The sequence below is a fragment of the Alteromonas sp. Cnat2-8 genome, from assembly GCF_022348355.1.
Taxonomy (GTDB): domain Bacteria; phylum Pseudomonadota; class Gammaproteobacteria; order Enterobacterales; family Alteromonadaceae; genus Alteromonas; species Alteromonas macleodii.
The window spans coordinates 519045-749730 of sequence record NZ_JAKREX010000002.1 but is presented as its reverse complement, the minus strand read 5'-3'; the positions used below and the strand labels follow the sequence as shown (position 1 = coordinate 749730).

185 protein-coding genes, 8 tRNA genes and 1 pseudogene (2 of these 194 only partly in view) are annotated in these 230686 nt (G+C 44.0%); 87 read left to right on the top strand and 107 right to left on the bottom strand.

The window, feature by feature from the left end:
• The 12 genes from lon to MHN00_RS07355 all read right to left on the bottom strand — a co-directional run.
• Nucleotides 1-1384, bottom strand: partial view of an endopeptidase La gene (gene lon / locus MHN00_RS07410; RefSeq protein WP_039228334.1) — the 5' portion only. Its footprint begins 968 nt before the window's first position; only the first 1384 of its 2352 coding nucleotides appear in the window; it begins with the start codon at nucleotides 1382-1384; the stop codon falls past the left edge of the window.
• Between the two features lie 341 nt (nucleotides 1385-1725).
• Nucleotides 1726-3000 (bottom strand): ATP-dependent protease ATP-binding subunit ClpX, encoded by a 1275-nt coding sequence (clpX, locus tag MHN00_RS07405; protein ID WP_014950146.1) that lies wholly within the window; start codon nucleotides 2998-3000, stop codon nucleotides 1726-1728.
• Nucleotides 3001-3074: 74 nt separating this feature from the next.
• Nucleotides 3075-3704: an ATP-dependent Clp endopeptidase proteolytic subunit ClpP gene (clpP, locus tag MHN00_RS07400; protein ID WP_014950147.1), complete on the bottom strand. Its 630-nt coding sequence runs from the start codon at nucleotides 3702-3704 to the stop codon at nucleotides 3075-3077.
• Between the two features lie 98 nt (nucleotides 3705-3802).
• Nucleotides 3803-5107 (bottom strand): trigger factor, encoded by a 1305-nt coding sequence (gene tig / locus MHN00_RS07395; RefSeq protein ID WP_014950148.1) that lies wholly within the window; start codon nucleotides 5105-5107, stop codon nucleotides 3803-3805.
• 346 nt (nucleotides 5108-5453) lie between these two features.
• Nucleotides 5454-5530, bottom strand: a tRNA-Pro gene (locus MHN00_RS07390).
• 42 nt (nucleotides 5531-5572) lie between these two features.
• Nucleotides 5573-5657, bottom strand: a tRNA-Leu gene (locus MHN00_RS07385).
• A gap of 7 nt (nucleotides 5658-5664) precedes the next feature.
• A tRNA-His gene (locus tag MHN00_RS07380) sits at nucleotides 5665-5740 on the bottom strand.
• Nucleotides 5741-5909: 169 nt separating this feature from the next.
• Nucleotides 5910-5986: transfer RNA gene (locus tag MHN00_RS07375), tRNA-Pro, on the bottom strand.
• Nucleotides 5987-6028: 42 nt separating this feature from the next.
• Nucleotides 6029-6113: transfer RNA gene (locus MHN00_RS07370), tRNA-Leu, on the bottom strand.
• A gap of 7 nt (nucleotides 6114-6120) precedes the next feature.
• Nucleotides 6121-6196, bottom strand: a tRNA-His gene (locus MHN00_RS07365).
• Between the two features lie 88 nt (nucleotides 6197-6284).
• Nucleotides 6285-6361, bottom strand: a tRNA-Arg gene (locus MHN00_RS07360).
• A 24-nt stretch (nucleotides 6362-6385) separates the two neighbouring features.
• A tRNA-Pro gene (locus tag MHN00_RS07355) sits at nucleotides 6386-6462 on the bottom strand.
• A 345-nt stretch (nucleotides 6463-6807) separates the two neighbouring features.
• On the opposite strand from MHN00_RS07355, the gene folD reads away from it, so the two are divergent.
• The 6 genes from folD (at nucleotide 6808) to MHN00_RS07325 (ending at nucleotide 13137) form a co-directional block, all read left to right on the top strand.
• Nucleotides 6808-7662 carry a bifunctional methylenetetrahydrofolate dehydrogenase/methenyltetrahydrofolate cyclohydrolase FolD gene (folD, locus tag MHN00_RS07350; protein WP_014950149.1) on the top strand — a complete coding sequence of 285 codons (855 nt, stop codon included), beginning with the start codon at nucleotides 6808-6810 and terminating at the stop codon, nucleotides 7660-7662.
• A 106-nt stretch (nucleotides 7663-7768) separates the two neighbouring features.
• Complete coding sequence (locus tag MHN00_RS07345; RefSeq protein WP_039228338.1) at nucleotides 7769-8347, top strand: DUF1415 domain-containing protein; 579 nt, start codon at nucleotides 7769-7771, stop codon at nucleotides 8345-8347.
• A gap of 237 nt (nucleotides 8348-8584) precedes the next feature.
• On the top strand, nucleotides 8585-9304 hold the full coding sequence (tsaA, locus tag MHN00_RS07340) for a tRNA (N6-threonylcarbamoyladenosine(37)-N6)-methyltransferase TrmO (protein ID WP_239300800.1): 720 nt from the start codon (nucleotides 8585-8587) through the stop codon (nucleotides 9302-9304).
• Between the two features lie 182 nt (nucleotides 9305-9486).
• Nucleotides 9487-11205, top strand: coding sequence for a proline--tRNA ligase (locus MHN00_RS07335; RefSeq protein WP_239300798.1), 1719 nt, complete (start codon nucleotides 9487-9489; stop codon nucleotides 11203-11205).
• Nucleotides 11206-11242: 37 nt separating this feature from the next.
• Nucleotides 11243-12085, top strand: a complete 843-nt coding sequence (locus tag MHN00_RS07330; protein ID WP_239300796.1) for an MBL fold metallo-hydrolase — start codon at nucleotides 11243-11245, stop codon at nucleotides 12083-12085.
• 35 nt (nucleotides 12086-12120) lie between these two features.
• Entirely contained in the window at nucleotides 12121-13137 is a 1017-nt protein-coding gene (locus MHN00_RS07325; RefSeq protein ID WP_075177065.1) for a phospholipase A, read from the top strand.
• An 81-nt stretch (nucleotides 13138-13218) separates the two neighbouring features.
• Here the strand turns inward: MHN00_RS07325 and MHN00_RS07320 are convergent, their stop codons facing one another.
• The 4 genes from MHN00_RS07320 to guaB form a co-directional block, all read right to left on the bottom strand.
• Entirely contained in the window at nucleotides 13219-14121 is a 903-nt protein-coding gene (locus tag MHN00_RS07320) for a histone deacetylase (protein WP_110289231.1), read from the bottom strand.
• A gap of 109 nt (nucleotides 14122-14230) precedes the next feature.
• A complete protein-coding gene (locus MHN00_RS07315; protein ID WP_014950156.1) occupies nucleotides 14231-15853 on the bottom strand; it encodes a methyl-accepting chemotaxis protein in 1623 nt (540 codons plus the stop codon).
• Between the two features lie 212 nt (nucleotides 15854-16065).
• Nucleotides 16066-17643 carry a glutamine-hydrolyzing GMP synthase gene (gene guaA, locus MHN00_RS07310; protein ID WP_239300794.1) on the bottom strand — a complete coding sequence of 526 codons (1578 nt, stop codon included), beginning with the start codon at nucleotides 17641-17643 and terminating at the stop codon, nucleotides 16066-16068.
• 70 nt (nucleotides 17644-17713) lie between these two features.
• The gene (gene guaB / locus MHN00_RS07305) at nucleotides 17714-19183 is read right to left on the bottom strand and encodes an IMP dehydrogenase (RefSeq protein ID WP_014950158.1); all 1470 of its coding nucleotides are present in this window, start codon (nucleotides 19181-19183) and stop codon (nucleotides 17714-17716) included.
• Between the two features lie 100 nt (nucleotides 19184-19283).
• On the opposite strand from guaB, the gene xseA reads away from it, so the two are divergent.
• Nucleotides 19284-20636, top strand: a complete 1353-nt coding sequence (gene xseA / locus MHN00_RS07300) for an exodeoxyribonuclease VII large subunit (protein ID WP_239300792.1) — start codon at nucleotides 19284-19286, stop codon at nucleotides 20634-20636.
• A gap of 15 nt (nucleotides 20637-20651) precedes the next feature.
• Nucleotides 20652-21809 carry a hypothetical protein gene (locus MHN00_RS07295; protein WP_239300790.1) on the top strand — a complete coding sequence of 386 codons (1158 nt, stop codon included), beginning with the start codon at nucleotides 20652-20654 and terminating at the stop codon, nucleotides 21807-21809.
• Here the strand turns inward: MHN00_RS07295 and MHN00_RS07290 are convergent.
• The 23 genes from MHN00_RS07290 to trmJ all read right to left on the bottom strand — a co-directional run bounded on the left by MHN00_RS07290 (nucleotide 21806) and on the right by trmJ (nucleotide 45683).
• Nucleotides 21806-21985, bottom strand: a complete 180-nt coding sequence (locus MHN00_RS07290; protein ID WP_039218122.1) for a hypothetical protein — start codon at nucleotides 21983-21985, stop codon at nucleotides 21806-21808. The genes MHN00_RS07295 and MHN00_RS07290 overlap by 4 nt on opposite strands.
• 359 nt (nucleotides 21986-22344) lie before the next feature.
• On the bottom strand, nucleotides 22345-23790 hold the full coding sequence (der, locus tag MHN00_RS07285; RefSeq protein WP_014979823.1) for a ribosome biogenesis GTPase Der: 1446 nt from the start codon (nucleotides 23788-23790) through the stop codon (nucleotides 22345-22347).
• 290 nt (nucleotides 23791-24080) lie between these two features.
• Nucleotides 24081-25340: an outer membrane protein assembly factor BamB gene (gene bamB, locus MHN00_RS07280; RefSeq protein ID WP_014950164.1), complete on the bottom strand. Its 1260-nt coding sequence runs from the start codon at nucleotides 25338-25340 to the stop codon at nucleotides 24081-24083.
• 44 nt (nucleotides 25341-25384) lie between these two features.
• Entirely contained in the window at nucleotides 25385-26005 is a 621-nt protein-coding gene (locus tag MHN00_RS07275; RefSeq protein WP_014950165.1) for a tetratricopeptide repeat protein, read from the bottom strand.
• Between the two features lie 12 nt (nucleotides 26006-26017).
• Nucleotides 26018-27301 (bottom strand): histidine--tRNA ligase, encoded by a 1284-nt coding sequence (gene hisS / locus MHN00_RS07270; RefSeq protein WP_075177060.1) that lies wholly within the window; start codon nucleotides 27299-27301, stop codon nucleotides 26018-26020.
• A gap of 82 nt (nucleotides 27302-27383) precedes the next feature.
• On the bottom strand, nucleotides 27384-28502 hold the full coding sequence (gene ispG, locus MHN00_RS07265; protein WP_014950167.1) for a flavodoxin-dependent (E)-4-hydroxy-3-methylbut-2-enyl-diphosphate synthase: 1119 nt from the start codon (nucleotides 28500-28502) through the stop codon (nucleotides 27384-27386).
• 8 nt (nucleotides 28503-28510) lie between these two features.
• Nucleotides 28511-29548, bottom strand: coding sequence for a RodZ domain-containing protein (locus MHN00_RS07260; RefSeq protein WP_239300789.1), 1038 nt, complete (start codon nucleotides 29546-29548; stop codon nucleotides 28511-28513).
• Between the two features lie 6 nt (nucleotides 29549-29554).
• Complete coding sequence (pilW, locus tag MHN00_RS07255; RefSeq protein WP_239300788.1) at nucleotides 29555-30745, bottom strand: type IV pilus biogenesis/stability protein PilW; 1191 nt, start codon at nucleotides 30743-30745, stop codon at nucleotides 29555-29557.
• A gap of 24 nt (nucleotides 30746-30769) precedes the next feature.
• The gene (locus MHN00_RS07250) at nucleotides 30770-31888 is read right to left on the bottom strand and encodes a bifunctional tRNA (adenosine(37)-C2)-methyltransferase TrmG/ribosomal RNA large subunit methyltransferase RlmN (protein WP_014977032.1); all 1119 of its coding nucleotides are present in this window, start codon (nucleotides 31886-31888) and stop codon (nucleotides 30770-30772) included.
• Between the two features lie 510 nt (nucleotides 31889-32398).
• Nucleotides 32399-32830, bottom strand: a complete 432-nt coding sequence (gene ndk, locus MHN00_RS07245) for a nucleoside-diphosphate kinase (RefSeq protein ID WP_012519000.1) — start codon at nucleotides 32828-32830, stop codon at nucleotides 32399-32401.
• 272 nt (nucleotides 32831-33102) lie between these two features.
• On the bottom strand, nucleotides 33103-33513 hold the full coding sequence (locus MHN00_RS07240; protein WP_014950170.1) for a SufE family protein: 411 nt from the start codon (nucleotides 33511-33513) through the stop codon (nucleotides 33103-33105).
• Between the two features lie 59 nt (nucleotides 33514-33572).
• Complete coding sequence (sufT, locus tag MHN00_RS07235) at nucleotides 33573-34106, bottom strand: putative Fe-S cluster assembly protein SufT (RefSeq protein WP_239300787.1); 534 nt, start codon at nucleotides 34104-34106, stop codon at nucleotides 33573-33575.
• A 50-nt stretch (nucleotides 34107-34156) separates the two neighbouring features.
• Nucleotides 34157-34513: an iron-sulfur cluster assembly accessory protein gene (locus MHN00_RS07230; protein ID WP_239300786.1), complete on the bottom strand. Its 357-nt coding sequence runs from the start codon at nucleotides 34511-34513 to the stop codon at nucleotides 34157-34159.
• Between the two features lie 9 nt (nucleotides 34514-34522).
• Entirely contained in the window at nucleotides 34523-35740 is a 1218-nt protein-coding gene (locus MHN00_RS07225; protein ID WP_239300785.1) for a cysteine desulfurase, read from the bottom strand.
• Complete coding sequence (gene sufD, locus MHN00_RS07220; protein WP_239300784.1) at nucleotides 35737-36993, bottom strand: Fe-S cluster assembly protein SufD; 1257 nt, start codon at nucleotides 36991-36993, stop codon at nucleotides 35737-35739. The genes MHN00_RS07225 and sufD overlap by 4 nt, the downstream gene beginning before the upstream one ends.
• A complete protein-coding gene (sufC, locus tag MHN00_RS07215) occupies nucleotides 36990-37751 on the bottom strand; it encodes a Fe-S cluster assembly ATPase SufC (protein ID WP_014979831.1) in 762 nt (253 codons plus the stop codon). The genes sufD and sufC overlap by 4 nt, the downstream gene beginning before the upstream one ends.
• 3 nt (nucleotides 37752-37754) lie before the next feature.
• On the bottom strand, nucleotides 37755-39191 hold the full coding sequence (gene sufB / locus MHN00_RS07210; RefSeq protein WP_014950176.1) for a Fe-S cluster assembly protein SufB: 1437 nt from the start codon (nucleotides 39189-39191) through the stop codon (nucleotides 37755-37757).
• A 394-nt stretch (nucleotides 39192-39585) separates the two neighbouring features.
• Nucleotides 39586-40752, bottom strand: coding sequence for an IscS subfamily cysteine desulfurase (locus MHN00_RS07205; RefSeq protein WP_239300783.1), 1167 nt, complete (start codon nucleotides 40750-40752; stop codon nucleotides 39586-39588).
• Between the two features lie 18 nt (nucleotides 40753-40770).
• Nucleotides 40771-41256, bottom strand: a complete 486-nt coding sequence (gene iscR / locus MHN00_RS07200; RefSeq protein WP_014950178.1) for a Fe-S cluster assembly transcriptional regulator IscR — start codon at nucleotides 41254-41256, stop codon at nucleotides 40771-40773.
• 248 nt (nucleotides 41257-41504) lie between these two features.
• Nucleotides 41505-42416 carry an alpha/beta hydrolase gene (locus MHN00_RS07195; RefSeq protein ID WP_069944619.1) on the bottom strand — a complete coding sequence of 304 codons (912 nt, stop codon included), beginning with the start codon at nucleotides 42414-42416 and terminating at the stop codon, nucleotides 41505-41507.
• A gap of 49 nt (nucleotides 42417-42465) precedes the next feature.
• Complete coding sequence (locus MHN00_RS07190) at nucleotides 42466-43920, bottom strand: NAD(P)/FAD-dependent oxidoreductase (protein ID WP_239300782.1); 1455 nt, start codon at nucleotides 43918-43920, stop codon at nucleotides 42466-42468.
• A 168-nt stretch (nucleotides 43921-44088) separates the two neighbouring features.
• Nucleotides 44089-44913 (bottom strand): serine O-acetyltransferase, encoded by an 825-nt coding sequence (cysE, locus tag MHN00_RS07185; RefSeq protein ID WP_014950181.1) that lies wholly within the window; start codon nucleotides 44911-44913, stop codon nucleotides 44089-44091.
• Between the two features lie 5 nt (nucleotides 44914-44918).
• Complete coding sequence (trmJ, locus tag MHN00_RS07180; protein WP_014950182.1) at nucleotides 44919-45683, bottom strand: tRNA (cytosine(32)/uridine(32)-2'-O)-methyltransferase TrmJ; 765 nt, start codon at nucleotides 45681-45683, stop codon at nucleotides 44919-44921.
• Between the two features lie 255 nt (nucleotides 45684-45938).
• Here trmJ and suhB point away from each other — a divergent pair, with 255 nt between their 5' ends.
• Complete coding sequence (suhB, locus tag MHN00_RS07175; protein ID WP_014950183.1) at nucleotides 45939-46715, top strand: inositol-1-monophosphatase; 777 nt, start codon at nucleotides 45939-45941, stop codon at nucleotides 46713-46715.
• 204 nt (nucleotides 46716-46919) lie between these two features.
• Here suhB and MHN00_RS07170 read toward each other — a convergent pair whose 3' ends face one another.
• Entirely contained in the window at nucleotides 46920-48242 is a 1323-nt protein-coding gene (locus MHN00_RS07170; RefSeq protein ID WP_239300781.1) for an acyltransferase family protein, read from the bottom strand.
• 100 nt (nucleotides 48243-48342) lie between these two features.
• Between MHN00_RS07170 and MHN00_RS20535 the strand changes: the two genes are divergently transcribed.
• Nucleotides 48343-49239, top strand: a complete 897-nt coding sequence (locus tag MHN00_RS20535; RefSeq protein WP_014950185.1) for a LytTR family DNA-binding domain-containing protein — start codon at nucleotides 48343-48345, stop codon at nucleotides 49237-49239.
• A gap of 74 nt (nucleotides 49240-49313) precedes the next feature.
• Here MHN00_RS20535 and secF read toward each other — a convergent pair whose 3' ends face one another.
• The 6 genes from secF to MHN00_RS07135 form a co-directional block, all read right to left on the bottom strand.
• On the bottom strand, nucleotides 49314-50255 hold the full coding sequence (gene secF, locus MHN00_RS07160; protein WP_131136686.1) for a protein translocase subunit SecF: 942 nt from the start codon (nucleotides 50253-50255) through the stop codon (nucleotides 49314-49316).
• Between the two features lie 9 nt (nucleotides 50256-50264).
• Nucleotides 50265-52109, bottom strand: coding sequence for a protein translocase subunit SecD (secD, locus tag MHN00_RS07155; protein WP_014950187.1), 1845 nt, complete (start codon nucleotides 52107-52109; stop codon nucleotides 50265-50267).
• A 55-nt stretch (nucleotides 52110-52164) separates the two neighbouring features.
• On the bottom strand, nucleotides 52165-52500 hold the full coding sequence (yajC, locus tag MHN00_RS07150; RefSeq protein WP_014999069.1) for a preprotein translocase subunit YajC: 336 nt from the start codon (nucleotides 52498-52500) through the stop codon (nucleotides 52165-52167).
• A gap of 24 nt (nucleotides 52501-52524) precedes the next feature.
• Nucleotides 52525-53637, bottom strand: a complete 1113-nt coding sequence (gene tgt, locus MHN00_RS07145) for a tRNA guanosine(34) transglycosylase Tgt (protein WP_014950189.1) — start codon at nucleotides 53635-53637, stop codon at nucleotides 52525-52527.
• 173 nt (nucleotides 53638-53810) lie between these two features.
• Complete coding sequence (gene queA, locus MHN00_RS07140) at nucleotides 53811-54857, bottom strand: tRNA preQ1(34) S-adenosylmethionine ribosyltransferase-isomerase QueA (RefSeq protein ID WP_239300780.1); 1047 nt, start codon at nucleotides 54855-54857, stop codon at nucleotides 53811-53813.
• Nucleotides 54858-55291: 434 nt separating this feature from the next.
• Complete coding sequence (locus MHN00_RS07135) at nucleotides 55292-55567, bottom strand: DUF6471 domain-containing protein (protein ID WP_014950191.1); 276 nt, start codon at nucleotides 55565-55567, stop codon at nucleotides 55292-55294.
• Between the two features lie 268 nt (nucleotides 55568-55835).
• On the opposite strand from MHN00_RS07135, the gene MHN00_RS07130 reads away from it, so the two are divergent.
• The 12 genes from MHN00_RS07130 to MHN00_RS07075 all read left to right on the top strand — a co-directional run bounded on the left by MHN00_RS07130 (nucleotide 55836) and on the right by MHN00_RS07075 (nucleotide 67795).
• Nucleotides 55836-56225, top strand: a complete 390-nt coding sequence (locus MHN00_RS07130; protein ID WP_039228385.1) for a DUF2170 family protein — start codon at nucleotides 55836-55838, stop codon at nucleotides 56223-56225.
• A gap of 23 nt (nucleotides 56226-56248) precedes the next feature.
• Nucleotides 56249-56929, top strand: a complete 681-nt coding sequence (locus MHN00_RS07125) for a PspA/IM30 family protein (protein WP_014950193.1) — start codon at nucleotides 56249-56251, stop codon at nucleotides 56927-56929.
• Between the two features lie 148 nt (nucleotides 56930-57077).
• A complete protein-coding gene (locus MHN00_RS07120) occupies nucleotides 57078-58133 on the top strand; it encodes a potassium channel family protein (RefSeq protein ID WP_170826512.1) in 1056 nt (351 codons plus the stop codon).
• An 11-nt stretch (nucleotides 58134-58144) separates the two neighbouring features.
• Nucleotides 58145-58789: a YjfK family protein gene (locus MHN00_RS07115; RefSeq protein WP_014979843.1), complete on the top strand. Its 645-nt coding sequence runs from the start codon at nucleotides 58145-58147 to the stop codon at nucleotides 58787-58789.
• 16 nt (nucleotides 58790-58805) lie between these two features.
• Nucleotides 58806-59222, top strand: coding sequence for a DUF350 domain-containing protein (locus tag MHN00_RS07110; RefSeq protein WP_014950196.1), 417 nt, complete (start codon nucleotides 58806-58808; stop codon nucleotides 59220-59222).
• 10 nt (nucleotides 59223-59232) lie between these two features.
• Nucleotides 59233-59901 (top strand): DUF1190 family protein, encoded by a 669-nt coding sequence (locus tag MHN00_RS07105; RefSeq protein WP_014977050.1) that lies wholly within the window; start codon nucleotides 59233-59235, stop codon nucleotides 59899-59901.
• 2 nt (nucleotides 59902-59903) lie between these two features.
• Nucleotides 59904-61070 carry a glutathionylspermidine synthase family protein gene (locus MHN00_RS07100; RefSeq protein ID WP_168463599.1) on the top strand — a complete coding sequence of 389 codons (1167 nt, stop codon included), beginning with the start codon at nucleotides 59904-59906 and terminating at the stop codon, nucleotides 61068-61070.
• A 19-nt stretch (nucleotides 61071-61089) separates the two neighbouring features.
• Nucleotides 61090-61629, top strand: coding sequence for a rhomboid family intramembrane serine protease (locus tag MHN00_RS07095; RefSeq protein ID WP_239300779.1), 540 nt, complete (start codon nucleotides 61090-61092; stop codon nucleotides 61627-61629).
• Nucleotides 61630-61675: 46 nt separating this feature from the next.
• Nucleotides 61676-62377, top strand: coding sequence for a VC0807 family protein (locus MHN00_RS07090; protein WP_039218203.1), 702 nt, complete (start codon nucleotides 61676-61678; stop codon nucleotides 62375-62377).
• 335 nt (nucleotides 62378-62712) lie between these two features.
• Nucleotides 62713-63435: an ABC transporter ATP-binding protein gene (locus tag MHN00_RS07085; protein WP_239300778.1), complete on the top strand. Its 723-nt coding sequence runs from the start codon at nucleotides 62713-62715 to the stop codon at nucleotides 63433-63435.
• Nucleotides 63436-63506: 71 nt separating this feature from the next.
• Nucleotides 63507-66434 (top strand): ABC transporter permease, encoded by a 2928-nt coding sequence (locus tag MHN00_RS07080; RefSeq protein WP_239300777.1) that lies wholly within the window; start codon nucleotides 63507-63509, stop codon nucleotides 66432-66434.
• Nucleotides 66431-67795 carry a lipocalin-like domain-containing protein gene (locus tag MHN00_RS07075; protein ID WP_239300776.1) on the top strand — a complete coding sequence of 455 codons (1365 nt, stop codon included), beginning with the start codon at nucleotides 66431-66433 and terminating at the stop codon, nucleotides 67793-67795. The genes MHN00_RS07080 and MHN00_RS07075 overlap by 4 nt, the downstream gene beginning before the upstream one ends.
• Before the next feature lie 40 nt (nucleotides 67796-67835).
• On the opposite strand, the gene glsB is transcribed toward MHN00_RS07075, so the two are convergent.
• The 3 genes from glsB to MHN00_RS07060 all read right to left on the bottom strand — a co-directional run bounded on the left by glsB (nucleotide 67836) and on the right by MHN00_RS07060 (nucleotide 71518).
• Nucleotides 67836-68744 carry a glutaminase B gene (gene glsB, locus MHN00_RS07070; protein ID WP_014950204.1) on the bottom strand — a complete coding sequence of 303 codons (909 nt, stop codon included), beginning with the start codon at nucleotides 68742-68744 and terminating at the stop codon, nucleotides 67836-67838.
• 102 nt (nucleotides 68745-68846) lie between these two features.
• The gene (locus MHN00_RS07065; RefSeq protein WP_239300775.1) at nucleotides 68847-70325 is read right to left on the bottom strand and encodes an alkaline phosphatase; all 1479 of its coding nucleotides are present in this window, start codon (nucleotides 70323-70325) and stop codon (nucleotides 68847-68849) included.
• A gap of 233 nt (nucleotides 70326-70558) precedes the next feature.
• Nucleotides 70559-71518, bottom strand: a complete 960-nt coding sequence (locus tag MHN00_RS07060) for a chemotaxis protein CheV (RefSeq protein WP_239300774.1) — start codon at nucleotides 71516-71518, stop codon at nucleotides 70559-70561.
• Nucleotides 71519-71953: 435 nt separating this feature from the next.
• On the opposite strand from MHN00_RS07060, the gene MHN00_RS07055 reads away from it, so the two are divergent.
• From MHN00_RS07055 to MHN00_RS07040, 4 genes are all read left to right on the top strand, one after another.
• The gene (locus tag MHN00_RS07055; protein WP_039228401.1) at nucleotides 71954-73549 is read left to right on the top strand and encodes an isocitrate lyase; all 1596 of its coding nucleotides are present in this window, start codon (nucleotides 71954-71956) and stop codon (nucleotides 73547-73549) included.
• A 282-nt stretch (nucleotides 73550-73831) separates the two neighbouring features.
• Nucleotides 73832-74776: a LysR family transcriptional regulator gene (locus MHN00_RS07050; RefSeq protein WP_014950208.1), complete on the top strand. Its 945-nt coding sequence runs from the start codon at nucleotides 73832-73834 to the stop codon at nucleotides 74774-74776.
• A 98-nt stretch (nucleotides 74777-74874) separates the two neighbouring features.
• Nucleotides 74875-77070: a malate synthase G gene (locus tag MHN00_RS07045; RefSeq protein WP_239300773.1), complete on the top strand. Its 2196-nt coding sequence runs from the start codon at nucleotides 74875-74877 to the stop codon at nucleotides 77068-77070.
• A gap of 396 nt (nucleotides 77071-77466) precedes the next feature.
• Nucleotides 77467-78351, top strand: a complete 885-nt coding sequence (locus MHN00_RS07040; protein ID WP_014977059.1) for a patatin-like phospholipase family protein — start codon at nucleotides 77467-77469, stop codon at nucleotides 78349-78351.
• A 33-nt stretch (nucleotides 78352-78384) separates the two neighbouring features.
• Here MHN00_RS07040 and MHN00_RS07035 read toward each other — a convergent pair whose 3' ends face one another.
• Complete coding sequence (locus MHN00_RS07035; protein WP_239300772.1) at nucleotides 78385-79401, bottom strand: NAD-dependent epimerase; 1017 nt, start codon at nucleotides 79399-79401, stop codon at nucleotides 78385-78387.
• A gap of 241 nt (nucleotides 79402-79642) precedes the next feature.
• Nucleotides 79643-80413, bottom strand: a complete 771-nt coding sequence (locus MHN00_RS07030) for a serine protease (RefSeq protein WP_239300771.1) — start codon at nucleotides 80411-80413, stop codon at nucleotides 79643-79645.
• Nucleotides 80414-80475: 62 nt separating this feature from the next.
• Here MHN00_RS07030 and MHN00_RS07025 point away from each other — a divergent pair, with 62 nt between their 5' ends.
• From MHN00_RS07025 to MHN00_RS07000, 6 genes are all read left to right on the top strand, one after another.
• Complete coding sequence (locus MHN00_RS07025) at nucleotides 80476-81228, top strand: ElyC/SanA/YdcF family protein (protein ID WP_231506521.1); 753 nt, start codon at nucleotides 80476-80478, stop codon at nucleotides 81226-81228.
• Nucleotides 81229-81291: 63 nt separating this feature from the next.
• Nucleotides 81292-82131: a PEP-CTERM/exosortase system-associated acyltransferase gene (locus MHN00_RS07020; RefSeq protein ID WP_069944637.1), complete on the top strand. Its 840-nt coding sequence runs from the start codon at nucleotides 81292-81294 to the stop codon at nucleotides 82129-82131.
• Nucleotides 82132-82238: 107 nt separating this feature from the next.
• Nucleotides 82239-83960 carry an FAD-binding protein gene (locus MHN00_RS07015; protein WP_239300770.1) on the top strand — a complete coding sequence of 574 codons (1722 nt, stop codon included), beginning with the start codon at nucleotides 82239-82241 and terminating at the stop codon, nucleotides 83958-83960.
• A gap of 100 nt (nucleotides 83961-84060) precedes the next feature.
• Nucleotides 84061-85023 carry a PEP-CTERM sorting domain-containing protein gene (locus tag MHN00_RS07010; RefSeq protein WP_139125433.1) on the top strand — a complete coding sequence of 321 codons (963 nt, stop codon included), beginning with the start codon at nucleotides 84061-84063 and terminating at the stop codon, nucleotides 85021-85023.
• Between the two features lie 129 nt (nucleotides 85024-85152).
• A complete protein-coding gene (locus tag MHN00_RS07005; RefSeq protein ID WP_239300769.1) occupies nucleotides 85153-87840 on the top strand; it encodes a tetratricopeptide repeat protein in 2688 nt (895 codons plus the stop codon).
• 3 nt (nucleotides 87841-87843) lie between these two features.
• Nucleotides 87844-88956, top strand: a complete 1113-nt coding sequence (locus MHN00_RS07000; RefSeq protein ID WP_239300768.1) for a GNAT family N-acetyltransferase — start codon at nucleotides 87844-87846, stop codon at nucleotides 88954-88956.
• Here the strand turns inward: MHN00_RS07000 and MHN00_RS06995 are convergent.
• Nucleotides 88907-89491 carry an acyltransferase gene (locus MHN00_RS06995; protein WP_156086687.1) on the bottom strand — a complete coding sequence of 195 codons (585 nt, stop codon included), beginning with the start codon at nucleotides 89489-89491 and terminating at the stop codon, nucleotides 88907-88909. The genes MHN00_RS07000 and MHN00_RS06995 overlap by 50 nt on opposite strands.
• The gene (locus MHN00_RS06990) at nucleotides 89488-90699 is read right to left on the bottom strand and encodes a TIGR03087 family PEP-CTERM/XrtA system glycosyltransferase (protein ID WP_239300767.1); all 1212 of its coding nucleotides are present in this window, start codon (nucleotides 90697-90699) and stop codon (nucleotides 89488-89490) included. The genes MHN00_RS06995 and MHN00_RS06990 overlap by 4 nt, the downstream gene beginning before the upstream one ends.
• Before the next feature lie 188 nt (nucleotides 90700-90887).
• Between MHN00_RS06990 and MHN00_RS06985 the strand changes: the two genes are divergently transcribed.
• Genes MHN00_RS06985 through MHN00_RS06930 form a run of 12 tightly spaced genes read left to right on the top strand, consistent with a single transcriptional unit; the run spans nucleotide 90888 to nucleotide 106159 of the window.
• On the top strand, nucleotides 90888-93425 hold the full coding sequence (locus MHN00_RS06985) for a hypothetical protein (protein WP_239300766.1): 2538 nt from the start codon (nucleotides 90888-90890) through the stop codon (nucleotides 93423-93425).
• The gene (locus tag MHN00_RS06980) at nucleotides 93422-94387 is read left to right on the top strand and encodes a glycosyltransferase family A protein (protein ID WP_014977075.1); all 966 of its coding nucleotides are present in this window, start codon (nucleotides 93422-93424) and stop codon (nucleotides 94385-94387) included. Before MHN00_RS06985 ends, MHN00_RS06980 begins: the two co-directional genes overlap by 4 nt.
• Before the next feature lie 2 nt (nucleotides 94388-94389).
• Nucleotides 94390-95499 (top strand): glycosyltransferase, encoded by a 1110-nt coding sequence (locus MHN00_RS06975; RefSeq protein ID WP_069944644.1) that lies wholly within the window; start codon nucleotides 94390-94392, stop codon nucleotides 95497-95499.
• On the top strand, nucleotides 95492-96508 hold the full coding sequence (locus MHN00_RS06970; protein WP_239300765.1) for a polysaccharide deacetylase family protein: 1017 nt from the start codon (nucleotides 95492-95494) through the stop codon (nucleotides 96506-96508). The genes MHN00_RS06975 and MHN00_RS06970 overlap by 8 nt, the downstream gene beginning before the upstream one ends.
• Nucleotides 96508-97581, top strand: coding sequence for a GNAT family N-acetyltransferase (locus MHN00_RS06965; RefSeq protein ID WP_156078642.1), 1074 nt, complete (start codon nucleotides 96508-96510; stop codon nucleotides 97579-97581). The genes MHN00_RS06970 and MHN00_RS06965 overlap by 1 nt, the downstream gene beginning before the upstream one ends.
• 12 nt (nucleotides 97582-97593) lie before the next feature.
• Complete coding sequence (gene asnB / locus MHN00_RS06960; RefSeq protein ID WP_239300764.1) at nucleotides 97594-99474, top strand: asparagine synthase (glutamine-hydrolyzing); 1881 nt, start codon at nucleotides 97594-97596, stop codon at nucleotides 99472-99474.
• Nucleotides 99464-100528, top strand: coding sequence for an acyltransferase (locus tag MHN00_RS06955; RefSeq protein WP_239300763.1), 1065 nt, complete (start codon nucleotides 99464-99466; stop codon nucleotides 100526-100528). Before asnB ends, MHN00_RS06955 begins: the two co-directional genes overlap by 11 nt.
• The gene (locus MHN00_RS06950) at nucleotides 100525-101634 is read left to right on the top strand and encodes a glycosyltransferase family 4 protein (RefSeq protein ID WP_275444200.1); all 1110 of its coding nucleotides are present in this window, start codon (nucleotides 100525-100527) and stop codon (nucleotides 101632-101634) included. The genes MHN00_RS06955 and MHN00_RS06950 overlap by 4 nt, the downstream gene beginning before the upstream one ends.
• 8 nt (nucleotides 101635-101642) lie before the next feature.
• Nucleotides 101643-103028, top strand: coding sequence for a hypothetical protein (locus tag MHN00_RS06945; RefSeq protein WP_239300762.1), 1386 nt, complete (start codon nucleotides 101643-101645; stop codon nucleotides 103026-103028).
• Nucleotides 103015-103914, top strand: a complete 900-nt coding sequence (locus tag MHN00_RS06940) for a glycosyltransferase (RefSeq protein ID WP_275444199.1) — start codon at nucleotides 103015-103017, stop codon at nucleotides 103912-103914. The genes MHN00_RS06945 and MHN00_RS06940 overlap by 14 nt, the downstream gene beginning before the upstream one ends.
• 2 nt (nucleotides 103915-103916) lie before the next feature.
• Nucleotides 103917-105239, top strand: a complete 1323-nt coding sequence (locus tag MHN00_RS06935; protein WP_239300760.1) for a glycosyltransferase — start codon at nucleotides 103917-103919, stop codon at nucleotides 105237-105239.
• The gene (locus MHN00_RS06930; protein ID WP_239300759.1) at nucleotides 105236-106159 is read left to right on the top strand and encodes a polysaccharide pyruvyl transferase family protein; all 924 of its coding nucleotides are present in this window, start codon (nucleotides 105236-105238) and stop codon (nucleotides 106157-106159) included. The genes MHN00_RS06935 and MHN00_RS06930 overlap by 4 nt, the downstream gene beginning before the upstream one ends.
• Nucleotides 106160-106265: 106 nt before the next feature.
• Here MHN00_RS06930 and MHN00_RS06925 read toward each other — a convergent pair whose 3' ends face one another.
• The 9 genes from MHN00_RS06925 to MHN00_RS06885 form a co-directional block, all read right to left on the bottom strand.
• Nucleotides 106266-107714 (bottom strand): oligosaccharide flippase family protein, encoded by a 1449-nt coding sequence (locus MHN00_RS06925; RefSeq protein WP_239300758.1) that lies wholly within the window; start codon nucleotides 107712-107714, stop codon nucleotides 106266-106268.
• A 110-nt stretch (nucleotides 107715-107824) separates the two neighbouring features.
• Complete coding sequence (locus MHN00_RS06920; protein WP_239300757.1) at nucleotides 107825-108928, bottom strand: polysaccharide pyruvyl transferase family protein; 1104 nt, start codon at nucleotides 108926-108928, stop codon at nucleotides 107825-107827.
• Between the two features lie 88 nt (nucleotides 108929-109016).
• On the bottom strand, nucleotides 109017-110081 hold the full coding sequence (locus MHN00_RS06915) for a polysaccharide pyruvyl transferase family protein (protein WP_239300756.1): 1065 nt from the start codon (nucleotides 110079-110081) through the stop codon (nucleotides 109017-109019).
• Nucleotides 110082-110104: 23 nt separating this feature from the next.
• Nucleotides 110105-111295: a glycosyltransferase family 1 protein gene (locus MHN00_RS06910; protein ID WP_239300755.1), complete on the bottom strand. Its 1191-nt coding sequence runs from the start codon at nucleotides 111293-111295 to the stop codon at nucleotides 110105-110107.
• On the bottom strand, nucleotides 111296-112357 hold the full coding sequence (locus MHN00_RS06905; protein ID WP_239300754.1) for an acyltransferase: 1062 nt from the start codon (nucleotides 112355-112357) through the stop codon (nucleotides 111296-111298). It abuts the gene before it with no gap.
• The gene (locus tag MHN00_RS06900) at nucleotides 112358-113623 is read right to left on the bottom strand and encodes a putative O-glycosylation ligase, exosortase A system-associated (RefSeq protein ID WP_239300752.1); all 1266 of its coding nucleotides are present in this window, start codon (nucleotides 113621-113623) and stop codon (nucleotides 112358-112360) included.
• Between the two features lie 136 nt (nucleotides 113624-113759).
• Nucleotides 113760-115277: an exosortase A gene (gene xrtA / locus MHN00_RS06895; RefSeq protein WP_239300751.1), complete on the bottom strand. Its 1518-nt coding sequence runs from the start codon at nucleotides 115275-115277 to the stop codon at nucleotides 113760-113762.
• Between the two features lie 36 nt (nucleotides 115278-115313).
• Entirely contained in the window at nucleotides 115314-116153 is an 840-nt protein-coding gene (locus tag MHN00_RS06890) for an XrtA system polysaccharide deacetylase (protein ID WP_239300750.1), read from the bottom strand.
• Nucleotides 116154-116155: 2 nt separating this feature from the next.
• Entirely contained in the window at nucleotides 116156-117568 is a 1413-nt protein-coding gene (locus tag MHN00_RS06885) for a TIGR03013 family XrtA/PEP-CTERM system glycosyltransferase (RefSeq protein WP_014977095.1), read from the bottom strand.
• 149 nt (nucleotides 117569-117717) lie between these two features.
• Here MHN00_RS06885 and MHN00_RS06880 point away from each other — a divergent pair, with 149 nt between their 5' ends.
• Genes MHN00_RS06880 through MHN00_RS06865 form a run of 4 tightly spaced genes read left to right on the top strand, consistent with a single transcriptional unit; the run spans nucleotide 117718 to nucleotide 122542 of the window.
• Entirely contained in the window at nucleotides 117718-118350 is a 633-nt protein-coding gene (locus tag MHN00_RS06880) for an XrtA/PEP-CTERM system exopolysaccharide export protein (RefSeq protein ID WP_014950246.1), read from the top strand.
• Nucleotides 118351-118381: 31 nt separating this feature from the next.
• On the top strand, nucleotides 118382-119950 hold the full coding sequence (locus tag MHN00_RS06875) for an XrtA system polysaccharide chain length determinant (protein WP_069944660.1): 1569 nt from the start codon (nucleotides 118382-118384) through the stop codon (nucleotides 119948-119950).
• Nucleotides 119950-120900 (top strand): XrtA-associated tyrosine autokinase, encoded by a 951-nt coding sequence (locus MHN00_RS06870; RefSeq protein ID WP_156078655.1) that lies wholly within the window; start codon nucleotides 119950-119952, stop codon nucleotides 120898-120900. The genes MHN00_RS06875 and MHN00_RS06870 overlap by 1 nt, the downstream gene beginning before the upstream one ends.
• Nucleotides 120901-120910: 10 nt before the next feature.
• On the top strand, nucleotides 120911-122542 hold the full coding sequence (locus MHN00_RS06865) for a TIGR03016 family PEP-CTERM system-associated outer membrane protein (RefSeq protein WP_239300749.1): 1632 nt from the start codon (nucleotides 120911-120913) through the stop codon (nucleotides 122540-122542).
• Between the two features lie 140 nt (nucleotides 122543-122682).
• Here the strand turns inward: MHN00_RS06865 and MHN00_RS06860 are convergent, their stop codons facing one another.
• Nucleotides 122683-123747, bottom strand: a complete 1065-nt coding sequence (locus MHN00_RS06860) for an XrtA/PEP-CTERM system-associated ATPase (protein WP_014977100.1) — start codon at nucleotides 123745-123747, stop codon at nucleotides 122683-122685.
• A gap of 224 nt (nucleotides 123748-123971) precedes the next feature.
• Between MHN00_RS06860 and MHN00_RS06855 the strand changes: the two genes are divergently transcribed.
• Entirely contained in the window at nucleotides 123972-124319 is a 348-nt protein-coding gene (locus tag MHN00_RS06855; protein WP_239300748.1) for a GIY-YIG nuclease family protein, read from the top strand.
• A gap of 45 nt (nucleotides 124320-124364) precedes the next feature.
• On the opposite strand, the gene MHN00_RS06850 is transcribed toward MHN00_RS06855, so the two are convergent.
• The gene (locus tag MHN00_RS06850; protein WP_014950251.1) at nucleotides 124365-125270 is read right to left on the bottom strand and encodes a DUF350 domain-containing protein; all 906 of its coding nucleotides are present in this window, start codon (nucleotides 125268-125270) and stop codon (nucleotides 124365-124367) included.
• Nucleotides 125271-125584: 314 nt separating this feature from the next.
• Between MHN00_RS06850 and glnE the strand changes: the two genes are divergently transcribed.
• A complete protein-coding gene (gene glnE / locus MHN00_RS06845; RefSeq protein ID WP_239300747.1) occupies nucleotides 125585-128518 on the top strand; it encodes a bifunctional [glutamate--ammonia ligase]-adenylyl-L-tyrosine phosphorylase/[glutamate--ammonia-ligase] adenylyltransferase in 2934 nt (977 codons plus the stop codon).
• A 10-nt stretch (nucleotides 128519-128528) separates the two neighbouring features.
• Here the strand turns inward: glnE and MHN00_RS06840 are convergent, their stop codons facing one another.
• From MHN00_RS06840 to MHN00_RS06825, 4 genes are all read right to left on the bottom strand, one after another.
• A complete protein-coding gene (locus MHN00_RS06840; RefSeq protein ID WP_061486285.1) occupies nucleotides 128529-129146 on the bottom strand; it encodes a TcpQ domain-containing protein in 618 nt (205 codons plus the stop codon).
• 153 nt (nucleotides 129147-129299) lie between these two features.
• Nucleotides 129300-130235, bottom strand: a complete 936-nt coding sequence (gene lpxL, locus MHN00_RS06835) for an LpxL/LpxP family Kdo(2)-lipid IV(A) lauroyl/palmitoleoyl acyltransferase (RefSeq protein ID WP_239300746.1) — start codon at nucleotides 130233-130235, stop codon at nucleotides 129300-129302.
• Between the two features lie 185 nt (nucleotides 130236-130420).
• A complete protein-coding gene (locus MHN00_RS06830) occupies nucleotides 130421-130678 on the bottom strand; it encodes a DUF3081 domain-containing protein (RefSeq protein ID WP_014950255.1) in 258 nt (85 codons plus the stop codon).
• A gap of 105 nt (nucleotides 130679-130783) precedes the next feature.
• The gene (locus MHN00_RS06825) at nucleotides 130784-131338 is read right to left on the bottom strand and encodes an outer membrane beta-barrel protein (protein ID WP_039228466.1); all 555 of its coding nucleotides are present in this window, start codon (nucleotides 131336-131338) and stop codon (nucleotides 130784-130786) included.
• Between the two features lie 406 nt (nucleotides 131339-131744).
• Between MHN00_RS06825 and MHN00_RS06820 the strand changes: the two genes are divergently transcribed.
• Nucleotides 131745-133994: an acyl-CoA dehydrogenase gene (locus MHN00_RS06820; protein ID WP_014950257.1), complete on the top strand. Its 2250-nt coding sequence runs from the start codon at nucleotides 131745-131747 to the stop codon at nucleotides 133992-133994.
• A gap of 152 nt (nucleotides 133995-134146) precedes the next feature.
• Nucleotides 134147-134854 (top strand): hypothetical protein, encoded by a 708-nt coding sequence (locus tag MHN00_RS06815; protein ID WP_239300857.1) that lies wholly within the window; start codon nucleotides 134147-134149, stop codon nucleotides 134852-134854.
• Between the two features lie 73 nt (nucleotides 134855-134927).
• On the opposite strand, the gene MHN00_RS06810 is transcribed toward MHN00_RS06815, so the two are convergent.
• Complete coding sequence (locus MHN00_RS06810) at nucleotides 134928-137438, bottom strand: TonB-dependent receptor (protein ID WP_239300745.1); 2511 nt, start codon at nucleotides 137436-137438, stop codon at nucleotides 134928-134930.
• A 477-nt stretch (nucleotides 137439-137915) separates the two neighbouring features.
• On the opposite strand from MHN00_RS06810, the gene MHN00_RS06805 reads away from it, so the two are divergent.
• The 4 genes from MHN00_RS06805 to MHN00_RS06790 all read left to right on the top strand — a co-directional run bounded on the left by MHN00_RS06805 (nucleotide 137916) and on the right by MHN00_RS06790 (nucleotide 145426).
• Nucleotides 137916-139934 (top strand): bifunctional diguanylate cyclase/phosphodiesterase, encoded by a 2019-nt coding sequence (locus tag MHN00_RS06805; RefSeq protein WP_075177000.1) that lies wholly within the window; start codon nucleotides 137916-137918, stop codon nucleotides 139932-139934.
• 5 nt (nucleotides 139935-139939) lie between these two features.
• Nucleotides 139940-140518, top strand: coding sequence for a thymidine kinase (locus MHN00_RS06800; RefSeq protein ID WP_014950261.1), 579 nt, complete (start codon nucleotides 139940-139942; stop codon nucleotides 140516-140518).
• A 351-nt stretch (nucleotides 140519-140869) separates the two neighbouring features.
• Nucleotides 140870-143773 (top strand): TonB-dependent receptor, encoded by a 2904-nt coding sequence (locus MHN00_RS06795; RefSeq protein ID WP_239300744.1) that lies wholly within the window; start codon nucleotides 140870-140872, stop codon nucleotides 143771-143773.
• 150 nt (nucleotides 143774-143923) lie between these two features.
• Complete coding sequence (locus tag MHN00_RS06790; RefSeq protein WP_239300743.1) at nucleotides 143924-145426, top strand: tryptophan halogenase family protein; 1503 nt, start codon at nucleotides 143924-143926, stop codon at nucleotides 145424-145426.
• Nucleotides 145427-145441: 15 nt separating this feature from the next.
• Here the strand turns inward: MHN00_RS06790 and MHN00_RS06785 are convergent, their stop codons facing one another.
• Both MHN00_RS06785 and upp read right to left on the bottom strand, forming a co-directional pair.
• Nucleotides 145442-146467: a LacI family DNA-binding transcriptional regulator gene (locus tag MHN00_RS06785; protein WP_014950264.1), complete on the bottom strand. Its 1026-nt coding sequence runs from the start codon at nucleotides 146465-146467 to the stop codon at nucleotides 145442-145444.
• A gap of 185 nt (nucleotides 146468-146652) precedes the next feature.
• Nucleotides 146653-147282 (bottom strand): uracil phosphoribosyltransferase, encoded by a 630-nt coding sequence (upp, locus tag MHN00_RS06780; protein ID WP_014950265.1) that lies wholly within the window; start codon nucleotides 147280-147282, stop codon nucleotides 146653-146655.
• 328 nt (nucleotides 147283-147610) lie between these two features.
• On the opposite strand from upp, the gene MHN00_RS06775 reads away from it, so the two are divergent.
• Nucleotides 147611-148894: a pectinacetylesterase family protein gene (locus tag MHN00_RS06775; RefSeq protein WP_239300742.1), complete on the top strand. Its 1284-nt coding sequence runs from the start codon at nucleotides 147611-147613 to the stop codon at nucleotides 148892-148894.
• Between the two features lie 218 nt (nucleotides 148895-149112).
• On the opposite strand, the gene MHN00_RS06770 is transcribed toward MHN00_RS06775, so the two are convergent.
• The 8 genes from MHN00_RS06770 to MHN00_RS06735 form a co-directional block, all read right to left on the bottom strand.
• The gene (locus MHN00_RS06770; RefSeq protein ID WP_014950268.1) at nucleotides 149113-149334 is read right to left on the bottom strand and encodes an XRE family transcriptional regulator; all 222 of its coding nucleotides are present in this window, start codon (nucleotides 149332-149334) and stop codon (nucleotides 149113-149115) included.
• Nucleotides 149335-149717: 383 nt separating this feature from the next.
• Nucleotides 149718-150212, bottom strand: a complete 495-nt coding sequence (locus tag MHN00_RS06765; RefSeq protein ID WP_239300855.1) for a WbuC family cupin fold metalloprotein — start codon at nucleotides 150210-150212, stop codon at nucleotides 149718-149720.
• Between the two features lie 13 nt (nucleotides 150213-150225).
• Nucleotides 150226-152289, bottom strand: a complete 2064-nt coding sequence (locus MHN00_RS06760; protein WP_239300741.1) for a glycoside hydrolase family 97 protein — start codon at nucleotides 152287-152289, stop codon at nucleotides 150226-150228.
• Between the two features lie 94 nt (nucleotides 152290-152383).
• Nucleotides 152384-153388, bottom strand: a complete 1005-nt coding sequence (gene ylqF, locus MHN00_RS06755) for a ribosome biogenesis GTPase YlqF (RefSeq protein WP_014977114.1) — start codon at nucleotides 153386-153388, stop codon at nucleotides 152384-152386.
• A 38-nt stretch (nucleotides 153389-153426) separates the two neighbouring features.
• On the bottom strand, nucleotides 153427-154209 hold the full coding sequence (locus MHN00_RS06750; protein WP_168534286.1) for an RNA methyltransferase: 783 nt from the start codon (nucleotides 154207-154209) through the stop codon (nucleotides 153427-153429).
• A 176-nt stretch (nucleotides 154210-154385) separates the two neighbouring features.
• Nucleotides 154386-154691 carry a hypothetical protein gene (locus MHN00_RS06745; protein ID WP_014950273.1) on the bottom strand — a complete coding sequence of 102 codons (306 nt, stop codon included), beginning with the start codon at nucleotides 154689-154691 and terminating at the stop codon, nucleotides 154386-154388.
• 4 nt (nucleotides 154692-154695) lie between these two features.
• Nucleotides 154696-154977 carry a hypothetical protein gene (locus MHN00_RS06740; protein ID WP_014950274.1) on the bottom strand — a complete coding sequence of 94 codons (282 nt, stop codon included), beginning with the start codon at nucleotides 154975-154977 and terminating at the stop codon, nucleotides 154696-154698.
• Nucleotides 154978-155121: 144 nt separating this feature from the next.
• Entirely contained in the window at nucleotides 155122-157155 is a 2034-nt protein-coding gene (locus tag MHN00_RS06735; protein ID WP_239257948.1) for an aminotransferase class V-fold PLP-dependent enzyme, read from the bottom strand.
• Between the two features lie 363 nt (nucleotides 157156-157518).
• Between MHN00_RS06735 and MHN00_RS06730 the strand changes: the two genes are divergently transcribed.
• From MHN00_RS06730 to MHN00_RS06720, 3 genes are all read left to right on the top strand, one after another.
• A complete protein-coding gene (locus MHN00_RS06730) occupies nucleotides 157519-157719 on the top strand; it encodes a hypothetical protein (RefSeq protein ID WP_239300739.1) in 201 nt (66 codons plus the stop codon).
• Between the two features lies 1 nt (nucleotide 157720).
• The gene (locus MHN00_RS06725) at nucleotides 157721-157927 is read left to right on the top strand and encodes a hypothetical protein (RefSeq protein WP_239300737.1); all 207 of its coding nucleotides are present in this window, start codon (nucleotides 157721-157723) and stop codon (nucleotides 157925-157927) included.
• 106 nt (nucleotides 157928-158033) lie between these two features.
• The gene (locus MHN00_RS06720) at nucleotides 158034-158690 is read left to right on the top strand and encodes a crotonase/enoyl-CoA hydratase family protein (protein ID WP_014950278.1); all 657 of its coding nucleotides are present in this window, start codon (nucleotides 158034-158036) and stop codon (nucleotides 158688-158690) included.
• A gap of 58 nt (nucleotides 158691-158748) precedes the next feature.
• Here the strand turns inward: MHN00_RS06720 and MHN00_RS06715 are convergent, their stop codons facing one another.
• Nucleotides 158749-159264, bottom strand: coding sequence for an Mpo1-like protein (locus tag MHN00_RS06715; protein ID WP_239300735.1), 516 nt, complete (start codon nucleotides 159262-159264; stop codon nucleotides 158749-158751).
• A gap of 178 nt (nucleotides 159265-159442) precedes the next feature.
• Here MHN00_RS06715 and MHN00_RS06710 point away from each other — a divergent pair, with 178 nt between their 5' ends.
• The 5 genes from MHN00_RS06710 to MHN00_RS06690 all read left to right on the top strand — a co-directional run bounded on the left by MHN00_RS06710 (nucleotide 159443) and on the right by MHN00_RS06690 (nucleotide 166370).
• Nucleotides 159443-160306, top strand: a complete 864-nt coding sequence (locus MHN00_RS06710) for an META domain-containing protein (RefSeq protein ID WP_239300734.1) — start codon at nucleotides 159443-159445, stop codon at nucleotides 160304-160306.
• A 677-nt stretch (nucleotides 160307-160983) separates the two neighbouring features.
• Nucleotides 160984-162450, top strand: a complete 1467-nt coding sequence (gene betB, locus MHN00_RS06705; RefSeq protein WP_014950281.1) for a betaine-aldehyde dehydrogenase — start codon at nucleotides 160984-160986, stop codon at nucleotides 162448-162450.
• Between the two features lie 18 nt (nucleotides 162451-162468).
• Nucleotides 162469-164121 (top strand): choline dehydrogenase, encoded by a 1653-nt coding sequence (gene betA, locus MHN00_RS06700; RefSeq protein ID WP_239257952.1) that lies wholly within the window; start codon nucleotides 162469-162471, stop codon nucleotides 164119-164121.
• Nucleotides 164122-164291: 170 nt separating this feature from the next.
• Complete coding sequence (locus MHN00_RS06695) at nucleotides 164292-165509, top strand: BCCT family transporter (protein WP_239300733.1); 1218 nt, start codon at nucleotides 164292-164294, stop codon at nucleotides 165507-165509.
• A 138-nt stretch (nucleotides 165510-165647) separates the two neighbouring features.
• The gene (locus MHN00_RS06690) at nucleotides 165648-166370 is read left to right on the top strand and encodes a TorF family putative porin (protein WP_239300732.1); all 723 of its coding nucleotides are present in this window, start codon (nucleotides 165648-165650) and stop codon (nucleotides 166368-166370) included.
• A 118-nt stretch (nucleotides 166371-166488) separates the two neighbouring features.
• Here MHN00_RS06690 and rlmF read toward each other — a convergent pair whose 3' ends face one another.
• Both rlmF and soxR read right to left on the bottom strand, forming a co-directional pair.
• The gene (gene rlmF, locus MHN00_RS06685) at nucleotides 166489-167469 is read right to left on the bottom strand and encodes a 23S rRNA (adenine(1618)-N(6))-methyltransferase RlmF (protein ID WP_239300731.1); all 981 of its coding nucleotides are present in this window, start codon (nucleotides 167467-167469) and stop codon (nucleotides 166489-166491) included.
• A gap of 6 nt (nucleotides 167470-167475) precedes the next feature.
• Entirely contained in the window at nucleotides 167476-167952 is a 477-nt protein-coding gene (gene soxR, locus MHN00_RS06680; RefSeq protein ID WP_014977126.1) for a redox-sensitive transcriptional activator SoxR, read from the bottom strand.
• Nucleotides 167953-168058: 106 nt separating this feature from the next.
• Here soxR and MHN00_RS06675 point away from each other — a divergent pair, with 106 nt between their 5' ends.
• A complete protein-coding gene (locus MHN00_RS06675) occupies nucleotides 168059-168439 on the top strand; it encodes a VOC family protein (RefSeq protein WP_069944783.1) in 381 nt (126 codons plus the stop codon).
• 160 nt (nucleotides 168440-168599) lie between these two features.
• On the top strand, nucleotides 168600-169943 hold the full coding sequence (locus MHN00_RS06670; RefSeq protein ID WP_239300730.1) for a M24 family metallopeptidase: 1344 nt from the start codon (nucleotides 168600-168602) through the stop codon (nucleotides 169941-169943).
• A gap of 204 nt (nucleotides 169944-170147) precedes the next feature.
• Here MHN00_RS06670 and MHN00_RS06665 read toward each other — a convergent pair whose 3' ends face one another.
• From MHN00_RS06665 to MHN00_RS06650, 4 genes are all read right to left on the bottom strand, one after another.
• Nucleotides 170148-170615, bottom strand: a complete 468-nt coding sequence (locus MHN00_RS06665) for a hypothetical protein (protein WP_014950289.1) — start codon at nucleotides 170613-170615, stop codon at nucleotides 170148-170150.
• A gap of 228 nt (nucleotides 170616-170843) precedes the next feature.
• Entirely contained in the window at nucleotides 170844-172769 is a 1926-nt protein-coding gene (locus MHN00_RS06660; protein ID WP_239300729.1) for a GGDEF domain-containing protein, read from the bottom strand.
• A gap of 184 nt (nucleotides 172770-172953) precedes the next feature.
• Complete coding sequence (locus MHN00_RS06655; protein ID WP_239300728.1) at nucleotides 172954-174066, bottom strand: hypothetical protein; 1113 nt, start codon at nucleotides 174064-174066, stop codon at nucleotides 172954-172956.
• Nucleotides 174067-174251: 185 nt separating this feature from the next.
• Nucleotides 174252-175052, bottom strand: coding sequence for a PaaX family transcriptional regulator (locus MHN00_RS06650; protein WP_239300727.1), 801 nt, complete (start codon nucleotides 175050-175052; stop codon nucleotides 174252-174254).
• Nucleotides 175053-175301: 249 nt separating this feature from the next.
• Between MHN00_RS06650 and MHN00_RS06645 the strand changes: the two genes are divergently transcribed.
• Entirely contained in the window at nucleotides 175302-176984 is a 1683-nt protein-coding gene (locus tag MHN00_RS06645; protein ID WP_239300726.1) for an acyl-CoA dehydrogenase family protein, read from the top strand.
• A gap of 316 nt (nucleotides 176985-177300) precedes the next feature.
• Here the strand turns inward: MHN00_RS06645 and MHN00_RS06640 are convergent, their stop codons facing one another.
• Both MHN00_RS06640 and MHN00_RS06635 read right to left on the bottom strand, forming a co-directional pair.
• Entirely contained in the window at nucleotides 177301-177852 is a 552-nt protein-coding gene (locus MHN00_RS06640) for a DsrE family protein (RefSeq protein WP_239300725.1), read from the bottom strand.
• 2 nt (nucleotides 177853-177854) lie between these two features.
• The gene (locus MHN00_RS06635; protein ID WP_239300724.1) at nucleotides 177855-178931 is read right to left on the bottom strand and encodes a major royal jelly family protein; all 1077 of its coding nucleotides are present in this window, start codon (nucleotides 178929-178931) and stop codon (nucleotides 177855-177857) included.
• A 249-nt stretch (nucleotides 178932-179180) separates the two neighbouring features.
• Between MHN00_RS06635 and MHN00_RS06630 the strand changes: the two genes are divergently transcribed.
• The 7 genes from MHN00_RS06630 (at nucleotide 179181) to MHN00_RS06600 (ending at nucleotide 189078) form a co-directional block, all read left to right on the top strand.
• Nucleotides 179181-179759 carry a DUF4136 domain-containing protein gene (locus MHN00_RS06630; protein ID WP_239300723.1) on the top strand — a complete coding sequence of 193 codons (579 nt, stop codon included), beginning with the start codon at nucleotides 179181-179183 and terminating at the stop codon, nucleotides 179757-179759.
• 175 nt (nucleotides 179760-179934) lie between these two features.
• Complete coding sequence (locus MHN00_RS06625; RefSeq protein WP_239300722.1) at nucleotides 179935-180594, top strand: hypothetical protein; 660 nt, start codon at nucleotides 179935-179937, stop codon at nucleotides 180592-180594.
• A gap of 169 nt (nucleotides 180595-180763) precedes the next feature.
• The gene (locus MHN00_RS06620; RefSeq protein ID WP_156078684.1) at nucleotides 180764-182749 is read left to right on the top strand and encodes a class I adenylate cyclase; all 1986 of its coding nucleotides are present in this window, start codon (nucleotides 180764-180766) and stop codon (nucleotides 182747-182749) included.
• A 162-nt stretch (nucleotides 182750-182911) separates the two neighbouring features.
• The gene (locus MHN00_RS06615; RefSeq protein WP_014950296.1) at nucleotides 182912-183304 is read left to right on the top strand and encodes a BlaI/MecI/CopY family transcriptional regulator; all 393 of its coding nucleotides are present in this window, start codon (nucleotides 182912-182914) and stop codon (nucleotides 183302-183304) included.
• Entirely contained in the window at nucleotides 183297-184538 is a 1242-nt protein-coding gene (locus MHN00_RS06610; RefSeq protein WP_239300721.1) for a M56 family metallopeptidase, read from the top strand. Before MHN00_RS06615 ends, MHN00_RS06610 begins: the two co-directional genes overlap by 8 nt.
• 306 nt (nucleotides 184539-184844) lie before the next feature.
• Nucleotides 184845-185435 carry a DUF2780 domain-containing protein gene (locus MHN00_RS06605; RefSeq protein ID WP_239300720.1) on the top strand — a complete coding sequence of 197 codons (591 nt, stop codon included), beginning with the start codon at nucleotides 184845-184847 and terminating at the stop codon, nucleotides 185433-185435.
• Nucleotides 185436-185580: 145 nt separating this feature from the next.
• Entirely contained in the window at nucleotides 185581-189078 is a 3498-nt protein-coding gene (locus MHN00_RS06600; RefSeq protein ID WP_239300719.1) for a DUF748 domain-containing protein, read from the top strand.
• 169 nt (nucleotides 189079-189247) lie between these two features.
• Here MHN00_RS06600 and gloA read toward each other — a convergent pair whose 3' ends face one another.
• From gloA to MHN00_RS06580, 4 genes are all read right to left on the bottom strand, one after another.
• A complete protein-coding gene (gene gloA / locus MHN00_RS06595; protein WP_239300718.1) occupies nucleotides 189248-189796 on the bottom strand; it encodes a lactoylglutathione lyase in 549 nt (182 codons plus the stop codon).
• Between the two features lie 169 nt (nucleotides 189797-189965).
• Nucleotides 189966-190616, bottom strand: a complete 651-nt coding sequence (locus MHN00_RS06590) for a DUF1456 family protein (RefSeq protein WP_239300717.1) — start codon at nucleotides 190614-190616, stop codon at nucleotides 189966-189968.
• Nucleotides 190617-190737: 121 nt separating this feature from the next.
• Nucleotides 190738-192531 carry a DUF1223 domain-containing protein gene (locus MHN00_RS06585; protein ID WP_239300716.1) on the bottom strand — a complete coding sequence of 598 codons (1794 nt, stop codon included), beginning with the start codon at nucleotides 192529-192531 and terminating at the stop codon, nucleotides 190738-190740.
• Nucleotides 192532-192541: 10 nt separating this feature from the next.
• A complete protein-coding gene (locus MHN00_RS06580; protein WP_239300714.1) occupies nucleotides 192542-193900 on the bottom strand; it encodes a radical SAM protein in 1359 nt (452 codons plus the stop codon).
• Between MHN00_RS06580 and MHN00_RS06575 the strand changes: the two genes are divergently transcribed.
• Nucleotides 193899-194942 (top strand): hypothetical protein, encoded by a 1044-nt coding sequence (locus tag MHN00_RS06575; RefSeq protein WP_239300712.1) that lies wholly within the window; start codon nucleotides 193899-193901, stop codon nucleotides 194940-194942. The genes MHN00_RS06580 and MHN00_RS06575 overlap by 2 nt on opposite strands.
• A gap of 113 nt (nucleotides 194943-195055) precedes the next feature.
• A complete protein-coding gene (locus MHN00_RS06570; protein ID WP_239300710.1) occupies nucleotides 195056-195613 on the top strand; it encodes a PepSY domain-containing protein in 558 nt (185 codons plus the stop codon).
• On the opposite strand, the gene MHN00_RS06565 is transcribed toward MHN00_RS06570, so the two are convergent.
• Both MHN00_RS06565 and MHN00_RS06560 read right to left on the bottom strand, forming a co-directional pair.
• Nucleotides 195608-197656 (bottom strand): TonB-dependent receptor, encoded by a 2049-nt coding sequence (locus MHN00_RS06565; protein ID WP_343213211.1) that lies wholly within the window; start codon nucleotides 197654-197656, stop codon nucleotides 195608-195610. The genes MHN00_RS06570 and MHN00_RS06565 overlap by 6 nt on opposite strands.
• Nucleotides 197657-197782: 126 nt before the next feature.
• A complete protein-coding gene (locus MHN00_RS06560; RefSeq protein WP_239300708.1) occupies nucleotides 197783-201037 on the bottom strand; it encodes a glycosyl hydrolase in 3255 nt (1084 codons plus the stop codon).
• A gap of 516 nt (nucleotides 201038-201553) precedes the next feature.
• Between MHN00_RS06560 and MHN00_RS06555 the strand changes: the two genes are divergently transcribed.
• The 4 genes from MHN00_RS06555 to MHN00_RS20530 are packed head-to-tail and all read left to right on the top strand — an operon-like array spanning nucleotide 201554 to nucleotide 206284.
• Complete coding sequence (locus MHN00_RS06555) at nucleotides 201554-203020, top strand: ABC transporter substrate-binding protein (protein WP_239300707.1); 1467 nt, start codon at nucleotides 201554-201556, stop codon at nucleotides 203018-203020.
• A 2-nt stretch (nucleotides 203021-203022) separates the two neighbouring features.
• Nucleotides 203023-204006 (top strand): ABC transporter permease, encoded by a 984-nt coding sequence (locus MHN00_RS06550; RefSeq protein ID WP_239300706.1) that lies wholly within the window; start codon nucleotides 203023-203025, stop codon nucleotides 204004-204006.
• Nucleotides 204003-204872, top strand: coding sequence for an ABC transporter permease (locus tag MHN00_RS06545; RefSeq protein ID WP_239300705.1), 870 nt, complete (start codon nucleotides 204003-204005; stop codon nucleotides 204870-204872). Before MHN00_RS06550 ends, MHN00_RS06545 begins: the two co-directional genes overlap by 4 nt.
• Nucleotides 204869-206284, top strand: coding sequence for an ATP-binding cassette domain-containing protein (locus MHN00_RS20530; RefSeq protein WP_239300704.1), 1416 nt, complete (start codon nucleotides 204869-204871; stop codon nucleotides 206282-206284). The genes MHN00_RS06545 and MHN00_RS20530 overlap by 4 nt, the downstream gene beginning before the upstream one ends.
• Nucleotides 206285-206351: 67 nt before the next feature.
• On the opposite strand, the gene MHN00_RS06535 is transcribed toward MHN00_RS20530, so the two are convergent.
• The 4 genes from MHN00_RS06535 to MHN00_RS06520 form a co-directional block, all read right to left on the bottom strand.
• Nucleotides 206352-207239 carry an SDR family NAD(P)-dependent oxidoreductase gene (locus tag MHN00_RS06535; RefSeq protein ID WP_239300703.1) on the bottom strand — a complete coding sequence of 296 codons (888 nt, stop codon included), beginning with the start codon at nucleotides 207237-207239 and terminating at the stop codon, nucleotides 206352-206354.
• A gap of 413 nt (nucleotides 207240-207652) precedes the next feature.
• Nucleotides 207653-209044, bottom strand: a complete 1392-nt coding sequence (locus MHN00_RS06530; protein ID WP_239300702.1) for a heme peroxidase family protein — start codon at nucleotides 209042-209044, stop codon at nucleotides 207653-207655.
• Nucleotides 209045-209478: 434 nt separating this feature from the next.
• Entirely contained in the window at nucleotides 209479-210171 is a 693-nt protein-coding gene (locus MHN00_RS06525) for an SDR family oxidoreductase (protein WP_239300700.1), read from the bottom strand.
• A gap of 14 nt (nucleotides 210172-210185) precedes the next feature.
• Nucleotides 210186-210740, bottom strand: a complete 555-nt coding sequence (locus tag MHN00_RS06520) for a type 1 glutamine amidotransferase domain-containing protein (protein ID WP_239300699.1) — start codon at nucleotides 210738-210740, stop codon at nucleotides 210186-210188.
• Between the two features lie 398 nt (nucleotides 210741-211138).
• On the opposite strand from MHN00_RS06520, the gene MHN00_RS06515 reads away from it, so the two are divergent.
• Both MHN00_RS06515 and MHN00_RS06510 read left to right on the top strand, forming a co-directional pair.
• Entirely contained in the window at nucleotides 211139-212092 is a 954-nt protein-coding gene (locus MHN00_RS06515) for a YihY/virulence factor BrkB family protein (RefSeq protein WP_039228136.1), read from the top strand.
• 162 nt (nucleotides 212093-212254) lie between these two features.
• Nucleotides 212255-213415, top strand: coding sequence for an MFS transporter (locus tag MHN00_RS06510; protein ID WP_239300698.1), 1161 nt, complete (start codon nucleotides 212255-212257; stop codon nucleotides 213413-213415).
• A 28-nt stretch (nucleotides 213416-213443) separates the two neighbouring features.
• Here MHN00_RS06510 and MHN00_RS06505 read toward each other — a convergent pair whose 3' ends face one another.
• Nucleotides 213444-214886: a serine hydrolase domain-containing protein gene (locus MHN00_RS06505; RefSeq protein WP_239300697.1), complete on the bottom strand. Its 1443-nt coding sequence runs from the start codon at nucleotides 214884-214886 to the stop codon at nucleotides 213444-213446.
• 200 nt (nucleotides 214887-215086) lie between these two features.
• Here MHN00_RS06505 and MHN00_RS06500 point away from each other — a divergent pair, with 200 nt between their 5' ends.
• Nucleotides 215087-216949, top strand: coding sequence for a histidine kinase (locus MHN00_RS06500; protein WP_239300696.1), 1863 nt, complete (start codon nucleotides 215087-215089; stop codon nucleotides 216947-216949).
• Nucleotides 216946-217638: a LytTR family DNA-binding domain-containing protein gene (locus MHN00_RS06495; protein WP_239300695.1), complete on the top strand. Its 693-nt coding sequence runs from the start codon at nucleotides 216946-216948 to the stop codon at nucleotides 217636-217638. The genes MHN00_RS06500 and MHN00_RS06495 overlap by 4 nt, the downstream gene beginning before the upstream one ends.
• A gap of 5 nt (nucleotides 217639-217643) precedes the next feature.
• On the opposite strand, the gene MHN00_RS06490 is transcribed toward MHN00_RS06495, so the two are convergent.
• The 3 genes from MHN00_RS06490 to MHN00_RS06480 all read right to left on the bottom strand — a co-directional run bounded on the left by MHN00_RS06490 (nucleotide 217644) and on the right by MHN00_RS06480 (nucleotide 220577).
• Nucleotides 217644-218588, bottom strand: coding sequence for an AraC family transcriptional regulator (locus MHN00_RS06490; RefSeq protein WP_239300694.1), 945 nt, complete (start codon nucleotides 218586-218588; stop codon nucleotides 217644-217646).
• Nucleotides 218589-218647: 59 nt separating this feature from the next.
• Nucleotides 218648-219580 (bottom strand): alpha/beta hydrolase, encoded by a 933-nt coding sequence (locus tag MHN00_RS06485; protein WP_239300693.1) that lies wholly within the window; start codon nucleotides 219578-219580, stop codon nucleotides 218648-218650.
• An 82-nt stretch (nucleotides 219581-219662) separates the two neighbouring features.
• Nucleotides 219663-220577: an alpha/beta hydrolase gene (locus MHN00_RS06480; RefSeq protein WP_239300692.1), complete on the bottom strand. Its 915-nt coding sequence runs from the start codon at nucleotides 220575-220577 to the stop codon at nucleotides 219663-219665.
• A 507-nt stretch (nucleotides 220578-221084) separates the two neighbouring features.
• On the opposite strand from MHN00_RS06480, the gene MHN00_RS06475 reads away from it, so the two are divergent.
• On the top strand, nucleotides 221085-223073 hold the full coding sequence (locus tag MHN00_RS06475; RefSeq protein ID WP_239300691.1) for a marine proteobacterial sortase target protein: 1989 nt from the start codon (nucleotides 221085-221087) through the stop codon (nucleotides 223071-223073).
• 51 nt (nucleotides 223074-223124) lie between these two features.
• Nucleotides 223125-223694, top strand: a complete 570-nt coding sequence (locus MHN00_RS06470; protein WP_239300690.1) for a class GN sortase — start codon at nucleotides 223125-223127, stop codon at nucleotides 223692-223694.
• Between the two features lie 16 nt (nucleotides 223695-223710).
• On the opposite strand, the pseudogene MHN00_RS06465 reads toward MHN00_RS06470, so the two are convergent.
• The 5 genes and pseudogenes from MHN00_RS06465 to add all read right to left on the bottom strand — a co-directional run.
• Nucleotides 223711-226847, bottom strand: a pseudogene (locus MHN00_RS06465) (CusA/CzcA family heavy metal efflux RND transporter).
• A 10-nt stretch (nucleotides 226848-226857) separates the two neighbouring features.
• Nucleotides 226858-227883 (bottom strand): efflux RND transporter periplasmic adaptor subunit, encoded by a 1026-nt coding sequence (locus MHN00_RS06460; RefSeq protein ID WP_239300688.1) that lies wholly within the window; start codon nucleotides 227881-227883, stop codon nucleotides 226858-226860.
• Between the two features lie 296 nt (nucleotides 227884-228179).
• Nucleotides 228180-228539 carry a hypothetical protein gene (locus MHN00_RS06455; protein WP_239300687.1) on the bottom strand — a complete coding sequence of 120 codons (360 nt, stop codon included), beginning with the start codon at nucleotides 228537-228539 and terminating at the stop codon, nucleotides 228180-228182.
• Between the two features lie 84 nt (nucleotides 228540-228623).
• Nucleotides 228624-230054, bottom strand: coding sequence for a glycoside hydrolase family 28 protein (locus MHN00_RS06450; protein WP_239300685.1), 1431 nt, complete (start codon nucleotides 230052-230054; stop codon nucleotides 228624-228626).
• A gap of 141 nt (nucleotides 230055-230195) precedes the next feature.
• On the bottom strand, nucleotides 230196-230686 hold the 3' end of the coding sequence (gene add, locus MHN00_RS06445; RefSeq protein ID WP_239300684.1) for an adenosine deaminase. The gene runs 505 nt beyond the window's last position; 491 of the gene's 996 nt are visible here — the last part of the coding sequence; its start codon lies beyond the right edge, outside the window; its stop codon occupies nucleotides 230196-230198.

The following is a 230686-nucleotide window of genomic DNA, read 5'->3' as shown; positions in this document are numbered from 1 at the left end:
CGTAGTCGACTTCCAGATAATGATCACTAAAGCTATTGTTTTGCTCTGGATCTAGTACTTCAAGCAGCGCTGACGCTGGGTCGCCTCGCATATCTGATGACATCTTATCGATTTCATCAAGTAAGAAGAGCGGGTTTTTAACCCCTACTTTCGCCATTTTTTGAACTAGCTTACCTGGCAATGAACCAATATAAGTACGACGGTGACCACGGATTTCAGCTTCGTCACGTACGCCACCTAATGCCATACGCACATATTTGCGACCTGTCGCTTTAGCTATCGACTGGCCTAATGAAGTTTTACCGACACCTGGAGGACCAACAAGACACAGAATTGGGCCTTTTAGCTTCTTAACACGCTGCTGAACGGCTAAATACTCAAGAATGCGCTCTTTCACTTTCTCAAGGCCGTAGTGATCTTCGTTAAGCACACCTTCTGCGCGGGAAAGATCTTTCTTAACCGGCGAGCGCTTGTTCCACGGCACGTTAGTCAGCCATTCAATGTAGCTTCGAAGCACGGTAGCTTCTGCAGACATTGGTGACATCATCTTAAGCTTTTGAAGTTCAGCTTTCGCTTTATCTTCCGCTTCTTTAGGCATTTTAGCGTCGGCTATCTTTTTAGATAAGGCTTCAAATTCATCAGGTGCGTCATCCAGTTCACCCAACTCCTTCTGAATGGCCTTCATCTGCTCATTCAAGTAGTACTCGCGCTGGCTCTTTTCCATTTGCTTTTTAACGCGGGTACGAATTTTCTTTTCGACCTGCAGCAAATCAATTTCGCCTTCCATCAGCGCCATCAGATATTCAAGACGCTCATTAACGCCCTGCATCTCTAACACTTTTTGCTTTTCAGTAAGCTTAAGAGGCATATGTGCAGCCATGGTGTCGGCTAAACGAGGCGCATCTTCAATGCCATTTAGTGATGTCAGTACTTCTGGTGGAATTTTTTTGTTTAGCTTTACATAGCCTTCAAACTGAGAAACCGCAGAGCGAATAAGCACTTCTTGTTCGCTCTCATCAATCTCTTCATCAGTTAGTTTGTCTACATTAGCAACAAAGAACGGCTCTGATTGCTTATAGCTTTCAATTTCACCGCGTACACTACCTTCTACCAGCACTTTAACCGTACCGTCGGGTAGCTTTAGAAGTTGTAGGATAGTAGCAATAGTACCGACGGTATAGATGTCGTCCGCTTCAGGCTCATCTACGCCAGCGTCTTTTTGTGCTACTAGAAAAATTTGTTTGTCATTATCCATTGCCGCTTCTAGACAACGAATTGATTTCTCACGCCCAACAAATAGGGGTATGACCATATGCGGGTAAACAACCACGTCCCGCAAGGCAAGCACAGGAATTTCAATGCGATTTTCACGCTCAACTGTCATACTTGTTCTCAATTAGTTTGAAATGTCATTTTTATATGGGGATGCAAGAGCAAAGTTCAATCGAAACTTATTAAAGTGCGTTAATTCCTTAACCTTACCTTCCCTGCTCTAGGGCCTGTTGACCTTAGTATAACCATTATCGATTTTGCCTCGAATGGCAATACTAAACTCAAAAATCTAGTAGAAAGGATAGCGAGATTTGTTTTAACCGCTCAAATATCATCCACTTTCAAGGTATACCCTTTGGTTAAACGTAGATCAGATTAGACTGCGAGATCTGAAACCTTGGCTGTTAAAAACAAAAAAAGGCCCTAAAGGGCCTTTTTTCACAAAACCAGCATCTATTCAGAGGCGGCTTTCTTTTCGTTGCTGTCGTAAATCAAGATAGGTTTTGATTCACCGCGAATAACGGTTTCATCAATAACAACTTTGCTCACGTCTTCCATTGAAGGAAGGTCGTACATAGTATCAAGCAAAACCGCTTCAACGATTGAGCGAAGACCACGTGCGCCTGTCTTACGATCCATTGCCTTTTTAGCAATAGCATTAAGTGCATCGTCACGGAACTCTAGCTCTACATCTTCCATCGAGAACAATGCACCATATTGCTTGGTGATTGCATTCTTAGGCTCGCGTAGAATTTGAATTAGTGCTTCTTCATTCAACTCTTCAAGGCTTGTTACTACCGGTAGACGTCCAATGAACTCTGGAATCAACCCATATTTCACTAAGTCTTCAGGCTCAACTTGCTTAAACAGTTCACTGATTTGTTTGCTGTTGTCTTTCGACTTAACCGTAGCACCAAATCCAATACCCGTGTCTTTTTGTGCGCGTTGCTCAATAACTTTATCAAGACCAGCAAACGCACCACCACAGATGAACAATATCTTAGAGGTATCAACCTGCAGGAATTCCTGCTGTGGGTGCTTACGTCCACCTTGCGGAGGAACAGACGCAACCGTACCCTCAATCAGCTTTAGAAGCGCCTGCTGTACACCTTCACCCGAAACGTCACGAGTGATAGATGGGTTGTCTGACTTACGAGAAATCTTATCAATTTCATCGATGTAAACAATTCCGCGCTGCGCTTTCTCTACGTCGTAGTCGCACTTCTGCAGTAACTTCTGGATGATGTTCTCAACGTCTTCGCCCACGTAGCCAGCTTCAGTTAGCGTGGTTGCGTCAGCCATGGTGAACGGAACATCAAGCAGGCGCGCTAGGGTTTCCGCTAGCAGCGTTTTACCACTACCGGTAGGTCCTATTAGCAAAATATTACTTTTGCCAAGTTCTACGCCTTCGTGAACGTCGCCATTGCGCAAGCGCTTGTAGTGGTTATATACCGCTACTGATAATACCTTCTTTGCATGTTCTTGCCCGATAACGTAATCGTCTAGGTGAGCATGAATTTCACTTGGTTTAGGTAAAGCGTCCTGCTTTTGCTTAGGCGCGATTTCCTTAATTTCTTCGCGAATGATATCGTTACATAACTCAACACACTCGTCGCAAATGAATACCGACGGGCCTGCTATTAACTTTCTTACTTCGTGTTGGCTTTTGCCACAAAACGAACAGTACAGTAGCTTATTATCACCGTCACCGCTTTGCTTATCACTCATTACTTTTGCCTCTGCCTTGCCTGAGCCGAAAACCAAAACGTGCTATGCACTGGCTCAGGTCTACTATAACTATACTACTTAGTTGCGGCTACGTCAGATCGATTTGCTAAAACTTGGTCAACAAGGCCATATTCTTTTGCCTCAGTTGCACTCAAGAAGTTATCACGGTCTGTGTCACGCGCGACTTTTTCATAGTCTTGACCAGTATGGTCCGCCATAAGGCGATTCAATTTCTCTTTAATAGACAGAATTTCTTTCGCGTGTATTTCAAAATCAGATGCCTGACCTTGGAAGCCACCAAGCGGTTGGTGAATCATTACGCGCGAGTTAGGTAGACAGTAGCGCTTACCTTTTGCTCCTGCAGATAGTAGAAATGCGCCCATGCTTGCAGCTTGGCCCATACATACTGTACTCACGTCTGGCTTGATAAACTTCATCGTATCGTAAATTGCCATGCCAGCAGTTACCGAACCGCCTGGTGAGTTAATGTATAAGAAAATATCTTTCTCTGGGTTTTCAGCTTCTAAGAACAACATTTGAGCAACGATGAGGTTGGCCATGTGATCTTCAACTTGTCCTACCAAGAAAATTACGTTTTCTTTCAATAGGCGAGAATAAATGTCGTATGAGCGCTCACCTTTAGAGGTTTGCTCAACAACCATAGGAACAAGTGCATTCATTGGGTCAAACGGGGTATTAGTCATAGCTACCTTGATTATCTAGCGTTAAAAACAAAAATGCTCGGAAGGCTCCGAGCATTTAAGCAGTTGCTGACAAGTAATGTCAATCAGACAGTAAAAAATTACGCCTGTTTGTTCATAACCTCGTCAAAAGCTTTAGTTACTTCGGTAACTTTTGCTTGCTCAAGAACCCACTCAATAGCTTGTTCTTCTAGTGCAACGTTCTGCATTTGTTGCATAAGCTCTTGGTTGTTGTTGTAGTAATCAACAACTTCTTGCGGATCTTCATACGCTGAAGCAGCAGTTTCGATCATCTCGTTAACTTTAGCTTCGTCTGCTTTAAGTTCGTTCTGCTTGATCACTTCACCTAGAAGAAGACCAATAGATACGCGACGTTTAGCGTTGTCAGTAAACAATTCAGCTGGTAGGTCTGGAAGGTTCTGACCACCGCCTTGCTGGCTGAAACGTTGCTTAGCTTGCTCGCGAAGTGCATTCACTTCTTGATCGATAAGCGCTTGAGGAATATCAATCTCGTTAGCTTCAACTAGCTTAGCAATAACGTCTTCTTTAACTTGCGCTTTTAGCGTCTGGTTTAGTTCACGCTGCATGTTCTTACGAACTTCTGCTTTAAGTGCGTCAACACCGCCTTCTTCAACACCGAATAGTTTAGCAAACTCTTCGTCAACTTTTGGAAGGTTTAGGCCTTCTACTTTCTTAACGGTAGTTTGGAAAACTGCATCTTTACCTTTTAGGTTTTCTGCGTGGTAGTCTTCAGGGAAAGTTACTTCGATAGTCACTTCTTCACCCGCTTTCGCGCCAACAAGTGGCTTTTCGAAACCAGGGATCATGCGATCTTTACCTAGCTCAAGAGCGAAGTCTTCTGCTTTACCACCTTCAAACTCTTCACCGTCGATAGAACCAACGAAGTCGATGATAACTTTGTCGTCTTTCTTCGCTTTACGCTTAACTTCTTTCCAAGTTGCGTGCTGCTTCTGAAGTGTTTCCATCATGTTATCTAGATCTTCGTCAGTAATTTCTACTACTGGCTTTTCGATTTCGATATCGCTAACACCTTTCACTTCTACTTCTGGGTAAACTTCGAAAGATGCTGTGAATTCTAGGTCCTGACCGTCTTCGTCTTTAGTCAGTTCAAACTTCGGCATACCAGCAGGCTGAATTTTTTCTTGAATCACTGCTTGGTAGAAGTTTTGCTGCATAACATCGCCAGCAACTTCTTGGCGAACAGCTTGGCCGAAACGCTTTTTGATTACGTTTACAGGAACTTTACCTGGACGGAAGCCGTTGATGCGTTGTGTTTTCGCCAATTGCTGTAGACGTGACTTAACTGCTGAATCAACCGTGTCAGCTGGAACGGTGATAGTAAGACGGCGTTCTAAACCCTGGGTCGTCTCGACTGAAACTTGCATTATGTTACCTCAACTATACGCCTTTACAGGCGTTTTGTTCTCAATCCCCTCTCCCGTCATGCAAGAGTTGCATATCACTCCGGGGTAGAGGTCGTTATTCGACGTTTATAAAATCAAAGTTAGGACACGAAATTGTGTCAAAAAGCCAACCTGAAACAAACGTACTGGTTAAAAAAAGACGCGGTAGTATACAGCCGCATACCACAAGAGTCGAGAGGCAAACACAAGTTTGTAACAACCATTTGAACGCATTTTGACCAAATAGCGAAACTAATAGCCTAAATAGCGAAAAAGACGGAATCTATGCGAATTTATTGAGCAATGAATAAAGAGGAGAGAAAGATAATGGTCGGTGAGACAGGATTTGAACCTGCGACCCCTTGTACCCAAAACAAGTGCGCTACCAAGCTGCGCCACTCACCGACAGATATATCTTTTTGAAAAGCCCTGCGAGAGCTTTAAATATGGTGCGGAAGGAGAGACTTGAACTCTCACGCCGTGAAGCACTGGAACCTAAATCCAGCGTGTCTACCAATTCCACCACTTCCGCGAAAAAGTGGGGTGGACGATGGGACTTGAACCCACGACAACCGGAATCACAATCCGGGGCTCTACCAACTGAGCTACGCCCACCACAGTAATCCTGTTCAGTCTTATGTGTGAATTGATAAACACATAAGCGCCTACCGAGCTGTCAGGATCTTACATAGCTACTCGATAGTTAAAGTCGACTCATACCCTAGCCCACAGATGATTTATCACTCTTAGCTAGAAGTATTTACTGAATCGAAGAAAGCATAAATGGTCGGTGAGACAGGATTTGAACCTGCGACCCCTTGTACCCAAAACAAGTGCGCTACCAAGCTGCGCCACTCACCGACTGGAATGCTTACATTAAGCTTTTGATAAAGCTTGAAAATATGGTGCGGAAGGAGAGACTTGAACTCTCACGCCGTGAAGCACTGGAACCTAAATCCAGCGTGTCTACCAATTCCACCACTTCCGCGAAAAAGTGGGGTGGACGATGGGACTTGAACCCACGACAACCGGAATCACAATCCGGGGCTCTACCAACTGAGCTACGCCCACCATAGGGTGTGTTTGCAATTTACACGCTTTATTTTAGCAGTGTAAATACGAAAATTCAGCCTTGCTATCAGGACCTACCTGACTCGCATGGCGCGCCCGGCAGGATTCGAACCTGCGACCCACGGCTTAGAAGGCCGTTGCTCTATCCAGCTGAGCTACGGGCGCTTGGCGAATCTTCGCTGCAAAAAGTGGTCGGTGAGACAGGATTTGAACCTGCGACCCCTTGTACCCAAAACAAGTGCGCTACCAAGCTGCGCCACTCACCGACTGTCGTACCGACCTTGAAGCATTAGCCTCTGTGCCGTTACGGGGTGCGAATATTACTGACATCCCCCCACCTCGTCAAACACTTTTTTAAATAAAATCATCAACCGCTCACAAAGCATCCATTCTCACGTTTTTTTGAACAATTACTCTTGTATTTACCTGTTTTTAGCCTAGGTTTGCGCTTCTTTTAAGGGTAAGCATCAGGCTTTCCATTAACGGTTGTTTACGTTGAACATTTGTGGCGAATAATTGCAGAATAATAACTACTAGAGTATTAGTCCTATTTTATGAAACAATATAGGGCACTTGTTGACCACCCAACCATATAAGAATCGTACAAGACTATGACCGCCCATCTTATTGACGGCAAACTAATTGCCAAACAAGTTCGCCAACACGTAACCTCCTATGTTGAATCGCTTACGCAAGCAGGTAAAAGACAACCAGGCCTAGCCGTTGTCCTTGTTGGCAGTGATGCAGCTTCTCAAGTTTATGTTTCCAATAAACGTAAAGCGTGCGAAGAAGTGGGGTTCGTTTCTCGCTCTTTCGACCTTCCTTCTGATACTACAGAAGAGACCTTGCTAAATTTAGTGGACGAGCTAAACGAAGATAAAGAGATAGACGGAATTCTGGTACAGCTTCCTTTACCTGCAGGGTTAAATGCAGAAAAGGTACTTGAACGTATTCACCCTCATAAAGATGTCGACGGATTTCATCCATACAACATTGGCCGCCTTGCACAGCGTATTCCTGCACTACGTCCCTGCACGCCAAAAGGCATCATGACCATGATAGAGTCAACCAAGCGCCCTGTAAAAGGCTTAGACGCGGTCATTGTAGGTGCGTCGAACATTGTGGGACGCCCTATGAGCCTGGAACTGCTTTTAGCAGGCTGCACCGTTACTACCTGTCATAAGTTTACTCAAGACCTTAAAAGTCACGTTCAACGTGCAGACCTACTGGTAGTCGCGGTAGGTAAACCGAACTTTATTCCTGGTGACTGGGTAAAGCAGGGCGCGATTGTCATTGATGTAGGTATTAATCGCGTTAATGATGGTTCACTTGTTGGCGATGTTGATTTCGAAAAAGCGAAAGAGCGCGCAGGCTGGATAACCCCCGTTCCAGGCGGTGTTGGGCCGATGACAGTAGCCAGTTTGATAGAGAATACGCTGGAAGCTTACGTAAAATATCATTCTTAAAGCACAAATAGTTCAACCAAAATGTTAGGCAGAAATTAAATTTCTGCCTTTTTGTTTTATACTCCCCCTCAAGTTGAACACAGACTCAAACTGACCTACACCTTTTATGGCAGAACCAACATCTCCTTTATGGGAACAGCACGTAATTGATGCAACGCTTAAATGGGTTGACGACATTGTGATAAAGCATAACTTTTGTCCCTTTGCGCGCTATGTAAGAACACCTCACCAAATTCGGTGTGTGGTAATTGAGGGCAATGCGGGAAATGTCGTTCAATCGCTATACGATGAGTTGCGGCATTTAGAAGAGAATGACACCACCGCTACAACACTAATTGCACTCACGCATTCAACCCTTGCTGATTTCAACGAATATCTCGATGTATTGGCTATCAGCGATAATATGCTGCACGACTGGGGATACAGCGGCACTTATCAACTTGCCAGCTTCCACCCCAATTATGTATTCGACGGTAGCGACGTAGACGATGCTGAAAACTATACCAATCGTTCACCCTACCCGCTTTTGCATTTGATTCGTGAAGCTGATATCACACGCTACATGAAGAAAGAAGAAGATGCCGAAAAGATATTCAGCCATAACATTGAAAAAGCACGGACGCTTGGGTGCCCTTATTTTGAGGGCGTATTAGACACGCTTAAAAAAGATAAGCCCGCTCGATAAAACACGGGAAGCTTACCTTTTTTGTGCAATGTAAAAAACACGCACTAAAAAGAGAATAAGCTCGTGATGCGAGCAGGCCTAAAGTATTGGATTACTCCAGGGAACCCAAATAAGCAGCTCCTTATAACAAGCAGGATGTTTATTTGGCTCAAGCTTTCACTTGAAACGTCACTTTACCTGCAAATTATGTGAGTAATATGACAACGTTACACATTTTGACTTCGTTAGGGCTAAAACGTGAATACCCACAATTCATTTTCTCTCGAGGCGATAGCGACCGTCGCTACGCCTTTCAAGCAAAAGTTTGCTATTCCAAGACAGCCCAACTTGGCTAACGCCGAAGGTGTTATTACCTTCGAAGAAGGCTTTAACGATATCAGTTTGCTTAAAGGGATAGAGAATTACAGTCACCTGTGGCTGCTTTTTATCTTTCACCAGAACATTGAACGCGGTTGGAAAAATACGGTAAAAGCCCCTCGTCTAGGTGGTAATGCAACTATGGGCGTATTGGCAAGTCGCAGTACCCACCGACCTAATGGGATTGGCATGTCTGTGGTGAAAAACAAAGGTGTGGTTAGCAGTAATGGACAGACACAGTTAGTGGTTGAAGGGGTAGATTTAGTCGACGGCACACCACTTGTCGATATCAAGCCCTATATCGCGTACGCTGATAGTGTTCCTAGCGCCAGCGATAATCTTGATGACATTAACCCCATACCCAATCGCGACGTATCATTCGCCGATACAATCCAGCCCACGCTTGCTGAAATAGAGAAAAAGCACCGTGTTTTTTCTGCCTTGGTGACTGCGGTACTGTCCCAAGACCCTCGCCCAGCCTATAAACAGCATATTGAAAATGATGAGAAAACCTACCGCGTGACGCTATACGATATTGATGTAGGGTTTGAAATAAGAGATGCCGCCGTTAAGGTGACCGAACTGGTTCATTTAGGATAATTACACTATTAGTGTTAACAGTCTGTGGCGAAATAGCTCACAGTTAATTAGAATACGCCCAAACGTGTGACACCTTATCTCGGTTCAAGCATTTCGCAATGTTTTGTTTTGCGAATTGCCGTTTGCGAAAGAGCATCACACTAACCGTCATAAATACATTTATAACAGGATACCTGCTTTACATGCGCACTAGTCAATATTTGCTTGCCACGCAGAAAGAAACACCTGCAGATGCAGAGGTTATCAGCCACCAGCTTATGCTAAGAGCTGGTATGATCAGAAAGCTTGCCTCGGGTCTATACACATGGTTGCCATCTGGTCTTCGTGTACTTAATAAAGTAGCCAATATTGTTCGTGAAGAAATGAACAAAGCAGGCGCGATTGAAGTGCTAATGCCCGTTGTTCAGCCCGCAGATTTGTGGGAAGAATCTGGACGATGGGAAGAGTACGGCCCAGAGTTACTTCGTATTAAAGACCGCCACCAGCGTGATTTCGTATTAGGTCCAACGCACGAAGAAGTTATTACCGCGCTTGTGCGTAATGAAATTAGCAGCTACAAGCAGCTTCCGCTTAATCTATACCAAATTCAGACTAAATTCCGCGACGAAGTGCGCCCCCGTTTCGGCATTATGCGTGGTCGTGAATTTACCATGAAAGATGCGTACAGCTTCCACTTAGAAGACAGCTGTTTAGAAGAAACGTATCAAAAAATGTACGACGCTTACTGCAATATATTCTCCCGTATGGGCTTAGACTTCAGAGCAGTCATTGCCGACTCTGGCTCTATTGGTGGTAATCACTCTCACGAGTTCCACGTACTTGCCGCATCAGGTGAAGACGATATCGCTTTCTCAAGCGACAGTGATTACGCAGCCAATGTTGAAATGGCTGAAGCTGTTGCGCCTGAAAAAGCTGTCGCATCGGGCGCTGCAGTTGAGACTAAAGATGCCAAAGGCAAAGATTTCAATGCCATCTTAAAAAGCGTAGAAGCCGAAGTGACAAACGCGGTCAAAGTCGTAGTAGTGAAAGCCGCTAATGAAGTAAACAGTAAAGGCGAAGAAGTAGTTTCTGATAAATGGGTAGCCCTTGTACTTCGTGCTGATCATGAGCTTAATGATGTAAAAGCAGAGAAGTTAGACGGCGTTGCAAGCCCGCTTGTTGAAGCATCATTTGAACAAGCAAAAGATACTCTTGGCGTGTCACCATTGTTTGCTGATGCAACCAACCTGACTGTACCCGCTTATATTGACGCCAGTGCAGCTGCCCTTGCTGACTTCACTACAGGCGCAGGCGCAGGCGGTAAGGTAAATATTAACGTAAACTGGTCTGAAGATATTACTGGCGTTGATATTCGCAACGTTGTAGCAGGCGATGCATCTCCTGACGGGAAAGGCACGCTAGATATTAAACGCGGCATCGAAGTGGGTCATATCTTCCAGCTTGGCAGCAAGTATTCAGAGGCCATGAACTGCGGCGTACTAAGCGAATCAGGTAAGCACCAAACCTTAACTATGGGTTGTTACGGTATAGGCGTATCTCGAATTGTTGCGGCAGCTATCGAGCAAAACCACGATAAATTTGGCATAAAGTGGCCAGATCCTATTGCACCGTTTAAAATTGCATTAATACCAATGAATATGCATAAGTCTCATCGCATTAAAGAAGCAGCGGAAGCGCTTTATGAAGAGCTTGTTGCCCTTGGCGTAGAAGTGTTGTTTGACGACAGAAAAGAGCGTCCGGGTGTCATGTTCAATGATATGGAATTAATTGGCATACCTCACAGCATTGTTATTGGTGAAAGAAACCTAGATAATCAACAGGTTGAGTATAAGAATAGACGTACTGGTGAAAAGCAGTTGTTAGATATTAGCGCAGCAAAGGACTTTGTAGCCGCACTCTAGCGCCTGATCTCGCCGATTAGATTAGAAAAGAGGGCGTATGCGGTTAACATTTTATGGCGTAAGAGGGTCAATCCCTACCCCGGGAGCAGCTTACGTCCGCTATGGTGGTAATACTGCATGCGTTCACATTGAGCTTGAGGATGGTACCGATATCATCCTCGACTCTGGCACAGGGATTCGCGTGCTTGGCGAGCGCCTTATTCAAAAAGATACACCCATTAATCTGCTGTTGAGCCACAACCATTGGGATCATATTCAAGGCTTCCCTTTTTTTGCGCCTATCTATCAGGCTTCACGCGAAATCAACATATACCCGGGTCAAACCCTCCTTGATGAACCTGATCAAATTTTAAAGCAAATGGAAGGGTCGTTATTTCCAGTCCCCCGAAGTGCGCTGAAAGCTAACATTTCTATTGTCGATATTCCCAAGTCTACAAGCCGATTTTCAGTAGGAAGCGCAACCATAACTCGCTTAGCCATGAACCACCCCGGTCGTGGCAGTGCTTATTGTATTGAAGCCGATGACGCAAAGGTGGCTTACATAACAGATAATGAGCTTTACCCCCCCTACAAAAAAGAAACAGACTTTATCGATTTCGCAAAATTTGCACAAAATGCCGATCTGCTAATACACGATGCACAGTACATGTTGTCTGACATGCCAGCTAAGAACGGATGGGGTCATTCGGTCGCGGAAGAAGCGGTGAAACTAGCAATGGCATGTGACGCAAAAAAATTAGCTTTATATAGTCATGATCCAGAACGGACTGATGACGATATAGATGATGTTGTAAACCATTGTAATGTATACGTCACAGTGGCAGAGTCTAATCTACAAGTATTTGCATCTTCAGAAGGCCAAGCACTGGACTTCAGTTAAGCATAACAACAACCCCACGTTACGGAGAATTAAAGGTGTCTGTGTTAAAGCCTTTTGTATTTTTAGCAGCATTTGCTGCTTGTACGCCTGTGTGCGCTCAACAATCACAAGAAGTGGTAAGCGAACAAGCGTCATCTTTAGAAAATAGTGAACAAGAGCGCACTGTTGAAAATGAAGAAAATCAATCGTCTCAGGAAGAAAGCGGTATTGAAGTTATCGATATCATCAAACGTGACACCATCACGGAAAGTGCACTGGATAACCGATTAGAAGGCGATAAAGAAGCACTGGATAATGTGTTTGCTATCACTCAGCATAGACAAAACTATCTACTTCCAATCACTTACGTTTCCAACCCAAGCTCTGTGGCCAGTGAAGAACTCACAAACGAGAACATAGACAATAAAGAAGCCAAATTTCAGGTAAGCGCAAAGCTGCCGCTTTATTTGGAAGATACAGGATTCGACGGTGTTTACTTTGGCTTTACGCTTACCTCTTTCTGGCAGCTTTATAACAGTGAAGCGTCGAAGCCGTTTCGCGAGACCAATTACGAACCAGAAGTCTTTTGGCAAGAAACAGCCGATTATTCCGTACTTGGCTACAAATTTAATACCTTTCAAGTTGGTTTCAATCATATGTCTAACGGTCAAAGCGGGCTGCGCTCTCGAAGCTGGAATCGTATATTTGCCTCTATTGTCTTTAGCGACGATGACGATATCTACTACCTAAAGACGTGGTACCGTATTCCTGAAGACGAGAAAACAGACCCGCTTGATCCTACCGGCGACGATAACCCTGATATACAAGACTATTACGGTAGAATGGAACTTGGTTATGGAAGGAAAATTGGCGCGTTTAAAGTACTGGCGCTTTTACGAAATAACCTCGACGTAGATGAGAACCGAGGCAGCATCCAGCTAGACTTCACCTACCCTATCTCTGACCGCTATGAAGTCTTGCTTCAATACTTCAATGGCTATGGCGATTCGCTTATCGATTATAACCGCTCACAAGAACGTATTGGTATCGGTTTTCAGCTGCACTTTTTGTAATAAATAACCACGTAGACACAGGATGGGCACGCCAAACCGCTTTTGCATGGCGTGCTCTTCTCATTTCGACATCACTGTTTGCTAATCAATCACGCCTGCCGCGCGATAAAGCTGAATATGCACCTCTACCAGCGCAGCAATATCTCTTTGGTAGCCTCCACCAATTACCGCAGCAATCGGAACGCCTAAACGCTCGGCTAACGCAAAGACTTGCGTATCTCTCTCGTACACGCCTTGCGTAGAAATATGTAAATGACCAAGGTCGTCGTTTACATGCACATCAACGCCTGCGTCATAGATGATGGCATCGGGCTGGAATTGTCTCATTACCATCGTTAGCGCTTGTTCTAGCGTAGTTAGATACTCATCGTCTTCGGTGCCCTTATCGAGCCCTATATCAATATCGGAACGCTGCTTTCTGTGAGGGAAGTTCTTTTCACCATGAATAGATAAGGTAAAAATATCACGGTCGTTTTCGGCAAGTTTTGCTGTGCCATCGCCTTGATGCACATCTAAATCGACAATAAGCACATTTTCAACGGACGGGGTTTGCTGCATAGTTTTCGCTGCCAAATATAAATCGTTGAACAAGCAAAAACCTGAACCAAAATCAGCAAACGCGTGATGATACCCGCCCGTTAAATTCAATGCTTTTCCATGCTCTAGCGCTAGCTTGGCTGTTAAACAGGTCCCAGCGACGGCAGTACGGGTACGCTCAATCAGCTGCTGCGACCAGGGAAAGCCTATGCGGCGCATGGCTTTCCTATCTAATGCGCCAGTACTTAGTGCATCAACATAGTCCGGATCGTAATAGGCAGTGAGAAAAGAAAGATCAACCGGTGATGGAGTAACAAAACGCGATGCTTCCACACCACGATTTAACAATTCATCGCGAATACCTACGTACTTCTCGATGGGAAATCGGTGTCGCTCAGGAAGATCTAACTGGCTATAAATAGGATGAAATACGAGTGGTGTTGTCATTATTATCAATACTAGTTTAGGCCGCGCGCATCTATAACAGATAAAAGAAAAGGGGCGTGAACATTGTTCAAACACTCCCTTTTAACGTGTTTATACTGACAAAGCACAGTTAGCGGGTCAAACTGTTCACCACCTTTTCAACATTTTCTGACATACTTTTCATTGAGCGTGACATGTCATCACGCTGAGCAAGTTGATGATATTTTTCAGATGATGTGACCACATTACTGATTATTGTTTCCACCTGCTGAAGTACAGCTTCTTGCTCATCTGCGGCTTCGTTAAGCGCCACAACTACGCTGGCCGTTTCTTGAATATCCCTCACCACGTTATTGAGTGTTTCAAGCGCTGTTGCTGCTTCTGCTGCGTTTGTGTCTGACAGTTGCTTGCCTGACGACATCGCCGCAACGGCCCCTTTTGCTTCAGCTTCAAAACTACTTAAAATGTCGTTAATTTCCTTGGTCGACTGCTGTGTTTTAGCTGCAAGTGCTCGAACCTCGTCGGCTACCACAGCAAAACCACGGCCATGCTCACCTGCCCTAGCAGCTTCAATTGCTGCGTTTAGAGCCAGCAGGTTAGTCTGATCGGCAATTTCGTTAATAACATTTACCACTTTTAGAATATTGGTACTGCGGCTTTGCAGTTCTGACACGATATTACTTGATTCGGTTACCGTTTTTGCTAGTTGCTTAAAGCCTGCATTGGCGCTTTCAAACGTGGCATAACAACTTGCCACGTTCTTTTCAGAGTTATTTGTCGCCACAGCAACTTGGTCGGTGATTGCCACTAAATTTTGCACAATCTCTTTAAGTTTATCCGTACTGCTATCAAGCGAACGCGACGCATCCCGTTGTCCATTGGCGCCTTCCATAATGGATTGACTGACGTTACCGAGGGTGCCAAACGCCTTCTCCATTTCGGTCTCCGCTTGTTGAAGCTGCGCAACCGAATCTTTTAATTTGTTTTGTAATGCCCTGGCAGATTCTGCCAGCATGCCCAATTCATGGTCGCTGGAATACGTTAACGCGTAGTCGTAACGGCTATGAGCCAAGTTAGATATACACGCCGCAACCTGCTTCGTTGGTTTAATAACCTGAGAGCGCAAACGAGCAATCACATAAGCAACAGAAAGCACAGAAAGCGCAATTGCTGCCAGTAGAATTATCCAGAGCATAGTGCGCGTATTGGCTTTAAGTTCAGCAATCGCGTTCGCTGAATCCGCTGCAATTTCCGCCGCGATACCTGAGAGGAGCTTAGCAGGCTCTCTATCAATACCTCGAACAAAGCTATCTCCAACCTTTGGATCAAACCCTGAGTTAATAAATGCGTCGTATCCTTCACGGTATTTCTCGGCCATGACTGCATGGGCTTTTTGAAATTGCCTGATATCTGACTTCACGCTTTCACTTATCACACTACTTGATAGCATCAGGTCAAACTGGCGAGTGATGTCGGCCTCTCTCTGCTTGAATCGCTCCCAGTATTTTTCTCGGTCGTCTTTTTTGTGGCCACGCAACAATACGTTCTTCCACTCTTGCACTTGAGTTTTGAAAGTACTTAGCGTGGTATTGACGTCTCGTTCTGACTGAACAAGGGTGTTTTCTAGCTCATCGAATGAATTAAGTAACGAGAAAGACTTCAGAATTGAGGCACCGTTTAATAGTACAAGAATTAAAAAGCTGGCGAGAACAGGCGTCATCACCAAACGGCTGATGCTTGTGTAATTGAACACGGCTTAACCTTTAGTATAAATTTAAAGAAGGACGTCGCCATTAAATGATATTTTTATGACGGTATGGTTACAAATTTGGTATGAATCAACATACCAATATATGCGAAAATATACACTCTTATAGTAACAGGCTTATTAACTTGCTCTTTTTTAAGTAGATACAAAAAAAGAGCCCGAAGGCTCTCTTTTCATTTCGGTAAATCTACACCCGTTTACTCCCACTCAATCGTAGCAGGTGGCTTACCAGAAATGTCGTAGACCACACGACTAATGCCGTCAATTTCATTGATAATGCGATTAGACACTTTACCTAGGAAGTCGTAGGGTAAATGTGCCCAGTGAGCTGTCATGAAATCGATGGTTTCTACTGCACGAAGGCTTACTACCCAGTCGTATTTACGCGCATCACCCATTACGCCAACTGAGCGCACTGGAAGGAATACGGTAAACGCTTGGCTTACTTTTTGGTATAGGTCAGCAGCATATAGCTCTTCAATGAAGATAGCGTCAGCACGACGTAGTAAGTCGCAATATTCTTTCTTAATTTCACCAAGTACACGAACACCTAGACCCGGACCAGGGAACGGGTGACGGTAAAGCATGTCGTACGGTAAACCTAGCTCAAGGCCGATTTTGCGTACTTCGTCTTTAAAGAGTTCACGCAGTGGCTCAACAAGACCTAGCTCCATATCTTCTGGAAGACCACCCACATTGTGGTGCGACTTAATTACGTGCGCTTTACCCGTTGCAGAACCCGCTGATTCAATAACGTCTGGGTAAATAGTACCTTGCGCTAACCACTTCGCGTTTTCACGCTTACCCGCTTCTTCGTCAAATACACGAACAAACTCATTACCGATAGCTTTACGTTTAAGCTCAGGATCTTCAATGCCTTTTAGGCGATCAAGGAAACGCTCTTCAGCGTCTACACGGATAATGTTAAGGCCGAAATGGTCACCAAACATTTCCATTACCTGATCAGCTTCATTTAAGCGAAGCAGGCCATTGTCTACAAACACACAAGTAAGTTTGTCACCTATCGCGCGGTGAAGCAGCATAGCTGTTACTGAAGAATCTACACCGCCTGAAAGGCCAAGAATAACTTCTTCATTGCCCACCTTCTCTTTTATGCGCTCAATGGCATCGTCTATAATTGCGCCAGCTGTCCAGAGCTTTTCACACTTACAGATGTCCATCACAAAGTGAGTTAATAGACGCATGCCTTGGCGAGTGTGAGTCACTTCAGGGTGGAACTGCACGCCATAGAATTGCTTCTCTGCGTTATACATTGCAGCATGTGGGCATGAAGCGGTTTGCGCGATGGTTTCAAAACCTTCGGGAATAGCTGCCACTTTATCGCCGTGGCTCATCCATACATCAAGCAGCGCCGCGCCGTTATCGCCTATCGCATCTTCAATTTTATCCAGCAGCGGGCTTGGCTTAATCACTTCTACTTGCGCATAACCAAATTCACGCTTGTCTGAACCCAGTACGCCACCACCTAGCTGTTGTGCCATGGTTTGCATGCCATAGCACACGCCTAGCACTGGCACGCCGGCTTCAAATACGTACTCGGGCGCGCGTGGTGAACCTTCTTCGGTTACTGACTCTGGGCCACCTGACAGAATAATCCCTTGAGGATTAAATTCGCGGATTTGCTCTTCGGTCACATCCCAAGCCCAAAGCTCACAGTAAACGCCTATTTCGCGAACACGACGTGCTATCAACTGCGTGTATTGCGAGCCAAAATCCAAAATAAGTATGCGTTGGTCGTGGATATTTGTGGTCATGTTTTATTTTTACCCGTTAAATAAAAGAACAAAGGCTGGTGTAGTACCAGCCTCGTAGTCGTCGGTCGCCTTAACCTAAACGGTAGTTTGGCGCTTCTTTGGTAATGCTTACATCGTGAACGTGGCTCTCGCCCATTCCGGCTGAAGTTACGCGCACAAATTGTGCCTTGGTATTGAGCTCTTCAATTGTTGCGCAGCCCGTTAAGCCCATGGCTGAGCGCAAGCCGCCCATTTGCTGATGGATAATATTAGCAATTGGACCTTTGTACGCTACGCGGCCTTCAATACCTTCTGGTACTAATTTCTCAGCGTTATCAGAATCTTGAAAGTAACGGTCTGACGAACCGTGGCTTTGATCCATAGCGCCTAGTGAACCCATACCGCGATATGACTTGTAATAACGGCCTTGGAAAAGTTCTACTTCGCCTGGCGCTTCTTCAGTACCTGCTAGCATGCTGCCAACCATTACGCAGCTTGCGCCAGCAGCCAACGCCTTAGCAATGTCACCCGAAAAACGAATACCGCCGTCAGCGATTACTGGAATGTCAGTATCTTTAAGCGCTTCTACTGCATCTGATACCGCAGTAATTTGAGGCACACCGCAACCGGTTACGATACGGGTAGTACAAATTGAGCCAGGGCCAATACCCACTTTAACAGCATCTACACCGGCATCGGCAAGTGCTTTCGCGCCATCGCCCGTCGCAACGTTACCCGCAATAATTTGTACATCTGGATAGTCTGCACGTACCTTTTTCACGCGGTCAATAACACCTTGCGAGTGACCGTGAGAGGTATCGATAAGTAAAACGTCAACGCCTGCATCTACAAGTAGTGCAATACGTTCGTCAGTACCTGGTCCAACGCTTACCGCAGCACCAACACGTAGGCGACCAAGCGAGTCTTTACATGCGTTAGGCTTGTTTTCTGCTTTCTGGAAGTCTTTAACAGTGATCAGGCCTGTAAGCTTAAACGCGTCGTCGACGACAAGAATTTTCTCAATGCGGTGTTCGTGCATAAGATCTAACACCACATCAGAGCTTGCACCTTCTTTAACGGTAACCAGATCATCCTTACCGGTCATTACGTTTCTAATAGGCAAATTCAAACGCTTTTCAAAGCGAAGATCGCGGCCTGTCACAATACCAATTAGGTTATTATCTTTATCAGTCACCGGGAAGCCAGAGTAACCAAGACGCTTAGAAAGCGCGATAACTTCACCAATGGTCGCATTCTCTTCAACCGTTACCGGGTCAGATACCACACCACTTTCGTATTTCTTAACTTCACGTACGTGTTTGGCTTGCTCTTCGGGCTTCATGTTTTTATGAATGAAACCAATACCACCCTCTTGAGCTAGCGCAATAGCTAGACGGGCTTCAGAAACCGTGTCCATGGCAGCAGACACCATTGGAATATTTAACGTTACGCCACGCGTAAGGCGTGTTTGTAAGTTGGCTGTGTGAGGGAGGACGGTCGAGTGGCCGGGAACCAGCAACACATCGTCGAACGTCAGGGCTTCTTGGATGATACGTAGCATGCAACAACACCTATTCAGTTGAGGGTTAATTGCGGCGCAATTGTAGTGTTTTTTAGTTTTCAGGTAAACTCTAAATGTATTAAACCCAGTGATTTTTTTTATGTTTACAAATTCGCCATCTACGTCTCGACAAATTTTAACAGTTACCAAGCTAAATCGCTTAGCCAGAACCGTACTGGAAGGCGAAATTGGCCTTATTTGGCTATCGGCTGAAATATCCAATTTTGTGGCAGCCGCATCAGGGCATTGGTATTTCACGCTGAAAGACAACAAAGCCCAAGTTCGCGCGGCCATGTTCAAGGGATCAAACCGCAATGTTCGCATTCGCCCTAAAGAAGGCGACAAAATTTTAGTGCGAGCGTCGGTTGGCCTTTACGAAGCACGCGGCGACTATCAACTGGTTGTCGAACACATGGAAAGCGATGGCGAAGGTGCGCTTAAGCAAGCGTTCGAAGCCTTAAAGTTCAAACTCAACAATGAAGGCTTGTTCGATACTGCTAACAAGCGTGCGCTACCTGAACGTATTAATCGCATCGGCGTAATAACTTCATCAAGCGGTGCAGCGCTTCATGATGTATTAAGTGTATTAAAACGACGCAGCCCACAAACCGAAATCATTGTTTATCCGTCGATGGTTCAGGGTGAAACCGCGCCTTTACAGTTAATTAATGCGTTAAGAACGGCTAACCGCCGCGCAGAAGTGGATGTGCTGTTACTTACGCGAGGCGGCGGTTCATTAGAAGACTTATGGTGTTTTAATGATGAAAGCTTGGCAAGAGAAGTCGCTGCAAGTGCCCTTCCCATAGTTAGCGCCGTAGGCCATGAGGTAGACTTCACCATTAGTGACTTCGTCGCCGATGTTCGCGCCCCTACCCCATCTGCTGCTGCCGAAATCTTAAGTCAGGATTCTGCGGCTCTTTACCAAACGCTAAGTCAGCAAAAACAACGCTTAGCAAGGGCAATACATCAGTACCTTCAAACGAGTAAACAACAGCTTGTTTTAAAGAAACAACGGCTAAATGCGTTGCATCCACAAAGCCGCATCCAATCGCAGTGGCAAACGTTAGACAGACTACAACTTCGTTTAGCGCATAAGATGCAAAACGACTTGGCAAAAGCAGAGAAGCGATTACAAGGTCTTGATTACAGGCTAAACAAACAATCGCCATCAGCAAACGTGGCGCGTGCAAAAGACAAACTGAATTACGCTAGCACCAAGCTCTTATCAAGCATGAATACACTCATTAGAAGCAAAAAAAATGAACTTGGTGGTAAAGTTAGCCTCTTACAATCCGTAAGTCCTCTTTCAACGCTCGCCCGTGGTTACAGCATTACTTTGTCCGACAAAACAGCCATTAATAGCGTGAATAAAGTAAATGTAGGTGATGAGATAAAATCTCGGGTGACTGACGGAGAAATAACCAGTACAGTGACACACATTCAGCGGCAATAGGTAGCCTTAAGTATTATGCCCGTTCATGTAAACGCGTTTTCCTTTTCCAGTATTTACCAGCGGGCCTGTGCATTTTGGAGCCTAAAGTCACAGCGGTTCGCTGTACCCAAAATTTTGACACCTTTGTGCGTTTTTGTTCTGTTACTAGTGCCTGACTTCACCTTTGCTTCTATGGTCAATCAACCTGTCTCTGTTTTTTCTACCTACCCGAGCGAGACGTTACTCAGGGCTTGTGGAGCCCAGCGAGCATTAAGCGAAGCTAATGCTTCTCAATCCACTAATTTGTGTTTTGAAGATGCGATTTCGCCCGACAGCTTTATTAAACTCCTAAGCGAATCAGGAGAGTTCAGTCATTTGTTCCCTTATGGCGAAGGAAACGACTACGAACTATTGATTGCTAATGTTGGCGCAGCGCCTGGCATGCATCGACAGCACGCAAAACAATTTGCAGAATTCACTTTACAATGGCGAGGGATAGAAATTGACTCATCTTCATTTGATGCGAGTGCCGCAGAAAACACAGATGTGAAAACGGAAACCGCTTTAGCCGAAGAAGAAGCTCAATCGTTGATTGCCCGCTGGATTCAACATGCCAAACATTCTGGATTATTTACCAGCCAGTTTTTGTTCGATGCGCTAGAAGCTAGCGACTATAAGGGTGGATTACAGGTACCAAACGCCATTGGCGACTTCACTAAATTAGATACTCAGTTATATCCAGACCCGTTTAACGGTGCAATTACTCGCTATATACACCCTGAGTTTGAAGATGCGCTCGTTGATGTCACCGTATATCCCTTTTTAGATCAGCTTTCTTCAGATGAAAACGAGCTACTTCCTAAGCAACTAGAAAGTGATCTGCAAAGAGCTAGTGCTACAGCCGATTTACAACAGTTAACATTGTCTCAAATCAGTCCAGCCTCACGCTATGAGGTTAACAGCGCATTAAGAGGATGGAGGTTGGGGCTGAGCGCGACATCTGAAACATCACCAACAATTTACGCGACAACCTATGTCTTTAAGCTACAAGATAAAATCGTAAAAGTGTCTACGACTTTTCCTCCTGACTTTTCAGACAATATTGTCAATCAATTGATTGTTAACGTAGAAGTTCCGCAAGAGTCTGAAATGATGAAAAAGGTTCGCTCTCTGCTTTTGGAAAGCGCGCATTAAGCTTTTTTCGCAGAACGTCGTTTAACTAGCGGCAAACTCAACGTTGGCTTTTCTTCTGTTTTGGCGGTGAGAATATATACTTTTTGCTGCTCTTTTGGTTTATACCTATCAAACCAGTTATACATTTGATTTTTTTGAAGTGGTGAGGCGACTTTAACCAATTTTTCTACTGACACTTTATCTCCCAAAAACACTGCTGGCTGTCTGCTAAACAGGTAGTGTCTGCAAAAACAGCTCCAAATTTCACATCCGTGGTAACCTCCCGAATTCAAAGGTACGTACCTATAAATGACTGAATATGTGAACAAAGAGAAAGTGGTACTAGCAGGAAAAGAATACAATCTAAGTGTAATAATGACCTAGCAGATTAAATCAAGAAAACCGTAGAGTTGAATACGACTGGCAAAATGCAATTCACGCTAAAGCGAGTCTAATTGGGGATTTCATCATGCCACAATAGTGGGGAAATTGAGTAATGTAGAAGCATGGACGCTATCGCCACTTGGTCAGAAATAGCGCCCTATCCTAAAAAAGGCTACTTTTTATCTTTGTAATAAGACATCATACGACGGCGCTTGCGCTGCTGCGCCAAGGTCAAATTAGCCTTCTTACCTTCAAACGGGTTGTTGCCTTCTCTGAATTCTATCTTAATAGGCGTGCCCATAATTTCTAGCGCTTTTCTGAAATAGTTCATCAAGAAACGTTTATAAGAGCTTGGTAAGTCATCCACTTGATTACCGTGAATAACAATAACCGGTGGGTTGTAACCACCTGCGTGAGCATACTTCATTTTAACTCGGCGACCACGCACCAGCGGAGGTTGATGGTCATCCTGAGCCATTTCCATAATTTGTGTAAGCAGCGCGGTATTAATACGCTTGGTCGCGCTCATATACGCTTCTTGTACGGACTCAAATAAATTACCAACACCCGAACCATGAAGCGCAGAAATAAAATGAATTCGAGCGAAGTCGATAAAGCCTAAACGACGGTCCATCTCGCGCTTTATGTCGTCTTTCACGTCAGTACTTAATCCGTCCCATTTGTTCACGGCAACTACTAATGAACGACCTGAATTAAGTACAAAGCCTAATAAGCTGAGATCTTGGTCGGTAATACCTTCTCTGGCATCAATGACCAATAGCACTACGTTAGCTTCTTCAATTGCCTGAAGAGTTTTAACAATAGAGAACTTCTCTACGGCTTCACTAATTTTCTTGCGCTTTCTCACGCCCGCGGTATCGATTAGGATATATTCACGCTCATCCCTTTCCATTGGAATGTACACGCTGTCACGGGTGGTGCCTGGCATGTCGAATACCACCACGCGCTCTTCACCTAAAATGCGGTTTGTCAGTGTCGACTTACCCACGTTGGGCTTACCTACGATAGCAAGTTTGATAGGTAACTCTTGAAGGCGTTGACGCTGCGTTTCAGCATCCTCTTCTTCTTCAGGCTCCTCATCGACAATTTCCATGTCCGGGAAATCAGATTCAAGTGGCTTTAAGGCGTCCTGCAGCAATTGGCTAACACCGCGACCGTGCGCCGCAGCAATTTGCTTAATATCACCTAAGCCTAAGGAATAAAATTCCGCACTTTCGCTATCGCCGTCAATTCCATCAACCTTGTTCGCCACAACAAACACTTTTTTGTTTATGCGTCGAAGATGATCAGCAATACCTTGGTCGGCTGGCAGCATACCTGCTCTGGCGTCAACCAAAAACAATACGACATCAGCCTCTTCTATAGCTAACAAAGACTGTTGTGCCATTTCAGCATCAATGCCCTCTTCATCGCCCGTAATACCGCCGGTATCCACTACTATGAACTGGCGCTTTTCAAATTTCGCTTGGCCGTATTTACGGTCGCGAGTTAGCCCCGGGTAGTCAGCAACTAGTGCATCACGGGTATTTGTAAGGCGATTAAACAAGGTTGACTTACCAACATTAGGGCGGCCAACCAAAGCAACAACGGGTAACATTTATCAGATCCTAGGGGTCATGAAAGCTAAAAAAGCACAAGCCGCATACACCATCTATTACAACTAACGTTCGGGAGCTGTATTCTCTAACGAGAGGTGAATTACTATGAGGCTTTTGAGAATGGGCGCATTATACCTTGTTCACTACCTAATACCAATGGCGTTCAATAACACGAAGAGAAACCGTCTACCCATTGATAATTCCCAAGTTTAGGCCCGAAAAAACCGCGGGGTATAAAAAAAGGCGCTTTACGCACCTTTTCTGTTTAAATATTAGCGAAACGTTCCCGTTACTTTGGAACTTGCACCGACGCTATTACGCCATTACGTGTTACCGCTATAATCTTATCATCAACCTTCAACGGCGCAGCATAGATTGAATCATCTTCGTCATCGCCGCCAACATCTAGGCGTGCAACAACTTCACCTGTTTCTTGTTCAATCCAGTGTAGAAAGCCCCAGTTATCACCAACAACCACATGGTCGCCTACTGGAGTAGCAGCCGTTAATGAGCGATGCTTAAGTGAACCTTGAGACCAAAGCTCTACGCCGTTTCGTCTATCAAGGGCATAAACGTTAGAGTTGTTGTCTACAACAAAAATTTTATTGCCGTCGATATTCAAATTGCGAAACGATGCATATTCACGTTTCCAAATTACACGACCTGAACGTAACTCTACAGCAGCTAATGTTCCGTTGTAAGAAACCGTGTAAACCGTGCCGCCAAATAAAACAGGCGTTGTGTCGATATCAACAATACGCTCTAACTCTGTTGCACCAGAAGGCGTTGCAATTACCGTTTCCCACGCAAGTACACCTGTTTCGATAAGATTAACCTGAATTTTACCTGTAGGTGTGCCGATGATAGCACCACCGTTAGATGCGATTGGGCCAGAAATACCACGTAATGTTAGCGGAGGAGTATCACCTTCGTGTCTCCACAACTGTTCACCAGTGCGGGTATTGAAACCAAATAAGCTACCAGCACCCGTGTTAACCACTAAGATACCTTCATCAGCTGCCGGAGCCGCTAAAATCTCACCGGGAACAGACGCATCCCAAACTAACTCTCCGGTTTCTGCATCCATTGCAGCTACATAGCCGTTTTCTGTACCAATGAATACGTGTCTGTCTGCTACGGCGATACCACCAATACGTGCAGTCTCACCGCTACGCCACAAATTAGTGACTGAGCTTAGCATGCCCTCAGAGCGAAACTGTGCGAAATCTTTCTCCCACAACACTTTACCCGACTCAGGGTCCATCGCGACAACGGCGCCATGGCGATCGGCAGCATAAAGCTTGTCATAGGCATAAACAGGGCGAAGACGAGAGAAGTAATGATTAACGCCATCACCAATATCGCGATCCCACACTAATTTAGGTGTGAATTTAGCCTCAATAGGCTTTAAACGACGAATCTCTAATTCTTCGTCATCTGCAAACCAGTCTGAAATAGTTGAGCAGCCAGACATTGTGATAGACACCGCGAGTGCCATACCTATCGTGCGAGCAAATCGACCTTTACGGCCACACGTGTTGTGAAACAAATTGCGTACCTCTTTATTATTTATACCAGCCCTAAGGCTTTCGCTTATTGCGCAGCAGATACCGATAGGTTATCTAACTTCATTTGTAAAAGCGGATTGTTGGCATTTTTTTCTAACGCATTTGAATAAGCTAAGCGAGCATCATCAAACTTGCCTTGTTTTTGATACACATCGCCTTTTAATTCAGAAACTTCTGCTGCAAATGCGTCGTTTGTTACATTGCTAAGCGTAGACAACGCCGCGTCCAGCTGGTTCATTTCAATTTGCACACGCGACAAACGAAGTGAGGCAAGCACTTTCAATTCATCATTTTCGGCAAAGGTTACTACGCTATTTAGGTGAGAAGCTGCAGCGTCTAAATCACCGGCATCTACCGCTTGCTTAGCAGCAAGAAGGCTGGCAATGCTCGCATAACCACTGTCTTTGTTCTCTTCGATAAAAGCTTTAACTTTTGCGTCGCTGCCTTCTGTACCGAATGTTTCTACGGCATTTTGATAGGCAACCGATGCCGCTTCTTTAGTTTCAATTTGCGCTTCTGAATACGCTCTCCAGCCCCAAAGGCCACCTAGACCAAGCGCTGCACCGACAATAATTGCAGTACCGTGCTCTTTCCAAAAACGTTTAATCGCTTCTACTTGTTGTTCTTCTGTTGCGAACTGTTCCATGATGTCCTCTTTTTATTTTGCGCTCAGCATCTCTGCAACCTTATCAGATAAGGTATCGAAGCTGACTGTAACTTGTTCTTGACCATCGCGCAGTGGTTTAACACCTACTTCGCGAGACTGCATTTCGTCATTGCCTAAAAGCAGCGCTAAACGTGCGCCTGTTTTATCTGCACGCTTTAATTGTTTTTTAAAGTTGCCGCCGCCACAGTGCATCATTATGCGTGTATTAGGAAGCGTATTTCGAAGATGCTCTGCTACCTCAATAGCGTATGACTGTGCCTCTTCGCCCATCGCCGTTACGTAAACGTCTGCGAAACTTGAGTCCTGACCTTCTTCGGTTAACGTGGTTAGCAACAGTACCAAACGTTCAATACCCATAGCAAAACCAACCGCAGGCGTTGCTTTGCCCCCGAGTTGCTCTACCAAGCCATCGTAACGGCCTCCAGCACACACTGTACCCTGGGCTCCCAAGCTATCTGTCACCCACTCAAACACAGTACGGTTGTAGTAATCTAATCCGCGCACTAGTCGAGGATTTATTTCAAACTCAATGCCTGCTTGCGTTAAGCGCGAACACAAGGTTTCAAAATGTACTTTAGATTCTTCATCAAGATGATCGATTAGCGCTGGCGCATCGGCAATCGCAGCTTGAACATCAGGGTTCTTTGAATCGAGTACGCGAAGTGGATTCGTTTCAAGTCGACGCAGTGAATCTTCATCGAGCTGGTCTGCACGCTGTTTTAAGAATTCCACCAGCGTATCGCGATATGCAGCGCGAGCTTCGTTTGAACCTAAAGTATTAATTTGAAGTTTTACGTGCTGCTCAATACCAAAAGCTTTCCAAAAGCGTGCACTAAGAAGAATCACTTCTAAGTCGATGTCAGGGCCGTCCATACCGTAGGTCTCTACACCGAACTGATGGAACTGGCGATAACGCCCTTTTTGTGGACGTTCATGACGGAACATTGGCCCCATGTACCACAGGCGTTGCTGCTGGTTGTACAATAAGCCGTGCTCGTTTCCTGCGCGCACGCAACTTGCCGTACCTTCTGGACGTAGCGTTAAGCTGTCGCCATTTCTATCTTCGAAGGTATACATTTCTTTTTCAACGATATCGGTAACTTCACCGATAGAGCGCTTGAACAAGTCGGTGCTTTCAACGATGGGAGTACGTATTTCCTGGTAACCATAACTCGCCACAACCTGACGAAGTACAGATTCTACCTTCTGCCATGTACCGGAAATCTCCGGTAGGCAGTCATTCATGCCTCGAATTGCCTGAATAGTCTTAGCCACGTGAAATTCTCATACTGCTAAATAGTGAAAAGCCCCGCATTATAGGGGCTTTGGGAATAAACAACAATGAACAAAAAATGTCTCAGTCTTTAACCGAGACCTGAATTTTATTTTGTTCACTCATACGCGATGCTTTGGCGCGAATCTTAGCTTCAAGCTTATCCACTAGATCGTCGTTAGGAAGACGTTCTTTAACGCGCTTACCGTCTTCATATAGGCCGCTCATGTTACGTGCGCCAGTGAGGCCCAAATCAGACACTTCTGCTTCGCCTGGGCCGTTAACCACGCAACCGATGATAGAGACATCCATTGGCGTAAGAATATCTTCCAATCGCTGCTCAAGAGCATTCACTGTGCCGATTACATCGAATTCTTGTCGTGAACAACTCGGGCAAGCAATAAAGTTTATACCGCGCGAGCGAATACGCAGTGACTTCAGAATATCAAAGCCTACTTTGATTTCTTCCACCGGATCTGCGGCTAACGATACGCGCAACGTATCACCAATACCTTCAGCCAATAGCATACCTAAGCCAACTGCACTCTTCACGGCGCCGGCGCGCTGGCCACCGGCTTCGGTAATACCTAAGTGAAGCGGCTGGTCTATTTTTTGTGCCAATAAACGATAGGCGCCAACAGCTAAGAAAACATCCGACGCTTTAACGCTGACTTTGAATTGATCAAAGTTAAGTTTGTCGAGAATATCCACATGACGCATTGCGGATTCAACCAGCGCTTCTGGCGTTGGCTCACCGTACTTCTCTTGTAAGTCTTTTTCTAACGAGCCACCGTTCACACCAATGCGGATAGGAATATTTTTGTCTTTTGCACAATCGACCACAGAGCGCACACGCTCCATATTACCTATGTTACCTGGGTTAATGCGCAGACAATCCACGCCGTATTCAGCAACCTTAAGTGCGATACGGTAGTCAAAATGAATATCTGCAACGAGTGGCACACTCACCTGCTTTTTAATTTCTTTAAATGCTTCAGCCGCTTCCATCGTGGGCACAGATACTCGAACGATCTCCCCACCCACTGCAACAATACGGTTTATTTGATCGACGGTCGCTGCCACATCAGTGGTCCGCGTATTCGTCATAGATTGAACAGCAATGGGAGCGCCATCACCAATGGGAACGTTACCTACATTAATACGCGTAGACTTTCTGCGCTTAATAGGGCTTTCTGCAAACATCTAATTACCTATAAAGGAAGTGCGAAGCGAGCTGTTTTACCGTTTTGGTATGAAGAAATATCAACAGACTCGCCGTTAACTGATATGCGCACATTATCCGGTGCACCGAGCGTAACTTCAACAGGAGGAACGCCTTGAATTTCCATAACTCGTCCTTTTAGCTTTACCCCATAGGCAATAGCTTCTCCAGACGCGTCTTTTATATTAACCCAACAGTCATCGTCGAAAGTGAAAACCATAGCAATTGGCGCTGCATCAGACTGACTATTCACATTAAGGTTGGGTTGGGGTTCGTTACTATTCGCAGAATCAACCAGAGCGGTTAGGTTATTGCTATCATTCACCTCTGTATCGGGTGCTGAGATTGCACCATCATTCAAGCTACCGTCTTGGTTAAAACCGCTATCTTGGTCGCTGAACGCACCGCTGGTTTCTGAGTTTGAACTATTGCTCACGCCCGTGTCTAGCTGATTGTTTCCAGCCGTATCACCCTGCGACGACGAGGCGTCAGAAGTTACATTGTCGGTATCTGTGCCCGCCGATGGGACAGGCGTATTAGCGGCTTCTCGCTTAACAGCCTCACTAAGTGGCAGTTCAGCTACCGTGTCGTCACTAGGCTGTTGATACCACCACACGACAACGGCGGCAATGATAAGAAGTAAAATAACATAAGTTACCATCATCCACCTGTCATCGTGTGTCTGTTTTGCGACACGCTTTGAAAAGCTCTGTAATTTCTCTGAAGACGGTACAGATGTTTGATTGTGGAAGCGTTCGAATGCCTCAATAACTTCTTGAGAATTCATGCCTAATTGCTTGGCATAATTTCTCACGTATCCTTTTGTAAAAGTCACTGACGACTTGTCATCAATGACATCATTTTCTAAATCATTGATTTGTTTAGCTTTCAAAAATAATTTATCAGCAATATCTTGTTGAGACAAACCTAGCGTTTCACGGCGCGCTTTTAGCATTGCCCCTGGACTTGGCGTGTTTTCTTGTTGTTGCGAAGTAACTTCTTGATTCGCTTTTTCTTCCGACACCATTAAACCTTATTCCTCCTGCATACTCGGTGGTACTAACCAAAGCGTCTGACCAGCAATAATAGCGCCAGTATTTTCAAGGTTATTCCACTCTTGCAGTGTTGCCATTTTGATATTGTGCAATAAAGAAATACGATATAAGTTTTCACCTTCTTTTACTACATGGAATTTATCACTTTGCACAGATAATTCAGTATTTTGTGCTTTTTCCGGTGTGTTACCTGTGGCTGTAGGGGCGTTGTCGGAGTTATTGCTCTGAGATTGACGCTGAGCGTCGTTGTCTTGGGCGACGCTCTTTTCATTTTCTTTATCGTTTGATGACGTTTGTGCAAGCCCGTCGGTATTTGTTTGGTTTTCGCTTATTTCTGTTTCAGAATCATTTGGCTGTGTAGATTTGACGGTTTTAACCACTTTGTTTTGCATACTTTCACGTTGCACTAAGTAACGTTTAGTAAGCTCACTTTCAGGGAACAATGACATCATCATTTCGCCATACCCCTTTGCAGTCTCTAGATCCCCTTTCCCTTTGGCTATTTCATAAGCTAACCACAATGAATCAGGCGTAACTTTGGCAACACGTTCGTATTTTCGTAACGTAGATTCAGCAAGTTCCCACTGTTCTGAAACCGTGTAAAGTTCACTGAGCAAGAACAGGCTTTTGCCCCTAGCAGGCTGATGTTTTAATGCGTCTTGAAAATAGCCGATCGCTTCATCTAGCTTACCTTGACTTTGCGCGCACAAAGCTAAGTTCTCGTAGGTTTGCGCTGCGTTAGCGTAAAGCCTGTTATTTATCGCATCAAAGAAATACGCTTTGGCTTTTTCGTATTCGCCGTTTTGGCATTTAAACGCGCCATAACTGTTGGCAATATCGCCATTGTTAGGCGCTAGGTCGATAGCAGTTTCATAGTACTCTTCCGCTCGAAGGTTATCGCCCACCAGTTGATAGTAATATGCCATCGCGAACTGAACGTCTGCAGAGCGTGGATTAAACTCAAGCGCTTTGTCGAGGTTCTTTTTTGCCTGCGTGTAGTTGTTATTTTGAAGGTAGGTAAGACCAAGGGACATGCGTGTTTTGGCGGCTTCTTCGTGATCGAAGTTACCGCCATACAACCCTGACTGGCTATTACTGACACAGCCAGAAGTGAAAATAATCGCGCTTAAAAAGCCAATTTTAAGTGACGTTCGCAATCCCGCAACCATAGTCTTACCCTAATATCTTAATGATTATTGGGCCATTTTTACTGAAATTGCTTCGCCCTTCACCTGTTTTTTTAACATTCTTTTCGTTCTGTCTACCACATCACCCACTAATTGACCGCATGCTGCGTCGATATCATCACCTCGCGTTTTACGCACAACGGTTGTAAACCCATATTCCATAAGCACTTTTGCGAATCTATCAATACGCGAATTGCTTGAACATGTATAAGGCGAACCTGGGTAAGGGTTAAATGGTATTAAGTTTATTTTACTAGGTGTGTCTTTCAATACCTTTGCCAACTGGTGCGCTTGTTCAGTGCTGTCATTGATGTTTGAAAGCATAACGTATTCTACCGTTACACGGCCTTGGTTCGCTTTAGATTTGGCCAGATAACGACGTACGCCTGCTAAGAAGGCTTCGATATTGTACTTCTTATTGATAGGCACGATTTCGTTGCGCAACTCATCGGTGGGTGCGTGTAGTGAAATAGCTAACGCTACGTCTATTTGGTCACCCAACATATCTAGCGCAGGTACTACACCAGATGTACTTAGCGTAACGCGGCGTTTAGACAGGCCGAAACCGAAATCGTCCAGCATAATATCCATTGCTGGTACAACGTTTTTAAGGTTAAGCAGTGGCTCACCCATACCCATCATTACTACGTTAGTGATAGGGCGTTTGCTCGAGTCTTTTGAAAGACCAAGGAAAGTAGCTACACGCCATACCTGACCAATAATTTCACTTACACTTAGGTTACGGTTGAACCCCTGCTGCGCCGTTGAACAGAAAGTACACTCTAGCGCGCAACCTACCTGTGATGACACGCAAAGCGTTGCACGGTCAGTTTCTGGGATCCAAACAGATTCAACTTCCTGACCACCTTCGAGGGTAAGTGCAAACTTAATAGTGCCGTCGCTCGCTTCTTGAAAGTATGCAATTTCAGGCGCTTTAATTTCGCAATTTTCAATGAGCATCGCGCGAAGGTTTTTATTGAGGTTACTCATTTCCTCGAAATCGCTGATACCGTGCTGGTAAATCCATTTCATCACCTGATCGGCACGAAACGGTTTCTCGCCCATTTCTTTGAAGAAATTGCGCAAGCCTTCGCGATTTAAGTTTAATAAGTTAGTTTTTGCCATGAATAAGATGACCCTTTTACCTTCGAGGGATGCCCCTCTTACTACTGAATACGGTGTAAAAACCAGCGATTCGACTATGTCTTGAACGACATTTAAGAAAAAGAAAAGCGCTGATTAAAATTTGCGCGGATTTTACCACAGATGAGATTTGAGAAAAAGCCGATTTAACGCAGAGAAACGTTAAGTTTGGCGATGCGCGAGAAGCGTGGTTTAGCTTGCCTAAATGAGCGCCGAGCAAAGCAGCATAAAGCGTATATCTTTCTTCGGAGTATCTGAGCGCGCTTTAGGCAATGCGCGAGAAGCGTGGTTTAGCTTGCCTAAATGAGCGCCGAGCAAAGCAGCATAAAGCGTGTATCTTTCTTCTGAGTGACTGAGCGCGCTTTAGGCAATGCGCGAGAAGCGTGGTTTAGCTTGCCTAAATGAGCGCCGAGCAAAGCAGCATAAAGCGTGCTCAGACGCTCAGAAACAAAAAACGGGGCTTATAGCCCCGTTAATTCTACCTACGTAATCTTAGCGAGTACGTGGGCAGATTTCTTCTTCAGAGAAGAAGTAAGCAATTTCACGTGCTGCTGACTCAGGTGCGTCAGAACCGTGAACTGCGTTTTCGTCGATTGACGCAGCGTAGTCTGAACGTAGTGTACCTGCAGCTGCATCAGCTGGGTTAGTTGCGCCCATGATTTCACGGTTAGCTAGAACTGCGTTTTCGCCTTCTAGTACTTGAACCATAACAGGGCCAGATGTCATGAAGTCTACAAGTGCGCCGAAGAAAGGACGCTCTTTGTGTTCTGCATAGAAGCCTTCTGCTTGCTCTTTGCTCATGTGGATCATCTTAGATGCCACGATGCGAAGACCTGCAGATTCGAAACGGTTGTAAATTGCACCGATTACGTTTTTAGCTACCGCATCAGGCTTGATAATCGAAAAAGTACGCTCAAGAGCCATGTTCTCTCTCCAAACAAATAGTGTGTGTATCTTTAAAATTTTGGCCGCGAATTATAGGCAATAAATAGCAGCTTGACCAGAGCCTTTATCAAATCAGATATAAAGTACTGTTTTTATGCGCAAATGTAGAGAAAGGTTAGCCTGTTGGCGATGACAATATGATGACAGCGTACAGATTATTTTGCACAGAACTAATTATCGAGGACTCACCTGCCCCACTGCCTTTACTATGGAACCCTAAAACGGCTTAAAAAAACCAACGCTTAAAAAAATTAAGCGTTGGCTTTTGCTAATTCTTGAATTTTACCCACAATGGCGCGTAAGCCATTACCGCGGGTTGGCGTTATATGACGCTCTAGGTCTAGTGCTTCAAAATAGCCGTCGATATCAAACGCTAAAATATCCGTCGGCGTTTTGTCATTATAAGCGGCAAGTACTAACGCAAGCAGTCCTTGAACGATAACTGCATCGCTGTCTACGTCAAAGTTGATTTTATTGCCGTCGTAAGACTCCACCAGCCAAACGCTGCTCTGACACCCTTTGACCAAACGCTCGGGTGTTTTAGCATCTTCAGGCAAGCCCGGAATAGATTTCCCTAAATCAATGATGTACTGATAACGCTGTTCCCAATCGTCGAAGAACGCTAAATCATCAATAATTTCGTCACTGCTAGGTAGTTGCATTACTATTTCCGCTTAATTTGTTTGAAAAGTTGTGTGATTAAATTTCAGTGCGTGGATGACTAGAAGAACAGACCTGCTTCAAGCTGTGCTTCTTCACTCATCATATCACGGGACCATGCAGGGTCGAATACAAGCTCTACGTTAACGTTTTTAACATGGGGAACCATAGCAACGCGGTATTCAACGTCGCCAACCAATACTGGGCCCATGCCACAGCCTGGTGCGGTCAGGGTCATATCAATATTGACGCTGCTAGTATCTTGATCAATTTCCACTTTGTAGATAAGACCAAGAGATACGAGATTGATAGGGATCTCAGGGTCAAAGATAGTTTCTAACGCGTCCCACACTTGCTGCTCGCTAATATTGCCATCTTGTGGCGCGTCAAAGCTCAGAGTCATCGCTTTTCGGCCAATAGCACCTGCATCAGTACCATCGATGCGGTACATGTTGCCACGCCACGTTACCGTATAGTTACCACCGAGCTCTTGGGTGATATTCACAAACTCGCCTTCAGGGATCACGGTAGGATTGCCCGCTGGAACCAAGCGCGCTTTACAGTCGCGCTCGGTGGTCACCATTTTTTGCTTCATAAACTACTTAGTACTCTTTGTTCTACCACTGTTGGCCTTTGACGTGGCGCTTAGCCTACGTTAAAGCTTTCACCGCATCCGCACTCATCAACCACGTTCGGGTTGTTGTATTTAATGACGCCGTTCACACCTTCTGTAACGTAATCAATTTCTGTATTACGCAGTAGGTCAGTGGCATCTGCAGCCACGGCTACGTTAAGTACTGACGAAATTTCAACAATTTCGTCGTCAGCTTGCGCGCTATCTGCGAAATCAAGCACGTAGGCGTAACCTGTACAGCCGCTTACTTTTGTCGATAAACGAATTAACTGACCAGGCTTGTCTTTAAGCTTACTTTCGAAATGCTTAACGGCACTGTCAGTTAGCGAAATGAGTTTTGTACTAGGTACGAAAGTTTCAACACTCATAATGCCTCCTTAGGCCAACATCATTTTTGCTTTTTTAAGCGCAGCAAATAGGCTGTCTACTTCTTCAAGCGTATTGTAAATTGAGAACGACGCACGGGCAGTACCCGGAATACCAAAGCGCTTCATTAGCGGCTGTGCACAGTTGTCACCGGTGCGGATCGCAACGCCTTGTCTATCGAGAATGAAGCCCACGTCTGCCGGGTGCGCACCTTCAAGTAGAAAGCTCAGCACGCCTACCTTGTTAGGTGCCGTACCTATTACCCGCATACCGTCAAACGCTTCGGCCTGCTCGGTAGCATAGGCAAGCAGCTTTTGTTCATGTTCATGCAAAGCACTTACATCAAGGGCACTAAACCAATCTACTGCAGCGCCCATACCAATGGCACCTGCGATGTTTGGCGTACCGGCTTCTAAACGATTTGGCAATGCACCCCATGTGGCTTCATGGTAGGTCACGTCTTTAATCATCTCGCCGCCTACCTGCCAAACAGGCCAGGTTTCTAGCACCTCTTTTTTGCCCCACAGACAGCCAATGCCTGTTGGACCGAATAGCTTGTGGCCTGAAAACGCGTAAAAATCACAGCCAATGTCTTGTACGTCGACACCGCCATGAGCAATACCCTGTGCGCCATCAACCAGCACCCATGCGCCTACCGCTTTCGCTTTTTCAGTAAGCAGTTTAATTGGGTTCACCGTACCTAGTGCATTCGATACGTGAGGGAACGCCACTAGCTTTGTGTTTTCAGACAGCAGTCTATCGAAAGCGTCTACGTCTAACTCTCCGCTGTCGAAAATAGGCACCACATTTAGCGTTGCACCAGAGCGGCGGCACGCTTGCTGCCAGGTAACCAAGTTGGCATGGTGCTCAAGTTCAGTCACCATCACCTCGTCACCTTCACTAAGAAGTTGTCCAAGGCCATTAGCCACAATATTGATGGCTTCTGTGGTGCCCGACGTCCAAATAACTTCTTCACGGGCATTTGCGTTAATGAACTTTGCAACGCTGGTACGTGCATTTTCGTAACGGCGCGTAGCTTCATCCGATAAATGGTGCGCACCGCGGTGCACGTTTGCATTCGTACCCGTGTAAAAATCTACTAAGGCGTCGATAACTGCCTGAGGTTTTTGTGTTGTTGCCGCGTTATCTAGGTATACCAGCGGCTTGCCGTCTACCGTTTTAGATAAAATAGGAAACTGGGCACGAAGTGCTGCAACGTCTAAGCTCATTTCACCTCCATTTGGGCGAAGCGCTCACTTAAAATTGGTGCTAGCCATTCACGGACTGCTGCATTAGGCACGTCATTTATAAGCTCTTGAATGAAGCCAAAGTTGAGCATTACCAATGCTTTACTGCGAGAAACGCCGCGGGTAAGCATGTAATACAAGGCTTCTTCTTCAATTTCAGCAACCGTTGCACCGTGAGCACATTTTACGTCATCAGCATAAATTTCAAGCTCGGGCTTGGTGTTGATAACGCCACGGCGAGATAGCAACAAGTTGCGGTTATTAAGTTCAGCCAATGTCTTTTGCGCATCACGATGAATATGAATGCGACCATTGAACACGGCACGTGCTTTATCGCCTACAATCCCACGCGCGTTTTCTTCTGTTGTGCCATTAGGCATCGCGTGCTCAATGGTGGAGTGAAGGTCGAATAACTCGCCTTCTGCCAAAAGATAAATGGCATTCATTTTTGCATCGGCAAATTCGCCGGCGTGATGAATGTCTACATCTAAACGGGAAAGCTCACTTCCATAGCCCACCATGGTGCTGTTAAGCGTGGTGCGGTTATGAAGTTTGAAGTGGCTGCCGCCTAATTGCTTGGCTTTGCCAGTAAACATAGCAAAACGATAGTGTTCTAGATGTGCATCATCAGCCAAGTCATATTCAGCAAACGCTGTGGTTAAGCTTTCAGTATCGCCAAAACCTTGCTCGATAATAGTAGCGCTTGCGCCTTCAGCAACCTTCACCACCACACGCGTATGAGCATCAACATTTTGCGACGCCATGTTCACAATGCGCACTGGCGTGTCGATTTTCGCGCCAGCTTCAACATTAATAAATATACCGTGTTGGCACAGCGCATCGTTAACTAGGCCAAACATATGACGGGTTGGCTTAACTTGACCGTATACACTGCTGATCGCTTGCTGCGTAGCAGTATCATCATTATTAAGCGACGTGATGCTCATGCCCGCTGGCACATCTAACGTGTTAACCTGCGTAACCAATACACCGTCTACAAATACAAGGTCGATAGCATCTAGGTTATCGATAGCGGGTACCGGTAGACTATCTGCCTGAACCGCTTGCTTCGCTTCACGCTTCTCAAGTGGCGTTAACGGTGTAAAGCGCCAGCTTTCGTTTCTACGGGCTGGCCAACCATCAGCTTTTAACTTTTCTAAGGCCTGCTGACGCACGGGCGCTAAGTAATCGGAGACTTGCGCCGCATCAATGACCTGTTCTAGCCATTGACTCATGCTTCAGCCTCCTCGTACGCTTTACCTAGGAATGCGTATCCGCTCTTCTCAACTTCTAGCGCTAGTGACGCGTCACCGCTTTTCACGATTTTGCCGTCGGCAAGAATGTGAACGAAGTCTGGCTTGATGTAGTCTAGAAGACGCTGGTAATGGGTGACAACAATGAAGCTACGCTCACCGTCGCGCTGGCTGTTAACGCCATCGGCAACAACCTGAAGTGCGTCAACGTCAAGGCCTGAGTCTGATTCATCTAGAATACAAAGCTTTGGCTCTAGCAAAATCATTTGCATGATTTCGTTACGCTTCTTCTCACCACCAGAGAAACCTTCGTTTACACCGCGCTTCAAGAAATCCAATGGAAGCTGTACTTGCTTGCACGCTTCTTTTGCTTTCTTTAAAAACTCAGCAGCTGTTAATGGCGCTTCGCCGCGCTGTTCGCGCATAGCGTTAACTGACTCTTTCATGAATTCCATATTGCTTACGCCAGGAATTTCAACTGGGTATTGGAACGCAAGGAAAAGGCCTTCACGGGCACGCTCTTCTACTTCAAGCTCTAATAGGTCTTTACCGTTAAGCGTGGCTTCGCCTTCGCTTACTTCGTAACCATCACGACCAGATAGGACGTAGCCTAGTGTACTTTTACCGGCTCCGTTGGGGCCCATGATAGCGTGTACTTCACCAGGTTTAACTTCAAGGTTAAGACCTTTAATGATGTTTTTCTCTTCCACGCTGGCATGTAAATTCTTGATACTAAGCATTGATTACCCCACTGAACCTTCAAGACTAATTTCGAGCAGCTTGCCGGCTTCTACGGCAAATTCCATTGGCAGCTCTTTGAATACTTCTTTACAGAAACCGTTAACAATCATAGAAACGGCCTTTTCTGTGTCTAAGCCACGTTGCTGACACAGGAATAATTGTTCGTCGCTCACCTTCGATGTTGTTGCTTCGTGCTCAACAATGGCTGAAGGGTTGCGGCTTTCGATATACGGGAATGTGTGCGCGCCACATTTGTCACCGATAAGTAGCGAGTCACACTCGGTGAAGTTACGTGCTCCGTCTGCGCGAGGGCCCATTTGAACCAGCCCGCGATAGGCGTTGTTACTGTTACCCGCTGAGATACCTTTAGAGATAATGGTCGACTTGGTATTTTTACCCACGTGGATCATCTTAGTACCGGTATCAGCCTGCTGGCGACCGCGCGTTAGCGCTACTGAGTAGAATTCACCTACACTGTTATCGCCTTTAAGTACACAGCTTGGGTACTTCCACGTAACCGCAGAGCCCGTTTCAACCTGCGTCCACGAGATTTTCGCATTGGTATGCGCTACACCACGTTTTGTCACGAAGTTGTAGATACCGCCTTTACCGTTCTCGTCACCCGGGTACCAGTTCTGTACCGTGGAGTATTTAATTTGCGCGTCGTCCATTGCCACTAGCTCAACCACTGCCGCATGCAGCTGGTTCTCATCTCGCTGTGGCGCGGTGCAACCTTCAAGGTAGCTTACATAGCTGCCTTCATCAGCAACAATCAAAGTACGCTCGAACTGACCGGTGTTCATTTCGTTAATACGAAAATAAGTAGAAAGCTCCATTGGGCAACGTGTGCCTTTTGGAATATAGACAAATGAACCGTCAGTAAATACAGCGCTATTAAGCGCAGCAAAATAGTTATCTGTGCGCGGCACTACCGAACCGATGTATTTCTTTACAAGGTCTGGGTACTTCTGTACTGCCTCAGAAATTGGGCAAAAGATCACTCCCGCTTCTTCAAGCTTATCGCGGAACGTAGTTACAACCGATACCGAGTCGAATACCGCATCTACCGCAACGCCTGCCAGCATTTCCTGCTCGTGTAGAGGTATGCCCAGCTTTTCATAGGTGCGAAGTAGCTCAGGGTCAACTTCATCTAGCGACTTAGGCTTATCTTTCATACTCTTTGGTGCCGAGTAATAAGAAATGGCCTGATAATCGATTTTCGGATAGTCGACATGCGCCCAATCAGGCTCTTCCATTTCTAGCCATGCATGATAAGACTTCAAACGCCATTCAAGCATCCATTCAGGCTCGTTTTTCATTGCTGATATGCGGCGGATAACCGACTCGTCCAGGCCGCTTTCAAACGTTTCCGATTCGATTTCTGAATAGAAACCCGCATCGTACTTTCTTTCTAACGCCTGTTCGATCTGTTCACTCATGTTGGGATCTCACTTGTTTGCCTGCATTTGCTGCCACTAACCTTTCTATTTAACTGGCAAATAAATCACCCCACGGTCTTGGTAATTTATATCGACTTTCAACTTCAACAACGTCATTTATTTGGGTTTACGCCCAAAAGAGTTGCCAAAACTGCCAGTTACATTGCGGACAGCCTAAAATTTTGGTGCCGTAGTATATAATACCCGACTATTTCACTCAAATATTCAGCCATTAATTTATGGCCACTTACGCGTTTTAAACGCTGCTTGAAGGTCAATTTCCTTCAAACGCGCATTAATTTTCTTCCACATTCACTAAAATAAAAAAGAATGCGCTAACACTAACTACGCTTTGCCTACTACAAAAACCCGCGCTCAACGACGGTATAGGTGTTTATGCTGAAACCGCTTGGCGTAGTCTTGTGGTTACATCCACTACTTTTTGTATTACGTAATCGATGTCTTCTTGGGTCGTAAAACGCCCCACGCTGAATCTAATTCCTGCATGCGCCAATTCGTTGCTGCGGCCAATCGCTTTTAACACATACGAGGGCTCTAGACTCGCTGATGTACATGCCGACCCTGAAGATACAGCAATATCATTTAAGCCCATCATCAAGCTTTCACCGTCTACACCCGCAAAGCTCACATTTAAAATACCCGGGATACGCTGTGTTGCGTGCCCATTTAAATAGATATCGTCGAGCTGTTGAAGGCCTTGCCACAGCGATTCACGCAGCGCTAAAATGCGCGCACTATCCTCTTCTATTTTTGAAGAAGCTAGCGCGATGGCTTCACCCATTCCAACAATTTGGTGGGTGGCTAATGTACCCGACCGCATGCCGCGCTCGTGGCCCCCGCCATGAATTTGTGCAACCAGATTGATTTTAGGACGGCGACGCACATATAGTGCCCCCATACCTTTAGGGCCGTATATCTTGTGCGCCGATATAGACAGCAAATCTATAGGAAGCTCAGCTAAATCAATGGCAATTTTGCCCACACTTTGCGCACCATCCACATGAAAAAGAACGCCTTTGTCACGACAAAGCTGGCCAATAGCTTGAATGTCTTGGATAACACCAAGTTCATTGTTCACATGCATCACCGACACCAAAATAGTGTCGTCGCGCAACGCGCTTTCGAGATCATTTAAATCAATTAAACCGTTTGGCAATACTTCAAGATAGGTAACCTCAAAGCCTTGGCTTTGTAAGAACTCACAGGTATCCAACACCGCTTTATGTTCGGTGTTAACGGTAATGATATGTTTGCCTTTATTGGCATAACCTTGGGCGACGCCTTTTATAGCAAGATTGTTCGATTCAGTGGCCCCCGAAGTAAAAACAATTTCTCTCGGGTCGCAATTAAGCGCGTCGCTGATTTGATTTCTAGCAACATCAACCGCTTCTTCTGCCATCCAGCCGAAGCGATAACTACGAGAAGCTGGGTTACCAAAGTTGCCATCCAGGGTTAGGCATTTTGCCATTGCCTCGGCCACACTTGGGTCTACCGGTGTTGTTGCTGCGTAATCTAAATAAACGGGTGTTGATAAAGCCATGCGTTACTCAATACCAATTTAAAGTTGGATACTAACTTCAATATCTTTGGTGATATGACGAAGTGATGCATTACCGTCTTGACGGTCGGCTACCTCTTGCACATCACGCTTGGCCATTAACTCGCCCAACGTAATTGAATTTAAAAACGCCGCAATGCGATCGCTTAGGTCTTGCCACAAGCTGTGCGTGAGACAGCGATCGCCGCCTTGGCAGTCTGCTTGTCCTTGGCAACGTGTCGCATCAATGGACTCGTCGACGGCGCGAATGACTTCGCCTATCGCAATTTTGCTTGCTTCACGGCCTAATAAATAGCCGCCGCCAGGCCCGCGGACGCTGTCTACCAATTGCTCTTTACGCAATCGAGAAAAAAGCTGTTCAAGGTAAGATAAAGAAATTTCTTGTCGTTCTGAAATGTCGGCAAGAGGCACTGGACCACGCTTTGAATGCAAAGCGACATCAAGCATTGCGGTAACCGCATAGCGCCCTTTAGAAGTGAGTTTCATTGGATTCTCCCGCCGTTTTGTAGTGCGGGAATTTTCACATACCCGACTAAAATGGTCAAGTATAAGACCCAGTAAATTAGTCAGGTATTATTGATTCGAGTAATCGCTTTTGTACATCAAGGCTTTCGTTTCATTTTAGCCCGATCCAAATAAGCACTAATAGACGCAAAATTTGCGCGGAAAGGTCTGCTAATAAAAGGCGATGAATGGCTTATTTGAAGGGTAAATAATATTGGCGACCATAAGCGCTATTTGTTTGCATTTAAGTGAATATGAGCAAGAATACTGTCTGCTATCCGATGTGATTGAACGGTATCAATTTGATGGCGCAACCCGCGCAATATTTGATGTTTAGCACCTGATATAGCCCTGGCTGTCGCAACACCGCCACTGGGATGCACCATGTGATCAACATCTCCGTGTATCACTAATGTTGGGGCTTTGACATTTTGAAGCATTGGCGTTCGGTCCCCAGATTTCATAATAGCACCGATTTGCCGGAACATCGCTTTTGCATCACTTTTGCCACCATTTCGCTGCCATGCCAAACGCGCGTACTGATGCCATTGATTTACGGCTCCGTTTGCAGCTACATCGCCAATATGCGTCATCATTGCCTGATAGTTTTTTACTGCGTCTTTTTCGTTCATTGGCGCTTTAGCTCTTGCCATTCGCCATAGCGTTGAATAAGAGGGTTGCCCTACGCGGCGATTCCCTGTCGTCGAGAAAATAGACGTCATAGATATCACTTTTTCAGGATGCAGACTTGCAAGAGTCTGTGCAATCATCCCTCCCATAGACATTCCTGCGATATGTGCGCTTGATATATTTAGCGCCTCTAACAACTGTGCAGTATCTTCAGCCATCCGTTCAAGTCCATATGCACCTTTCGGCGACCTTCCTCTTAACTGCTGTAATAGGCTGGGATGCGGTGTGTCGCTGCGTACTGACCTTCCTGCATCACGATTGTCAAAGCAAATAACGCGAAATCCACTAGAAACTAAACGCTCAATAAGCGCGTTTGGCCAATAAACCAACTGAAGACCTAAACCCACAATGAGTACAATGGTGTCGGTATTTCCGACACCATGTTCGGCATAGCAAAACCTATCACCGCTTTTAAGCGTTACGTATTGCTCATGATGCTGGGCTAAACTCATTTAAAGCTCTCGTGATTTAATAAAAGTAAGTGTGCGTCTATTAAAATTTCTATTCAAACTTAAGCGCTGGATCGTCTACACGGCCTTTCCGAAAAATTTTCACGTCTTGTGCATAATTGAACGACATAGACCAAGGAAACTGCATGCCTTGACGTGGCAACTGTTCTAAAGAGCGTTGGATGTAGCCAGCGCCAAAGTTTAGCAACGGTTGTGTTTCCATATTTGGGTCTGCTACAGGTGTACACTGTGTAAAGCCGTGCTCTTCCATATGATTGAGCAATCGCGTGAAATGTTCACATAGAAGGCCAATTTTTAGTGTCCACGATGAAGCTGTATAGCCCACCGCAATAGCAAAATTAGGCACGCCACTGAGTAACATACCTTTATACGTAACACATTTTGGAAGCGAAACAGCTTCACCATCAATTTTGGGCACTATCCCTCCTAAAGGCAGAAGGCTTAATCCGGTGGCTGTTACTATAATATCTGCTTCAATATGCTGGCCCGAATCAAGTTTAATGCCCGTTTCAGTAAACGTATCTATAGTATCTGTTGCAACCGACGCCTTACCTTTCGAAATTGACTCGAATAAATCTCCACCCGGAACTGCACACAGTCGCTGCTCCCAAGGATTGTAAGGTGGGTTAAAGTGTATATCTACTGGATATCCTTCGGGTAACATTTTTGCATTAAGACTGCGTATTATTTTGCGCGCACGATGCGGAAAGCGCTGACAAAACACGTACACCCAACGCTGTTTCGCTATGTTAAACCAACGCGCAGCTTTAAACGCTGTATCCTCGCTAAACCACGCGCGTAAATGTTTTGCGATTGGATCATCTACGGGCACAGGCAATACGTAGGATGGCGTTCTTTGCAGCATAGTCACGTGCGATGCGCTTTTCGCTAGTGCGGGAACCAGCGTTACCGCCGTTGCACCGCTTCCGATTACCACGACGCGTTTGTTTTCGTAATCCAGATCTTCAGGCCAATGCTGTGGATGTACAATCTGACCGTTAAATTGTGATTGCCCTTTGAAATGTGGTGCATAACCTTTATCGTATCGATAATAACCCGAAGCGTTAAATATCCATCTGGCGGCAATGTGCTCATGCTGCCCACTCTCTTCTGACTTTAACGTAACCCGCCAATAGTGTTTATCGCTTTGCCAATCTATATCTACCACACGAGTTAAAAAACGTATGTGCTCTTTAATACCGTTTTCAGCCGCGGTTTCTTCTACGTAAGCCTTTATTGAACGACCATCAGCAATGGCCTTTTTCTCTTTCCAAGGTTTGAATTCGTAGCCAAAGGTGAATAAATCAGAATCTGAGCGTATTCCCGGGTATTTGAATAAGTCCCATGTGCCGCCCAAATCACCGCGGGCTTCTATAATAGAATATGAAAGGTCAGGACATTTTTTTTGAATGTGGTAGGCGCAGCCGATACCCGAAATTCCGGCTCCAACAATTAGTACGTCGAGTAATGGCGCTGTTTCTTGCATAACGTCCCTGAAAAGTGATGATCAACCTTTCATCTCAATGTATGTTGGAGTTATGCATGAGTCAATGTGCTTGTTAATGTAGTGTAAAAACAAGCCTTTGTGAATATTTACTATATAAGGGTGAAGGTTCTCTGCCTTTACACCCGAAAATAGTATGCGGAATTAGAGTTAAATAGCGGGGTCGAAAGAAGAATGCGCCTTCTCTCGCTCTTGGGTTTCCGTTAGGTCGAAACCCGTTTCTGCGAAATCTTCAGCGCTAATATTGTGTAAATTATCGGTACACACATCGCCACCTAGTGACTGAATGACCTTGCACATCTCTTCCACTTTGGTGTCCATTTGGTGCATATGCTCTAGCATTATGCCCATCGCATTGGCCACAGGATCAGGGTTATCTGGCGCGACAGCATAGGCATCAAAACCATATTTCTGGGCAATTTTATCTCGCTCAGGGTTTACCGACGCATTCATCTCTTTTTGCTTCGAGATAATGATACGACCCGGGATCCCCACCGCCGTAGCGCCATCAGGAATATCTTTTACGACCACAGAGTTAGACCCTACTTTAGCGTTTTCACCTATAATAATAGGCCCTAACACTTTAGCACCAGCCCCAACTACAGCGCCTTTTTTAAGGGTTGGGTGGCGCTTACCTGCTCTCCAGCTAGTGCCTCCAAGAGTAACGCCGTGGTAAAGGGTGACATCATCGCCAATTTCTGCAGTTTCACCAATTACCACACCCATACCGTGATCGATAAATACCCGTCGTCCTAACGTGGCACCAGGGTGAATTTCAATCCCCGTAAGCCAACGGCTAAAGGTTGATAAACTGCGTGCCAACCATTTCCATTCAGCCTTCCATAGTTTGTGACTGATGCGATGTAGCCACACTGCATGAAGGCCAGGATAGTTGGTTAGCACTTCAAAGGTGTTTCTGGCCGCTGGGTCGCGATGAAATACACCTTGAATATCATCTTTTATACGGGCGAACATAGTGTTTACTCTTTTTCTTCTATCGCTGGTGCAGGGTCTGCATCGCCTGAGTTAGCATTCTTCACCGATTTATCGATAGACGCCAATATACCGCGTAATATATTAAGCTCTTGAGACTCAGGGCGTGCTCGGTTAAACAAGCGACGCAGCTTAGTCATAACCACACCCGGGTGACTTTTGCGAATGAACGACGTGCCTTCCAGCGTGGTTTCCAAATGCGTATAAAAACGCTCTAAATCGTCATTCAGTGGATATTCTTCCTCAACACTTGGATAGGTTTCGCGATTTAGATAGGCCATGCGAATCTCATAACAAAGGGTTTGCACTGCTGCTGCTAAGTTTAGTGAGCTGTATTCAGGGTTGGCTGGAATACACATATGGAAGTGACACTGCTGCAGCTCTTCATTAGTTAAACCACTGTTCTCACGCCCAAACACCAAAGCTACCGGATACTTTTCTACTTCTTGGACCAGCTTCTCTCCACAGTCGCGCGGGCCTAACATAGGCCATGAATGAGTGCGAGAGCGTGCAGACGTTCCTACTACCAAGCCACAGTCTTTAACTGCCTCTTCCAGCGTGCTTACAATTTTCGCGTTAGCAAGCACATCACCAGCCCCTGCCGCCAATGCACTGGCTTGGCCGTCTGGCTCATTTACTGGGTCGACAAGATATAAGCTGCTCAGCCCCATGGTTTTCATAGCTCTTGCTGTCGAGCCGATGTTTCCCGTGTGAGACGTGTTAACTAAAATAATGCGAATATTCTCGAGCATGCGTGTAATACCTACGTACTTATTTGGATAGCGTCTTTAATTCGATAATACGCGCTTTTGGCGTACTATCTTACAGACCTTAATAGCGTGAAGTTTAACACAGCGGCAGTATAGATGGCTATTCACGCAATTGTGCTGGGAATTCATTTGCATCACGCATAGATTCTGGTAGACTCCGCCCGTTTTCGAAAACAACTAGCTATTTTTTGTACAGTTAGTTTGTTTCATTGGTCTTTTACAATTGGTGGTTTATCTATGCATCCTATGCTGAATATTGCGGTGCGCGCTGCGCGTGCGGCTGGAACAGTTATTGTTCGTGGTTTTGAAAAACATAATGAAGTAGCAACAGAGTCAAAAGGCTTAAACGACTTCGTTACTCAAGTTGATAAAGAAGCAGAACAAGCAATTATTGCCAAAATTCAGCAGTCTTACCCGAACCATTGCTTCCTAGGTGAAGAATCGGGTGAAGTTTTGGGCACAGAAACTGATTATCAGTGGATCATCGATCCACTAGATGGCACCACTAACTTTGTAAAAGGCATTCCTCACTTTGCCGTTTCAATTGCACTTCTTCACAAAGGTCGCTTAGATCAAGCGGTTGTTTTCGACCCAATTCGCAGCGAACTATTCACCGCGAGCCGTGGTCAAGGCGCGCAGCTTAACGGTTATCGTATTCGTGCTTCTAAGCCTCGTGACCTTTCTGAAACCATTATAGCTACTGGCTTACCGTTTAAGAACAAGTCTCAATTTGGCGAGTATGCACTAAGCCTTAACAAAATTTTCCACGAAGTGGGCGACATTCGCCGCGCAGGTAGTGCAGCGCTAGACCTTGCTTACGTTGCAGCTGGCCGCCACGACGGTTACTGGGAGCGCGGCATTAAATCTTGGGATATCGCAGCAGGTGAGCTTATTGTTCGTGAAGCTGGCGGCTTGGTAACTGACTTTAAAGGCGGTAACGATCCACTTCACAAAGGTGAAATTGTTGCTGGTAGCGTGAAGGTTGTTCAAGGCCTAGTTAAGCACCTTAAATAAGAAGCATCTTAAGTAAGAAGCACCTTAAATAAGAAGCACTTTAAGTAAAAGCAGCTTAAATAAATCGCTCGTAAGCACATAAACTGAGCCGATAAACCAAGCACAGTTAAACAATAAAGGCGCTATGACACGAATGACGTGACATAGCGCCTTTTTCTTTTTCTCACTTATTGGTTTCGTTATACCTGCGGTAACACACCGCGATTACGAACACTTTACCTCTCGCTGAGTGGCTAATGAGCTGTGCGGACTGGTGTTTAACTTTAGGCCAAATAAAAATCTAAGTATTAAAAAGCGCTTGGCGACTTCGTATGTCAGTGCGCACCCCACAACGGTTATTAGCGTTATTAAAATAAATTCTCCGAGTGTCGACGATACACGGGAGCTCAAAAAGAACGCCGCCACCACAATTATCGTTTGATGCACCATATAGTAAGGCAACACGCCTTTGTTCAAATAGCTCACCACCTTACTCGGGTTAGACAAATATTTTCGACCGAACCCAAATATTGCTGCCAACCATGCCCAGTGATTAAGTACAACGATTACACCAACCAAAACACGAAACCCTGGCGACGATTCCATCAACTGCCCTGTAGGGCCTAGCAAGTCGTGCCGATCTAAAATTATGACGCTGTAAAGTACTATCGCAATGGTTAAGCTTACGTAACGGGACCTCATAATTGCAGCATACAATGCGGGTCTAAGCACAATCACAATACCTACCAGCATCACAAAAAAGTACTTTGCATGACTATACCAATCATTAAGCAAGTCGTGCGACGTGGGATATGCTACTCGTAGTTCCAGCCATATGGCAGTCATGATCGTAACCACTAACACGCTAAACAGCGCCAAACTATCGAGTACTCTCAACGCCCTTACTTCCACAAATCTGATAAGCGGGAAAAACAGCAATATGAAAGCGCTATACACAAAAAGGTAAGGTAAAAACCAAAGGTGATTCCATGTCAGTAAGCCAATTACCGATTGTTTGTCGATAAACAAGTCAGTATTTGGATTGATGTAAGCAACGTAGAACTCGCTAAACGGCATGGCTAGTGCTCCGCTGACTGTCCACTCTGCATAAACTTGTGGCGCGACGATAACAAACATACCGAATACAAGAGGAATTAATATCCGCAACGCCCTCTTCCCCAGTAGTGAAAGAGATACACGCCAGCGAGAGGTCGTTTGGCCATAAGCGCGGCGCAGCACGACGGTAAATACCATGGCAGAGATCAAAAATAATAAAGACATACGCCATTGGTTGGTCAATATCATCACATCTTGTAAAAGTGGAAATTGCACGTCGCTTTTTATATGCCAGCCCCACTCTAGAACGTAATACATTCCGATGTGATAAAAAATGAGTACACCAAACGCGATGACACGCAGTGCATCCAACTCGAAATAACGCTGAGTGACAGGACTCTCGACCACGGCCTTCTCTTTCGCCTCCCCCTTTGAAGTTCTGTTAACAAACGTTGCTTCCTGATCAACATATGCTTGCGTCAATGTCCTCACTCCTATTCAATAGTGTTTAACTAACGTGTTGCATCTAATGTGATAGACGTCCGACAGCAAACGCCTAAGTGACGAGAATTAAGGGAAAAAGGGTTAAGCGGTGAATAACTGGGATGAAAAATGGAGTCAGTTTCTTAGGGATTCTGAATCAAAACATAAATACGCTGCATTTGTTTTGCTTACAGCCTATTTGTTTATAAACAATTCAATCAATGCTGCGTCTAGTTGGACTGAATTTTCTCGAAGCGACAATAACAGCGTAGCACTTTGGGAGCCGTACGTTTGGGAATACTCGAGTGCTTTGAGCACCGCTTTGCTCGTCATCCCATTAATTATCGCTATACGTATACTCGATCAGAAGGTAAAAGTGGGAGCGACATGGCTTGGGTGGCATTTTGCCTTCGCCAGTTTATTTTCAGTAGCCCATGTATCATTAATGGTAGCATTTCGAAAGCTCGTCTATTTATTCTCTGAACGCAATTATGACTTTGGGATATGGCTCAATGAGTTCATCTACGAATATCGAAAGGATGTATGGGGCTATATTACTCTGATTACTTTTTACTATATTGCACGGTTTGGCTATCAACGCTTAATTGGTGAAGCATCACCTATTACACGCGACACATCACAGATAACGAATGACAACGTGGCCAGCACCTTACCTGACTATTTATTGGTGAAAAAGCTCAATAAGGAGTTTTTGGTTCAAGTCACTGACATACAGCGAGTAGAAGCCTCAGGAAATTACATTAACCTTCATACTCACGTGGGCGTTTACCCCTTGCGTTATACCCTTGGCCGGTTTTGTGAAGAAGGAGCACATCAAGGCTTTATGCGAGTGCACCGGTCGCACGCAGTGCGAATACCTGCCATTGTGTCTATAAGTTATGAAGAAACAGGGGATGGAACAATAATGCTCAATAACGGTCAATCAGTAGCGCTTTCCAGGCGATATAAAGATGATCTGAAACAAGCATTAGCCCCCAATCAATAGTAAATTCCACTTTTGATAAAGCGTAAAAAAACCGCATCGTAGATGCGGTTTTTGTACGTTTCAAGCGTGTAAAACTAAGGCATAGGATCTAAATCTGCGCCTTCCTTTTCCACTTGTGGTGGCATTAGGTCTTCTTTACTAATACCCAATGCAAGTGCCACTGAACTTGCGATATACACCGATGAGTAAGTACCTACCACTACACCAAACAGCAATGCTGTTGCAAATCCGTGAATAAGTGCACCACCCTTGTAGAATAATGCAACCAATACCAACACCGTGGTTAATGAGGTGATGATAGTACGGTTTAGGGTTTGCGTTAGCGAGATATTGATAATCTCAACAGGCTCACCTTTACGAATTTTGCGGAAGTTCTCACGAATACGGTCACACACAACGATGGTATCGTTAAGTGAATAACCAATTACCGCTAGTACCGCTGCAAGTACCGTAAGGTCAAACTCGATTTGAAGTACTGAAAACAAACCCAGCGTAAGTATAACGTCGTGAGCTAGTGCTGAAACTGACCCTAGGGCGAATCGCCATTCAAATCGCATTGCGACATAAACCAGAATACACAAGAGTGCGACTAGCATCGCAAGGCCGCCCTGCTCAGTAAGCTCTTCACCTACGTTAGGGCCTACGAACTCGATACGACGCATATCAACCTTAGTACCATCAGCGCGCAGCGCAGCTAGTACCTGCTCACCAATAGTCACAGCTTTAACGCCATCACGAGGAGCAATACGGATAAGTACATCTTGGCTGCTGCCAAAATTCTGCACTATAGCATCTTCAAAGTTTGCTTCGTTTAACTGGGCGCGAATGCCCTCTAAATTAGCGGCATCTTCATAGCCAACCTCAATTAGCGTACCGCCAGTGAAGTCTAGCCCCCAGTTAAGGCTATTAACGCCTAGCGACACGAACGAGCCTAAAATAAGTACCGTTGACAACACCATCGCAGGAATGCGAAGGCGCATAAAATTGACGGTATCGGATAGTTTTAATAATTGCATGTTACTTCCTTAAATCGCCAATTTCTCTACGCGTCGACCGCCCCATACTGCGTTAACAATAACGCGCGTTACTAGGATTGCGGTAAACATCGAGGTTGCTATACCAATCATCAGTGTAATCGAGAAGCCTTTAATTGGGCCTGTGCCCACGGCAAACAGGATTAAGCCTGCAATGAAGGTGGTAATGTTAGCATCTAGAATGGTAGAAAAAGCACTATCGTAACCCTGATGAATGGCATGCTGTGGGCTGCGGCCGTCACGTATCTCTTCTCGTATACGCTCAAAGATAAGAACGTTTGCATCTACCGCCATACCAACGGTCAGTACAATACCTGCCATACCCGGTAGCGTAAGCGTTGCACCAGGGATCATCGACATAATGCCCACAATCATAACCAGGTTTGTAATCAGAGCGATGTTCGCTACTACACCAAACGCTTTGTAGTAAATCAACATGAAAACAAGTACCGCTGCCAGACCATACATAATAGCCTGCATGCCCAGCTCAATGTTTTCTTTACCCAAGCTTGGTCCAACCGTACGCTCTTCAACAATTTGAATTGGCGCAATCAATGCACCTGCGCGAAGTAGTAACGCTAAGTCACGGGCTTCCTTCGGTGAATCAAGACCTGTGATTTGGAACTTGCTACCCAGTTGCGCACGAATAGTCGCAACCGAGATCACTTGCTCGTGTTTCTCAAACACTAGCTTGCCGTCTTTGTTACGTTCGCCAGTCGACTTGTATTCGATAAACACCGTAGCCATTGGTTTACCAATGTTCCCACGGGTTGAGCGAGACATCTTATTACCGCCTTCAGAATCAAGCGAGATGTTTACGTTCGGAAGTCCGTACTCATCAACACCGCTATTCGCATCAATAATATGGCTACCGGTAAGCATAATACGCTTTTCAAGAAGCTGAGGAATGCCTTGCTGATCTTCAATCACTTGAGAGCCAGGAGGAACGCGGCCGTTCAATGCATCACGGATATCGTTCTTCTGATCTACCATGCGAAATTCTAGTGTTGCTGTGGCATTAAGAATCTCTTTCGCACGGGCGGTGTCTTGAATACCTGGAAGCTGCACAACAATGCGATCAGCACCTTGCTTTTGTACAAGCGGCTCAGCCACACCAAGTTGGTTTACACGGTTGCGAATAATGGTAATGTTTTGCTTAACCGCGTTGTCGCGAATTTCCTGAAGCTTGCTTTCAGCAAAAATAGCGCGAAGTGTTAAGTCGTCCACCTGGTTAAAGGTAAGGTCGCGACTTTGGTTGCGCAAAAAGAACTCAGCCTTGTCTAGCGCATCTTCATCACGGAACGTAATGTCGATATGATCGTCAACCTGTTTTACACCGCGATAACGAATGCCCTCTTCACGCAGTGAAGTACGGAAACCACCCTCTGCGTCTTCTAGCGACTTAGCAATCACTTCGGTCATATCCACTTCCATCAAGAAGTGAACACCACCGCGAAGGTCAAGACCTAGCTTCATTGGCGCGCCACCTAGGCCTTCAAGCCATTCTGGCGTGTCAGGGGCAAGGTTCATAGCCACGTAGTAGTCATCACCAAGCGCCTTTTCAAGCGTTTCGCGCGTTACAAGCTGGGTGTCAGAATCCGAAACGCGAACTAATATTTGTTCGTTCTCAAACTCAACACGTTTTGGAGAGATATTCTTTTCACTTAGCGCGGCTTTTACTTGTTCCACAGTGGCGTCAGTTACCACAGCGTCACGGCCTGCTGAGATTTGTACGGCGTGATCTTCACCGTAAATGTTAGGAAGCGCATAAAGTGCACACATTGCAACCACAATGAGTGCACTCAGTACTTTCCAAATAGAGTTTTTGTTTAGCACTGGATAATCCTTTCGTGCCAGTACCGGGAAGCGTCCCGGCCCCGGCTTTTGTTACTTACAGTGACTTCATCGTGCCTTTAGGCAGCACAGCAGTTACTGAAGACTTCTGAACAACGATGTTGTTTGAATCGTTAAGTGCAACTTCAATGAAGTCTTTTTCTTCTGACACTTTAGTGATTTTTCCAACCAAACCACCTTGTGTTAACACTTCATCGCCTTTGCTTAGTGACGATACTAGGTTTTTATGCTCTTTTACACGCTTAGCCTGTGGACGGTAAAGCAAGAAGTAAAAGATTAAACCAAATACAGCTAGCATGATGATCATTTCCATGCCGCCACCTTGCGGCGCACCAGCAGACTGTGCGTAAGCGTTAGAGATAAATAGGCTCATAAAATTCCCCAAATATTATCGTTGTTATAGTGCCGGAACCGGCAACCCTTTTTGTTCATAAAATTCTTGTACAAACTCATCAAGCGTACCTGCGTCAATCGCATCGCGAAGACCCTGCATCACGCGCTGATAGTAGCGAAGGTTATGGATGGTGTTTAAGCGCGCACCCAAGATTTCGTTACACTTGTCCAAATGATGTAGATAAGAGCGAGAATAGTTTTTACAAGTGTAGCAATCACAATTCTCATCTAATGGCGAGGTGTCGTTTCTGTGTTTCGCATTGCGAATCTTCACTACGCCTTCAGTCACAAACAGGTGACCGTTTCGGGCGTTACGCGTGGGCATTACACAGTCAAACATATCGATACCGCGACGCACAGACTCTACCAAATCTTCAGGTTTACCCACGCCCATTAAATAGCGAGGTTTATCTTCCGGAATTTTAGGCGCGGTATGATCGATAATGCGGATCATATCTTCTTTCGGCTCACCTACTGAAAGACCACCAATGGCGTAACCGTCGAAGCCAATAGCTTCAAGGCCAGCAAGTGAAACGTCGCGCAGACCTTCGTACATACCGCCTTGAATGATACCAAACAGTGCCGCTGGGTTATCGCCATGGGCTTCTTTACTACGTTTGGCCCAGCGTAGCGACATTTCCATTGAAACGCGCGCTTCTTGTTCAGTAGCTGGGTACGGCGTGCACTCATCAAAAATCATCACGATGTCAGAGCCCAAATCGCGCTGAACTTCCATCGATTTTTCAGGCGTAAGTAAGATCTTTTCGCCGTTTATCGGAGAGCGGAATGTTACACCTTCTTCGGTAATTTTACGCAAATCACCCAAGCTAAACACTTGGAAGCCGCCCGAATCCGTAAGGATTGGCTTGTCCCAATTCATGAAGTCGTGCAGGTCGCCATGCTGGCGAATAATGCCCGTACCAGGACGAAGCATCAGGTGAAACGTGTTTCCAAGACAGATGTGTGCACCGCTGTCTTTTAATTCTTCAGGGGTCATTCCCTTAACGGTACCGTATGTACCTACGGGCATGAACGCTGGTGTTTCAACAACACCGCGTTCAAACACCAAACGACCGCGTCGTGCTCGGCCTTCGGTTTTTAACAACTCAAATTGCATGTGAAAGCATTCCCACTTTGGTGCGCTTTTGCGCTGGGTATAAAAATAAATTGGCGGCGATTATACCAGTAATTCGGCTGAGATCATGCCCCGTATCTATGTTTATCTGTAACTAAGCTAGAAAGGCCTGCAAAACACCGATTTAAACGCCTAATGTCCTCGGGCGAATGTGCTTAGGCGCGTTCAATAAACATAGAATCACCGTAGCTAAAGAATCGATATTCTTTCTCTATCGCTTCTTGATACGCCTTCATGACATTCTCTTTGCCAGCAAATGCGCTAATTAACATCATTAGCGTGGACTCTGGAAGGTGAAAATTGGTGAACATTGCGTCTACCACTTTAAACTCAAAACCGGGGTAGATAAAAATCTCAGTATCTTCGTTAAATGGCGCAATAACTTCCTCGTCACCGCGCTCTGCACTTGCCTTTGCCGCTGACTCCAAAGAGCGTACAGAGGTTGTACCCACTGCAATAACGCGTTTACCGTTGGCCTTTGTGGTTAGAACAGCGTCAACAACGTCTTGTGGTACTTCGGCGAACTCTGCGTGCATTTTGTGCTCTTGAATATTATCAACGCGCACAGGCTGGAATGTACCCGCGCCAACGTGCAAAGTTACAAAGGCCAAATTCACGCCTTTTTCTTTTAACGCAGCCAGTATTGCATCGTCAAAGTGTAGCCCTGCAGTAGGCGCCGCAACCGCGCCCGGCTTTTGATTGTAAACGGTTTGATAGCGCTCTTTGTCTGAACTTTCATCGGGACGGTCGATGTAAGGAGGTAGCGGCATGTGGCCATGGGCTTCCAGCAGCGTTAATACGGTCTCATAGTGGTCAAACTGTAAAATAAATAGCGCATCGTCTCGCCCTGTCACCGTAACATTCACTTTTTCTTCAAGAATCAGCTTAGATCCAGGCTTAGGCGCCTTGCTCGCGCGAACATGCGCTAACGCTGTATTGTCTGATGTGATGCGCTCGATCAGCACCTCAACCTGACCACCCGTTTCCTTTTTGCCCAGTAAACGTGCAGGAATAACTCGCGTATTGTTGAACACCAAGAGGTCACCCGGCTCTACAAATTTCAGCATGTCAGCGAACATCGTGTGCGCTACATTGCCAGTCTTCCCATCTAAATGTAACAAGCGACTCGCTGTACGTTGCTGAGTTGGGTATTTGGCGATAAGTTTTTCGGGTAGCTCGAAGCTAAAATCTGATAGTTTCATAAATACGACTAAATTACGGCATAAAAGTTAGACAAAAGTAGAATATTAAGTGCTATTTAAGTTGCAACTAAAGGCTAATAAAAATAGATCTACAGATTAAGCCAAAGTCAAAATAAAAACAAAAAATGTTAATTATCAACAAATTAAAAGTTAACGTATATTATAAAATAACTTTATATTGAACAATATACGTACAATTCAATTTATTAAATAGCACTTAACTCCTTAAACGGTTAAGATACCTGCAGATAGTGATGATGTTCTCCCATAAACATTCCTTATCATTCGTACCCAGCACTTGCTGGGTATTTTTTTATCTGCTTATTTTCCCTGCCTACCTTCACTCATCGCAACGTTATTGCGAAGCTTCGATTCCTCTGCGCGACAGGTTAGTTGAATATCGATATCTTATAAACGGCGGTATTTTACGCTGTTTATTGCTGAAGATCAGTTAAGATTTCCTCTAAAAGCGCCGCATCTAATGGACGCGCCTTCAACACGTACAAAATCTGCAGAAGTAAATCGGCGCCCATAATACCTTTATTTACTTTATTTCTAAGGTTATCTGCGCTTTGCTCCACGCCAATCTCTTCCAGCCTTTGGCTTAACGCTTGATATTTTACGCCGCGCACAGACATCTCAGATTTCACGACTCTTGCTACCGTTTGCCGCCACGCATTTTTAGCACCTTGCGTATTTCCAGTGTTCACACAGCCTCCCAAAACCACACAAATGTGATATATATTTTACAAAAACACACTTTTTTACACTTATAGCATGCATTTAATGTTGACGATTATGGCACAACAGGTCTACACTGCAAGTCTAGATATTGGCGAAGATGAAAATAGTCGTTACAGTAACTTCGGTGGTTAATACAGCAAAGTATCTGTTTTTAATAAAGTGCAGTTGTATAACACACCACTTACACGACATTCATTTTCACAACTATCGCTTCAATAATTAAAGGAGAAAGGTATGAGCTGGGAACTGGAAAGCATCGAAGCCTTATTTAAAGAGCATGATGACTTTGTGGTAACACGTGAGGAAAACTGCTTACTTATTGCTAATCAAGACGGCATAGACGCCTGGCTTGCTATCAGCGGAGAGCAGATCTTAGTAGAGAGTCTTTTGTTTACAGCGTCGGAAGTAAAAGATAAGCCAGCGCTAGATCATGAAATATTGTCTACTCATATGGTGTTCCCTTTGACCACGGTGGGCATTTCAAACATTGGTGGTGAAGAGTACTACACTGCCTTTGGTGCGCTAAGTGCCCAGTCAAAAGCCGAAAGTATCGTTATTGAAGTGGAAACCCTGTTTCAGAATGTTGCATCTTTCTTAGATGCCTACGAAACACACCTTAACTAAAATTTACTTCTAAGGAGAAGCGAATGTCAGTGTGGAAAAAATTAGTAACTGCAGTAAAAGGTGGTGCAACCGAAGCTGCTCAATCTGTCGTAGACAGTCAGGCTATTCGAATTCTGGAACAAGAAATTAGAGAAGCCAAAGAAGAATTGCGTAAGTCAGACCATGCACGTACCCAAATCTTGGCAAAGTGTAAACTTTCTCAGCAAAAAGTGGATAGCTTCAATTCGTCAATTGCGGAATACGAAGCTCACGCGCGCAAGGCCATCGATAGCGACCGCCAACTCGCGTTAGACTGTGCGCAAAAGGTGTCTGAACTTAAAGAAGAACGAGACCAAGAACAAACATATCTTGATCAGTTCCAGCAGTCAGAAAAGCAGCTGGCACAAAATATCCAACAGGCGAAAGCGAATTTACGTCGCTTAGAGCAGCAAGTGGATATGGTAAAAGCCACTGAAAGCGTTCAGAAGGCGCAAGTAGCGGTTTCTTCACGCCACATGGGTGCGAATAGCAAAATGAAAACGGCGACAGAGTCACTGTCACGTATTCAAGATAAGCAAAAGATGCGCAATGCTGAGCTACAAGCTGCAGAAGAGTTAGCAAACAATGAGTCGAGCAGCGATCTAGAAAAACGCTTAGCCGAAGCGGGTATCAAAGGGGGTAAAACCTCGGCCGATGACGAGCTAGCGCGAATTCTAGGCAAGTAAGTGAGAAAAATGGGAGCTACGCGCTCCCATTTTTAGTTCTTGTTACAATAATTTCCTGCGTAAATTACCGTTAAGTAAAGCGCTAACCTAGACAAATCAAGTACTTCAAGGCAGAGTAAGGGCACGCATAACAAGGGCTGTTTCTTTTATGTCTCCATGGATAAAACTGCGAAAAATCATGCTGCAATATTTTGCAGAATCACGCTGGTACACTATTGTCGGTGCCACCGCCTTTTACGCAGTAACAAGCTATTGGCTACTTTACGCTGCAGACGAGCACGATTTAATTACCAACGCCGACTTTATTTACTGGCTGGCGGTCACCGCCTCTACAGTGGGCTATGGTGATTTATCTCCCGTCACGCCAGCGGGAAAACTGGTTGTAGCGCTTTACGTCATACCGCTTGGTTTGAGTATCTTCGCCATGGTAATTGGCCGGATTGCAGCTTGGGTTTCATTAACGTGGAAGAAAGGATTGTTGGGTATGAATAGCTTGATGCTAGATGAACATATCTTAGTAATTGGGTGGAATGAGCAGCGTACTATGCTGCTGCTTGATTTAATACTTCAAGAACGCGATGCCATGCCAGAGCGCCCCGATATTGTGCTGTGCGTGAAGGCCGATATCACTAATCCCATGCCTGGCGTGATTGAGTTCGTGAAGGTAGATTCGTTTAACAAAGACGAAGATATGGATCGCGCTTGCGTGTCCACCGCCCGAACTATTCTTATCGATAACCCACAAGACGATGTCACCATGACTACCGCGCTGTATTGTACTAAGCGTAACCCTGATGCACATCAGGTGGCCTATTTTGATGATGATAGCCTAGTCAGCTTACTTCAGGATCACTGCCCTAAAGTGGAGTGTACACCGAGCGTGGCAATAGAAATGTTAGTTAAAGCCGCTTTTGATCCTGGTTCAAGTATGCTTCATCACGACTTGCTGAGTATTGAAGAGGGCCAAGCGCAATTTTCAGTAAAAATCCCAGAAAGTAGCCACGCCATTTCTGTTGCTAAGTTATTTATTAATTTGAAACGTAAACACGATGCCATCTTTATTGGTTATGCGCCAAATGGCCTTGTGAAAGAAATGGTGGTAAACCCACCGTTGGACGTTACGTTAAACCCGGGCGACACTTTGTTTTACATTGCTGAGCGCCGCATTAACGCAATTAACTGGTCTTCTCTAGACGCTGATTAAGAGGCGTAAACATGTTTAGTAAATTATTTAAAAAATCAGAACCTAAAAAACCTAAGTCGCCAGAAATAATGGGGCTTTATTTAGGTGGCTCTTTCGAGTTAGATAACTTGAAACTTTCGCTATTAGAACCGGAGCTCACTATTGAAGGTGCAGCCCGTTCTCAATTAATTCAAGCGGTAGGTGAAGCGCCCTTAGATACAGGTGGCACTTTGCTTCGCTTTTACACCGACGACGATGGATTTTTACAGGTGGTCACCGACGGCGGCTTGTCTGAGAATCACATTACCGATGTTAAGCTGTGGCACTTTTATGAAACGAAAACCATTGGTAATACTGCTCAGTGGAACGAATGCTTGAAAAACGTTATCAGCCAGCCCACCTATGAGCTTGACGGCAAGGTCTATACCCGCGTGTGGGGGGCAGTGGGCGATGAGTCACCGCCTGTTGCCGTCACTGAAACTACCTATGAAGAAGATGGTGATGTGAGTACCACTGATCAGTTCATGATGCTGTACGAACGCCCAATCAGTAACGATAGAGTTGAAACCCTGCTTGTTGTGGGTGAAGAAAAGCAAGTAGGTAATAATTTAGATAGATGTTTGGTGATTTCAACGGGGTTTGATGTTGAACCTGCAGATATCACTATAAACGGTTAATAAAAAGGGAATAACTATGGATACGATCATGCAATCTTTGGCTGGCCTGGATAACTTTGCGCTTTACTTCGGCTTGTCGATTGTTTTTTTGTTTATCTTCAAATTGGTGTATGCATTGGTCACACCTCACGATGAATGGAAGCTGGTAAAAGAAGAGAAAAACGTTGCCGCTGCCATCGGTTTTGGTGGTGCTATAATCGGTTTTGCTATCGCCCTTGGCAGCGCAGCTTCAAACTCGGTTGCTGTAGTAGATTTTGCTATTTGGGCGCTGGTTGCTGTGATTGCACAATCCCTAGCGTTTGCCATTTTGCGTTTCAGCTTTATGCCGAAAATCGCTGAGCGTATAAACAATAACGAAGTTTCTGCGGGTGTTATGCTTGCCAGCATGTCTATTGCCGTAGGCTTACTCAATGCCGCTTGCATGACCTATTAAGGGGGCAGCGATGACTGATAAACGAAACACTCAGCTTGATGTTGTTGATAGCGTGCAAGGTGAGAAGCCCGCATTAAAACGCACCAAACATATTGACCTTGGTCGCATGCGCAAAGGTTTTAGCGTGAAGCCTTTAGCATTGGGTGTGGCCAGTGTTATTTTAAGTGGTTGTGGCGGCGAAAAAGAAGACGCCACCATTTACACCTCGCTAGAAGACTGTAAACAGGATTTTCCTGATGCAGTAGAGCGTTGTGAAGCTGCCTACCAGACAGCGGTCGACGAGGCCATGCGCACCAGTCCGCGCTTTAGCTCTGAGTACGACTGCGAACATGAATTTGGCCCTAACCAGTGCCAATATGTGAATAATAGTAGCGGCAGCTTTTTCATGCCGTTCATGGCAGGCTACATGGTGAGCTCTCTGCTATCGCCAAATCGCTATTACTCACAGCCCTTATATACTTCCTATTCATATAATTCACCGTTTCGTTCACGCTGGATAACGGCAGACGGCTATGTGTTCGACGGTGACATTCGCAAAAGAAAATATCGCGTAAACAAAGACGTTTATAAGCCTAAGCCTACCGTGAACCGCACAATGAAACGAGGCGGGTTTGGTAGCAGCGTTCGTGCAAAATCGTCTTGGGGTAGCAGCAGCCGTAAAGGCGGCTGGGGCGGATAACTATGTTTAGAATGCCTTGCCAGCCTCGCAAGGGCTGGCAGCAGTTGGCTAACGAGTTTGGTTTTCATTTCCACACCATGTATGGCGAGCCGTATTGGGATGAAAGTGCCTACTACCAATTCACGCTAGCGCAAATTGAAAACGACATTGAAGACCCCACAGCCGAACTACATCAAATGTGCTTGGCAGTGACAGAAGATGTGGTTAATAGTGAGGAATTACTTACTCGTTTTCGAATTCCAGAGCAACATTGGGACTTAGTAAGAAACAGCTGGCAGGAAAGAGCCCCCAGTTTGTATTCACGCCTTGACCTTGTCTACAGCGGCAAAGGGCCAGCTAAGCTGCTAGAAAACAATGCAGATACGCCCACCAGCTTGTATGAATCTGGCTTTTGGCAGTGGCTGTGGCTTTCACAAAATGTGGATGCCGGCAAACTCGCCCTGCACGCTGATCAGTTCAATAGCTTGCAAGAAAAACTAGTTCATCGCTTTCGCGAAATAGCATTGCACTACAACATTAATCAACTGCACATGGCGTGTTGTAAAGATACCGTGGAAGACCGCGGAACAGTGCAGTACCTACAAGACTGCGCTACAGAGGCCGGGCTTTTAGCTGACTTCGTATTTATTGAAGACATTGGGTTAGCGGACACGGGCGTTTTTACCGATCTTCAAGACGCGCCAATTACAGACTGCTTCAAGCTTTATCCTTGGGAGTTTATGCTGCGCGAAGAGTTTGGCGATGTGTTAGAAGATGCCCAAGTTAATTGGATAGAGCCCCCATGGAAATCGATAATTTCCAATAAAGCCTTGCTTCCTCAGCTTTGGAAGAAATTTGAAGGCCACCCTAACCTGCTTCCCGCTTATTTTTCAGATGAAATAAACACAAACACACTATCAGGAAAGTGGATTAAAAAGCCTCTGTTTTCTAGGGAGGGCGCGAATGTTTCTATCATTGAAGGTGGAATTGAGAATAGGCTTAGCGATGGTCCTTACGGCGAAGAAGGCTATATTGTTCAAGCATTTGAACCTTTACCCGTTTTTGAAGGTAACCATACACTCATAGGTAGTTGGTTGGTAGATGACATGCCAGCAGGTATTTCAGTAAGAGAAGATGCATCTGCTATTACCCAAGATCTCTCTCGCTACCTTCCTCATATTATTTTGTAATCTACTTTAGGGGCGTTCGATGAAGCCGCTTTCTTTCCAAATTCGCATTCTACTGACGCTAGGTGCATTGTTAATCGTAATAGAAGTAGCAAACTTACTTACCGGTAATGCACTTAATCAGTTTGGTGTAGTGCCTCGTACACTTTCAACCTTGCCATATATATTCACAGCCCCTTTCCTTCACGGTACACCCACGCATTTGATGGCTAACTTGGTGCCTCTTTTGCTGTTCATGTGGCTTACTATGCAGTGGGGAAAACGCACGTTTCTTATCGCTACGCTAAGCGCACTGCTTATAGGTGGTTTGGGCGTGTGGCTGTTCGGTAGAAGCGCTACGCATATTGGCGCGAGCGGCATGGTATATGGCTACTTCGGCTTCCTCGTGCTAGCAGGGTTTAGAAGTAACAAAGTGCGGTATTTGCTTATTTCACTAGTAGTTGCAGCGCTATACGGAGGAATGCTGGTTGGTGTGCTTCCCACATCCAAATTTATTTCCTTTGAATATCATCTGTTTGGCTTTATTGGCGGCTTATTTGCCGCATGGCACTGGGCACGCTAATTAGTTTACGTATAATTAGCCTCAAGATAAGACGTTGTAATTAGATATGTCAGCAGTACAAGAACCTACACAAAAAAACCAAGGCTTTTTCGGCAACCTCGCGTTTAACATTGTTATTCCTGTGGTGCTAATGAGCTATGCAAGTTCGGAAGATTACCTAGGCCCTGCGTGGAGCATTGTGGCGGCACTCAGCTTTCCTATTGGTTATGGCCTATGGGATTTAAAAGAGTCGGGAAAGGTCAACGGCTTTTCCATTTTAGGCATTATCAGCGTACTACTTACCGGCGGGTTTAGCTTACTTAAACTGCCCGCCGAGTATATTGCGATAAAAGAAGCCGCTATCCCAGGCATTATCGGTATTGCTGTACTGGTAACCCAATACTCCAATAAACCCTTGGTCAAAATGCTTATTTTGAACGACCAAATCATAAACTGGCCACACCTAAACCAAGTTCTTGATGCGAAAGGCAAGCAACCAGAATTTAAAAAGAAAGTTGCGGTGAGTTCTTATATTGTAGCAAGTTCGTTTTTCCTCTCTTCTGCACTAAATTATATCTTGGCAAAAATGATATTGGTCAGTGAGCCGGGCACTACGGCATACACTGAAGAGCTTGGCCGAATGACTGCGCTTAGCTATCCAGTCATTGTGATCCCGAGCATGATTTTGCTTATTGCAGCGCTCTGGTATTTATTCGCTCAAATCAAAAAAATTACTGGCGAAGAACTCGATAACTTTATTAATCAGTAAAAAGACAATCGATAAGGGGCTTAACGCCCCTTTAACATGCCCTTCCCTACGACTGAAGCTATTACATATTTTGTAATTTAGGCTACTAAAGCAATTTCCTGAAACGCAGAAGAATACTAGCCATCAAATTCCCACACCGCTTTTAACCAAAAAGCGTGAGTATTACGTATACTCTCAAATATAAAAATAACCCATTCTATTAGAACATGTTGGCGCTAATTTAAAGCGCGCATTGCGCCTCTAGCATTACGCCATAAGCGCTGAATATTGCCTATTGCATGCATTCTCGCTCCTTCATGTTCACACTAAGACGGTTCAATACAAAACGGCGAATTATGCTGACAATAAAAGACTTAAAGAAATCTTTTTCAAAGACAGGGGCTCCGCTCATCAACAACCTTAACCTTACCGTAAAGACAGGTGAATCGGTGAGTATTCAGGGGGCTTCTGGCTGCGGTAAATCTACCTTGCTGTCGCTTATTGCTGGATTTGAGACGCCCGACGGAGGAGATATTTCGGTAAATAGATTGTCGATTGCTGGCAATAGCAAACTCGATAATACATTTAAAGCGAAGGATATTGATAGTTTTCGCAAACAGCATTTAGGTATTGTGTTTCAAAGCTTCAATCTATTCGACTGCTTTAATGCGTGGGACAACATTGCCTTTACTGCAAGGCTAAAAGGTAATGTAGATAAGGACTACCAATTAGCGTTAATGGAGCAGCTAGGGATATTACCCCTAGCGCAAAAGCCGCTAAGTCAGTTATCTGGCGGTGAACAGCAGCGCTGTGCCATTGCTAGAGCACTTGTACATCGCCCCTCGCTTATCTTGGCCGACGAACCCACCGGCAATTTAGACGAAACCACTAGCGAAACCGTGTCTGACTTACTCTTTAAAACTTGTAAAGAGGCCAATACTTCTCTTGTTGTGGTAACTCATAGCCAAGACGTCGCAGTAAAAGCAGACGCCGCTTTGCGACTACATAAAGGGGTATTAGAGAGTGTGATATATAAAACTAAAGCACATACCTTATCTTCACCAGTAGCTGCAAGCTAATTGCAGGTGAAAAACGTTAGCGATATGCGCCCTGTGAAAAAGACACCGAAAACAGCAAGTAGGAAGATAACGTGCTACGCACTTTATTGTTAACGCTTTCTAGCTTACTAGCAATGGCAAGGCACAGGCCGTGGGAGCCATTGCTCATTATGGCCGCAATTATACTGGCCAATGCTGGCTTGGTTACCGTTTTGCTTATAAACGAAGGCGCTACACAAGGTGAACTGTTACAGTCGAAGCAAGGGCTTACCTTGAGCAGTATCATCACCCCAGCAGACAGCCGAGCTCGCTTTGCACAAAGTGATTATGCCACGCTTCGCAAGCAGGGTTTTACCCAGCTTGTTGCGATAGCTGAACGAAACATCACCCTATCGTGCAATGGCAGCGAGCCCACAGCAACAACTCTCACATTAATCGGTGTTGATACTCAGCCTCTTTTAGGAAGTGCATTTAGAAAGAGAGGTTTTGAAGCGCCTGCCCAAAACGATAGCGCTGTTTCACTATCCTATTTATCGCAAAATGCGAAGAAATTTAGTGAAATGGAAAACCAGCAGACGCCAGCGGGTCGCGTATTACGCTCAAATTCTGGGGGCGACTTCGCTGTAAATGGGCTTATTCACCCCTTAACGAACGCAAAACTGGCCTGTCACGACACGCTCAATGAAACCGATAGAAAATCCGCGCCAAGTCCCTATTGGCCTGCAACGGTAAGCGCGTATGTGAGCAGCTTTGCCCCGCAAAATACAATTTTGATCTCTATCGATGAGTTTTACAGAGGCGGGGTAACGATTGAGAATAATGAACCTGTTAAGCCTGTTATTCCTGACAATGCTAAACGCGCGCAAGAGAAACAAGCAAAGCAACAGAAAGCTTACGTCCCACTTTCCGGGTTTATTGCACTTTCACCGCTATCACATCAGCAATTAACCCAAATAGAAACCCTACTTGGAATACCTGTAAAGCAAACCACTAGCAATACAGACAATGACACCGGTTCGTTGCCAGATAGTTTTAGACTAAATCTTTGGGCGATGAGTGGGCTAATGGGCGTTGTGGCGCTTTTTATAGTACTTAACGCGCTAAACTTGATGTACCGCACGCGGCTACCCAATATCATTCGTTTACGGCAGCTGGGCATATCTCAGCGAATTTTAAGCATTGCCCTATTCACCGAGTTGCTTGTTTACTGCGTAATAAGTATTCCAATTGGCATGTTCGTCGGTTTTCAAGCTGCGTCATGGTTGTCACCTGTGATAAACGGTACATTTACGTCATTGTTTAACGCTGTATTTGTTAACCCAGACGTTAATCTGCTTGTCACCTTCGGCTTCGCTTTAACAACGACCTTTATATCGCTGGTTGTTTTTTCGTTAGTTTCTATAGTTAAGCTTTCGAATGCCCTTACCGTAGCGCCAGTCAAAAAAGAAAACGCGTTACGCCAATTTGCCGTAGGTCTTATCTCATTATGTGCCCTACTACTGTTATTTATCGCTGAGGGGTTAGTGTCTTCTACGGCTTCAGCACTTTTCTTTGTTGCACTGTTACTCCTTACCAGCTGCGCGCTTATTCTTCTTTGGTTACCTATTTTGTCTAAGCTACTGACTAGATTTGTACCAAGACAGTGGCCCGTGTTCCACTACGTCATTGCTAATATGCACTTACTGTCTAGCAAAACCCGTCTCGCCGTTTGTGCATTCTTTATCGCGCTAACCGCAAATATTGGTATGAATACCATGACGGACAGCTTTCGAGACGCCACTGAACAATGGTTAACGCAAAGGCTTTACGCGCCTTTCTATCTGTACACCGACGCGCCACTTAGTCGTATCGAAACGTTATCTACCAAATCGTTACCTCCGCTTGCTTTAACTCCTTTACTTAAGGCCGAGGGAGCTGTCATTAGCTCACATGCTCAAGAAGAAACACATAAAGAGACACGTGAAGTCAGTAACAGCTCGCCCACTTACGTTTCTATCAGTAGCTACCCCATTCACCAAAGCGGTAAAAAGGCGCTTGTCCTCGATGATGTAATAAACAACGACCTCAACACAGTGTGGCGTGAGTTTACAGAAGGGAAAGGGGTATTCATCAATCAGCAATTAGCGTTTGCCCTTAACGCAAAGTTAGGACACACGCTAGATATAGAAAATATTCGCCTTCGTAAAACTGCGAATTCAAGTTCTTTGGCGATTAATACATCTAACGAGGCGTATAGCTCGCCACAAGATAAAACTACTGACCCAACACAAGGCTCACAAAGCAGTTCGTCGAACTCAAACGTATTTGCAGCGACGCCTCAATGGAAAGTACTGGGTATTTATCCCGACTACGGTAACCTGAACGGGCAAATATTAGTGCCTCTTCCCTCATTTAATCGAAACGATGTCCTTATCAGGGATCAACTTTTTTCCGGTGTAGTGGCTATTTACCCAGAGCCGCCTATTGAGACTAACGTGATAGGCGACAACAAACAAAGCACCTATGGAAAGGACATCCTCGAACAGCAGCTAAAATCACAGTTAGGGGAACACCGCGAAATTGCCCTTTATACCCGACAAGCGCTGTTAGATACCTCTATGCAGACCTTTGATCGTACCTTTGTATTAACCGACGGCCTTAACATTACCACCCTATTGGTTGCGGGCGTCGCCTTCGCTGTTTCGCTGACGGTACTAACCATAGGCAGCGCAGCGCAGTTATCTGTATTGCGTGCCCTTGGCGTTAGTCAGCTTAAAGTAAAAGCATCCCTGTTTGCGCAATATTTGCTGCTTTGTTTTATCTCAGCCTTGCTCGCCATTCCTTTTGGCGTGTACTTGGCCTATGTCTTTATTCAACAAGTAAACCGGCATGCATTTAACTGGGTGTACCCGCTTTCAATTAATGCAGAGGTTATTCTCTCTAGCGTGGGGTTATCGCTGCTTATCGTTTCACTGGTGCTGTTGTTACCTTTAGGAAAACTTAAGCCGAAAATTGATTTAAGGCAGGAAGTTCAGCTATGACAAACCAATTACGTAGCACCAACACCACGTTTTTGCGATTTAAAGCCAACATCTTTTTAGTACTTGTAGCTGTTTGTTTCACGTTGAATGCATGTACTGAAAACCCAAAAGATGAAAACGAAACTCTGGGAACCTCCACGCCAAACGGCTTTTTTGGAAACATGCAGTCGAGCGACGCCTTTACGCCAGTAAAGCGGGGCAATACTGTTGAATTACCACGCGATCACATGAGTCATCCCGATTTTCAGTTAGAGTGGTGGTACCTCACGTTTGTGTTAAGCGCTGAAGACGGGCAAGAGTTCGGCCTTCAATATACGCTTTTTCGTTTCAATACTGAGCTAGACGCCCCTCAAAGCACTAAGGCTAATGCTGAAAATAGTGCTGAAGTTAACGCCAACAACCATATCGCAAAAAACTGGAGCAATGGCCAGCAATGGATGGGACATGCTTCGCTACATACCGCTGAACAGCATTATTTCGAAGAGCGATTTGCAAGCGGCGGTGTAGGTAATGCCTATGTGGATCAGCAACCCTTTACGACAGTTATTGACGATTGGGTTTGGAAAGCGGCACAGGCGGAGGTCCAAGCAGGTGCAGAAAGCAAAGCCATGTTCCCGTCCGTGTTAAAAGTCGCTTTTGGGCAAAGCAGCACGCATCATCCGGTCAAAATAAATGAAAAAATCCCCGCTACCTCTGCAGACAGCTTATCAGAATTAAATGACGCGCCGAGCGTAAGCGCCGTCAAAGTCTCGCTTAATCTAGATACCTATGGGCCTTTCATCAAACAGGGTGATAACGGCTACAGTAAAAAAACACAAGACGAACGCCTTCGCTCTTACTATTACAGCCAACCTTTTATTAACGCGAAAGGTACGTTAAACATAGAGGGCAATAGCGTAAAAGTTGCGGGTAAAGGCTGGTTTGATCACGAATGGACGAGCCACCTAGCCAACAGTGAAGCCATGGGATGGGATTGGTTCTCGCTGCATTTAGACGATGGAAGTAAATTGATGGCGTTTCGCATGCACGCCATGAATGAAAACATGAAAAATAGCAAAAGCAAACACAGCGAAATATTCACAACGGCTAGCTATATAGCGGAAAATGGCACGAAAGAAACTATCGACCAAGCCAACGTATCAATTACGCCAACGGCGTATGAAACAATCAACGAGGGAGGAGTACCTCGCGCTGTCCCCACCATTTGGCGCATTCAAATACCAATAAAAGATATCGACGTTACTGTAAAACCGTTTAAAGAAAACCAATGGAATAACAGCTTATTTCCCTATTATGAAGGGCGGGTGGAAATAAAAGGCTCCCATTCAGGGAGCGGCTTTATGGAATTGACAGGCTACTAAGGCCTGTTGACCTTTGATATACAGCGAAGCGTAATAGCCCCTAATAAATAGACCAATTGATGCGTTCACTTAGCGATGTCAAAGCCGCCACACCTAGCTGAGAATTACCCACGCTATTAAGCGCTGGCGAAAATACGCATATTGAAAAGCGTCCTGGCACAACAGCCACTATGCCTCCACCTACGCCACTTTTACCCGGCAAGCCTACTTTAAAAGCAAAGCTCCCAGCTTCGTCATACATCCCACTAGTCGCCAGAAGCGCGTTCACTTGTTTGGTTTGATAAGGCGTTAGCACCTTTTCATTTGCGCAAGTAGAAAAACCTGCGTTAGCAAGAAAACTCGTTGAGCGCGCCAAGTCCTCACAACTCATTTCTAGCGCACAGTTGTGAAAATAATTACGAAGCACATCTTCCACTTCGTTTTCAAAATTTCCGTAGGCTTTCATCAAATATGCCATTGCTGCATTGCGAGAGCGGTGCTCGTATTCAGACTCCGCCACCACCTTATTTACCACGATATCGCCGTTACAGCTTAAGCGTCTTACGAAATCTCGCATGGCAATATAAGGGGAAGCGAACCGAGATTGCACCATATCACTAACCACCAGCGCACCGGCATTAATGAAGGGGTTGCGGGGAATACCGTTTTCATATTCCAACTGCACAAGAGAATTAAACGGCAGGCCGGATGGCTCGCATCCAACTCGCTCCCACATGGTTTCACCGTAGTGATTGATAGCTAAAACAAGATTAAAGACTTTTGAGATACTTTGAATAGAAAAAGGAACGCTCGCATCGCCTATCGACGTTATTTGACCGTTTGTATCGCAAATTGAAATGCCAAATTGCCGTGGATTAACCGTGGCCAACGCAGGGATGTAGTCGGCAACTTTTCCCATGCCCAACATGGGCTCAACTTCATCATAGATATCTTGAAGTAGTGCCAGCATTTCGTTTTTCATAGTTCCCCTTTCCTGCTTACCACAGATAAAAATAAAGCGCCTTGTTATAAAAACGCTGGCGCTTTAATTTCTATACAAACAATGTAGCGATTAGTTACAGCGCCAATCTTCCTTAAAGTCACACAAGCCATCATCATCTTCGTCTGACGTAAGCTCAATGTTGGTCGATACCTTTTCTGATACTTTATTTGAATCGGAATCGATTATTACTGGCTGTTTTTTATCGATAAAACTGAAGATTGTTTTTGCAATATCCGTGTTATCAATTTGCCCCATAAGCGATTGATAACCAGCACCAAAAGCAAATACTTCAACATCTACACCAGTGTGACCGCCTGTTGTCCACCCCGTGTTTGTTTTGGTGTCTAAGAAGGTTTTTACTGCCATGAAGCGAGTTTCATCATCTTGGTTTGATACGCTATCTAGCGTAGCAAGCTCTTCTTCACTCAACGACAAGCCAAGCTTCTGCGCCACAAACTCGCCAGGGTTCTCTTCATTTGCCATCTCTAAAGCAATTGTCATTACCGAGGCTGACATTGACTTAAGATGTTCAGGGCTCCAGCGGTAGTCGCCGTTTGCGCCAATGGTTAAGCCACCTGTGCTGTGATCCGCCGTCAAGATAACAAGAGTGTCAGGGTGTGCTTTTACATAATCTCGCAAATATTCCATGGTTTGCGCTAAATCGTGCATCTCAGCCATGGCAGACGCGATATCGTTTGCGTGACCAGCCCAATCTACTTGGCTTGCTTCAACGAGAAGAAAGAACCCATTGTCGTTTTCTAAGTGTTTAATAGCATGTTGAGTTAGGTACTCAAGACGATTTTTGCGCTTGTCATCCAATACCGCAGGCAGCGCTACTGGAGCAAACAGACCGAGAACATTACTTCCCGCAGGCACTGAAGCCAGACGGTTATATGAATCGGCATATTCGTAGCCAGCATCAATAAACTGCGCCAAAATATCTCTGTCATCGCGTTCAAAGTAAGACGTTCCACCGCCTAGCATCACGTCAGCGACAAACTTACCGTCCACGCGAACATCAAAGAAATCTTCAGCTATTTCGTTGTAGTTCTTACGGCTTTCGTTATGCGCAATGTATGACGCAGGTGTCGCATGAACAATTTGAGACGTTACTGCCAAACCAGTACGCATGCCTTTACTCTTAGCATGGTACATAACAGAGTTTACTGGTTGTTTATTTACATCAACACCAATTGCACCGTTGTACGACTTAACGCCTGTAGCAAGCGCTGTTGCAGCAGCGGCTGAATCGGTAACGTAACCAGATACTTGCGCAGGATACGTTGAAGCATTGCCCACTAAAATATCGTCAAACACAACCGATTCGATTTTCGGTGTTGACGGGTCATCTACATAATTACGATAAGCCGTGGTATAGGCAGGCCCCATACCGTCGGCTACAACCATTATTATATTTTTCGGTACACCTTTAGTTTGCGTACCGGTTGCACTTGCTGATTCGGTCATAGATTCAGTGATACCACAACCCGCAAGAACAGCAATAGACGCACAACTTAGTAGTGATGTGCGAACAAATTGTTTAATCATTTAAACTTCCCTGAGTAAGTAAGGTACCTACTGGCCTGGATACCCGCAGATACAACAATAACGACACTATCGCGAATGATTCTTTGGTGATCATAATGATGTTAGCAAAGCGATAAGATGCAATAGTGTAAAGCAGGCTGGCAAGATGCTCAAAGCTTTTGGACAAAATAACGCAAGCATGAGATGACCATCTGGTCATCTCATTAAATTAGCAACTTTTAAGATGGAAGCGACTACTTATTTTGTGATGAGAGGTATTCGCGCATGCGCTGTTGTGCCACGTCTACGAGCATGTCGGGCTGGAATTTGGAGATAAACCTGTTGCATCCAACTTTTTCTACCATGGCGTCGTTGAAGCTTCCGCTTAATGATGTGTTGAGTGCTATAAATAAATTGCTCATTCGAGGATCGTTACGCACTTCAGAAGTAAGCCGATAGCCGTCCATTTCTGGCATTTCTGCGTCGGTAAACATTAGTAAAATTTCGTCGGTTGGGTTCTTCCCCTCATCGGCCCACTTTTTCAGCAGCGCTAACGCTTCAGCGCCGTTTTTACGTTCGATGATTGTTATACCTAGCTGCTCTAACGTATCTTTAATCTGTTTTCTTGCTGTGCTTGAATCATCTACTATCAACACTTTCTTGCCTAAGAAGTGGTTAACAATGTCTTTATCTAGCACTTCTTCAGAGATAGATGTGTCGTAATCGATGATTTCCGCGAGTACTTTTTCAACATCGATGATTTCTACCAGCTCTTGTTTACCCTCAACATTCACCTGAGTTATGGCGGTTAAATAATTGGATTTTCCAATGCCGCTAGGGGGTGGTTGAATGGTTCCCCACGATGTATTCACTATGTTTTTCACTTCACCAATAATGAAGCCCTGCACGCTTCTGTTATATTCAGTGATAATGACATTCTTCGCTGTTGCTTGCGTAGCTGAACCGCGCATTTTGATTGCCTGACGCAAGTCTATAATTGGAATGGAGCTTCCTCGGTAGTTCATCACGCCTTTCAGGTTGTGATGTGAACCCGGCATTATATTGAGCTTGGGTACGTTTATAACTTCTTTAATTTTAAAGACGTTCATGGCAAAAATGTGTCGCGTTCCCAGTTGAAACATCAAAAGCTCAAGCCTGTTTTCGCCAACAAGCTTGGTTCTTTGGTCAACTGACGACAATACACTACTACTCATAACACCCACTTTTCATATTATATATCAACAAGCTAAAACAAAAGCGCCCTCGTATCGGACAAGATTTTCTAGCGTGAAGCTCTACGCCCAAATTTACCTTGCTCACACCGGCAAAGCTATTACCCTTTTAGCTAATAGACAGGCGAAATAGTCAACACCAGCAAGCGTTTGCAACCGACGTAAGTTATTTTTTTACCGACCACTTCTTGCCCCACTGCTGCCCCATTGCCTTAAAACCATCAAACATAGGTGTCAAAGATTTACAGTATCTAGACTTTCGGCGCCAGACATTCACAAAATAAATGACCGCAATGCAAAATATATATTTCTATTATTCCAAATCCGGCACTAGGATGAAATGGAATCAACGGGAACGCCCTACAGCGTAAACATAAACAACGTTAAGTATTTTAATTATAGTCGGGAGAGACGCTCATGTCGCAATATCAACAAGACATTGATAACTTCGCCACATTAAAGGCAGCACAAAACGGAACTTGGGAAGGTATCAACCCAGAATTCGCTGCACGCATGAAGGTTCAAAACCGTTTTAAAACAGGTTTAGACATTGCTCGCTACACTGCAAGCATTATGCGCAAAGACATGGCTGAATACGACGCAGATTCGTCTCAGTACACACAGTCACTAGGCTGCTGGCATGGCTTCGTAGGCCAACAAAAAATGCTTTCAGTTAAAAAGCATCAAGGCACAACTAACAAAAGCTACCTTTACCTTTCAGGCTGGATGGTAGCAGCACTTCGCTCTGAATTTGGTCCTCTTCCTGACCAATCAATGCATGAAAAAACATCAGTGTCTGCGCTTATCGAAGAACTTTATACTTTCCTTCGCCAAGCAGATGCGCGTGAATTAGGCGACCTTTTCCACAAGCTAGACGACGCTAAGAAAAACGGTGGTGATGTAGCTGCGATTCAAGCTGAAATCGACAATTACGAAACTCACGTAGTTCCAATTATCGCAGATATCGATGCGGGCTTTGGTAACGAAGAAGCAACCTACCTACTTGCAAAGCAAATGATTGAAGCAGGTGCATGCTGTATCCAAATTGAGAACCAAGTATCGGACGCGAAGCAATGTGGTCACCAAGACGGTAAAGTAACCGTGCCACACGAAGACTTCCTAGCGAAAATCAATGCAGTACGCTATGCATTCCTTGAACTAGGTGTTGATGAAGGTGTAATTGTTGCACGTACTGACTCACTAGGTGCTGGTCTGACTCAGAAGATCCCAGTATCTACATCAGAAGGTGACCTAGCTGCCCAGTACAACGCGTTCCTTAAAACGACTGAAGTTGCAGGTGTTGAAGATCTAACTGAAGGTGATCTAGTGCTTAAGCAAGGTGGCAAGCTGGTTAAACCTGAGCGCTTACCAAACGGTCTGTTCCGCTTTAAAGACAACACAGGTTTTGACCGTGTAGTACTTGACTGTGTAACGTCACTTAAGCACGGCGCTGACTTGCTTTGGATTGAAACTGAAAAGCCTCACGTTGGCCAAATTGCTGAAATGGTTAACGCTATTCGCGAACAAGTACCAAATGCTAAGCTGGTTTATAACAATTCTCCATCGTTCAACTGGACGCTTAACTTCCGTCAGCAAGTATTTGATGCCTGGAGTGAAGAAGGTAAAGACGTTTCTGGCTACGACCGCGCGAAACTTATGTCTGCCGACTATGATGACAGCGAACTAGCAGCTGCGGCCGACGAGAAGATTAAGAGCTTCCAGGCTGACGCAGCACGCGAAGCGGGTATCTTCCACCACCTTATCACGCTACCGACTTATCACACTGCAGCACTGTCTACTGACAACCTTGCAAAAGGTTACTTCGGTGAAGAAGGTATGCTTGCTTATGTACGCGGTGTTCAGCGTCAAGAAATTCGCCAAGGTCTAGCGTGCGTTAAGCACCAAGCGATGGCAGGTTCTGACCTAGGTGATACACACAAAGAATACTTCTCTGGCGAAGGCGCACTAAAAGCGTCTGGTGAAGATAACACCATGAACCAGTTTGACGTATAACGTGAACAGGCAATGAGTTAAACGGAAAGCATCCCAACCTTTCCTACAGGGCACCTTCGGGTGCCCTTTTTTGTGCGCGTCATTCACTTCACTTATGCTTTTTGCATAAAACAAAAAAAGCCATATTTTTCTAAATTTCATAAAAAAACAATATACCAACTATATTTCAATACCTTATAGGTATAACGGCGGCCAATTTAAGACTAAACGCTTATCTGACATTGAAATAAAAAAGCTTTATAATAGCTATGTTTAATTAGGTTTAAAAAGAGCATTAGAATAATGAATATAGCGAAGGTCGACCTGAATTTATTGGTTTATTTAGATGTGCTGTTGCGCGAAGGAAGTGTAACGAAAGCTGCAAACCAGCTAAGCATTACTCAGCCAGCAATGAGTAACGGCCTGAAGCGCCTTCGCGATCTATTTAAAGATCCGCTTTTAGTGCGTACCAGCGATGGGATGACCCCCACTAAGCGCGCGCTTGAACTACAACCCATTATTCGCGATGTGCTTAGTCGATTGGAAAGCTCTATTCAACCCGAGACTGATTTCGATCCGTTAACCAGCGACCGAACCTTCCGCATTATGACCAGTGACTATGCAGAGAGTACCTTGTTACTTGAACTTGTTGGAAGACTGGCGGATTTAGCGCCCAATATTACGCTTGACCTTATTACGCCGAGTGACGTGACGTTTCACGATGTCGAGCAAGGTAAAGTGGATATGGCAATCAACCGCTTCGATGAACTACCTTTGTCGTTTCACCAAAAAGTTATCTGGTATGACACCTTTAGCTGCGTAATGAGTTCCGACCATCCGCTAGTAGAAAAATGCAACCTAGAAGGCTACTTGAGTGCCCAGCATATTTGGGTGAGTAAAACTGGGTTTGGCGTAGGTGTAGGTATTGATCCAAATGAAGTACAAAAACTGGGTTGGGTTGACGCTGAGCTTACAAAAATCGGGAAACAGCGTGCTATTCGCGTATTTACTCGTCATTACCATGCAGCGCTTCAGATTGCGAAAAAGCAAAAACTTATTGCTACCTTACCAAGCAAAGCGGCGCGTTTGTTCAAACACGACCCAGATGTGGTGATTAAAGAGCCGCCTTTCGACATACCACCTATTGCGCTAAAAATGGCGTGGAGTGCCTTACTTCACCACGACGCAGGTCACATTTGGTTGCGCCGCTTAATCAGCGATGTAGCTAGCGAAATGAATGCGGGCTAAACATTCACAAAATATATGGCAGAAATACAAACCATAAATTAAAAAACTATCTCTATACACACTACACTGGGTGAACAGACAAATGTATAGAGGTAGTTATGCAAGGATATATTACTAGAGGCCGACTACAGGTTGCCGAACAACTCGATAACTTTATTAATGAACAGGCACTTCCTGGCACAGGCGTAGATAAAGACACCTTTTGGCAAGGTGCAGAAACCCTCTTCGAAAAATTCATTCCTCAAAATCGCGCACTATTAGAAAAGCGAGAACAGCTTCAGCGCGCTATCGACGATTATCATAAAGCTGGTAACCCAGTAAACGGAAACGAATATACCGACTTCCTAAAAAGCATTGGTTACCTTGTTGAGCAGCCGTCACAAGTAAGTGCACAAACACAAAATGTAGACGCCGAAATAGCAACAATGGCAGGCCCTCAGCTAGTCGTGCCAATCAATAACGCTCGCTATGCACTTAACGCGGTAAATGCCCGTTGGGGAAGCCTTTACGACGCACTATACGGCACTGACGTCATCAGCAATGAAGGTGGTGCAGAAGCGGGAAAAAGCTACAACCCCGTACGCGGCGCCAAGGTAGTTGCGAAAGCGAAAGACTATCTAGATAGCATGATACCGCTTGCGAAAGGCAGCCACGCTGACGTTACTGAGTATAAGATTGAATCGGGTAAATTGGCGATCACTCTCGTCGACGGCGATGAAACCACCTTAGCAAACACAGAGCAATGGCAAGGATACCAAGGTGACATTAGCGCACCGTCAAGCCTGCTATTTGCACACAACGGTCTGCATTTTGAAATTCAACTAGACCCGACTCACCCTATTGGCGAGAGCGATGCCGCAAACGTAAAAGACGTACTGGTTGAAGCCGCATTAACCACCATAATGGACTGCGAAGATTCCGTTGCTGCTGTTGACGCTGAAGACAAAACCTTGGTGTATAGCAACTGGTTAGGCTTAATGAAAGGCTCGCTAAGCATTGAAATGACAAAGGGCGGCAAGCAGCTTGTTCGCGCTATGCATGACGATAGAAGCTACCAGCCGTCTAAATACGCTTCACAAGACGAGCTAAAAGATGGCGAACTAGTACTTTCTGGTCGAAGCCTTATGTTTGTTAGAAACGTGGGCCACCTTATGACTAATAATGCTATGCTCTTTGACGGCGAAGAAGTGCCAGAGGGGATCATGGACGGTTTAGTCACTTCACTTATCGCAAAGCATGATCTTTTAGGAAACAGCAAATTTAAAAACAGCCGCGAAGGCAGTATTTATATTGTTAAACCTAAAATGCACGGGCCAGAAGAAGTTGCATTCTCTAACGCATTGTTTGGTGCTATCGAAGCGATTATCGATGTTCCAGCTAACACCCTTAAAATGGGCATAATGGATGAAGAGCGCCGTACGAGTATTAATCTACAAGCTTGTATTGCAGAGGCTACTTCACGCGTTGTGTTCATTAACACGGGTTTCTTAGACAGAACCGGTGATGAAATTCATACCTCAATGCTTGCCGGCCCTTTTGCAGAAAAAGCCGCGCTCAAGTCTATGGCGTGGATTAAGGCTTATGAAACTGCAAACGTCGCAGTAGGCCTTCGTTGTGGTCTTTCTGGCAAAGCGCAAATTGGTAAGGGCATGTGGCCAATACCTGACGAAATGCAAAATATGATGACCGCCAAAATAGGTCACCCTAAGGCTGGCGCTAATACTGCTTGGGTTCCCTCACCTACTGCAGCAACACTGCACGCGCTTCATTACCACGATGTAAATGTGTTTGACGTTCAAAAGTCGCTAGATGAAAACTTTAGTGGCCTTGCTGACATACTTACCATTCCATTGTTAGAAGATGCCTCTACTCTGACGCGTGAAAGTATTAAGCGTGAAATCGACAATAATGTTCAGGGCATTTTAGGCTACGTTGTACGCTGGGTTCACCAAGGCGTAGGCTGCTCGAAAGTTCCTGACATCAACAATGTAGGCTTGATGGAAGACCGCGCGACGTTGCGTATTTCATCTCAGCATATCGCTAACTGGCTAGAGCACGGCATTGTAAGTGTAGATCAGGTAAAAGAGTCTTTGGCTCGTATGGCTGTCTTAGTAGATGAGCAAAATGCGGGGGATCCTGAGTATATCCCTATGGCACCTGATTTAGACAGCTCAATTGGCTTCTTAGCCGCAAGCGATCTAATCTTCAAAGGTAAAGAGCAGCCTAGCGGTTACACAGAACCTTTACTGCACGCCCGTCGCCGCGAAATGAAGGCAAAACTTGCGGCGAGCTAGTACAAAATATGAGGGCTAAGAATTGGAATCTAATAGCTATATTCCATACGGTAAAACACCAAAGAATTAGCTAGCTAGTTTCAAGCCTCATTAGAAGCATTTGAATAAGGCTCACTCTGTTAGTAAACAGAAGTGAGCATTTTTATTTATTGCTGGTGTATCACTAATGCGTTTGCATTTATTGTCGCGACACGTGAAATCAATTCGCAAACACACTCAGAGCGAATTGTGTAGCGATATGGCAACACTTTAGACTAAAGATATCGCTTATCTCCCCCTTGATACTTTGCTGATAATGCATGAGTAAACTACGCTTTTATAGTGTGGGGCGCAGCGTTTGTTATTCCGTTGGAACTAAACACTTAGCGCAAAGCCTCCTTAGTTTGGAGTATGCACATGCAGATAGCCTCGGCAGCAATACCGAATAATTTATTACAGGCGAACGTCACGCAAATTGTGCCCATCTTTTCAGGTGGAGGAACAAGATTGAGCGCCCATATCGGCATCATTAAAGCGCTGCAGGACATGAACGTAGGCTTCGACACTTTAGTGGGTGTATCAGGTGGCTCGATTATCGCTTCGCTTTACGCCAAAGGTTACACAGTGGAGCAAATGCGAGAGCTCGCACTGGTTACTGATTTCAAGCAATTCACTGAATTTTCACTCGTAAGATTACTCCGGGAAGGCGGACTTTCTTCTGGCGACGTATTTCAACGATGGATTGACGAGCAGTTGGAAGGCGCAGTGTTTGCCGACCTCCCACTCAACCTGCATATTCTCGCTACCGACGTAAACGGCGGCGGACCAGTTTTGTTCAACAAACAAACCTCTCCAGATATGAAGGTGTCAGAAGCAGTGCGGTACTCTATGTCAATACCGCTCATCTTCTCGTTCAAACCCTTTAAAGAGCACTTGCTAGTAGACGGCGCTATATTGTCTGAAGATGCGCTGTTTGAAGATTGGCGAGGCGATGGCACGCCATCAGTATGCTTCAGACTGCAAAGCACCGAACAAAAACGCAAGGCCATTAAAAAGAACTTACTTCAACTGCCGCAATACGTCAGCATGCTTATTCGCACGTTTATGACGGCAATATCCAGGGAGTACGTCAATGCGAAGTATTGGCACAATACGGTGGTGGTGAATACCGGGGAGATTTCCGCGGTAGATTTTTCGCTTACACCTGAAATTAAGAACACACTTTTTGAGCTCGGTTATGCAACCACGAAAGAGTTCTTGCCCAAAAAGTGTGCGGGATTTATGAGAAGCAGTGCACTTTAACGGTTTCAGAAGGTAATTATAAGTCGCTAGCGCTTACACTTTATAAAAGTCACGATACCAGTCGACAAACGCTTTTACGCCTGTTTCAACATCGGTAGATGGCTGGTACCCAGTATCTTCAACGAGCGACGACACATCAGCATAGGTGTCAGGCACATCGCCCGGCTGCATAGGAAGAAGTTCTTTCTTCGCCTCAATGCCCAATGCACTCTCAAGGGTTTCAATAAACTTCAAAAGGTGCACTGGTGTTTGCGCACCAATATTGTAAACCTTATAGGGCGCCTTACTCGTACTTGGATCTGGATTGCCGCCGTCCCAATTCTCATTAGGTTTAGCCACATTATCCAATGAGCGAATTACGCCTTCAACGATATCATCGATATAAGTGAAGTCACGACGGTGGTTACCATAGTTGTAAACCTGTATTGTTTTACCTTCCAAAATAGCCTTAGTGAACTTGAAAAGCGCCATGTCTGGACGGCCCCAAGGCCCGTAAACAGTGAAAAAGCGCAGCCCCGTTGTAGGCAAGTTATACAGGTGACTATAAGTATGAGCCATTAGCTCGTTAGCTTTTTTAGAAGCCGCATACAAGCTAACTTGATGATCTACGTTATGCTGTTCTGAAAACGGCATAGTTTCATTCGCACCGTAGACTGAGCTAGATGACGCGTACACCAAATGCTCGACGTTATTATGGCGACACCCTTCTAGAATATTCACAAAGCCAACAATATTTGAGTCGACGTAAGCGTTAGGATTTTCAAGTGAATAACGCACACCAGCTTGAGCAGCCAAATGCACCACTCTATCAAATTTGTGCTCTTCAAAAAGCGCAACCATTTTGTCGCGCTCCTCTACCCCCATCTCGATAAATGAAAATAAACCAGCTGCATTAGATGATTTAATCTCGTCTAGACGAGCGTGCTTTAAATTCACATCGTAATAATCGTTAATGTTGTCAATCCCGACAACTTGGTCACCACGATTGATAAGGTATTGCGATACAGCTGCACCAATGAAACCAGCTGCTCCGGTGACTAAGATTTTCATTTATTAATCCCTTGGATTTCGTATTTTAAATTAAAGTATCACTGATACGCTCGTGCTTTATTCTAGTTCAAACGAGCGACAGAATTCTTATACAACCTACTTCTATAAAACTAGCCTTGTCAGTTAACTATGCTACATAAAGCTCAGCTCTTGGTCGGCAAAGTTTTTATAGTTTGAATTAAGAAAATAAAAAACAGTTAGCAAATAATGCACCATAAAATATCTAATTACTGTTCTAGAGTTAATTTGTAGCTCCCCTCAACAGGGTGGTTACAAACCGAATAGGTACTGCATATGAAATACCAGTTGGTGAAGCAAGTGCACTTTCTTTTGTATCTTTTACTAGAACTTTGTTTATTACACCAATTACCTCTCCTGTTCGAGGGTCGTACAAGGGACTGCCACTGTTGCCTGGATAAGCAATTGCATCCAGTTGATAAATTAGGCTTACGTTCTTTAAGCGTGCCATCATGGTATTAGTTAATTGGTTGCTATTTAACGCTGGGATTGCGTCTGGCGTTATTGCAGAAATATACCCTCTGTGAGTAGCAGGATATAAACCCAAAATAGCGCCAATTGGGAAGCCCGTTAACGCGATTTCTGACCCTGGTTCTAACAATTCCTCATCTCCAAGTTTCAATGCAGGTAAGGGGGAATCCAACTTTAACAACGCTAAATCATGCTTAGGATCAATCTTTAAGACTTCTGCTTTAATTTTTTTTACTACTGTACCTTCACCACTTAGGACTACGTAACTTTCAACTATTGTGGGGTCTAAATCTTCAGATACCACGTGATAATTTGTAATTGCGAAAAAACCGTTTGCTACAATAAACCCCGTCCCTAATACCCTTGGTGCACTGTGCTTAATTGGCGCATCGACAGCTACGGCAACAGTTCCTTTGGAGACTGATTTCACAATAGAAGTAAAAGGGGTTACATCATTATCTGCTGCTACACTCTGAGTCAGTAATCCCAACAGCACTAAAATCCAAATAATTAAAGTTTTCATGTATTTTTTCCCAGTTGAGCGTTAGCTTAATAACTTTAACCAAAGTACACCGTAAGATAACAATGGATTTTTTAAAACAAATAATTCTGCTTTTAATATCCCCCCTAACTATCAGCGTGTTGCTAATACTTATGTCATATGCTTTCAAACGGGCAAATTATTTGAACACTGGGAAGAAAATTTTGTTAATGGGTGTACTCATGTTGATGGTTTGCTCTCAACCATGGGTGGCAAACGTTTTACTTTATCCGTTAGAGTACAACAGCAAACGCTATCATTCATCCGATTTAACTAGAAGTGACGCTATATTTGTTCCTGCATGCTATTATCAAACGCAATACGATCTACCAGAAGTTTCGCGTTGGCACGAGTGTTCAATCCAACGGTTGATTCAAGCTAAGATTTTTTCTGATGAGTTGAAAATCCCAATTATAGTTACGGGGGGAAGCTTTCTTGCTGATAAAGATGTTAAATATTCAGAAAAAGCAAAGCAATTTCTTGAAACATTAGGGGTAACTCCTGATAAAGTGATTTCAATACCTGAAGGTACCGACTCACTATCAGAGGTTGAAGCATTAAAAACTAGATTTGGCCACATGACCCTAGTAACCGTAACAAGCGCCACTCACCAATATCGATTAGCTCAGATACTAAAAAACGCTGATATAAACTCAGAGATTTTTCAAGTTGATTTTCAAAGCTCTGGGGAATTAAATCCTTTTCTTTCACTTCCTTCAATTCTAGCATTAGAGCGCACTAGAAGAGCGATATACGAATACTTGGCAATAGTGAAGTACCATGTTTTGGAAAAATAGTATAAAAGGATTAGGCAAATTATCGAAAAGATTTGCTAGACTGTTTTGAAGGACGTTTTTTGTGTGGACCAAAGTTTAGTGGCTAATAAAACAATAATAGGACGCGTGAAGTCAATTGTCGGCCGGGACAGTAAATTGGGAAAGGCTCTTGGAGGGTTGGAAAAACTCCAAGAAGCCAAGTTCATCTCAAAACACTTTTCCGAGTTCTTAGAGCCAGTAGTTGCGCAGTCCGAAAATACACGTACTGAGAGCTTTAATATTAGACATAAAGTTTATTGTGAAGAGCTCGAGTTTGAACCACTCAAAAACAATTGTCTTGAAACTGACGAATTCGATAAATTCTCGAGCCCTTGTTTAATAAGACATAAAGGCTCAGGTCACTATGCTGGGACAGTACGTTTGGTTAGACCCCAGATAGAAAACCAACTTCTCCCTATTGAGAAATACTGCATTAATTCAATTACTCATGAAACTCTGAACCCACGTAACTTTGCACGGAAAGACATTTGCGAGATATCTCGACTCGCAGTTCCACTTGAGTTTCGGAAGCGTCAGATGGACCGGTTTTCTGGTGCTGCGACAGGTGTAATTAATGAACATACGTACTCTGAAAATGAATTAAGGTGTTTCCCCTTTATCGCCATCGGGCTTTACTTCTCTGCTGCTGCTTTAGTTATGCACAATAATATAAAACATACGTATGTTATGATGGAACCACGTCTTGCCCGAAGTATGAGGTTTGTGGGCATTCAGTTTGAGCAGGTTGGTCCCGTTATTGACTATCATGGTAGGCGTGCACCCTATTATATCAATCCATCACTGCTCTACGCTAATTTAAGGCCTAGCTTTAAAATAATGTTGAAAAACATACAGCATCAAGTTGAGAAGTATCCTCGAGACTAGAGAAGCGCGTCTAAACACTCTAATTACTTTTGCCGAGCCTGGTGCTCTTTACCAAATACATTGCATTCCAGTCTTGCGATATTTTTCAGGCGCGTTAGGAACTATTTATGAGAACATTAGACTTTGGGTTTGAGCAACTGAAAAACCTTCTACTAACTTCTGGCTTTCGGTCATCACAGATATTATTTGTCGACACTAACGATGCGTACATCACGTATCCAGAAAAAAATTCAGCTATATTGGTCGTTAAACCATACCCTTCCGAATCCGATGGCTCTTCGCGATATATGGAAATAATTAAGATAATAGAACTTGCAAAATGCAATGGATTTGCTGTTCACCCCTACAGTAGAGGCGCCAACTTAGGTTATGGAGGTAAAGAGCCCTACGCTTCAAATTGTATTGCCTTGGATTTAAGTGAGTTTAAAAGAATAAGTTACTACAAGAAATCAAGTGGACACATAACAGTAGAACCAGGAGTATCACAAGAAGCCATTAGTGAATTTTTAATAAAAAACGGTGATATCCATATACATGACACTACTGGAGCGCCAAAATTTGCAAGCGTCACCGGAAACTATCTTGAACGGGGTTTTGGTCATACTCCACTCGCTGAGCACGCTAAGAATATTCTGCATGCAGAAATTATCACTCCCAACAATAAAGAAGAAGCACCTACACATTTTGTGACATCAACCGATGGTACATCATTTAAAATTGACGGGAAAATAGCAACCAGAACCTATAGCATCGGCCCTGACCTGACAGGTCTCGTGATTCAAAATAATGTTTCAATTGTAACAAGCCTTACAATTAAGCTTTTGAAAAAACCTGATTGTTTCGTTGCTTACTTCATACCATTCAAAGAAGAAGATATTGATCAAATGATTGATACTTGTGCAATCCTGAGAAAACAAAACACCATACACAGTGCTGCACATATTGGAAACAACATGAAGACACTCCAATTACTTGCTGTAGAATTTCCAAATCTAATTAAATCGTATGATTACGAAGAGTTAAACAAATTGATCCGCAAATTCGGTTTAGATGATTGGACGCTTTCAGGAGGGATGTACGGAACTAAAAACCAAGTCAAAGCGCATATTAAAGATCTTAAGACCGCGATGAAAAAACTAGGTGTAAAACCTTTATTCATTGACAAAGAAAAGCTCAGCTTTATTAAGAAAACGCTGTCTATTACTCCTAAATATAATAGAGCTTTAGTTAAAAAACTAGTTTCCAGTAATAGTGGTATAGCCAGAAAAATAGGCGCTAAACTTGCTCTGAGAAAGAGCCTAATAGAATTATGTAAAATAAAACAAGGGACTCCTAGCAATGAATTTCTTCGAACCATTTATTGGAGAAACCTTCAGAAGTTAACAGATAACGTGCCCAATCCAAGTCAAGACAAAGTAGGTTTGCTATGGGGCGCGCCCTGCTCTGAAATATCGAGCAAAGATTTTAAATTAATTACTTCTATCATGAGTGAAACATGTAAGAAGTATAGTTTAGAAAGTCCAATCTCAGTAACCCTTATAAATGAAAGAACAATGGAGTGTGTATTATCTCTTTCATGGGATAGACAAAAAGAGAAGGAAGAAGAACAAGCTTTAGCTTGCTATCAAGAAATAATGCTTAAGTGTGCTTCCATGGGCTTCCTTCAGTATAGAATGTCTACGCTTTCCAATCACTTTCTCAATCGACAGCATCTACCGCTACCTTTTGAGCTCCCTGAACTTAAATCTTATTTTGATCCTTGTAATGTCATCTCTCCTTCAAAATATCAATTAGTGTCTAAAAATTTTACAACACGCAAATGCGAATGAAATAAAACCATAATAATCAAATACTTAAAAAATGGCACGTTGCATGCTTATGTTAACAACGTATAACAGACCTACTGTTCAAAACAACGGAGCGTGGAAAATGAAATTTGCAACAACTATCAAATATGCAGCGATTGCGGGAGCTCTTGTTACAGCTTCAAATGCGACTGCTGGGGTATCTGCAACAGCTTATTTAGAATTAAATGATCTTGTTGTTCAAATCGATACTGATGGCGACTTGGTACCTGATCCAGTTAATCCTCTTGACTTTATTTCTATCCTTCCGGGTGGTTCACGATCAACAAGCACTTTCACTGACAACAATGGTGCTTCAGACTCAGACTTAGATTCACAAGCTTCTGCCACAGCAGATTCTGATGCAGACTTACTTTGCCTAGGTTCATCTTGCGGAGTTTTAGGTCTTACCAATAATGGCCAATCTGTTGATGGTGGCAATTTGGTTGCGAGTGACGCGTTTTACTACTCAGTGGCTGACGCTCAAGTTTCAGGCAGTGCGATTGGTTCTGGTGCTACCGGATTTACATATGCGGATGCGGGTATTGCTGCTGGTAACAATGAAAGCGCGGGTGCCAATAGTAATATCGCGAATGATATTCTTACCACGTTTACACTCAATATGTTGACAGATATTAATGTGCGATTCAGTGCACTGATGGATTATCTGGTTGATGCATTTATCTCGCCGGATATCGCTAATGATAGTTTAAGAACAGCTACATCTACAGCTAAAGCGACATTTGGAATTGAGTTAGTGAGCTTTAACACTGGAAACACAGTATCTCTTACAGGTGGTCCATCAAGCGTGACATTTAACGATATCGCAATTGACCAACCTGGACTAGGCGACCTAATCGTTCGTTCAGGTAACAACGTAGATTTCACGTCAGGCTGGGCAAATGTTAGTGCTGGTACTTATCAGTTAACAATTTCTCAATCATCAACTGTTCAATCAACGCTTGTTCCAGCGCCTACTACGTTAGCGATGGCTGCATTCGGCTTGCTGGGCTTGGGCTTAACAGCTCGCCGTAGAAAGCAAAAGTAATCATTGTCTTTATAAGAAAAGCCGGATTTTAATCCGGCTTTTTTTTATACTATCTTAATACTTCTTGTCACTTATTAAAAAGCACGATACCTTTATCAAGGTAAACTCACGGACGTTAGAAGTTTTAAAATGCTAAAAAAAAATATTCAATTTGCTGCGCTCGCTCTATTAACTTGTATTGGATGCACACCAAAGGCTCACCAAGATTACATTCAAGAAACCAAAGTTGCACTTGAGAACGGGCAATCAAGAGAGGCTGAAGTATTAATTAAACAAGCGATGAGTGAGGAGCCAACACCTGGCCTCAGGCTATTGCTTACAGAAGTTTACTTACTAAATGGCAACACAATTGGCGCCAAACAGCAACTCGAAAAAGTAGATATTGAAGCGCTAACCCCATCCGAACAGAGCAAAGCTGAGAGTTTAAACGCACAAATAGCTATCCTTAGTTTTGATAGCAGTTACCAAAGACTTATAGATAAAAACAGTACTTGTCGCGATTGTATGTTGGCAGAAGCGTGGTCTAGCGTCGCACTATCAAACTCTATAGATTTAGAAAGAATAGAAGGCGACACGGCCGTATTTAGCGTCTTTGAAGCATTTAATAGCAACACTCTTACAAGCTTAGATATTTCACCACTAATTGACAATTCCACATCCGATATTGAACTGCTTGTGATGGGCGATCTATTAAGGCGGTCGAATAATATTGACGGAATGATAACAGTTTATAATGCGTATAAGAAAAATAACCCTAACGTATTGAACATCAATTTGCCATTAGCTCAAGCTTTGCTAGTTAATAATGACTTTAAAAAAGCGAAAGAACTTGTAACCCCTGTTCTTGCGAGATTTTCTAAAAACCCAATGGCTAATTACCTTAATAGTTTAATTTTATTAAGCGAAAATAAAAATGTTGAGGCATATAACGCCATATCCTTAGCTGATACCTACGGGATAAACTTACCTTCTGTTTCGTTAACAAAAGGGCTTTTAGAGTTTAACTCTCAGAATTACGAATCAGCATTAAGTAGCTTTGAAAAAGCAACAAATATGGACCCGGGCAATGAACTAGCAAATACGATGCTTGTTGCTACCAAAGTTAAATTAGGTATCACTGACGATGCTCTAGAAACCTTAGCAACTCAAGAAACACTTTCAGAACTGGATGTATCAACCATTGGACAACTTGTGGGAACTGAGAGTCATGCTAGAGAATGGGTGACTCTACAATCAAAGCTGGCACAGAGCGAATCTCCTAGAGCAAGGGTTCTTAGCGGGCTTATCGAGTTAGCACGTGAAGGAAGCTCTGAAACACTGAGTAAACCGGGCGACACTTCGGATAACACTTATAATCTCATTCAAGTCGCAATGATGATGAATAAAGCTCAATTTGGTGAAGCTCTAAATTATGTAGACAAGTGGTTAGAGAGAACAAATGATAAAGTAAAGGTCATGAACTACAAGGCTGCCATCTTTATTGCTAAAGGAGACCGAGATAGCGCTAGATCAGTTTATGAAGGCACTTTGGAACTTTTGCCCACAAACAGAGCTGCTCATATGTTTATGGCTCAGTCTGCAGCGAAGAATAAAGACTACGAAGGAGCTCTGAAATCTTTAGATAAGATATTAGAGAATAACCTCAACGATGTCATTGTGTTGAAGCTATACCTAGCCTTCCAAACACTTTCAAAAAATAAGAAATACGAATCAAAATTGCATAGCTATATTGATAACGCCATTTCTGAATTTGATGACAATGTTCTTTTCAAATTAATGAAAGCGGGCATTTTCGCTACTCAAGGAGCAAATGAACTTGCTCAAAGGGTTATGAATTCTGTAGATGCCGATAAGGCAAAACTAATCAATCAGTATTGGGAATTACAATTTTATCTAGCGGGTCGCTCGAATGACTTAAATCAAGCAAGGGAAGTGGTCAAGGCATGGAATATACAGTTCCCGGATAGCACTCGCCCGAACATTGCACTTGCAACTTATCTTGAGAAAGCAGGCCAAATTGAAGAAGCTATCTCAGTGCTGGAGCAGGTCCCTCACTCTCTTGAGCGTCGAAAAGAAAGCCTTGCGCTGGATGCAAAGCTTGCTTCACTCTACATCTACGCTGGGAACTTATCTAAAGCGAAATATAAGATTGGACAGATTGAGAAAAAACCTAACCTGCCATCAGGGTTATTAGATTACCTTAGAGGTTCGTACGCTATTAAGCAAAATAATTTAGACGAAGCTGAATCGTTACTTGCAAAAGCTTACAGAGAGACTAGTAACTCCCACACGCTAAAATTACTTCATGTACTTAATCTAAAACGAGGTACCGTCGACAACAGTATTCTTATAGAGCACCTCAAACTACATCCTAACGATATATCGATAAAAGCGCTTTTAGCCGAGTCTTTGATAGGAAAAGATAACGATAAGTCGATAGCTATTTTTGAAGACATAGTAAGTCAATCAAGTGGCAACTCTGATTTATTAAATAACTATGCGTGGGTGTTACACCTTGAAGGGAAAGACGACAGAGCTTTCGAAGTTGCTAAGAGTGTAGTCAAGTCAAACGATTCAAACCAAGAGTATCTAGATACGCTATTTCGAATTTTAACCTCTTTGAATCGTTTCAATGAAATAACAAACTTCTCAAATAATGCGAGTTCTGACGCTAACACCCTCTTATTAGCAAACGCATATATGCATCTAAACGAGAAGACCCAAGCTCAAAAGGCATTAGCTAAAGTAGAGAAGTCGGGGTTAAATAAAGAAGATTTATCTTTGTACGAGCGTATTTCAAAAGACGTAAAAAATTAGTACATGGAAGAAACACAATGGCTAACAAATGTAACTTGGGAGCAACTCTCCACTGTCTTACATGAAGTAAACTGTGATAACTTTTCGCCGTTTTTGAGTGAGGGGTTTCTCAAAGCATGGTTTTGCCAAAAGACATTTCCGGTTCATATGTTTTTGCTCTACGAACAAAGTACAGTGAGTCACTTTGCGTTAATCGGTGAGAGCTTTAAAAAGAAATATGGGCTGACTTTTAAGTTAGCCCATATTAACCAAACTGGTTGTTCTGATAACGACCAAGTGTGGATAGAGTACAACACGTCATTTGGCTTACCTGAAAATCAAAACCGTTTCTTTGATTTACTATTAAAAGAACTAAAAAGCCAAAATTTCGATATTCTTAATGTTTCAATGACATGTGAATTTCTTTTTCCCAAAAAATACTTGAGCGACTTACGCAATGACGCTCATATTTCATATGGTTTTCGTCGTTCCCTTTCACCAGAACTTAATATAGAGCAGCTAATCTCTCGCCTTTCAGCTAATAGTAGAAGCAAGTTAAGAAGGAGTATAAAAGAAGTACGTCTTCGCTTTGGTCCAATTAAAGTGACAATTGCTGAATGTTTAGAACAAAAACTCTCATTTCTAGAGCAATTAGAAATACTTCACATAAAGCGGTGGGGAGACTCTACCTTTGGGAGCGGATTTGAAAATAAGGTCTTCAAAGGCACGCTTAAGAACTTTTTGATAAGTAATGGCAAGCTTTGTGAAATAGCAAAAGTTACAGCAGGAGATGCTTTGCTAGGGTATACACTCAACTTCGTACAAAAAGACGCGGTCTTTTTTTACTGCTCTGGAGTAAACCTTGAGTTTGCATCTAAGCATATTAAGCCTGGTTATATTCTGCATCTTGCTTTAATGGAGTATTATGCACAACAAGGGTTAAGTTGGTACGATTTTATGGGAGGAGCAAGTCAATACAAACAAACTTTGTCCAATGACACTGTTGTATTTCACTCGTTACAAATTCCAACGATGACATTCAAAGGTGTTCTCACACGATTGAGAAATTATTTGGCAAATGCAGCAGTTACTCTCGCAAAGCACGCAAGACCTTCGCAGGGTTCCCACCTACTATAACCCCCGCAGGCACATCATCAATAACTACAGAACCTGCTGCTACCACACTTCCTCTGCCAATATTGGCCATAACCAATGCACCGTTGCCCAACCAACAGTTCTCTCCTACAGAGACTTTGGTGAAAACGCCGCCCTGATCTTTAATCGGCTTTTCTGGGTCAGAAAAATTATGTTGTCCTTTGCCACTCATAATGTGCACACCGCTTCCCAACAAAGTATTTTTCCCAATTGCGCATTTACCAATGTTACATTGCGGCCCTATGTACACCCCCTCGTCAATCTCAGTATCTTGTTGTGAAAACAACGTGGCGAAACCGATGAGAACGTTTGGCGCACACGAGGTCATGACAAACCGATAAAAGCCCGAACGTAAATAACACCCTAGTTTACCGGGTATAAGCGATAGCAGCTGGCTAAAAGAGGAAAGCAGCGAGTCTTTGTTTACCACAATAGACAGCATTAAATACATAAGCGTGAAAGGAAACATTACAAGTGCACAAAGGGCAAAAAAACTCTTCTTAATTATTGATTTCATATTCGTGCCATTGCCACTTTCAACGGGCTCAGTTGTTGTTCCCAGCTATATTCGCTAACTAATGCTTGATAGCTACGTTGAGCTTTATGTTGTGATAGCTCAAAGTTCTCAATACTTTCCACGCATGCAGCTACAAAGCTGTCCACGTCATCTACTATCCACATGCTGTCGGCGTTGGCAAACGAGATCCCTTCAGCTCCCATAGACGTGGTTATTATCGGTAATTTACATGCTGCCGCTTGAAGCACTTTGTTCTGCACGCCCCTTGCCAACCTAAATGGCGCCACAAACGCATGAGCTTGGTGAAAATAAGGCAATATATCATCGACAAAGCCCGTGACATCTATGCCATCGCGGTCTGACAACGCCTTTATTTCTTCAACAGGGTTCATACCACCCACGGTAAATTTTGCATTCGGCGCTTTTTCACGAATGAGTGGCCAGCAATTTTTAACAAACCAAAGAACTGCGTCTACATTAGGTTTGTAGTCCATCACGCCCGTGAACAAGAAATGCGGCCCAGTGCTTATTGTAGCCGCGCAAGGCTGTGTTTTCGCTGGATAAAACGCATCGAAGTCTAATCCGTTTCCAAGCACGGTTATCGCTTTCGATGAGTCTACTGAAGAATTAAATAGCTGCGCCTCTTCCCTTGCAATCAAAAAGCACTCATCAAACCGTTGGTTTGTTTTCGCCTCAAGCTTTTTTATACCTTTGCTTTCACGCTGGTATACGTAGCGCATTAAGAAGGAAGAAGAATCTGCGTATTGCGCCCACTTATCTGAATCAACGTCCATAAAGTCCATAAACAAGCGACAATGGGTATTGTTGTAATAAGGCGAGCTGAAGATGTAATAGCTTAAACTCGACGCGGTTAACAGCAGCGCATCCTTACCCTCTTTCAGTTTTTCATCAATAACATGTTGAAGTGCTTTTGAGTAAAACGCCCCAACACTTATGGGCAAACCTTGCAGTAAGGCCGAAGCATAACGCGTGAATTTACTACCTAACTGATAAGAGTTAACCGAATTTCCAAGATGCTTGGCTAACGCTTCGGCATTTTTCTTATCTTCTGCAGTTTCTATGAGAGAAAAAACTTCGACTTCGTACCCTAAGCGATTTAGAAATTCAATTTGATGATATGTTCTAAGTTTTTCGCCCTTATTTGGGGGATACGGTACTCGTTGCGACAACACGCAAACTTTCGACATCAGCGCCTTCCAAGCTATCTTTAGTGTTTTTATTTGTCCTGTAGTCATACTACTTCGAAGCAAATATAAGGTCAAAGTAACAAATTAGTGATGAAGGCTACACAAGTGGCAATTCCATTGGCATACTAGAGTCATTATGCATATGTTCATCAAGAACATTGCTCACGGAAGAAATAAAGAAAGCAGTAATGACACAAACGGTTGGAACTATCCAGGTTGCCTCTTTAGCCAAAAAGACGTACGGACATTTTAAAACAGGGTTGCCCTGCCCTAAGGGAATGTGGCCCGCCGTCACTCAATTTCGGCTTGCCGCAAACGGAATACTCTTAACTGATACTTTTATCAAAACCTCGCAGCTATGGCCAGATGGTTCAATAAAGTGGTTGTTATGTGAAGGCTTGATTGATTTACAGCATCATTCAGTAAGCGATGAAATAGTTCTGACGTTAGAAGCGGTGGAGATCGACTCACCATCGAACAAGCTTGTCTCACCTGTAAACAATAACGATGAGGCGCTTTCACTGTCTCTGGGCAGTGGCAAAACATTCACAATTAACAAAGCCAAGCCTTTTGAGTTTGTAACCGACAAGCACTTATCCAGCTCTTTCGATATTGTTGATATTACTCCTCAATCGATAACCCCTATTGCATTCTCTTATGCTCTTCATTGCAATAACAACGAATACAGCGCATTAACCGTTGAACAAAAATACGAGATTAGGCTTGGCAGCGATAAAAAGCTGATTGTTGAAACAGAGGCGTCAATCTTCCTTAGAACCGGAACGGTTTGTGCTCATTTAACAATGCGAAACCCAAGTGCTGCGTCACACCCAAATGGGAAGTGGGACTTGGGAGACCCAAACAGTATTTATTTAAAAGAATGCTGTATCTCGCTCACAGGTCAATCGCTTACGTCGACGCTAACGCTAAATTCTGAAGTATTTAGTTCATCTGAACATGAAGAGCTGACACTTCATCAGGCTTCCAGTGGTTTTGAAAACTGGCAAAGTCCAGTTCATGTAAATCAAGACAACGTTAACTCGCTTCCGTTTCGCGGTTTTAAACTTTACCAACCAGAGCACTTATTGCTTTCGGGTGACCAAGCAAAACCACAAATTAAGATTTCGAACAGCGGTAGCACTTTTTTTATTGATGTTGATAAGTTTTGGCAAAATTTTCCTTCTTCAGCACATCTATCAGCAGATAGTTTGAGCGTTAGCTTGTTAGGCTCTAGGCATAGTGAGAATACTGAACTCCAGCCCGGTGAACAAAAAACAAGACGCATTTCAATCGCAACTTTTAACATACAATCGCTGCAGGTAGTCATTGATAGCGCTTGGTTAAAAAACGCATCTGTTTTGCCTTTTCTCCCTTCTAAATCATGTGAGTTTGACTCACTTATAAAAAATGGCATTGAAGGTTCGTCTTCTTTTTATCAAAAGCGGCTCGATATCGACGAATTTGGCTGGCGACATTTTGGTGAGCTGTATGCGGATCACGAAAAGGCACTCGTACCTGACGAGCCCTTTTTCGTGTCACATTACAACAATCAATACGACCCTATATTTGGAATGCTGATGCAGTGGTTGTTAAGCGGCGATCCTCGTTGGTTTGAACTAGCCGATGATCTTGCCAAGCACGTTGCAGATATTGATGTTTATCACACCAGTGACGATAAGCCCGAGTATAGCGGCGGACTGTTTTGGCATACCGACCATTATGTTCAGGCATATACAGCTTCTCATAGAACGTACTCTAAACATCAGCCGTCTGGTGTTTACGATGATCATGCTGGAGGCGGCGGTCCGGGTGGGCAACATTGTTATACCAATGGTCTCACTTTGCATCATTTGCTTACTGGCTACACACCGTCTCGAGACGCCGCATTATCCATAACGCAATGGGTAACCAATTATTATGAAGGCGACGGTACGTTTGTAGGCGCCCTGCTTGCGTTTAAAAATAGCGATATTCCTGGTGTTAAAAATGTAAAAACAGGAAAGTATCCTCTAGACAGAGGTACGGGTAACTACCTGCAAGCAAGGCTAGATAGATACGAACTACAAGGTTGTGATAGTGACATTGAAGCAGCGTCCTATATTATAGCGAATACGGTCTCCCCCACCGATGACTTCGACCAATTGCAATTGGATAATGTCGAAGCAACGTGGTTTTATACTGTATTCCTACAAGCAGTTTGCCGATTTATATCACTTAAAGAACAGCGCTGTGAATATGACTCGAGCTATCAATACGCAGTAGACTCACTTACTCACTATGCCAATTGGATGGCTGTGAACGAATATGCTTATCTGGACAAGCCTGACATTCTTGAGTTTCCGAATCAAACGTGGAGTGGGCAAGACCTAAGAAAACTATGCGTACTGCATTTTGCATCTAACTATTTAACTGAAGCCCAACGTACACTTGCTGAGCAAAAAGCCGAGCAACTAGCAGATACAATTTTTCAACGCCTTAGTACGAGTACAGAAACGAGTACCACGCGCGTACTTTGTTTAATGATGCAAAACGGTCATTACTCCGGTTTTAAGCAGGCTGCCCGCCCTCTTTCATCGACTTCTACACAAAAAGGTCAGGCATTAACAGAAAAATCCAATTCATTGAGTTTTCTTTTGTCCAACCTTATCGATTTATCTCCGTCAAGAGAGAGAAAACAGCTAGTGAAACGTTTTCCACAACTTCAAAAATGGTTAGGTAAACCATGAGTATTAATACGTCTTTTATCATTCCTCATAAGGGGCGTGAAGACATGCTCATTGAAACACTAACAAGTATTGCGGGCCTAACAACACCTAAAGAACAATACGAAGTTGTTTTGGTAAGTCAGAATAAAGAAATTTCAAATACGCTCAGCGCATTTATCGAAACAGTAAATTTGCGAGTTGTATATAACGACGAAAATAACACGATTTCACATTCTAGGAATCTGGGCGCCGGCTTGGCGACAGGTGAATACTTGGCATTTTTAGACGCAGATGTTGCACTTGCTTCGAATTGGCTAGACGTGATGATTGATACTCTCAAAACACGAGACAATACGGCTCTAGTCAGCGCCATGCAGGTAAACAGCCCTAACGCGCCGCCTTTAGAGATAATAAGAACGGCGTTAAGCAATGCTGAACTTGATGTGCCTGTCAGTTTTTTACCTGGCCGCAACTTATTTCTTTTAAAGGAAACATTTGAAGCAGCTGGTAAGTTTCCTGAACACCTTCTTACTTGTGAAGATTATTTCTTTACCGATAAGGTTAGTAAATTAGGTGAGTTGTTTTATACCTCACAAACCCAGTATATTCACATTGGCGAAGACAAAGCTTACGCACCGATGTATAAAAAAGAAATATGGCGTGGCCAGTCCAATATTGCATCTTTAAAAGGAAGGCGCATTCCGCTCAGAGAGTGGCCAAGTTTTGTTGTTCCTTTTGCATTTACAGGTGGTCTTTTACTGGCTTTTCTCGCGATAATATTCTCGCAACCTATTGTCGCTATAGTTATGTTAGTAGGCGCTTTACTGCCTTTTACAGCGTACACGTGGCGACTAAAAAGGCTTGTTAAGCAGCAAGTAACTTGGTGGCATTGCTCACTTTTTTATCTGCTTTATTTTCCGGCTAGAGCACTTGGAACATTAATAGGAGTACGCGGCGCTGTTAGTACCAGCTCGCATAAATAACAATGAAAGTTTTACAGTTTATTTGTTCAACCGGTTTTTACGGTGCAGAAAGATGGGTGTTAGCGTTATCAAAGCATTTGCCAGATAGTGTTTCGAGTGAACTTGTTGTTACCTTAGAGCCCGGTACAGAAGAGCTAGAGCTTGTAAAACAGTTCAAAGCGATAGGAAAAACTCACCACATTCCTATGCAGGGTCGTTTTGACCTGCGTGCCGTTTCGAAATTGGCGGATTTAATTCAAGAACAAGATATCGATATTATCCATACTCACGGTTACAAGTCAGATATTTTGGGCGTAATGGCGGCTAGAAAAGCAGGTATTCCGTGTGTTGTAACACCCCACGGCTTTGAAAATGCTGCCGACTTGAAACTCCGTCTCTTTATTTGGTTAGGATGTCAGTCGATGCGCTTTGCCGACAAAGTTGTTCCACTTTCTAAACAACTAATGAGTGATGTGGAGAAGTTTAATATATCGCCTGACAAGCTTGAGTATATCCAAAATGGCGTAGATTTATCTGAAGTAGAAGCCGTTAGACAAACAAAAACAGACAAGCCAAAAGAAAAGAAGACCATTGGCTTTGTGGGCCAAATGATCAGCCGGAAAAATATAAAAGCCATTTTAGACTGCTTCGAGTCTTTATATAAAAAGCGTCAAGATATTGAATTAGTACTGCTGGGTGACGGCGAAGACCGCCCCAGTTTAGAGGCGTATTCAAAAACACTGGCTAGTGCCAGCGACATTCATTTTTTAGGCTTTAGAAATGACAGGTTACAGCTGCTGCGCGACTTTGACTTGTTCGTAATGACGTCGACGCTTGAAGGCATCCCTCGCTGCTTAATGGAAGCATGCGCCATGGAAATTCCGGTGTCTGCTTATGACATTGCGGGTATTGACCAGCTAATAACACACAACGAGTCTGGTTTATTGGCTCCTCTTCACAACAGCAAGCAGCTTGAGAAAGATTGGGAGAGACTGCTAGATGACAAAGCACTCGCCACCTCACTAGCTCAAAACTCAAAGTCGTTTGTAGAATCCAATTTCTCTGCTAAGAGAATGGCTGATGAATACCTTGAATTATTCAAAGGAATCCTGAAAGAGAGTGTAAATGCATAAACAGGACGTGTTATTTGTTTTAACTATTGATACTGAAGAAGAATGGCAGTGGGACGAAGAGTTTCCGCAGCATAACTGTTCAGTTGAAAACGTTGAAAAGCTTCCTGCATTTCAAACTTTCTGTGAAAGTCTTGGTATCCGTCCTACGTATTTTGTTGATTACGCCGTTGCAAGCAATAATGTTGGCAGTCAAACTCTGCGAACCTTTGCTAAGTCTAACAGCGCGGAAATTGGAGCACATCTACACCCTTGGTGTAACCCTCCCTATTTCGGTAAGACAACCGAAGCGGAATCTCACGTAATAAACCTTCCTTTAGAGCAAGTAGAGCAAAAACTCGATGCACTAAACGCCCTTTTACACGACGAAATAGGCGTTCGCCCACAGTCCTTTAGAAGCGGGCGATGGGGCGTAAGTGCCAAAATGCTTAGATTACTTGCATCAAGAGGCTATGTAGTAGATTCAAGCGTTTATCCTTTTTACAGGAACGACTATTTTAGCTGCCTAGGTACACCAGAATCGCCTTATTGGCCTTCGTTTGACAACGCATTGGCTCCTGGAGAGCAGCGTCAACTGCTTGAGATCCCTGTTACCGCAGGGTTTAATATTCAAAACTTCTCTCTTGGTGAACGCATTCACAATCGACTATCTAAACCGCCCTTTAATTGGGTTAAATCTGTCGGTCTGCTTTGGCACAGTAAACTTTTAAGAAAGATTTATTTGAGTCCAGAGCTTACCGAAATCGAAGACATGCTTGCGTTAGTCGATCAAAGTATTCAGAAAAAACAACCCATTATTCATATGTACTTACACAGCTCTAGTTTAATCGACGGAGCAACGGGCCTTTTAGATGGGCCAAATGCATTTGAAACAATATGCCAGCGCATTGAGGTTGTTACGCAACACTTAGCGAAAAATGCCAATGTTAAATTTTGTACTATCTCAGAAGCCAAGGTGCATTTAAGTAACCGCAGCGCTTCAAGCGGTGTTATTAAAGGTGAGCAAAATTAATGACGGCACAACAAAATACAAAGTTACGAATAGCGTCAGCCAGCGACAAACCTTTGTGGGATGCCTATGTATCACAACACAAAAATGCTTCCGCTTATCACAAGTTTGCGTGGCTTGAAGCGGTAAAGGCCGCTTACGGTCATTCAATGCTTGGCGTTATTGCCACATGTGCTAATACGGGGCAAGTTGTTGGTGTTTTCCCTGCTGTTTTAATGAATATACCTTTACTGGGCAAACAAATATGTTCTTTACCTTATTGCGATGTAGGCTATGGCTTAGCCGACAACGACAAGGTGTTAAATGACATGCATGCGCTTCTTGTTGCGCAGATGCGAAACGTAACAGGAAAAAAATTGGAAATTAGAGGTATAGAACAATCACCTTTAGACAAAATCCAGTTTGAAAACAAAAAAGTACGTATGCTTTTGCCACTGCCTGAGTCAAGTGAAATACTGTTATCAAGTTTCAAATCTAAATTACGCAGCCAAATAAGGAAGGCGGAAAAAAATGGGCTTACCTTTGAGTTAGGCACATCGAACGTCCTAGTAAGTGATTTCTACAACGTATATGCTCAAAACATGAGAGATCTCGGCTCTCCTGTTCATGCCGAAAAATGGTTTAAGGCAATTATAAAAAGTTACGGCCAAAGTAGTTTAATTAGCGTGGTTTATCACGATGGCCAGCCTATTGGTGGTGGCGTTATCATAAAATCGGGTGACAACGCTTCTATTCCATGGGCCTCAACACTTCGTGACTTCAATCGCCTTGCTCCTAATATGTTGTTGTATTGGTCTTTGCTTTCCCATTGCGCCGACAATGGCGTGAAAGTTTTTGACTTTGGCCGCTCAACCTTTGAAGAAGGTACATATAAATTTAAAAAACAATGGGGCGCAGAACCTCAACTGCTTAACTGGCAGAGTTTTGATAAAAATAATGAGTTGATAGACGCTAAAAGCGACGCTGAGTCAGGCTCAAGCAGGGTTAGAGAAATGGCCGAAAACATTTGGCGTGAACTTCCCTTAAAATTTACCATTGTAACTGGGTCAATTCTTCGACCTTATATCAGTTTGTAGGGATAACCATTCATGTGTGGCATTGCAGGATTTAGCCTTTTTAATTTCAACGAAGGCGGTGAAACTTCATTAGAAGCTATGCACAAGGCTATTCATCACAGAGGCCCAGATGCCAGCGGCATGTATATCGATGAACATATCGGCCTTTGTCATAGGCGGCTAAGTATTCTTGATCTTTCAGAAGCAGGCAATCAGCCCATGTACTCAAAAGAGGGTGACTTGGTTATTGTTTTTAATGGCGAGATCTACAACTTCCTTGAATTGCGAGCCGAGCTTGAAAACGACGGTGTTATATTTAAAAGTCATACAGATACCGAAGTTATATTAGAGCTATACGCACGCGAAGGAACCAAGTGTTTAGATAAACTAAACGGAATGTTTGCCTTTGCTCTGTGGGACAAAAACAAGCAAGAACTGTTTATTGCACGAGATCGATTGGGTAAAAAACCCCTGTACTATTTTAATGATAATGGTCGATTTGCGTTTGGCTCTGAGATTAAAGCTATATTGGCGTTGGAGAACATTCCAAGAGAAATTCGCTTAGACGCCGTATATGACTTCTTTGCATATCAATACGTTCCCGACCCAAAGAGTATTTTTAAGCACATTCACAAGTTACCACCTGCTCATTATTTAATTCTTAATAAAGACGGTTTCAGCATTCATGAATATTGGGATTTGAGCTTTAAAAATACCACAAGTGCCAGTGAAGATGCCAATAAAGCGCAGTTAAAGACCTTACTTGAAAAAGTCACTAAACAAAGAATGATCAGTGATGTTCCGCTTGGCGCTTTCTTAAGCGGCGGTGTGGATAGCTCGGGTGTTGTCGCTATGATGGCACAAGCCAGCGAAACTCCAGTAAAAACCTGTACCATAGGATTTGATGATAAAGCATTTAACGAAGCGGATTTCGCTCGTGAAATAGCTGAAAAATACGAAACAGAGCACCATGAATTTACCGTTCACCAAAACGTTAGCGACAGACTAGAACATATCGTGAGCTTTTTTGATGAACCTTTTGCTGACCCCTCGTTAGTGCCGACCTTCTTCGTTTCGGAACTGGCAAGAAAGGCTGTAACCGTTGCGCTCGCGGGAGACGGCGGCGATGAGATGTTCGCTGGCTACGAAAAGTACTCGATTGACGATGTTGAAAACAAGCTAAGAAACAAGTTTCCCGAAGCGGTCCGAAAGTCTGTTTTTCCACACTTAGCGAAATTAGCTGGAAAAGTGCCAGGCACAGTCGGTAAAAAAGCGAAATCATTACTCACAAGCTTATCTCACGAGCCTGCTATGGGCTTTTACATCACTAACAGTATGATGACAGATGAAATGTGGCAAAGCTTAGTTAAGCCTGAGGTTGCACAGCAGCTCGCCGATTACCATCCTAGTCAATATACCTTAGACATGTATAACAAAGCCGACGGTCCGGATCATTTAAGCAAAATTCTTTACACCGACATCAAGACCTACATGACAGGCGACATCTTGGTAAAAGTCGACCGCATGAGTATGGCAAATTCGTTAGAAGTACGAGCGCCTATTCTGGATTACCAAGTTGCAGAGTTCGCCGCGACCCTGCCCTCTTCACAGAAATATCGCGACGGTGAGAAAAAATACTTACTTAAAGAAGTCTTTAAGCCTTTTATCCCCGATTCACTGCTGTATAGAAAGAAAATGGGCTTCAGCACGCCATTAGATGAGTGGTTTAGAGGAGAGCTAAAAGAGCTATCTGAATCTCGACTTCTTCGTGCTCAGTGTGGACTAAATGACGTATTTGATAGCCGTGTAATAAGCAAACTTTGGCACGAGCATCAAACGCGCAAAGCCGATCACGGCATAGTGCTGTGGAGTATGTTGATGTATCAAATGTGGTTTGCAAAATATGCAGCGTAATTTTTCATTGGATTGCTTTAGAGCTCTCGCCATTATGTTAGTGTTTACCGCACACAGCATTTTAGCTTTTGGTGCACCTGCCATTTTGGCGCCGTTTCAATTCGGAGGAACTGGCGTGGACCTTTTCTTTGTGTTGTCAGGCTGGCTAATAGGCAACCAATTATTGCTGGAAAAGAAAAAATTTGGTGATATTGATGTACCGCGCTTTTGGATCAGGCGGTGGATGCGAACTATGCCAGCTTATTATGCTGTGCTACTTGTCACTATTTTACAGCTTTACTTAACAAAAGAAGATTTCTCTTTTCCCTGGCCTCATCTGTTCTTTTTGCAAAACTACCTTGGTGATCTTAGTGTTTTCTATGTAAGTTGGTCTTTATCCGTGGAAGAGCAATTTTACTTATTTATTGCCCCATTGTTCGTACTTACATTAGCTCTCGACAAAAAGTATCAAGTTTTCGTCTTATTAACGTTATTAGTTTGCCCTTCTATTTTTCGTTACCTCGAACTTTACTCCTCTCATACCGAAACTCACGTTAGGTTAGATTGTTGTGCGATGGGTGTATTACTAGCTTATTTGAAGCACTATAGGCAGCATGTTTGGGGTGAAGCACAGAAAAAAATTAACGTTTTTTTTATTGCTTCAATTGCAGCCTACGCGTTTTTCTATATCGCCAGGTACAATCGTGAGTGGGAAATCGGTGACCCTAGCAGCTTGGGGCTTGCATTCATGTTTGGGATTTGGATTGTCTGGGGCGAGCAAACCAACTTCAATCCAACAGGTATAGCGTCGCGCGCTGTCATGCACATATCTACACGTTCTTATGCCATGTACTTATTGCACGTTGACGCACTTGCAGTATTAAATAAACTCGACCTTAACAACACTGCTTTTTCAATCTACTACGTAGCGGCGTTGTTTATTACTCTGCTGTTGTCTGAGTGTCTGTATCGCTTCGTAGAGTTGCCTTTTATGAAGTCTCGCTCTAAGTTTTCGTTTTCGCAGTCCCGTGCGCACAACGATAGAACTCAAAAGATGAAGATGGAAGGTATATGATTAAAGTTCTACACGTTACCTATGACATGCGTATTGGCGGCACTGAAATGGTAATAAAGAATATTATTGACGGCAATTCTGATCGTTCCATTGCGATGTCGATATTCTGTATTGAAGAGCCTTTAGGACCTTGGGGAGAAGAGCTGAGAAAAGCTGGCACGGATATCTCTACCGCTCATCGTCAACCTGGCTTTGACACTTCGCTTATTAAATCGTTAAAACGGCATATCGAGCACTATGACATCGACGTCGTGCATTGCCATCAGTATACTCCTTGGGTTTACGGCACGCTTGCCTCATTGTTCACTAAAGCCAAAGTTATTTTCACAGAACACGGCAGATTTTACCCTGATTCAACGAGCTGGAAACGCCAGCTTGTAAACCCAGTTCTAATGAGAGCAACTAAAAAGGCAACTGCAATCTCGCACGCCACCAAAGACGCGCTCGAAGAATATGAGTTTATTCCTAAAGCACGAATAGACGTTATTTATAACGGCATTAAATCACTTCAAGTCGATAATACAATAAAGGCCATTACAAAAAGCGAATTAGCCATTCCAGAAGAGAGTATTGTCCTTGGCACGATAGCGCGTTTTGACCCGATTAAAAATCAAGAAATGATGATAAAAGCATTTTCAGCAGCTTTGAAAGAAAATCAAAATTTAATTCTTGTACTTGTTGGAGACGGTGAAATGCGACCAACACTTGAAGCACTTGTGCAAAAAGAAGGAATTGAAGACCATGTGCGCTTTACTGGTTATATAAAAGATCCAAGCCACCATCTTGCCATTATGGATATTTTTCTACTTTCTTCGTTGAGTGAAGGCACATCCATGACGCTGCTTGAAGCTATGTCATTGTCTAAGCCTTGTATTGTTACCGATGCAGGTGGAAATTCCGAGATTGTTGAGCATCAACAAACTGGCCTGGTTACAGAAAACGCAAATCAGAAGGCATTCACTAGCGCTATCAATACACTTTGCTCATCCCCCATGTCTCTCAAAGAAATGGGGGCCAATGGCTATAGGGTATTTTGCGAAAAGTTTAATGCGACGAATATGGTGGCACAATACGCTCACCTTTATCGGGAAATAACAGGAAGATAACTATGTGTTTGACAAAACATTCGACTCAACTCCTCCTGCTAATTGTGGTTAGTGTTTTTGGTTCAACCTCTGTGACTAAAGCTTCTGCCAGTGAGCAATGTGACGATAAACGACAAGAAGTATCGCAATATCTGGGGCTAAACCAGAAAAAAGCATTGTTAACATGCACGCAAGTAAACCAAGCGTACGAATTGATTCATTCTCCTAAACTTGACATTTCGGCATGGGAATACGAAGGCGGTTTCCGGCTGTCGACCAAACGCGCTGGCAAAGCGGAGAATTCAACTGTCGATTTTTCATTGGGTATTTTCAGTCTTAGTACATCTAAAAAATCGATGTTTGTGGCTAGCAACCCAAGATTAGGAGGCATTGGTGAATTCCTTATCCCTCCAATAACAAAGTCAGAAGACTTGAGGGATTTTGTGAAAGGCGAAACTGTTCTGCAGAACTTTATTCCGCTAATAAATAACCCAAGAGTTTCAACAGGTATTGGGGGTTACTTTCGCATTACTGGCATTAAGCAAATTGATAATGCGTTAATGGTCAACTACATCAACTGGTATGATGCAACGGCCACGGAAACTGATACGAGCATTATGATATGGAATGCAAATAACCTTGCTGAGAGCAAAATGTACGGCCCTTACCAATTACAAGGCGCAGCTCATGCAGCTGGCTGGTTAAGCGAAATTCCGTCTAATTTAACCGACCTTTTTGACGCTTCGCACATCACGGGCTCACAATCTAACGCAGCGATATCCTCTAGGTTGTCTATTGGCCCGACGGCATTTGCCTTTAACCCCAGAAAAGATGTTATTTACGGTCCGTCAGGGTTTGTTCAAACACAGGCCCTGCTCGACTTTTCCATGAAAAACCCACTTTACGACCACAGCGTATATGAATATCAACCGGAATTTAAACCCTTAAGTATTAATGAAGACGGGTTAAACAAAATGTGGACACTGTCTTCGGGGGCCTCTTTTGGTTTCATTATCCCTGGTACACGCACTTATTTGACACTGGGTAAATCAGCTGGTCACGAAAGTGGTATTGGCTATAAAATCGAGCAAAACAATGGACATAAATGCGGAGGTCCATGCCCATACGATGCATCTGATTACTATAGTTTTTATTGGGCATGGGACGTGGTAGATTTACTGAAAGCCAAGCTTAATTTAACAATGCCCTACAATCTTCAACCTTACGAACACGGCAAGTTTCCTTTGCCCGCAAGGTACAAAGGATTGGCAATAGGTGGAGCCGACTATGATGCTGAGCAAGGAAGGCTATTTATTTCCTTAACAAAAGGCGACACGCTTGGAAAATATGCTAGACCACCTTTGTTTCTTACCTATAAACGTAAAGTATCCACACTAAAAAATGAAACAAAATAATCAAAAAGTGAGTGTCATTATGCCTGCTTATAATTCTTCTCACTACGTAGAAGAATCAATAAGCAGTGTGCTGAATCAAACTCACCGAAATATTGAGCTTATAGTGATTGACGATGGTTCCACAGATGAGACGTGGACCATTATAAATGCATGGTCAGAACGTGACGACCGCATAATTGCTATGAGACAAAAAAATCAAGGTGTTTCTGCGGCCCGCAACAATGCTATTTCGAAGTCTACGGGCGATTTTATCGCATTTTGTGACTCGGACGACGTATGGTATGCAAACAAGCTTGAACGCCAATTAGATACAATTGGAGACGCGGTATGGTCGCACTGCGACTCGCAATATGTAGGTCTGGGATACGAGGACAAAACGGTTTACCGCTCTACTTACAGCCACCTTTATGACGAAAATATATTCGCGCATTTAGCTGTCGAAAATTTTATCACTACTTCATCACTTTTAATTAAGTCGGATATTTTTAAAAGCTTTTGTGGGTTTGATGAGTCTTTAGTGGCGCTGGAAGACTGGAAACTATGGCTTCAAATTGCTAAAGAGCATCCAATCGTTCTATGTAACGAAGTGCTTTTAGATTATAGGGTACAACCACAATCTACGTCTCGCAATGCACGCTCATTATTACCTGTACATCTCGAAATTCTTGATGAAACCTTCAACGACGAAGAATTGAGAAACAGCACATTAAAAAAAGAAGCTAAATGCCGTGCTTATCTTATTTTTTCTTATATCGCTGAAGAGAAAAACGATCACCTTTTCTCTTTGCAATGTTCGTTAAATCTTTTTCTATGCAAAGGGAATTCTATGAGCGTTAAGCGCATATTGCGAACTTTTGTTAACTTAATCACCCAAAAGAAGCGATAAATATGAAGTTGGGACATAGTAAGGATCGATTAATAGAATTTATTAAGTTCGATCACAACAGCAAAAAAGGGCTACTTGTTGCGTGTGTAAGGTTATGTGCATTTGCACTATGGAAACTTGGTTCTAGAAGTAAGGCGTTCGCTCTGGTTTCAGCAGTTTTCAGAACGGGGTGGTCTGGCAGTTACTCACTAGGTGTAGAGTACGCTAAACGGTATTTCGTTAACGGTAAGCAATATGAAAACGAAATACAGGACGCATTTATTAATGCCGTTGAGCCTCTATCAAATACGGCGGAATTCTTTACCGAACCTGAAAAGATGCTAAATGGAATTATCACCGTACTGAAAAAGCCAAATGGGTCTGAGAAAGGCGTAATTATTATTAACTATAGTTACTACTTCCCTTTGTTCCTACGCTTTTTCAAAGCAGAAGAAATTTTAGAAAATTATCATCTCATTCTAGAGCCTAGTTGGGCAGGGTTTTGCGAGTCGAATATTCTTATTTACACGCAGCTAAAGTTTCCAATTTTCATTCAAACCTATGAAGAAAGAGACTACAACTTCGTTAAAGCACTCAATTCAAATCTTATTCCAATTAAGGTCGGCCCAAGCTGGTTCATAAATTATAAGAATTTCGCTCCCCCCCTTAAAGATGAGGAAAGAGACATTGATTTAATTGTTGTGGCTGCATGGGCGAAGTACAAGCGTCACAGAGCACTTTTCCAAGCTTTGAAGGGCGTAGTGTCAAGAAAGCCCGACTTCAAGATTGTGTTAGTCGGATACCCTGGTGACATATCACAATCTGATATCCTTTCGTATGCAGATGAAATGGGGCTTGCTGACAATGTAAAGATTTACGAATGGATAACACCTCAAGAAGTCGCTGAATTATATAAGCGGGCAAAAATAAACGTCTTGTGGTCAAAGTTTGAGGGTAACAACAGGGCGATTATTGAAGGAATGCTGTGTGATACACCGGTAATAATGAGAGAAAACCATAATTACGGTGAAAAATACGATTTTATAAATGCACAAACAGGTTACTTTGCAAACGAGCAAGATCTTGAAATTAAGGTATTGAGTTTATTAAACAATGAGGGAACCTTCTCTACAAGAGAGTATATTTTAAACAACAGGAATTGCGACGTAGCCACTCAAATGATGCAAGACGTGATAAGAGACTACGAGATAGAACAAAATAGCGACGTAAAATGGCACTCAAACCTCGCAGTAAAAGTGAATGACTTACATGGCATGCATTATCTTTATGAAGAGCAGGATGCATTTGACGATTGTTATAGCTGGATTGAAAAGAAACTAAAATGAATAAAGAGAAAGATGATGAGTTGGTAGTGTTAATCCAACAGCTTGGTGGAAAGGTAAACTACCTTCCCAATCCTGGCAATGCAGGTGACTCACTTATCGCATGTGCAACGTATCAATTTTTTGAAAGAAACAATATAGAGTACAAATGCTGCCAGTCAGAAAAAGATATTTCAGACAATGATATTCTTGTTTATGGTGGAGGCGGCAATTTTGGTGGTGAAAATAGCCGTGTTGGTTATTACATCAAAAAATACGCTTCTCGCGTGAAAGCTTTTATATTGTTACCTCACACGCTTTTTGGTGCAGAAGAGTTATTGCAATCGCTTCCTGAAACCGTTCATCTCTTTTGTCGAGAACGAGTTTCTTATGAATTTGCTAGCAAAATGGTAACAAGAGCCAACGTATACCTTCACGATGACATGGTGTTAAGCGCAGATGTGGAAAAGATGCTATCAAAACCTGCCAGCCAATCGGCGTTGGGTAGTGTTGGTTCAGAATTGAAGCGCCGCGCACTCTTTAAAAATGAAGATTTTGGTATATCGCTGAAGCACTACCTTGCCTACACTTTAAAATCACTGTTTGGTCATCCCTACCCGAGCAAACCTCAAAGCGGTGAACTCAATGCATTTAGAATAGACGTTGAAAAAACTGACATTCCCATTCCCTCAGACAACGTTGACGTATCGGCACTGTATGAGTTGAGTTCATGCGAACCTAAGCTCGCCAAGCTGTCTACATTTCGTTTTTTATCTCACATTAACGCCTTTGAAACGGTGAACACCAACAGGCTGCACGTAGCCATTGCGGCGACTAAGTTAGGTAAAAAAGTAAATCTATACGGTAATAACTACTTTAAAATACGCGCTATTTACGAGTATTCACTTAAAGGAAAATACGCAAACGTAGTGTGGAAAGAATAAGCGCAATATTTATTAAGCTATCTATTGCTGACCATACTTTAAGTATGCTCAGCAATAGGAACGCTGCAACTCATTCGATTTAACAACTAAATAACTCTTCATTAAATCAACTTGCCCGCCTAGAGCGAATAAAGCGCAAGCCTAACGAACTAACTTCTTCAAGTATTCTGTGCCTTTTAAATAAAAACAGAAAAAATAAACACGCTACGAGATAAACTCCAAAGTATAGAGCACTCCCTAATACAAGATAGAGTATTCCCTGCCCCGTCAACATTTGTGCTGATAAGACAGCGCCAAAACACGCCGTGGCCAACAGCGCACACATAAACAGTAAGCTAACCACGGGCAGCCCAAACCGCATAGAACAAAACACCAGCAAGATGCCCAGCACAGTGAAAGCGAATACTAGCCTTGCGATAATAAATTCTTCCATACTGCCCGAGAAGAAAAACGCAAACAGGCCTAATAATAAGCTCAACGTTACCATTTCATAAACCGACAATAGCTTTACATCACCATTTGCAATAAGCCCTTGCTGAACAAAAGTCGACACGGCAAATGTAATGGTGAACACGGCTAATAGCGGTAATAAGTGCGCAAAGGGCAGCCACTGCTGTCCTAAAAACAGCGAAACAAGCTCCTGATTAAAAACGTGTAAATAACCAATAACCGGAAAAATCGCACACAGCAATATGGTAAGCACTACCACAATGTGCTCTCCAATTGGATCGCCCCTTCTTTTTATTTCAGAAAAGCTTGCTAGGAATACATTAGATACAGGAGCGATTATTTCTCTACTTGGTAAGAATGAAAGGTTTCTCATTAAGCTAAAACCACCAAGCTGATCTGCACCGTACATTTTACTAATGAAAATCACGTCGAACTCGGCGCGCACGTACCCCAAAATTGAACGAATGAGCATCCACAATGAAAAACTCATTTGCTCCTTTATGCGGCTCAATGAAAACTTCAAAGGATAAGGCGCATAACAATGAGAGAGCAGTGTTTTGCTGGTGTATGCTGCCAGCACGCCTATTATCATGGCCCAATAGTTCTCTAAAATGAAAGCCAGTACCACTGTAACTAAGAAACTCACAACTCTCTCAATCAAGAGTATTTTAGAAATGATGCCGTATTCCAAATCTCTTCTATGCATAAAGAGTTGGGGGCTAGCAAAGGCAGAAATTGGTAACACAAGTGCCATAGCGCGTATCGCAGATTCAGCTTCTGGTGCGTTCAAAAAGTTGGCCAGTACAGGCGTAAGTGCAAGCAGCGCAACAAACAGCGCGAGTTTAGACAATATTGAAATCGTCCATGCCGTTACAATATCGCTATCATCCAGGGTCTTCTTCTGAATAATATATTGCTGAGTGCCTCCCTCAGACAATGTATCGAAAAGAAAGACAAGCATTGTAGCTATTGCAACTACGCCAAAATCTTGGGGCGTTAATAAACGCGCAAGAATCAGCAGGCTAATAATACCGATGCCGCGTTGGAATAATCGAACAATAAGGATCAGCGACGTACTGCTGGCCACTTTTCTTGCTAAGTTCAAACTTTTAAATCCTTATCGACTGTGTTCCACACAAAGCACACATCAAGAAGCCTTGATGTAGAACGCACAACAGTTTTCATTTATCAACATTCCTTGAGTCAGTGAAATATTCAGTCAAACACGGCATGCGTGAAGTTTTTTTCAGCGTCATTCTCGCAACGCTTTATACTTTGCGAAAAGTCGTGCCCTTCCAGCATTTTTTCAACAATACTAACCAAACTATCAGGCGACACTTCAAAATCCCCTACCCGAAATTTCTCTGGCCAATCAATATCTTTAAGAAAGTTGCTGGCTTTTTCATGCACTTCGGCTAATAAAAAAGGAACGTGAGCCATAAACGCGTAAATTGCGCCATGTAGTCTAAAGCTTAAAAATGCGTCACAGTCGCCAATCTGATGCCACATACTCATAGGGTCGGTGACATAGTCGAACAGTTCAACGCTCACAGTCGGGTCAAGAAGTCGAACAAATTCCTGCGTTGCAGCCATGTCACCGTGCAATTCATGGCCGTTGAACACAAAGAGTCTAAGCGTAACATCACCGCCCCTTTTAGCATTCAACGTATTAATTGCGGACGCCAGAATTTGCAGTCGTTCGCTATTTTCGTGACGCACTTTTCCTGTTTTTCCACTGAACGAACACAGTGCTAACCCGATGGTCGATTTAGTGCTCTCCTGCTTTGCTTTTAAATCTAACTTGTCAACCTTTGGCAACAGCCCAGCAAGATCGAAGGCATGTGTGCAAGGTAAGTCTAAATTGTAACTCTGCACCAATTCATAAGACTTAAGGTCTCTAACACAAAGAAAAGACATGCGTTTCATAAACTCGATAACTTTCTTTTCGTGTGCCACCGAATCAAAGGGACCTACAGAAACCCCAATAGCCCCAATCTTTAAATCATACTTTTCAAAGTTTTTATTGGCATATTCCATTTCCCACCAGTCTTTGCCGTGGAAGATGGAACCACCAGAATACACAAGATGCTTATTTTTCTTAAAATGCCTATCTAACAATAACTCGTTAATGAACTGCAGACGATATGGCAATGTTTTCATAATCGGCTTTGCATTGTTGGATAGCTTAGGAATTTTTTTAGAAAAGAAATAACTGGTATCAGCGCCCCAGTAATGCTGCGCTCCCCACTCTGCGACTTTGCAAAAGCAATCGTCGCCCGTATTTTTCATACCGTAGAAGCCACTAAAGGTAACATTCATACCTATCCCTTATTTTGTTCAATGCGCGCAATTCCACAAACTATTTTTTGCATTAACACCATGGCTTGCTGCTTTATTGCATTTATGATTAATCTTTGGCGATTTTTGACGCTAGGCTATTTATGTAACTACCCGCTTCTGCATTTTCAGCAAGCTTCACATCGAGCTTACTTCGGTCGCTGCTACATTCAGCTAGAAGCGACTCAACTCTATGCTTCAAAACAGATGCGTCTTCTGCTTGCTTAACATCAACCCCGTCAACTTCCGTGTGTGATGTCAAGAATGCCTTCATTTTGTCATCGCACAGTAACGGCAAGAAAGGAATTCCCATACCGAAACCCATTATACAGCCGTGCAGACGACTACTCACAATAACGCGAGCATTACTTACCTTTTTCAGCATTCGAACATGAGAAGAATCCATATTAGTATGCTCTTGATATTCCAACCCCAAAGCTTCAGCTACAGCCATCAGATTTTTTGATATTGTATCTAGGTCAGCGCCTGCCAACCTTACATCTGACGGATGGATTAGATGCAAAAGAACGTTTGAAGAACGTGCTAGTGATTGCCAGTAACGTGGAACCAGATAGTTTATTGAGGGGCAAGCGGTAAGAACTAGTTTATTTGGTGCAAATTGCTCTAAAAAGTTGAAGGTATATTCATCTCTCACGCCTAAATGGTCGGCGCCTTTCGCGATTTTAGGAAATAAATCACCTTTCATTTCCCCTCTTCCAGACATCTTATTAATGCCAATACCATGCGCGGTGAAACGCAAGCCACTTTGTAGTACATCGTGCCAAAAAGGTTCAAAGACTGGCTGTAAAAGGCCTCCTCCGCCAATTACCAGCAGCACATTTGGGTTATGCTGTTTTAAGTAGTCAATGTGCGCTTTAAACTCTTTTAACCATACAGGAGAACAAAAGAGGTCGGGGCCGTCTTTACCCACTACTTCTTTTAAACCAAGATGGGAAATATAGTCCCCAACGTTTCTTTTGTTTGCATAAATGTAAACGACAGGAGCGGTTTTTAAGTATTTTTTCCTCGTGAACTTTTGCTTTAAGTAGAATGAAAGTGAGCCATAAAGATCAAATTTTTCAGCAAAATACAGTTCAAAACGCCATCGCAAAGGTTCCACCAACTTGGATATCAAGAAATACATTCCTTTTTTTATTTTCATTTCAATAATGTCAAATATGTAGAAGCAATATGTTCGGCGGTATGCTCCCAAGTAAACTTGGATGAAATCGTTAGGCCTTTTTTTACTTTTTCATTGTAGAGCTGTTCGTCTGTAAGGAGGCTGCCTACAGCACTACTCAACGCAAGAAAGTCTTCAGCTTCTGCGCTACAAATCGCATCTTGCCCAATTTCTACAAGCACGTCAGCTTCAGAAGTTACTACCGGTGTTCCAGAAGCCATTGATTGCACAAGAGGAAACCCAAAGCCTTCTTCGCGCGATGCAAAAATAAACACCTTTGAGGTTTTCATTGCTTGAATAAGCTCGTCTTCGGTAACCCAGCCTTTTATAACAATGTCATTTTCAATTCCCAATGCTCGAATGGTTTTGGAAATGATAGAGTCTTCCCCTCCAACAAACCCTAAAATAGTGAGGGGATGTGCTTTCTGCAACTCTTTAGGTAACTGCGCCCATGCTTTTAACATGTTCTCAGGGTTCTTCTGATGACTGTCGCCGCCAAGCATGAGAACGCCTTTCTTCAAGACCGGGTTAGTAGGTGGCTCAAAACCTTTAGGAATACCATGGTAAACATAAGAAACTTTGCCCTTTAATGTTGGGAAAGTACTCGTGATATCGCCCATCGAGTATTTTGAAATGGTTAAAATGTGATCAGAAAAAACCAAACCTAACCTATACACTGCCCACAAATACACCTTCTGTCTTAAAAAATAAAAATTCTCTTTTAAAGTTCTGCCTTTATAGTAGCGAAAAATATTAAGAGAATGCCACTCCATTAAATCATGAGTTGTAGTTATTTGTTTAACGCGAGACAGCAAACAGACCCTATTACCTGGCATATGAAAAAGGTTGATTTTGTATTTTTTTAGTTGCTTGGGTAACAACCACTGCTCCCAAAGTATCTCTGTCTCAGCATCGATATTAACTAAAGTTACGTTCGGAAAGTTGGAAAAACGACTTAAACGTTGCTCGTAGTGTGAAATCTCATCATTGTATTCAAACTGCCGATTAATAAAAAAGTAAAAATCGACATTTGGCATCACCTTTGGCAAACGCTGGCAAAGCATATATACATATTGAGGCATACCCCTTAGTGGGCGTAAAACAAATCGAGCATCAATTCCTATTCTGTATCGCATAGAAGTAATTACTGGCTGTAGTTTGTCACCCATTCAAATCCCCTTACTAGCAAATTTACGTGAAATCAAACGACGTCCGGGGACTTCAACAAGTTGGTAACACATTGTAGAAAAAATTAGGACTATTGCGATATAAGCGAAAATATTAAAAATAGAGGCATTTTGACTGTCTTCCATCAATAGCATAACAAACCAATTGAGTAAAAAGGTATGGCTTAAATAAACAGAGTAAGATATGTCGCCAAGCCATATAAAAGGTTTAAGCTCAAGCAGCCTGTGAATTGGCCCTTTAGACAAAAGAAGTCCTAAAAGCATACAAAAGAATAACCCAGGCGCGTAAAAGTGATTGGCAGTAGTATTTAGAATTAATCCATAGAAAGACAAGAAGGAGATACAAAAAAGCCACTTACCAAAAGCAATTTCTTTATCTTTCAATCTGTAATGGATGATGTAAAGGCACATTCCGTTGAAGAAACCGAAAACGCAACGAAGGAGTCCTAGGTCCCCAATATTATCCCCTAATGAACGAGCTCCAATTACCGTGTAGGCAATCGCGGTGATGCTTAGCGAAACTAATAGAGCAATAACAGCATAGCGTCGGAACTTTGCGATAAAACCAGCAGTAAATGCAAAAGCCAAATAAGCACAAAACTCTCCGCTGATAGTCCATGACGGAGTATTCCACATTGACCAAAAATCGGAGCTGATAAACCAAAGATCTAAAAGCATAAGTTTGATGAAGAAGCTTTCTGCGGTCAATGCTCCTTCGGGTACTACTCTATCTGTTAAATACAAGGCAAGAGGAATGCTGAGGTAGCTCAAAAGAACAAAAACGTGAAGTGGATAAATTCTTGCTATGCGCTTAATTATAAAATCTTTTTTAGCCTGCCAAGTGTCATTACTCGAAAAGTGTTTCATATAGTTAAAAGAAATAATGAAACCGCTCAGTAGAAAAAAGAAATCTACCGCTAAATAACCTTTCTCAAAGAATATACTAATAAACTGCGGCACATCGTATGCTACCAACCAATGCTTTATATGATAAAGAACGACAAAGAATGCAGCGATTCCTCTTATTGAAGTAAGATAATTCATTTATGACTCTTCTACTGTACTTAGAGCTAGAGAGACTCCATATAGATAATAGATCCATGGATAAAATGCTACGCCAATGAAGAGACCACCGACACAATAAATAATTAAAGAATGGCTTAATGCACCGCCAATGACCCCAACTTCTCCACCCAACCGCTTAATAGTCCTTCTGTTGAGCAAAATTGTATGCAATAAAATTGACAGAAATAGAAATAGTCCCCCGTAACCGGTTTCGCCAAGCACTTCGAAGAATATATTGTGAAATGCTTTACCGCCTCTTTGTTTTATTTCTATTTCGTCACCTTGCTGATAGTGGTGCAAAATTCCAGCATTTGCATTGTAGCTGTAAAAGCCGCCCCCAAAAAAAGGCCTATGAGAAACATAGTCTAATGTCCACCTCCACACTACAATTCGACCTATCGCTGACTTTTCAGATGTTGTAGCATCTTCTATAGAAGACATGCGGTAAAACCAAGACTTGGGCGCAACTGTATAAATAAGCAAAGGAATCATACATATAGCCAGAAACACTTTAAAATTTATCTTGTGCTTTTTCAGAAGTAATCCTATATACGCAGCCAACGCTACTAGACCCGTTCTAGCTTGAGTACCAACAACTGTGAGTAAAGATAGAGCAGAGTAAGCTAAAGACAGCCAGCGAAAAGCACTCCATGACTGTGCAATCTTTGAGGATGACTTTAAGGCAACAAACAAAGGTATAAGGCACACTGCTAGCGATGCCAGTGTAGAACCTTCTGAATACATAAACCCACCGATTCCGATAAGTGAAACCCCGTAACCTCCCCCCCCTAATAAGGTTTTTATCCCAGCCATAAAAAGGAATAACCCAAAAGAAGCAACACATATCCAAAGAAACATCTCGACATGAGCCCTTTTAGTTAATGTAAAAGGAATAAAGTAAGCAAAAATAAGTGTTTTTATTACAAAGTCGTACTTAATCCAGACGACGTTTTGATATTCACCGAGAAATGAAGCTATCGTTACCCAAACCATAAAACCTATCATAATAAAGTGATATGATTTACTTTTGGGAATACGCAGCTTATTAAAATTAAAAATTAAAACTAAAAAGAACAATGCCGTAGTAATTAAAGAAAGTGGCTGCCCGGCCAAGAAGGCAAAAGAAGTGTTCTGAGGTTTAACAAGGTTTATCCACACTGCCAAACAGGCGGCTACATGCGGCCGAGTAAAAGAATAAAACATCAGAGCTAATAAAATTAAGCTCATGAAAATATCTGTAACCATCAACTAGTCTCTTATTATTTTTTTTCTTTATTTTCGTTTTTACTTGTCTTTGTAGTACTACTTTTTTTTTCAAGCTTCATATAAAAAACTATTATCATCATCATTACAAAGAAATGAATCAGTGTTGAAAGGCTGTCTACTCCCATGATACAAGCTCCGAACTCCCCTGTTTTGTAAGTTTACGTTTAACCGAGTACTCTATGAGGCTAGGGAGTTTTTTCGCAGCAAAACTGTCTGAGTTTGCCGTTGCAAACAACCAAATTTCTCCCCTATGTGGCCTGAAAAGCAATTTGTTTATAATTTGTTGAAGCTTTAATCTTTCCTGAGTTGAATAAACTCTCGAATCAACCACATACCATTTGTAGATTGTCAGCTTTTCTCCAGAAGGGCTCACAACATTCGATACAGAAACACTGTACTGCTTTAAAGGAAGACTAAATGATTCTTCTAACGAATACTTTGAAGGATCGAAGTCACGATTCAAGTAGCTCGCAAGCTCACTATTCTCTTCATTGAAATAAGCAACTAAGATACTTGAATTACAATTGCTATGCTTTAATGCTACTTGTTTCTCAAATGTAGGATTGTTTAATACTGCAAACTTACCAAACTGATTGCAAGAGTCATCCGACAATGCTGATAAATTGACCATGACATGTTCACTATCTTTGTTTTGCACTTGTATAAGGTTGTACAGGCCAAAGAAAACAATTATTAGTGCACAACATGTACTAACAACGAATAGAGAGACTCGCACTTTCTCATTCATAGGAGGTAGACCTTCTAATTGTGTTTTTTCCTCTCTCATAAGTTCACCTATGCCTAAGAGGCACACGATTACAAAAGCAAAGAAAAACCAACCGTATATAAGATGGTCAGCTCCTGCTGCATACTCCATATCAGTCCAGTAAGCTATTAAAATAATGCCATAAACTCGAACAATATTCGCTAATATAGGAAAGATTAAAGAGGTCGCTACAAATAAAGCTCTTCGTGTTTTAGTCACCAAGTTCAAGTAAGCGTATAAGCTACCTATTACAAAGCTTGCGATAAAAAAGCTTACGCCAGAGCATGCTTCCGCTACTAGGAACCGGCCTTGAGGAATTTCTATATATAAACCGCTTCGAAATAGTGGAACACCTGTTAAGCGCAATAGCGCTACGGCTCCGTCTGCAGCAATTTCTTGAAGATAAGGTACGAGTTGCTCTCCTACAGGTACACTAAACAACATAAAAATAAGTGGGAATAGAATTGTTCTCGCCGCCTGAGTCCCTAGCATCAGCCACATGAGTAAAGGTAACAATGCAAAGGTAGCTGCATGTAAAAAAAGTTGAACATCGCCAACAATACCGATCACATAAAGGAAAAGTGTAGGAATTATGAATATAAATGCTAATGGAGCTGGCTTTATTGGCTGTGCAAAAAGTACTCGTCGCTTTAAATAAATAAGGTAGAAAGCTCCAGGTACAATAAAAAAGCCATGGTTGAAGATTTCATTCACGTACCAAATTTGAATAACAGTGGAGAGGCCTTTCCAACAAAAAACAACCCACAAAGACAGTAGTACAAAGCAGCTAAAATAAAACGTTTTATTCACTTTGAAAGACATATCCCTTCCGTCAACGCTGGCATCGAGAGCTTCACTGTTACTCATGAGTTTATCCTTGCTCTTTTTTAAAACGCAGTTCGTTTATTTTATCTCGTAGGCTTGCTGCATTGTTACCCAATTAAAGTCTTTAAGCAGCTTTTCTACTTTGCCTTCCATTCTTGACAAGTTGATGTAGTGACGAGCTTTAGACTTCCATGGTGCAGAATTAAATTTTGGTTGATCAGCATCTATCTCCCAAGGGTGAAAATAGAAACTGTATGGCGCACTTTCAGATTGCATGAACTCAGTAATACGGCGTTTGGATAACCAATAAGGATAAAGACGAAAATAACCGCCACCACCAATCCCAATATTTGTTCCTTTCTTACGAACTGTTGGTATTGGAATCTCTATCAGACCATTCTCACGTTTGTATTTAAAGCGCGGCCAATCTGGTACACCATAGAGATCGTGGTTGATTGGATAAGTACTAGAAGAATAAACAAAGCCGAGCTCCTTGAGGATATTGTACGCCCACGTGTTCGAATCGTTAATTGAAAAACTCGGAGCTCTATAGCCTTTTAACGCCACACCGCCTATATCTTCAAGAATCTCTTTGCTTTGCTTAATATCATTGAAAAGCTCTTGCTCGGTCATCGTTGTAGCGCGTTGATGCGCTAGTCCGTGGCTCGCCAGCTCATGACCTTCACTTACTATCCGTTTGATAACATCTGGGCAGCGCTGCGCCACCCAGCCTAACGTAAAAAATGTCGATTTAACGTTATTTTGAGCAAACAAATCTAGAAGGCGATGGGTATTATCTCCCACTCTCAAGCCGATCGAATCCCAATCGCTTTTGTTTACTACGCCTTCAAAAGCAGAAACTTGAAAGTAGTCTTCCACATCTACTGTCATGGCATTGAGTCGATTATCTAGCTTCATGATTATCGCCCTTTGCCAAACAGTACAATTTCAACCGTACGGATAAGTATCAAAATATCTAACAGCAAACTTTGGTGTTTTACGTAATAAAGATCGAACTTAAGCTTTTCCATAGAGTCTTCTACGCTGGCGCCATAAGGGTAATTGAGCTGTGCCCAGCCAGCTAAACCTGGTTTAACGTTATGACGCTGATTGTAATAGGGCACTTCGCGTACAAGCTGCTCTACAAACTGAGGCCTCTCTGGACGAGGTCCGATAAATGCCATTTCACCTTTAAACACATTTAAAAGCTGTGGCAATTCGTCTACGCGGTACTTTCTAATAAAGTGGCCAATACGAGTAACGCGATCATCATTCTTACTTGCCCATTTAGCGCCATCTTTTTCTGCATCAGGTCGCATACTTCTGAATTTAATTATTTTGAAAAGCTTTCCGTTTAACCCCACTCGCTCTTGTTTATAGAAAACGGACACACCTGTACGTCTGCCATCATCGCAATAAATAATGAATGCGGTAATCAGCATAATTGGCCAAACAAAGAGGAATATGATGAACGCTAGGAACGCGTTGAGTGTGTAATCTAGCGCGTCTCGCAAATAATTCTGGCTCTGAAATCCATTGGAATAAATGACCCAACTCGGGTACATCAGGTTTACCACTATTTGCCCTGTTTCTCGCTCCATGAAATCTAAAAGCTCGGTAACTTCAATCCCTCTAAGCCTGCAGTCAAAAAGCACTTCTACAGGAAGCGTTCCACGACGTTGGTCGCAAGCGATGACTATTTCTTCTATTTCATTATCTGCAATGAACTGTTGAAAACTCTCGTCTACCTTAAGATGAATAATCTTCTCTTTTCGAATTCCGTCTTCGCGATTGTCTCCTGGAATTGGAATGAACCCTACAAGCTCAAACCCAATTCTATCCACATCTCTGCGCATACGCTTTTCAATAATTGAAGCTCTTTCCCCTGCCCCAAGGACTAATATGCGCACTTTCCCTAGGCCTAACAAGCCAAGACGGTTTGTGAAATACCTGAAAACAACTAAGGTTATAATAATTGAACAAACCGATGCCGGCAGGAAATAAGAATCCATAACCAAGTCATCAAAAAATGCTCGACTTAGCACTTCGACTAAAAAATAACTCAGTCCCACGCTTACGAATATGCGACGGATGATCCCCCGAAAAGTTTCTCTTAACTTCGCTTCATACAACCCAACGGATAACGAACACAACAATATTGAAACTGTAAGCATTCCTACGTTGATTATCAGTTTTTCCACCGCCACATTTGGCGACATTCCAATTTGCGTAAGGATAAAGTGAGAAATATAGCCCATGTAAGCAATGAGCAACGCTTCTGTTATTACTAGTATATTTGAGCGTTTATTTTGATTGCGCTTGTTTACTGCCACCCCTGGCCCCCTAAAACTGCGGCGTTTTTCCCATCATAAAGGGATTTATTCCAATAGACTACAATTGTTATTGGCATTATAGTGACATTTACCGTAGGGTAAACGGCAAAAGCCATAAATTAACCATAATGAGTGTAGGATGATCTCTTATGTTCCGCTTTAAAAAACTAATAACGTGCTGTGCTCCACTTTTACTTATCGGTCTTAATGGTTGCAGTAACACTGGCATTCTGCCTGAAGCAACTACCCGACCTTCACTAACTACCAATGTTAATGATTACCAATATTTAATTGGCCCAGGTGATTCCCTAACTATTTTTGTTTGGAGAAACCCAGAGGTTTCTGGCAATTTTATTGTTCGACCGGACGGAAAGGTGACCACTTCTCTAGTGGAAGATATTGATGTGGCTGGTAGAACGCCAACAATGCTTGCAAGGGAAATAGAAGAACAGCTTTCTACCTACATAAACAACCCGAGAGTGACGGTAAGTGTGAACAATTTCACTGGTCCTTTGAGTGAACAGGTTCGCGTGATTGGTGAAGCTACAAATCCAAGTGCTGTAAGTTACTCCGAGCACATGACGTTACTGGATTTAATGATAGCCGTAGGTGGTTTAACGGAATTTGCAGACGGAAATAACGCGAAACTGGTTCGAGTAATCGCCGGAAAACAAAAAACGTTCGAAATAAACATTGACGATTTGATTAGAGATGGTGATATCTCAAAAAATGTCGATATGCTACCTGGTGATATTGTAATTATTCCAGAAGCTTGGTTCTAGTTGTAAAGCAGTAAACGGAACAAATAATAAAATGCAGGACTTACAACAAACGCTAATCCAAATTCTTGATTACATTAAAGGGGTTTGGATTAAAAAGCGTTACGTGATTATTTTTTCATGGCTTATCTGCCCTATTGGCTTTTTATATGTTGCCAGCCTTCCCGATGTCTACTCTTCAAAAGCCCAAGTGTTCGTAGATACTCGCTCGGTTTTACAGCCATTACTGAAAGGATTAGCAATTCAGACTAATCCTGACCAAGAGATTCAAATGATGGCCAAAACATTACTCAGTAGAAGTAATGTAGAGAAAATTGCTCGAGAAAGTGACCTTGATATAACGACGCAAAATGAAGATGAGTTTGATGATTTGGTCAACAGGCTATCCAATAGCATACAGCTGAATAAAACTGGTAGAGATAATATTTACAATATAACGTATTCCAACCAATCTCCCAACACAGCTCAACGTGTGGTTCAAGAAACGCTAGACTTATTTGTTGAAGGCGCACTGGGTAATAACAGGAAGGATACAGACACCGCTGGTAGGTTTTTAGATGAACAAATTGCGGAGTATGAATCGAGACTTTCAGAATCGGAACAGCGTCTGGCTAATTTCAAGAGACAATATAATGATATTCTCCCGCTAGCCGGGACATATTATTCAAACCTACAGACTTTAAATAATGAACTTGAAGCTACTCGATTGCAGATAAGGCAAACTCAGCAACAAGTTGATTCACTTAAAAATCAAATCGGTAATGTAAAACGAGCTGACAGTTTTAGTGTTACCAATCAGAATGACTCAGTTTTACAGACACGATATGACGAAAGAATAAAAGCGCTAGAGGAAGAACTAGATAGACTATCTCTTCGATTTACAGATCTTCACCCTGACGTCGTTGAATCACGAGCTTTATTAGAAAGTCTTGAGAAGTCTAGGCAAAAAGAGATAGATGCCTTCCTAAACGCTGATGAAAGTAATAATACTCAACCTTTAACGGAACTGAACCGAGAGATTAAGCTCGAAGCCAGCCGTCTAGAGAGCCAAATTGCATCCCTTCGTGTTAAAGATAGTGATTTGCAAAGAAAAATTGCAGAACTCGAAAGTAAAGTAGACCTGATTCCTCAGATTGAAGCAGAATCCTCTGCATTGAATAGAGATTACGATGTTACAAAACGAAAATATGAAGAACTTTTGTCACGAAAAGAATCAGCAGACTTATCTCGAAGAGCTGATGTCTCAGCAGAAGACCTTCAATTCAGAATTATAGAGCCCCCGCTTCTTCCCAAGCGCCCTTCAGGCCCCAACAGGCTAATTTTTTACACTGCAGTGTTAATTTTGGGTTTCGGTACAGGAATTGGCATCGCATTTCTTATAAGCCAACTTAATCCTATTTTGATTAGGCCTAAGCAGTTACTCAATGTGTCAGATTATCCTATATGGGGTACTGTAACCCACTTGAACATTGAGCAAATAAATAAAACAAACAGAAACCGTCTTTTAGTGTTTCTGCTTTCCAGTGGTACTATTTTGGCAATGTACGGCGCCTTGGTCGCCGCTGAAATTATGAATATAGATTTGTTTGGAGGGCTTCTTTAATGAAAAATACAATTGAGAAGGCACTTCAAAAACAAAAAGAGGCGAAAGCAGCAAGTCAAAAGACTTCGTCTACAGAAAAAATTGAAGACGCTAGTCATTCAAACGCGCCTGAAGAGTCGAAGGTATCAATTGACAAACCTGCACCCGCAGAGCTTCCTGTTGAAACCGTAATTGCTGAAGAAAAGGAATTTATCAATAAAAAAGCTCCACTTGACGAGTTTGTTATTGATTTCGTGCGACTTGATAAGAACGGACATATTTCGCTTAACGGTGAGAGAAAACAAATTAATGAAGAGTACCGAGAAATAAAGCGTAAGCTTTTAGCAAATGCTTTTGGTTCACTAGCGAAAACCCTTCACAACCCGAACATTATTATGGTTACCAGTAGTCGCCCTTCTGAAGGGAAGACATTCACTGCAACCAACCTGGCGATGAGTATCGCATCGGAGCAGGATAAAACCGTACTTCTTGTGGACGCCGATGTACTTAAGCCTAATGTATTAAACACTTTAGGGTTAGAGCGTCGTAAAGGGCTAATGGAATACTTGACCGGGGACGTTGACGATATTTCAGATGTGCTGTACCCAACCAACATCGATAAGCTGAAAATTATTCCTGCTGGAAAATCGCACCATTTGTCTACCGAACTGCTAGCAAGCCAGAAAATGCATGACACTGTTAATGAATTTGCAAATAGATACCCAGATCGAATAGTTATTTTTGATACGCCTCCTCTCATTGGTATAAACGAGAGTGCTATTCTCGCTAATTTCGCTGGCCAAGCGGTTGTTGTCGTAGAAGAGGGCAAAGCGAAGATAGGCGATATTAAAATGTCTGTGGAGCGATTGAACCCAGAGATGGCCATAGGATTTGTAGTGAACAAGTCTGTACATAACGACACCGATGGAAGCGGATATTATGGGTATTATTACTCAGAGCGCAGCGAATAGGCGCGATACAATGCCTAAAAGAAGAATAATAAAGCCGACACTTGTTGCTGCAGCCGTCGCAACAAGTCTACCTGCTTTTGCAAAGCTTGACGTGAATGCTGTTGCCACAGCCGAAACCATCTACCAAAGTGTCGATACTGAGGAAAATGGAAACCGTTCACTTACAACAGTGACTGTGGCACCAAAAGTAAACGCTACTTATCAAACAAGAACATTTCAAGGGTTATGGTCCGGTACATACACCCATCTGGAACGCGATAACGACGATGCTAGCCAGCGCCAAGATTACGCAGAGTACAGCTATTCTGCTCAGTGGGAACCTCTTGAAAATTTATTATCTTTTCAAGCCGCTGGGGCATTGAGCTATCAGAATACTAATGCTTCAAATTTTCTGGTAACAGATTTTATTGTAAACTCTGACAGTTTGGCGAAAACTCGCTCGAATCGACTATCTTCTACGCTTACCCTAGATCAAGGCGACTGGGTAAGGGGGCAAGGCACAGCCTCATACTCAGATACAGCATCGGAGCGCTCATTAACTAACAGCAATGCTCTGGATAATGACAGTTATCAACTCTCAGGTACTTTACTCAACGGCGATGAAGCCAAGTATTTCATCTGGTCAGTTACAGGTACTTATCAGAATACTGAGAGAGGTCAAGCAAGTGCAGGCGACTTTGAGTCGAGAACCGGTGACGGTTATATTGATACTCGAATTTATGGCAACTGGGCCATTCGTTTAACTGCAAGACACGAAGCCAACCAGATCTCTGACAGAAATGACACGGGTAGTTTAGTCAGAGAGTTTAATTCATATGGCGCGGGCTTGACCTATCGACAAGCTGAAAATCGTTATATCTCAATTACGGCAAATAAAAGTGATTCCGATATAGAGGATGACGACGGTGAAACATTCGTAGGTGTTGATATGCAATGGGCTTTGAGTACCCGTACTCGCATTGCGGCTACATACGGGCGTCGTTTTTATGGTGAATCGGCATCAGCAAATATTAGCTACAATTCCAAATACTTACGAACCTCGTTCAGCTATTCGGAAGACGTTACAAACACGTCTCGCTTGTTAGCTGATCCAGAGAACTTAGGCGTATTTGTTTGCCCAGCTTCATCGACATCCATTGCTGACTGTTTTCAGCCCAATAGCTTAAGTTATACACCCTCCGCGGGAGAGCAATTGGTGCAGCTTACTTCTCAAAATCTAGAGTTTGACGACAACATCATTCTGCGAAAAAGTGCAAATTTTCAAGCAGGTTATGACTTTTCTAGAATTACCCTCGCTTTTTCTTGGCGATATGCCGAAGATGATTACTTAGACGAAGATAGACTAAGACGCACCTACTCATTCGGTACAAACGTAGCCTATAAAATTGGTAGCTATACCAACATAACTAGCAGTATTAACTACGCCAATATCACGGGTCAGGGTTCAGAAGACGTATTTAGAGGTGAAAGCGACAACTGGAATGCATCCATAGGTTTAGAAAGAGAGTTCGGTCGCCGGTTAAAAGCAAGTATTGATGCTAGGTACCTTAAACAAGAGGGAGATTTGAACGCTGGGGGACAGTTTGGTAACAACTATACCGACAGACGCTTAAGCGCATCTATTACCTACACCTATGACTAATTCACTGAATTTTTTTCAATATACTGGCTGCAGTTTGTAGGCAGTACTAGTCACCTAAACTCCAAAAAAAGCGCCCGATTTTACGTTAGTAAAAAGGCGCTTTTTTTGTTTATCAAATGATGGTGGCTACAAAGAAAGTATCACTCTTTCTTATCATCACTCTTAAGTCGGACATACGTTTTAAATTTCTTTTTCATAAGCTTATCGACGTATTGCGTCATTTTCACTTTTTGTGAAATGGCGTCATCTAAGGCATCAACTAATTCAGCTAACATATCCAAGTAGTATTTGGTGTCGCGAATAACATTGCCTTTAGGTGTCATGATAGTTTGGCTTTCAGGGTGGTCAGCAAAGCCCATATGCTCCGTCACTTCTGCGCCCGTTTTGTCAGGCTCAAACATTTCGGCTTTCACTTCTTCAATTACTTCGTTTACCGCGTCCGCGTCAAAGCTCTCTAGTTCTTCTAAAAAGCCATAAAGCATTACCCTGTCCATAAGGGTATTAATTTTTCGAGGAATGCCCCGAGAGAACATGTGAATTCGTTCAAACGCCTCTTCACTGAATAACTGTGAGCCGTTCCATCCCGCGTGGTGCAATCGGTACTCAATGTATTCTTTGCACTCTTCCAATGAAAGCGGAGCGAGATGGCAAGACGCCACAATACGTTGCCTAAATTGCTCCATATTCGGTGCGCGTAAAATAGGCTGCAGTTCTTCTTGCCCTAGCAAAAAGCTTTGAATCAACGGTTTGCCGTTCAGCTGAAAGTTACTCAGCATTCTTAATTCTTCAATGGTCTCTAACGGAAGATTTTGCGCTTCATCAACCAATAGTAAGGCGCGGCGACCCGCTTTGTTTAGATCGTATAAGAAAATTTCAAGCGCTTTTAAAATATCGGCTTTTGAGCGACCTTCCGTGGGGATATCAAATTTAGACGCGACCATTTTTACCAGTTCATCTGGCGACAGCTTTGGCGTAACTATTTGAGCTGCCGCAATGTCGTCTTCAATTTCTTCAAGCAAGCTGTTTGCTACGGTAGTTTTCCCGGTTCCAATTCCGCCGGTAATAACAATGAACCCTTCAGCTTGAGAAAGTCCATACTGTAGATAAGACATGGCGCGTTTGTGCCATTTACTTGCGAAGAAAAATTCTGGATCTGGGGTTAACTGAAACGGTTTCGAGTTAAGTCCATAATAACTTTCGTACATGCAATTTACCGTTTTTCCATTAAAAATGTGCGTTCGAACACGTGAATTCGAAACAGCGCGCTTATTCTCGTATATATGGTAACCAACATCGCGCGATTATCGAAGTAATATATTCACGCCGAGTCTTAAGGGCTGGTTGATCTATGTTGTACAGCAAAGGTCAACAAGCACTAGTTAATTCTGCTAATATAAAGCTACGAAAAATTTCTATACATTGAATTACATTGGCACAAAGTATACCAGCCAACGCAGGCAATACCCACCAGGGAAGTACAAAAGCTACGTGGTATCTCTACTTAGTTGAAAATAAGCTTGGCCAACTCTACACAGGAATTACCACTAACCCCAAGCGCCGCATAGCGCAACACCGAGGAGAGTTAAAAGGGGGCGCCAAGGCCTTAAAAGGTAAGGCACCACTGACCTTTAAAGCCATATTCGAAATGACTGACAAGTCACATGCATCAAAGCTTGAATATGAGGTAAAGAGAATGAGCCGCCCTCAAAAAAACGGGATTATTCGTAACGGGCAACTCAATGAGCTAATGTGTATGAAAACCCAATTTGAAGATTAAGACATTGGGTTGCGTTAGTTTCGTTATCCAGAAAAGAGTATTCCCCTACCCGCCTAAAACACCATTAATGATCATGGCGTTTCCTATGCTAAGTGTAAACCCAAGTGCAGCTACACCAACGTTATGCTGTTGATCGACTTCCTGCCGGAAATTCATGCCAAATAAAATAATTTTTTTGCTCGCTAGTACCAAAATATGTAGTGCGATTGCTAAGCCAACACTAACAATCAGCCAACCTGTTATATTGCTCACGTAGCCTGATGGGTTATAAATGAGTAAATTCTTCGCTGCCGACACAATCATAGCAGTTCCAAGTAAATTACCAGTGTGCTCGATAGCGAGTGCTAACTGCCCCTTCTCTAGCGCCCCTTGAAATGAGTCGTTTTGATTATCTCTTGCATATCTAAACTCTAAAATGCGCGTCATAACAAGCAACATGGTCAGAACCACGGTAAAGCCGGTCACAATAGCAATGATTGCGTTCATGTCGCTGCCATCAACCCACACCATAATATTGCGTAAAACAATTGCGCTTGCCACCAAACTAGCCGCATCAACCAGCGCCACGCTCACACTCCTTTCGGCAATCATCGCATGCGTATCAACTTTATTAAGTACTAATTTATCGTGAGCGAAGCGTCCGAACTTCACCAATATAATGCCCACAATGCCGAAAGTTACCATTCCAATCGCCGCTTCTTTATAACCCACGCCAATATGACGGCCAACAACCGAGCTCAATACTATGCACAACGACAGCATGCCTCCCGCAATGCTTATCCCAAATGCGAAATTATCTTTAACACCCAGTTCTTCTGTTACCGAGTATTTCCTAAATGCGCCTGTCAGCCACTTCATAATCATTAGCAGTACTAACGCAATTGCGACATCCATAGCGAGATATATCAGCAGTTCTTGCGTTAGAGGTACTAGTTTTACTAAGGCTTCCACGTTATCTTTGCTCCTTGAACACACAAAGTTCTTCTGATTAGTTTTTGATGTAGTTTCGAAAAATCAGTGATGGCTAATTGAATAGCGTTCATCTAATACAAACTTGTACAACGATGACATCGAACTTGTTCAGATTTATTTTAGTTAGGGCTAAATGACCTGTAGATCACACCCTGGGTTAGCAGGCACTTAACCACATTGAATGCAGAGCTGCACGTTAGCGCACTTAGCAGACCTTGTTTTGAGTACTTGCAATGGCAATTGTGAGTATTCAACCGTAAAACACGAGCGATATCTCATAAGACGCGAGCATTATGCCAACAGACAACGAAAATAGCATGACAAACGTAGAACTTGCCGAAAAATTTTGGCAGCAGTTGTTAACAGCGCCAGCAATTAGCGAAAGTGACAGAGCCGTAATTGAGGCTCATTGTGAAAAACTAATGCTCTCCTTCACGCGCTCCTCTTTCTTGGCTGAGACATTGATTCAAAATCCTTCATTTGTTTCTCGCATCGTTGAGCCTTATCAACCACCTGAGAAAAGTGAAGCGCTTAAATCTCTTGGCAATACCATGTCATCTGACTATCTCGCAAACCTAGAAAATGAATTGCACACCGTCGCTAGCGAAGATGACTTACTGCAAGTGTTGAGGAAATTTAGAAATAAAGAGATGGCGCGGATTACTTTCCTCGACGTTTTGAACAAGCAACCCATCGAAATATCACTTATTCAGGTTTCAGCATTAGCTGATGTACTTATTAACGGTGCGTACCACTGGCTTTATCAACATTTAGCTGCGCGCTATGGAAAACCACAAAGCCATAACCAAGACATGCACATGTATATCTTGGGTATGGGGAAATTAGGAGGAAAGGAACTCAACTTTTCTTCTGATATCGATTTAATTTTTACGTACCCAGAAAAAGGCGAAATCCAAGGTGGTCGAAAAAGCGTTGAGCATCAGCAGTTTTTTACCAAACTCGCGCAAAAACTAATCCAAGCATTGAACAAAGTGACTAATGACGGTCAAGTCTACCGCGTTGACATGCGTTTACGCCCCTTCGGCGATTCTGGCCCCCTTGTGATGCATTTCGCGGCACTTGAAGATTATTATCAAGATCAAGGTCGACACTGGGAGCGCTTTGCCATGGTAAAAGCGCGGGTGATTAACGATGATAATTCGCAAGATGTGAAATGGTTAAAGAGCATTTTGCACCCGTTTACCTTCCGTCGTTACTTAGACTTCACCACATTAGATGCCCTTCGTAACATGAAAAAGCTGATCGCCACAGAAATACGCAGACGCAGACTGAGTAACAATATAAAACTCGGCGCAGGTGGCATTCGTGAAGTGGAGTTTTTTGCCCAAAGTTTTCAGCTGATTCACGGAGGACGAGAGCCAGCATTACAAAGTAAGTCATTACTTCGCACGTTAGACGCATTAACTGAACTCGATATAGTCGAACGCGATGTAACGCAACAGCTAAAAAGTGACTATTTATTCCTAAGAAAAGTAGAGCACACGCTTCAACAAGCTCAAGATCGCCAGACCCAAACTCTTCCTGAGTTACCTTGGCAACAAGCTGCGCTTATTGAAGTCATGGGTTTTGATTCTTACAGTGAATTTTTAGTGCATTTAGATACTGTAATGGCGCGTATTCATGCCCATTTCAACGAGTTAGTAGAAGAGTCTCATGATACGCACTCAGAAGAAGACCAGCTTTTCACTGCCTGCCAAGATGCGTGGCGTCTTGCATTGCAAGAGGATGAGTTTACTGAAACCTTTGGCGAATACCTGTCTGCTAGCGATATTAAAGGCATATATTCTATTCTTGTCGCCTTCAAGGATAAGCAACGCAATTATCGCATAGGGCAAAAAGGTGAAGACACGTTAAATAAGTTGCTTCCCGAAATTTTGTATGTGCTCATCAACCAACATCCAAACTACATCCCACACGTACTCGACCGTTTACTCGGTGTTATTGAAGCGATTACAGGCCGAACCACTTACCTTGACTTGTTACTTGAAAATCCGGATGTACTAAAACAGTTAGTAAGGCTATGTGAACGAAGCGACTGGATTGCTCAAGAAATTAAGCGCTTTCCATTACTATTAGACGAATTACTCACGCCGTTATACCTAGGTCAGCAAAATACCGATATCCATACCAGCAAGCAGGAATATCAGCTGGAACTGCGTGAAATCATGCTTCGTATTGAACAAGACGATGTTGAAATGCTTATGGATGGGTGGAGGCAGTTCAAACTTTGCCAACAGCTTCGCATAGCCGCCAGCGACATCAGTGAATCACTACCTATAAACAACGTGAGCGATAAGCTTACGGTACTAGCTGAAGTGATATTGGAGAACGTAGTAGATGCTGCCTGGATGCAAATGCAACAGCGCTATGGCGCTCCAGCACACCTAGAGGGAACTGACAAAGGATTTGCCGTTATCGGCTATGGAAAACTAGGCGGGTATGAATTAGGTTACGGCTCAGACTTAGATTTAGTGTTTTTGCATAATGCTCCTCGCGGCATAAGCACAGACGGCAAGAAGTCTATTGAAGCGCAACAGTTTTACATTAAGTTGGCGCAGCGCATCATGCATCTTCTCAATACGAAGACGTTGTTTGGACAATTATACGAAACCGACTTGCGTCTACGCCCTTCTGGAAATGCGGGATTGTTATGCTGCCATATCGATGGTTTCGAGAAATACCAGACCGAAGAAGCATGGACTTGGGAACATCAAGCGCTCGTTCGTGCAAGAGCAATTTGCGGAGCCCCTCGCCTTTTGAATGACTTCACGCAGGTAAGAAGTTCCATACTAACTCGCTCTAGAAACGCTAAAACGTTGGCTGACGATGTGTGCAAAATGCGTTTAAAAATGCGGGAGCACTTGCTTTCAAAGGAGAACGACAAGGTAGACTTAAAGCAGTGTGTAGGTGGTATTACCGATATTGAGTTCATGGCTCAATATCTTGTACTCGCTAATGCAAAGTCACAGGCTGCCATGACAGAATATCCTGACAATCTTCGCATTTTTGACGCCGCAGCTAAGAGCAACATTATTGATGTCGCCACTGCGCACAAACTGCAAAAGGCGTATTTGAAGCTGCGAGAGCAATACCACCATTTAACGTTAGCTGATACCAAGTACGCAGATCAGAGCGAAGAACTAGATGCCATACGAGAACAAGTAACCATTCACTGGAATGCACTATTTGGCACGTGTAGCGGCTAGGCGATGAAGCTTAACCTCTAACCAAACGACAGTTGGTGGTGAGAAATTCTGTTTCTTGAGCAGTCACCACCAGCGAGCGTTGCTCTGCACATAAATATGCTTTTACTTGCCCTTCAAAACTACTGTCTATGGCACTGGCAATTTTAGCAAGCGATCCTGCAACCGTGTTGTCCAATTGAAACTGGTGCTTAATAACAAAGTCTTGCTCCAGGTTCCATATCACCTGCATGCCTTCAGCTTGAGCGTATTGCGAAATAGCTTCGCGCAGTGTGTTCCCTTCCTGGAACGTGCGGTATTTATGTTCGCCGGTCCAATTCTTTTCAACCGGACGGGTTTGGCTAGACATTTGTGCAAGCTTGTTGTCTAAATTAGGATCAACGCCCGCAATATCCAGAACAAAATCTCCCTGCTCATCTTCTGCTGGGTCAGTAGCAGACATACGGAAGTCTCGATAGAACTCACTTAACCCACGTGATACAGACTTTTCTTCCGCTTGCCCTTGCGGAACAGGCTCTTGGTCCTGTGTTTGAAGCATGTAAATGAGTACGCCAGCAATGATCACAAGCACTGCTGCTATGCCAATTTGCTTTGCCCAAAACGATGAACTTGAATAACCTGTCTGTCCCATACCTTACCAATGTGTAGCCACTTTTAATCGAAAATCAGCTTATGCTATGTATATGAACTTAAGCATAATTCTTCTATTTTAGTCTACCTTCGAACGGAAAGCCTATTATTCTATTTATCTAATTTTCATCGCTAGGTGTTTATTCATACACAGCTATAGTGATTTATACAGCGATTCAGGGTTACCTTCCGGTCTGGTTTTAAATCGCTTGTGCATCCACAAATAGCTTTCTGGCTGTTCTTTAACCGCAGCGTCTACATGTTGATTCAGTAATGTTAGTGCTTCAGCGTCTTCCATATCGCCTAACTGAGAAAGCGGTGGATAGATTTTAATTTTGTAACCGCGTTTGGTGTATTGCGACGTGATGATCATTGGCTCAGAGTGACTACGTCGAATAAACATCAGCGTCGCTGTAGTTGTCGCGGTATCTTTCACCCCACCAAATGGCACAAAGATACTTTGTTTCGGGCCATAATCCTGGTCGGGCAAATACAAACAAAGTTCTTTATCGTCAAGTGCAGCAAGTAAGGCTTTTGCGTTGCGCTTATCAATCATGTATTTGTTCGAGCGGTTTCGCCCATGATACTGAAGGTAATCAACGAGAGGGTTGTTGTGTTTGCGATAAAACGCGATGCTTGGACGGAAGAAGCCAATACCTCTACAGGCAAATTCCAGATTCATATTGTGAAGTGCCATACCAAAGACACCTTTGCCATTTGCAAGGGCCGCTTCAACATGCTCAGTGCCTTCAATCTCAATGGCTCGTTTTACGCGCCAGCTAGGCCACCACCATCCCATAGCAGTTTCAAATAGTGCCATGCCCGTACGCCGCACATTTTCTTTGTAAAGCGCCTCTACTTCATTGGCGGAAAGTGTAGGGTTCCAGAGCGTCAAGTTACGCTTTGCGACTTTTGCCCGTTTAGGAACAATTAATGCGATAAGTTTACCGGTACCGCCACCGATAGCGCGTATCACGGGTAAAGGCAACCATGTAATCGTATAAAGAACGAAAACACCTAACCATACAGGCCAAAACTTAGGGCCTAAAAATGCTAGTTTAAATTTAGGAGCTTTAATTGCCGCCGCCAATGTCTGTATCCTTTGAAACGAAGTGGGCGGCATTGTAGCAGAAGGTTTTTGGTGGGGCTAATTGAGACAGACAGCCCACAGTGCTCTTGCGATTAATAGAAGCACTTAAGCAGAGAGAGCCCACACTTGCTTTCTCTGCTTAAGAAACATATTGCTTGTTATCAATACAAACTGAAATCAGGTCACTAATATTCTTTATCGATTTGCTTCAACTTTTTCTCAAACGATTCATATTGCTCTTTTGAGTCATAGTCAAAATGGTATTGATTGTGAAAGCCGAACTGCAGCTTCACATTAACGTCTTCAATGTAAAGCGTATAGCCATCGTGATCTGTAAACGCAGTGATCCCATTAAGCTTATACTGTTCATCTTCTTTCGCGCCATGCTGGCGGATCTTGTCGAAAACCTGAAGTAAGAACTTGCTGTCTAATTCATTTTTCATTGTAAATCCATTGTTGAGAATTTATCTATTTTTACACAATCAAACGATTTTTGGATTTATCTAGGGCCTATATTTAAAACGACTATGCGAGTTAATAACTACAACCTAAAAGTTGTAGCGAAAACCTAAATTTACAATATGCGCAGAAAAATCATCTTTGCCACCAAAGTAGGTGTATTCCACGCGTACCATCGATTGTAAGCCTAAGTAGTAATCGAAGCCTAGCCCAGCTAATCCTGCAATAATTGTGTCATCGTATCCACACACAGCGGCTTCTGGGCCACAGGTATTGCTATCTATCGACGCATGCTCGATGTCAACGCTTGCCACGCCTAATTTATAATACAGCTCACCTTTCTGGCTACTCGCTTTACCTAGTAACGCCAAATAAGGGCCTTTAGATGAGATTGATTGCTCGTCGTTATCTGTATCAATAAAAGAGATATAGCCACCTTCTACATACCACTGGCGGTGAAATTGATAGCCTAAAGCAGCTGAATAGCTAATATCAGACTCATTATCTATTTCAGTATCTACGTTGCCAAAGCCAATATTTGCCACTGCATATCCGTTGGCTGATGCTAGTCCAGAAAAACCCAAGCTTGTTATAGCTGCACTTCCAATAAGGAACTTAGCGAAAAATGATGAAAGACGGCGCATTTTAATTACTTCTCCATGTTAAAGAACGCTCACTATAAAAGACAATGCCTCTGATTAAAACGAACAAACAGAGTTTAGATGAATACAGTTAACTGATAGCTGCACAAACAAGCGGTTTTATACCAGTCCGCATAGATAATTTCCCACGCAGCGAGAGGTAAAATGTTCGTAATCGCGGCGTGTTACCGCAGGTATAGTGGTTCTACATCAAGGTGACACAACCAGAGCGTTTTTTGACCATTAAATATCAGCAATGTTAATCCCTTGCATCACACTTTCGTATAAAAAAGACGCAAATAGTTTATATAACCACATGATTATTTGATAATTTTTACAAAATTTGATCTTTTTTAAATTAGGTGTAGTATTAACCTAAACAACTGGTCAGATGAGCGGATGAGTTATTATGAGTATCAGAACTAGCTTAAAGAAAGTATTACCCCCAATTTCAATCACAGAGCAAGAAGCCTTAGATGCAGGCGACGTGTGGATTGAATCTTCTATTTATCAGGGTAAGCCTGACATGCAGGCGCTACGCGATATCCCTCAGGCAAAACTGAGCGCAGAAGAACAAGCATTCATGGACGGTCCAGTAACCGAGTTGCTGAACATGATCGATGATTTTGAATTAGGCAACGGCAAGCACATTCCTCAGGACGTTTTAGACTTCCTAGGTAAGAACCGTTTCTTCTCTATGATCATTCCAAAGAAATTTGGTGGTCTTGAGTTCAGCCCGTATGCAAACTCTACTATCGTTGCCACTATCGCAGCGAAAAGCGGTGCAATTGCAGTAACCGTAATGGTCCCTAACTCATTAGGTCCAGGCGAGCTTCTTATGCACTACGGTACAACCGAGCAGCAAGATTACTGGCTACCTCGTCTAGCAGACGGTCGCGATATTCCGTGCTTCGCGCTTACCAGCCCTGAAGCAGGTTCTGACGCAGGTGCTATTCCTGATGCGGCTATCGTGACTAAAGGCGAATTCAACGGTGAAGAAGTACTTGGTTTACGCGTAAGCTGGGACAAGCGCTACATTACACTTGCACCAATTGCTACCGTACTAGGTCTTGCGTTTAAAGTGTTCGATCCAGACCAACTACTTGGCGACAAACTAGAGCTTGGCATTACTTGTGCTCTTCTACCTAAGTCTCACCCAGGTGTTGAACTAGGTAACCGTCACGACCCAATGGGTGTGCGCTTCTACAACGGTACTACTCGTGGTCAAGATGTGTTCATTCCTATGGACTTCATCATTGGTGGTCAAAAGAACATTGGTCGTGGTTGGCAGATGCTAGTTAGCTGTCTAGGTGCAGGTCGTGGTATTTCACTTCCAGCAATGGGCGTAGCGACTGCACAATCTGCATTTAAAGGCACGGTTGAGTATTCATTCGTACGTGAGCAGTTTGGTCTTCCAATTGGTCGCTTTGAAGGTATTCAAGAGAAAATGGCAGACATCGCGGGTAAGACTTTCTTACTTGAAGCGATGCGTGTTCTTACAACTGAAGGTCTAGGCTTAGGTGTTAAACCATCAGTAGTTACCGCTATTGCTAAATATCACATGACTGAACTAGGTCGTGATGTGATGAACTCTGCTATGGACATCCAGGCAGGTAAAGCGATTCAACGCGGTCCTCAGAATACGTTAGCGGGCGGCTATGCTGCGCTTCCTATCGCGATTACGGTAGAAGGTGCAAACATTCTTACCCGTAACTTAATGATCTTCGGTCAAGGTGCAATGCGTTGCCACCCGTACCTGAAAGACATGGTTGACCTAATCCACAGCAACGAAAGTTCTGCGGATGCAGAGTTCAACAAAGTACTTCGTAAAACAGTTGGCTTCAGCGTTAAAAATGCATTCCGCAGCCTAGGTAAAGGCTACCTTCCTTTCCTACGCGAGAGCGAGTCTGCTTTACCAGAAGTTCGCAAGTATGAGAAGCGTGTAAACAGCATCTCTGCAAAACTAGCACCACTTGCTGACTTGTCACTTGCGGTACTAGGCGGTGACCTTAAGAAAGCTGAGCTTTTATCAGCACGTCTAGGTGACGTAATGAGCTACCTATACGGTGCAATGGCAGCAATTCGTTTCTACGAGCAGCGCATCGAAGACAGAAAACTTGCGCTACCGTATTTCGAATACGCAATGCAGTGGTCTTTACAACAAGCGGATCAGGCAATTGTTAACTTTATCAACAATTTCCCGAACACGGCGACACGTGGTCTAATGCGTCTTCTTACAAATACCTACACCAACAGTGTTGCGGGTATCAGCGATGACCTAGTGCGTGAGCTTTCTATCGCGTCTATGCAAGATAACAGCGTGAAAGAGCAGCTTACTCACCTTGTTCGCGTTACGCCGGGAGATGGCAACGACATCAACGAGCAAGCGTTCAAAGCGAAGCACGCGGTAGCGCACCTTCTTGGCAAAGTGCAAAAAGCACTTCGCAAAGAGCCTGTAGTGCCGTTCATTTCTTTTGAACATGCACTTAACAAGCTTCAAGAAAAAGGCGTAGTAACGGCTGATGAAGCTGCTAAGCTTCACGACTATAACGAAAAACGCAAGCTAGCAGTTCGTGTAGACGAATACACGTTCGATATGGAACTTGTTCCAGCGTCTCAAACGCTTAAAGCGATTGATGGCGGTCAAAACGCTGCGTAAACTGTCATAATTGCAGTAACTTGATTAACAAAGCCCCATCCTTGAGATGGGGCTTTTTATTTGCCCGTTAAATTACCTTTCTATTGTTTCGTTCGTACTCTACCCTTAGCTTATCGTGGTTTTCTTAAACAAGGATTTGTAAAGTGAAAACGATGCGCTTTATGGGCATTCAAACCGTTTCAACATTTTTTATTCTCTTTATCTCGTCGCTGCTATTCAATTCAAACGCCAGTGCCCAGCACGATGATACTAACTTCGTCATTGGAGAACTAACTCATCCTCGAGTAAGTAGCTTCTATAAACCCCTAATAGCACGTGCGTACCAAGATATCGGCATTGAGGTTACATTCGAAAAAGTGGGTGGGGAAAGAGGCTTACGGCTATTGAATGAAGGAATGACAGATGCAGATATTATTCGCTATGACGTAGTGTCTCAGCCTGACAATAACATTGTAATTGTTCCTCCAGCACTGTCTCATGGCGCATCATTTCTATTGTGTATACGAGGAGCTGAGTGCAATAAAAGCATAATTCAACAACCAGATAAGGCAATAGCCGTTACTACCCGATTTTTCTTCAATATGCACGCCAAACCTGGCGAGTTAAATGCCAACATCTTTGAATTTGATGACTTTCACCACGTCATAAATTTACTGCTCAACGGGCGATTTGACTACGCTATTTTACCGAGTGACTCTTCTGAAGAAGCCATTTTCGAACAATCTGGAATTGAGTATATACCTCTAGTGGAACACGAATTGGTACACGTTATTCATAAGAAACATAGCCATTTAATTGACCAACTTTCTGCAGCAATCGCCAAGCAGCTTCAGCTACTCAAAGCCGCGGAGAGTGAATAAATAAAAAACGCCCGCATCAATTGCGGGCGTTAATTGAACAATAACTAGTACCTTCGCACTAGATATTTGCTCGTTAGTCGAACATATATTTAAGCGACAGCACTGTAGTACGGCCGTTCAATGGACGTGCTCTGATGTAGCTACCAACTTCTGCTGAACCTTCTTCTGACTCAGTGATGATAAATTCATCAGTGGCGTTATTTACATTAAGCGACACAGAAAATTGGTCGTTCACCCAATAAGTGGCAAACAAGTTTACAAGGTTATAACCTTCTTGTTTAAGGTCGTTATTGTCCTGAACATAGTACTCTGTCGAGCCTTGTAGTGAGGCACCAACAGACCATGTATCAGTAACGTACTCAGGGGTAATAGTCCAAATCCAATCTGCTTGGCGGCGTGGAGTATTTCCTTCAAGTGCAGGATTGTTTACGTCTTTACTGATTTCAGCGTCTGTCCACGTTAAGTTACCGGATAGCACGAAATTATCAGTTGCTGTCCAGCGGCCTTCAAGCTCTAAACCTGTTGCTTCATATTCGCGCATAAAGGTTAAACCACTGGTTACCTCTGCTTGCGTATCTTCAGTAACAGTATCAAACAAGGTTGCGTTAACCATGAGGTCTTTCGTACCGTATTTGTAACCTACCTCGAATTGTTTCGTTGTATCGTAACCCGATGTTGTGCTTGTTAAGCTGCCGTCTGTAGTCAATGTACCGCCAATCTGTAGTAAACGATCCGCGATAGCACGGCCACCTTTTGAGTAACGGGCAAAGAATGTCTGACTGGCGCTTAGCAGGTACGAACCACCGATTGAATAAGACGTATTATTCGCGCTGTAATCAACAATTTGAGATGACGCACCTGCGCGATTTAAGTTGATAACACCACCGCTAATGAAGCCGCTGTTGATTGCTGAAGCATCTTCAATTTGCTCAATAGTTCCGTTACCGTTTAGGTCGAAGTCAGCATTTCCGCCGCAGCATGAGCTGATGAGTTCACCTGAAGCTTCGGTCGTGTCATGTCGTACTGATGCATCTATAAGAATGTTATCTGACAATTCAAAACCAACGTTCATGTACGGCGCTTTTGTTACATAGTTTAAGTCCCACTCCCACGAAAGGAAGCTTGGTGACAGTAAACCGTTTGAAACAAGTTCCACGCCATCGCCATCGGTAACTGTTAGAAGCTGTGAATTGTCACCGTCTAGAGTTTGTATAAATGTCTGCCAGCTTGACCAGCTTGTGGCGATGTCCTGGTTTGAGTAGTAATAACCTACTGTGAGGTCGATACCGTTATCAAATTCTTTACGCAAGCTGAAATCGTTGATCATGTTACCCAGATCGTTGATTCTTGTGTCGAACTGAAGGTTTGTAAATGCTTGACCTGTGTACACTTCACCAGCGCCAGGTCCGTTCGCGAGCACAACACTTGTGCTGTCGCAATTCAGCGCATTTCCGTCACCGTCAGTAGCGCCGGCACAAAGTGCAGAAGCGAAATTCGATACATCGCCAGGGCCCGCTGGGAATCCATCAGTAAATGGAGCAATAAAACCACCTGAGATATCTGAAATACGGAACTTGTTTAATAAGAACAAGTTTTCAGCCACTTCGAGGTCAACTTCAACGCCAAATGAGTTTACTTTTGATTCGATACCATCGCGGACGTCGCGATTCTCTGGATTACCATAGCTGTCAAAAGTAGAAATGTTTGTGTTGTAAGCTGAGTTTAATGCCTGTGAGCTAGCATCGTAACCAGGTACTGGGCCATATTCACCATCGCCTTTCACCAATACCGGAGAAGGAAGGTATGTTGATACTTTGTCATCAAGGTTTTTATAGAAGAAACGGATGTGACCGTTATCTAGCATCTTAGTGATATTGAACTTAACCTGACCGCCTTGGTCGCCATTGTATCCCGTTTCTCGCGGGCCCTCTCCACCACGGGCAAAGCCAGCAATGTGGTAGTAAAGGTCGTCGCTAATTTCACCGCCATAGCGAAAATCTAAACGAAACTCTTCATAATCGACGCCAAATGACGTTCCAATGGCACCGCCACCTACTTCGCCCGTGTTGCTAATTAAGTTAATAACACCGCCTGGCGAGTTACTTGCGAATGTTGACGCTGAACCACCGCGCACTGCTTCCACATTCGCTACTGACCAGTCGTAGCGTAAAAAGTTATCGGCATTGCCAAAGTTAATATCACCATATTCTAAAACAGGTAAACCGTCTTCGTGGATTTGCAAGAATTTAGAACCACCCGTCGCAAGTGGAATACCGCGAATAGTAATATTTGCGTTACCGCCACCGCCTGAAGACTCGGCACGAATACCGGGTAACGCGCGAAATACCTCAGCGGTAGAGCGAGGAGCTAGTTTAAGAATATCGTCTTCGTCGAATGCACTTACAGAAACACTAGCTTCTTGCATCGTTGCACCACCCGGTGCAGCGGTAACCACAATCTGTTCGAATTTTTCTTTCGACTTTGCGTCAGCATCAGCTGTTGATGATTCCTGCGCGATAACCGAGCCCGAAAAAGCGGCGCAAATCGCTAGGGTCAAAGCATTGAGTGTGTGATTTTTGTTCATTTTTTCTCCGGCAATGTGTTGAATTTGTTAAATCCAAGGTAGCCTCTGCCCCTTTAACGTAGGGAGGCGGCAACACAATTCAAACTTAATCGATTAAGAATTTATAACAAAGGAACAACATTGTAAACATCCTGTGAAGAGTTTTTACTCTTGCGCAGCGCCTTATTTAACTTTTATATACTAAAGTTTTAGCTATATTCAGCGGTTCACATCGCAGATAAGAAATAAAAAGCAATATCGATTAAGAACACTACACTTTCAGGTATTCAGAACGAACTGTGAAAAAACATAGATAAACAAAAGCGGGTTGCTTTAGTCGAATTTTAAAATGACTCGGTCATATGTATTATATTTAGCCTATACTACAATCATTTAGTGCACTTAAGTTTGTACGCTTCGCTCTATTCTGTACGACTAAATTTGCTTTTGAAGTAACGCATTAAATTTGAATCACAATGTAATTAAGGCTTTATCCGGTTGAACACGTATCAAGAATCGATATCACAAACTGAAATAGAACGAGACACCACCGACATGCTAATTGGCAATAGCTTTGTCGGCTTTTTGATGACGATATTTGCCTTTTCTGGCCTGGTATTTTTCTTTGAAAGCGACTCCCCTTCAACATTTGCAAACAAACTACAGATTTGGGGAGTAATGGTGTGCGTCTCACTTCTGAGGCTAATTGATGCATTGTATTGGCGCACTAATTTAGCAGGAAAAGCTTATAACCCGCGCCCTGCTTTGATTCGGTTTTCGACCGGGCTTTATGTTACGGGTTGTATTTGGGCGCTTTACTCAGTGCTTTTCTATTCATCCATGGCAACTGTCGAACTAGCAGCGACTATGGTTGTACTCGCAGCGATGTCTGGCGGAGCTGGAACCGTCCTGTCTCCGAACATAAAACTCGTCGGGTTCTACTCTACTGCTCTTCTTGTACCTATGTCGTTATGTGCGTTAATAGATGCTAGCGGGAAATTTTTTATTTTAGGTGTGCTTGGCTTGGTTTTCTGGTTTGGTATTTTCGCCAGTGCTTTTCGCTACCATCGCTTTTTCATCAGTACATTACACCTTAAAGCTAAGAATAATAGTTTGATGGAACAGATGCGTATTGAGCGTAGTGAAACAGTTAAAGTAAACAAACTACTCATAGCTTCAAACGAAAAGCTCGATGCATCTAACGCCAACCTTGAAGCGGAAGTGGAAAGAAGAACGGCGGATTTATATCGGTTGTCCAACAGAGATCCACTGACAAATTTGCTTAATCGCAATGGCTTTCTCAAGCATCTCAACAATTTGATAGACACCACACGTGCGCTTGATAACTCGCTCGCCCTTCTATTTATCGACTTAGACGGATTCAAGCAAGTTAACGACAGTTTAGGACATAAAGTCGGCGATATTGTCCTTGCCGAAATTGCCAACAGACTTCGTAACTATACAGAAGAAAATCACCTGGGAAGATGGGGAGGAGACGAATTCGTCGCCGTAATTCCTTATGCTAATGTTGATACCGCAAAGGCCGTAGCACACGCTATGCGCAGTGGCGTCACTATTCCCATTATTGCGAACGACAATCAGGTAACGTTAGACGCCACTATCGGCATCGCTATGTTCCCCGTCCATGGCGACAGCGCTGTTGATTTAATTCAACAGGCCGACCTGACTATGTATGATCAAAAGCGTAAGCAAAGAGGCTCTATTGGCGTATTTAATGAAACGTTGCACAACGAAATAAAGCGAGAGCAGCGCCTTTGTGAACGCTTAAGATTAGCCATTGAAAATAGTGAGTTTACTGTTTTTTATCAACCTATCATTGACGTCACGACAAACTCCTTGTCGTCAGTAGAAGCGCTTTTACGGTGGAACTGCGACGGAGAAAACATCTCTCCTGCGGTGTTTATCCCCCTTGCAGAGCGCAGCGGGCTAATGCCTGAAATAGGTGCGTGGGTATTAAATAGAGCGCTTATCGACCTTTCACATTGGCAGTTCAAACCCGGCCTCGCAATGTCGATAAATGTATCAGTCGCGCAGCTGCTCGATGACAGCTTCTTTAAAGTTTTAGACAATGCCCTCAGCACAACTAAAATTTCACCAGAACGCCTCTATCTAGAAATAACTGAAAGCGTATTCGCTATTGATAAAGATCTAGTGACTAAACGAGTGAGCGAACTCGTAGCCCGTGATGTCAAAATATCAATTGATGACTTTGGTACAGGTTATTCATCTTTAAACCGTCTTCAATCTATGCCATTCAATTTTATTAAAATTGACCGCTCTTTTATTCAGAATAGCTCTGAAGAGAGTGATACCATAATAAGAGCAACACTTTTAATGGCTAAAGAGTTTGGCTGTAAAACCATTGCAGAGGGCATCGAAACTGAGCAGCAAAGGCAACACTTGTCCCAGCTTGGAACCGACTATTTGCAAGGCTTTTACTTCGCTAGACCAATGAACGCCAACGACCTTATTTCTTGGTATAACGAAAACTACTAATAACCATGGCTCAACTTTATTTTTATTACTCTGCAATGAACGCAGGGAAGTCTACATCACTCCTCCAATCAGCTTATAACTACCGTGAACGCGGTATGCATTCCGTGATTTATACCGCAGCGCTAGATGATCGGTACGGCGTTGGGAAAGTCACTTCTCGTATCGGCTTACAAGCAGATGCCAAGCTATACGCAAAAGGCGATGATTTGTTTGCCTCAATAAGCAAAGACTGCGAAGCGTTAAAGCCCGACTGCATTTTTATTGACGAAGCACAGTTCTTAACAAAGGCACAAGTAAAGCAGCTAGTGGACGTAGTTGATGAACTTGATGTGCCGGTACTAGCCTACGGCCTGCGTACCGACTTTTTAGGTGAAACCTTTGAAGGCAGTCACTATTTGTTGGCTTGGGCAGATAAACTATCTGAACTAAAAACCGTTTGCCATTGCGGCAAAAAAGCAAGTTTCGTGGTGCGTTTAGACGAAAATGGCAATGCAGTAAAAAATGGTGATCAAGTACAAATTGGCGGCAACGACACCTATGAATCAATGTGTCGCAAGCACTTTAAAGAACTCGTTTGGGACTAAATCCAAACGTCGAGTAACCTAACTAAAATAAGCGGTCACTGAACCTCATATCTGTTGCGGGCTATAGCATTTATTGTCCGCTTCTCATTCTCTAAAAAATTTGCCACTCCCCCTTCTGCCCTTTGCCAGATTTCAATCGGCGTTATCCAAACTTTCTCGGTACTATCTAGAGGTAGCAAGAAAAAGCATTAAGCATTCTTGCTAGCCAAGAATAACCGTTTATGACCTGTATTTAAAAACACTTTTCTTAAACAATTAAGAAAACACTTGCGTATGAGTAAAACAACTACTATTGTTAAAACGTTGTAAATAATAAAACCTTTGTTTAACACACTCAGCAAGGTATGACTCATGAAGCACACCAGTACGTTTAAACCTGCGTTAATCGCTATTTCAATTACCGCCGCCCTTAACAGCGGTTCAGTAGTAGCACAAGACACACCAGACGACGAACAAGTAGAAATTATTCAAGTTTCGGGTATTCGAGGCTCTTTGATGCGCGCCCAAGCGGTGAAAATGGACAACGATTCCATTGTTGAGGCCATTTCCGCAGAAGACATCGGTAAGCTTCCAGACTCTTCAATCGCAGAATCACTTGCCCGCTTGCCAGGCCTATCAGGTGAGCGCGTAGGCGGACGAACGTCTGGTATTTCGGTACGTGGCTTCAAAGAAGACTTTACCGGCACCTCGCTGAACGGACGAGAGCTTATCGGTATTGGCGATAACCGTGGCGTAGAGTACGACTTATACCCTGCTGAAATCATGACAGGTGCCACAATTTACAAAACCTCTGACGCGTCGCTTATTGTCCAAGGTATTGGCGGTACAGTAGACTTGCAAACAGTACGCCCTCTAGCAGCCCAGGAAACCCTTACCGTCACTGGGGTCTATGAACTTGGTGGCAACGATTCAGATAATCCAGAGTTCGACAATAGCGGCAACCGTTTTGCCCTTTCCTTTGTAGAAAAGTTTGCAGATGACACGGTAGGTCTCGCACTTGCCATTGCATCAACGGAGTCCCCCAGAAACGAGAGAAAATACGGTGTGTGGGGTTATGGTGAGAATGACGATGGTCAGGTGCTTCCGTTTGGTTTAGACACTCAGGCCATTAGCCGCGTGCTAGAACGCGACACGATTTCAGCCATTCTTCAATGGCGTCCCACCGATAGACTAGACATTGTTTTTGATGCGCTAGATATTGATTATTCCGACTCAGGTGTTATTCGCGGTTTCATCGAACCCTTCGCTGCGGCAAATGTAAGCGGTACAGGCATTAACAACTCGGGCACGCAAGTTAACGCGAATCCAGTACTGCGTACAGATCCCGCGCAAAAAGATGGCGAGCTTCAAACCTTCGGTTTAAATATCAAATACGACATAACCGATGAGTGGTCTCTTACTTTAGACGTGGCAGACAGTGAGTCGAACAAACGTGACTTGCGTGGTGAATCATACGCTGGTTTAGCGCGTTCTGGTGCGCTCGGCGAAGGGCAATTAGGTTCACGTCAATTCGAAATGAGCACTGATGGTATTTACTTTACCGGCAGTAGCGGCCTTGATGCATTCTCTGATCCCACCATGTTACAGCTTGCGGGTCCTCAAGTTTGGGGGGGCGGTATGGCTAACATTGCCGATCAGTTTACCACCGATGTTTTACAGGCAAATGGTCAACCTTACAGCTATTTCAACGCTCAAGATGGCTTCCTGAACTTTGCTGATTTTGAAGAAGAGCTGACCACAATACGTTTTGAGGCAGTTGGTTATGTAGATTGGGGAATCTTCAACACTTTTACGGCCGGCGTAAACTATAGCGACCGATACAAAGCAAAAGATAACAAAGGTTTCTTCGCAACCGCATCATCTTATCCATTTTCTGAAGCGATCCCTGAGCAGTATCTGTACAACGGCTTAGCTGACTTAACCTGGGCTGGCATGGGTTACGTTGTAGCCTACGACGGCTTTGCCCCTTACAACGATGGTGAATATACGCTTAATGATGCAGGGCTTCTAGAGCCTGATCGTTTAGGTGATACCTACACCATTGATGAAGAAGTAACTACATTATACGCCCAGCTAGACTTTGAGACTGAAGTTCAAGGTTTCAATGTAAAAGGTAACGTGGGTGCACAATATGTACAAACAGACCAAAGCTCAACGGGTTTCATTGGTATTGTAGGCCCGAACTTTGCCGTGTGTGACGACGATGGCAACCAAGTGGTTGATGCGGACTGTATTATTACCGATGGCGACGATTACTCTCACTTCCTACCTAGCCTGAACGTAAGTGTCGAACTTAATGAGAATCGCTACCTGCGCTTGGCGGCATCGAAAACCATTAGTCGAGCGCGTATCGACCAAATGAAAGCATCAGGCTTTGTTAAGTTTGATCAAAATATTGAGCTGATTGCCACAGAAAATTCTGAGGCGGCGGTGAGAGAGTTCGGCTCGCCATGGTCTAAATTTACGGGTAACCCAACCCTTCGTCCGTTAGAAGCCAACAACTTTGACATTTCATTTGAAAACTACTTCGAGGAAGAAGGTTATGTCTCGATTGCGCTTTTCTATAAAGATTTGGTCAATTGGACCCGCGACGGTAACCAGCTTATTGATTTCACGAATGACGTAACCAATGACGGTGCGAACTACTTCATCCCTGGATTCCATGACAGGGTCGTGGACGTTGCTGGTAACTACGGCCCGCAAGACACGCCTTACGAAGTGGGCGATTTAGTAACTCCGCCAGACCAAGGCTTCTATTCATTCTTCGAAGATGGCCTAAAAGGTGAAATGAAAGGGGTTGAGCTAACGGCCAATGTTCCTTTGAGAATGCTCACTGACTCTCTGGATGGATTTGGTATTGCCGCTTCTGCGACAATCCTAGATGCGGAGCTTGAAGATGGAACAGCCATTCCAGGCCAATCAGACAATACGTACAGCATTACAGCGTACTATGAGATGAACGGCTTTGAGATTAGGGTTGCAGCAACCGATCGTTCTGAGTTCCTCACGTATCAGCGTGGTGGTTCAAACAAAATTGAGCCGGCAACTCGTAACGCCGTTACCCAAGTCGATGCTCAAATTAGCTACGATTTTGCAGATAGCGGAATTGAGTACTTGGAAGGGCTAAGAGTGTCGTTACAAGGCGTCAACCTGACTGATGAGAAAGAAGAAACCATTGATGATGCGGGCATTGTTACGCTCCGCCGCGAGTTTGGTCCTTCTTATATGCTAAACCTCAACTATTCGTTCTATTAAAAGGGACCATCCCTTTTGAACGTACGAAAATAATGGCACGCATCTTTAGATAGTGGATACGTGCCTTGCATTACTGCCATGTAAAGTGTGGCAGTAATGCGTAACTCTGATACTGTTTAATTTCACCCTTCTTTTATTGCAGAGCCTTTAATGACAACACCACACCGAATTGTTATTGCTGGAGGCGGCACAGCAGGTTGGATGGCTGCCAACCTTTTAGCTCACCGCTGGGCTAATCAAGCTGTGACCATCACACTCATAGAATCAGAAGACATTGGCACAATAGGCGTAGGCGAAGGCTCGACACCTACTCTCAAGCGTTTCTTCCAAACTCTTGATATTCCTGAGTATGATTGGATGGAAGAGTGCCAAGCAACGTATAAAGTTAATATCAAGTTCACGGGCTGGAATGGCAATAATTCACACAGCTACTCTCACCCCTTTATTAGCCAGCTAGATGTTTTTAGTGAACGAGCATTTCACGTTAATGCCTTAACCAGAAGGCTGGGTCTCGATGTTGAAACTCGACCTGATAAGTTTCTTATAGCGGGGTATTTGGCAAAGAAAAACCTTGCCCCTCTTCCCTCACATAATTTTCCATTCGATATAGAATACGGCTACCACTTTGACTCTCTAAAACTTGGACGATTCTTACGCGAGCGCGCTAAATCAAAAGGCGTATATCACGTTGTTGGTAATATTGAATCGGTGCATACCTCACCATCTGGCGACATTTCACATCTCGTTTGTCAAGACGGACAAAAACTTGATGGAGATCTGTTCATAGATTGCACGGGTTTTTCAGGACTCCTTTTACAAAAGACGCTAGGCGTACCGTTTAGGGACTTTAGTGACAACCTATTCAATGACTCGGCCGTTGTGTTGCCTACACCAGCATGCGCTAATTTACCGGTTGAAACCGAGTCGGTTGCCATGTCGAACGGTTGGCGTTGGCAGATACCCCTTCGCAACCGCACGGGAAACGGGTATGTGTATAGTCAGCAGTACCAAGAGAAAGACGCTGCAGAATGTGAATTGCGACGCGCATTGGGGATGGAAAATACCGATGTTGAAGCAAAGCACTTGTCTATGCGTGTAGGTCAATGTGAAAGGCATTGGGAGAAGAATTGTCTTGCACTAGGCTTGTCGCAAGGGTTTATTGAACCTTTAGAAGCAACGGCACTACACCTAGTTCAAACGAGCATCGAGCTTTTCGCGGACAACTATTCTTTCAACGAAAATAGTGCTCAACAGAGACAGGCGTTTAATCAGGAAGTTTCAGAGCGCTTTGAACGCGTCCGAGATTATATCGTATGTCATTACAAGCTAAACGGGCGCAACGACAGTAACTATTGGAGAGACAACAGAGCTAACATGAAGCTGTCCGAATCACTGCTAAGTTTGCTTGATGTGTGGTACAGAAAAGGGGATATTGTTGAGGAAATAAAGCGCCAAGGTATTGGTCGACATTTCAGCACTACGTCATGGCACTGTTTGTTGTCTGGCTATGGTGTATACCCACCACCGGCACTCAATCAGCCCGCTTCTTTGAAGGAAAGCGGCGATCTTTTTGAAGAAAAGAAACTTGCCGCATTTTTTAATCGCTGCTCGTTAAACTTTGATAAGCAATCTACCTTATTTAACGCGGGCTGAACCTCTTGGCTCAGCCTATACCGTCTCGCCGACTTGCAATTCAAAAGGCAGCGTACTCTTTGCTGTTACTTGATTAAGCAGTGCTTTTGTTGCTTCTACGCCTTTGCCACTGCTGGATTGGCAAACTGTAGTAAGACGCGGGCGCGCACGCTCGGCTTCCCCAATACCATCAAACCCTGTAATTTTCAGCTCTTCCGGTACCTTAATATTCATATCCAAGGCTAAGTGAAGTAGCTCAAGTGCTATAATGTCACTCATACACAAAACCACATTAGGTCTTGGAGAGCTGGTCAGTACTTCTTTGGCTGCCTGTCTTGCAAAGTGTCTGTCACTTTCTGGAAGGTGCCAAATACGCTCATTGCTTACCGTGATGTTCTTTTCTTCAGCGGCCCTTAAATAACCATCAAGTCGACGGTGAGCAATTGAGCTGTCTACGTCAATCAACGGACTATCGTAAATACGACATGTAGAAGGCGAGTCAATCAGGCGAAGCCCAAAGATTGCCACATTGTCACCTTCATTTAACGCATGAGACGCAACGCGATAGGCCGCCTCTTCGTTATCAATATTAATAGATGGCTTGTCTTCGATATCAAAGTCAACGGTGACCACAGGTTTTGGCGACACTGCCAACTCCGCTACCAAGTTGCTGTTGCGCGGTTGTCCGTAACAGATAAAACCATCAACAAAATCTACAACATCAAGAATGCTGTCAGAGTCGCCCGCGTACAGTAACAAATGCTTGCCATTTTCTTGAAGCGCAGAAGAAACACCTTTAATAAAAGTACTCGCGACGGGGTCACTCACCATATATGAAATGCTGTCGGCTAATACTAAAGCCACAATATTTGATGTGCCCTTTCTGAGGATCTGTGCTGCTTTATTGGGGCCGCTGTAACCAATCTTTTTGCACTGCGCTAAAATCTCTTCGCGCTTCGCTTTTGATAATTGGTCCGGGCGGTTAAATGCATTTGAAATGGTTGCCGTTGAAACGCCCAACTGTTCAGCAACATCTTTTAGGGTAAGTTTTGTTTTATTCATTATTTTTAGCTCTTTTCACGAAACTAACTACCCAGAGTTAAAAACAAAAAAGGGTAGCAAGCGTGCGCTCTGACTACCCTCTGACTATATCATTAACTTAAACGTTTAACGCGTGAAATTTAGCGCTAATTCGATGAGTTGTGTAACAAATTGCTCAATGGCTTAATTTTTAGAGATTTTCGCTCTTAGCGCGTACCAAAGATTTTGTCTCCAGCATCCCCCAATCCCGGTAGGATATAGCCTTTCTCATTCAATCTATCATCGATTGCGGCGGTAAAGATATCAACATCAGGGTGTGCTTCAACAACGGCTTTAATGCCTTCAGGCGCAGCAACAAGGAATAGTCCCATTATTCTTCGACACCCTTTCTTTTTCAGAAGGTCGATTGTTGCAATCAACGTACCGCCTGTTGCCAGCATTGGGTCAACAATCAGTGCAGTACGCTCATCTATGTTTTTTACTACCTTGTCAAAATAGGCAACTGGCTGCAGTGTATCTTCATCACGGTACAGACCGACTACACTAATCTTCGCATTTGGAATAAGTTCCAGTACGCCTTCAAGCATACCTAAGCCAGCACGAAGAATAGGGACAACAGTTATTTTCTTACCTTTAATTTGTCTTACTTCTACCTCATCTCCCGACCAACTTTTAATCGTCGCTCTTTCCGTAGGCAGTGTTCGCGTTGCTTCATAAGTCAGAAGGTTCCCTACTTCAGAGGCAAGCTCGCGAAAGTCTTTGCTGCTAATTTTAGCGTATCGCATAAGCCCTAGTTTGTGCGCAATAAGCGGGTGGGTAATTTCGTGAACGGCCATGTAAGACTCCTTGTAATCGATTTAGCTATATTTTAACCCAGAAGTATTTTAGTTAAAGCGATTAGTCGTAAAAATATGTTTATTCAATGCTTTAAAACGCCACATCAACGCTAGACAGAGTGGATAAATGCTATAACCTATTGCGTAGGCTATAGCCACAGTTCGTGGCGCAATTCACGATCATGAATGTATAGCGCTCGCTATGAATTGTCGTAGTTACGCGCTAATGAGATCGATTGAGAAAGTTTCAGGAAGTTCAATTTTCTCAAAACAGCCGAATCAAACTTACTATTCAAACCATGTTTATCTATGTCAAAAGGAATTGTTTATGCATTCTTACGCTAAACGTTTTCGCTATTTTGCTGTAATGGCACTGAGTTTCTGTGCCCATAATGCCTTTGCACAATGGGAGCAAATCACTCCTGAAAATGAGGTGGTGGTATCAGTACCTGGCGGCGGTGAAAAAACCGTGTACCCATCATGTTCTCTTCCCGCTTTACCGGGACCAGAGGGGTTAGCACCCAACCCATTCTCGTTTTATTTCGAACAAGGAGAAAGTGATAACCTACTTATCTACTTCAATGGTGGCGGCGCCTGCTGGGACAGTGCAACTTGCTTAGCGTCAATGCAGCTTGAGTTTGACGACAACCCGATGTCGCGAGCCGCTTATAACCCATCAGCCGTAATCGAAAATACGCCATTTATTTCAGGCGGAATATTTGAAGATACACAAGAGAACCCTTTTCAAACTTGGTCAAAAGTTTTCATTCCCTACTGTACTGGCGACCTACACTTAGGCTCAAAAGACACGCATTACGTTGACGAGCTTGGTATCGTTACAGGTCTACCTGGTGCCGAAGTTACTTTAAAGCACCGTGGTCACGACAACGCGCTAGTTGTTATGCAATGGATTAAAGAAAAACTGAACAACGATGATTTATCACCCAACAAAGTGCTACTCAGTGGAAGCAGTGCGGGCGGTTATGGTGCAACGTTCAACTTCCCCTACTTTCAATCGCTGTTTGGCCGCACAAAGGTTGCCCTCTTCGCTGATGCGTCGCTTGGTGTTATATCCCGAGGCTTTACGCAAACAGTACTAAACTATCAAGGGCCATGGGGGATAGAAGATACACTACCACGTAATTTCCAATCACTGATTGGCAATTTTAACCATCTAATGCTCAATAAGCAGGTGATGCTGCGATTAGCTTATCAGTACCCTTGGAACCGTTTTGCGCAATATTCAACAGGAACTGACATTGTTCAAATTCAGTTTTCTAAAATCTCTGATCAGGTCTCTAGAGGTAATTTAGACCCAACAACATGGGGTGTAACAGAATCTGATTTAGGCTACATACTTGGCTGGCAGCTTCAGGCTAATGCGTCACTTCATGCGCTGTCAGCTTTCACATGGAATTATCAATTTTACCTTGGTGAAGGCACCTGTCACATGGTGCTAAACGATTTTTGTGAAGATAATGCCTTCCCAGTATCCTCACCTAGCCCATTTTATAATGAGCAGAGTGCGCGGGGCATTTCCTTTAACGAATGGCTACACACGTTTGCTACGTCGCGCCGCTTTAGAGAAAATAGCGCGGCATACTATCACTAGGATACGTAGTGCGAACTTGTATTAAAAAGTAATCAATAACATGGCAAGTCCAACCCGGAAGTGGTTGGATTAGCCATATTTATACCTGCGGTAATACGCCGCGAATACGAACATTTTAAGTCTCGCTGAGTGGGTAATTATCTATGAGGACTGGTATTACAACTAGAATTTGTCGTTCCTTGCTGTGCATTTATGCAGCAACAAATTAACACGCCCTACTACCCTACTTGTAAAGTAGCGCCATCAGGCATAGTCACTTCAATTTTCATGTTCCCGCCAACCGCAGCTAAATATGCAGCCGCACGTTGAAGTGAAACGTCCTGAATACGTTTTGATTCCAACTTACTTACGCCAGAAGCTGTGACCGATAACGCCATTGCTACTACTTCCTGTTTAACTCTGTGCTGCTTTCTAATGTCACCTAGTGTGATTTCTTTCATTGTCTTTTACCGAGAATTACGGGCATTAAAAAAGCCCAGATGGTGATACCTTCTGGGCTTTTGCAAAACGTTCTACCTGCAGTGCCCAGAAGCCAATACTTGCCCCTGAACACCGACGGTCAGGTGCAATCAGTAATTAAAATTATAAAAATAACCAGTTGAAACGTTTTGCATGATAATTCTCTTTTCACAATGTGCTTGTACAAACGACCCTGTGCCGCGACTAAGCTAAATATTGAGGCTTCGGTGCTTTTCAAAAATTCAGTAGCGGCCTTCTGTCACTTATCCTTAACCATACCATGTAGATAAGCAATAGCAATGACTTTCCAAAAAGGAAAGTGCCTAAAGCATGCTATGAGTGCGTGATTAGACAAGAAATGCCTTTAAAAGGCTACGCTATCTCCCACCGCCGCTTGCTTGAGTGATGCTAGAAAATTGGGGACCTGGTCGTTTCCTTCTTCAGGAGACCAGCTTGCAAAGCCTTTATCATCGGTGACTTCGTAAGGACCCTGTTTAACTTCCATGAAAACTACTGGGCTATGACACACCGTTGCGTGCCAGGTATTAGGAGGAATCTCAATTCCGCTGGTCTCTCCACGAGCCGTTAGCGTCACTCTGTTTTCAACGTCGCCATCGTCGCTGAAAAATAGAATGTCTAACTCGCCCTCTACCACCATGAAGAACTCCCACTTATGAGACTGTACATGTCGATGAGGCCGCACGTAGGAGTCAGGCATCATTGCAATAAACAAACGCTGTACCATGTCGGTATAAGATTTATGTACGTTCAAATTAGCCCGTCGGCGAGGACTTTCCTCAGCCGACTGTTTAAGCGTTTCAAACAACGCCTTATTAAAATACTGAATCTTATCCAACATCACACCCTGTCTATTATTGCGATAGTAATTTAAAGCGTATCGCTCCTCCCCCCGATGGCGCAAGCTTTAATGACAAGACATCAGCAGACGTCACTACCTTTTTCTCGATGTTCATTGCGTAGGGGTTTGTTTTCCAATGCGCTTTCTCTCCATCCAGATAGAACTGCGCTTCATACTGCTGACCTTCCTCTAGAAAGGTTAGCGGTAGTGATAACTCTCTGGCTTCTTCATTCGTAATTGCACCAACATACCAATCGTTTCCAGAGTAGGATTTGTGCTTGCTCGCTTTACGCGCCATTACAATATATTCGCCCACTTCCCCTTGAAGCGCTTTACTATGAGACCAATCTGTAGGGACGTCTTTAATAAACTGAAACGCCGGTAAATTATTCTCATAATTACGAGGTAAGTCTGCTGCCATTTGGATAGGGCTGTACAGCACTACATATTGGGCCAGTTGCTTGGCAAGCGTTGTTTGAGGGCGCATAACCTCTCCTTTGCCCCACTCTATTCCGCCGTCATTTTTTCTTATGTAGTCAAAATTGAAAATGCCAGGTGTGAAATCCATCGGACCAGCGAGCATGCGAGTAAACGCCAACATGGGAATATGGTTAGGCGGATTAGGCGCCGCCCACCCTGAGTTGTATTCCTGACCACGAGCGCTTTCTCGCGATATCCAGTTCGGATAAGTACGGCGAAGGCCGGTATCTTTTACCGATTCATGAGTGTTGATGGACAACTGATATTTCGCAGCGGTTGTGACGTTTTTAATGAAATGATTTACCACGTCCTGGCTGTCGGTATATTCATAGCGCAGTACGTTGTTGTCGTCGCGCACTTTGAGATTTTGGCCATGGGCAACATAGCCCGTTTTAATTTGAGAAACCCCCAACTTGTTGTACAGGGCAAAACCGTCTTCCATTTGCGCTTCGTAGTTGGTTATTCCTCCTGATGTTTCATGGTGTCCTATTAACTTCACGCCAACTTTCTCGCCGTAGCTGGTCACCGCTTCAATATCAAAGTCTGGATAACTTTCTGTGAAAGAAAATAACTCTGAATTCGCTATCCAATCACCATCCCAACCTTTATTCCAACCTTCAACCAATACACCATCAAAACCGTGTTTAGCGGCGAAGTCCATGTATTGCTTTGTGCGCTGAGTAGTAGCACCATGCTTGTCTCCAGAGCCCCACGTATACTCATCAATGTGCATTCCCCACCAAATACCTATGTATTTTCCTGGTTCAACCCAGCTCACGTCACCGAGTTTATTTGGCTCATTAAGATTCAAAACAAGGTATGAATTAACCAAATCCGTTGCGTCATTTCCTAACGTAATAGTGCGCCATGGGGTAACTAAACTGCCAGTTTTATGTACCAAACTCCCGTCGTGACGAGGTGCCAGCGACGCTGTAAAACGCCCTAACTCTTGTCTTTTAAGGCTCATACCCGCGTAATCAACAAGGGCAGCTTCATGAATAGCGACATGAGTGCCGTTTTCATACTTCACCGTGAATGGCGTGTGAGCGGTATGAACGTCTTGCAGATTAGTGGATTGATAAACATATTCATATCTATCTCGACCATGGGCGGGGATCCAAAACGCTTTTGCTTGATGAGAATCGACTAAGTTAAATTCAGTCAGCTCTCTAGTAATTATGCGATTACCGCTTGCAGGTAGCTCGTAGCGAAAGCCGATACCATCGTTAAAAACTCTGGCTCTTACAAGAAAAGTGCGGTCTTTATCGCTAGGGTTATAGAACTTGACCAAAAGCTCATTGTGGTTGTCGCGAATGTTTCGCTGCTCTCCCCACGGCTGCTGCCATGTTTGATCCACCGTATTCCTGCTTATCTCTTCTACTTTAAAGTCGCGATATAAAGGGGCGGCTTTTGCAAAAGTAAAACCAAGCTTACCGAGCCCTAAAACGGGTTTTCCGTTAAATGACACCCGATATTGCGCTAATTCGCCATCATCTGTGAACGATAACTTTACTTTTTTATCTGGGGAGAGAACCGACAACTCATTAGCTATTGAAGGCAAGGAGACGGCCAATAGAAGGAGCAAAAATACGCGCATAAAATATCCAACAAAAGTTGTTAACCTAATGTTAGTATCAAGTAATAGCGAATTTTTGCAACCTATTTCTTAATCGATTAAGCCTGTTTTTTGGTTAGCGCTTATTTTTCTTCATCCTACGGCTTTGTTCTTGACGCTTTTCTTCTCGTTTTTCTTTCCGATCTTTCTTATCAGGCGTTAACGAGCCTGTTTTGAATTTTGCTTTACGCTTGGCTTTCGCTTCAGCTTTCTTCGCCGCCTCAAGTGCCATTTCTTCTTTTTCGACTTCCAGCATTTCTGGTGTCTCAAGGGTTATTCGCCCTAACTTACCCGACTGCAGTTCTTTAAGCAGGATCTCGCATATTTTATGAAGGTTTACACGACCACCCGCTTGAATTGCCCCACGCGTTTTGGCAGCGGCTTCCAGAAACTCTATTTCAGTATCTGGCAACTCGTCCAGCTTGTAGCGCTCCTTCATTACCTCTGGATACGCTTTAATGAGGTAATCTGCCGCAAAAAAACCGACATCGTCGTATTCCATGGCTGTATTTTTAACAGCGCCCGATGAAGCTAACCGATAAATTGAATGTGGGTTTTCAAGCTTAGGCCACAGTACTCCCGGTGTATCAAACAAGATAATACCGCTGCCTAAATTTATGCGCTGCTGGCTTTTCGTTACAGCTGGCTCGTTGCCTGTTTTAGCAATGATTCGGTCGGCTAAAATATTAATTAGCGTCGATTTACCCACGTTAGGTATACCCGTGATCATAGCTTTAATTGCTTTTGGCTGACCTTCTTTATACGAACAAATGCTTTTAACCAGCTGCATAATTTGCTTGCTGTTGCCCGGGTTATCGCTAGAGGTCGTGATCGTCTTCACGCCGCGCTCTTTCTCTAAGCTCTCCTGCCAGCGCGCAGTAATTTCTGGGTCTGCCAAATCATACTTATTAAGAATTTTAATACAGGGCTTATCGCCGCGTATTTTTGCAATTTCGGGGTTTTCACTGGAATATGGAATACGCGCGTCAAGCACCTCAATAAGAATGTCTACTTGATTAAGCGACTCTTTAATTTCTTTCAGGGCCTTGTGCATATGCCCTGGGAACCATTGTAATGCCATGGTTGTTTCCTATCGTAATCGAGTTGAGAGGAGTGTGCTTAACGGGTTAATTCATAAGCGCAGATATTCACAGCGCTGGCTAAGTTTAACGAGTCAATCTTACCGCTTCCCGCAATGGTATACGCCGTTGCGTTTAGCTTTGATAGTGCGTCAACAGGCACGCCACGGGCTTCGTTACCAAACAGATAACACTGATAATCACCAAAGGTGTTAGAGGTGATATTACTACCATTCATATCCAAGAAAGCGAAACGTTCGAACCGCTCGCCTAGGCTTTCAAGCGCTACGTTTAATTCCATGTTCACATGGAAAATAGCCCCCATACTCGAGCGTACAGCTTTCGAGTTATAAGGGTCCACACTGTTCGGGCTTAGTAATAGCGTAAAATCCCCAAACCACGCTAGCGTTCTTAGTATGGTGCCTAAGTTGCCGGGGTCTTGAACTTCATACAAATAAATGTACTTTTCGGCACTGGATTTGTTTGCTGAAATGCTGGTTTGTGACCGCTCTGAATATAACGCGGAGTTAGGAAGTGGAACGCGAGCAATAATACCTTGAGGTGACTTAGTATCGCTGAGTTGCTGCATTTGTTGAGACGATACCGTTTCTACCTTCATATTAGAGACTGAAGAATCAAGTTTTTCTTTCAGCCACGCCTCATAATCAGCTGTCACATAAAGGGTTATATCACCTAATGTACTGCTGTCATGCTGAGCAACATTAATTAACTCTAAAACTAAGTGCTCTCCTTCCACCAAATAGAATCCGAACTGCGTTCTAAATTTCTTTTGATGAAGCTTTTTCACGTCACTTAGTTTCATTTGCACTGCCCTTTTTATAACTTTCGGCGCAAGTGTAAGGTATGAAACCCAAAACGCAAAGCGGCAACGCTTAATAGTGAAACAAATAATGAGAGAAAAAGATTGTAGTGGAGAAATACAGGATAAAGGGGAGTATCAAAAAGGCGTTTCAAATATACTTGTAAACGCCTTTTTAATTACCGAGATACCAAGACACCTAAAGCGTTCCAACGTTTGCGTGGCTCACCAATTGGAATACATAAGCAGGCCTCTTCTTTTTCACTTGGTAAAATCTGACATACAACATTTGCACTTTTAAACTCGTGAGCAAGTTCTGTTGCAAATATTTCCGTCACACCTTCCACCAGCACAAACTCGTTTTGCTTTTTCAACGCTGTAGCCAACTCTTCTACCGCTTTTAGTGAAAGCGGCCATAAAGTACGCAATACTCTTAACGATGCAACTGAGGTGATATCGCCACCAAGAATTTGTACTTTAAACATTGAATTACTCGTCTAATGTTGTTGCTTCTTGAGTATCATCACTCGTTGACGCTAATGATGTGCCAGCGGCAAATCCACCTGCGCCTGCTAAACCAATACCAACGACACCAACTCCGATTTCACCAAGCGTTGCAGCGCCCGCAAGAGCAATGGGCACAGTTGCTAACCCTGCTGTGCCAACAATGGCAATACCCAAACCAATCATAGCAATGCCAACGCCTAGCTGCTCCCAACCATCAAAGCCGCCGGACACCATTTCAATTTCACTTGTATTTAACTCTTTCATTTACATTTCCTTGTTTTATTAGGCTTCCATTCGAAGCCAAAAACAGGGTAAAAAATGGAATAACAAATAGAAACTGTTCGATGGACGGGTTTTAACACTTAAGAGCTAAAGCACCGTCCAAACTGGTTTGGTTCGCTTTTTTTCCTACTGTTGGTCAGCTACAACATAAATTTCACCGTCGTAAATACCTTGGACGGTAAGCTTCTGGCTTGCCAGTGCCTGAAGGTAATCAATATGCGCTTGTTCCACTTTCTGTCCAGGAACAATAAGCGGAATACCAGGCGGATACGGTGTAATTAAACCTGCTGCAGTGCGTCCAACGCTGTTTTGCCATGGAATGGCTTCCCTAGGGCTGAAAAACGCTTTTGACGGAAGGTCGTCTAAATGAATTGGCGGAATGTCTGCCGGTAACGGACTCTTGCTCTTGCGCTTGCTTAGGTTAACGGCGCCATCATCAAGACGTTTTAACGCGTTGTATAGCCTTACAATTTTAGAGCGCATTCCACCTAGCGTAAGCAGTACTAGAATAGTGCTATGAGTAAACTTCTCGATTTCTAAACCAACTTCGTCCATTAAGAAACGATGTATTTCTTGGTTTGAATAATCAAGCGCCGATACGTCAATTAAGATTTTAAGCGGATCATGCCCAATGTTGTCACTTTCAAAGTGAGAAAACATATTCGCAAAGTCACTAGGCGAAAGTATTTTAAGTCGCTTAAACTTGGCCATTTGCGATTTGAGTTCGGCAACATTGCTCAATAGCTCATTAAGGATTTTGTAGCCTTCCATTTCCAGCTGCTGACGACATACATCAAGCGAGGCAATGAGTTGATACTTGGGCGAGGTACTGGTGTGAATTGCAAACACTTCTTTAAAAAAGTCTTTATCGAAATCTGGATCGTTTACATGAATAAAGGATGCTTGCGAGAACGCCGACACCACTTTGTGCGCAGAGTGAGTAATATAGTCTGCCCCAGCGGCGATAGCAGAGTAGTCACGCAATGCAGGGTGGAACAAGGAATACGCAAACCATGCTTCGTCAATGAACACTTTAATGCCATGCTCATGGGCTAAATTTACGACTTGCTTAAGGTCAGTCAATAACCCGTCGTAGGTACAGCCCGTCAAAACGATAAGTTTAGCGTCAGTATTTTCTTCAATAAGCTGCTTAATTTGCGCCATTCTAGGCGGTGAGAAAATACCGTATTCAGGGTTAAATACACTGTCTAAATACACCGGCATGGCTCGCGCCTGAATAATGCCGTAGTGCACTGACTTGTGGCAGTTTCTGTCGGCAATTACTTTGTCGCCTTCGCGCAACAGCGTCTGCAAAATGATTTTGTTTGATGTCGAAGAGCCGTTCGTGACGAAATAGGAATGGCGAACTTCAAATGTATTCGCGACAGCGGCTTGCGCTTTCCCGATAGCGTGAGTGCCATCTGATAGTGAGCCCAGCGAGTCTACGCTTACCGATAAGTCACTAACAAACACGTTACGACCAAAGAAGCGATAAAAATCACTGATATAGGGTGAATTTCTAAAGCTTGCGCCACCGCTGTGACCTGGCGTATGCCACGAGTCATTAGACTCTACCACATAGTCTTTGTATTCAGTCCAAAACGGCGTTTCGTTTCTATCATCAAAGTCATTGATGATATAACCCAAAATAGACTCTGGGTCTGAAATAATGTCGTTACGATAGAAGAACGATTCAATGCCATTGGCTTGGTTTACAATATCCAACCCTTTTACTGCATCGCCTAAGACATACACGGGGAGTTCAGGGCGAATGCGTTTAATGGCGTCTATAACTCTGGCGTTATTATCAATAACAGCGTTGCGTGCGGACGACTTTTCGCCTGTGGTTTTCTCGTTCGCGTTTTGTGAACTAACGCTTTCGGCTGCGGGGCTCGTATTTTCATTAAGTACGCCATTTAAAGGTACTACGTCTGTTAGCTCTTTGACCTTCGCCACCACATCCCAGCTAAATACCACAGCCTGAATGTCACCGTCTTCACGAACAAATTGTAGTGCTTTTGCAACGGAGTTCGCTTCAAGCAGGCTTATTTCAACGTCACTTCGGTCAAAGTAAGTGATGGTGTTGCCTATACTTGACGTAATTTGTTCCAATAAATCAACAGCATCTTCTATAACAAGAATTTTTAAATGAGGGCGCATTAACCAACCATGTAATTAATAATGAGCATTTAGCGCTAGGCTAAAACTCATAAAACTAAGAATCAATAAACTAAGAATCTATAAACAAAAACAGTAAAACTAAAAATAGTGTAACTCTGAATTTCACTGGTGTCGTGTAAACTCTTGCTATGTCGTAATAAAAGTGCGTAAACGAATTGGACGAGGGCTAAATCACGCATGCACACACCTTCCCTTCAGAACCAATTCCCACACGCTTATCTCTCAAAATCAACGGAGCACACGAAGAACCTACGCGAATTTCTACACTACGCGAAAAATGTGCTCCCTTCTATTGCATCTGCAAAGAAAAACGCCTGGCCAATACATCATGACCACTGCTTTATGCGAGTAATTTTAGACAAAATTGTCGGCTGTGCGTGGTATGAGGTCATTCCCTCGCCGGCCTATAAAAACCTAACCGACGAGCAAGCCAGCGCAGCGTTAAACCTCGCGAGACAGATAGCCACTGAGAGTGTCTCGCTTCACGTACTCAACCAATGCTCGAAAAAATGGCGCAATAAGCAGCTAAAACTGGAGTTTTAGTATGACAAAACGAACAACCATTAACGACGCAATTTTGATAGAGGAAGGTCAAGACCTAGAGCGAATTGTGAAAGACAAACGTGCGCAATGGCGGGCTAATAACGCGAAAGCGCGTCGCAGACAACGCCGATATAAAAAGAAGCTTATTGCAGAACTTCCGCGAATTATCACCGATATTCGTAGCGCATATACCGAAGATGAAGCCTAATGCACTATCATAAAAGAAATCAATTACCTACAATCACTGCTAGAAAGTTGCGCTTAACAAAGCGTAACGTAAATTAATTCCTACTAAGAAAGTGACAGGACATACCATGGCGTTTAATTTAGCTATTAATAACGATATTGCAGTAATCACCTTTGACGACGGAAAAGTTAACGCCGTTGGGTTTGAGCTTATTCAGCAGTTTAACGATGCCTTAGATGAAGCAGAGCAAAACGCAAAAGCGGTTGTATTACACGGTGGTGAAGGCAAGTTTTGCGGCGGGTTTGATTTATCGGTAATGAAAGCCGACGACAAAGCAAAACAACACGAGTTGGTGTCAAAAGGCGCTGAGTTAATCGTACGTCTTTATAGCTTCCCACTACCTGTAGTCGTTGCTGCAGAAGGTCATAGCATTGCAATGGGCGCAATTATGCTTATGGCTGCTGACCTGCGCATTGGTAAAGACGCAGATACTAAGTATGGTCTTAATGAAACCGCCATTGGTATGGTACTGCCGCCTTTCGGTATGGAACTAGCCAAAGCTAGACTAGCGAATACGTCTCAAACTGAAGCATTGCTTTTTTCACGTATTTATCAAGGCAGTGAAGCGGTAAAAGCGGGCTTTTTAGATGCTGCAGTACCTCAAGAGCAGGTATTAGCGACAGCCATGGGTTATGCAGAAAAGTTGAAGATGTTGCCTAGACAGTCTTTTGCTGAGTCTAAAATACAATTGCGTAAAGAGACAATAGCCAAGATGCAAGCCTAGGCCCTAGTTTGTAATAACGCGTTGAGACTTGTTACTTCAACGTGTTGTTTAGAAGTGATTACTTTACAGGGCCAGAACGGCGCTCTATCTCTTCTTTAAGTGCACTTCGAAGGCCTAGCTCAAAACTTAATTCCGCAAGCACAAATAGTGGTCCTATCGCCAGCCCCATTATGTCGTCGACAAACGCAGGCTTTTTACCCTCATAGTGATGACCAATGAACTGTAGCACCCAACCACCAATAAAAATACCAAGTGAGATAGCAAGCCATGTTCCCACTTCATTCTGTGCGATGGGTTGAGCGAAATAGACCATAGCCCCCGTGATAAGCGTCATCACTATGCCAAGTTTTATATCTAACTTAATGTAGAACGCATTACCAATAGCCCAAACAAAGAGCGCTGGGCTTATGATCATATCCCAAAAAATTGGCGCACTAACTGGAAACGCAGGCTTACTTAGTAGACAGAAAACCGAAAAAACAATTAGCGGAATACCGACGTAATGGGTGTATATGTTTCTTTGATCTCTGTGGTACTTGGCGTACTCACTCAAGTGCTGTTCTAAATTTTTCATACTGCGTCACCCATAAGTTATATCAAGGTGTTAGTTTACTCCGTTCATTCGCTTACGAACTGTCGTTTTGACGACAAAGTGGAGGTATAGTGGTGCTATTTGAGCTCAACGATTAAAGATGAACTTAGTTGGCTATCGCGAATCATAGTGAAATTGATTAAAAACAATTGGAGTTTTCATGACTTACAGGAAGTACCTTTGGGCTTTGACAGGTTCTGCGCTTCTTTCTTTGACAGCGTGCAGCTCGGTCTCCTCTCTCTATTCAAATGAAAGTGAAGATAGTGAAAAGCATACCGAAGGCAAACCACTTACGTTAGCGGACAGTCATTGGCAGGTTGAAAGTATAGACCGAGCAGGAATTATCGATTTCAGCCATGTTACGCTTAACGTAAATTCAAACGGAGACACTAGCAGAGTAAGCGGCAGTACAGGTTGTAATCAGTTTACCGGAGCGCTAGATGTTGATGATGCCGATACGGTATTTAGTGATAAAAGCTTAGCTGAATCCTTTTCCACTGATAAGCTCATTCTCACCAAAAAGGCATGTGCGCCTGCACTGATGAAACAAGAGCAACGCTTCATCGAAATGCTAGCCGCATCGGCAAGTTATTCGATAGTGGAAAATACTTGGTTGGTGCTTTACGACAGTAATGGCGATGAAACGATTAGAGCGATTGCTGCACAGATTTCTCAATCGACGACAAACAAATCGGCAAGTGCGACAAAAAGTAATGTTGATACGAAATTGTCTGACCTGGCTTCATCGCAAAAACAAGATGTGGTTGGCTCAAATGAACAAGAGTCGACCAAAACGTACAAATGTGAAACGCCTAATGCCAATCTCGCTACATTACGTGTAAATACGCTGGGGCCTGACACATTGGCTTTATCATTAAACCACACCCATCACATTGTGCAGTTATCACGTTCAGCATCGGGGGCAAAATACACCAACAACAAGAACGTAGTGTTTTGGAATAAAGGTGATGTTGCTACCCTATCGATCAACTCAGGTTATTACCATTGTAGTTTAAGCACCTAAAGCGAAATCGACGCTTACTTGTCTGTTTTAGGCTTAGTCTCTACCTTAATATTTACCTCACATGATGAAAGGGCCTCAGCTGCCCTTTTAACTTCTCTTTTCAACACTATCAAATTGCTTAGAGCAATTGCTTTTAGCCCCGCAAGGTTAACCCTTACCTCCAACTCAATTAGTTTCAGTTAAACATTTCCGCACCTTTAATTGGTCAATCAAAAAGGAATTAAGCATGGGGATAGCTAATTCTTTATATATTTAATGTTTACACTTTTACTATTTGAAATCATTCACTTACCAGCAAGTTTCGCAAGTTACTCCTAGCCATTCCGCTTCTGTAACAATGCTCACAAGTTGAAACAATAGTTAGAACACTATACAATTTATTTTTATTGAACGACCAATTAAAATAAAAACATCAGTAAAAAGACGTGCGACATTACGTCCTAAAACCTTCAATAATGCGTCATGGGCGCAGTAGGTAATGATGTTTTCACAGGGTGACTTTTACAAAGCGAAAGTGTTCTATTCGTGCAAGTTAGCAACTCAATAGAGAAAATAGTTTCAACACTATTCATCATTTTGAAACTATTTCTACGTATTAGGTATTCGTAATAGAAGTTAATTCGCAGTACCCGCAAATTGGCGAAAGTTTTAGTCCTTTTAAAAGTAGGAGTTTATGCATGTCATTACCGACTTATCAGAATTTCATTCACGGCAAGCCGATGGCAAACAAAAGCAAAGAAACCTTTGCTGTAACCAACCCCGCAACCGGTGAGGTAATTTACCACGTAGAAGTGGCTGATGAGTTTATTCAACAAGAAGCAATCAAAAGCGCTAAAGAAGGCTTTTCAGTGTGGTCAGCAATGATGCCAATTGAAAGAACCCGCATTCTTAATAAAGCGGTTGCATTGCTTCGTGAGCGTAATGACGAACTCGCTAAGCTTGAAGTACTCGATACCGGTAAGCCTATTCAAGAAGCCGACTGTGTTGATATTGAAACTGGCGCTGATGTCATTGAGTACTATGCCGGCCTAGCTCCTACTCAACTAGGTACCCAGCAACCTGTGGGTGGCGATTTCTTCTACACGCGCAAAGAAGCGCTAGGTATCTGTGCCGGTATTGGCGCATGGAACTACCCTATTCAAATCGCTTGCTGGAAATCAGGCCCAGCCCTTGCCGCAGGTAATGCGTTTATATTTAAGCCGTCAGAAGAAACCCCAATGGGTGCGCTTAAACTGGCTGAAATTTTCACCGAAGCTGGCGTACCTGACGGCGTATTCAATGTGGTTCAAGGCGCAGCACAAGTAGGCCAGTGGCTTACAAACAGCCCTGACATTGAGAAAGTATCGTTTACTGGTGAAGTAGGCACAGGTAAAAAAGTGATGCAAAGCGCCGCTGCGTCGAACTTAAAAGACGTGACAATGGAGCTTGGCGGTAAGTCACCGCTTGTGGTATTCGAAGATGCCGACATTAGCCAAGCTATCAGCGCCGCTATGCTTGGTAATTTTTATACCCAAGGTGAAATCTGCACTAACTGCACCCGTGTTTACGTTCAACGTTCTGTTTATCAAGCCTTTATTGATGAGCTTAAAGCCCGTACCGAAAACAACATTGTTATGGGCGATCCGCTTGACCCTAACGTAAACCTAGGCGCACTTATTTCTAAAAAGCACCAAGAGCTGGTACTTGGCTATATTGCCAAAGGAAAAGAAGAAGGCGCAACGCTGTTAACCGGCGGGAACGCTGCCTCTCCGGCATCTGCGCCAAATGGCTATTTTGTTGAGCCAACAATTTTCACTGACTGCACTGACGATATGACTATCGTTAAAGAAGAGATCTTCGGACCAGTAATGAGCGTGTTAGTTTTCGATGATGAAGACGAAGTGATCGCACGCGCGAATGACACTGAGCTAGGTTTAGCTGCCGGTGTATTTAGTAAGGATATCCAGCGCGCGCACCGCGTTATCCACCAGCTTCAAGCCGGTATTTGCTGGATAAATGCATATGGTAACTCTCCGGCTGAAATGCCTGTAGGCGGCTACAAACAGTCTGGCATTGGACGTGAAAATGGCGTTGAAACGCTTAATAGCTACACACAAACCAAGTCGGTTTATGTAGGTATGAGCCAAATTGAGAGCCCGTTTTAAGCCGCAGTAGGAGTACATATGCAGACATTTGATTACATTATTGTTGGAGCAGGTTCTGCCGGCTGCGTGCTAGCGAACCGCTTATCAGAAAACCCAAAGCACAAGGTGTTGCTTCTGGAAACCGGTGGCTCAGATAAAAGCATTTTCATCAAGATGCCAACGGCGCTGTCTATTCCTATGAATACCGACAAGTATGCGTGGCAATTCAACACTGAAAAAGAGCCCTATTTAAACAACCGTGAAATGCACTGCCCTCGCGGTAAAGTGTTGGGCGGCTCGTCATCTATTAACGGAATGGTATACGTACGCGGCCACGCTAAAGACTTTGATGAATGGGAAGCTCACGGCGCAGAGGGCTGGAATTATCAGGCGTGCCTCCCCTATTTCCAAAAAGCTGAAACCTGGTACAAAGGTAACGACGCGTACCGAGGTGGCAACGGTGAACTCGGCGTTAACAACGGTAACGAAATGAAGAACCCGCTCTATACGGCCTTCATTAAAGCCGGCGAACAGGCGGGCTACGACATCACTAGCGATTACAATGGCAAGCAGCAAGAAGGCTTCGGCCCTATGCATATGACCGTGAAAGACGGTGTACGCAGTTCGGCAAGCCGTGAATATCTTGACCCGGTAAAATCGCGTAAGAATTTAACTATAGTGACTGGCGCGCTGGTTACTAAAGTCGTGCTGGAAGATAAAGTCGCAAAAGGCGTTGAATATGTGGTGAACGGTAAAACCGAAACTGCCGCCGCCTCTAACGAAGTGATTTTAAGCGCCGGCTCTATTGGCTCGCCACACATCCTGCAGCTTTCTGGAATTGGCGACAAAGATATTCTTGAAAAAGCAGGTGTCGATGTTAAGCACCACCTGCCGGGTGTGGGTCAAAACCTGCAAGATCATTTGGAATTTTATTTCCAGTACAAGTGCAAACAGCCAATAACGTTAAACCGCAAACTGGGCTTAATTTCAAAAGGGTTGATCGGCGCTCGCTGGTTGCTTAACCGTTCTGGGTTAGGCGCTACGAATCACTTTGAATCTTGCGCGTTCATTCGCTCGAAAGCAGATGTGGAGTGGCCTGACATTCAGTATCACTTCTTACCTGCCGCTATTCGATACGACGGAAAGTCAGCGTTTGATGGCGATGGCTTTCAAGTGCACGTAGGTCACAACAAACCTAAAAGTAGAGGTAGCGTAACCCTTCAGTCGGCTAACCCGACAGTTCCGCCTAAAATTTTGTTTAACTATTTGCAGCATCCAGATGATATCGAAGGGTTTAGAGCATGCGTAAGACTTACACGAGAAATCATCGCACAGTCAGCATTCGACGACTTCAGAGACGGCGAAATTCAGCCTGGCGAGCACATTCAGACGGATGAAGAAATAGACGCTTTTGTGCGTGAAGCCGTTGAGAGCGCTTACCATCCATCATGCTCTTGCAAAATGGGTGAAGATGAGATGGCAGTGGTAGATTCTCAAACCAATGTTCATGGCATTGAAGGATTGCGAGTGGTGGATTCTTCTATCTTCCCCACAATTCCAAACGGAAACCTAAATGCGCCTACCATCATGGTGGCGGAAAAGGCGGCAGACATCATTCTGGGTAAACCCGCTTTGCCACCACAAAACGTGCCCGTGGATATTCACCCGCATTGGCAAACAGAGCAACGCTAAATTTTTAGACTATCTCGCACCAGTGTGCTTGTTGTTAAAACAAGCGCACCTTCCACAGTGCCTACACGCCGCCTTTACTATAAGGCTTTAATGTGTAGTTGGGTGGACTGTTTAATAACGAAAAAAAGGAAAAAACATGTTTCATTTTTATCAATATTGGGAGGGTGATAATGACAGTATGGCTTAGTGCAGGCATTATTTTCACTCTACTTTCTGTAGCCTATATTTTGTTTAAATGGGGCAACATGAAAGTGGTCGGCGTAACGCCAGTTAGAACCTTTACCTTTATTGCCATTCTCTTTACCTCAGGTTTGGACGTGGGCCTTATTATGTTCCCGCTCACTGAATTTGCTGGTTATGCTGACATAAGCGCAAGTCCTGAATATGCCTTCACCAATCCGCTCGCCATTGAGTTTGGGTTCTGGGGATTCTTAATTTGGGGATTCTACTTTCTTACTTGTTTTTATTTCTGCGTAATCGAACCGAAAGTAAAGTTCTTCGAGCTTACCGTTGTTAAGTTCGTAAACAACGTTGTAATCATCGGAACCTGTGCTTTCACGGCGTTTCTATTACTGTCTAACCTTCCGTGGTATTTACCGTCGATAGGCGACGGAGAATCTGTAGTGCCTGCGTTCTACCTGATTGTGTTTGCAGCCATTGCTTTTGCCGTATATTCGAGCACTAGCATTAAATACGTGCGTATTTTAAGCCTTACAACCACATGGGTATTCATCGCACTCATTGTTGGCATGTGGGCGGCAGCATTTGTATTTGGCGAAAGTCAGATAACGGCTTATTTTACCAACCTAGGTCTTATTGGTGGGTACTTTGCGAACATCGATAACTTCGTATTACCCATTAATGAGTATCACGAGTTCTATCTATTCTGGTGGTTCAGCTGGAGCATCATGATTGGTCAGTTTACGTCTCGTTTCGTGGGCGGTCTTAAAACTTATCAAGTCATGTTGGCTATGATGGTCATTCCATCTATCCCGATTGCGGCTTGGTTTTCGGTACTGTACCACTATCACAGTGCAGGTATTCCTACTGAGGGGATAACCAATTTAGCCATGGTGTGTGTGGGTGTCGTCTTTGTGATCAACTCACTTGATTCACTGATTAGACTGTACACAGATAATCTAAACATGACCGTTGAACGCATCGGTAAAGGCAATTACATTGCTCTCAATATCGTGGCGCTTTCGCTACTCACGCTGCTGTTCAAACTAGACTTCTTGCAAATTCAGTGGGTGGGTGCGTTAGTTATCGCTATCTTCTTTAGCTGCTTTGCTTTCATTCTAAGTCAGAAGTTTAAATCGGTGACGGCCATCAAAACATCGCCGAAAGAAAACAAAATCGACTTTACCAAGATAGAAAATCTCAACTAATTAAATCAATCACTTCTTACCTCATTAACATTGGCTCACTTTGAGCCAATGGAGGTAAGTGTTGCCCGAAACCGGCGTAAAAGCGCATTAACTAGGAAGCGGGCCAAATAAAACAACGATAAAAACAGGTGTTTAACAATGAAAAAATTGAATTCTTTCTTTACATCCACGCATATTTTCACAGTGGCTATTGTCGCAGCGTTATATTCTTCAGCTTCATTCGCTGATTGGAGCGCCAACATCTCTGTGGTTTCAGATTATACCTTCAACGGCGTTAGCCAAACGCAAAACGACCCTGCACTACAAGGCGGTGTTGATAAAGCATTTGATAACGGCACTTATGCAGGCACGTGGGCATCTAATGTAGATTTTGGTGGCGATACAAACCTTGAGTGGGATTTTTACGTGGGTCGTTACCAAATGCTAACCGAAACGGTGAGTTTGGACTACGGCATCGCTTATTATTCTTATCACGGTGGCGATGATTCAAGTGATGGCAATTACCCAGAGGTGTATACCAAGTTTGGTTATGCCAGTGACTACGGTAGCTCAGAACTAAACTTCTGGTACACGTGGGATTACTTTGGAACAGGCGCAAAACACGCTATCGCAATGGTTGCTCATACCTTTGAACTCGCACCCAACCATCATTTACGTGCAAGCTTTGACGTATCTAACTCACTAGACAGTGACAAGTGGCTGTGGAATGGTGATGACACCTCTTTCTACCACTACCGTTTGGCTTACCAAACGAGTTATGAAGGGTTCGATTTCGAAATTGCTGCTGAAAACACAAATCTTGATTTTGATACCGCCGATGAGCGCATTGTGTTTGGTGTGTCAAAAACCTTCAGCTTCTAAACGTTGAATTGGAAGGTGGTTCTTCAGAACAAGAGCCACTTTCCTTAGCAAATGCTATGCGTGCTCGCACTACGCTGCTTCAACTGTACTCGGTCAATTTAACTTAGCGATACGACGGTTAAAAAGTCCACGCAACAAAACGACTCAATTTACTTCCCTGTCCCATATCAATCACTTTACACTGCGCAGCACCGTAATAATCAATACTGGTTTTAATTGGTTTCAAATGGGCACTCTTCGACACCAAGCAGGTGAACCATTCTACATTGTCTTTTACAGAGACACTCTCTTTAACCATGCGCTGAATAAAGGCAAGTTCACCACCTTCGCACCACAGTTCATTCGCCTGGCCCGCAAAATTCAAGTTCGCGTCCTTACCTTGGTAAGCGGCATTTTTTCCTTGTAGCTTGGATGTACGATGCCCAAAACCTTGCTCACGATTATCGGTGAACTTCGCACCACTTCGTTTCTGTTTATTACGGGTTAAATTAGATGTCTTCCTTCGCGTGCCTGACAGCGCCTCTTGCGCAGACTTATGAAACGGAGGATTGCACATAGTAAACGTAAATCGTTCATTTGCTTCAATCACGCCGTTGAAAATACTTGCTCTATTCGCTTGTTTACGCACTTGGAATTTATGGGCTAACACACTGTTTTTACTAGCAATAGCTTTAGCACTTTTTACTGCGACGTCGTCAACATCACTCCCTACGAACGACCAGTCATAGGATGTAACGCCGATAATAGGATAGATAGCATTTGCGCCCACGCCTATATCAAGCCCACGAACGTTTTGATCTTTCCCCTGTTGACTCTGCTCCCCCTGCGCACTGCTTTTTAATAAATCAGCAATACCGTGGATATAATCTGCTCTTCCAGGTACAGGGGGGCATAAGTAGCCATCAGGAATATCCCAATATTCAAGGCGGTAGTAGTGATGAAGTAAGGCCGCATTAAGCACCTTCACCGCTTTTGGGCTGGTGAAATCTATACTGATATTGCCGCTTTTAGCACGAACGAGAAAAGACTTGAGCGCTGGGTATGTCTGGCACAGCGTATCCATAGGATAGCCGTTCTTGTGAAGATTTTTTGGGTGCATGAAGCGCTACTTTTTGTGTGAAACTAAGAACTGGGATTGCACGTTTTCATCGAGCAACTGGGCACCGCTACCTTGGGCTGCCACTTTATCGTCGGTATTGTAAAGCCTACAGCGGTCTAATGACAAACACCCACAGCCAATACAGCCTTCTAACGACGTCTTCAAACTGGTCAGCGCCGCAATTTTTGCTTCGATATGCTGATTAAACACCGTGCTTAATTTTGCCCAATCAGCTTGTGTTGGCGTTCTGTTGTCTGGAAGTGTAGACAACAGACTCTTTATCTCAGCAAGGGAATACCCCATATTTTGCGCAATCAAAATAAAGGAAACTCTGCGAATGACTGAGCGAGGAAATGCTCTATTTCCGCCATTTGTGCGCACAGAAGGAATTAGTCCTTCGTTGGCATAATAGCGAATTAATGAAACAGCATTGCCAGTACGTTTAGCAATAAAGCCAATGCTTACCATAGGTTCTGGTGCCATAACGCCCCTTTTCCAATTTCGAAATAGCGGTAAAAAAACGCTTGATCTAAAGTTAGCTTTAGATATTAAGCTGTTTTTCGTTGATTATCTACACAAGGAAAAACACATGACAACTGCATACTTAGAGCACGCGAATATCACCGTTGAAAACCCAGATGAGCTAGCCAGCTTACTTTGTACGCTATTTGGTTGGAAAGTACGGTGGAGCGGCGGCGCCAAAAATGACGGCTACACGGTGCACGTAGGAAACGATAAAGACTACCTAGCCCTTTACAGACCTAAAGCTATCAATGATATTGAAAGCGATTATAAAACCCTCGCCAATATCAACCACATCGGTATTGTTGTGCCTAATTTAGACGAAACAGAGCAGCGGGTTCTGGCACTAAATTTCAATACTTTTAGCCATGGCGATTATGAACCAGGTAGACGCTTTTATTTCATGGCTCAGCAAAACATAGAGATTGAAGTCGTTTCATATAACTAGGGCTATTAAGTGATACGCCTAGCTGAACTTTCAAATTTAGTGTTAGATTGACGTTACCTCACTCGTGCGCGTTTTACTTTGTATTTTTGTTTGCTAAGTTTGTTTACTAAAAATGAACGCGCACTGTGATCATTTTAATAATAATAGACAGGAAACATGGATGAGAAAGTTACTAGCGGTAAGTTTAGGTTTAGTAATGTTATCCCTATCGGCAAACGCATGGGCGAATAACATTCTTAGTATGAAACAGCGAAGCGAGCTGATTGATAAGATCACCGTTGAACGCTTCAATTCTGTGCTGCCCCAAATTATGGAGCGTGAAGGCATCGACATGTGGGTGTTAATGTCCCGGGAATACAACGAAGATCCCGTTTTAAAAACCATGTTACCTTCTACTTGGATTTCCGCACGACGTCATACCATGTTAGTCATTTATAACCCCGGCAATGGTCAACCGCTAGAACGTTTGGCTGTTGCAAGATATGCGGTAGGGTCACTATTTAAAAAAGCGTGGGATAAGGAAGCACAACCCGACCAGTGGAAGGCATTGAAACACGTTATCGAAGCCCGGAATCCCGTTAAAATTGCAATTAATACGTCTGATTCATTTGCGCTCGCTGATGGCATGACCTCTACCGAACACGATAAATTTATGGCCGTACTTCCTGAAGCGCTGAAAAGCCGCGTTGTAAGTGGCGAAAGACTCTCAATCGGTTGGCTGGAAACGCGCAGTGACCTTGAAATGCAGTATTATCCGGTACTTACTCAAATTGGTCATTCACTAATAGCAACGGCATTTTCAAATGAAGTTATAACCCCTAACGTGACAACTACAGACGATGTGGTATGGTGGCTGCGTGATCAAACGCGCGCTTTAGGGCTGACCAACTGGTTTCATCCTACTGTCTCAATTCAACGTAAAGACAGTGAAGTCTTCGACCAAATTACCGCGTTTAGCAAGCGTCCTGGTGAAAACATCATTCGGCCGGGCGATCTCATTCATGTCGATTTCGGCATTACTTACCTTCGACTTAATACTGATCAACAGCAGCATGCTTACGTGTTAAAGCCTGGTGAAAAAGACGCGCCAGCTTCACTTAAGGAAGCACTTAAATCTGGAAACCAGTTGCAGGACATTCTGACCGGTAATTTTAAAGTAGGCAGAACAGGTAACACTATTTTGAGTATGTCGCGACAGCAGGCTATCGAACAAGGCATTACACCCGCTATTTACACCCACCCGCTTGGTTTTCATGGGCACGCGGCAGGTCCAACGATAGGAATGTGGGATGCACAGGAAGGAGTACCAGTTCAAGGTGACTATCCAGTGTTTGCACAAACAGCTTATTCGATAGAACTCAATGCAGCAAGCTTTATTAAAGAGTGGAACAAAGAAATTAGAATTATGCTGGAAGAAGATGCATTTTTTGACGGTCAGTCAGTAACCTATTTAGATGGCAGGCAAACTGAGTTTCATTTGATTCATTCAGATGAAAACCAATAACTATAGGTGGAGCGTTACGCCTATTTTAAGGCCTATACAAAATGAAAAAACTGAACGGTGCGGCTAAAGGTTGGCCGATGCGAGAAGACTTACGTAGAATTAAATCAAGCGAAGCGTAAAGTGTCAGGCCTTTCGCCCTTTCAAGCGAAAGGCCATGAAACTGTACTAAATATTAGCAGTAGGTTGCTATCCTAAAACGCAGTCTTATTCAGCAGCAGTGCGAACAACTACGTTCTCTGCACTGTATTCGCGAACAAAATCAGACATTGTTTTGTGGTTACAAATAATATTCTCACCTTCCAAACCAAACTTCGCTAGTGCCGCTTCTTTACCTACTGAAAGCGCTTCTAGACAAGCCTGTGACGCAACATCTTGGTTTTTAGCAACAAGTGCTACAGTTTTCGCGTTTTCAGTCGCCTTGTTGTTTTTGTACATGTAAGCAAAAGTGCGAAGTGATTCGCCGTTGCAACGTACAGATGCACTGAACTCTTCTGCGTTAAAACCTTTTGAACGGATAAGACGCAATGCAGGACCAAAACCATCTTCAGCAGCAGTTAAACATGCTTGTGTTTCGATGTTGTCGTTAATTGGCTTTAGTACGACATCTTTTGCGAAAGATTGAGTGGCAGCAACAGATAGTGTTAGAGCAATTGCGAAAGTAGACAGTTTCATTTTTGAATTCCTATTTTGTAACTAAATTAGATATCACCTGAGTGATGAATACATTATGAACAATACTTTCAAAAAATAAAGTATTTTTCGTAATTTAATTACAGAAATAGCAAAATAAACAGACAGATCACGACAAAACTGAAAGTTATTTACAAAAACCAACATATTTTATATAAAATTTTACATATAAGTCTTTTTAGTTACAGATTTCCAAAAGGTCTACTAGGGTTAAACTTCCACTATTTGAGATGGTTCATTGAAGTTAGACCGAACGACTTGATCCCTTCCACTGCGTTTCGCCTCATAAAGAGCTTGGTCAGCATCATTTAACCATTCATTAAGAGACTTAAATCGATCATCAAATGCTGATACACCTATACTTACTGACACTTTTCTTTGTCCAAGCAAAGTACAGTCCTCTAGCTCTCTAACTTTAACTCTGATCCTCTCTGCTATATCCATGGCTTGCGCGGCATTTAGGTTATTAAGTATTACCGCAAATTCTTCACCACCGTAACGACCTGCATAATCTCGCTCTCTAATACAGTCCATCACTTGCCCAGAGACCATAGAAATAACTTTGTCACCCACTGTATGACCGAAGTTATCGTTAATAGATTTGAACATATCGATGTCAATAAAAAGCAGTACTGCCTCTTCGCTTCTACGACTCTTACTCAACATGGAGAAAGTTTGCTCCAGTTTCATTTGCAAGAATCGACGGTTGAGCATTCCCGTTAATAAGTCTGTTTTGTTTGCGATTTCAAGCTTTTCGTAGGCTTTTCTCTTGCTTACAATCATTTTGACTAAAAATATCGCCATCAATGAAATGGAAACGATACAGAAAACAAGGAGTTGATTAGTTTGTTCTAGCTGACGTGCTTTGTCTCTTGAATCAAATAGTGCCTTACGCTCCTGCTCTTTCGCATTCGTTAGCTCTTCCAAGTAATTCAAACGGTCCATTGTTACGTCAAAGCGGAATCGCCTAAACTCGGCTTGAATCTGCTTTAATGCACTCGCAACGTTACCTTGTGACGATGAAAGCAGTGTGTTGGCAATTTTGAATTCTGAAGGCTCGTCTAAGCCATTAGAATTAAGTACGTTACTTAAATACTCTGACAATTGATTTGCTCGCTCTAGTTGACCAAGGGAGGCGAGTAACTCAACTTTCAAAAACTTACCTTGTAACTTCCAGCGCTCGGGTACTGAATTGTGGCCATTTTCAGCCTGCTCCAACAGTACGAGAGCTTCTTTGTTTTTGCCTAATAAAAATAATTGTTCAACTTTCTTTAGTGAGGCAAAGTAAATCTCGTTTTGATCCTCAGATGCGGTCGCGTAGGCCAAATATCGATCGGTGTAAGTGCCTACAATATTGGGGTCACCTATTTGCTTTAGAAAGTAGCTAATAACGTTGTAAAAATGAATGAAGTATTTAACGGGTATATCATGAGCTTCACAGAAGTCTATATATCGATTTAAAAGCTCAATTTTGATAGAGGGAACGTTTTCTACTACATAGGCAGCGTGTAAACCCATCATCAAATCCCCCACTCCAGAGTTATTTTCAGATAAATAGTTTACTTCCGTGCCAAGAAGCATGGCCTCTCGACTACTCCTTTCAGATAGCGCGACAAAAACAATATAGTTGAACTTGAGTGCGTCTTTTACCTGTGAAGAGAGACCGGAATAGTACCTTTTTAAATCATCACTTCCAGCGCGCTTCCCTTTGACCCTGTCCAAACGGCTGAGAATAGCGATTTCGGATAGCTTCGCAAAAGCGAGTTGGCTTTCAGACTTCGTATTCAGAGCGTTTTGTTCAATTGCCTTTACTTGCTCTAGTGCGAGTGAATATTCGTCGTAAGATATATAGTAATACATCAACAATTTACTCAACTCGAACTTTGATTGAAGCGGCGAACTCAATGCACCGAGTTTATGGAGTTTATCTTGAGAAGATGCATCTAATTTATTGGCTAACCGCTCCAATAATTTTTCAGCGCTATCGGCATAAGTCCTATCAGCATTCAATTCAGAAAAATCATTGATATTAGCTAACGCCTGTAGACTGAAAAGACAGGTGATCAATAGATAATGTTTGAGGCGCATTTGAGTTGACTTCATTTGAAGGGAATATAAGGACTGAGAATGCTTCAAGACGTGCTCCCCTATTTTAGTTATAACTTAATGTATAGCACTAAAACTTCTTTAAGGAGCAAACGCTTACCTATACTTCAGCAAAAACGTCGAAAAAGAACCAACATTTTCATCCTAGCAAACTTTTAACTAGCCTCTAGGCTCGAAGCATCAGCAAACCCTTATATTACTCTAATTCGTCAACTTAAACAATTAAGTCATGCATCCAATTTAGTGAAGGCAACTGCTGCTCTGGTTGGTAAAAGAGTCGATTTAGTCTACCTAATAAATTAACCGAACGGCTGGGATCGTGCGCTTTAACCCTATGCTCACTTTCGGTTAGCATGAACTCCCAAGGCTGAAGATTGAGTTCGTCTACTTCTTCCTGCTTAACGCCCAGTGATTGCAATGTTGACAAAATTCGCTCCGTTTTACTTTCGGCAATAGGAATGATTTCGTTGCCGTATAAATCATCGAGCGGCGCATTGATAGCTTCTAACGTGTGATTTATTGCTGCCCACACTTCATCGTGGTCAAACGCCCAACCTCGCGGAGCATAGTACCCCTCTATTTCCCACTCAAACTCTGCGTTGCTTACAGCAATAGAGCTTTCTGCTTCAGGAGAATAAGCTAGATCGGGTTTAGCGCCAATGTTGTAGGCGTCTACACTCATGGCGACGCAAATTATCAAATCACCACAATGTTGCTTGTTTGTGTAAAGCGCTTCAAATGCTGCCCGCTTAACCCCCATCCAACCGTGTACTCTTGAGGGTTGTTCAACAAAGTGTCTTACATCATCGGGTAAGTCTTCGCCATAGGCATTGATGAGCAAAGGAAGCGGATTTTGATCTGGCGCTTCGTCTGGCATCCACACTTCGTATTCTTGTCGGTTGTCAGCTTTTCCGCGACTTTTAATTCCGAACGACAAATTCACAGGGCGGCAAATACTTCTATCTTCATCCACTTTGTGAAAATACTCAGAACGCATACGTTTAATAAATGGCGCGTCTAGGCCAGCCAACGCTGCCGTTGGGTAGCGATAGCCTATTTCACTATGCTCAACCATATGTAACGTGGGAATAGCCTGTGTCAGCTTATTCTTCAAACCCGACAACGCATGAACTTTAGGCAGTACAATGCTTCTCTCTGGTTCGATGGTAAGCCGACTTCCATCTTCGGTTACAAACTTTGGCGTTTTATGAAATTCATACCCCGTAAACCCCAAGGTATCTACAGCGGCGTTTCGATACTGAGAAAGCTCATTGAAAAGCGCTGTATGATTGCGAATATGCTTAAATAACGGTCTTGATGCGGTCATCTTCTCTCCATTTACGCTACTTCCATTAGAGCTAATTACACTTAGCGTTCTATGCGGCCAAATAATTACTTACCGTCTCTTCTTTCTGACTGTTCTCACACAATACATCTATATGTGAAATTTACGCTCAACTGTGTGTAACGTATCTGTAACCCTCTTTTTGAGCTGTTTACCTTTAATCTCGCTTAGTTTTGATTTAAAAAGCGGTGCCAAATTTGTGCGCCAGCATCATCGTACCGTTTTACTAGATTACGGTAGCGCTCACGCATTGCTACATCTGCAAGTGGCGATGGCAATAAGGGGTCAAACACCAATTGGTATAACGCCCTGTCTCCTATCACATAAGATTCTTTGGTTGCTTCTTCAAGGGGTAAAGACGTTAATCGAGCAAGAGATTCCTCTATTTCGATGCATCCGTCTTTATAAAGTGCCTCTAGGTTTAGGTGGCTCCATAATCCCATCGCCCTGCTGTGTGATTTAGTGTCAAAGTCGCTGGCACTAAACACGAGCGCCTTTCTCGATAGACCAAGTGTGTAAAGTTTGTCTCTTACTTCGCCTGCTCCGCCTGAGAAATTGTTCGGTCTGAGGTAAACGTCGTTTGTCAGCTTTCTCATCCCCAAAAGCTTCAGCGCTCGTTCATTATTTCTGAGCTGCTTTTTATCACTTTTAGGAAGCGTGCTGGTTTGAGCGACAACCCAATCGTTTTGCCAGGGTACAAGCCCATCCTCATCCTCTCGCCACTGATGAATTTCCTTTGCAAAACGAATGCCTTTGTCGCCCAGCTTGTAAAAACCGCGTTCAACCAAGGTAATAAGCTGTGCAGACTGTAAACGCGTGAGCGTTACCCGAATGTTATTTTCAGAAATACCAAACAGCGCCCCTACGCGAACAGCTGCGCTGGCATTCATTTGAATATTGTCACGGGAGCCCAATAGCTTTAGCAGTAGCTTTCTTGCTTTGGGCTTTTTCTGTTTTTCTAATTGCAAACTCTATTTACTTCTTTGTCTCAGATAGGACGTAATTTTAATTAAAATATAAGTTGGCTTAAGGCCAATCATATACGCATTCATCATTATATAAACACGCGCCGCGCACAAACATTACATTAAATACCAATTTACAACTATTAATGTAATGTTTTAAGGTAGTACTTGGAGATAGTGCTTAAACGTAGCCCTTTAAAGTAAAAGCCCATTTCAAGGGTACACCTTGTATATTCACCAAGTGGAAATGCCATGACTTCATCAAATCGATTTGTTACGCACGTTGTAGAAAACCAACCCACCATTTCCACGCCCTACAATTTGTGGCGTGATGACACCTTACTGCGCGTTCTAGTCGATCAGCATTTGCCATCATCCCACCAGCATGACGAAGGGTTATTAGGTCAGTATGGTCAAATCGCGGGGGATGCACTTATGGCTCACGGAGAGCTTGCTAATAAGAATAAGCCAACTCTCCACACATTCGATCGCTATGGCCGCCGCATTGACGATGTTGAGTTTCATCCCAGCTATCACGCGCTTATGGAAAGTGCGATGCAGCACAATGTGCACAACTATTCGTGGAAGCATGAAGGCATTGAAGGCGCACACACCTTCAGGGCAGCGCTAATGTATATGCATTATCAGGCTGAGTCTGGCACGTCTTGCCCGCTGACTATGACCCACGCAGCTATTCCGGCCATGCGGTATGGAAAGCAGCTGCCACCCGTATACCTAGAGAAAACCATTAATGGTGTTTATGATCCTCGTTCCCTGCCAGCTAGTCAGAAACATGGACTGACCATTGGTATGGGGATGACTGAGAAACAAGGTGGGTCGGATGTTAGGCGTAATACCACTACAGCGGTTAAACAGGCTGATGGAAGTTACCATATCGTAGGGCACAAATTCTTTTTCTCAGCCCCCATGTGCGACGCTCATCTTATACTTGCGCAAGCGGAAGGCGGACTAAGCTGTTTTTTACTACCAAGGTTGTTGGAAAATGGTGCACTCAATAACGTGCGAATTCAGCGTTTGAAAGACAAGCTGGGTGACTGGAGCAATGCATCGTCTGAAGTTGAATTTCAGGAAGCCACGGCATATTTGATTGGCGAAGAAGGCCGTGGTGTGCCGGTGATCATAGATATGGTGTCGCTTACGCGGTTAGACTGTATGATTGGCTCATCAGCACTTATGCGACAATCACTGATTCACGCCTTACACCACGTAAGTCATCGCGACGCATTCGGCAAGACCTTAGTCAATCAGCCTTTAATGCAAAATGTGTTGGCAGACCTCACCATTGAATGTGCGGCTGCTACTGCACTCACTATGCGCGTTGCCAAAGCGGTTGATAGTGCATCGAGCGATAATCATGAAGCTGCACTGGCAAGGCTGGCCACCGCCATTGGAAAATACTGGGTTTGTAAACGCACGCCTATGTTTGTTAACGAAGCTCAAGAGTGTTTAGGCGGTATTGGTTACGTTGAAGAAAACCCCATGCCACGATACTATCGCCAAGCGCCTCTGAACTCTATTTGGGAAGGAAGCGGAAACGTACAATGTTTAGATGTACTGCGCGCACTCGCCAAAGAGCCCAGTGTAAAAGAGGCTTTGTTTAGTGAGCTTAAAACACAAGCAGGCAAAAACAAGCACTATGATATTCATCTTAGTAAGCTATTTGACGAGCTATCAAACACGCAGAATATGGAAACGCGCAGCCGATATTTAACAGAACAAATGGCGCTAGCGCTACAAGCATGTTCACTTCTTGCTACGTCACTTAATAACGACAACGCCCTTATCGACATTGCCCACACCTTCTGTGAATCAAGGCTTGGCAATGCATGTGGTTTTGCCTTAGGTACATTACCCGACACCACACCGTTTGAGAAAATTATTGCCTTTGGGCAGGTATCGTCTAGGGCCTGTTGACCTTTGGTGTACGAATTTTGGTCTAAATGGAAGCCTTTTAATCGCGAAACAGTCCTGCAAGCCTAGCGGGCTAAGTTAAAGGACTGTGACAAAGAGTAAAAGGCTTCCATAACGACCCCTTCGGGCAGCGCCTTTGTGCCATCTATACTGCGTTGAATGTTCTCGATTTAGAACCACTAAACCGTCAAACATTCGCCTTGTCTAGATGGCACACAGACCGCTGCAAAAATGTACAGCAAAGGTCAACAGGCCCTACCTAGCCAATGTACAGGAGCTATAGTTAAGCTCCTGTGCGCAAGAGGAATTAACTCACAACTTAAAAAGGGTTAACCGAATACCCTTTTTGTGCCAGGCGCGCGTGGGCTGTCATGGCTGACAAATCCATTTTCACTCCGTCTATCAACGCATTTTTTTCAACGCCATGGGCAGCGGCAGACTGCCCACACACTATTACGTCTACACCTTTCTCCATCAACGCTACAAGTAGCCTTTCGTTTCCATTAGGTAAGCCCTTACGCTCTTTGAAGTTTGCAGTTTTAAGCACTTCTTCTGTGGCAGAGCCGTGAACGACAAGCGCAAGCGAAAGATTTTCCTGCTTAACGCCGTTGGCTACGTGCATATTGATAAACCGTGCCAGCGACTCAAACTTGCGGTTTACCTCACCAGGGCTTGCCGCTTTGGCTACGTCAAACGCAACCTTGAATGTCTGATTTTCAGGAAAACTTACGCCCTCAACATGAGCATGCTTGCCGAAAGTGTCAAACACAGGGCCATAATCAAAATCTGATTTAGCTGAAGCTTGCCCGGCTACTAAGAGTGCTGCTGCAAACCCCAGTGACGCGCTGCCAATCCCTTTTGTGATGCTCATTGCTAATTCCTCGAACTGTAACGCGCAGGTAGCGCTGTCTTATACACTTCAAATGTCATGTCGCTAACATCACTACCCGCATCTTGTATTTTGCTATTGGTATAGTAAAGCGCATTGTTGTAGATACTAAAGGTATCAGCCCAACTCACCACATCACCTTTCACAAGGGTGCGAAGGTCTAGACTTGGCGTAAGGTACTGTACTTCTTGCTTTTCCAGGTCAGCCAAATAAACATTACCTTGATGAAAAATCATGCCATCTGGTGCGCCTGTCGTCGCTACTTTTCGCACTTTTTCTGCCAACACGTCATTTGACGATTTCTCGATGTCAGATGTGTTAATGGCATACAGCGAATAACCAGACAATGCGTGAAAATATAGTGTGTCGTTTAACGTATCCAGCGCGATCCCGTCAGACTGAACAGGCATAGTAAAGGGTTTGCCCTGAATACTTAACACATCGACTTCAGCTTTAGTGGTTTTATGGTTATCTAAAATACGATAGCTGGTATTGTCATCAAGGTTATATACCACTAAACCCGCGTGAGCCGAGTCGGTCATATAAATGCGATTCGTTTTTTCGTCTACTCGCAAGTCATTAATGTACGAATCAGGATGGTAAGCGTCTTCGCTAAGTATCAAGGTTCCTTCTATCTCGTTTGAGGCTAAATCAACAACAAATAAGCGAGGTGCATCCACTACACCTTTAAACTTAGGGTTTCGGGTGTCCAACACATACAGCTTATCCTTGTGCGCAACCACTGACTGCACCGCTAAAAAGCAGTCTTTTCTTACTTCGCTTTGTGCCACACATTCATTTGTTTGGCTATTAGGGTAAGCGACAAATTCTCCGGTGTCGGTAACCTGAGCTACGGAAAAGCGAACGCCGTCACGCCAGTTGGGCGCATTCACAAATACACGACCATCATTACTTACCGTAACACCGGTAATTTGCGTGCCCTTTATGTCGCCCACTAATTCAACATTCGCGTCTGGTGAATGTTGCGCGATTGCATTTACAGAAAAAAGTGCGGCGACACTCGTGGCAAGTACCCCTTGTTTTATACGCGTTGTATTCATGTCCTTTTACCTTTAATTAGTGGCTTCGCTTGTCAGCACACACCACAAAGCGGTGCGCATTAACAAAACTGAATGGAATAAAGCATACGGTCTTATTGTGAATGTGGAACACCTTTTAGCGGCTTATCTATGCAGGCTGACGAAAATCAAGTGGTGAAACTAGCTTTACCACTTATGAGATCCAAAACACGGTATGCTCTCGTTTAAGTTAAGAGCTAACAAACTTTACTGAAAATTATGCACAGCAGTATGATAAAAAAACGTGAAACTGGTTTAATGCAAAAGGCAAAGTATTTGAAAACAGTGCTACTTTTAACTGCATGTATGGTCGTGGTTGCCGCATGCAGTAGTAGTAAGCCTCAGGTAAATATGGATGAAACACAAAACTTTGCCGATATTAAAACGTTCTATATTCAGCCTCCTCTAAACCCAATCAACGCGACGCTGGCCAATCATCTTTCCTCAGCCATTACCCAGCGCCTCATTGAGAAAGGCCTCACCCCATCTTCGGAGGAGGACGCCGATATCGCGGTGGGATACCTACCTTCCACCACCACTAAAGAGGATGGCACCACCTTGAATCTAGGGCTGGGCACCGGAAGTTACGGTCGCTCTGGCGGCATTTCATTGGGCAGCATTTTTAGCATTCCGGTTGGAGAGCAAACCACGCTTCAACAAGGGCTTCAAATTGACATGGTTAAAGACGGTACATTTGTTTACAGCGCGTCAGGAGCGGTAGAGCTGGAGTCGAAAGACAGTATCAGCATTCAAAATAAACTTGATGAACTCGTCATCAAGCTCCTTGAGCAATATCCGTCGAACAGGTAGCTCACACCTGGGTCAACAATTAAGAACTGACTTCTTCGCTAGGGGCTCGCAAGAGCCCTTACTCCATAAAAACTCTTCATAACGATGAACTTGGCGCTGATTTTGCGTATGAATGCCTACATTAGGTCCCCACTTTTATGCCCCACGCTATGAAGTGAGCTACACAGAGTCAAAAATGGATACCACATACAGCCACTTGTCATCTTCACCTTCACTATTCAATTACTTGGGCGACACAGCAAATGCCCAAAGCGCACTTCAAGATGTTGTAGAAAAATCCAAGCAGGCCAATGCTCTCGGTGATGCGTTTAGTGCGTTTAATGGTGAACTACAGGGCAATCAAATTGACACATATCTTGAAAAAATAGAAAGCGGCGAGGCCTCACTCAACGGCAACACAATTGCAAACTATCTCGATTTTAATCGGCAAAAGCTTGCCTCGGAGTTAAGTAATTTAGCGGCAAAACTTGGTATTTCAGACGATACAAAGCTAACGGTGAGTAAAGGCGAGCTGGTGATTGAAAGCAGTCAGGGCGAGCAAGAGCTTGATAAAACCACGTTGCGCCTACAACAGTACCTAAAAAAGGACACCAATCTTACGTCGCTTATTCAACAAACATCTCGTCTGTCTCAGTTCAAAGAATGGGGAGATGCCACGTCATTTGCATCAACACTACAAGAGAAAGGCACTGACGAAGCGACTATCCAGTCATTTTTAAAAGAAGCTCGCACGTCAGTGACGTCTGACAATACGCTGATATTCAATAAAAACGGGTTCGGCTTTTCTGCCGATGGTAAAACTGATGCGCTAATTGATGCATTTGAGAAGCAGTAAGAGCAATCTTACAAAGTGAATAAGTCTCTATTCATTACCTCCCTCTTACACGAGAGCAGATAAGTACGGAATATCACAAATTAAGAATCACTTTTTCTGTGCGAAATTAGAGGAAGTCGACGCGAAATAACGCTATGCTTGGCTGCATGATGAAGTGCAGATTGACATAATGGCAGCGCAACAGCCGCTTTCCGTTCAGCAAAACCTTACCATAAGGTTATTGCGCGTATTGCGATACAACAAAGCACGTATTGAGCGTGCACTTACGCTCATGCCTGAAAAGCACAGGCCGCTTTTTCATGTGCTTCCCTTTCTTGTACATGTTAACCACGAAGCCCTTCCAGGATATGTGGCACCACTCACCTCGGGTGAAACCGTTCCATTTGGTATCAACAATTACTCGTTTAGACCTGATGTAGAACAAGCTTTGCAGCGCTGTTTTCCTGCACAGAGTCACTTGTTTTCAGACATTAAGCAAATTTGGCCAAGACAGCGGGCGGTTGATGCACTGGTTTTAATGGGTAGCGTGGGGACTATTGCTCAGACTGACGACTCAGACTTTGATTTTTGGGTGTGTATTGACGGTAAACGTTTTTCGACGACTGAGCTGACTTTACTTCAACAAAAGCTAACAGCCATTGAAAAATGGGCGGATAACACCTTTGGTATTGAAGTGCATTTCTTTTTATCTGAGATAGATAAAGTTAAGCAAAACGATTTTGGCGTCGCTGAAGGTGAAAGCGCGGGCTCGGCGCAAGCCCTGTTTCTAAAAGCTGAGTTTTACAACACCAATATAGTAGTAGCAGGCAAAGCGCCGTTTTGGTGGCTTACTCCAGAGAAAACAACAGAGAAGCAGTATCAGGCTATTTACAATAGTTTGGAAAAAGGCGGCTCACCAGACGTAGACTGGTTCATGGACTTGGGTCACTTAGAGCGACTAGACGCAAGCGAACTTTTTGGCGCCGCCATCTGGCAATTAGGCAAAGCCATGGACTCGCCATTCAAGTCCGTATTAAAAATGGCAAAGCTTGAAGTATACCTTGCCAATATCTCTCACGGACAACCACTGTGCAACCTTTTGAAAAAGCATGTACACCGCGGTGCTGAAGCTCCAGGGCATGTTGCAGATATCGACCCCTACGCACTCATGTTTGACGAACTCATCGCTCACTACAAAGCCAATGGTCAGGCGGAAGATATTGCTGTATTGCAGCAGTGTTTATATTTGAAATGTGGGTGTACATTGAGCCACCCGCTTGTAGAAGGTGAGCAAGCGAATTTCAAACGCAAAATTATGGCCTCGTATGCAAAACAGTGGGGGTGGAGCCGCAAACTACTTGCCCACTTGGATAACCAACAAGATTGGACATTCAATGAACGTGTGCAGCTGAGCCGTCGAATTCACCGCTTTTTATTAAAGTGTTATCGCCGCATCTCCAAAGAGATTAGTCACCATCAACAGGTGATGGATCAAAAAGACATGACCGTTCTGGGCCGCCGATTAAGTACCTATTACGCTAAAAAGCCGGATAAAATTGAGTTTTTGCGACGCGCTTTTGACGAAAGCCTTTACTGCGAAAAAATCACCATTGCTATGCGTCAGCTCAAAAATGGTGATGAAGTATGGTCAGCCTATGCTGGTGATTTACTGAGCAAATCGGGCATTATCGACGATTCACAAAAAGTTACTCAAGCGACTAGCGCCATTGCACTGATGGTCTGGCTTGTGTCGAGCAAAATAATAGATACAAACAGTAAGGTTTATCTCGATTACAATTACGGTGAAGTGAGCGAACTAGACTTGAACGATTTGCTTAAGCATTTGTGCAAGTATTTTCCTCCTGTCAAAGTGTCGTCACTACCGCGTAATGACTTGCTGGCGCCAGAACGCATAACCGCATGTTTTGCCATTGTGAACTTCCCCACCCTACGCCAAAAAGCCACGGTAGAGAATGTATCCATTCTTTATACGACGTCTTGGGGTGAAACCTTTTTGAGACACGGCAGCGACGTGCTGGATACGCTGTGGTACGACTTACAAGAAGTAACCCCAAAGCCGCCGTGCTATGTAATGGTGCCACGTGGAAATCAACAAGCACGAATACTCGGCGAGTTCTTAGAAGCTAACGAGCTTAATTTCACCGTTTTATACTGATACACCCAACGTAACGCTTTCAAAGAAGCGCCAAGCGTAGTACTCCATCTCACACTATCTCTCCGTTTAAAAAACATGCAGAAAAAGCTTGCGCTTTAGAATTACAAGTGTAATCTAAAAACATGGACTACAAATGTAATCAAAATAAAAGACGTCGTAATTATGAGTAAAATGTCAGACAAACCCGAAATTTCAAACGCTGAATTTGAAGTGCTGGACGTACTGTGGGACGACCATCCTGCCACGTCGAACGAGGTTATTGCGCGACTGAATGACAAAAAAGACTGGCACGAAAAAACCGTAAAAACCTTGTTAGGCCGCTTGGTAAAAAAAGAAGTGTTAGGTTTTGAAAAGCAGCAGCGCCAGTATCTTTATTATCCACTGATTGCTAAAGAAGACTATACAAAGAAAGAAACCACGAGTTTTGTTAGCCGACTGTTTAAAGGCAAGATCGCCCCTATGGTCGCTGGTTTTGCAAATCAAAACTCGTTATCTAAACAAGATGTGGACGAGCTCAAAGCCCTTATCAAGAAATGGGAAGAAAACAATGATTGATTGGATTATTGCTCAGCAGGGTATTTTGTCGCTAGCGCTTGTTTTACTCATGGTGTGCGAACACTTTTTCACTAACAAAATTGGGTCTTCGCTTACCTATAAGCTATGGGCGCTGATACCAGCTTGCCTCATAGTCAACAACCTTCCAATGTCGCTGGTTAACATTCCATCGAATAGCTTTGCTCGCTATGTGGTTGGCGTTAAGCCCACATTAAACACCGTAGCGTTCGAAACCTGGTTTACTGTATGGGCAATTGGCGTAAGCGCAATTACAGCCTATGTCTTAGCGCATCATCTTAAAATATGGGCATCGATAGGAAAGCGCAACGCTATCCACACCAATGCCTACTATTCCAGTAAAGCTACCACACCTATGCTATTTGGTTTTATCTTCCCAAAGGTGCTTATTCCCTTCTCATTTAAAAGTGCATTTTCGATTCAACAACAAGCACTGGTATTAGAGCATGAGAACGTACATCGCAAGCATTACGATCACCTGTGGAACGCGTTAGCGCTGGTTATCGCTATTGTATTTTGGTTCAACCCACTGGTTTGGCTTGCGCTAAAATCCTTCAGAATTAATCAAGAATTGGCTTGTGATCACGCAGTACTGAAAGACAAGACAGACAACGAAAAACTCACCTATGCAAAAGCACTCGTGCAGTGTGCCGAGCATGGTTCAGACGCCCTGCACTTTACACGCGGGCTTTACCCAACCTTTGGAGAAAAAAGGACTATGATCAAACGTTTAAACGCGATAAAGCAACCTATGCGTAACAATAAAGTACTGGCTGCAGGCGTACTTTCAATTGCCGCCATGCTCACCATCAACACGGCTTTAGCCAATGCGCCAGTAGCAGAGACAAAATCTGAAGCTAAGATTAACCAGGCATCGCCGGTTAAACGCGTTCCACCAAGCTATCCAGAAAAAGCAGCGCAGCAAAATGTAGAAGGTTTCGTTGTACTCTCTTTCGATATTACTGAAACGGGCGCTACAGATAATGTAAAAGTAGTAAAATCAGTGCCTGCTGGCGTGTTTGATAAAAGCGCAAAAGTTGCCCTGAAACAATGGGAATACAAGCCTCGTATTCAAGGTGGCAAAGGTGTAAGGCAGACCGGCCTTCTGGTGCAGCTAGACTATCAACTTGGTGCCTCTCTTGATACGGCAAGTGTTGAAAAGAACGCTTCCCCTGATGTAGAGCGTATAATCGTTCCCCCCAAACAGAGCAAGTAAGCCCCAAAATTGTCAGAATACTAAAAGGAGCGTATCGCTCCTTTTAGTGTTTTGTCTAATTGACTTAGTTCCTGCCTACTGCACACTACCACTTGATCACCCAAGTCTCTTATAAAATGTAAAGTGCCTTTACAATTTCTATAGAGAATTTACGACCTCACTACGTTAGAATGTGAGTATTCACACACCTGAAAACTTCTAATTTATGGAAGGTTTAAATAGTCGATAGCGCAATTGCTATGGTTATTTTCAATCAAGTTACTCCAGACGGGCTTTCGCTGCTGGTGTACAAAAAGGAAATCTATAATGAATCGTATCGTTTTAGCACCTACAGTGCTTGCCCTTACTTTTTTCACTACTTGTGCTAATGCCAACATTGATCAGCTTAAAGGTCTGTTAGGCGGTAAGAAAGCGGAGTCGACAGTAACTTCCAGTAGCCTAACTGAAATGGCAACCAGCGCAGCATCTAATATCGACTTGGCTAGCTTAGTGAGTTCAGTTGCAGGTAACCTTAACGTGTCTAAAAACCAATCAGAAGGTGGCATAGCGTCAATTATGAACTATGTACAAGACAACCTTTCAGGCGCTGATTACGCCCAGTTGGCAAGCAGCATTCCAGGTATTGATAGCCTGCTTGAAGATGTTCCCTCTCTTAGTGGTAACTCAGCAGCAAGCTCAAGCTCTTCACTATCAGGCTTACTCAATAAGGCCTCTGAGTACAGCTCTACACTTAAATCGGTAAACGACTTAAAGCAACAATTTGAAGCGCTAGGCCTTTCAACCGATATGATTGCCAGCTTTGTCACTCAAATCAGCTCGTATTTAAATGTAAATGCAGATGAAGAAACTCAGGCGTTGTTTAAATCTGGCCTAGATAATTTGCTAACCGCTCTGTAACCTGTCTAAGGCGTATTAATTCTCTTCTACAACCCAAATTAATACGCTTTAACTTTTTTGCAGGGGCTTTTAGCTTGGTGAAATAGCAACTCCTGTTTATCTTTTTACACTCAAATACACAGCCTAATCGCCTATGCAAAATGCAATGTCTCGGTTTTCTACGAAGCCCAAATGGTTTCGACTATCCACTTATCTTGTTCTCATCTACCTTACTTACGCGCTTCTTATCGGCGTAGTTACGCCTGCGGTATTAAAGGCAAAGTTACCCAACATAGTGAAAGAAAACACTGGAAGAGATGCTGCTGTTGAAGATATTGCAATCAACCCTTTCTTGCTAAAAATAGAAGTGACTAATTTTGTTATCTATCCAAATATACACTCTTCAAATGAAAGCGAAGATAACGCCGTAATCCAGAACCAAGAAAATCATTTTTTTAGCGTAGGCAATGTTTCACTGGACGTTGGATTCTGGCAATCACTTTTCACCTTCACTCCTGCCGTTGAATCGCTAACTATAGACGAACCTTTTGTTTCCATTGCACGTTTAAGCGAAAGTGAAGACACACAAATCTTCAACTTCTCTGACATTCTTACCCACGTAGAGAAACGCAGTACAAAAGCACCTGAAGAGCCTAATGACACTAGCGAAGGGCAAATTCCCCGAATTACGTTACGTGATTTTGCACTTAACGAAGGGCGAGTGGTTATTGAAGACAAGGTGACCAACACCCTACTTGATTACCCAGAATTGAGCGTTGACTTGCAAGATTTGGATACTCACGCTTTGATCAGTTCAAGCAGTGTTGGCAACAAAAACGCTAACCCTAAAAGCGATAAAAGTGAGAGTGCTCAATCAAAAGGTAAGTTAGCGTTCAACCAATATCAATTTAACTTGCTCACCGCAGAGAAAGGTAACATCGCCATTGATGGCGAGTTTCAACTATCTCCGTTAAAAGTTACGACAGACATAGCAATAAACGATGTAGCGCTTACGCCGCTTTGGTCACTTTCGAAAGATTTGATAGAAGCAGATTTAGTAGACGGCAAGGTTAACTTAAGCTTACATGCTGAAGTTTTTGAACAAGATACAGCCTTCCAGTTTATTCTAGAGCGTGGCGAATTTGGTGTTAACAACCTTGTGTTTAACGCTGATTCTTCGCCAGCCACAACAGGCACCGCCAAGAGTTCGCAAGAGATCATTGCCATACCCGCGTTTGCCATACACGATATAAACGTAAACGCATTAGAACAGCAAGTTAGCATTGCTGAAGTTGCTTTTGACAACGTTCGAGTGTCGGGCCTATTTGACAGGTCAGGGCTTGATTTACAGCGTCTGTTTACCCCAAAAAGCTCAGCAGCAGATGCTACATCAGCTAACGCTAACCCCAGCGCAGCGCAAGAAGGAAATAGCGCAGCGCATATAGGTAATAGCACAGCGCATACAAGTAATAGCACTGCGCAAAAGGGAAATAGTGAAACAGAAGATGAGGATGTTTCTAACGTAGCAACCGACAGCACAGAAGAACTAGCACATGATACTTCGTGGTATGTTGAGCTTCACCAGTTTGCATTTAATGACGGTAGCATTGACCTTATAGAGCGTAGCGTAAGTGACGGTACTTACTACCGCATCAGCAACCTCAATATTAAAAGCGGAAAAGTCACTACTGACTTCTCTAAACCTATTTCCTACACCACCAGTTTACATGTCTCTGCCGACCCACAGACGTTTAGCGACACATCCAAAGGTGCACTAAGCAGTAGCGGCAGCGTAGTTATTGCAGAACAAACTGTGCAGGGTAAAGCAGCGATTGAGCAACTGGTGCTAAGTCAGTTCCAGCAGTACGTTTCTCCCCACGCAAATGTGACCCTAGAAGATGGGCTATTTAATTTAAACGTTGAGTTTGATGGGGCATTTAACAACGCCGCTGATAAAGACGATATCGACTCACTAAACGTTAAGGCGAGTACTAGCATTAATAATTTAAGCGTACTGGATGACGCTAGCTCTCCCCTACTACAGTGGCAGTCCTTAAATGTAGACAACATCGAATTTGACCACGCATCGAACCAGCTAAGCGTAGACAACATTCACCTACAAGCGCCATTTGCACGACTTATTATTGATGAAGCTAAACAGACCAATGTGAGTAAGCTGATTGTCGCTTCATCAGACAAGTCCGCTAACAGTGAAAGTTCCAGCGAAACTGGCAGCGCAACCACGTCGAAAGCATCAAACGCAAACGTGCCTGCGGGCACTACAGCTGAGCCTTCACAAGCCAACGAATTGGCCATCGCCGTTAACACCATATCAATAGAAAACGGCAAAGCGTATTTTGCTGACCATTCACTAACGCCCAAATTTGCGTCTGCTATAGAAAGTTTAAATGGCAAAGTATTGGGAATTGACTCTCGCTCAACTTCCCCTGCCAATGTTGATATCACCGGAAAGATAGACAACTATGCTCCGGTCAAACTAGCAGGCACTATTCACCCATTAAAAGATGATATAGACCTTGATTTAGATTTTTCAGTCAAAGGCGCTGAACTCACTTCAGTCAACCCCTACTCAGGCACCTACATGGGCTATTACATTGACAAAGGCTTGCTGTCTTTGGCTGTGCAATACAAACTGAATGGTAAGGCACTGGAAGGTAAAAATCATGTTGTTATTGACCAATTAACGTTGGGCAAGAAGTCGAACTCTGATCAGGCATTAAGCTTACCGCTTGGCCTTGCTATTGCGTTGCTAGAAGACAGAAACGGCGTTATTGATTTGGGCTTGGATGTGTCTGGCGATATCGACAGCCCAGATTTTAGCTTTGGCTCTATTATCCTCAATGCTATTGGTAACATAATTACCAAAGCAGTTACTGCACCGTTTTCGCTACTTGCGAACCTGGTTGGCAGTGACGACGAACTCGACAACGTCGAGTTTGGGTTTGGAGAGCATTCGCTAAATGCCGACGCTCAAGAGAAGCTGAATACCCTTGCCAAAGCCCTTAAAAAACGTCCAGGGCTTAGGGTTAATATCGAAGGTACAGTCAACGCCATGTCTGATGCAAGTGCCCTAGCCCAACGTCAGTTAAACACTACACTTTTAACAAGAAGCGGGCTCGTCGATTCATCTGCTACTTCCGGCAATGCTAGTACTAACGAAAATTCTCTTGCTGGCGGTGAAAATGAAAGTTCCAACACCCTTGGCAGAGTACAGCGCGACTCAATAAGTGGCAGTAGTATCCCACTGGAAGGCCCGTTAGCCGATGCGCTTTTATCCTACTATGTTGAGGTGTTTACACCTGACCTTAATCAAGAATATGACAACATGGTGGCGCAGCTTTACCCTGAACTCGCAAATTCAGACAATGAACAGAGCCAAAAGAGTGCTGATAACAATAAGGAAGTCATTAACGAAGAAAGTGTAAACCGAGCATTAAGCATTGCCCGATACAACAAACTACGTAACAACATTGATATCCCTGAAAGTGACTTAATTCTTCTGGCTGACGCGCGCAGTAAAGCGGTGAAAGGTTATTTGGCAAATGAAGCTGAGGTAGAAGCGAATCGCTTATTCTTGCTAAATACTCAGCACGACTTACATACCGAATTTAGCGGTGTGGAATTAACGTTAGAAGCGAAGTAATGACCGGGTTAGCTTGAAAATAAAACCCGATAATTTAGGGAGCCATAAGGTCACTAAACAAAAAAGGGTAGCTTATTCAGTTAAGCTACCCTTTTTGTAAACAGTGACTTCTAATACTACTTGCTACTTAAAACCCAGCTAGCAAATGGTACCGTAGTGCGTGCCTCGCCTACTTCTTCAAATGGGGCGCGCAAGTTGCGGATACGTTAGACGCGTTGAAAATTTCAATCCAATAGCCGTCTGGGTCTTTGATAAATGCGATCCCTTTCATAGAACCATCATTAAGCCCTTTCTGAAAAGGAACGTCTAGTGATGCAAATCGTGCACATGCAGCTTCAGCATCAGGCACATGAAAACCAATATGCCCAAAACCTTTTGGCTCTGTATTTCCGTTATGATAATCCACTGTTTCTGGAGTATCGCCCCAATTGTGGGTTAATTCCAACATGGCCGGGCGACCAAAAGTTTGCTGAGTACGTTCGTCTACATCGTCAGAAATATCAGAGAAATCATCACCTGCCGCCAAAAAATAAAGGCTGAACTTCATTTCTTCAAAATCTAGACGCTTAATTAGCGTCATTCCCATAACTCGCGAATAGAAATCTAGCGAACGCTTGGGGTCGGCAATGCGCAGCATAGTTTGGTTGAACACAAAACCTTGTGTCGCGGCATCTTTCTCTTCATACAGGCCTTCGGCCTTATCGAAATGTCGGCTCATAATAGTCGTCCTTAGCGATATAGATAATGAAGGCAAGGCAATCTTGCTTTGCCTAAAAACGAGTGCATAGAAGTGAGGGGTAATTTTCTTTTCACAACAGCACTTAGTCTATCCTCTTACGCGCTTTACCTCAGTTGCGTTTTATACAACGTCTATTTTTACAGCGCTTTTATTTTTTAGGGAGCTTTCCCCAAACAGAACCTTCGTCACTCTTTTTCACCGGCGGCACTTTAGTATTGGTGCTTTTGCCAGCCGCTTCTTTTTGTTTGCTAGCGCCTTTATTAAATGAGCCTGACTTAGTACCAGAAGTGCTTGGGCTATCTGATTTTTTAGGCGAAGTTTGTCGCGTGGACTCCGGTCGATATTTTTTCACCATACCTTGCAACAAATTGCGAACCACTTGATCGCCAGCAGGTTTAAAGTTGCGATGGTCTGGCTTTCTAAAAAACGCCGATAGCTCACCTTTACTCATTCTAAAGTCTGCTAATTTAAGCACCGCTATCATATCGTCATCTTTATAACTCATCGCAATACGGATTTTGCGCAGTACTTCATTATTACTTAACCGCTCTTTTGGCCCCAGCTCTTGAGGCATTTGCCCTTCTTGACGACCACGGTTTTTGATGATCAATCCATCTAGAAACAGCGCAATAATCTTATCGCGACACGGCAGATAGCCCTCTTCGCCTTCCCGCTTCATCACAGCATGTAAATAATCAATTTCCATGTCGTAGTTCACTAATTTAAAAATACTTATGGCGGCGGTATCGTTGATAGCTAATGCATAACGAAGGCGACGTAGAACATCGTTGTGGATCATGAAAATGGGCCTGAAAAGTGGAGTAGCCAATAATTGGTATGGATTAAAGTGTAGCGCAACGTGCGCTTTCACATATTTTACACTACTTGGCCATTTGCATCTATCGAGAGTGTTCCCTTACTTAAGGGAGCCACCAAGACGCTGCAACTTGAAGTGGCGAGGGGTCGTTGGTATCAGAGACCCAAACAACGAGGGCGTGTTTTTTGGCTTTTATATGAGTATTACTGGGCAAAGGCAGACTAGCCACATTTTGCTGAGCATGAGCATTGTCGCCGTTGCTACTCAATAACGCGTTTTCATAATCGACTACTATAAAGTCGTGAGTGAGTTTACGCCCAGCGTTTTCTCCCCGCTTGACCGAGGTTTCTATGCCAAAGCCAAGTAACGCAGCGTGAACAACTAGCGTGTTCGATGTACTTCTGTTGATATTGTTGAAGGACACATCAACGATGTTGTTTTGAACCGAAGCATGAAGCGCACCAGACAGAGGGGCGACTCGGTTAGGTAACGACTGCCCCCGAAACCATCCATTCCAAGCACGACCGTTTAAAGCAAAACCTGGCGTGGCAATGGTGTTTGCTTTGCCTACACGCTTGTAGTCTCGCTGCCGTTTACTAAAAGTACTGTCAGCAAATGGATCCTTCCAGCCTAGATAATCCCAGTAGTCCACGTGAAAGTTAATGGGAACCAGTTCTGTCCATAATCTATCGCTCTCTACAAACCCTGAAATCCATTTTTCCGCAGGCGGACAGCTGCTGCAACCTTGGGATGTATAAAGTTCCAAGACGATTGTTTGGTTGGGCGAACTGGTAAGTATAAAGGGTACGTCTGTTGATTCATTGGTTGCTATATTTGTTGCTACGTCTGTCGCTACATCTGTTGCTAGCAGCTGCGTAGATGACAGCGTAGTTAATAGCGCTGATTCTGACGCTAGTGCATGGGCTGAACCTGACACTTTGCTTTCGTTAGAATGCAGAGTGAGGGCAGCTTTAACTATGGGGTTCTTTGTGGCTTGACTTGAAGCATTATCCACGTCGCTATTTGTAGATGTTGAAACCTTCGGTTTTTCCGGTTGCGCATTAATACGCCAGTCATAATCAATGAACCGCAGTTTATAATTCTTAGGAATAGGTTCGACTAGATACGGGTTAATGTATTGAGGTAAGTCCTTTGCTTTTCCTGAAGCGACAAAGTCTTCAGTATAAAAATCGAGGATTTCCGAAACGTACACGCGCTTGCGTTTGTCATCAAAGTAAAAGTGTTTCTTACTCCCAAAGAACTCACGGGTAGCTTGCTCTAGGGTGTCGTCTAAGGTTTCTGCATAAAACGGCGTTTGCGGTAGCCTTGGGCAATCTTTTACCATGCAGTTAAGCGCAAAGTGGGCTCTGGGCTCGTTAAGCGGTCTAATTACATCGTTTTCAAAATCATATAAATTTGTGACTTTACCGCCAATCACCACATCGCGAAACTTGAAAAAAGCTGCTCGTGAAAAGAAACTGGTAAAGCCATCGGGAATACCTTTTTCAATGACACCGTACATGGCTAACGCATTATAGCTATTGATGTAATAAGCCATTACGGATTGTGGTGAGTCAAACAATTCAGGGGTCATTTCAGGGCTAGCAAAACTAATAAAATTAATGACGTTTTCAAGGGGCGCTATATCTTTAGATAACCCTTTGAAATCGGTTCGTCCCTGCTCATCTACATAGTGTTGGAGTACATATTCCCAGTCTTGCGATGCTTTTCGATAGGCTTGCTTAAGCTCTTTTATCGCTGCGGTTTCAACACTGTAGTCAATTATCTGCTTATCAGACGCCTGGCTACTGTTGGCAACTGGTAAAATATACAACAGCAGCATGGACAAGATAATGGCTAACACACTCCCGAATTGAGGAAATCGGCGAGGCTTCATGATCTTCTCCTTACACGCTTTTGGTTGGATGGTGACGCTTGCCATTTGTACTAAGCGCATTTGCTGACAGCGAACTAGGTGTTGCTGTATCTGGGATTTCGCGAATGGGTATTACATTATTTTGTTTGTAGCGTTCTCCAAGTGGCTGGTACTGCTTTTTCTGCCCATGGCGGTCGGTATATGTCAGAGGTTTCAATATATGTTCATCGCGCTCGGCGTTGTGCTTGCACATAGAGATGGGACCATCTGCGGTCATAACCATGAATGAACACGCATCAATTCTGTCTTGCTGAAGGGCGTTGGCATCCATAAAATTTTGAACAAAAAACGACAATTTGTGCACACGTCCTTTGCTCTTGAAAAGGCTGCTACGCATTTCAAACAGCTTCAATGAGGTCGCTTTAGCCAGTGTCCAAATCCACTTTGGCCTAGCAAGCAGTGCTTTACTGTAATCCCATAAAATCTTTGCCATGCCGTGCTGTCGAGTTGTTTGTATGTGCTTAAAATCCTCAATGAACTGCGCAAATAAGTGTGCATCATCAACGACGGAATAAACCTGTTTATTAGCCACTAACGTTGGCATGTAGCTATGACAGTCGTTATGCCCAATACGTACTTTTTCCCACGGCAGCGCTTTGCTAATTGTTTTTTCTATAGCGGCTTTCACCGTTACGGGGTCAATTACATCAGCTCTTGCTCCCCATTCCCCTCGGCCTGTTTCTGCCTGTAGCTGAAATGAGGCGAAACTTACGGCGTCTGCATGCTGCACAAAAAAATCCACCAGCATGGGCAATTCTTTGAAATTATCGGTGTGCACGGTGGTGTTAAAAATAATCATAAGCCCCAAGCCTTTGGCCCGTTCTATGTATTCTTCGCGGATAGCATTTAGCGATGCTTCATCAGGGAAACCTTTACGTTCTTGGGTGGTATCAACGTGAAAAGCGACATCGTTTAAGCCAACTTTAGCTAAAGCTGTTAGCAGGTCACGGGAAGCCGCAATACCGTTGGTGAACAGTGCGGTGTGCAAACCGAGCTTATTGGCATATTCGACAATTTCAATTAGCTCGCTGCGCTTTCTTAACGTAGGGTCACCACCGGTTATTTGTACACTGGTACCAGGACCATAGTGACGAAAGACATTGTCTAATCGCTTAAACACTTCTTGAATGGGAATGTCGCGAACCGCTTGCGAATGCTCAGATAAATAGCATAAGGTGCAATCAAGATTACACTTTTGCGTGATTTCAACAGCAACACAACCTATGGTGTGCGTGCGGCCCAGCAGCTGATTTGGGGTGAAATGTTCACCCATGCGTTTTTGGGTATGAAGAAGTTGTTGATTTCTAGTGATACCAGGGGAGCACGCCATGTCAATGCGCCTTTTTCGAACTACACAGTATCAACAAAGACCTATTACATATAAAAATACTTTCACGGCGTGCCGTTTTTTTGCACTAGTTTTATTGTCATGCAACGCACTCGCTTCTTCTGATACAACTGAAAACCAATCGCTATTCACAACAACGTCGACTTCGTTCGAAGAAGTAAAAAGCCGTGTTTTTTCAGATCCCTATTCGGCGCTACCGCAATATGAAGTGTCGCGGAAACACTTCGATGCTGACGGTGAAAACCTGCTGCTAAGTCACGCTAAAAGAACCCTTTCTTCCAACGCAAATTTTATAGAATTAGGTACCAAGCATAAGCTACTTCAAGCTAATGGTATTTGCTTCGCTGGCACATGGAAAATTAATCACAGCAGCCCTTATTCGGGGCTTTTTCAAGCACGCACAAACGTGCCGGTTATCGTAAGAGCGTCAGTCAGCTTAAGCGGTACAAAGCAGCGAGATAAGCGTGCTTTTGGTATGGCAATCAAGCTTTTCCCCAATACCCAAAGTACGGTTACTGAAAACATATTTTTAATGCACTCGCTGGGCGGCACTAAAACCCAGCACGTGGCCAACTTACCTATGACCAACGAGCCCGCTCTGGGCGAATTGCCGCCTTTCAGTCAATTACTCACCGCTTATCGCTTGGAAAGCGATCTTGAAGAAGCAGATCAAGCGTTTAGCGGAAAAAATGCGAATGCGCGTTTCAGACCTGTTTCACATTTGGCAGAAGTATTGCTCCCCAACGACGAAATAGCGAATAACGTGAGGCAAGGTCCTTACTGGCTAAAAGCGTCGTTAAAACCTGATACACCGCTAGTGAATAAAGATGACTTTAGGGATGAATTGTCGTTGCAGCATTACCCAAATAAGACGCTATCTTGGGTTTTATCTGCTGCCAATTTTAACGATGCAGGGATAGATAAAGCCCAATGGCAAGAGATAGGTGAAATGACATTGACTGAATCTATGGCCTCCCTTACCTGCGACACGAAACTTCACTTTAATCACCCTGCAATCAAATGACGCTAAGCAATTCCGTTTAAACGGGTAAACCTCGCGTTAGAGTGTTTTTACTGCCTATTGAGATTACCGTATAGTGAGCAATGTTTTCATTGTTTTAGTATTAGTGTTGTTTCATGTCCGGTTCCTTTCGCAAGAACAGTCGCAAATACAGCCGCAGTATTCACTTGTGGCTGTCGCTGGTTATTTTTATTCCTGTGATCATTGTTATTGCGAGCGGTTTATTATTGCAGGTTAAAAAAGAATTCGACTGGATCCAACCACCAACACAAAAAGTGCAGAATACCCAAACCAACGGGCCTACGATTTCCTTCGACGAAGTGCTTTACGCTGTAAAACAAGTGCCTGAGGTTAGTTTAAACAGCTGGGACGATATAGACCGATTAGACGTGCGCCCCACAAAAGGCATCATTAAAGTGCGAGGGAAGAACCATTGGGAGGTTCAACTGAATGCACAAAATGGTGATGTACTTCAGGTTGCGTACCGACGCACAGACACCATTGAAGCTATTCATGACGGTAGTTGGTTCTTTGAGGGCGCCAAGCTATGGCTGTTTCTGCCCGCTGCCCTATTGCTTTTTGTGCTGTGGGTAACTGGCCTTGTCATGCTGTACACCACCATGAAAAGTAAATATCGAAAGAACAAATTTCGTCGGCGCTTAAACAACTCATAACAGATAAGTTATCGCCAGTTGAACACTTTCGCCCTGCGCAAATGCCGCTTTGTCATCGGCACTGGTGTAATACTGTTGATTGGTTAAGTTGCGCCAGCTAGCTTGAAGCTGAACCCGCTCGTTTAATTGCCAATCAGCGCCCATGTCCAGCGTAAATACCTCATCAAGAGCTCGCTCTCCGTCAGCAATATCCGTCTTACTTGCACGATAGGCAAATACCGTAAAAAACCGTACAGCTTGCCATTGAACGCCTAAATCAAGCCTCTGACTGTTTGCAGGTATATCTGCGATGCTATTGCCCAAATCGTCTTCACCGCTAATCCACATTCCGCTAAGTCGAGCATCTAATGCGTCATTGTGCGATTGCCAACTAAGTTGATAGCTCACCCCCTCTATCGTTGCACTGTCTAAATTAGAATATTGAAGCACATCTTCAGCAACCATAATGCGTTCAATATAGTTATCAATTTTCTGATTAAACACCTCAATCGAGCCTTGCAGTTGCTCACTGCTGTAAGCAACACTGGCTTGCATATTTAACGCTTGCTCTGTTTCAAGTTTGAGGCTGCCCAACACAGTACCGCGAGGCGTTTCGCCAGCAAAGAAACGTTCAGTTAAAGACGGATTTCGAAACGCGCTAGACACATACATACCAGCCGCCCAATGCTGAGAAAGCTGATAATTTGCGCCTAAATACCCGCTTAGATTAGTGTTAGTCTGAGCAGTGCTAGATTGGAATGTATTGGCATCTGAATCATCAGACTGGCGCTGCCAGTCAACCCGTGCGCCAAGGGCGAGCGACAAGCGTTCCCACTGACGTGAGGCATCAGCAACCGCTGCGGTAGTAATCTCGCTTGCATCGAGAGTACGCACTTCATAGGCAAGCTCTGCTTCAAAGGCATTTGTTATAAAACTGGGCGATGTGGTGTCAGGTAACGCGCTTTCCGCTGGTGTTAATGTGAATTCTCTCTCATCTGCCACTACGCCGTCTCGACCAGTAACTTGCAGCTGCCAGTTCAAATCCCAGTCTTTCAGCTGCGTATCTGTGCTTATGTTAAACCCATAGTCAAACGCCTTGTTTTCGCTGTCGTTGATGCGGCTTTCTGGTCGCAACACCGAGGTGTCTAGGCTAGATTTATGCCACCAGAAATTTCCAGTAAATAGATGACTTTCAAACGCTATTTTGCCAAGCCAGTGTGTGTTCTTTGGGTAGGTGGTTATTCTACTTTCTGGGAAGTCACTGCTCGACTTACCAATGTCGTTATTATCAGAATAAAGCGTCCACGCCTCTTTTATGACGCTATCTACCGGCCTGTGTCTAACAAATAGCCCTGATTGTTCGAATTGATCAAACAGCGAGCCCCCATTCGCATCTTCTCCATTGTCGGCGCTTCTGTATGAAATGTTCCAGTCTGTCTCGCTCTCTTCAGTTAGGCTGTTGCTATTGTCTGCACTGCGTGTGCTGCCAGCATAGCTCAGCGCCTTCATTTGTTGATTGCTGCTGTAGCCAACGCGTAGGTGAGGCTTTTGAATTTCCCCAAAATGCAAGTTCACCGCGCCACCTATCGCTCCCGAGCCTAGGTAAGTGGAAGCGGCGCCCGGTAACACAGATACTGTTGAAATAAAGTCAGGTGGAATAAAGCCTATGCTAGACCCTGCACGCCTGTCGCTCACAATCGGTACGCCGTCTAGCAGGGTTTGAATTCGCCACCGCGAATACCCTCGGATACTGATGCTTTGTATTTGCCCGCCCTGCCCATTTAACGACACAGAAGGAGATTGAAGTAAGACATCATTGGTATGTAACGGCGCTACCAGGCCACTTTTATCAAACTCATATTGCGGAAAAATGCGCGAAAGCGTCTCGTCGTAATAGGGTCGTGCAGCCGTTACTGTGTAGCGCTCTACCTCGTTGAGCGGTGCACCTTGGGCAACGCTAAAAGATGATGTAAGCAGTAAAGGTAGTGCAGCAATAGATACCGATAAACCAGACGAGGATTTAGAAGACACTGAAAAACTTGAATCTAGCAAAAAAGAAAACAATGATGATCTCACTACGCGATACATACCTGTGAAAATAAGTGTGCACCGAAAAAGTTGGCAAAGAAAATGAAAAACGCGGCAGTAAAACTACCGCCGCGTACTAAGCAAAATGATGCTTAATTACCGCTATTTAGCGATTACAGGAAGACCCGTAGTCCACGGTCCACCAGCATCAACCACCGCTTGTTGAAGTGATGGTACAGCACGTTGCTGCAATGTACCGATTCGTTTCACTACATCATCTAGACCATCGTTGGCGTAACCGAGCTGGTCTTTATGCTGCTGTGTTGGTCCGTAAGAAGACCCTAGTGCAGAACGGGCATAGCCCAATCGGCTCAACACATTTGCAGGCTTAATACCCATCTTATCGCGAGATGAAAGGCCAAATAGAACTTTGTTTACCCCGTTAATTTCATCTTGAATAGCAGCGTATTGCGCTTCAAGACTGTTCACATCACTTGGCGTGCGATCAATCGCGGTACGCAAAAGGTCCATGGTTTCTTTTAATTGCTTCAGTACAGTCGTCGATGATAATGCACGTTTTTGCGCATCGTTCACCGCATTACCATATGCTTCAATTTCAGCATGCGTAGCACCTTTCAGCGCTCCGTCGTAGATAGATTCCAATACAAACGACGCTGGCTCAGAAAGCGCTGTTACCGTGGCACCTTCTCGCTTAAATAACGTCGCGGTATAGCTGCCTGGTAGCGCCATGAGTCCATTGTTCTTGCTGTCTTTGTCAGTAAGCGGAATAGTGAGTGAATATTTCATATCCCAGGTAATACGGTGTAAGCCTTTCTTTGTGTTACCTTCTACACGCTTCACTAAGTCACCATCACTGTCGCGTACTTCGACATACACTGCTGGGGCAGCTTCTTGGTTTTCAGCTTCAACCGCTTCCCAGCTTGGATACTTAGGGTACTTTTTGTCTTCTATAAGTTTCTTTTCGGCTTCTTGGCGCTTTTCTTTGGCCGTAAGCAGACTGTCTTTCAAATAGTAGGTGAAGGTTGCACCGTGCTCGGGGTTCTCGGCGACAAAGCGATCGTCACCATCAGAGTCTGTGTGATTATCATCTAACTGGAACCACTTAACCGGTCGACTTGGTGCAAACAAAATGGCGTCTTTTTGCATCGACTTCTCGGTTAATGAACGCAGCGGCGCATAATCATCAAGTATGTAAATACCGCGACCAAACGTACCTGCGACTAAGTCATTCTCGCGACGTTGAATTTTCACATCGCGGGTTGAGATGGTCGGCATACCACCGTCTAACTCAACCCAGTCTTTACCGCCATCTACCGAGAAAAACACACCGAATTCAGTACCGATAAACAATAAGTCCTTATTTACGTGGTCTTGTACAATACGCCACACTAAGTGCTTTTCAGGTAAATCATCAGCTAATGAAGTCCAGCTTTTCCCTAAATTAGTCGACTTGATTAAGTAAGGTTTGTAATCACCATATTTATGATTATCAAGGGCAACGTACACCGTATTGGGATCAAACAAATCTGCGCGAATATCGTTCACGTAAGAGTTGGCTGGAATGCCCTTAATGTCATCTAGCTTAATCTTTTTCCAAGATTTACCACCATTAGTGGTCACTTGGATAATACCGTCGTCGGTACCTGCCCACAGAATATTTTCATCTACTGGGCTCTCAGCAAAGTTGGCAATGGTATGAAACTCTGTCATGGCATACAGGTCCCAGCCGGCTTCTACTGACCACGTGCGCCCCATAAGTGGCGAATGCATGCGATTGCCGTTTTTAGTGAGATCGCCCGACACTGCAGTCCAGCTGTCACCGCGATCATCACTTCGCCAAACCCGCTGTGAGGCAAAATAGATACGCGCAGGATCATGTGCAGACACATTAATCGGCGCATCCCAGTTAAACCGCTCTGCAGGGTCGCCTGGTAGTGGCTGAGGTTTAACATACACCCCTTCTCGGGTAGTCGTATCGACACGCACTAAATTTCCTTGCTGCCACTGCGAATACATAATGTCAGGGTTACCAGGCTCTACCGCTGGGCCGTGCCCATCACCGCCCAAGGTTAAGAACCAATCTTTGTTCTTTATCCCCTCTTCACGCATAGTGCGCGAAGGACCGCCTTGGGTGGAATTATCCTGTGCGCCAGCGTAGATCTTATAAAATGGTTTAGAGTCATCTGGCGCTACTTTATAGAACTGGGTTAATGGAAGGTTCGCCATAAAGCGCCAATTTGCCATTCTGTCGTGAGACATATAAATACCACCATCGGACCCCATCAATACGAAATCTGGATCGGTAGGATGGAACGCCATCGCGTGGTCGTCTACGTGCTTGCGTTTAGTGTTGATGGGCGTCCACGTTTTGCCGCCGTCATCCGACACTTTGCTGTAGTTACTGGCAATATAAACACGGTCAAATTGATGTTGGTCAGCGAATATTTCCTGATAATAGTGAGGACCTGTGCCACCGCCTACTTCATCTGACATTTTAGTCCAGCTAGCACCTTGGTCGGCTGAACGGTAGAAGCCACCACCACGATTATCGGTTTCAATGGTGGCATAAATCACATCTGGGTTCATGGGTGATATAGCCATACCAATTTTACCCATGTTGCCTTGTGGTAAACCTGTTTTAAGTTCAGTCCAGGTTTCGCCTCCGTCGTTGGAAGTATGGATACCTGCGCCTTCGTTCGTTCCCACATAGGCACCAATTGAACGCTGACGCGCCCACGTTGCAGCATAAAGTTTGTCTGGGTTACGCGGGTCAATAAGTAGTGATGTTACCCCGGTCCATTCGTCAGCTGGCTTAAGCACTTGCTTCCACGTTTCACCGCCATCGGTCGTCTTATAAAGCCCACGCTCGCCGCCGCCACTCCACAATGGCCCTTGGGCAGATACCCATACAATATCTGGATTTGTAGGGTGAATAATAATGTCAGAAACGTGCTCTGACTTCTTCAGACCCATATTCTTCCAAGTTTGACCGCCATCTAGCGATTTATATACACCGTCGCCAAAGCTAATGTGACGGCCACCATTATTTTCGCCCGTTCCCACCCAAATAATATTTGAGTTGCTTGGCGCAATGGTCACGTCACCAATGGAGTAAACTGGCTGGTCGTCGAAAATTGGCGTCCAGGTCGTACCCGCGTTGGTAGTTTTCCACACGCCACCCGAGCCCACCGCGGTGTACCATGTTGAGGGATTGTTCTGATCGACTGCGATATCAGCGATACGCCCAGACATGTACGCAGGCCCAATATTTCTCAGCTCCATGGCTTTGAATGTTGAACTGCTGAAGACTTCATTCTTGTCGTTTTTGTCTGCAAAGGCGGGGGTGCACGCAAGTGCAACTGATACAGCAACTGCCGCTTTAAGAAGCTTTTTCATTATTGTTATCCAGTGTGTTTGATAGGGCTCAAAACCCTTTTTTAATTTGTAGTACTATCACTCTATAGCATTACTAATAAATGCTTAAAGTTACAATGTAACATACGACCAACTGCCCATTACAAAAGTTGAAAATATTGTGCACCGACTTAACATTACTTAATATCTTGATGGTCATTAGCCAGTGCATTTTTTCAAAAAGTAGTTTAGCCCTACCGACTCAATCTGTACATTTATTCAACAAATCGTATATTATCCAATCTGGATCTTTGTTTTACTATTCAGGGCGTCAGCCTAAGAATACTGATACTGATTCACAGGATTCAAATAGACACGAAAAAGCTTAAAGGCTCGAAGGGAATACATAAAAATAATATGCGGATTAGACATCTAACAATTTTACTCGTCGTTGCCAGCGTTCTACTTAGTGCCTGCACACCTTCACAACCTACAAACAAAATTCTGATCAGTGGTCCTTTTGAACCAGTCAATAACGATCCGGCAAGTACCGGCTACATGTTTACACGAATGCAAATTCTGGAAACTCTCATAGACGTAGATAACCAAGGTCAGCTTATCCCAGGACTTGCTAGCTCGTGGTCAAATGATGAGGACTTTACTGTTTGGACATTTAATTTACGTCCTGATGTGTATTTTCATGACGGCACGTTAATGACCGCCGACGCCGTCTACAAAAGTCTTTCGGTCGCGTTTGGTAAACCAACGCCATTTTCAAAAGATATGATCGCCAACATGGAGGTGATATCAGAATATTCTATCAAGTTCACCTTGAACCAAAGTTACCGTCCTTTCCCTTCCCTGTTAAGTAATTATGCAACTGCGATCGTGGCACCTGCTACCTTCGGCAAGTTCAATCGAATTAAAACCTTAATAGGTACAGGCCCCTATCAGATTACGCACTTTGAACCACCCCACAATATTACAACCACACGCTTCGACAATTATTGGGGCGAGCCCGCTGTTATTGAAAACGTTGAGTACGTAACGGGTCACCGCTCTGAAACGCGGGCGCTTATGGTACGAACGGGGCAAGCAGATATTGTGTACAACCTCGACCCTGCGGCGGTCAGCATGTTGCGCACGGACTCTAACGTAAACGTATTTAGCGACAGGATCCCTCGCACCACTTTAGTTAAGTTAAATAGCGGCCATCCTATCCTCTCAGATGTAAAAGTAAGGCAAGCACTGAGTTTAGCGATTGACAGAAAAGGCATTGCATCTGGCGTAATGCGTATATCGAATATCTCTGCTGATCAGCTATTTGGCCCAAATATTCGAGACTGGCATATTCGTTCTACTACAGATAATGCTACCAATACTATTTCAATGAGTGACGCTGACAATAATCCAACAATTAAAAATAGCGTTGAAAACGGCGACTTATTATTAAATAGGAAAAAAGCGGCACAGCTGCTAACCGACGCGGGATGGTTAGAGGGTGAGGATGGCGTGCGCTACAAAAATGGCTCACCCTTAACGCTTGATATGATTACCTATGCCAATCGCCCAGAACTGATTACCATTGCCACGGCAATTCAAGATCAGTGGGCTAGCATTGGAGTGAAGCTTTCTGTCCATATGGAAAATGTAAGTGCCATTCCTTCAGGGCATGCTGATGGCACATTACAAACTGCACTTATGGCGCGTAACTTTGCTAACATCCCAGACCCTCTTGGTATAATGCTGGCTGACTTTTCTTCAAAAGAAGGCGGCGATTGGGGGCCAATGAACTGGCAAAATGAAAAAGTGTTTAGCGATTTAAAGACCTTGAGTCACACCACAGATGAACACGCTTACAAATCGTTGATATCATCAATTATGCAAGAAGTTCAGCAAGACGTTCCTCTTATCCCCGTTATGTACTATGTGCAGCAAACCGCGACATCTAGCCGACTAAGAAACTTCAGCTTCGACCCTTACGAGCGTTCTTTTCGCGTATCTCAAATGAGAATAGCCCCATAATAATGAGAAAAATCCTACTTCAACGGCTGCTTCAAGCTGTACTGATGGCGTGGAGTGTAGGCACACTCACATTTATTATAACCCGTTCACTACCTGGAGATATGGCTTACAAAATAGCGGCTGGCCGCTACGGTGACGATGCGGTAAGCACAAGTGCCGCTAACGCCGTAGCAGAAGAACTTGGTCTGCACAGAAGCGCTTTCGAACAGTACGTAAGCTGGATGACTGATTTAGCCTCACTGGATTTAGGCAATAGCTTGGTCACGGGAGCCCCCATTGTTGTTGAGCTACAAAATCAGCTTTCTTACACCCTTGTTCTCGCTGGACTCGCTATTCTGGTATCCGCATTAATTGCGTTTCCTCTGGGAATTTATAGCGGCATCAGAAGCGCTCGAAAAAGTGAAAATACTCCTAAAAGCCGTGCTTCTCTTTTTGATAAAGCAGTATTAGTGTTTTCCACGTTCGTGCGCTCTCAACCGGTCTTTTGCTTGGGACTAATTCTCATCTTTATTTTTGCTCTAGAGCTCAACTGGCTTCCGGTTGCGGGCTCTTCAGGCTTTGTCTATACCATATTACCTGTAATGACCTTAGGGTTAAGCCTGGCGGCTATATCAAACCGCGTAATTCGCAATAGTACTGTTAATGAGGTTCAATCGGGTTACTTCCATTTCGCCAAGATAAAAGGGTTAAGCGCTCTAGAAGCGTTCAGGTGCCATGCGCTACCTAACATTGTAATACCTGCTCTAGCCTTCATGGGCATACAACTTATCGGGTTAATTGAAGGCGTAATTATGATTGAAAGCCTTTTTGCTTGGCCCGGCATAGGACACGGACTTTCCCATGCTGTCTTTGCCCGCGACATCACTATGTTACAAGGCACAGCTTTGCTGATGGGCATGTTATTCGTATTGGTCAACACACTAGTCGATTTAAGTCAGTATGCACTCGACCCAAGGGTGAGAGAGAATCGAGGGTATAGCCAATGAAGACACCCGCCTTATCTGTTGAAAAATTGATTGGCTTTTCACTTTTGATGCTGCTCTTATTACTTGCGTTGGGCGAGCCTGTTCTATTGGGAACAAACGGTAATCAACAAAATTTAAAGCAAGTGCTCGAAGCCCCAAGTGCGCAACATTGGTTAGGTACAGATCAGTTCGGACGCGACATGTTAGCCAGAATCTCAGAGGGTCTGCGCATATCACTTTCTCTCGCTGCACTGTGTGTACTAAGTTCATCAATCATTGGCGTGCTAACGGGCGTAATTGCAGCGTGGTGTAGAGGCTGGGTAGATACGACGTTGAATTTCATTGCCAATACGATATTGGCGCTCCCCGGACTGGTACTTATTCTTCTTTTCGCGGCGCTAGTACCCGGCTCTTTCATTATGCTGTATTTAGCCATTTCCTTAGTACTGGCCGTCGAATACTTCAGGCTGGTACGTGCTATCACTCTACCAGTAGTGACAGGCCCTGCACTGGAAAACTCTGCGCTAATGGGTTTTCCAAAACGCTATTTATTTAATAAGCATATATGGCCCGCCATTCGACAAGACGTGTTATCACTTGCTGCTTTTGGTGCCTCCTCCTCAATTATCGCCATGGCATCGGTGGGCTTCGTTTATGTTGGTTTAAAACCTCCGAGCCCTGAGCTCGGGCTGATGATAGTTGAGCTTTTTCCATACTATCACGAAGCACCTTGGCTGCTCGCACAACCTATTTTCACCCTATTCGTTCTCGTACTGGGCTTTCACTTACTTTCTGCGAAGAGTGACAATACACCTCGTTTAAATAAGTTCATTTTTGACAGCAGCAGTAGACTATCAAAGAGTGATGCATTGGAGCGCAACCTGTGAGCCAGTACATTGCTATTGAACACTTATCAATTTACGCGCAAGACACCATTATTGTAGAGGATCTATCCCTTAACCTTGAACAAGGCGAGACACTGACTATATTAGGTGAAACCGGGGCAGGTAAAAGTCTGCTAGCGCAAGCAATTATGGGCGACTTACCACCTGCACTGAGGGTTACGGGAAATGTTCTGGTAAACGGTGTAGATATGCTTCGTGCCAACCGACGTGAATGTGAACAATTGTGGGGGCGAGACATTGTTATGCTGCCGCAAGAGCCATGGCATTCTCTAAGCCCAATGATGAAAATTCGCCAGCAAGTCGCCGAAGTTTTTCGGTTTACATTGGGTAACGGTGCTCGCGAAGCACAAAAGAGTGCGAAGACACAGCTAGACAACCTGGCTCTTAAAGACGACAGTGATAAGGTCCCTTCTCAACTTTCCGGTGGAATGGCACAGCGTGTTGCTTTTGCCTGTGCATCAGCGACTAATGCACCTTTATTTCTAGCCGACGAACCCACAAAAGGGCTAGATGCCGGACGCAAACATCATATTATTGAGCAACTAAAGCAAAAAGCTAACGACGGTACGCTACTTACCATTACGCACGATGTTTCAGTGGCAGAGGCACTGGGTGGTAAATGTATGGTGCTTAAAAACGGGAAACTGGTTGAAACAGGTGATACCCGCAAGATACTGTCCTCCCCGTCTTCAAACTATACCAAAACCCTTATTGCGTCGGCTCCGCAACACTGGACGGCTACAACAAAAAAAACGCATAGGTTTGCACCGCTGGTATCGGTGAATGACCTCACAATTATGAGAGGTAACCGTACACTATTTACTGGCCTTAGTTTTTCTTTAGGGGAAGGCGAAATTGTCGGGCTTTGTGGTGATAGCGGCAGTGGAAAAACGTCTCTAGGTGATGCTCTACTTGGGCTTCTACCCTATCAAGGCAATATTGCGTTTCATACGCTTTTACACCGTTATCAAACCCTAAAACTATATCAAGATCCCCCAAGTTCATTTGCCCATCACACTACGCTTAATTCATTGATTGATGACGTAATAAAGCTTCACAAGGTGTCTAAAAAGCGTGCTGATTTACTTTCAGCTCAACTAGGCCTTAACCAGCGATTGTTTGAGCGCAGCGCCTCTGAGGTAAGTGGAGGTGAGCTTCAACGCACTGCATTGCTGCGCGCGCTGCTACTAAAGCCCAAGTTACTTATAGCTGACGAGCCAACATCTAGGCTCGACCCCATTACAAGTAAGGCAATTACTCACTTACTTGTCGATCAATGCAGAGAAGAAAATTGCACGGTGCTCTTTATCAGTCACGATAGAACACAGCTAGAAAAAGTCTGTGACCGCGTCATTGACCTTCAGACTCTCACAACACCAAAAGCCGTTATATAACGGCTTTTGGAAGACAAAATTCAGGGCTCTTTCGTGTGTTTATACGCAAACCGTAGCCGCGAATGAACTAAAAAGTCACGATTTCATCATCAATAAGATGACCAACAGCCTGACTCTGCTCAGCATCGACAAAGGCGCTATCAATCGCGCCAAAGCGCGCCGTAGTAACCTTTCTATAATTCGGGTGTGTATAAATATAAGTTTGCTCTGACTGAAGCGCCTCTATCACGCGCTCAGCTAGCACAGAGGCATCGATTCCCGACTCTACTGCTTTAGTGGCCGCTTGAGCTCCTGCTTTAAGCTTCTCTTTATCAATGCGATTTTCAGCGGCTACTGCATATTTTTGCTGCCTATTTCTATACGACTCGTGAATGCGGGTTTTCACGAATGCTGGACACAATACAGAAGTATGGATTCCAAAAGGTTTCAGTTCTGGTACCCAGCTTTCCGTCATAGAGACAACCGCAGCCTTTGATGCGCAATAGGCCGCCGCATATGGCATACCCATCATTCCTGCCATCGACGCCACGTTTAGCACCCAACCTCCTTCGCCGTGCTCTTTAATAGCTGGTACGCATGCTTGTGCGCCATAGAGTACGCCCATAACGTTGACGTCCATTACCCAGCGCCAGGTCTCATGCTCCGAATCTTCAACTTTCCCCGGCGTACCGCCAACGCCAGCATTATTGATGACCATATGAACCTTGCCAAACTTCTCTTTGGCGTTAGCTACAATATCTTCCCACTGAGCGTAATCGGTAACATCAAGGGCGCAAGTCAATACATCGAAACCTTTCTCACGTAAGTCGTTACCCGATTCGGTTAATGCAGCATTATCAATATCGCCCATGACGATATTCATACCCTGCCTTGCCAATGCCTCAGCCAGCGCTAACCCTATGCCGCCAGCGGCGCCAGAAATAATAGCGGTCTTACCCGTAAATTCGTTAGACATCTTACTCTCCTGTTATTGTTATTGCGCCGCGGGCCCTTTGGGAAAACCATTTCGATGAGGAGTATGCAATCGCCTATCTCACTCAACTAGCGCTTATCTACACACCTAGATTAGGGGTAACAGGATGGGGAAAATACTTTATTTGGCTAATTTGAATAGCTTCATGAAATTAATAAGTCAGGTTAAACGTACAGGCGGGGCAAATAAAAAAGGGCAGTGACTAACCCTGCCCTTTGCATTACCCCGCTACTATATTTCTATGTTGAAAACTGTCTCATCCGTTCTACATCAACCTAACCGACTGTTCGATTTTACTCTGGTGCTACTAATCTAATTCTCAACAATGGCTTTTGACAGAGCGTACTTACAGGAGTCGATATCTTCACGCCTCAGTAAATACTTCCGCTTGTTTGTTAAGCCGCGAAATCAGTATATTTGATGATGTCAGCCATTTCGAAAGCTCCAGCGGGTTGACTGCCCTGTACTTTTAGTTCTGGATACCATGAAGGGTTAGATCCTAAGAACGAGTGAGGGTCACTTTCAATCAAACCTATAAGCACTTCAGCTACAATATAACCTCCAACAGGCCCCAAATGATTGCCTCCTGAGAGGCTTCCCTCGCAAAGAATGTATAACCACAGCGGAGTCGCTTGAGCTAAGTTGCCCGGCAGTTCGAACATCGACATATCGGGAGAATCCAGGCTTACGCCTAAAACAGACTCCATGTATTTGTGCACTGACTGGCCTGATGGCAGTGAAAAGCTCTGACCACGTTGCAAATTTCTTACGGCAAGCGATGCCTCAGCATTTTTGATAAACGGCAACTCCAGTAATTCTGAAGGAAGTTTTTCATCGACCGCCCCCGCTTTCTGAGCATCTTCTCCAAAAAACCAACTCCAGTTAATCGCTCCTGCCGTATTCTTCTGGAACCCTGTACCTAACTCGCTGCCAAACATCGTTACGCCTTTATGACTTTCGTTAAAGTCTAATGGGTTGGTAACCATTGTATGACCAAAGCGATAGGCGGCGACGGAAAATTCAACCGGAATAAATGGAGAGTTATCTTCAGTAAAAAATCGTCGACCGTTACACATAATATCATCGACGACCGTTTGACCTACTAGCTTGGGTAAAAAATCATAAATAACGACCCATTGGTAGTGCCAGGTCACGATCTCTCGCGCCTTTTCGAAAAGAGCAGTTTTCGTCGTATAAGTGCCCTTCGTTAGTAACTCATTGACAACCGTGTTATGAAAATAGTGCATCAGTAATTGAAACTGAGAGACTATTCGGTTTTCATCGTTACGTGGATCGCCAATCAATGCCACTTGGTTTAAATGCCCCTGAGGAGTACTCTCTGCTCTAAGTAAATCATCACCGTTCGTCAGCAGGTGCAACTTGTCTATTTGTTTAGGCTTGCCGGAGGCGTTTGGTGGTGCGTGATAGTAGAGATGCGGTGTCCCTTCAACACCCGAGCCATAGATACAATCCAAATCTAGGGTAGGCGTTCGGATATTATTGATGTCATCAGGGGTATTTCGTGAACTTAAACTCGATGTAATATCAAGGGTAATGTCATGATCGATGAATTGGCCTAAGAATACGTAACCCAGGTCAATATTTGACAACTTGGCTTCTGCTCCGGAATCCATGGGTCCGTTCTTTTTACCGCATTCACGAAGATCATGCGAGTTACTGATAAGTCGAGGGAGTTGAGGAAATAGACGCCTGAATCGGCCTTGTGATTGATGATGGGTGCATTTAGGGGTCATACCGCTAGGTGTATTGATGCCATGATGTATCATATTCAGTCTCCATTTTAGTTATCACCTTTTCACTGATAAACACTAAAAATGGGGAAGTTATTGAAAATCTATTGCTCGGAAACATCGTGAGCATCCATACTCTGCTTTCCCTTTTTGAACAACAAGACCAGCTCAAGGCTTATATTAGACTATCTCAATGTGTTTATTTTTTCAACAATCAAGATAACCTTAAGCTGTTATAAAAAATGATCGTTGAGTAAACTCACCAGCGAATACCCCTTCGTTTGTCTCCGTTTCCTTGGCTCCAAACTCAAAAAAAATATGGACGGTTTAAACTCAACCGTCCTCTGCATGAGGTTTTACATAGGCCAAAAGCTACATAAAATTCAGTTCTGACCTATTTGTTAACGCGCTAACGCCAATTAAGAACTGTAAAAACACGGTACATCATTATACTCAACTAGCCTTTTGCTTTACTTCGCCGGCATAACATAAACCTCGCGAACGCAGGCTGACTCTTCTGCGTTTAGGGCAAATAATACCGATTTTGCGATATCCGCTGGCTGAAGCTTATCTTCCTTAGGCTCATCGAAAAATGGTGTATTCACCATGCCAGGGCAGATAGTGGTACAGCGGCCGCCCCACTCGCGCATTTCTTCGGCGAGGTTCTGACCGAAACCATAAGCAAACCACTTACTTGCCCCATATACAGAGCCTTTCAGGGCTATTCGACCGGCGACCGAAGACGTAATAATGAAGTGGCCTTGCGTATCGCGCAGGTACGGCAATCCGGCTTTTGCAGTATAAAGCAGTCCATTGACGTTTGCGCCCAGCATGCCATCCCAGTCATCTACGTCCCCCTTTTCAATGCCGGCGGCTTTCGCGCCGCGCCCCGCATTGGCGAAAATGCCGTCAATGCGACCGAAATGTTTGCTCACCTTTTTAAATGCCGTATCGACATTTTTAAAGTCACTAACGTCAGCTTTTACAGCGAACGCAACATCATTGCCAAGCTCTTCAACCAAGGCACGCAGTTTGTCCTCACTTCTCGCTAAGAGAGCAACGTTAAAACCGTTATTTACCAGTTGCTTTGCCGTTTCTTCGCCAATGCCGCTGGAAGCCCCCGTTATCGCGATAACCTTTTTATCTGTAGCTGAGGTGGACATACACTTCCTCCTTTTTACTGGGCAACCAATTCACTAATTTTGTTTACGAAAGCTGGAATATCATCTGGGTTTCTACTAGTGACTAGTTTTGAGTGGGTCACCACTTCTTCATCAACCCAGGTCGCACCAGCATTTTTGAGATCTGTTTGGATACTAGGAAACGAAGTGAGTGTTGCACCTTTCGCTAACCCAGACTCCACCAGCAACCATGGACCATGACAGATAGCACCTATAGCTTTAATACTTGCCGCGCTGTTTGCACTTTTGATGAAGGCAACAGCATCTTCGTTGGTACGCAGCACATCGGGATTGATTTGACCGCCAGGTAGCACAAGGGCATCGTAATCTTCAGGATTAACGGACGTAACTTGTTTATCAACATTGACGTCCTTCCCCCAGTTGTCTTTATCCCACGCTTTAATTGTTGTCTGATCATCAATAGATAGCACATCAACGTCAGCACCTTGCTCAATAAACTTGTCTCTTGGTTGAATCAACTCGCTTTGCTCAAAACCATTAGTTGCCAAAATAGCGATTTTTTTGCCTTTAAGGTTTTGGGTGTTGCTCATAATGTTCACTCCTTTTGAAAGACGAAATGTAAAGCTAGTAAAAGCAGGGGTCGCCACACGACAGGAATAACTGTCCGCCTACCACCTTTAGCAAATCCCATCAGGTGAACGCGTTAGTTTGTGCATGGCATAACCTAGCTCTTACTATCTAGCTACGATGCTGTTGAAGGTGCAAATTACAAACCATCCAAACCAAGAAACGCAAACCATTGATTCAATTACAATAAATGAAATACCAACAATTTCACCACCATTGATAGCCACGCACATATTCAGATTTTGTGAACGATTTACAGAGCTTGTTTCTCGCTCCTTTTTTAAGTTGATGTAAGCCGACAGCGAAGTTTTCATGTATCAAGCTCTAAGAGTTCTATCGTTTAGGCAAAACATGAGGACACATGAGCAAGGAACGTTTCAACCACGCTAAATCTGCATTCGAGCTTTCTTTGAAAAGTTGGTGGAGTATTTCAAAGCGTATTTTCACTAGCCTGCAAAAAGATAACATTCCTCTTATCTCCGCTGGGGTTGCCTTTTACTGCTTGCTGGCTATCTTCCCCTTACTAGGGGCAACCATTGCCTTGTATGGGCTTGTTGTATCACCCGACGAACTGCAACGCCACATGGCATTGCTGGTAAACGTGGTGCCAAATGACAGTCGCTACATCATTGAAGAACAGCTTAAAAATTTAACCGAGAAGTCGAATACTGCATTAGGCTGGAGTTTTTTATTTACTCTGCTCTTGTCACTGTGGAGCAGCAGCAAAGGCGCCAACGCACTGATAAAAGCATGCAACATTACCTATAGCGAGGCGGAAGGAAGAGGCTTTTTCAAAGGTATTCTAGCGCGCATTACGTGCACCATATTTATGATCCTTACCGTAATTGTGTCCCTCGCCTGCATCACCATTTTACCCGAAGCATTAAACTGGATGACGTCAAATGCCCTTAGTACCGAGCAAGCCATGTGGGTGACTTGGCCAGTTATGCTGGCCCTATTTAATATTGCGCTTTCAGCCCTATATCGATATGCCCCTCACCGAAGAGAAGCCCAGTGGCGCTGGGTGACACCGGGTTCAGTTTTTGCCACCTTATTATGGGTGGTAGCCTCGTATGGTTTTTCGATATACCTCAATGAATTTGGAAGTTACAACAAAACCTACGGATCCGTTGGGGGCATTATTATCTTGCTCATGTGGTTGTATTTAACCGCCTATATCATTCTAATCGGTGCAGAGGTGAACTCGTCGATAGAGCTACAAACCTCCGCGGACAGTACGGTAGGAGAAGATAAACCTATGGGCGAAAGAAACGCATTTGTGGCAGATCATACACCGGATGATTTAAGGCGCTAATGCTTAAACTATCTGAGGCGCATGCACTATCTAGCAGCGCCTTCCTCACCATCAATTTTTAGCATCTTTACGAGCATTTCTTTTCATTTTACCTATATCAGAATTTGCCTCATATTCGCGCCGCGAAATTATCTTCTCTTTCCTTTGATGTAAGGCATTACCTTGGACAACACCCTTATCCCGCCAGCCAAAGCGCGGGTTTCTGTTCCCGTTATTGCGCTGGGTATGTACGCAGTTGCGTCTGGCTATTTGATGAGTCTGATCCCACTAATGCTCAGCCATTACAACCTAGACACGGCTATCGCCAGTTGGCTGGCTAGCAGCTTTTACGCTGGACTACTAGTGGGTGCCCTTAGTATTGAACCGTTGGTAACCCGCGTTGGTTACAAGCACGGTTTTGCGCTGTGTTTAGGCGTACTATTACTAACTATTGTAGTAATGCCTTTGTTTGCTCACACCGCAGTTTGGCTTGTGGCTCGGTTAGTGGCTGGCGTTGCTGTAGCGGGTGTATTTGTTATCGTAGAGTCGTGGCTTTTACACGGCGACGAAGCCGATAGAGCCAAACGTTTAGGCTTGTACATGGGCGCACTGTACGGGGGAAGCTCTTTAGGTCAGTTAGGTATTGGCGCTATTGGCGTAGGCGGCATGCTTCCTTTTGCTGCCATTTTCACCATGTTGATTTTAGCCATTGGCGTACTTTTGTTTGCAAAGAGCGAGCAGCCTGAAGCTTCCCACAGTACGCCACTGTCGCTAAAGCAAATATCGAAACTAAATCATGCCGCAATTATTGGTTGCATAGTGTCAGGCTTAACCCTAGGTGCCATTTACGGCTTAATGCCCCTTGAACTATTAAACCGCGGCATTGCTCATGACGATTTGGGTAGCTTAATGGCCTTAATTATTTTAGGCGCTATGGCAGTTCAACCTTTAATTCCTGCACTATCCAAGTACTTAGGCCGCACGTTACTCATGGCACTATTTTGTTTACTGGGTGTCGCCGCCATAACATTAACCGCAGCGGTTAGCGGTATATACGCTTTGGGAACAGGTCTGTTTCTATTAGGGATGGCAATATTTGCCTTATACCCAGTGGCAATAAATCTGGCCTGCGACAAGCTCGATGCTAGCTTCATTGTATGCGCCACACAGGTCATGCTTTTCAGCTACAGCGTGGGTTCAGTAGTAGGCCCACTCATTGCCGATAACTTTTTAGTAGGCCCTCAAGGGTTGATGGGTTACTTATTTGCGTGCTTACTTGCTACCAGTATTTATATGCTGATAGCCAGTGTTAAAACCAAAGGGCGCGCCATGGCAGGCGAGTAACACACTCGCCTTGTCTATCTTACTGCCCCTATTGTGGGGCAGATTCAAAATACGACACCTTATCGCTTCCTTTTCGCGACACTTTCAGCCGCTTTTTACCGCTTACTGTTTCAAGAGAAAGTCGGTTTGGATAACCTTCCACACCAAATTCTCCGTCACCAAGGTAAACAAGCTCCCCACTTTCGATATGACTCCACAGCAACAGTCTTCCTTGGTAGAAAAGCTGGTTATTCTGCTTGCTGATTTCGATGGTTTCTCCAAAACCTGCGAGGTATTTACCTTCAAAGTCATTTAACAGTTTAAGGGGAATCTGTTGCTTTACCACGGGCAAGCTTTTCTTCCAGTCGAGCTTTTCCACAACCGTTGCAATAACTGTTTCAATAACCGGAATTCGAGCAGGGTTGCCGCCGTTACCGAATATAGCGATACCTCTACCATCGCGCATTGTGCCCATGATTTGCCCTCCTGTTCCTGTGTTTGAACCACCATGAGAGAACCACTCTAGGTTGCCTTTAGCCTCAAGACGCATCCAGCCTAACCCCCAACCACCTACAACATCGAGGGTTTCAATTTGAGTAGTATTACGCGCCACTGCTTGCGAGATTACCTTTGTATCATCACCATTTAGTGCTCGTTGCATTTCGATAATCAATGTTGCCATATCAAGAGCATTACTCCACATTCCAGAAGGCGCGATTTGCGGGCAAATTGGATATCCTGATTGGATCACGCTCAAATCGTCGTGATGAACGCTTGCCACATTTTGCAAAAATAGCGGGCTGTCAGGTTGATACATTGTGGTGTTAACCATGTTTAGCGGCTTAAATAGCATTTCTTCTGCTAATTCAGGCAATGTCTTTCCAGTTAGATCTTCCAGCGCAATTTGCACAATAACGTAGCCTCCGCCGCTATACGACCAACTTTCACCAGGCTTAAATGCTAAGCTGATAGGCGAGTCATAACGAGGTACGTTTACTCCGTTTAGGCTATCGATAGCCGTTGGCACAGCGTCTCCTTTATAAAAGTCAGCAAACCCACTTTGTGTGGTGCCCGCAGTGTGGCTGAGCAACCGACGAAAAGTAATTTCCTCTGGGTTGGGAAACTGCTCTTTTTGCAGTGTCCAGCGGGTGAGATACTTAGCTACAGAGTCGTCTAAACTAAGCTTTCCTTGCTCTTCGAGCATAGCCGCTAGTAGCGCGGTAACCGGCTTGGAAATAGAAGCGGTAGAAAAGGCCGTTGACTGGTTAATGGCATCACCTGAGCCGAACACTTTTTCCCCAGCTGTGGCGGAATAGACAACATTGAAGTCGTCGATTACCGCGACGCTTACGCCACTTAATTTGTATTCTTTTAAGAGCTCGTTGAGTTCTGCTTGAGACAACAGTTGGTTGTCATTTGCGTGGGCTATTTCAAGTAGCGCATACCACAAAAGTAAAAGGATAAAGGCTACTAGTTTATTAATGGGTGTCATACATCACTCTCCGTATAAATTTCAGCCAAATGTAGCGTCAATTATTCGGTTTACGGCAACCTATTTCCTGAACTGCATCAGGCATTCCCCAAGTGCATTACTTCGACTTCATTAACAGTTAAAAACTGTGTACTGTGTTAACAATAACAACAAACAACACGCCCTAACTTCCCGTGCAAAAACTCAATTGGTTCTACTTAATGCTTATGACAATGCTCATTTGGGGCGTTGTACTTTTGCACGAACAGCCCACCCATTCACCGACATTTCCTTCTCAGGTCAGCATCCTCTATTCTGGGCAAGAGCAAGTACCAGCGGAGAACGACCCTCGATGGCGGGCTCATTCCCAGTCGGATATCGAACTGTCTAATGAAGTAAGGTGGCTCAAGTTCACACTTGCGTTCAACGCAACATCAAATGGGTCACAAGGTGTACAACAAATCGAGAATGCGCCTAAAGGCTTGTTTGTTTCTATACTTGGCGCGTTTTCTGTTTATTTGAACGGCTATCACATTGGTGATAACGGCATGCCTGCAACAGCCGAGAGCAAAGAATTGCCAGGTAAAATAGACAGTATATTCATACTACCTTCACAGTACCTGAATACTGGTGATAACACGGTGATGGTAAGGCTGAGCAGCGAATTTCGTCCAGATACCGCGCAAAGTAGTGGATTTTGGGTATTTGCAGACGACTTCGAAACTCTTGCCGCCATTAATGAGTGGCGTATACGATTACCCTTAATGATGCTAAGTGGCTTGGTTCTTGTCGCCATGTATTCATTTGTGGTGTACTTTTCATCGCTCAAAGAGCCTGCATACCTGTGGTTTAGCTGCCTATGCACCATGCTGATTCTATTAATCTTGGCCGAGTCATGGCGAGGTCTATTCGGTTACAGCTACCAGTGGCACATCCTTAGAATGGAAATCGTCCTTGGATTAACCCTTGTTATCAGCCTGGTGCTACCGCTCTTTTTCCTGTCTTTCTTCCGCTATTCAAAAACTTGGTTTATCAGTACCTTGCTTGTGTTGGTTATGGCTAGTTGTGGGGTACTGTTATATTTCGATGGTTACGATTACCGCAGCTTTTTGTTATTCAGTGTGTCTTTGCTCATTAGCTTTATTATTGGTGTGGCCAGTATTTATAAACGGAAGAAGTACGCGTGGTTAATGACCATGGGAATAGTGGTATTTGTTTCACCCGTTCTCATAAACCGGTTTTCGTTTATGGACCAATATTTCTTTGTTTCGTTTAGTGGCTTAGCGCTTTTATTACTACTCGTGCTAAGCCAAACCCATGCTGAGAGACAGCGTGCACTTACGCAGTCAACGCTTACCACCCAGCGTCTGCAGCTTGAGCTTATAAAGAAACAGCTACAGCCTCACTTTATTCTCAATACCCTAACCGCAATTGAAGAGTGGATTGAAATCGCCCCTAAAGAAGCCATTGGGTTTATTCAGGCATTAGCATCGGAGTTTCGCCAAATGGCCAGCTTAAGCGATAGAGCCTTAATTGCTTTACAGCAGGAAGTCGCCCTTTGTGAAAGTCACCTTAAAATTATGGGATACCGCTTCGACGCCCACTTTTCACTGCAAAAGCCGGAGATGTCAGAAAACAAAGGGCTACAGCTTATTCCTCCCGGAGTATTACTCACCCTCATAGAAAATGCTTTTAGCCACAACAGATACGGCTCGGGAGAGTATCAATTTAGTCTTAGCTTTTCTGAACAACAAGAGGATGAAGCACAGGGTGTGTCCATAGAGAATGCCAAGCATGATAAGAATAAAAGACCTTCAACTACCTTGCTGTTTAAAGCTCAGCTTACTCAACACTATTCTTACCAGACATCAGCATTACAGAATAAAGAAGGAACCGGTGTTGGCACCAAGTACATTAAAGCCCGGCTCACAGAAGCGTTTGGTAATAACTGGAAGCTAGTGGAATTTAATGAAGATAGGTATTGGGTAACTAAGCTCACATTTCCAACAACGTTCGTTTCGGGTGAGCAAAGTAACGCGCACGCCGAGCAGACCGAACAAATCACCTTACAAACGCTATTATGAATATTACCCTAGTAGAAGATGAACCCATGGTTGCCAAACGACTTGCTCGTTTTATCGACCAGTGTACCGACGATAAAACCACTATTCATCGCTTTTCCAACCTCGATGATGCGGAAGAGCATTTATCTGACCGCGACACAGACTTGCTCTTTCTAGATTTGAATTTGCATGGAAAAGACGGTTTTTCATTAATTCATCAACAGCTTGCCGCCCCTTATCACACCGTGGTGGTGTCAGCGAATACCGACAGGGCTTTAGAAGCGTTTGAGCTTGGCGTACTTGATTTTATTGGTAAGCCATTTACTCAAGAAAGAATAAGTAAAGCGATAGAACGCTTTTCTCTGCATCAATTTAAGGGCCAATGTCAGCGGTTGTCATATCGCAAAAACAATGTGCTCTGCTTTCTTCAAGTTGATGATATTCAATTCATTCAAGCCGCAGGGCACTACAGTGAAATAACCACTAAAGACAATCAAACCATATTGCATGACAAGCACTTAGACAGGTTAATGCAAATTCTACCTCAAGGATTTATGCGAGTTCATCGCTCTTATGCGTTACCTCTTAATGAAGTTAAGCATATCGAACAACACTCAGGTGCGAAGTACATTGCACACCTGCACTCTGGCGCGAGTGTTCCAGTAGGAAGAACTAGATTCAATACGCTGGTTGATGCTCTGGGCAGCTAAGACTTCTAAACTGTGCGTAAGCGTTGAATATCTTTTTGAGGCGGCATGCCAAACAATCTGCTGTATTCTCGGCTAAATTGAGATGCACTTTCATAGCCAACCAATGAGCTTGCTTGTGTTGCGTCCAAACCGTTCATCAGCATTTGATCCCTTGCTTCTTGTAATCTTAGTGTCTTTTGATATTGCAGAGGGCTGGTACCAGTAAGTGCTCGAAAGCGCTGCCTGAAAGTAGAAGCACTCATGTGGGCTTGGTCCGCCAATGCGTCCATTCCCACTGACTGAGTAAAATTCTGTTTTAACCACGTCACCACTTTTAAAATATGTGCGTTTGGCGCGCCTGACGACACAAGGTGGCGAAGGTGCAATCCGTGTGGTCCATCAAGTAAGCGAATAACAATTTCTTTTTCAACCAATGGGTAAAGGCTATCCAAAAACTTTCCCTGGGCACACATTTTAATAAGGCGACCTAGAGCGTCGTACAAGCCTTCATCCACATCTTGTGTCGATATTGGTTGATATCGAATATCTCTTGGCGGTTTTGACAGATTAAGTTCGGCGCAAACTTGCAGAATGAGGGTATAGTCCAACTTCAGAACCAGCGCTACAAAAGGGTTGTGCCTCGTCGCTTCTGACACATGAGAAATTACCGGCAAATCAAAGGTAGTTAGCATAGATTGGCCAGCAGTGGACTGATGGAGCTGGTCTTCATAAGAAAGGAGCTTTGCCCCTTGCAAAACGACCGCTAGGCTAAGCGTATAAATACAGTGTAAAGGCTCTGTCGGCGCATTTCTTACGTGAAGGGTAAGGCCTGAAATCGGCGTTTCGTGGTCTCCCTCTTTTCGACTGTATTCCAGCACCATTTCACTTAACGCTTTTTTCGCATCACTGATTGGAAAAAACACCGTTCGATCTCCCACAAGCATTACATCGAAAAGAAAAGGATTAAACAATAATTACGCCCTTCGGCTGTATGCCTTGGGCGCAAGTTGTCATCACTTATTCTTAGTTACTAACCTACATGTTCTTTGAAGAAAGGTACAATTTGCGCCATGGCCAGTCCAACAGGTTCACTTTTATCATAAAGGTCGTAATGGGACCAATCTTCTAATTCAACCAATTGGCGATCTTTAGATGCCACTGCGCGCCCGTAAATTTCCATGCCGTCACGGTAGGCACCAAATGCCCCAACCTTCTGACCAATAACTGCCATTACGGGTTGCGTCATAAGGGTCTCTGCAAAAGAAAATGCGTCCCACGCCAGTGTCTTTTGCGCATGAGAAAACAACATTCTTGTAGCGCCACCCGGCTGTTGGCCTCGCGGGGTTTTGTAGTATTCAGTTGCTTCATAAACATCGCGTTCCGTCATTCCATTGTCTTTGGCTTCAGCGAGACTTGCAGGGAGCAGTTCATTTACTTGTCGCTCACCGCCTCGGGCTTCTGCCGTTCGCTGTGCAGCCATACCCTCTAACGCACCAATGGGGTTATACATGCTAAAGCCTTCTCGAAAGAGTCGACCAATGTTGACAGGTGTGATCCCCACTACGGCTTTGATTCGCTTTTCGGTTAAAGCAGCATTTAAAACATAGCCACCACCACCGCACACACCGATGCCTGCAATTTTTTCCGCGTCTACGTAAGGCAAGGTAACCGCATAATCAATGACTCGACTCACATCCTCTACCCGTTGGGTGGGATCTTCCACAAAGCGAGGTTCACCTCCAGACTCCCCTTGAAAACTTGCGTCATACGCAATGACCACATAGCCTGCTTCTGCAAGTGCCTTCCCATAAGTAGCGCTTGATGTCTGCTCTTTACAACTACCAAATGGATGTACACTAATGACTGTCGGGTATTGTTTAGCCTCGTCAAAATCGGGTGGAGTTAGAATAAGGGCTGAAATATCCCATGCCATGTCTGAGTTTCTAAAACTGACCTTTTTCATTTTATGCTCCTTGTCTCAAGCATTGTTTGCGCCGTCATCGCAAATGCAATGTCGGCAACAGAAGTTGTTTAGGAATAACTGCTTATAGCGTGCGATTAAAGAAGGTTTCTAACGCACTCATTGCGTTTGTAATTTCTGCTTCGCCGTCGTACAAATCCATGTGGTTTGCACCTTCGATGACATGCATGGTTTTATCCGATGTTGCAGCACGCGCCATCAAGTCGTCACTCATCCATTTGCTTCCTGCATTGCTTCCAACCACCGTCAACAAAGGTTGGGTAAGGAAAGCTTCTGCCTTAAAAAAGGCGTCATAACTAATAAGCTGCGTTAAACTTCTCGCAGTACCAAATCCTGGCGCTGTGCAGTATGCTGCGCGATCGGTATGGTAGTATTCCCACGCTTGGCGAAGTTCTTCATTCGGAGCATCTTCTTCTTTTAAAGGCGCCATTGGCATAGTCGCTGTATCGTTACCGCTGGCATCAGAGGTTCTAGACGCAGAGCCCGCTTCTAAGTAAGGTAATGCCTCACTGTCTTTTACATTGTTGTCCCAACCATTTCTGAACATTTGGCCAATGTTGACCATGCTTACTGTGCCCACCGCTTTAATGCGTCTATCGTTGATGGCAGCGTTTGCGGTATAGCCAGCGCCCGCACAAATACCCATTGCGCCAATACGTTCATTGTCGACGTAATCTAAGGTTGTCAGATAATCAGTTGCTGCACTTACATCCTCTGTTCTAACATGAGGGTTTTCCAGTTGGCGTGGTTCGCCACCACTCTCGCCCTGATACGATGCGTCATACGCAAGAGCGATATAGCCTTTTTCTGCTAGTTTTTTTGCGTAGGTTCCAGCAGTTTGCTCTTTAACGCCACCGCCCGGATGTGAAACCACAATGGCTGGGTAAGTTTTAGTTGAATCAAAATTCTCTGGAAAATTTATCAGACCAGACATAGTAATGTTTAAACCGTTGGTATTTGGAAATGATACTTTGTTCATGATGTCTACTCGTCGTTAGGTGAAAATGATGTTCTTGCCTGCTTAACGATTACCTCGTCAAACCATGAATTAAGTATAGGTGTTGGGAGATAGCGAACCTTGCCTAAAACGACGCATTAGTTGCCTGAACCGGTTACTTTGGAATTTAGCAATACAAGGCGTGTTACCTTCCACCTTAAAAAACGCAGCCAATTCAACGAATAGTCTGATTAAATTAACAACGACACAATTCATCACAAACTTGCCCCATTGTTTCGCCCATGAACGCCCTATTTGTTTTTTTAAATAGAAGTTACCGTTCGTTAACTCAGTGCCACTACCATGCTATTTTCCAAAACACCCAAACGGGATTATTTAACACCTTCCAATACTCACAAACCTTGGTTTAGGGAACGGCAACATGTAACTCAGCCGCGTAATCACAGGTTGCTTATCCTTACTTCCTTCCTCTGTTTTTTGCTTGGCATAGTAGTTAGCCCGCTAAGTCGCGCTGAGTCTGGCGAATTGATGCTGCAAAGCGTAGACGGTGAGTCTTCCCCCGCTCTTTTGCATTCAACTGACGTGGATTTACAGGTGAATGGCATGATTGCGCACGTTACCTACTCTCAAAAATTCACTAACGCCAGTAATGAATGGAAGCATGCCGTTTACACCTTTCCGCTTAATGAAAACGCGGCGATTAACAGTATGGAAATGCGTATAGGAGACAGAATAATCCGGGGTCAAATTAAGCCGAAGGCAGAAGCGAAAGAAGCATTTGAAGCGGCCAAAAAAGCGGGAAAGAAAGCCAGTTTAACAGAGCAACAACGCCCAAATTTATTCACCCAGCAGGTCGCGAATATAGCGCCAGGTGAGGAAATAACGGTGACACTTCAGTATGTACAACAGGTAGACTACCGCGATGGAAAATTTACTTTTCACTTGCCTACTACGCTCACTCCTCGCTATTCGCCCGGCATTCCGCTAAATCAGTTTAACGAGAATATAGAGGCTGAAATATCAGGTACAGGTTGGGGAGAACCCACAGATCAGGTACCCGATGCCAGAGCTATCACGCCTTTTATGAGAGAAGGCAATGAAGGCCCGCAACTTACGTTCAACGCAACACTAAATACTGGTTTAACGCTTAATAGCGTCACTAGCAGAAATCACCGTGTGAATTGGTCAGAATCCACAGGTAATTATCTTGTCACCTTTAATCAAAGCAATATCAAAATGGACCGAGACATTTGGCTAGAGTGGCAGCCTTCGCCCTCTAGTGCACCACAAGCAGCTATTTTCACTGAATCGAAAGGTCAGCATGACTACGCCCTTGTTATGCTAATGCCGCCACAAGTGAAGAGCCAAGATTTACAGGATTTTGATCGCGATATCACCTTCGTTATCGACACGTCAGGCTCTATGGGAGGTCGCCCGATTGTCGACGCAAAAGAGAGTTTACAATTAGCGATAGACCGCTTGAGTGAGAAAGACCGATTTAATGTTGTTGCATTCAACAATGACACCACGCGTTTGTTTGAAAACTCTGTAGAGGGAACAACACGAAACAAGCAATATGCGAGGGACTTTGTAAAGCACCTTAATGCAGGTGGCGGCACTGAAATGGCGCCAGCGCTTAATGCCGCACTTAAGCGCACGACAACTAAAGATTTTATAAAACAAGTTGTCTTTATTACCGATGGTGCGGTAGGCAATGAAGCTGCATTGTTCTCGCAAATAAAGAACGAACTGGGTGATGCGCGCCTTTTTACAGTAGGCATAGGCAGCGCGCCTAATAGCTATTTCATGACGCGAGCCGCTCAGTTTGGTCGCGGAAGCTATGTTTTTGTTAGCAATACGGCAGATATTAAACAGCAAATGAATAGCTTGCTTTATAAATTAGAAAGCCCTGTGTTGAGTGATTTAAGCCTCACTCTACCAGCTGGCTATGCACAGTCAGCAGAGATTTACCCTTCTAAAATCCCTGATTTATACGCGGGAGTACCTTTGCTTTTGAATGTAAAACTGCCTCATAACGCCGGTACAAGCGGAAAAATAACCCTTCAAGGTACACTAGTAGACAAGCAGGGCACCACTCGCGAGTGGACCCGTTCGGTAGCAATAGCACCAACGTCGACAGGTTCTACTCAACACCTTGGCGTAGCGACTGCTTGGGCAAGAAAGAAAGTGGCGGCGTTAATGGATGAAAAAGCATTAGGGCGAAATGTAGATGAAGTAAAACAAGACATACTTGCTGTAGCCCTGCCCCATAAACTGATAACAGAGTTCACCAGCTTCGTTGCTATTGAAGAAAAAATAGCAAATACACAGCACATACCGTCTTCCACTGAAAACGTAAGAAACCTAATGCCACAGGGAGCGCAATTCAGACAAATCAGTTACCCCCAAACCGCAGCGGGTGTATCTGAACATGTCGTATTAGGCATGATTGCCATGCTTTTATTGTCGCTTTTTCACAGCATCGCCTTTTTGCGAAACAAGGGGGGACGAGGTTAGCACCTTAAACTCATTTCTTTATTTTTTGACTTAATATGGCTTGGACAAACAATGATTAAATACTCTTTTACCATCATCTTAGTCTTGATCGCCACAGCCAGTTTTGGCAAAGCTGGCTGGATATTATTGAAAGCTGAACTGGCGCAATATTTAATTCAATCTTCGTGGGAAGAAACGCTAGCCACTGGCGCTAACCAGAAGCCTTGGCGTTGGTCTGATACTTGGCCAGTGGGCAAGCTGGTTCATGCAAAAAGCGAGACGCAGCTGTATGTACTAGAAGGCGCACAAGGAAACGCCCTCGCATTTGGCCCAGGTCATCATACCGACTCGTCCCCACTCGGACAGGGTGGTAGTGTGATTGGCGGGCATAGAGATACTCACTTCACGTTCTTAAAGAAGGTGAGAGCCAGAGATATTATGCAATTACAGTTGCCGAATTCACAGTGGGTAACCTATCGGGTTGTATCGAAGACGATAGTCGATGCCGCCTCGGCAATGAAAGTAGATGTAAATGGGCAGCAGCTCTATTTAGTTACCTGCTACCCATTTAATGCGGTATCAACACAAAGTAATTTACGCCTTGTTGTTGAGCTGGTCGAAACTGAAACCCAGCGAACCTAAATAGGTTCGCCCACAATTAATTAGCCGCTTGTTTCGGCGAAAATACGCTGTACAAGGCAGGTAACACAAAGAGTGTTAAAAGCGTTGCAGTAACCAGCCCACCTACGATAACACTTGCGAGCGGCCGCTGAATTTCAGCGCCGACACCGTTTGACATCAACATGGGTATCAACCCTAATGCAGACGTTGCCGCCGTCATCAGAACCGGCCTTAGCCTGGATGTAGCACCAGTGAAAACAGCGCTTTCAACAGCCATTCCCCCTTTCACCCGTTGGTTAATACTTTCCACCATCACTACGCCATTTAATACGGCAACACCGAATAGTGTTATGAAGCCGACTGAACTTGGTACTGACAGGTATTGGCCGGAAAAGTACAAAGAGAACACGCCTCCGATGATGGCAAGTGGCACATTAATAAGTATTAACATCGCTTGACTCAGGGAATTAAACGCGAGGTAAAGCAGCACGGCAATCAATATCAAAGAAAGCGGCACGATGAGCGACAATTTTTTCTGAGCACGCTGTTGGCTCTCAAACTGCCCGCCTATTTGCACCGTATACCCTGCGGGCAAATTCGCCCTTGAAGATATGGCGCTTTGTATCTCTTGAACCAGGCTGCCCATATCTCTTCCTTGGACGTTCGCTTGCACCACTACGCGACGCTGAACGTCATCTCGGCGTATTTGCGGAGGTCCGGATTCATAAGATACCGATGCCACATCGCCAATACGAAGCCATGCACCACTGGGCGATTGTAGTCGAATATCTGCTATGGTGTCGCTGCTTTTTCGTGCGCTTTCTTTTAACCTAACGTAAATATCGTAGCGTTCATTTCCGTTAATGATTTGACCTGCGGCTACACCTCCTACCCCGTCTTGTACCACTTCCATTATGTCACTCACCGATAAGCCATAGCGTGACAACGCTTGTCTGTCGGGAGCAATAACCAGCTGAGCTTCCCCCACAATTTGTTCCATCGCCACGTCTCTTGTTCCTTTTACGTTTTGAATAACGCTCTCTATTTCTCGTCCCTTAGCACTTAGAACAGCCAAGTCTGGCCCAAATAATTTAACGGCTAGCTGTGCTTTCACACCGGAAAGCAGTTCGTCTACACGGGTGGCGATAGGCTGAGAAAAGTTAAGTAGAAGGCCGGGGAACTGCGACAATTCAGCCTGCATTTTTTGCTGTAGCTCATCGCGATTTCTCGCGCTTTCCCACGCTGAAACAGGTTTCAACCCGATGTAAATTTCGATGTTATTAACCGGTTCTGGGTCGCCGCCTATTTCAGCACGGCCTATTCGACTTAGCGCATAAGTTACTTCGGGAAACGCCAACAGCTTTTCTTCTAACGTTGAGGCTACCGCTAATGAAGTCTCTAGGCTTGAAGACGGTGCCAAAGTAACACGCAAGTTTATTGTTCCTTCTTCTAGCTCAGGAACAAACTCGGTGCCAATTTTTGGCACAAGGGCAACAGCAGAAACCAGAAGCAGACCAACCAGTAACACTAGCCACTTGGTATGCAGCAACGTAAAAGAAAGTGCCCGTTGGTAAGCGCGCTCAACAGGTATCAACAAAGCACTCGGCTTCACATTCCTAGTTCGCTTGAATAGAAATGTGGCTAAGGCAGGAACGAAGAACAGCGCAACGACAGTGGCACAAAGTACAGCAAGCATAATACTGATAGCCATAGGCTGAAAAAGCTTGGCTTCTACTCCCTCAAAACTAAACAAAGGAGCAAAGACCACTAGAATTATCGATGCAGCGAAAAAGATAGGTCTGGCGACTTCCTTCCCCGCTAGTTTTACAGATGATTTGAAAGATTGGGCATCTTCATGCGAGCTCGAAGTGTTTGCATTTAATCGCTTAAAGATGTTTTCAACCATCACAACGGAACCGTCTACTAACATACCAATAGCCACCGCTATTCCGCCAAGCGACATCAAATTTGCAGACAGCCCCATGAAAGCCATGATGGCCAACGCCATTGCTATCGCGATTGGAATAGTGATGAGCACAAGAAACGTAGCGCCCACGTTCATTAAGAAAAGGGCGAGAACGATGGTGATAAAAACGAAGGCGATGGTCAATGCCTTCACTACGGTAGAAATTGCTTTTTCAATCAGGTTTGCCTGATCATAAAAAGGCGTGAAACGTACCCCTTCGGGTAACGCTTGATTAATAAGCGCAACTCTTGAATTTATGCCATCAATGGTAGCTTTGGTGTTAGCCCCCATCCGTTTTAATACTATGCCTGTTACCACTTCACCAAACTGTTCTACCTTGCCATCAGATGCCCTTTGAGACAGAGTGACCGCGCCCTGTCGTATTTCAGGCCCTGTTTTAACATCAGCAAGATCAGACACCGTTACCACCACGCCATCTACCGTTTTTACCGGCACCTGCTCAATATCGTGAATTCCCTGCTCACCACTTGCGAACCACCCCGTTCCACGCACAACAAGTTGTTCTTGCCCCCGTTCAAGATACCACCCGCCAACATTAGTGTTATTGCGTTGCAACGCTGTAACAAGGTTCTGTTGAGATAACCCATAAGCAAGTAACTTTGACGGATCTACGTTCACTTGGTACTGGCGAACTTCCCCACCAAAAGACAGCACATCTGTCACGCCATCTATGGGCATAAGTAGCAGCTTTACTACCCAGTCGTTAAGGCTTCTCAGCGCCATTGCATCATATTTCGCACCGTCATCTGCAATGAGGGAGTATTGATAAATTTGACCTAGCCCAGACGTATTTGGCCCCATTTCTGGCGTTCCTACGTTTTCAGGAATGAAGGCTCTTGCTGTTTGCAAGCGCTCGAAAACAAGCTGACGGGCAAAGTAAATATCGGTCCCCTCTTTAAACACAACGGTAATCGCTGAAAGCCCGGTTTTAGAGATGGAGCGCACTTCTTCAACATCAGGCAACGCATACATTACAGCTTCAATTGGGTAGGTAATAAGTTGCTCAATCTCTTCTGCGGCAAGCCCCGGAGCTTCGGTATTCACGCTTACCTGAACATTGGTTACATCAGGGAAAGCGTCCAAATTCAGCGACGGCAAAAGCATCGCCGACCCCGCAATTATGCCTAACAGCAGCACAACCACTAAAATATTATTGCTACCGACCAATCTATTATTCGATTAAACATAATTGGCCTCCTAATGGTTGTGCGGATCAAATCCGCTTTTCGCTAGTTCAGAGGCGACAAAGAATGCACCGTGGGTAACAATCCGCGTTCCAGTTTCTACGCCCTCTATACGTCGATATTCGCCTAGCGCTTCCCCTCGCTGAACCTCAACAGGGGTAAATGCCCCCGACACTTCGTTTTCTACATAGATAACCCAGTCTCCGTCGTTACTTCTCACCATTGCAGTTTCAGGTACTGCCATTACAGGAGATGGAGTGGGCACACTAAACAGTACGTCGACGAACATACCGGCATGAAGGCTATGGGTGGTATTGCGTATAGCTAAGCGGACAGTGCGAGTGCGGGTAAGTGGATCGATAATGTGCGACTGTTGAATAACCTGCGCGGTAAAATGTTCACCGTTAAATATGACTTGCGCCGTATCGCCTACCTGAACAGGAAACGTGCTGGTGGCTGGCAAGCTGGCCTCTATCCAAATATCGCTCTCGTCTGCCAGCAACATGACTGTTTCGCCAGCTAACACCCTTTGCCCTTGCATGAAGTTGTCTTGCAACACCACGCCATCGCGCACGGCGACAAGCTCATACTGACCGAAAGCGTCAACGTCTAAAGCAGTGATGCTTGAAATCGCGTTAGGAGTAAGTCCAAATGCAATTAGCTCTCCGTAGCTCGCTTTGTAACGATTCTCAGCTTCAACTAACGCGCTTTCACTTATGGTGTTTTTGTCTAGCTTTTTTGCCCGACTGTAATTGGATGAAGCAATAAGAAATTCGGCTTGAGACTGGGCAATGGTTTCGCTGAACAAGGTGACAAGCACCTGCCCTTTTTCCACTTCATCCCCAAGAGACGCGTGTCGACTAATCACTACCGAATCAGTCCGAGGAGACACCAATGAGCTTGAGTATCCATTTACTTTTACTTCACCAGGCGCGTAAACGCGTTGGTTATAAATACGAGGTTCTATTACGGAGGTTTGAACGCCTGCAAGTTGCCTTTGCTGCTCAGTAAGGGCTACCTCCTCAGGCTGGTGATTCACCTCAGATTGATGACTTACCTCAGGCTTATGATTTTCCTCAGGCTCGTGCGCTTTCTCATGCTGATGCGAGCCACTTTCATGTGCTGATGCGAGCCACTTTCATGTGCTAGGAAGTACTGAATAGGTGCATCAATGTTCTTGTCGTTTTCTATCGCTGTAGTTGCGCGGCTGACAGGCACGCACAACAATGTCGTCAGGACTGCGCCTACGACCGTTTTAGAGTTCTTCATAATGATCTCAACGTTTGTTTTAACTAAATTTTTTCCACGGCGCCAAAGGGCCAATTAGTTCAAACGTTAAGCAATGGGAGGGCGGTAAATGAAACCACTTATTCGAAAGGGAGAAGCCCCTTCTTTGAGAATTTTTCCCGAGTTAACAAAAGCAATGTTTGGAGAATAGGCTTTTACTAAAACCCAAGAAAAATGACTGCCGCTGCAATGTCCACAGTGATGGCAATCGTTTATGTTGTGATCATCATCACCGACGTCTGTGACTTGATCTTCAGCAACACTTTTCGTGTCAGAGGCATGATCGTGAACCGTCTCAAGATGCTGTGCATCGACTTGGTGAGCGTCTAACAAAGCTGACACTGCATTAAACGATTGCAACACAATCGCTAGTATTAGCAGTATTTTGACAGCAAAGTTTCGGTTCACAATCTATATCTCTTAAGGGAGTCGTCAGTAAATTATCAAAAATACACGACCAATGCGAACAACCTATCGCGTTTAACCTGTTTTCTAGCGAGTAACAGATTCAATGTGCAGCGAAGAAAACGTGCCGTTCCAGATTTGCTCACCTATGGTGACATTTTCAAAGCTAATATCGTCGGCATTTTCTAGGATAAGAATTTCTTCTGCTTCCTTGATTTTAATGTCTTTAAACTTAACGTTATGCACAGGAGCTGCGTCTGGAGCGTGAATTTCCAAAACCGTTCCTACATTTTCTACCGTTAAATCTTCAATAATAATGTCGGTATAGGTAGCCGGAAAATTACCGTGTAAATTACTTGGGTAGTTTAGCTGGAACCAGAATAAGTGCTTAAACGAAGCCACTTTACTGCCTCTAATTCGAACCATTTCTACGCGCCCGCCTCTGTCTAAGTTGCTTTTAAAACGATATGCTGAGTCTCCCTCATGCAAGACATTGTTCTCGAAAAATACGCGCTTAATGCCGCCAGACATTTCCGAACCAAGACCAATGCCGTCTTCCCCGCCTAAATCATTGTTTCGTGCAACAATGTCTGTGCTAGGTATACCTATATTTCGACCGTCTGCGTCTCTGCCAGACTTAATAACGATACCGTCATCACCGGTTCTAAAGTGATTATCTTCAGCAAGCACAAACTGGCTCGACTCAATGTCTAACCCGTCGTTGTTGTACAGGTGACTTTCTACCTTCACTCGTCTTACCGTAGCATGAGACGTATAAACCAGATGATTAACCCAAAACGGGGAATTCAGGGCCGTATAATCTTCGAGCAGCACTCGCTTGGCGTGGAAAAACTGAATAAGCGGAGGGCGCAAGTAATGCCCTTCGCCGAACTGACGCTTCTCTACTGGAACGCCATCAAACCCCATTTTACGAAGCGCGTGCATATCTGTATTTTGTTTCTCATACCAGCCAATGAACGCCGATTGGGCATTTCCGTCGATAGTACCTTTACCTGTAATTGCCACATCTTCCACATTTAGCGCATAAATTAGCGGTGAATAGGTATATACCTCAGTACCCTCCCAACGGGTTTTAACCACGGGCAAGTAGTGCGAAGGGTCGCCGGAAAACAGCAGAGTAGCGCCCTCCTCTAGGTGCAAGTTCACTTTGCTTTTAAGACGAATAGGACCGTCTACTTGCCATGTTCCTTTGGGCACAACAACAATACCGCCGCCGCTGGCAGAAGCCTTGTCAATTACACGTTGAATTGGCGCTCGCGCTGCGCTTAGTGAAGTATCACTCACATCAACCATAAATTTTTCATTTGGAATATTCGGCAGCTGAATCTGATTTACAATTTGCTCAGCAATTTTCCAGTCTTCGCCAGTAGATGCCGACGCATAGGAACAAGTTAGAAGGGTCACAATAAACGCCACCCATCCCAAAGCCCGGCGGTGTGTGAAACGGCTGGGGTAGCTACTCATAGAACGGTCAACATCAGGTATAAAGCGCAGCATAAAAGCTCCATTATTTAAGTCGTAACTGATTACGTTTAAGAAACAAAATATTCACATCACGACAATAATGCCACCGGTGGCATTATTAATCAAAATAATGTTACTGCCCGTTTAACCACGGCACGATTTTTATCTTTCGGATTAATTTACTTTGCGCTTAAGTGCGGCTTTTTCGCTTTCACTTAAAAAAGCAATTGCCAGCGCATTCTCTTGCGCTTGTTTAATTTGAGAAGGCATAAGGCCAGCTTGCTTAGCTGCAACGGAGAATTCGTGATCTAGCTCTACACCTTGAACTGCCGGGTCGTCGGTATTCAGGCAGGCGAGTATGCCGTGATCCAAAAAGGTTGTTAACGGGTGCTCAGTTAATGATGTGACCGTGTTCGTCAATACGTTGCTGGTTAAACAGCTTTCAATACCAATACGGTTGTCGCGCAAATAGTCCATTAGCTTAGCATCATTAACAGCATTAACGCCGTGTCCTATACGCACAGCACCTAAGTCGTTAATGGCTTGCCAAATACTCTGCGGGCCTACTGCTTCACCTGCATGAATTGTTATAGGCAGCTCTTCGCGGCGTACTTTTGTAAAGTGCTCTATGAACATGTTGCCAGGAAAGCCTTTTTCATCCCCCG

Bases quoted from the DNA above. Each gene is read 5' to 3' on its own strand.
- MHN00_RS06905 (WP_239300754.1), bottom strand. From the start codon at position 112,357: ATGAATTATCTTACTTCAATAAGAGGAATCGCTGCATTCTTTGTCGTT.
- MHN00_RS06720 (WP_014950278.1), top strand. From the start codon at position 158,034: ATGGCGTTTAATTTAGCTATTAATAACGATATTGCAGTAATCACCTTT.
- MHN00_RS07120 (WP_170826512.1), top strand. From the start codon at position 57,078: ATGTCTCCATGGATAAAACTGCGAAAAATCATGCTGCAATATTTTGCA.
- MHN00_RS07335 (WP_239300798.1), top strand. From the start codon at position 9,487: ATGCGCACTAGTCAATATTTGCTTGCCACGCAGAAAGAAACACCTGCA.
- MHN00_RS07005 (WP_239300769.1), top strand. From the start codon at position 85,153: ATGCTAAAAAAAAATATTCAATTTGCTGCGCTCGCTCTATTAACTTGT.
- MHN00_RS06570 (WP_239300710.1), top strand. From the start codon at position 195,056: ATGTCCGGTTCCTTTCGCAAGAACAGTCGCAAATACAGCCGCAGTATT.
- MHN00_RS06950 (WP_275444200.1), top strand. From the start codon at position 100,525: ATGATTAAAGTTCTACACGTTACCTATGACATGCGTATTGGCGGCACT.
- MHN00_RS07050 (WP_014950208.1), top strand. From the start codon at position 73,832: ATGAATATAGCGAAGGTCGACCTGAATTTATTGGTTTATTTAGATGTG.
- MHN00_RS06665 (WP_014950289.1), bottom strand. From the start codon at position 170,615: ATGAAACTGTCTACTTTCGCAATTGCTCTAACACTATCTGTTGCTGCC.
- ndk (WP_012519000.1), bottom strand. From the start codon at position 32,830: ATGGCTCTTGAGCGTACTTTTTCGATTATCAAGCCTGATGCGGTAGCT.
- MHN00_RS06970 (WP_239300765.1), top strand. From the start codon at position 95,492: ATGCATAAACAGGACGTGTTATTTGTTTTAACTATTGATACTGAAGAA.
- sufT (WP_239300787.1), bottom strand. From the start codon at position 34,106: ATGAAGCAAAAAATGGTGACCACCGAGCGCGACTGTAAAGCGCGCTTG.
- MHN00_RS06875 (WP_069944660.1), top strand. From the start codon at position 118,382: ATGCAGGACTTACAACAAACGCTAATCCAAATTCTTGATTACATTAAA.
- MHN00_RS06740 (WP_014950274.1), bottom strand. From the start codon at position 154,977: ATGAAAGAGTTAAATACAAGTGAAATTGAAATGGTGTCCGGCGGCTTT.
- MHN00_RS06550 (WP_239300706.1), top strand. From the start codon at position 203,023: ATGAGAAAAATCCTACTTCAACGGCTGCTTCAAGCTGTACTGATGGCG.
- guaA (WP_239300794.1), bottom strand. From the start codon at position 17,643: ATGACCACAAATATCCACGACCAACGCATACTTATTTTGGATTTTGGC.
- queA (WP_239300780.1), bottom strand. From the start codon at position 54,857: ATGAAACTATCAGATTTTAGCTTCGAGCTACCCGAAAAACTTATCGCC.
- MHN00_RS06935 (WP_239300760.1), top strand. From the start codon at position 103,917: ATGAAGTTGGGACATAGTAAGGATCGATTAATAGAATTTATTAAGTTC.
- MHN00_RS07125 (WP_014950193.1), top strand. From the start codon at position 56,249: ATGTCAGTGTGGAAAAAATTAGTAACTGCAGTAAAAGGTGGTGCAACC.
- MHN00_RS07040 (WP_014977059.1), top strand. From the start codon at position 77,467: ATGCAGATAGCCTCGGCAGCAATACCGAATAATTTATTACAGGCGAAC.
- MHN00_RS06860 (WP_014977100.1), bottom strand. From the start codon at position 123,747: ATGTACGAAAGTTATTATGGACTTAACTCGAAACCGTTTCAGTTAACC.
- MHN00_RS07000 (WP_239300768.1), top strand. From the start codon at position 87,844: ATGGAAGAAACACAATGGCTAACAAATGTAACTTGGGAGCAACTCTCC.
- MHN00_RS07295 (WP_239300790.1), top strand. From the start codon at position 20,652: ATGCCCGTTCATGTAAACGCGTTTTCCTTTTCCAGTATTTACCAGCGG.
- gloA (WP_239300718.1), bottom strand. From the start codon at position 189,796: ATGAGCCGACATTTCGATAAGGCCGAAGGCCTGTATGAAGAGAAAGAT.
- betA (WP_239257952.1), top strand. From the start codon at position 162,469: ATGCAGACATTTGATTACATTATTGTTGGAGCAGGTTCTGCCGGCTGC.
- MHN00_RS06985 (WP_239300766.1), top strand. From the start codon at position 90,888: ATGACACAAACGGTTGGAACTATCCAGGTTGCCTCTTTAGCCAAAAAG.
- tgt (WP_014950189.1), bottom strand. From the start codon at position 53,637: ATGCAATTTGAGTTGTTAAAAACCGAAGGCCGAGCACGACGCGGTCGT.
- MHN00_RS06730 (WP_239300739.1), top strand. From the start codon at position 157,519: ATGCGAGTAATTTTAGACAAAATTGTCGGCTGTGCGTGGTATGAGGTC.
- MHN00_RS06810 (WP_239300745.1), bottom strand. From the start codon at position 137,438: ATGAACAAAAATCACACACTCAATGCTTTGACCCTAGCGATTTGCGCC.
- MHN00_RS07115 (WP_014979843.1), top strand. From the start codon at position 58,145: ATGTTTAGTAAATTATTTAAAAAATCAGAACCTAAAAAACCTAAGTCG.
- MHN00_RS07015 (WP_239300770.1), top strand. From the start codon at position 82,239: ATGAGAACATTAGACTTTGGGTTTGAGCAACTGAAAAACCTTCTACTA.
- MHN00_RS06890 (WP_239300750.1), bottom strand. From the start codon at position 116,153: ATGAAGCTAGATAATCGACTCAATGCCATGACAGTAGATGTGGAAGAC.
- MHN00_RS06635 (WP_239300724.1), bottom strand. From the start codon at position 178,931: ATGAATACAACGCGTATAAAACAAGGGGTACTTGCCACGAGTGTCGCC.
- MHN00_RS06825 (WP_039228466.1), bottom strand. From the start codon at position 131,338: ATGCGCCGTCTTTCATCATTTTTCGCTAAGTTCCTTATTGGAAGTGCA.
- MHN00_RS07320 (WP_110289231.1), bottom strand. From the start codon at position 14,121: ATGACAACACCACTCGTATTTCATCCTATTTATAGCCAGTTAGATCTT.
- tig (WP_014950148.1), bottom strand. From the start codon at position 5,107: ATGCAAGTTTCAGTCGAGACGACCCAGGGTTTAGAACGCCGTCTTACT.
- cysE (WP_014950181.1), bottom strand. From the start codon at position 44,913: ATGTTCGCCCGTATAAAAGATGATATTCAAGGTGTATTTCATCGCGAC.
- MHN00_RS06775 (WP_239300742.1), top strand. From the start codon at position 147,611: ATGCATTCTTACGCTAAACGTTTTCGCTATTTTGCTGTAATGGCACTG.
- MHN00_RS06715 (WP_239300735.1), bottom strand. From the start codon at position 159,264: ATGAAAAATTTAGAACAGCACTTGAGTGAGTACGCCAAGTACCACAGA.
- glnE (WP_239300747.1), top strand. From the start codon at position 125,585: ATGCCAACAGACAACGAAAATAGCATGACAAACGTAGAACTTGCCGAA.
- MHN00_RS06495 (WP_239300695.1), top strand. From the start codon at position 216,946: ATGAATATTACCCTAGTAGAAGATGAACCCATGGTTGCCAAACGACTT.
- xrtA (WP_239300751.1), bottom strand. From the start codon at position 115,277: ATGAGTAACAGTGAAGCTCTCGATGCCAGCGTTGACGGAAGGGATATG.
- MHN00_RS07260 (WP_239300789.1), bottom strand. From the start codon at position 29,548: ATGGTGTCGGAAGAAAAAGCGAATCAAGAAGTTACTTCGCAACAACAA.
- sufC (WP_014979831.1), bottom strand. From the start codon at position 37,751: ATGCTTAGTATCAAGAATTTACATGCCAGCGTGGAAGAGAAAAACATC.
- MHN00_RS06690 (WP_239300732.1), top strand. From the start codon at position 165,648: ATGAAAAAATTGAATTCTTTCTTTACATCCACGCATATTTTCACAGTG.
- MHN00_RS06735 (WP_239257948.1), bottom strand. From the start codon at position 157,155: ATGCGCCCTCATTTAAAAATTCTTGTTATAGAAGATGCTGTTGATTTA.
- MHN00_RS07010 (WP_139125433.1), top strand. From the start codon at position 84,061: ATGAAATTTGCAACAACTATCAAATATGCAGCGATTGCGGGAGCTCTT.
- MHN00_RS06870 (WP_156078655.1), top strand. From the start codon at position 119,950: ATGAAAAATACAATTGAGAAGGCACTTCAAAAACAAAAAGAGGCGAAA.
- MHN00_RS07250 (WP_014977032.1), bottom strand. From the start codon at position 31,888: ATGGCAAAAACTAACTTATTAAACTTAAATCGCGAAGGCTTGCGCAAT.
- MHN00_RS07045 (WP_239300773.1), top strand. From the start codon at position 74,875: ATGCAAGGATATATTACTAGAGGCCGACTACAGGTTGCCGAACAACTC.
- guaB (WP_014950158.1), bottom strand. From the start codon at position 19,183: ATGCTACGTATCATCCAAGAAGCCCTGACGTTCGACGATGTGTTGCTG.
- MHN00_RS07100 (WP_168463599.1), top strand. From the start codon at position 59,904: ATGTTTAGAATGCCTTGCCAGCCTCGCAAGGGCTGGCAGCAGTTGGCT.
- MHN00_RS07095 (WP_239300779.1), top strand. From the start codon at position 61,090: ATGAAGCCGCTTTCTTTCCAAATTCGCATTCTACTGACGCTAGGTGCA.
- MHN00_RS07065 (WP_239300775.1), bottom strand. From the start codon at position 70,325: ATGATTAAACAATTTGTTCGCACATCACTACTAAGTTGTGCGTCTATT.
- suhB (WP_014950183.1), top strand. From the start codon at position 45,939: ATGCATCCTATGCTGAATATTGCGGTGCGCGCTGCGCGTGCGGCTGGA.
- MHN00_RS06475 (WP_239300691.1), top strand. From the start codon at position 221,085: ATGCTGCAAAGCGTAGACGGTGAGTCTTCCCCCGCTCTTTTGCATTCA.
- MHN00_RS06865 (WP_239300749.1), top strand. From the start codon at position 120,911: ATGCCTAAAAGAAGAATAATAAAGCCGACACTTGTTGCTGCAGCCGTC.
- folD (WP_014950149.1), top strand. From the start codon at position 6,808: ATGACCGCCCATCTTATTGACGGCAAACTAATTGCCAAACAAGTTCGC.
- MHN00_RS06880 (WP_014950246.1), top strand. From the start codon at position 117,718: ATGTTCCGCTTTAAAAAACTAATAACGTGCTGTGCTCCACTTTTACTT.
- MHN00_RS06785 (WP_014950264.1), bottom strand. From the start codon at position 146,467: ATGAATAAAACAAAACTTACCCTAAAAGATGTTGCTGAACAGTTGGGC.
- MHN00_RS07330 (WP_239300796.1), top strand. From the start codon at position 11,243: ATGCGGTTAACATTTTATGGCGTAAGAGGGTCAATCCCTACCCCGGGA.
- MHN00_RS07230 (WP_239300786.1), bottom strand. From the start codon at position 34,513: ATGAGTGTTGAAACTTTCGTACCTAGTACAAAACTCATTTCGCTAACT.
- MHN00_RS07130 (WP_039228385.1), top strand. From the start codon at position 55,836: ATGAGCTGGGAACTGGAAAGCATCGAAGCCTTATTTAAAGAGCATGAT.
- MHN00_RS06560 (WP_239300708.1), bottom strand. From the start codon at position 201,037: ATGAAAAAGCTTCTTAAAGCGGCAGTTGCTGTATCAGTTGCACTTGCG.
- MHN00_RS07075 (WP_239300776.1), top strand. From the start codon at position 66,431: ATGACAAACCAATTACGTAGCACCAACACCACGTTTTTGCGATTTAAA.
- glsB (WP_014950204.1), bottom strand. From the start codon at position 68,744: ATGCTGGCACTACTTCAAGATATCTATGATGAAGTTGAGCCCATGTTG.
- xseA (WP_239300792.1), top strand. From the start codon at position 19,284: ATGTTTACAAATTCGCCATCTACGTCTCGACAAATTTTAACAGTTACC.
- MHN00_RS06820 (WP_014950257.1), top strand. From the start codon at position 131,745: ATGAGTATCAGAACTAGCTTAAAGAAAGTATTACCCCCAATTTCAATC.
- MHN00_RS06535 (WP_239300703.1), bottom strand. From the start codon at position 207,239: ATGTCTAACGAATTTACGGGTAAGACCGCTATTATTTCTGGCGCCGCT.
- MHN00_RS06770 (WP_014950268.1), bottom strand. From the start codon at position 149,334: ATGAAAGAAATCACACTAGGTGACATTAGAAAGCAGCACAGAGTTAAA.
- MHN00_RS06760 (WP_239300741.1), bottom strand. From the start codon at position 152,289: ATGCGCGTATTTTTGCTCCTTCTATTGGCCGTCTCCTTGCCTTCAATA.
- MHN00_RS06940 (WP_275444199.1), top strand. From the start codon at position 103,015: ATGAAACAAAATAATCAAAAAGTGAGTGTCATTATGCCTGCTTATAAT.
- MHN00_RS07345 (WP_039228338.1), top strand. From the start codon at position 7,769: ATGGCAGAACCAACATCTCCTTTATGGGAACAGCACGTAATTGATGCA.
- ispG (WP_014950167.1), bottom strand. From the start codon at position 28,502: ATGTTTGCAGAAAGCCCTATTAAGCGCAGAAAGTCTACGCGTATTAAT.
- MHN00_RS06675 (WP_069944783.1), top strand. From the start codon at position 168,059: ATGACAACTGCATACTTAGAGCACGCGAATATCACCGTTGAAAACCCA.
- clpP (WP_014950147.1), bottom strand. From the start codon at position 3,704: ATGACTAATACCCCGTTTGACCCAATGAATGCACTTGTTCCTATGGTT.
- MHN00_RS06765 (WP_239300855.1), bottom strand. From the start codon at position 150,212: ATGTTGGATAAGATTCAGTATTTTAATAAGGCGTTGTTTGAAACGCTT.
- soxR (WP_014977126.1), bottom strand. From the start codon at position 167,952: ATGGCACCAGAACCTATGGTAAGCATTGGCTTTATTGCTAAACGTACT.
- MHN00_RS06555 (WP_239300707.1), top strand. From the start codon at position 201,554: ATGTTTACACGAATGCAAATTCTGGAAACTCTCATAGACGTAGATAAC.
- MHN00_RS06645 (WP_239300726.1), top strand. From the start codon at position 175,302: ATGACTTCATCAAATCGATTTGTTACGCACGTTGTAGAAAACCAACCC.
- MHN00_RS06930 (WP_239300759.1), top strand. From the start codon at position 105,236: ATGAATAAAGAGAAAGATGATGAGTTGGTAGTGTTAATCCAACAGCTT.
- MHN00_RS06840 (WP_061486285.1), bottom strand. From the start codon at position 129,146: ATGGGACAGACAGGTTATTCAAGTTCATCGTTTTGGGCAAAGCAAATT.
- iscR (WP_014950178.1), bottom strand. From the start codon at position 41,256: ATGAAACTCACTTCTAAAGGGCGCTATGCGGTTACCGCAATGCTTGAT.
- MHN00_RS07190 (WP_239300782.1), bottom strand. From the start codon at position 43,920: ATGCAAGAAACAGCGCCATTACTCGACGTACTAATTGTTGGAGCCGGA.
- ylqF (WP_014977114.1), bottom strand. From the start codon at position 153,388: ATGGCATTACAATGGTTCCCAGGGCATATGCACAAGGCCCTGAAAGAA.
- MHN00_RS06980 (WP_014977075.1), top strand. From the start codon at position 93,422: ATGAGTATTAATACGTCTTTTATCATTCCTCATAAGGGGCGTGAAGAC.
- MHN00_RS06795 (WP_239300744.1), top strand. From the start codon at position 140,870: ATGAAGCACACCAGTACGTTTAAACCTGCGTTAATCGCTATTTCAATT.
- sufB (WP_014950176.1), bottom strand. From the start codon at position 39,191: ATGAGTGAACAGATCGAACAGGCGTTAGAAAGAAAGTACGATGCGGGT.
- MHN00_RS06470 (WP_239300690.1), top strand. From the start codon at position 223,125: ATGATTAAATACTCTTTTACCATCATCTTAGTCTTGATCGCCACAGCC.
- MHN00_RS06710 (WP_239300734.1), top strand. From the start codon at position 159,443: ATGACTTACAGGAAGTACCTTTGGGCTTTGACAGGTTCTGCGCTTCTT.
- MHN00_RS06600 (WP_239300719.1), top strand. From the start codon at position 185,581: ATGTCTCGGTTTTCTACGAAGCCCAAATGGTTTCGACTATCCACTTAT.
- MHN00_RS06670 (WP_239300730.1), top strand. From the start codon at position 168,600: ATGAGAAAGTTACTAGCGGTAAGTTTAGGTTTAGTAATGTTATCCCTA.
- MHN00_RS06615 (WP_014950296.1), top strand. From the start codon at position 182,912: ATGAGTAAAATGTCAGACAAACCCGAAATTTCAAACGCTGAATTTGAA.
- asnB (WP_239300764.1), top strand. From the start codon at position 97,594: ATGTGTGGCATTGCAGGATTTAGCCTTTTTAATTTCAACGAAGGCGGT.
- MHN00_RS07205 (WP_239300783.1), bottom strand. From the start codon at position 40,752: ATGGCTTTATCAACACCCGTTTATTTAGATTACGCAGCAACAACACCG.
- MHN00_RS06965 (WP_156078642.1), top strand. From the start codon at position 96,508: ATGACGGCACAACAAAATACAAAGTTACGAATAGCGTCAGCCAGCGAC.
- MHN00_RS06975 (WP_069944644.1), top strand. From the start codon at position 94,390: ATGAAAGTTTTACAGTTTATTTGTTCAACCGGTTTTTACGGTGCAGAA.
- MHN00_RS06530 (WP_239300702.1), bottom strand. From the start codon at position 209,044: ATGATACATCATGGCATCAATACACCTAGCGGTATGACCCCTAAATGC.
- MHN00_RS07060 (WP_239300774.1), bottom strand. From the start codon at position 71,518: ATGAGTAGTAGTGTATTGTCGTCAGTTGACCAAAGAACCAAGCTTGTT.
- MHN00_RS06995 (WP_156086687.1), bottom strand. From the start codon at position 89,491: ATGAAATCAATAATTAAGAAGAGTTTTTTTGCCCTTTGTGCACTTGTA.
- clpX (WP_014950146.1), bottom strand. From the start codon at position 3,000: ATGAGTGATAAGCAAAGCGGTGACGGTGATAATAAGCTACTGTACTGT.
- MHN00_RS07055 (WP_039228401.1), top strand. From the start codon at position 71,954: ATGTCGCAATATCAACAAGACATTGATAACTTCGCCACATTAAAGGCA.
- MHN00_RS06920 (WP_239300757.1), bottom strand. From the start codon at position 108,928: ATGAATGTTACCTTTAGTGGCTTCTACGGTATGAAAAATACGGGCGAC.
- MHN00_RS07240 (WP_014950170.1), bottom strand. From the start codon at position 33,513: ATGCAACTACCTAGCAGTGACGAAATTATTGATGATTTAGCGTTCTTC.
- MHN00_RS06790 (WP_239300743.1), top strand. From the start codon at position 143,924: ATGACAACACCACACCGAATTGTTATTGCTGGAGGCGGCACAGCAGGT.
- MHN00_RS06525 (WP_239300700.1), bottom strand. From the start codon at position 210,171: ATGTCCACCTCAGCTACAGATAAAAAGGTTATCGCGATAACGGGGGCT.
- sufD (WP_239300784.1), bottom strand. From the start codon at position 36,993: ATGAGTCAATGGCTAGAACAGGTCATTGATGCGGCGCAAGTCTCCGAT.
- betB (WP_014950281.1), top strand. From the start codon at position 160,984: ATGTCATTACCGACTTATCAGAATTTCATTCACGGCAAGCCGATGGCA.
- MHN00_RS06590 (WP_239300717.1), bottom strand. From the start codon at position 190,616: ATGATCCACAACGATGTTCTACGTCGCCTTCGTTATGCATTAGCTATC.
- MHN00_RS06655 (WP_239300728.1), bottom strand. From the start codon at position 174,066: ATGACCGCATCAAGACCGTTATTTAAGCATATTCGCAATCATACAGCG.
- MHN00_RS06750 (WP_168534286.1), bottom strand. From the start codon at position 154,209: ATGAAACTAAGTGACGTGAAAAAGCTTCATCAAAAGAAATTTAGAACG.
- MHN00_RS06630 (WP_239300723.1), top strand. From the start codon at position 179,181: ATGATAAAAAAACGTGAAACTGGTTTAATGCAAAAGGCAAAGTATTTG.
- MHN00_RS06605 (WP_239300720.1), top strand. From the start codon at position 184,845: ATGAATCGTATCGTTTTAGCACCTACAGTGCTTGCCCTTACTTTTTTC.
- MHN00_RS07105 (WP_014977050.1), top strand. From the start codon at position 59,233: ATGACTGATAAACGAAACACTCAGCTTGATGTTGTTGATAGCGTGCAA.
- MHN00_RS06500 (WP_239300696.1), top strand. From the start codon at position 215,087: ATGCTTATGACAATGCTCATTTGGGGCGTTGTACTTTTGCACGAACAG.
- MHN00_RS06815 (WP_239300857.1), top strand. From the start codon at position 134,147: ATGCGCTTTATGGGCATTCAAACCGTTTCAACATTTTTTATTCTCTTT.
- MHN00_RS06910 (WP_239300755.1), bottom strand. From the start codon at position 111,295: ATGGGTGACAAACTACAGCCAGTAATTACTTCTATGCGATACAGAATA.
- MHN00_RS06580 (WP_239300714.1), bottom strand. From the start codon at position 193,900: ATGGCGTGCTCCCCTGGTATCACTAGAAATCAACAACTTCTTCATACC.
- MHN00_RS06800 (WP_014950261.1), top strand. From the start codon at position 139,940: ATGGCTCAACTTTATTTTTATTACTCTGCAATGAACGCAGGGAAGTCT.
- MHN00_RS06625 (WP_239300722.1), top strand. From the start codon at position 179,935: ATGGATACCACATACAGCCACTTGTCATCTTCACCTTCACTATTCAAT.
- MHN00_RS07110 (WP_014950196.1), top strand. From the start codon at position 58,806: ATGGATACGATCATGCAATCTTTGGCTGGCCTGGATAACTTTGCGCTT.
- MHN00_RS06745 (WP_014950273.1), bottom strand. From the start codon at position 154,691: ATGTTTAAAGTACAAATTCTTGGTGGCGATATCACCTCAGTTGCATCG.
- pilW (WP_239300788.1), bottom strand. From the start codon at position 30,745: ATGGTTGCGGGATTGCGAACGTCACTTAAAATTGGCTTTTTAAGCGCG.
- MHN00_RS07225 (WP_239300785.1), bottom strand. From the start codon at position 35,740: ATGAGCTTAGACGTTGCAGCACTTCGTGCCCAGTTTCCTATTTTATCT.
- der (WP_014979823.1), bottom strand. From the start codon at position 23,790: ATGTTACCCGTTGTTGCTTTGGTTGGCCGCCCTAATGTTGGTAAGTCA.
- MHN00_RS07195 (WP_069944619.1), bottom strand. From the start codon at position 42,416: ATGAGTTTAGCCCAGCATCATGAGCAATACGTAACGCTTAAAAGCGGT.
- rlmF (WP_239300731.1), bottom strand. From the start codon at position 167,469: ATGCACCCAAAAAATCTTCACAAGAACGGCTATCCTATGGATACGCTG.
- trmJ (WP_014950182.1), bottom strand. From the start codon at position 45,683: ATGCTCGAGAATATTCGCATTATTTTAGTTAACACGTCTCACACGGGA.
- MHN00_RS07030 (WP_239300771.1), bottom strand. From the start codon at position 80,413: ATGAAAACTTTAATTATTTGGATTTTAGTGCTGTTGGGATTACTGACT.
- MHN00_RS06830 (WP_014950255.1), bottom strand. From the start codon at position 130,678: ATGAAAAATGAATTAGACAGCAAGTTCTTACTTCAGGTTTTCGACAAG.
- MHN00_RS06990 (WP_239300767.1), bottom strand. From the start codon at position 90,699: ATGTCGAAAGTTTGCGTGTTGTCGCAACGAGTACCGTATCCCCCAAAT.
- MHN00_RS07025 (WP_231506521.1), top strand. From the start codon at position 80,476: ATGGATTTTTTAAAACAAATAATTCTGCTTTTAATATCCCCCCTAACT.
- MHN00_RS06585 (WP_239300716.1), bottom strand. From the start codon at position 192,531: ATGAAGCCTCGCCGATTTCCTCAATTCGGGAGTGTGTTAGCCATTATC.
- MHN00_RS07035 (WP_239300772.1), bottom strand. From the start codon at position 79,401: ATGAAAATCTTAGTCACCGGAGCAGCTGGTTTCATTGGTGCAGCTGTA.
- upp (WP_014950265.1), bottom strand. From the start codon at position 147,282: ATGGCCGTTCACGAAATTACCCACCCGCTTATTGCGCACAAACTAGGG.
- MHN00_RS06575 (WP_239300712.1), top strand. From the start codon at position 193,899: ATGTCAATGCGCCTTTTTCGAACTACACAGTATCAACAAAGACCTATT.
- MHN00_RS06505 (WP_239300697.1), bottom strand. From the start codon at position 214,886: ATGACACCCATTAATAAACTAGTAGCCTTTATCCTTTTACTTTTGTGG.
- MHN00_RS06450 (WP_239300685.1), bottom strand. From the start codon at position 230,054: ATGCTGCGCTTTATACCTGATGTTGACCGTTCTATGAGTAGCTACCCC.
- MHN00_RS06610 (WP_239300721.1), top strand. From the start codon at position 183,297: ATGATTGATTGGATTATTGCTCAGCAGGGTATTTTGTCGCTAGCGCTT.
- MHN00_RS06725 (WP_239300737.1), top strand. From the start codon at position 157,721: ATGACAAAACGAACAACCATTAACGACGCAATTTTGATAGAGGAAGGT.
- MHN00_RS07275 (WP_014950165.1), bottom strand. From the start codon at position 26,005: ATGGAACAGTTCGCAACAGAAGAACAACAAGTAGAAGCGATTAAACGT.
- MHN00_RS06900 (WP_239300752.1), bottom strand. From the start codon at position 113,623: ATGGTTACAGATATTTTCATGAGCTTAATTTTATTAGCTCTGATGTTT.
- MHN00_RS06520 (WP_239300699.1), bottom strand. From the start codon at position 210,740: ATGAGCAACACCCAAAACCTTAAAGGCAAAAAAATCGCTATTTTGGCA.
- secF (WP_131136686.1), bottom strand. From the start codon at position 50,255: ATGCAATTATTAAAACTATCCGATACCGTCAATTTTATGCGCCTTCGC.
- MHN00_RS07085 (WP_239300778.1), top strand. From the start codon at position 62,713: ATGCTGACAATAAAAGACTTAAAGAAATCTTTTTCAAAGACAGGGGCT.
- yajC (WP_014999069.1), bottom strand. From the start codon at position 52,500: ATGAGCCTATTTATCTCTAACGCTTACGCACAGTCTGCTGGTGCGCCG.
- MHN00_RS06515 (WP_039228136.1), top strand. From the start codon at position 211,139: ATGAGCAAGGAACGTTTCAACCACGCTAAATCTGCATTCGAGCTTTCT.
- MHN00_RS06640 (WP_239300725.1), bottom strand. From the start codon at position 177,852: ATGAGCATCACAAAAGGGATTGGCAGCGCGTCACTGGGGTTTGCAGCA.
- MHN00_RS06480 (WP_239300692.1), bottom strand. From the start codon at position 220,577: ATGAACAAAGTATCATTTCCAAATACCAACGGTTTAAACATTACTATG.
- MHN00_RS06955 (WP_239300763.1), top strand. From the start codon at position 99,464: ATGCAGCGTAATTTTTCATTGGATTGCTTTAGAGCTCTCGCCATTATG.
- MHN00_RS06485 (WP_239300693.1), bottom strand. From the start codon at position 219,580: ATGAAAAAGGTCAGTTTTAGAAACTCAGACATGGCATGGGATATTTCA.
- MHN00_RS06695 (WP_239300733.1), top strand. From the start codon at position 164,292: ATGACAGTATGGCTTAGTGCAGGCATTATTTTCACTCTACTTTCTGTA.
- MHN00_RS06620 (WP_156078684.1), top strand. From the start codon at position 180,764: ATGGCAGCGCAACAGCCGCTTTCCGTTCAGCAAAACCTTACCATAAGG.
- MHN00_RS06545 (WP_239300705.1), top strand. From the start codon at position 204,003: ATGAAGACACCCGCCTTATCTGTTGAAAAATTGATTGGCTTTTCACTT.
- MHN00_RS07090 (WP_039218203.1), top strand. From the start codon at position 61,676: ATGTCAGCAGTACAAGAACCTACACAAAAAAACCAAGGCTTTTTCGGC.